This is a genomic window from Thermophagus sp. OGC60D27, from assembly GCF_052400625.1.
Taxonomy (GTDB): domain Bacteria; phylum Bacteroidota; class Bacteroidia; order Bacteroidales; family Marinilabiliaceae; genus Thermophagus.
In genome coordinates, this window is the sequence record NZ_JBQTGH010000003.1 from 115344 (window position 1) to 346029 (window position 230686).

Annotated in this window: 165 protein-coding genes and 2 tRNA genes (2 of these 167 only partly in view); 57 read left to right on the plus strand and 110 right to left on the minus strand. The window is 40.6% G+C overall.

What is annotated here, in order from left to right; genetic code table 11:
* From ACT29H_RS04880 to ACT29H_RS04900, 5 genes are all read right to left on the minus strand, one after another.
* Nucleotides 1-1163, minus strand: the 5' portion of a protein-coding gene (locus ACT29H_RS04880; RefSeq protein ID WP_444820483.1) for an ABC-F family ATP-binding cassette domain-containing protein. 802 nt of this gene lie to the left of the window's left edge; the window shows 1163 of its 1965 coding nt (coding positions 1-1163); the start codon lies at nt 1161-1163; its stop codon lies off the left edge, out of view.
* A 189-nt stretch (nt 1164-1352) separates the two neighbouring features.
* Nucleotides 1353-3806: a LysM peptidoglycan-binding domain-containing protein gene (locus ACT29H_RS04885; protein WP_444820484.1), complete on the minus strand. Its 2454-nt coding sequence runs from the start codon at nt 3804-3806 to the stop codon at nt 1353-1355.
* 453 nt (nt 3807-4259) lie between these two features.
* Nucleotides 4260-5708: a chromosomal replication initiator protein DnaA gene (gene dnaA, locus ACT29H_RS04890; protein WP_444820485.1), complete on the minus strand. Its 1449-nt coding sequence runs from the start codon at nt 5706-5708 to the stop codon at nt 4260-4262.
* A gap of 303 nt (nt 5709-6011) precedes the next feature.
* A complete protein-coding gene (locus ACT29H_RS04895; protein ID WP_444820486.1) occupies nt 6012-7268 on the minus strand; it encodes an MlaD family protein in 1257 nt (418 codons plus the stop codon).
* A gap of 292 nt (nt 7269-7560) precedes the next feature.
* Nucleotides 7561-8658 (minus strand): N-acetylmuramoyl-L-alanine amidase family protein, encoded by a 1098-nt coding sequence (locus tag ACT29H_RS04900; protein ID WP_444820487.1) that lies wholly within the window; start codon nt 8656-8658, stop codon nt 7561-7563.
* Nucleotides 8659-9146: 488 nt separating this feature from the next.
* Here ACT29H_RS04900 and ACT29H_RS04905 point away from each other — a divergent pair, with 488 nt between their 5' ends.
* Entirely contained in the window at nt 9147-11867 is a 2721-nt protein-coding gene (locus ACT29H_RS04905) for a putative LPS assembly protein LptD (RefSeq protein ID WP_444820488.1), read from the plus strand.
* A 257-nt stretch (nt 11868-12124) separates the two neighbouring features.
* Nucleotides 12125-12766 (plus strand): transposase, encoded by a 642-nt coding sequence (locus ACT29H_RS04910; protein ID WP_444820489.1) that lies wholly within the window; start codon nt 12125-12127, stop codon nt 12764-12766.
* A 376-nt stretch (nt 12767-13142) separates the two neighbouring features.
* On the opposite strand, the gene ACT29H_RS04915 is transcribed toward ACT29H_RS04910, so the two are convergent.
* Both ACT29H_RS04915 and ACT29H_RS04920 read right to left on the minus strand, forming a co-directional pair.
* Nucleotides 13143-13230 (minus strand) — tRNA-Ser (locus tag ACT29H_RS04915).
* 9 nt (nt 13231-13239) lie between these two features.
* Nucleotides 13240-13312 (minus strand) — tRNA-Trp (locus tag ACT29H_RS04920).
* Between the two features lie 674 nt (nt 13313-13986).
* Between ACT29H_RS04920 and ACT29H_RS04925 the strand changes: the two genes are divergently transcribed.
* Nucleotides 13987-14877: a tetratricopeptide repeat protein gene (locus ACT29H_RS04925; RefSeq protein WP_444820490.1), complete on the plus strand. Its 891-nt coding sequence runs from the start codon at nt 13987-13989 to the stop codon at nt 14875-14877.
* Between the two features lie 236 nt (nt 14878-15113).
* Here the strand turns inward: ACT29H_RS04925 and trpB are convergent, their stop codons facing one another.
* The 8 genes from trpB to ACT29H_RS04965 form a co-directional block, all read right to left on the minus strand.
* On the minus strand, nt 15114-16325 hold the full coding sequence (gene trpB / locus ACT29H_RS04930; RefSeq protein ID WP_444820491.1) for a tryptophan synthase subunit beta: 1212 nt from the start codon (nt 16323-16325) through the stop codon (nt 15114-15116).
* A gap of 287 nt (nt 16326-16612) precedes the next feature.
* Nucleotides 16613-17764, minus strand: coding sequence for an alkaline phosphatase family protein (locus tag ACT29H_RS04935; protein ID WP_444820492.1), 1152 nt, complete (start codon nt 17762-17764; stop codon nt 16613-16615).
* A gap of 286 nt (nt 17765-18050) precedes the next feature.
* Nucleotides 18051-21293, minus strand: coding sequence for a TonB-dependent receptor (locus tag ACT29H_RS04940; RefSeq protein ID WP_444820493.1), 3243 nt, complete (start codon nt 21291-21293; stop codon nt 18051-18053).
* A 385-nt stretch (nt 21294-21678) separates the two neighbouring features.
* The gene (locus tag ACT29H_RS04945; RefSeq protein ID WP_444820494.1) at nt 21679-22656 is read right to left on the minus strand and encodes an ROK family protein; all 978 of its coding nucleotides are present in this window, start codon (nt 22654-22656) and stop codon (nt 21679-21681) included.
* Nucleotides 22657-23046: 390 nt separating this feature from the next.
* Complete coding sequence (locus ACT29H_RS04950; RefSeq protein ID WP_444820495.1) at nt 23047-23715, minus strand: NigD1/NigD2 family lipoprotein; 669 nt, start codon at nt 23713-23715, stop codon at nt 23047-23049.
* A 125-nt stretch (nt 23716-23840) separates the two neighbouring features.
* Nucleotides 23841-24380 carry a hypothetical protein gene (locus tag ACT29H_RS04955; protein WP_444820496.1) on the minus strand — a complete coding sequence of 180 codons (540 nt, stop codon included), beginning with the start codon at nt 24378-24380 and terminating at the stop codon, nt 23841-23843.
* Nucleotides 24381-24555: 175 nt separating this feature from the next.
* On the minus strand, nt 24556-24996 hold the full coding sequence (locus tag ACT29H_RS04960; protein WP_444820497.1) for an FKBP-type peptidyl-prolyl cis-trans isomerase: 441 nt from the start codon (nt 24994-24996) through the stop codon (nt 24556-24558).
* A gap of 158 nt (nt 24997-25154) precedes the next feature.
* Nucleotides 25155-26177 carry a DHH family phosphoesterase gene (locus tag ACT29H_RS04965; protein ID WP_444820498.1) on the minus strand — a complete coding sequence of 341 codons (1023 nt, stop codon included), beginning with the start codon at nt 26175-26177 and terminating at the stop codon, nt 25155-25157.
* Nucleotides 26178-26477: 300 nt separating this feature from the next.
* On the opposite strand from ACT29H_RS04965, the gene ndk reads away from it, so the two are divergent.
* Nucleotides 26478-26900, plus strand: a complete 423-nt coding sequence (gene ndk / locus ACT29H_RS04970; RefSeq protein ID WP_444820499.1) for a nucleoside-diphosphate kinase — start codon at nt 26478-26480, stop codon at nt 26898-26900.
* Between the two features lie 22 nt (nt 26901-26922).
* Here the strand turns inward: ndk and ACT29H_RS04975 are convergent, their stop codons facing one another.
* Entirely contained in the window at nt 26923-27546 is a 624-nt protein-coding gene (locus tag ACT29H_RS04975; RefSeq protein ID WP_444820500.1) for a TonB family protein, read from the minus strand.
* A 173-nt stretch (nt 27547-27719) separates the two neighbouring features.
* Between ACT29H_RS04975 and ACT29H_RS04980 the strand changes: the two genes are divergently transcribed.
* Nucleotides 27720-28604, plus strand: coding sequence for a DMT family transporter (locus ACT29H_RS04980; RefSeq protein ID WP_444820501.1), 885 nt, complete (start codon nt 27720-27722; stop codon nt 28602-28604).
* Here ACT29H_RS04980 and ACT29H_RS04985 read toward each other — a convergent pair.
* The 17 genes from ACT29H_RS04985 to truA all read right to left on the minus strand — a co-directional run bounded on the left by ACT29H_RS04985 (nt 28593) and on the right by truA (nt 47504).
* Nucleotides 28593-29702, minus strand: a complete 1110-nt coding sequence (locus ACT29H_RS04985) for a glycerate kinase family protein (RefSeq protein ID WP_444820502.1) — start codon at nt 29700-29702, stop codon at nt 28593-28595. The two genes, ACT29H_RS04980 and ACT29H_RS04985, sit on opposite strands and share 12 nt — an antisense overlap.
* Nucleotides 29703-29705: 3 nt before the next feature.
* Complete coding sequence (locus ACT29H_RS04990; RefSeq protein WP_444820503.1) at nt 29706-30878, minus strand: MalY/PatB family protein; 1173 nt, start codon at nt 30876-30878, stop codon at nt 29706-29708.
* Nucleotides 30879-31031: 153 nt separating this feature from the next.
* On the minus strand, nt 31032-31523 hold the full coding sequence (locus ACT29H_RS04995) for a DUF4625 domain-containing protein (protein WP_444820504.1): 492 nt from the start codon (nt 31521-31523) through the stop codon (nt 31032-31034).
* Nucleotides 31524-31651: 128 nt separating this feature from the next.
* Entirely contained in the window at nt 31652-32746 is a 1095-nt protein-coding gene (locus ACT29H_RS05000; protein ID WP_444820505.1) for a GDP-L-fucose synthase family protein, read from the minus strand.
* Nucleotides 32747-32839: 93 nt separating this feature from the next.
* Nucleotides 32840-33955, minus strand: a complete 1116-nt coding sequence (gmd, locus tag ACT29H_RS05005) for a GDP-mannose 4,6-dehydratase (RefSeq protein WP_444820506.1) — start codon at nt 33953-33955, stop codon at nt 32840-32842.
* Nucleotides 33956-34153: 198 nt separating this feature from the next.
* On the minus strand, nt 34154-35137 hold the full coding sequence (locus ACT29H_RS05010; protein ID WP_444820507.1) for an SDR family oxidoreductase: 984 nt from the start codon (nt 35135-35137) through the stop codon (nt 34154-34156).
* A 206-nt stretch (nt 35138-35343) separates the two neighbouring features.
* Nucleotides 35344-36882: a ribonuclease Y gene (gene rny / locus ACT29H_RS05015; protein ID WP_444820508.1), complete on the minus strand. Its 1539-nt coding sequence runs from the start codon at nt 36880-36882 to the stop codon at nt 35344-35346.
* Between the two features lie 135 nt (nt 36883-37017).
* Complete coding sequence (locus ACT29H_RS05020) at nt 37018-37308, minus strand: cell division protein ZapA (protein WP_444820509.1); 291 nt, start codon at nt 37306-37308, stop codon at nt 37018-37020.
* Between the two features lie 9 nt (nt 37309-37317).
* The gene (locus ACT29H_RS05025; protein WP_444820510.1) at nt 37318-37611 is read right to left on the minus strand and encodes a hypothetical protein; all 294 of its coding nucleotides are present in this window, start codon (nt 37609-37611) and stop codon (nt 37318-37320) included.
* A 620-nt stretch (nt 37612-38231) separates the two neighbouring features.
* On the minus strand, nt 38232-40277 hold the full coding sequence (locus ACT29H_RS05030; RefSeq protein ID WP_444820511.1) for a TonB-dependent receptor: 2046 nt from the start codon (nt 40275-40277) through the stop codon (nt 38232-38234).
* Between the two features lie 445 nt (nt 40278-40722).
* Complete coding sequence (locus ACT29H_RS05035; RefSeq protein ID WP_444820512.1) at nt 40723-41967, minus strand: carboxylate-amine ligase; 1245 nt, start codon at nt 41965-41967, stop codon at nt 40723-40725.
* A 142-nt stretch (nt 41968-42109) separates the two neighbouring features.
* Entirely contained in the window at nt 42110-43597 is a 1488-nt protein-coding gene (locus ACT29H_RS05040; RefSeq protein ID WP_444820513.1) for a RimK family protein, read from the minus strand.
* A 934-nt stretch (nt 43598-44531) separates the two neighbouring features.
* Nucleotides 44532-44684 (minus strand): DUF4295 domain-containing protein, encoded by a 153-nt coding sequence (locus ACT29H_RS05045; RefSeq protein WP_444820514.1) that lies wholly within the window; start codon nt 44682-44684, stop codon nt 44532-44534.
* Between the two features lie 12 nt (nt 44685-44696).
* Nucleotides 44697-44885, minus strand: a complete 189-nt coding sequence (gene rpmG / locus ACT29H_RS05050) for a 50S ribosomal protein L33 (RefSeq protein WP_444820515.1) — start codon at nt 44883-44885, stop codon at nt 44697-44699.
* A gap of 17 nt (nt 44886-44902) precedes the next feature.
* The gene (gene rpmB, locus ACT29H_RS05055; RefSeq protein ID WP_444820516.1) at nt 44903-45145 is read right to left on the minus strand and encodes a 50S ribosomal protein L28; all 243 of its coding nucleotides are present in this window, start codon (nt 45143-45145) and stop codon (nt 44903-44905) included.
* A 210-nt stretch (nt 45146-45355) separates the two neighbouring features.
* Complete coding sequence (locus tag ACT29H_RS05060; RefSeq protein ID WP_444820517.1) at nt 45356-46603, minus strand: CinA family nicotinamide mononucleotide deamidase-related protein; 1248 nt, start codon at nt 46601-46603, stop codon at nt 45356-45358.
* 121 nt (nt 46604-46724) lie between these two features.
* Nucleotides 46725-47504, minus strand: coding sequence for a tRNA pseudouridine(38-40) synthase TruA (gene truA / locus ACT29H_RS05065; RefSeq protein WP_444820518.1), 780 nt, complete (start codon nt 47502-47504; stop codon nt 46725-46727).
* 323 nt (nt 47505-47827) lie between these two features.
* On the opposite strand from truA, the gene ACT29H_RS05070 reads away from it, so the two are divergent.
* The 3 genes from ACT29H_RS05070 (at nt 47828) to ACT29H_RS05080 (ending at nt 49635) form a co-directional block, all read left to right on the plus strand.
* Nucleotides 47828-48256 (plus strand): hypothetical protein, encoded by a 429-nt coding sequence (locus ACT29H_RS05070; protein WP_444820519.1) that lies wholly within the window; start codon nt 47828-47830, stop codon nt 48254-48256.
* Nucleotides 48240-49013 (plus strand): protein-L-isoaspartate(D-aspartate) O-methyltransferase, encoded by a 774-nt coding sequence (locus tag ACT29H_RS05075; protein WP_444820520.1) that lies wholly within the window; start codon nt 48240-48242, stop codon nt 49011-49013. Before ACT29H_RS05070 ends, ACT29H_RS05075 begins: the two co-directional genes overlap by 17 nt.
* A 97-nt stretch (nt 49014-49110) precedes the next feature.
* The gene (locus ACT29H_RS05080) at nt 49111-49635 is read left to right on the plus strand and encodes a hypothetical protein (RefSeq protein WP_444820521.1); all 525 of its coding nucleotides are present in this window, start codon (nt 49111-49113) and stop codon (nt 49633-49635) included.
* Nucleotides 49636-49654: 19 nt separating this feature from the next.
* Here ACT29H_RS05080 and msrA read toward each other — a convergent pair whose 3' ends face one another.
* Entirely contained in the window at nt 49655-50260 is a 606-nt protein-coding gene (msrA, locus tag ACT29H_RS05085; protein WP_444820522.1) for a peptide-methionine (S)-S-oxide reductase MsrA, read from the minus strand.
* A 197-nt stretch (nt 50261-50457) separates the two neighbouring features.
* Here msrA and ACT29H_RS05090 point away from each other — a divergent pair, with 197 nt between their 5' ends.
* On the plus strand, nt 50458-52344 hold the full coding sequence (locus ACT29H_RS05090) for a YgiQ family radical SAM protein (protein ID WP_444820523.1): 1887 nt from the start codon (nt 50458-50460) through the stop codon (nt 52342-52344).
* 38 nt (nt 52345-52382) lie between these two features.
* Nucleotides 52383-53135 carry a DUF4197 domain-containing protein gene (locus ACT29H_RS05095; protein WP_444820524.1) on the plus strand — a complete coding sequence of 251 codons (753 nt, stop codon included), beginning with the start codon at nt 52383-52385 and terminating at the stop codon, nt 53133-53135.
* On the opposite strand, the gene ACT29H_RS05100 is transcribed toward ACT29H_RS05095, so the two are convergent.
* The 3 genes from ACT29H_RS05100 to trhO form a co-directional block, all read right to left on the minus strand.
* Nucleotides 53097-54065 carry a TIGR01212 family radical SAM protein gene (locus ACT29H_RS05100; RefSeq protein ID WP_444820525.1) on the minus strand — a complete coding sequence of 323 codons (969 nt, stop codon included), beginning with the start codon at nt 54063-54065 and terminating at the stop codon, nt 53097-53099. The genes ACT29H_RS05095 and ACT29H_RS05100 overlap by 39 nt on opposite strands.
* Before the next feature lie 302 nt (nt 54066-54367).
* A complete protein-coding gene (locus ACT29H_RS05105) occupies nt 54368-55384 on the minus strand; it encodes a tRNA dihydrouridine synthase (RefSeq protein WP_444820526.1) in 1017 nt (338 codons plus the stop codon).
* A complete protein-coding gene (gene trhO, locus ACT29H_RS05110) occupies nt 55371-56336 on the minus strand; it encodes an oxygen-dependent tRNA uridine(34) hydroxylase TrhO (protein ID WP_444820527.1) in 966 nt (321 codons plus the stop codon). Before trhO ends, ACT29H_RS05105 begins: the two co-directional genes overlap by 14 nt.
* 359 nt (nt 56337-56695) lie before the next feature.
* Here trhO and ACT29H_RS05115 point away from each other — a divergent pair, with 359 nt between their 5' ends.
* Nucleotides 56696-57502, plus strand: a complete 807-nt coding sequence (locus ACT29H_RS05115) for an META domain-containing protein (RefSeq protein ID WP_444820528.1) — start codon at nt 56696-56698, stop codon at nt 57500-57502.
* Nucleotides 57503-57552: 50 nt separating this feature from the next.
* Here ACT29H_RS05115 and ACT29H_RS05120 read toward each other — a convergent pair whose 3' ends face one another.
* Nucleotides 57553-58218 carry a Crp/Fnr family transcriptional regulator gene (locus ACT29H_RS05120; protein ID WP_444820529.1) on the minus strand — a complete coding sequence of 222 codons (666 nt, stop codon included), beginning with the start codon at nt 58216-58218 and terminating at the stop codon, nt 57553-57555.
* A 163-nt stretch (nt 58219-58381) separates the two neighbouring features.
* Between ACT29H_RS05120 and ACT29H_RS05125 the strand changes: the two genes are divergently transcribed.
* On the plus strand, nt 58382-59260 hold the full coding sequence (locus tag ACT29H_RS05125) for an ATP-binding protein (protein ID WP_444820530.1): 879 nt from the start codon (nt 58382-58384) through the stop codon (nt 59258-59260).
* 162 nt (nt 59261-59422) lie between these two features.
* Complete coding sequence (gene hcp, locus ACT29H_RS05130) at nt 59423-61057, plus strand: hydroxylamine reductase (RefSeq protein WP_444820531.1); 1635 nt, start codon at nt 59423-59425, stop codon at nt 61055-61057.
* Nucleotides 61058-61160: 103 nt separating this feature from the next.
* On the opposite strand, the gene ACT29H_RS05135 is transcribed toward hcp, so the two are convergent.
* The 11 genes from ACT29H_RS05135 to ACT29H_RS05185 form a co-directional block, all read right to left on the minus strand.
* Entirely contained in the window at nt 61161-61547 is a 387-nt protein-coding gene (locus ACT29H_RS05135) for a methylglyoxal synthase (RefSeq protein WP_444820532.1), read from the minus strand.
* Nucleotides 61548-61965: 418 nt separating this feature from the next.
* The gene (gene rplI / locus ACT29H_RS05140) at nt 61966-62412 is read right to left on the minus strand and encodes a 50S ribosomal protein L9 (RefSeq protein WP_444820533.1); all 447 of its coding nucleotides are present in this window, start codon (nt 62410-62412) and stop codon (nt 61966-61968) included.
* A gap of 17 nt (nt 62413-62429) precedes the next feature.
* Nucleotides 62430-62699, minus strand: coding sequence for a 30S ribosomal protein S18 (gene rpsR, locus ACT29H_RS05145; RefSeq protein WP_444820534.1), 270 nt, complete (start codon nt 62697-62699; stop codon nt 62430-62432).
* 3 nt (nt 62700-62702) lie between these two features.
* A complete protein-coding gene (gene rpsF / locus ACT29H_RS05150; RefSeq protein WP_444820535.1) occupies nt 62703-63056 on the minus strand; it encodes a 30S ribosomal protein S6 in 354 nt (117 codons plus the stop codon).
* A 192-nt stretch (nt 63057-63248) separates the two neighbouring features.
* Nucleotides 63249-64238 (minus strand): dihydroorotate dehydrogenase-like protein, encoded by a 990-nt coding sequence (locus tag ACT29H_RS05155; RefSeq protein WP_444820536.1) that lies wholly within the window; start codon nt 64236-64238, stop codon nt 63249-63251.
* Nucleotides 64239-64299: 61 nt separating this feature from the next.
* Nucleotides 64300-65784, minus strand: coding sequence for an NADPH-dependent glutamate synthase (gene gltA / locus ACT29H_RS05160; RefSeq protein WP_444820537.1), 1485 nt, complete (start codon nt 65782-65784; stop codon nt 64300-64302).
* Between the two features lie 12 nt (nt 65785-65796).
* Complete coding sequence (locus ACT29H_RS05165; RefSeq protein WP_444820538.1) at nt 65797-66624, minus strand: sulfide/dihydroorotate dehydrogenase-like FAD/NAD-binding protein; 828 nt, start codon at nt 66622-66624, stop codon at nt 65797-65799.
* A 374-nt stretch (nt 66625-66998) separates the two neighbouring features.
* Nucleotides 66999-67652 (minus strand): rhomboid family intramembrane serine protease, encoded by a 654-nt coding sequence (locus tag ACT29H_RS05170; RefSeq protein ID WP_444820539.1) that lies wholly within the window; start codon nt 67650-67652, stop codon nt 66999-67001.
* Between the two features lie 96 nt (nt 67653-67748).
* Nucleotides 67749-68780, minus strand: coding sequence for a threonine aldolase family protein (locus tag ACT29H_RS05175; RefSeq protein WP_444820540.1), 1032 nt, complete (start codon nt 68778-68780; stop codon nt 67749-67751).
* Nucleotides 68781-69056: 276 nt separating this feature from the next.
* Nucleotides 69057-70184, minus strand: a complete 1128-nt coding sequence (locus ACT29H_RS05180) for a universal stress protein (RefSeq protein ID WP_444820541.1) — start codon at nt 70182-70184, stop codon at nt 69057-69059.
* Nucleotides 70185-70478: 294 nt separating this feature from the next.
* A complete protein-coding gene (locus tag ACT29H_RS05185; protein WP_444820542.1) occupies nt 70479-72701 on the minus strand; it encodes a RelA/SpoT family protein in 2223 nt (740 codons plus the stop codon).
* Nucleotides 72702-73210: 509 nt separating this feature from the next.
* On the opposite strand from ACT29H_RS05185, the gene ACT29H_RS05190 reads away from it, so the two are divergent.
* The 7 genes from ACT29H_RS05190 to ACT29H_RS05220 all read left to right on the plus strand — a co-directional run bounded on the left by ACT29H_RS05190 (nt 73211) and on the right by ACT29H_RS05220 (nt 79554).
* Nucleotides 73211-73489 carry a YtxH domain-containing protein gene (locus ACT29H_RS05190; RefSeq protein WP_444820543.1) on the plus strand — a complete coding sequence of 93 codons (279 nt, stop codon included), beginning with the start codon at nt 73211-73213 and terminating at the stop codon, nt 73487-73489.
* A 367-nt stretch (nt 73490-73856) separates the two neighbouring features.
* Entirely contained in the window at nt 73857-74222 is a 366-nt protein-coding gene (locus tag ACT29H_RS05195) for a phage holin family protein (protein ID WP_444820544.1), read from the plus strand.
* Nucleotides 74212-74502 (plus strand): hypothetical protein, encoded by a 291-nt coding sequence (locus ACT29H_RS05200; RefSeq protein ID WP_444820545.1) that lies wholly within the window; start codon nt 74212-74214, stop codon nt 74500-74502. Before ACT29H_RS05195 ends, ACT29H_RS05200 begins: the two co-directional genes overlap by 11 nt.
* A 213-nt stretch (nt 74503-74715) precedes the next feature.
* Nucleotides 74716-76719 carry an NAD-dependent DNA ligase LigA gene (gene ligA, locus ACT29H_RS05205; RefSeq protein WP_444820546.1) on the plus strand — a complete coding sequence of 668 codons (2004 nt, stop codon included), beginning with the start codon at nt 74716-74718 and terminating at the stop codon, nt 76717-76719.
* A 6-nt stretch (nt 76720-76725) separates the two neighbouring features.
* Nucleotides 76726-77256: a DUF6913 domain-containing protein gene (locus ACT29H_RS05210; RefSeq protein WP_444820547.1), complete on the plus strand. Its 531-nt coding sequence runs from the start codon at nt 76726-76728 to the stop codon at nt 77254-77256.
* 70 nt (nt 77257-77326) lie between these two features.
* Nucleotides 77327-77917, plus strand: a complete 591-nt coding sequence (locus tag ACT29H_RS05215) for a penicillin-binding protein activator LpoB (RefSeq protein WP_444820548.1) — start codon at nt 77327-77329, stop codon at nt 77915-77917.
* Nucleotides 77918-78156: 239 nt separating this feature from the next.
* Complete coding sequence (locus ACT29H_RS05220; RefSeq protein ID WP_444820549.1) at nt 78157-79554, plus strand: COG3014 family protein; 1398 nt, start codon at nt 78157-78159, stop codon at nt 79552-79554.
* Nucleotides 79555-80001: 447 nt separating this feature from the next.
* On the opposite strand, the gene ACT29H_RS05225 is transcribed toward ACT29H_RS05220, so the two are convergent.
* The 6 genes from ACT29H_RS05225 to ACT29H_RS05250 form a co-directional block, all read right to left on the minus strand.
* A complete protein-coding gene (locus ACT29H_RS05225; protein ID WP_444820550.1) occupies nt 80002-81843 on the minus strand; it encodes a family 16 glycosylhydrolase in 1842 nt (613 codons plus the stop codon).
* 54 nt (nt 81844-81897) lie between these two features.
* Nucleotides 81898-82704 (minus strand): glycoside hydrolase family 16 protein, encoded by an 807-nt coding sequence (locus ACT29H_RS05230; RefSeq protein ID WP_444820551.1) that lies wholly within the window; start codon nt 82702-82704, stop codon nt 81898-81900.
* Nucleotides 82705-82944: 240 nt separating this feature from the next.
* Nucleotides 82945-85110 (minus strand): beta-glucosidase BglX, encoded by a 2166-nt coding sequence (gene bglX, locus ACT29H_RS05235; RefSeq protein WP_444820552.1) that lies wholly within the window; start codon nt 85108-85110, stop codon nt 82945-82947.
* A gap of 195 nt (nt 85111-85305) precedes the next feature.
* Nucleotides 85306-87030, minus strand: a complete 1725-nt coding sequence (locus ACT29H_RS05240) for a hypothetical protein (RefSeq protein WP_444820553.1) — start codon at nt 87028-87030, stop codon at nt 85306-85308.
* Nucleotides 87031-87111: 81 nt separating this feature from the next.
* Nucleotides 87112-88644 carry a RagB/SusD family nutrient uptake outer membrane protein gene (locus tag ACT29H_RS05245; RefSeq protein WP_444820554.1) on the minus strand — a complete coding sequence of 511 codons (1533 nt, stop codon included), beginning with the start codon at nt 88642-88644 and terminating at the stop codon, nt 87112-87114.
* A gap of 18 nt (nt 88645-88662) precedes the next feature.
* Nucleotides 88663-91824, minus strand: a complete 3162-nt coding sequence (locus ACT29H_RS05250; protein ID WP_444820555.1) for a SusC/RagA family TonB-linked outer membrane protein — start codon at nt 91822-91824, stop codon at nt 88663-88665.
* Nucleotides 91825-92474: 650 nt separating this feature from the next.
* On the opposite strand from ACT29H_RS05250, the gene ACT29H_RS05255 reads away from it, so the two are divergent.
* From ACT29H_RS05255 to ACT29H_RS05275, 5 genes are all read left to right on the plus strand, one after another.
* The gene (locus ACT29H_RS05255; RefSeq protein WP_444820556.1) at nt 92475-93302 is read left to right on the plus strand and encodes a mechanosensitive ion channel family protein; all 828 of its coding nucleotides are present in this window, start codon (nt 92475-92477) and stop codon (nt 93300-93302) included.
* Between the two features lie 194 nt (nt 93303-93496).
* Entirely contained in the window at nt 93497-94381 is an 885-nt protein-coding gene (locus tag ACT29H_RS05260; protein WP_444820557.1) for a DUF3078 domain-containing protein, read from the plus strand.
* A 67-nt stretch (nt 94382-94448) separates the two neighbouring features.
* The gene (locus ACT29H_RS05265; RefSeq protein ID WP_444820558.1) at nt 94449-95525 is read left to right on the plus strand and encodes an agmatine deiminase family protein; all 1077 of its coding nucleotides are present in this window, start codon (nt 94449-94451) and stop codon (nt 95523-95525) included.
* Between the two features lie 10 nt (nt 95526-95535).
* A complete protein-coding gene (locus ACT29H_RS05270; RefSeq protein ID WP_444820559.1) occupies nt 95536-96414 on the plus strand; it encodes a carbon-nitrogen hydrolase in 879 nt (292 codons plus the stop codon).
* A gap of 185 nt (nt 96415-96599) precedes the next feature.
* Nucleotides 96600-97868 (plus strand): SGNH/GDSL hydrolase family protein, encoded by a 1269-nt coding sequence (locus ACT29H_RS05275; protein WP_444820560.1) that lies wholly within the window; start codon nt 96600-96602, stop codon nt 97866-97868.
* A gap of 73 nt (nt 97869-97941) precedes the next feature.
* Here the strand turns inward: ACT29H_RS05275 and sfsA are convergent, their stop codons facing one another.
* The gene (gene sfsA, locus ACT29H_RS05280) at nt 97942-98655 is read right to left on the minus strand and encodes a DNA/RNA nuclease SfsA (protein WP_444820561.1); all 714 of its coding nucleotides are present in this window, start codon (nt 98653-98655) and stop codon (nt 97942-97944) included.
* 143 nt (nt 98656-98798) lie between these two features.
* On the opposite strand from sfsA, the gene ACT29H_RS05285 reads away from it, so the two are divergent.
* Complete coding sequence (locus tag ACT29H_RS05285; protein WP_444820562.1) at nt 98799-99038, plus strand: YkgJ family cysteine cluster protein; 240 nt, start codon at nt 98799-98801, stop codon at nt 99036-99038.
* Nucleotides 99039-99063: 25 nt separating this feature from the next.
* Here the strand turns inward: ACT29H_RS05285 and ACT29H_RS05290 are convergent, their stop codons facing one another.
* On the minus strand, nt 99064-99756 hold the full coding sequence (locus ACT29H_RS05290; protein WP_444820563.1) for a head GIN domain-containing protein: 693 nt from the start codon (nt 99754-99756) through the stop codon (nt 99064-99066).
* A 486-nt stretch (nt 99757-100242) separates the two neighbouring features.
* The gene (locus ACT29H_RS05295) at nt 100243-103206 is read right to left on the minus strand and encodes a DEAD/DEAH box helicase (protein ID WP_444820564.1); all 2964 of its coding nucleotides are present in this window, start codon (nt 103204-103206) and stop codon (nt 100243-100245) included.
* Between the two features lie 264 nt (nt 103207-103470).
* On the opposite strand from ACT29H_RS05295, the gene ACT29H_RS05300 reads away from it, so the two are divergent.
* The 3 genes from ACT29H_RS05300 to ACT29H_RS05310 all read left to right on the plus strand — a co-directional run bounded on the left by ACT29H_RS05300 (nt 103471) and on the right by ACT29H_RS05310 (nt 105898).
* Nucleotides 103471-104082 (plus strand): NAD(P)H-dependent oxidoreductase, encoded by a 612-nt coding sequence (locus tag ACT29H_RS05300; RefSeq protein WP_444820565.1) that lies wholly within the window; start codon nt 103471-103473, stop codon nt 104080-104082.
* A gap of 236 nt (nt 104083-104318) precedes the next feature.
* Nucleotides 104319-104942, plus strand: coding sequence for an IMPACT family protein (locus ACT29H_RS05305; RefSeq protein ID WP_444820566.1), 624 nt, complete (start codon nt 104319-104321; stop codon nt 104940-104942).
* 41 nt (nt 104943-104983) lie between these two features.
* Nucleotides 104984-105898, plus strand: coding sequence for an SMP-30/gluconolactonase/LRE family protein (locus ACT29H_RS05310; RefSeq protein ID WP_444820567.1), 915 nt, complete (start codon nt 104984-104986; stop codon nt 105896-105898).
* Between the two features lie 856 nt (nt 105899-106754).
* Here the strand turns inward: ACT29H_RS05310 and ACT29H_RS05315 are convergent.
* The 4 genes from ACT29H_RS05315 to proS form a co-directional block, all read right to left on the minus strand.
* Nucleotides 106755-107318, minus strand: a complete 564-nt coding sequence (locus ACT29H_RS05315; RefSeq protein ID WP_444820568.1) for a DUF7010 family protein — start codon at nt 107316-107318, stop codon at nt 106755-106757.
* 236 nt (nt 107319-107554) lie between these two features.
* Nucleotides 107555-108067, minus strand: coding sequence for a SixA phosphatase family protein (locus ACT29H_RS05320; protein WP_444820569.1), 513 nt, complete (start codon nt 108065-108067; stop codon nt 107555-107557).
* A 62-nt stretch (nt 108068-108129) separates the two neighbouring features.
* Entirely contained in the window at nt 108130-109359 is a 1230-nt protein-coding gene (gene pepT, locus ACT29H_RS05325) for a peptidase T (RefSeq protein ID WP_444820570.1), read from the minus strand.
* Between the two features lie 322 nt (nt 109360-109681).
* The gene (gene proS / locus ACT29H_RS05330; RefSeq protein ID WP_444820571.1) at nt 109682-111157 is read right to left on the minus strand and encodes a proline--tRNA ligase; all 1476 of its coding nucleotides are present in this window, start codon (nt 111155-111157) and stop codon (nt 109682-109684) included.
* A gap of 440 nt (nt 111158-111597) precedes the next feature.
* On the opposite strand from proS, the gene ACT29H_RS05335 reads away from it, so the two are divergent.
* Both ACT29H_RS05335 and ACT29H_RS05340 read left to right on the plus strand, forming a co-directional pair.
* On the plus strand, nt 111598-113073 hold the full coding sequence (locus ACT29H_RS05335; protein WP_444820572.1) for a hypothetical protein: 1476 nt from the start codon (nt 111598-111600) through the stop codon (nt 113071-113073).
* Between the two features lie 87 nt (nt 113074-113160).
* Nucleotides 113161-114720: an OmpP1/FadL family transporter gene (locus tag ACT29H_RS05340; protein ID WP_444820573.1), complete on the plus strand. Its 1560-nt coding sequence runs from the start codon at nt 113161-113163 to the stop codon at nt 114718-114720.
* Between the two features lie 86 nt (nt 114721-114806).
* Here the strand turns inward: ACT29H_RS05340 and ACT29H_RS05345 are convergent, their stop codons facing one another.
* The 13 genes from ACT29H_RS05345 to ACT29H_RS05405 form a co-directional block, all read right to left on the minus strand.
* Complete coding sequence (locus ACT29H_RS05345) at nt 114807-115100, minus strand: PG0541 family transporter-associated protein (RefSeq protein WP_444820574.1); 294 nt, start codon at nt 115098-115100, stop codon at nt 114807-114809.
* 193 nt (nt 115101-115293) lie between these two features.
* Nucleotides 115294-118416 carry an efflux RND transporter permease subunit gene (locus ACT29H_RS05350; protein ID WP_444820575.1) on the minus strand — a complete coding sequence of 1041 codons (3123 nt, stop codon included), beginning with the start codon at nt 118414-118416 and terminating at the stop codon, nt 115294-115296.
* Nucleotides 118417-118472: 56 nt separating this feature from the next.
* A complete protein-coding gene (locus ACT29H_RS05355) occupies nt 118473-119510 on the minus strand; it encodes an efflux RND transporter periplasmic adaptor subunit (protein ID WP_444820576.1) in 1038 nt (345 codons plus the stop codon).
* 61 nt (nt 119511-119571) lie between these two features.
* Nucleotides 119572-120948, minus strand: a complete 1377-nt coding sequence (locus ACT29H_RS05360) for a TolC family protein (RefSeq protein WP_444820577.1) — start codon at nt 120946-120948, stop codon at nt 119572-119574.
* A 63-nt stretch (nt 120949-121011) separates the two neighbouring features.
* Nucleotides 121012-121641 (minus strand): TetR/AcrR family transcriptional regulator, encoded by a 630-nt coding sequence (locus ACT29H_RS05365; protein ID WP_444820578.1) that lies wholly within the window; start codon nt 121639-121641, stop codon nt 121012-121014.
* Between the two features lie 168 nt (nt 121642-121809).
* The gene (locus ACT29H_RS05370; protein WP_444820579.1) at nt 121810-123087 is read right to left on the minus strand and encodes a sulfate adenylyltransferase subunit 1; all 1278 of its coding nucleotides are present in this window, start codon (nt 123085-123087) and stop codon (nt 121810-121812) included.
* Between the two features lie 115 nt (nt 123088-123202).
* Entirely contained in the window at nt 123203-124108 is a 906-nt protein-coding gene (gene cysD / locus ACT29H_RS05375; RefSeq protein ID WP_444820580.1) for a sulfate adenylyltransferase subunit CysD, read from the minus strand.
* Nucleotides 124109-124367: 259 nt separating this feature from the next.
* Nucleotides 124368-125213: an enoyl-ACP reductase FabI gene (locus tag ACT29H_RS05380; protein WP_444820581.1), complete on the minus strand. Its 846-nt coding sequence runs from the start codon at nt 125211-125213 to the stop codon at nt 124368-124370.
* A gap of 517 nt (nt 125214-125730) precedes the next feature.
* A complete protein-coding gene (recN, locus tag ACT29H_RS05385) occupies nt 125731-127386 on the minus strand; it encodes a DNA repair protein RecN (protein ID WP_444820582.1) in 1656 nt (551 codons plus the stop codon).
* Between the two features lie 11 nt (nt 127387-127397).
* Nucleotides 127398-128297 carry a type IX secretion system protein PorD gene (porD, locus tag ACT29H_RS05390; RefSeq protein WP_444820583.1) on the minus strand — a complete coding sequence of 300 codons (900 nt, stop codon included), beginning with the start codon at nt 128295-128297 and terminating at the stop codon, nt 127398-127400.
* Complete coding sequence (coaBC, locus tag ACT29H_RS05395; RefSeq protein WP_444820584.1) at nt 128294-129499, minus strand: bifunctional phosphopantothenoylcysteine decarboxylase/phosphopantothenate--cysteine ligase CoaBC; 1206 nt, start codon at nt 129497-129499, stop codon at nt 128294-128296. The genes porD and coaBC overlap by 4 nt, the downstream gene beginning before the upstream one ends.
* Nucleotides 129500-129685: 186 nt before the next feature.
* Nucleotides 129686-130027: a DNA-directed RNA polymerase subunit omega gene (locus ACT29H_RS05400; protein WP_444820585.1), complete on the minus strand. Its 342-nt coding sequence runs from the start codon at nt 130025-130027 to the stop codon at nt 129686-129688.
* Nucleotides 130028-130050: 23 nt separating this feature from the next.
* Entirely contained in the window at nt 130051-130854 is an 804-nt protein-coding gene (locus ACT29H_RS05405) for an outer membrane protein assembly factor BamD (RefSeq protein ID WP_444820586.1), read from the minus strand.
* Nucleotides 130855-131623: 769 nt separating this feature from the next.
* Between ACT29H_RS05405 and ACT29H_RS05410 the strand changes: the two genes are divergently transcribed.
* Both ACT29H_RS05410 and ACT29H_RS05415 read left to right on the plus strand, forming a co-directional pair.
* Nucleotides 131624-132910 (plus strand): aminotransferase class I/II-fold pyridoxal phosphate-dependent enzyme, encoded by a 1287-nt coding sequence (locus ACT29H_RS05410; RefSeq protein ID WP_444820587.1) that lies wholly within the window; start codon nt 131624-131626, stop codon nt 132908-132910.
* Nucleotides 132911-133073: 163 nt separating this feature from the next.
* Nucleotides 133074-133817 carry an MBL fold metallo-hydrolase gene (locus ACT29H_RS05415; protein WP_444820588.1) on the plus strand — a complete coding sequence of 248 codons (744 nt, stop codon included), beginning with the start codon at nt 133074-133076 and terminating at the stop codon, nt 133815-133817.
* 120 nt (nt 133818-133937) lie between these two features.
* On the opposite strand, the gene ACT29H_RS05420 is transcribed toward ACT29H_RS05415, so the two are convergent.
* Nucleotides 133938-134429, minus strand: a complete 492-nt coding sequence (locus ACT29H_RS05420) for a hypothetical protein (protein WP_444820589.1) — start codon at nt 134427-134429, stop codon at nt 133938-133940.
* Between the two features lie 438 nt (nt 134430-134867).
* Here ACT29H_RS05420 and ACT29H_RS05425 point away from each other — a divergent pair, with 438 nt between their 5' ends.
* Together ACT29H_RS05425 and cobO are read left to right on the plus strand one after the other, a co-directional pair.
* Nucleotides 134868-136583, plus strand: a complete 1716-nt coding sequence (locus ACT29H_RS05425) for a right-handed parallel beta-helix repeat-containing protein (RefSeq protein WP_444820590.1) — start codon at nt 134868-134870, stop codon at nt 136581-136583.
* A 366-nt stretch (nt 136584-136949) separates the two neighbouring features.
* Nucleotides 136950-137456, plus strand: coding sequence for a cob(I)yrinic acid a,c-diamide adenosyltransferase (cobO, locus tag ACT29H_RS05430; protein ID WP_444820591.1), 507 nt, complete (start codon nt 136950-136952; stop codon nt 137454-137456).
* 157 nt (nt 137457-137613) lie between these two features.
* On the opposite strand, the gene ACT29H_RS05435 is transcribed toward cobO, so the two are convergent.
* Nucleotides 137614-138648, minus strand: a complete 1035-nt coding sequence (locus ACT29H_RS05435; protein WP_444820592.1) for an endonuclease/exonuclease/phosphatase family protein — start codon at nt 138646-138648, stop codon at nt 137614-137616.
* A 365-nt stretch (nt 138649-139013) separates the two neighbouring features.
* Between ACT29H_RS05435 and ACT29H_RS05440 the strand changes: the two genes are divergently transcribed.
* Complete coding sequence (locus ACT29H_RS05440; RefSeq protein ID WP_444820593.1) at nt 139014-140210, plus strand: saccharopine dehydrogenase family protein; 1197 nt, start codon at nt 139014-139016, stop codon at nt 140208-140210.
* 452 nt (nt 140211-140662) lie between these two features.
* Here ACT29H_RS05440 and ACT29H_RS05445 read toward each other — a convergent pair whose 3' ends face one another.
* From ACT29H_RS05445 to ACT29H_RS05465, 5 genes are all read right to left on the minus strand, one after another.
* A complete protein-coding gene (locus ACT29H_RS05445; RefSeq protein ID WP_444820594.1) occupies nt 140663-141280 on the minus strand; it encodes a TetR/AcrR family transcriptional regulator in 618 nt (205 codons plus the stop codon).
* Nucleotides 141281-141424: 144 nt separating this feature from the next.
* Nucleotides 141425-141718, minus strand: a complete 294-nt coding sequence (locus ACT29H_RS05450; RefSeq protein ID WP_444820595.1) for a PG0541 family transporter-associated protein — start codon at nt 141716-141718, stop codon at nt 141425-141427.
* 252 nt (nt 141719-141970) lie between these two features.
* Nucleotides 141971-145162, minus strand: coding sequence for an efflux RND transporter permease subunit (locus tag ACT29H_RS05455; RefSeq protein ID WP_444820596.1), 3192 nt, complete (start codon nt 145160-145162; stop codon nt 141971-141973).
* A 99-nt stretch (nt 145163-145261) separates the two neighbouring features.
* The gene (locus ACT29H_RS05460; RefSeq protein ID WP_444820597.1) at nt 145262-146284 is read right to left on the minus strand and encodes an efflux RND transporter periplasmic adaptor subunit; all 1023 of its coding nucleotides are present in this window, start codon (nt 146282-146284) and stop codon (nt 145262-145264) included.
* Nucleotides 146285-146386: 102 nt separating this feature from the next.
* Nucleotides 146387-147676, minus strand: a complete 1290-nt coding sequence (locus ACT29H_RS05465) for a TolC family protein (protein ID WP_444820598.1) — start codon at nt 147674-147676, stop codon at nt 146387-146389.
* A 433-nt stretch (nt 147677-148109) separates the two neighbouring features.
* Here ACT29H_RS05465 and ACT29H_RS05470 point away from each other — a divergent pair, with 433 nt between their 5' ends.
* From ACT29H_RS05470 to ACT29H_RS05490, 5 genes are all read left to right on the plus strand, one after another.
* Nucleotides 148110-149135, plus strand: coding sequence for a sensor histidine kinase (locus tag ACT29H_RS05470; RefSeq protein WP_444820599.1), 1026 nt, complete (start codon nt 148110-148112; stop codon nt 149133-149135).
* Nucleotides 149136-149906, plus strand: coding sequence for a LytR/AlgR family response regulator transcription factor (locus ACT29H_RS05475; protein WP_444820600.1), 771 nt, complete (start codon nt 149136-149138; stop codon nt 149904-149906).
* A gap of 244 nt (nt 149907-150150) precedes the next feature.
* On the plus strand, nt 150151-151293 hold the full coding sequence (gene nspC, locus ACT29H_RS05480; RefSeq protein ID WP_444820601.1) for a carboxynorspermidine decarboxylase: 1143 nt from the start codon (nt 150151-150153) through the stop codon (nt 151291-151293).
* A gap of 186 nt (nt 151294-151479) precedes the next feature.
* On the plus strand, nt 151480-151827 hold the full coding sequence (locus ACT29H_RS05485; protein ID WP_444820602.1) for a hypothetical protein: 348 nt from the start codon (nt 151480-151482) through the stop codon (nt 151825-151827).
* 6 nt (nt 151828-151833) lie between these two features.
* Nucleotides 151834-152907 carry an ATP-binding protein gene (locus tag ACT29H_RS05490; protein WP_444820603.1) on the plus strand — a complete coding sequence of 358 codons (1074 nt, stop codon included), beginning with the start codon at nt 151834-151836 and terminating at the stop codon, nt 152905-152907.
* Between the two features lie 84 nt (nt 152908-152991).
* Here ACT29H_RS05490 and ACT29H_RS05495 read toward each other — a convergent pair whose 3' ends face one another.
* On the minus strand, nt 152992-154644 hold the full coding sequence (locus tag ACT29H_RS05495; protein ID WP_444820604.1) for an AMP-binding protein: 1653 nt from the start codon (nt 154642-154644) through the stop codon (nt 152992-152994).
* A 26-nt stretch (nt 154645-154670) separates the two neighbouring features.
* Complete coding sequence (locus tag ACT29H_RS05500; RefSeq protein ID WP_444820605.1) at nt 154671-155237, minus strand: cupin domain-containing protein; 567 nt, start codon at nt 155235-155237, stop codon at nt 154671-154673.
* Between the two features lie 968 nt (nt 155238-156205).
* Here ACT29H_RS05500 and ACT29H_RS05505 point away from each other — a divergent pair.
* Together ACT29H_RS05505 and ACT29H_RS05510 are read left to right on the plus strand one after the other, a co-directional pair.
* Nucleotides 156206-156802: an HAD family hydrolase gene (locus ACT29H_RS05505; RefSeq protein ID WP_444820606.1), complete on the plus strand. Its 597-nt coding sequence runs from the start codon at nt 156206-156208 to the stop codon at nt 156800-156802.
* A 240-nt stretch (nt 156803-157042) separates the two neighbouring features.
* Nucleotides 157043-158353: a carboxypeptidase-like regulatory domain-containing protein gene (locus tag ACT29H_RS05510; RefSeq protein ID WP_444820607.1), complete on the plus strand. Its 1311-nt coding sequence runs from the start codon at nt 157043-157045 to the stop codon at nt 158351-158353.
* Nucleotides 158354-158515: 162 nt separating this feature from the next.
* Here the strand turns inward: ACT29H_RS05510 and ACT29H_RS05515 are convergent, their stop codons facing one another.
* Together ACT29H_RS05515 and ACT29H_RS05520 are read right to left on the minus strand one after the other, a co-directional pair.
* Nucleotides 158516-158698 (minus strand): hypothetical protein, encoded by a 183-nt coding sequence (locus ACT29H_RS05515; protein ID WP_444820608.1) that lies wholly within the window; start codon nt 158696-158698, stop codon nt 158516-158518.
* 89 nt (nt 158699-158787) lie between these two features.
* Nucleotides 158788-159264 carry a hypothetical protein gene (locus tag ACT29H_RS05520; protein WP_444820609.1) on the minus strand — a complete coding sequence of 159 codons (477 nt, stop codon included), beginning with the start codon at nt 159262-159264 and terminating at the stop codon, nt 158788-158790.
* 461 nt (nt 159265-159725) lie between these two features.
* Here ACT29H_RS05520 and ACT29H_RS05525 point away from each other — a divergent pair, with 461 nt between their 5' ends.
* From ACT29H_RS05525 to ACT29H_RS05535, 3 genes are all read left to right on the plus strand, one after another.
* Nucleotides 159726-160385, plus strand: coding sequence for a TorF family putative porin (locus ACT29H_RS05525; protein WP_444820610.1), 660 nt, complete (start codon nt 159726-159728; stop codon nt 160383-160385).
* 63 nt (nt 160386-160448) lie between these two features.
* A complete protein-coding gene (locus ACT29H_RS05530; protein WP_444820611.1) occupies nt 160449-160805 on the plus strand; it encodes a P-II family nitrogen regulator in 357 nt (118 codons plus the stop codon).
* Between the two features lie 40 nt (nt 160806-160845).
* On the plus strand, nt 160846-162081 hold the full coding sequence (locus ACT29H_RS05535; protein WP_444820612.1) for an ammonium transporter: 1236 nt from the start codon (nt 160846-160848) through the stop codon (nt 162079-162081).
* 223 nt (nt 162082-162304) lie between these two features.
* Here the strand turns inward: ACT29H_RS05535 and ACT29H_RS05540 are convergent, their stop codons facing one another.
* The 5 genes from ACT29H_RS05540 to ACT29H_RS05560 form a co-directional block, all read right to left on the minus strand.
* Nucleotides 162305-163792, minus strand: coding sequence for a UxaA family hydrolase (locus ACT29H_RS05540; protein WP_444820613.1), 1488 nt, complete (start codon nt 163790-163792; stop codon nt 162305-162307).
* The gene (locus ACT29H_RS05545; RefSeq protein ID WP_444820614.1) at nt 163776-165254 is read right to left on the minus strand and encodes a tagaturonate reductase; all 1479 of its coding nucleotides are present in this window, start codon (nt 165252-165254) and stop codon (nt 163776-163778) included. Before ACT29H_RS05545 ends, ACT29H_RS05540 begins: the two co-directional genes overlap by 17 nt.
* 223 nt (nt 165255-165477) lie before the next feature.
* The gene (locus ACT29H_RS05550) at nt 165478-166503 is read right to left on the minus strand and encodes a LacI family DNA-binding transcriptional regulator (protein ID WP_444820615.1); all 1026 of its coding nucleotides are present in this window, start codon (nt 166501-166503) and stop codon (nt 165478-165480) included.
* 229 nt (nt 166504-166732) lie between these two features.
* Complete coding sequence (locus tag ACT29H_RS05555; RefSeq protein WP_444820616.1) at nt 166733-167725, minus strand: LPP20 family lipoprotein; 993 nt, start codon at nt 167723-167725, stop codon at nt 166733-166735.
* Between the two features lie 4 nt (nt 167726-167729).
* Nucleotides 167730-169136 (minus strand): hypothetical protein, encoded by a 1407-nt coding sequence (locus ACT29H_RS05560; protein WP_444820617.1) that lies wholly within the window; start codon nt 169134-169136, stop codon nt 167730-167732.
* A gap of 276 nt (nt 169137-169412) precedes the next feature.
* Between ACT29H_RS05560 and ACT29H_RS05565 the strand changes: the two genes are divergently transcribed.
* On the plus strand, nt 169413-170624 hold the full coding sequence (locus ACT29H_RS05565) for an aminopeptidase C (protein WP_444820618.1): 1212 nt from the start codon (nt 169413-169415) through the stop codon (nt 170622-170624).
* Nucleotides 170625-171101: 477 nt separating this feature from the next.
* Here ACT29H_RS05565 and pheT read toward each other — a convergent pair whose 3' ends face one another.
* A complete protein-coding gene (gene pheT, locus ACT29H_RS05570; RefSeq protein WP_444820619.1) occupies nt 171102-173558 on the minus strand; it encodes a phenylalanine--tRNA ligase subunit beta in 2457 nt (818 codons plus the stop codon).
* A 242-nt stretch (nt 173559-173800) separates the two neighbouring features.
* Here pheT and surE point away from each other — a divergent pair, with 242 nt between their 5' ends.
* The 5 genes from surE to dnaN all read left to right on the plus strand — a co-directional run bounded on the left by surE (nt 173801) and on the right by dnaN (nt 180361).
* Entirely contained in the window at nt 173801-174607 is an 807-nt protein-coding gene (gene surE / locus ACT29H_RS05575) for a 5'/3'-nucleotidase SurE (protein ID WP_444820620.1), read from the plus strand.
* Nucleotides 174608-174685: 78 nt separating this feature from the next.
* Complete coding sequence (locus ACT29H_RS05580; RefSeq protein ID WP_444820621.1) at nt 174686-174979, plus strand: hypothetical protein; 294 nt, start codon at nt 174686-174688, stop codon at nt 174977-174979.
* Between the two features lie 252 nt (nt 174980-175231).
* Nucleotides 175232-176374 (plus strand): lipid-A-disaccharide synthase, encoded by a 1143-nt coding sequence (gene lpxB / locus ACT29H_RS05585; protein ID WP_444820622.1) that lies wholly within the window; start codon nt 175232-175234, stop codon nt 176372-176374.
* A gap of 335 nt (nt 176375-176709) precedes the next feature.
* Entirely contained in the window at nt 176710-179100 is a 2391-nt protein-coding gene (gene gldG / locus ACT29H_RS05590) for a gliding motility-associated ABC transporter substrate-binding protein GldG (RefSeq protein WP_444820623.1), read from the plus strand.
* Nucleotides 179101-179233: 133 nt separating this feature from the next.
* A complete protein-coding gene (gene dnaN, locus ACT29H_RS05595; RefSeq protein ID WP_444820624.1) occupies nt 179234-180361 on the plus strand; it encodes a DNA polymerase III subunit beta in 1128 nt (375 codons plus the stop codon).
* A 968-nt stretch (nt 180362-181329) separates the two neighbouring features.
* On the opposite strand, the gene ACT29H_RS05600 is transcribed toward dnaN, so the two are convergent.
* The 16 genes from ACT29H_RS05600 to ACT29H_RS05675 form a co-directional block, all read right to left on the minus strand.
* Nucleotides 181330-182148, minus strand: a complete 819-nt coding sequence (locus ACT29H_RS05600) for a 3-keto-disaccharide hydrolase (protein WP_444820625.1) — start codon at nt 182146-182148, stop codon at nt 181330-181332.
* Between the two features lie 809 nt (nt 182149-182957).
* Complete coding sequence (locus ACT29H_RS05605; protein WP_444820626.1) at nt 182958-184121, minus strand: glycoside hydrolase family 43 protein; 1164 nt, start codon at nt 184119-184121, stop codon at nt 182958-182960.
* 117 nt (nt 184122-184238) lie between these two features.
* Nucleotides 184239-186275, minus strand: a complete 2037-nt coding sequence (locus ACT29H_RS05610) for a RagB/SusD family nutrient uptake outer membrane protein (RefSeq protein ID WP_444820627.1) — start codon at nt 186273-186275, stop codon at nt 184239-184241.
* A 12-nt stretch (nt 186276-186287) separates the two neighbouring features.
* On the minus strand, nt 186288-189542 hold the full coding sequence (locus ACT29H_RS05615) for a SusC/RagA family TonB-linked outer membrane protein (protein ID WP_444820628.1): 3255 nt from the start codon (nt 189540-189542) through the stop codon (nt 186288-186290).
* Nucleotides 189543-190192: 650 nt separating this feature from the next.
* Nucleotides 190193-194338 (minus strand): two-component regulator propeller domain-containing protein, encoded by a 4146-nt coding sequence (locus ACT29H_RS05620; protein ID WP_444820629.1) that lies wholly within the window; start codon nt 194336-194338, stop codon nt 190193-190195.
* 105 nt (nt 194339-194443) lie between these two features.
* On the minus strand, nt 194444-195748 hold the full coding sequence (locus ACT29H_RS05625; protein ID WP_444820630.1) for a BNR-4 repeat-containing protein: 1305 nt from the start codon (nt 195746-195748) through the stop codon (nt 194444-194446).
* 291 nt (nt 195749-196039) lie between these two features.
* Nucleotides 196040-199180, minus strand: a complete 3141-nt coding sequence (locus ACT29H_RS05630) for a glycoside hydrolase family 2 TIM barrel-domain containing protein (protein ID WP_444820631.1) — start codon at nt 199178-199180, stop codon at nt 196040-196042.
* A 581-nt stretch (nt 199181-199761) separates the two neighbouring features.
* A complete protein-coding gene (locus tag ACT29H_RS05635; RefSeq protein ID WP_444820632.1) occupies nt 199762-200103 on the minus strand; it encodes an SdrD B-like domain-containing protein in 342 nt (113 codons plus the stop codon).
* A gap of 27 nt (nt 200104-200130) precedes the next feature.
* Nucleotides 200131-202053 (minus strand): SusD/RagB family nutrient-binding outer membrane lipoprotein, encoded by a 1923-nt coding sequence (locus ACT29H_RS05640; RefSeq protein WP_444820633.1) that lies wholly within the window; start codon nt 202051-202053, stop codon nt 200131-200133.
* 90 nt (nt 202054-202143) lie between these two features.
* Nucleotides 202144-205551, minus strand: a complete 3408-nt coding sequence (locus tag ACT29H_RS05645) for a SusC/RagA family TonB-linked outer membrane protein (protein WP_444820634.1) — start codon at nt 205549-205551, stop codon at nt 202144-202146.
* A 657-nt stretch (nt 205552-206208) separates the two neighbouring features.
* Nucleotides 206209-207912: an alpha-L-fucosidase gene (locus ACT29H_RS05650; protein WP_444820635.1), complete on the minus strand. Its 1704-nt coding sequence runs from the start codon at nt 207910-207912 to the stop codon at nt 206209-206211.
* Nucleotides 207913-208145: 233 nt separating this feature from the next.
* Nucleotides 208146-209294: a carbohydrate-binding family 9-like protein gene (locus tag ACT29H_RS05655; RefSeq protein WP_444820636.1), complete on the minus strand. Its 1149-nt coding sequence runs from the start codon at nt 209292-209294 to the stop codon at nt 208146-208148.
* Between the two features lies 1 nt (nt 209295).
* On the minus strand, nt 209296-211215 hold the full coding sequence (locus tag ACT29H_RS05660; protein WP_444820637.1) for a peptide-N-glycosidase F-related protein: 1920 nt from the start codon (nt 211213-211215) through the stop codon (nt 209296-209298).
* 147 nt (nt 211216-211362) lie between these two features.
* Nucleotides 211363-212832, minus strand: a complete 1470-nt coding sequence (locus ACT29H_RS05665) for an alpha-L-fucosidase (protein WP_444820638.1) — start codon at nt 212830-212832, stop codon at nt 211363-211365.
* A gap of 63 nt (nt 212833-212895) precedes the next feature.
* Nucleotides 212896-215559 carry a transglutaminase-like domain-containing protein gene (locus tag ACT29H_RS05670; protein ID WP_444820639.1) on the minus strand — a complete coding sequence of 888 codons (2664 nt, stop codon included), beginning with the start codon at nt 215557-215559 and terminating at the stop codon, nt 212896-212898.
* A 70-nt stretch (nt 215560-215629) separates the two neighbouring features.
* Nucleotides 215630-216613, minus strand: coding sequence for an ROK family protein (locus ACT29H_RS05675; protein WP_444820702.1), 984 nt, complete (start codon nt 216611-216613; stop codon nt 215630-215632).
* A gap of 671 nt (nt 216614-217284) precedes the next feature.
* Between ACT29H_RS05675 and ACT29H_RS05680 the strand changes: the two genes are divergently transcribed.
* From ACT29H_RS05680 to ACT29H_RS05700, 5 genes are all read left to right on the plus strand, one after another.
* On the plus strand, nt 217285-217998 hold the full coding sequence (locus ACT29H_RS05680) for a copper homeostasis protein CutC (RefSeq protein WP_444820640.1): 714 nt from the start codon (nt 217285-217287) through the stop codon (nt 217996-217998).
* A 415-nt stretch (nt 217999-218413) separates the two neighbouring features.
* Nucleotides 218414-219019: a hypothetical protein gene (locus tag ACT29H_RS05685; protein ID WP_444820641.1), complete on the plus strand. Its 606-nt coding sequence runs from the start codon at nt 218414-218416 to the stop codon at nt 219017-219019.
* A 106-nt stretch (nt 219020-219125) separates the two neighbouring features.
* On the plus strand, nt 219126-221438 hold the full coding sequence (locus ACT29H_RS05690; protein WP_444820642.1) for a GH92 family glycosyl hydrolase: 2313 nt from the start codon (nt 219126-219128) through the stop codon (nt 221436-221438).
* 118 nt (nt 221439-221556) lie between these two features.
* Nucleotides 221557-223776 carry a GH92 family glycosyl hydrolase gene (locus ACT29H_RS05695; RefSeq protein WP_444820643.1) on the plus strand — a complete coding sequence of 740 codons (2220 nt, stop codon included), beginning with the start codon at nt 221557-221559 and terminating at the stop codon, nt 223774-223776.
* Between the two features lie 12 nt (nt 223777-223788).
* Entirely contained in the window at nt 223789-226059 is a 2271-nt protein-coding gene (locus ACT29H_RS05700) for a GH92 family glycosyl hydrolase (protein ID WP_444820644.1), read from the plus strand.
* A gap of 210 nt (nt 226060-226269) precedes the next feature.
* On the opposite strand, the gene ACT29H_RS05705 is transcribed toward ACT29H_RS05700, so the two are convergent.
* Both ACT29H_RS05705 and ACT29H_RS05710 read right to left on the minus strand, forming a co-directional pair.
* Nucleotides 226270-229752, minus strand: coding sequence for an AAA domain-containing protein (locus ACT29H_RS05705; RefSeq protein ID WP_444820645.1), 3483 nt, complete (start codon nt 229750-229752; stop codon nt 226270-226272).
* Between the two features lie 12 nt (nt 229753-229764).
* Nucleotides 229765-230686: the end of a S9 family peptidase gene (locus tag ACT29H_RS05710; RefSeq protein WP_444820646.1), read on the minus strand. Its footprint extends 1274 nt past the window's final position; the window shows 922 of its 2196 coding nt (coding positions 1275-2196); its start codon lies beyond the right edge, outside the window; its stop codon occupies nt 229765-229767.

The window sequence follows — 230686 nt, forward strand, 5'->3', positions numbered from 1 at the left end:
TGATGCCCGAGTCGAATGGTGCCCTGATGCTCCAGCTCCTGAAGAATAATGCGTGTTAGAGTGGTTTTTCCTTCTCCATTCTTTCCCACAAAAGCAACCTTCTCTCCTCTTTCTATGATAAAATCAATATCATCCAATACCAAATGGTTGCCATACGACTTGCGAATATGTTTACCTTCAACAATAATCTTTCCTGAATGTGGCGCCTGGGGAAACTTTATATTCAGCTTACTCTCATCAAACTCATCCACCTCAATTCTTTCCAATTTTTCCAGTTGTTTAATGCGGGATTGCACTTGAACTGCTTTTGTAGCTTTATATCTGAACCGCTCAATAAATTGCTCGGTAGTCTCTATCATCTTTTGCTGATTTCTATAGGCGGCCATCTGCTGCTCTCGCCTTTCATTTCTCAGCTCAACAAAACGGGAATAGGGCACTTTGTAATCGTAAATCTTTCCCAGCGAAATTTCCAGTGTGCGATTGGTAACGTTATCCAGAAAAGTTTTGTCGTGCGATATAACCACCAAAGCGCCATTGTAATTTTTAAGAAAATCCTCAAGCCAGGTAATGGATTCAATATCCAGGTGATTGGTTGGTTCATCGAGTAAAAAAAGGTTGGGTTTTTTCAACAAAATTTTTGCCAGTTCAATTCTCATCCGCCATCCGCCACTAAATTCAGATGTGGAACGATGAAAATCAGAAGGGCTAAAACCAAGTCCTTTCAGTGTTTGTTCTATAGTGGATTTATAATCTTGGCCGCCAAACATATTAAACCGGTCGGTCACCTCTGCCAGCTTATTAATCATGGAAAGATATTCATCAGACTGATAATCCTCTCTTTGACAAATAATTTCATTTAATCTGGACATCTCCCTTTCCAAATCCTTAATCTCTGAAAAGGCCTGTTCCACCTCTTCAAAGACCGAAAAACGATTGTCGTGTTTCATGACCTGCGGAAGATAGCCAATGGTGAAATCCTTAGGCATGGTAACACTTCCTGCGGTAGGTGGTTGAATACCATTAACAACCTTTAAAAGGGTGGATTTTCCTGCACCATTTTTCCCCACTAAGCCTATTCTGTCGTGAGGATTGATTAAAAAAGATATATCCTGAAAAAGAACAAATGTACCAAAGTCAAGTGTTAGCTGATTAACAGATACCATATATTTACGACTGATTATATTTTATTTGTTTTCGGTTTATTGGATATTTCCACTATAAGGATGAGATGGTGCCCGGCCATGAAAGGTTCCCTTAACCGTGTTATTTCCAACATCTGTTTTTCGGAAACATCATAAACCCTTTTCCCCTTAAAAACGCACACTATGCCAACTCAAACATTTGCAGTAAAACTAAAAAGAAGGAAATGATTTTTCTTCTGTATGTAACACCGGCGATGGTAATGAAAGCAAAGGAACCCTTTTCACCTTATAGTCCGGTAAAAATTTTAACAAAAAGAGGCCATCATTATATAATCCCCCCCAATTGGAAATACGCTTAAATGAAAAATTAAACTGAACAAGCTGAACATCGGTCGGTTCATTGCAATATTCAAAGTGCGGTCCTCTTTGGGTCAATGCCGAAAGAAAATAATAGGCAACATCATATCCCCATGCCCCATAACGAGAATAGCCCGAAGAGGCAGAAGGATTTTGAAAATAAGAAGATACCGCATGAGGCTCGGTATGATACCATCGACGATATTTAGCTATAAATTGATTGGTAGATTGACGATCGTAATCAAAAGCAAAAAAGGTAAATATCTGTGCATGCAAATTGAACATATCTTCCGGCTCAATGGATTGGGCTCTCAGCCATTCCGTCATCCCAAACAGATAAATAGGGACTTTATGCTTTTCCGAAATTCCGGAAAGAGTGGGAACAATCTTGGATATGGTGGCCTCATCGTTGGTTGGTACGACGACATAATTTTTGGTAGAAGGATCTAATAATGCTTCCAGATTAGTTTGATCAGACTTACCGGCCATTTGGTATTCCAGATAATTGATGCTTTTATTAAGCGCAAATTCATTATAAAACACCTTTTGCCTTAATTTTTGTAAAAAGCCGGAAGCATACTCATCCTCTCCTTCCGGAATGATTGCCAACAGATTAAAATTTTCGGACTGACGAACAATTTCTGTCGCCATCTTGTCAAAAACCAAGGTGTCAGGTGTATTCACCTGAAAAACATAGGGGTTTTTATATAATTCCGGATTGACATTTGAAAGCGGATAAACCAACTTAATTTCGTGTTGCGCCGCAAAATCCGATATCGGTTTAAGATTTTCTGAACGTGCCGGACCAATGATCAGATCCACAGCACTCAACTCTTCCTGATGGACGTTAAGAAATTCCTTCATGGTAAGCCTGTTGGAAGCAATGTCGAAAACCGAAACTTCCACATTTATTCCTTTTTCTTTTAATTGGTCCAATGCCAACAAAACCCCTTCATAAAACTCTTCAAAAACCATGGATCTTCGAGCAAGAATAGGATTTTGACGCACGGTCTTGATGGTATCACCATTTTTGATTTTTTCTACCATATTAGCTTTATCGGTGGCATTCAGATCAAAAGGAAGCAGTATTGCCATTTTTGCAGGACGCAGAACACTACCAATCCCTCCGTTACTATTACACAGACTATCACGATCAACCATTCCCAACAACAATAAAGAATCCCTGGAGAACAATGAAATTTCTTCTTGTTGATCGGGTTGTCCCGGATGATTCAGAACAAACCATTGATCTGTTGGAATTTTCAGTACCACTCCCTTTCTAAGATTAGAATAATCCACTTGCGGATTAACCGTTTTTAGAATATCCATATCAACATTGTAACGCCTTGAAATAGAAAAGAGTGTTTCTTTTCGCCTAACTTTATGGAATTCAAATAGATCATCCTCCTCCTGGGGAGCATTAATTTCTTGGATTTGTTTTTCCTGACGAGGAATCCGAAGCATATAGCCGGGTTTCAATTCATTGGGATTAAGCCCCGGATTAGCATATTTTATTTCATCGACATCGGTCTGATAGCGACGGCTAATGGAAAAGAGCGTTTGACCAGGCTGGATCTCATGATATATATATTTGTCCCCCGTAATATGACTTGCTTTGTTCTCTGAAGATACTGTACCCTGACCCCGAGTCTCCTGCTTTTTGACCGGAATTCGTATCAGTGATCCCGTAACCAGAATTCCGTTTCGCACACCGGGGTTGTATTGAAGGATATCCTCGATCCCTACACCATATTGATGAGAAAGAGAGTAGAGCGTATCGCCCGGTTTAATTTCATAGATTAAAAAGCCGTCATCGATGCTTTGAGTCGGCGAAACAGAGCGGTTTTCGACAACAGGTACTTTAATAATACTACCCACTATGAGCGCTTGTCTGCTGCCGGGATTGTTCCGATAAATATCTTCAACCCTTACGCCATATTTTTGAGAAATATACCAAACCGTTTGTCCCTTTTCTATGGTATGAAGAATAAAACGGCTGGATTTTTTGAGCTCGTCATCGTTGGAGTTCCGCCCCACAATAACAGGAATTCGTAGGATTTGTCCTTTTTGCAATTGGCCCTCCAGTCGGGGATTGGCTTCCAGTATTTCCTGCTGCGAAACATTATATTGCCTAGCTATGGAATAGAGTCCCTCTCCACCTTGAATAACATGAAGAAAAAACTCTTTCCCATCAATAATAATACGTCTTCCCGTTGCTTCACTATTTTGCGCATTAAGAGAAGTCATGCAGCACAACAGCTGTCCAACTATCACTAAATACAAGACTCGCGTTAAAAAGTTTTTCATCCGTATAAAAATTGGTTAATCCATTGGTATGATGGAACTCGCATGACCATTCGTTTACACATGTTCTTGTTGTGACAATCTCACATGGTCATGCTCGTTTCATTCGTATAAAATTATATAACTCAATGGTTCTTTATTCTTCTCCAATGTATCGGAACATGCAAAAAGAACCCGCGTGAAATTACTTACATACTAGAATTCACTATACATCAGGACAGGTCGTGACGGTTTTACATGGTCTATTTCGTGATTCAAACTGTCCATCAAAGAAAGAACCAAAGATATGGTTTTTAATAAAATTTTCTGACCATAATTTACAAAAGTAAGATCCCCAATAATATAGAAATATTATCGGGGATTCTTAATATTACAAACTGAAATGATTAAATAGAATAAGACCCAACGTTTCGATTTCCCCAACCATGGGAAAACAAAATTTCGCTCTTCTCAATTCTATTTTCGGATTAAACTCTCAATTTCTTTCAGCTGATGCTTAAAATCGGTATTGGTTTCTTTAAGATTTTTTACCGCCTTACAGGCATGTAAAACAGTAGCGTGATCTCTGCCTCCAATAACGGCCCCAATAGCTGAAAGGGAAGAGTTGGTCATATTCTTGGAAAAATACATGGCTACTTGCCGAGCCTGAACAATTTCCCGTTTTCGACTTCTGGATTGAAGAAGATCAGGTTTTATCCCATAATAGTCACAAACATTATTTAATATCTGATCGATGGAAATATCCTTATGAGGTTTATTCACCAATCGGTCCACCACACTACGAGCTATATCAAAAGTAATTTCGGTTTTATTCAGTGTAGACATAGCCAGTAACGAAATTAAAGCCCCCTCAAGCTCACGTACATTATCGGTAATGTGGGCAGCAATGTAGTGCACAATTTCATCGGAAATACGAATGCCGTCTTTATTTATTTTATTATTCAAGATCTCCAATCTGGTGTCAAAATCAGGTGACTGCAAATCAGCCGGCAACCCCCACTTAAAACGAGAAAGCAGGCGCTCTTTCATCCCCTGCAATGCAACGGGTGGTTTGTCAGATGTAAGAACCAGCTGTTTCCCGGATTGATGCAGGTGATTGAAGATATGAAAAAAGGTATTTTGCGTACCAACTTTTCCTGCCAATTCTTGAATATCATCAATAATCAAAACATCGATCATCTGATAAAAATGCATAAAATCATTGGCAGCGTTATGGGCAACCGAATCGGTATATTGTGTCGTAAACTTGTTGGCGCTAACATAAAGTACTGTCTTCTCAGGAAAACGCTTCTTTACTTCTATCCCAATGGCCTGCCCAAGGTGGGTTTTCCCCAAACCACTATTGCCGTATAGAAATAAAGGGTTAAAGGCCGTTTTACCGGGATTTTTAGCGACCGCCTCACTGGCCGATCGAGCCAAACGATTACAATCCCCTTCAACAAAATTTTCAAAGGTATACTCCCGATTCAGTTGGGGGTCAATATTGAGTTTTTTGACACCTGGTATAATAAAGGGATTACGGATTTTGGGTTGCTCTTCCCTGTTGTACCTTTTATCAACGGCACGATTTCTTAGGTCATGATGATCCGATGCCTGCGGATAATTAACACTCTGACCCGACGAAGCTGAGGAAGGACGCTGCATAACCACACTGTATTCCAGTTTGGCACCTGCTCCAATGACTTCTCTGAGCCCTTTACTGACAAGCTTTATATATTGCTCTTCAATGAATTCATAAAAATAGTAGGTTGGCACCTGAATAGTAAGCACTTTATTCTCCAGTTTCAACGGGACAATGGGTTCGAACCAGGTTCGAAAATCGTTCACTGGGATGGATGCCTGTATGTAATTCAGACACTCAGACCACACTTGCTTATGATTCAGTTTTGTTTCTACGCCTTCCATTTTATGCAATATGTTAATAAACTAAATACCATCTACCACAAAATTTGCTAAAAAAAACTGGAAAAAAAAATGGCTAAAGGGTTGAAAATTTGAAAAACACCTTATACGGTTAATATTCAAACTACTGAAATTAACCACTTCTAACACATTGAACAACAACAACTAAATCAAAATGTTAACATTCAATTAACAGACACAATACATTGAAGGATTGGACATTGATATCAAAATCAAAAATTCTTGTTTTGTTCGTCAAATAATTTTCCGAGCTCTTTTTTTTACTCAACTTACTTAACAAAATATTTAGTTTTTTTCTTGCGAAAGTTTTAATGCCCGGATCAATCTTATCGCTTTTCCTTTTTTGAATGCCATAATTTGCGATTGGGGATAGAGTGAAATAACCTGGTCATATATCCCTTTTATCTCCTGATACGAAGATGTCTCTCCCACCGTGTAAGTATATTTCTTACCATCTTTATTCTCCATGATCCGATACTTGCTCCGAATCATCTGATTCTTTATTTCAAGAGGTTTGTCAGATTCTGCCACTTTCACTTTATAGGTTATTTGAGCATTTTTTGCTTGTTCATCATCAACCTTGATATTAATTTCCTTACCAAAATCAATGGCCGAAATCTTTAAATACCGTCGTGGATTTTCCCTGACATCTTCCAACAAACGGTTCAGATTGGCCGATGCATCCAGCAAATTGTAATAAAGTCCTTCATCCGACAATAACATTCCCAGACTTCCATCGCCGTCTCTGGCTTGTGCCAGCATATCATTCAGAATAGTTAAACTGGAATCCATTCTCTCGGCAAGCCCATTGATGTTTAATCGCTTTAATTCACCGCTAAAGGCTGCCGCATTATCAATGGTCGTTGCAATGGACTCCTTCTGTTGTGCCAGGGTTCCTGATAGGGTGTCCAGGTTGGCCATGGAATTTTGCAAAGCGCCACCGTCGGCCACCGCCCTTTTCATCTGTTCCGAGATATTTTCCAGATTCTTCATGGTTTGGGCAAAACTATTCATCCCTTCAGACAAGCTTTGATTATTGGATTCGGAAAGCACATTGACTAACCCTGAAATGGCGGAGTCTATTTTAACCATCAACGATTCTACTTTATCTTTTATGGGCATTACCGTAGTGGTCACCTGATCAAAAATACCTTCCTTTATACTGGTTTGCAAGGTGTCACCCGGCGTAAGCATGGCATCACGAGGCCCATCTAATAGTTGAATGGCCATGGTTCCCATAATATCAAAACTATAAATCTGAGCAACCGTACTCTTATAAACAGGTAAGTCCTTTTCAAGAGAAAGGGTTATAATAAATTTTTCTTCACGTTCCGGATAAAACTCAATATCCCTTACCGATCCAACTTTATAACCATGATAATATACAGGACTGGCTTTGGTAATACCCTCAAGATCGGGATAAACACAATAAAAAGTGGTGCCCGTGCTGAATAGATCTTTCCCTTTCAAGAAATTTAAACCCCATATCAAAAGAATTAGGGCTGAAATTACTGTTATGGCGATTTTGTATTCCTTCTTCATTCGTATAAATTTTATTAAACTCATTATCAGAGTGTAAATCAAAGTTAGGTTTTAGTCATTATTCAACAGTCCTTAACTTAATCAATACTAATGACTATTGACTTTTCACTAATACCTCCTTCTGCCTGTGTACTTCTGCCGCTGTATTTTTTGACATCTTCTTGTTGCGACAAACTCACTTTGTCAGGCTCGTTTCAATTGGTCAAAAAAAACAATTCAGGACAAGGAAGCAAATAAAATTCTCCTTTTTTATCTCACCTCCTTAGTTCAATATGCTTATGTTCGTTATTTTTCAGGGAATTATTCTCTCACCATCCTTGAACCCCACAATAAAACAATCAGGAATCACTTCTTTTATCCTGGGAAGCAACTTTTGGATCTCCTCCTGACTGTAAGAAAGTCCTGTAGTATATTTATAATAATTTCCTTCTTTATATTCCCAAATATTATCAAACAAATTGTATGGCTCTTCATTTCTATTTATGGGTTTTGGTGAACTGGCTATCTGAATACGATACAGAACCTTCCCGCTCTGATCGTTAAAATGGGATTGCTCATCCCCTGCATTGTCATTGGAATTTTGAACAATCAAATTGGAATTTCTGGCATCAAACCGCTCTTTATAATCTCTGATAGCTCTGAAAATGGCAGATGCCAAATAAACCTTTCCGCTTTCCGATGCCATAAAACGCTCTTCGCTCCTGTTGCTGATAAACCCTACCTCCACCAACACCCCGGGCATGGCGGTTTCCCTTAAAACCAAAAAGCCTGCCTGCTTTACACCACGATCGTAACGTCCAACTCGGTTTTTAAATTGGTCCTGAACCGCTGAGGCAAAGCCTATACTTTGATCCAGATACACATTTTGCATCAGCTCAAATATGATGTACGACTCCGTAGAATTGGGATCAAAACCTTCGTATTTGGCTTTATAGTCATCTTCTAACACAATCACCGAGTTTTCTTTCTTCGCAACTTCCAGGTTCTCTTCCGAACGGTGCAATCCCAAAACAAAAGTTTCGGCGCCATATATTCTGGAATTGCGAATGGAATTGGCATGGATAGAGACAAAAAGATCGGCATCATTCTCATTGGCAATACGGGCCCGCTCATCAAGTGGCACAAACACATCCTTTTCGCGCGTCATTATCACGTTTAGTTCAGGCAAGTACTTTTTTAAATAATCTTTCACCCTCAAGGCTATATCCAATACGATATCCTTTTCCTTATGTTGTCGGCCTACAGCACCAGTATCCTTTCCGCCGTGTCCCGGATCAATCACCACCGTCTTGAGTTGAAAACGTTCAGCCTCTGTGCCCTGCCCAAACGATAAGAGTGACAAAAACCATAAAAAGGAACAAAACAGCCATCTGTTTACTAACATATTCATCCGTATAAAATTTGTTTAATTCATTGTTCTGATGAAACTTGCATGATCTTAAATTTTATACATTTTCTGGTTGTTACAACCCTACGTTGTCATGCTCGTTTCATTCGTATAAAGCCTTTCCCAAACCTTTCACCAATGGTTGTTAACATTAAGAAAAACTCACATGCCCTTAATATATGCATTATATATCATTGTTGTGACAAACTTTCCACCCATGCTCATTTCAAATCGGATCCATCATATTTTCGGATGACATTATTGCCCACCGACGAAAAAAACCATGCACGAAAATATTTTATCTCTCACTAATAGCCTAATTTTCCTACAAATTTGAGAGTTTTCGCAACAAATACCATCCCAAAAATAAAAAAACTTATTCCCTGAGTGGCAAAATGGTCTCAATTTTGCGACCGTTTTACTCTATTAAGACCTTTTTTTAGCTTATTTTTGTGCTGTTTTGGAAATAAAATAATAGGAGCACGTATATCTTGGCGACAAAAATACACCAACATACATCATTACTATTGAGATGGAGCATCCTTCTGGCTATTGCTTTATTATCTCCCAAAATAACCTTTGCTGGTCATCCTTCATTGATTGTTCAGACCGACTCTTTAGTCACCATTAGTAATAGCGACTCTCTTCGGTCGGATACCGATACCCTTCAAGCCCAATCAAGAAGTCCTATTTTAGATGCAGAAGTAAAATATTCAGCTTCGGACTCCATTACTTTTTCGGGAGGTAAAGTTTTTCTTTTTGGAGATGCCAGTGTCAGTTATCAGGAGGTTTTACTTACAGCCTACAAAATTGAGTTAGATCTTGACAGCAATTTGGCTTATGCCACCGGCCGAATTGATTCATTGGGAAATGAAGAAGGCCTACCGGTATTTAAAGACCCCAGTGGCGAATACACGATGCGGTCGATCAAATACAACTTCGAAACAGAAAAGGCCATTATTGAACATGTTGTTACCGAACAAGGGGAAGGATATGTCGTCAGCCAGCGGGCCAAAAAGACCGAAGAAAATGTCTATTGCTTGAGAAACGGGAAGTATACCACTTGTACCAACCATGATCATCCGCACTTTTATCTGAACATGACCAAGGCCAAAGTGATTCCGGGGAAAAAAATTATTACCGGGCCGGCCTATCTGGTTGTTGAAGATGTGATCATGCCCGTGGGTATTCCTTTTGGGTTTGTGCCCAGCACCTCGTCCTACAGCTCCGGATTTATTGTTCCGTCCTACGGAGAAGAGAGCAGTAGAGGGTTCTTCCTCAGAGATGGAGGTTATTACTGGGCGGCAAGTGATTATTTTGATCTTTCCCTCACCGGGGATATCTATTCCAACCTTTCGTGGGGTACCAGAGTGGCATCCCGTTACAAAAAAAGATACAAATTTTCCGGAAGCTTTAAATTTCAATACATTACCAATGTAACCAGCGAAAAGGAATTGCCCGACTATAGTAAAAGCAAAGATTTGTCGCTTAGCTGGTCGCACAGTCAGGACTCCAAGGCCAATCCCTACAGTCGGTTTTCGGCCAGTGTCAACTTTTCCACGAGCTCTTTCGACCGAAACAATGTGGGAAGCATCATTGATCCTGTAAAGCTCGCCACCAACACCAAGCGATCCAGTATATCGTACTCCCGTCAATGGCCGGACAGTCCCTTTAACTTGTCTGCCAACGTCCAACATTCACAAAATAGCCGGGATACGACGATTGATCTTACCATGCCCAACCTTACTCTTACCATGAGCCGTATTTATCCTTTCAAACGTAAAAATAAAATTGGATCGGATGAGCGCTGGTATGAAAAAGTCAGCTTAAGTTATACCGGGAATACCAGCAATAGGATTTCAACCAAAGAAAGTGAGTTGTTTGAATCCAGTCTGTCTCGCGATTGGAAAAACGGCATTCAACACAGCATCCCTGTAAGTATGAATTTTAAACTTTTCCGTTTTTTCACGCTATCACCCAGTTTTAGCTACAAAGAACGCTGGTATTTTAAATCCATCAGAAAAGCTTATGACGAAGAAAGTCAATCCATTGTTGTTTCGGACACCATACAGGGGTTTAACAGAGTCTATGACTACAGCTTTTCTGTAGGCACACAAACTAAATTATACACCTTTTTCCGACCCTCAAGATGGCTTTTTGGTGATGCCGTACAAGCCATCCGGCATATGATGACGCCATCAATCAGCATGTCTTATCGTCCCGACTTTGGTGACCCCAAATATGGCTATTATAAGTGGTTTCAATATTACGACCAGAAAAATGATACCATTAAAGATTATGAATATTCAATCTATGAAGGATCCCTTTACGGCTCTCCGGGAAAAGGAGAATCCGGCTCTATGAGTTTTGGGCTGAACAACAATTTGGAAATGAAGGTTAAAAGCAGAAAGGACTCAACCGGATTTAAAAAAATATCCCTGTTAGAGTCCCTGAATTTTAGTACCTCCTATAATTTCCTGGCCGACTCAATGAACTGGTCAAAAATAAACATGAGTGGACGTACTAAGTTATTTGGAACCTCCGTTAATTTTAGTGCCATTTTTGACCCCTACACCATTCAGCTGAATGAAAGCGGCAATCCCGTTAGAGTAAACCGTTTGCTGTGGAAAGATAAAAGAAAAATTGCTCGAATGGAAAGCGCAAGTTTGAGTTTTGGCCTCAACTTTGGATCTAAAACATTCCAGAAAAAGAAAGAAAACCAACAAGACCAAGACCCAATGGACCAATTTCCCGATCAACAACCTCCACGGGATAATTTGAATAACAACATGCCCGATCAAGAGCCACCCGCAGGCCTTCAACAAACGGCGGAGTATGCCCAATTCTCCATGCCTTGGAATATCTCTTTAAACTACAATATGAGAGTCCTTCAGGATGATTTTAATGTCGAAAAAATGGCCTACAACAAAAAGGTCACTGCCGATGTTAGTCTGAGCGGTAATGTGGAATTGACAAAGAAATGGTCGGTAAGTTTTTCTTCGGGATATAGCTTCGACGACAAAAAGCTCTCTCATACCAATTTCCGTATTAATCGCGACTTGCACTGCTGGAATATGAGTTTTAATCTTGTACCGATCGGAACCTACAAATCCTACTTTTTCACCATTGCCGTTAACAGCAGTATGTTGCGGGATCTCAAATATGAAAAAAGGAGCCACGCACGCGATAACTCCAGCTTTAGCAGCTTTTAACCGACGGAAAAAGTGTAATATGAAAGACATCAATCTATCGGTCATGAATTGAATTAAGGAAGTTCTTGCAGAAAAAGACATTAACCAAACCTGGCTGAAAAGCCGGGAAAAAGCTACAATATGGTAGACACTTATGTCCAAAACAGACAACAGCCCAAACTGAAAGCTGTAAAGACGCCATGCATGGCGTCTCAATAACAGCAAAGCATAGCGTCTCAACAACAGCAAAGCATAGCGTCTCAACAACAATAAGAAAAATGGAAAAATACAACAACAAATACCGCATTGCCTCTGCCCGCGCCCCCTTTTGGGATTACAGATGGAATGCAGCCTATTTTGTTACCATTTGCACAAAAAACCGGATTTGTTGGTTTGGGAAAATTTTAAACGGGGTGATGAAATTATCTGCCATTGGGAAAATTGTTAATGCCGAATGGTTGAAAACATTCAAAATGCGCCCTGATATGAATTTGTTCATGGGCGAATATGTGGTAATGCCCAACCATTTTCACGCCATTATTGGCATCGGGGAAAATCAATACAATACGCAACGGGAAATGCAACGGGGAATGCAACGGGAAACGCAACGGGAAACGCAACGTAGAGACGCAATGCATTGCGTCTCTACCGGCGAAACCGACGAAACCGCCGAAACCGACAATACCGGTAAAACCAATCATCCCATGAACCAATTCGGGCCCCAATCCAAAAATTTGGCATCCATCATTCGTGGTTTCAAATCTGCCGTAACCCAAAACGCCCGTCAAATTCATCCCAATTTTGCATGGCAACCCCGATATTACGACCATATTATTAGAAACAAACAATCATTTCAAAAAATAACAAACTATATTAAAAACAACCCTGCCAATTGGCAAAATGATAAATTTCACACTTGAAATCAGAACAAGGTTTCGAATGGGTGCGGAACCCATTACATCACTGCAGCGAGGTTTCGAATAGGTGCGGAACCCATTACATCGCTGCAGGAAGGTTTCAAATCACTCTGGAGGCCATTACATCGCTGCAGGAAGGTTTCAAATCACTCTGGAGGCCATTACATCACTGCAGGAAGGTTTCAAATCACTCTGGAGGCCATTACATCACTGCAGCAAAGTTTCAAATCACTCTGGAGGCCATTACATCACTGCAGGAAGGTTTCAAATCACTCTGGAGGCCATTACATCGCTGCAGGAAGGTTTCAGGAAACCAATAAATTCCCATATACACAAATAAAGCCCGTAAGTAATGACTTACAGGCCTTAATTTTTACTGCGGAGAGTGAGGGATTCGAACCCTCGATACGCTTTTGGCGTATACACACTTTCCAGGCGTGCGCCTTCGACCACTCGGCCAACTCTCCTAAAATACGCACGGGAGGAGAGACTCGAACTCCCGACACCTGGTTTTGGAGACCAGTGCTCTACCAACTGAGCTACACCCGTGTCTGTTTTTGCTTTCGCGTTGCAAAAATATAATTTTTGTGGCATTCCCCGCAATCTTTGTAAAGATATTTTACCCTTTTCCCAAACAAAATGCCGGGGGGCCCTGCGTCACATAATGCTACTACCACCAATAAACATCAGATATCTAACTCATTTACATCCGAAAAGCCACAACACGACCTTGCTTTCTCTCAAAAATAATTCTAGACGGAATTTTTTCTGTCGGCCCCTTCCATATTATTCCGCCCAGCATGGCGAAAAGTATTCACGAATACACCCGCCATGACGACTAACCCAACAACATAGAGGATGAATAATTGGTTGGTAACTGCAGCGTGGAAATAGCATGTTAAACAGTTTTCGGGAAACTACGAGACAATGATTAGAATCATCTCCCCCATAACACCTGAGCCTCTATGGAAATGAGCCACCATTAGGAAGGCTGCTGAACCATTAAACAGCCCATGAAATAGGCGAAAGAAATTTTTTTTATTTTCCTTGTATCCTTTGGGATTAAAACAAAATATGCCCCTAAAATTCTGGACTTCTTATAGATTGGATTCCAATTATCTTTCCTTTTCAAAAAGCTTTACCGCGAAACTTGCTTTGCTTAAAGTACCATGCTATTTTTGTTGTTCAAATATCTTCAATTAAATACAGAAAAAATCGCAAACATGAAAATACGCAAATTAATCGCAACCCTATTGCTTCCAGCCATTTTAGCCGGATGTAACCCATTAAAACAACTTCAGACAAACCAGGCATCCTTAAAAAGTGCCTTTGAGCAGGGCCATTATTCTGAAGTATTGGTTCATTTCGAAAATATAAAAAACTATCATACTACGCATGGCACCACCGTTGAGACTGACTACCTCAAAATAGCTGCTCAATCGGCTGTTGAATTGCAACGCTATCCTCTTGCTGAGGAATTACTCACCGAATGGATCGACCGATCCGACGACCTGGAAGCAGTGGAAATGTTGGGGAAAGTTTATGAGGATAACAGACAAATAGAAAAAGAATATCAGCTGTGGACCAAATACTGGGACAAAATAGATTCTCAAGAGTTGAAAAATAAAATTGGTCAAAAGCTGTTTTCCATTGAAATGGAAAGAAAAGAATATGAAAAAGCTCTGGAAAGAAGTCGTAACATGCCCCCTTTGTCAGATCCCAGAATGCTCTTTTTGCAGGTTAAGGCCCTTGATGCAACGGGTAAGACCGACGATGCCAGAACCACCTGTAACAGTTTGCTGGAAAAATATCCCGATTTTAAACCGGCGCTCGAATGGAAAGGTAAAGATATATATCAAAGTGCCGAGAAGTGGTATAAAGCGGAAATGAGCAAATACAATAAAGACCCCAATTATACGGCCTATGTCTATTTGAAACGAGAGCTAAAAAAAATATCTTCGCTGTATCGACAAAGTAGGGAGATATTCAAATCATTACATCAGGATGACCCGGAAAAACAGTCCTATATTAAATATCTGAAAAATATCTATCTGCGTCTCGACATGAAAAAAGAAGCTGCTAAGATGGATATGCTTTTGAAAAAACAAAGATGATGAATAAACTGTATTAGGAATTGCGTTGGAATGGGAAATAGGGCTATTACCAGTTAAACTTAAGCCAGTTCCCTTTATATTTAAAACCTAACCTTTCCACCATTGATCCATTTGCTCCTACAATAAATAATGGGGCCCCTACCGGCATAAAAGTCTATGTGCCTGAGGGGCCACCATCAATCATAGCATTATCAACACTTTATCTCGATGCAAAGGGAATAATCCTGGAGTTGTGGTTATTCAATTCCATACTCTTTACCATACTGTTCCACCACAAAGTCAATGTCCTTATCCCCTCTTCCACTAAGGTTGACAAGCACCGATTTGCGTGGATCTTTCTGTGCCAGTTTGAGCGCATAGGCCACAGCATGAGCACTCTCTAAAGCGGGAATAATCCCTTCAAGCCTGCTCAACTCAAAAAAGGCATCAATTGTTTCTTTGTCGGTTACCATATCATAGTTAACTCGTCCAATATCCTTGAGCATACTGTGCTCGGGGCCTACCCCCGGATAGTCCAGACCACTCGCCACCGAATAAACCGGACTGGGATTCCCTTCTTCATCCTGCAGCAAATAACACTTAAAGCCATGAATGATACCGGGTTTCCCTTTCATCATGGTAGCGGCATGATCTCCTGTTTTCATGGATCGGCCTCCTGGTTCCACACCATACAGGGCCACTTCCTGATCATCTATGAAGCCTGAGAAAATACCCATGGCGTTACTTCCCCCTCCAACGCAGGCAACCACACTGTCGGGCAACTCACCTGTCATATCGTAAAACTGTTCACGGGCTTCCACGCCCACCACATGCTGGAAATCACGTACCATCATTGGGAAAGGATGCGGGCCAACCACAGAACCAATACAGTAGATGGTATTTACGGGATCTTTTAAATAGGCCTCAAAAGCAGAATCTACAGCCTCCTTAAGCGTTTTTAATCCTTTGGATACCGGTACCACCTTGGCGCCAAGGATTTCCATACGCACCACGTTAGGATGTTCCTTGGCAATATCCACCTCTCCCATATGGATTTCGCATTCCAGTCCGAAGTAGGCAGCAGCCGTAGCCAGAGCCACACCGTGCTGACCGGCACCGGTTTCAGCAATCAGTTTTTTCTTGCCCAAATAGCGGGCCAACAAAGCTTCGCCCATGCAATGGTTCAATTTATGCGCCCCACTGTGGTTTAGATCTTCGCGCTTCAGATAAATTCGCCCACCATATTTTTCCGACAACCGGTTGCAATAATAAACGGGCGTTGGCCGTCCCTGATAATGCTTCCGAATGCTTCTGAGCTCCGAAATAAAATTATGTGATTTGCTGATGGCAAAATAGGCATCGGTAATTTTCTTCATTTCCTCTTCCAGGGCCGGTGGTAAAAAGGCGCCACCATACTCCTTGTAGAATCCTTCTTTGGTCGGATACTTCTTCAAATAACTTTCTGACATAATTACTAGTTTATTAATCTTTTAGTTAAGTAAAATTTTTTTTAAACCGAATCTTACAGATATAATTAAAACTACTAAAACACAATTCCCCAATAAACAAAAAACCGCAGGTGGAATGCCTGCGGTTTTAAATTTAATTCGATCTATATCATAACGGCCTATTCCACCTCTAACGAGCTGATTAATGGCCACCACCAAAATTTAAGATTTAACATTCTCATAACTATAACTACCTCTAATTGTAATTGGACGCAAGATAATAAATTGAAATATTATAAGCAAAATTTTTAATAATTTATCATTGCGGAGATATGAGAAAGTTCTCCATCATTGGGACCGGGTTCCAGATTTAATAAAGCACAAATCAAGTTGTAGATCTCAATATTAGCGAATGAAGGATGCATATAATTCTGTTTAAAAGAAGGCCCAATGGCGTAGAATATGGCATGCATATCTGAGAAGTAAGGAGAATAACCATGAGTTCCGCCATCAGAAAATTGAAGAGAGTCGCGATAAATGCTCCAACCCGGTTTGGCGCAAACAATCAGAGATGAAATATTAGGATCCGTACCGAAATGCAGCGAATCCGGTATCTCATCCGGCTGCCAGACGTTTAATCCCTCAACCTGTGAAAGTACGGTATAAACAGAATCAACAAACCCCTCTTGAGGTTCAAGGAGAAAAATCGGATTACTGCCATAATAATTAACTCTATCCGAAGGGATATAACGGTTCAATGCAACGGCTTTTTCTTTATAAGTCGGTGCCATGCCATGATCCGAAACGATAATGAAATCGATGGAATCAGCGATGGATAGTTGGTTCTTTTTTTGACAAAATACCCCAACTAGGCTGTCTAAACGTTCAACGACCTCTTTGGTTTCAATAGATTCAGGACCATATTGATGCCCCACCCTATCCGGCTGATCAAAATATAAGGTTATAAGTCTGGGACGTTGTTCCAAAGGTAATTGCAACCAGGCAATGACCGAATCGATGCGTTGTTCATAGGAAATCCTACCATCATATTCTTTCCAAATAGAAGGATGAACGCCCTTAATGGAAGTTTCGGAACCTACCCAAAAGTAAGAAGCCGTTTTAACACCCTGCCGTTCAGCGGTAACCCAGAAAGGTTCTCCTTTGTAAAAACGTGGGTCCTGCACTGCCGTTCGATCAGAAATTTTATATTCCCTACCTATCGCCGTATTAAAAAAATTATTATTAATAAGTCCGTGATGGTCGGGATATAGCCCTGTAACAATACTATAATGGTTCGGAAATGTCTTGGTTGGAAAACTTGGGATTAAAGTTTTTGCTTTGGTGCCATTCTGTGCAATGGAATCCAAAACAGGTGTATGATACATTGTTGAATAATCCCAACGAAACCCGTCCAATGATAACATGACCACATATCCTCGACGTTCATCACCACTCTCCATTTGTTTTTTGAAAGAACAAGAATAAAGCAAAGACAAACCGAGAAAGAAAATACACAAATTTCTATTTTTGATCATTTATAATTGTTTATGTAATTGAATCAACAACCAGTTTCACTAATTATTCTCTGACATGGTATAAGATTAATGAACTTTATTTACAATAGAAAAAGCCACCATGAAAAATCTTCCATGATGACTTTTTATCTAGATTAACATATGTACTTATCTCAAATGTCAGGAACAATAAAAAAAAGATTATAACAAATGACTCATCGGATTCAATAAATTAAAATTTATAACGAATTCCGATTTGAGCTTGCCATCTGGAACTGTTAAGACCCGAATCATCAATGTTCCATGGCTCATAATCCCCATCACGGGAAAAACTGTAGGTAGGGGTAGTCCCATCAGCGGCAAAGCCTTCAAAATTAATGATAGTGGAATTGCCATAGGGCACGTAGTAACGGCGTCCCCAATCTTTATTCAATAAATTTCCCACATTAAAAATATCGATGGTAAACTGAAGGGTCTGTTTAGAACCGCTGACATTGACCCAAACATCTTGAACAAATTTAAAATCAAAAATATGAGACATAGGGGCTCTGGCGCCGTTTCTTTCGGCATATTTGCCCCGACGCTCGCTTAAATAATCGTCATTTTGGATGAATTGATTCAGATTATCCCATTGTTCATCGGCAGAAGGGAGGCCATCACCGGTGGCAAAGACGATTTCATCTTTAGATGCCGGCACATAAATCAGGTTACCTTCATTTTCTCCTTCCCCATTAACACCACCATTATCGTTATAGGAATAACTAAAAGGCATTCCGCTTTGGCCGTTGTAGTAAAGGCTAAAAGTAGATTTCAAATGTTTTAGATACTCCACTGTATAAGTAATATAGCCGTTGATTTTATGCCCCAGATCAAAATCGGATCGACTTAAATCGAGGTTATTGAGGCCGTTAACGGTTTCCATATATCTCCACTGGGAAGAGTTTTGGGAAGACGTAGCATCATTCATGGTCTCTGAATGGCCATAAGTATAAGCGATACTGGCAGTCAATCCATTGTCGAAAGGTTTCTGCAACTGAGCAGTAATATTATAAGCGTATCCTTTATTGGTATTGGTACCCAGCATGATTCTCGTATAGGAATCATCAATTTTATCACTGCTGTAATAGGGACGATTGTCAGCACCGGTTAAGTAAAACTCCGGTTCGGGCGATACATTTACATTGTAATAGATAACATTATTCAGCGTTTTTGAATAGATCATTTCTAACGTTCCAATCAACCCCCAGGGCAATTTTTGATCCACCGCCAAGTTAGCTCTGAAAACCTGAGGAAATTTAAAATCTTCTGAAAACAGGTCTATCTGTCCACTATAAGGTAAATCTTCTCCCCCGAAATAGCTATTGTCATACTGAGTTTGCCAATCTGCATTAAAAGGGATATCAGGTGTAACACCATTCCAGTACTGACGTTGTTGATAAACCCCGCCAATCACAACACCACTGTTGGTAAAAGCTCCCCCCGGCCAAACAAGGGGCAAACGTGAGGTAAAAATACCAACACCCCCTCTTAACTGGGTCTGTTCATCACCGGAAACATCATAATTAAATCCCACACGAGGCGAAAAGAGGATCTGAGATTTAGGCATATTACCGGTTTTAGCCCCTTCCAGATCCCAACCGGCAGCTTCCAGCATAGGGATGGTTTCGCTATTAAAATGTTCATCGACTGGCGGATCGGTTAAAAAGAGCGGCATATCAAAACGAATCCCATAGGTTAACTTAAAATCATTGGAAATTTGCCATTCATCCTGCCCATACAATCCCAGTTGAAGAATATTAAAATCTGCTGCTGCCGCCGAACCATCGCCTATCACATCATCTACCAGTGAATAACCACGCTCATATTGGTAAGCCATACCGTTATAAAAATCCTCCATACTAGCAAAACGATATTCACCAAAAGCTTTGCGCATAAAAAGATTGTAAACGCTGGCAAATTCATTATTTGTCCCGATGGTTATGGTATGTTTACCTTTGTAAATTTGAAAATTGTCGGTAATAGAAATAACATCCTGATTGAGCTCATTGGCAGTGGAGTAAGCTTCCGAACCGAAATATATGGTGCCATCGCCGTCCGAGATGCTAACGGCAGGGAAGCTTTGTCCGTTCGGGTCTCTGTCATCCCGAACAAAGGTGCCGGTAATAATCAGATCGTTAGAATAATTATTAAAGTTAGATTTCAATTCAAGAGTAGTTGAATTGGTAATACTCGGGAAGTACATATAATTATTTGAAAACCCAAGTGTATAGGACGAAGAAGCGCTGGCATCGGTTAATTCACTTTTTGTATAACTATGCCTGATCATTAATTTATGAACATCGCTAATATTCCAGTCAATGCGCCCAAAAAGTTTGGTAGATTCCAGTTTCTTCTGCTTATTTAAATATTCACCGGGCTCATAGTCATATGTATTCCTCAGATAGTCTGCCAACGCATCCATCTCTGCTTCAGAAGCCTCACCAATATAATTTGAGAAGTTAAAGGGCAGAGGCGTTTCGTCTTTCATTTGCTCGGCATTGGCAAAGAAAAAGAGTTTGTTTTTAATAATTGGTCCGCCCAAACTAATTCCCTTGGTTTTGTTATCAAAAGGATCTAGTTTTTTTCGGTCGGCATTATCGTCATCGGTAGGTGTTTTACCGGCCAGATTTTCATTTCTGAAAAGGTAGTAAGCTGTCCCGTGGAAAGCATTGGTTCCTCTTTTGGTTACGGCATTAATACTGGCCCCTGCGAATCCCGACTGACGCACATCATAGGGAGCAATATTAACCTGAAACTGGTCAATAATATCCATACTAATGGGGCTTGCACCGGTTTGTCCTCCGTTAGTTCCAGAAGCGGCCAACCCAAACACATCATTATTAACAGCCCCGTCAATTAGAATTTGATTATAACGGTTATTTATCCCGGCAACGGTTAGAAAGCCCTCATCCCCCACCGAAGCTTGAGGTGTTAGACGCGTAAAATCGGTCAAATCACGTCCCACTGTAGGAAGCGCATTAATCTGGTCATTGCCAATAACCGTTTCTGCCCCGGTCCGGTTACCGTCAAAAACACTGTAATCGGGGCCCATTGTGGCAACGATGCTTACCTCATTTAAAGAAATACTTTCTTCCTTCAAAACAATATTAACATTAAAAGTTTGTCCCAAGGAAAGGTAGATATCTCCTCTTTCAAAAGGGTTGTAACCGATAAAGGAAGCTTTTAAAACATATGGGCCACCAACATTTAAGTTGGGCAACCGATAAAAGCCTTCAGCATCTGAAACGCCGCCATAGGTGGTTCCAGTGGCATCATGAGTGATGGTGATGTTGGCAGCAGGCAATGGATTACCATCTTGGTCGGTAATACGACCCGTTACAGAAGCTGTGGTTGAACCCTGGCCAAAGCTAACGTTGGCAGATCCCCATGCAACCATTGCAAACAAAATAATAAACTTAAAAATTTCTCTTTTCATAGGATTGATTTTACGGATATTAATTTTGGATCAAAATAAAGAAGTTTAATTTTTTTTGTCAATAACAACAATCAGTTTTTTAAAACTTTAATTCGATTATTCAACTATTAAATTTTTAAAGATTTTACCTTTCCCGAAAATACAATAACACCTACATAATCAACAAAACAAAGAAGAAAAAGATTCATTGAATAATCCACTTTTATCCTTTAATTTTATACGTACAAAGATGTAAAATCATGCCACTTGTACATGTAAATTTATTTTTAATAATCCATTAATAAATAATCATTCCCTAGGCTAGAACCAAAAAATCAGTTAAAAATATAAAAACAAAAAAGGCCGACTGTTGATGGTCGGCCATACGAAACAAAAAAAGGATCTGTTAACTTTCCACCTCTTTCCAAACCAGGGCACTCGCCCCAACAATAGCGGCATCACCCGATTTTAATTGAGAAGGTAACAGTTTAATCTTGTCCTTAAACATGGGCAATAAATGTCGGTTCAAGCTTTCGTAAGTAGGTTTAAAAATAAAGTCGCCTGCGGCAACTGGTCCACCAAAAAGAAAAATAGCTTCCGGTGCCAGATGGTGCACCGTGTCAGCCAGTCCTTGCCCCAAATATTCACCGGTTTTTTCAAACACTTCTTTGGCTATTTTGTCCCCTTCAACCGCAGCCTCGTAAATCATTTTAGATGTTAACTCATTAAAAGATTTATTCGCCAACAAACTATCTTCGGCATTATAATGGGCCATAAGTTCAAAAGCCGTTCTTTTCATGCCGGGGGCAGAACAATAGGCTTCCAGATGGCCTCTGGCGCCACAACCACAAAGGCGACCTCCCGGAATCAACATCGTGTGTCCACATTCTCCGGCAAACCCGTCATGACCATAAACCAAATCACCATTCACAACCACACCACTTCCAACACCAGTTCCGAGGGTGTACATGACAAAATTTTTCATCCCCTTAGCACCGCCATACACCATTTCCCCAATAGCTGCTGCATTGGCGTCATTCGTCAGCGCTATGGCGTACGACTCCGGAAAATTCTTTTTAAGGGCATCCACAACATGAATGACACCATTAAAGGATAAATTGGGAGCATACTCAATGGTTCCGTTATAATAATTTCCATTAGGAGCACCTACTCCAATCCCTAAAATGCTAATATCTTCATTCAATAACTTTAAAGCCTTGACAAGCTCTTTAATCTCAACGGATAAATCAGCGATATATCTGTCAAAGTCTCCGTGTTTAGGGGTATCCATCGATCGACTTACCATAACATTACCATCCTGATCCACAGCACCGATTACAGTATTAGTACCACCGATATCAATTCCAATTGCAATTTTTTTCATAATTATTTTATGTTTCATTTAAACAGTAAAACAAACACCTCCCTAATTAAAACAGTATAGGAAAAATCAATTTAATCAAAATTAATTGGGATAAAGGTCTAAGTAAGGTCGTTCACTCACACAAAAAAGATTACAGCATTTTTTAACGACACGATGTTCAAAATCAAATGCAATAATACTGCAAATTTGCTTTTTTTACAAATACTTAACACCGTCAAGAAATACAAAAAAACTTAATACTCTGAATGCAATTTAAGGTTAAATCCCTAAGATGAAATAATAAAAAGGGCATCCCATGCATGAGATACCCTTTTCAATCCAAGATAATAATGTTTAAAAACAGCTTTTTGATCCTTATTCCAGATGCTTCATATTACTATGAATATTTCTTCAGTATTCGTATTCCAATTCAATTTCATCAAAAGGTCCATAATACCCTTGGTTCTCAAACACTAGAGTAACTTTATCATGGCCCTCAACCTGAAGTGGATCAAGGTAAAAACTAATTAACCCCCAATAACGGCTTACTTCGCTATCATTACGTTTGTTATGCCGAACCTGCAAATAAATCTTATTTTCATCATCGGTTTGCTCTTCAGGGTCAATCACCATATTAATATCATGGGTTTTATTATCTCCATAAAAAGCAAATCTCAAATTCAAAAACCCACCGGAAATCCATATCTGGTCAATATATATATAATCCGAACCTATGGTATCCCGACTAATCTGGTCCAATACCAAAATGGAATCGGTAACTACTTCCTGGATACTTAAAGCGTCAGCCAAATAGTCATAAACGTCATTTTCACTCCCGGGTTGTATAATGGAATACTTCATCAACACCCTGACACTATCATCAAAATCAAAACCGACAGGTGAATTTCTTAATTGAAGGGTCGTTTCAGAATCGGTAATAACCAATGGTTGATCATCGGGTCCATAATCTGTTACTCCCAATTCAAGATAATGAGGCGTTGAATCATCATCATCCAAACACGAAGTGGAAACAAACAACCATAAACAAGACACAACAGTCAATAAAAAAACAGTTTTCATTGATTTCTTCTCCTTCTTCTTTAGTTTAACAATAAAATCTTGAGCCAATCCGCTCAAAAAAAAACTATTTCCCCAAAGATGGAAAAGAGAAGAATTGGTTGCGTTACCAGAAAAAAAATAAAAATTTATTTTTCAATATAAGTTACTTCCAGATCTACGACTCTGGGAACAAAATCGTTGGTCCAAAGACTGGAGCCAATGAACACCCTTGCTTTGGTCCCGTAGGCCATATTCCGCAAAGCCAGATCAATACCCGGGTATATTCCTCCCTGATAAGTATTGGTATTTCCTACTGTATAAATATAGGGGTCATCGGAGTGATAATTGCTGGCGTAAGGATAGATAAAGGGAGTATTCGTCGTATCACTTGCAATTTCATAATAGACATATCTAAACCCCACGACTTTTCCTACTTTAACAGAATCACCGGATCCTTGTCTTAGTTCAAAATAGACAAATGTTTTATCATCAGCTGTATCAACAATGTTATAACTTACTTCTTTTAAAGTATCAACCACGTCAAAATAATAATCCTCCATCAATGCTTTTTCTTCAGCAAGCATCTTTTTGGTATTTATGGTATAGCCATCATCACATGCAGGAATTACGATCAAGGCCATTATTATAAAACCAGTTAAAAGCAGTTTTAATGTGATATTTTTCATTTTCAGGTTTTTAATTTTGCATTAGTATATAGCTTTTCTTTGTAATTAGTTTGATGCAACATGGCAAGGCTTTTATGATACATGTTCTTGTTTGAGAAAATTCTGCCATGCTCGTTTCAATCATACAAAAAAAAAGATTTTTACTGAAGCGTACAAATTGATTGTTATAGATTAATTACTGATGTTTTACATCTACCACTTCGACGTTATACAATAAAATAGCTCTGGACGGAATTTTCCCATCATCACCAATCAGACCATGTGCCAGATGGGGGGGCATAATAAAGGAGGCTCGTGCCCCTTCTTTTAGCATTAAAATGCCTTCCTCAAGTCCAGCCTCAACGCCTCCCCTCCCAACCAGAAACTCTTTAGGCCCGAGCTCTTCAGAATCATAGCATAAAGTACCATCCAACAGTTTGATAGTGTACTCCAGTGATACGACTTCCCCTTTCCTTATCAATTCACCGGTGCCAGGGTCATCAATACGGTACCACAAACCGGTTCCGGTGGATTTCATATCAAGTTGGTTCTCAACAACAAACTTTTCAATCGTTTCTTGTTCCCTCTCAACCAACTTTCTATTGATATTGATATATGTTTCAAGAGGAATCTCCACTGATTTCTCCCTTTCCCTTCTGTTTTGCGACCCAGAACAACTGCAAACAGATATAAAAAGAAGTGAAACAAAAATTTTACGGACAATAGGAAAAGGACTCATAAACTATCATTCTTCGTTTACATAAATTGATGAATAGCAAATTCAATACCATAAAATCAAAGCTGCGACAAAAATTCGGGAAATGTCTTTCTAAAACGTTCCACTGCCTCCTCAAGCGTTCCATGCCATTCTCCACCTGCTGCATTAAGGTGCCCTCCTCCTGAAAAATACTGCTCCGAATATTGATTTACTGGAATATCATATCGAGACCGAAATGAAATTTTCACAAATTTATCCTTTACTTTTTCAGTAAAAAGAGCGGAGACATCAATTCCTTTTATGGCAAGAGGGTAATTTACAAACCCCTCGGTATCCCCAGGCCGATAACAATGTTTATCCAATTCTTCTTGCGAAATGGTAATATATGCCAGAGAGAAGTCAGCCACCACCTTTAAATTATGACACAAAACATGTCCCAACAATTTCATTCTATTTAAAGAGTTACTCTGAAACAGCTCTTTATGGATTTTTTCTTTATCAATACCCTTTTCGACCAACTGGCCAACAACACGGTAAGTATGAAGATGAGAAGAATTATAACTTAAAGAACCGGTATCGGTAATGATTCCAGAATAAAAACACTCGGCCGCACTAACATCCACCTTTTCTTTCCACCCCATTGCTTCAATCAAGTGAAAGGACAACTCACAAGTGGATGAAACCGATGTATTGGAAAACTGCAGGCTTGCCAACTCTTGGTCGGGGAATGGATGATGATCGATCATCACTTTGGGCGTTTTCAACAATTTGATCACATCCGACAAATCACCACACCGGGAGATGGTATTAAAATCCAGAAAAAGGATAAGGTTAGCCTCTTTCAACTTCAAATCACCTTTCGGTTTATCATTCTGATAAACAACAATTTTATCAGCTCCACTCATCCACGTCAAATTGGATGGAACTTCGTCGGGAACCACAACCGTGGCATCGAACCCCTCCTTAATCAAAATATTCCACCACCCTAATACACTTCCGATAGCATCCCCATCACTGTTTTTATGAGGAACTAATACAATTGAAGTGGCATTTTTCAACCATTTTCTAAAGCTATTTATCTGATTTTTGCTTATTTCCATATATTAGATATAGTAAAGATGCAAAGGTAGTAAAACCCGACTTAAACAAAAATTATTATTTTTATGTCTGCAACAACAAACCAGAAAGCAACACAATTGTGAGAGATAAGATTATAGAGAACAAAGAATGGAGGATGCTTAGGGAGTATGTTTTGAGTATTAGGAATAGGACAAATGCACTGGCATTAATTCCATGATAATGTCTGACATATCTGATGGATAACACTTACATCCAAAAGAATAACGACAACGCAGCGACATAATTGAAATAATCTTAAAGACAACCAATATTTGAATATTATGATAAAGAAAAACATCACCTTTACGATGATCAAACCCTGCGCCATAAAAGGAAATCATGTTGGTGAAATATTGGCACACATTGAAAAAGCTGGATTTCGTATTATTGGCCTAAAAATGGTACAACTGTCTCCTGAAAAAGCCCAACTATTCTATGCCGAACATAAAGAAAAACCATTTTTTGATGAACTGATTGAATTTATTTCCTCAGGACCTATTGTCGCAGCCCTCCTAGAGAAGGAAAACGCTGTAGCCGATTTCAGAGAATTAATAGGAGCCACCGATCCTCGGGAAGCAAAAGAAGGAACTATTCGCAAAAGGTTTGCCCAAGACAAAGGGCATAATGCCATTCACGGTTCCGATAGCGAGGCGAGTGCACAAAGAGAGGCCCGGTTCTTTTTCAATACTCTGGAATTATTCTGATGAACCGGGCATAAACATCCTTTTACCAAACAGGAGGGGTTCCACGTTTAGTGGTAACGATAACCACTCCGTTTTTAGCTTGTTCGCCAAATCTTTGCACGGCCTTTTCCCCTTTCAGTACTCGAACTGACTTCACATTGTAATGGGGTACCTCGATGTATTCTTTTACGATCTTGCCATCAATAACAAACAAGGGCATTTTCTCCGTCAAGCCGTGATCATGGAGAGTTTGTATCAACATCTTGGTATCTTCCGAAAGCTTAAAAGGCACTTTAATTAAAACCTTACAGTTTACATTTTCCCCATCGATTCGCGCCGGCTTCCAATCCTGCATAAGGCTTACCAATCGTAATGCTTCGGCATCCAGCAATGCATCTACACTTTTGGTGATCTGCGGCTCCAATAATTTTCCATTGTCCGCAATAATTGCAGAAACTTCTACCATCCCTTCAATTAAATCAATCCTGGCTTCCTTGGGATAGCTCATATATTGCTCCAAAAAACGATCAAGTTGCCTAGGTTTTCCTTTAAAAACAGGAGCTTTGTCCACCTCACTTTGAACCACAACCGACTGGGCCATGGAGAAACTGGTCAATATCAATGCTGGCAAGACTATCAGCAGGACGAAAAACAATGACTTTTTCATAGCACAAATTTTAAGTTCAGGAAGGTCAAGGGTTAAAAACCAGAATATTACAAACTTTTTACATACTATCAATAATTATACCAAAACAGGGGAAAGATCATTGTTCATTCAATGGGAAACAATCATTTTTGCCCCGCTTTTAAGCATTGAGGATAATTAACTTTTTTCACTATATGCAAAAGATAACAACCAATCTTCTGAAACTACATTTGGTAGTATTCATTTATGGCTTCACAGCTATTCTTGGTAAATTGATCACATTAGATGCTATTCAACTGGTTTGGTATCGAATGCTAATCGCCTTTCTGGCTCTTGGTATTTTATTAAAAATGAGAGGAAGAAAATTAAATATAGGCCTAACCACTATTTTTCGCCTAACCGGAATAGGGTTAATAGTTGCTTTTCACTGGATTACATTCTTTTATTCCCTAAAAATCAGCACCATTTCAATTGCTCTGGGCTGTCTTGCATCCACTGCCTTATTTACCAGCCTTCTGGAACCCGCACTAACCAAACGTAAGTTGGCATGGCTGGAAGTCTTTACCGGCCTTATCATTATCCTTGGTCTTTATTTGATTTTCCGGTTTGAGATGGACCACCTCAAAGGAATCCTTGCAGCCCTCACGTCCGCATTTCTGGCAGGTTTGTTCACTGTATTGAATAAATTGATGGTTGTACGCCATCGCCCGTTGGTCATTAGCTTTTATGAAATGGGAGGGGGATTCATTGGCATCACTTTGTTTATGTTAGGCACCGGATCATTTCAAGCCGGTATGCCCCATCCCATTTGGAGTGACTGGGTTTTTCTCATTTTGCTTGGAGTAGTTTGCACTGCCTATGCATTTGCTTCCAGTGTTAAAGTAATGGATGTTTTATCAGCTTACACCGTGGTTCTTACAACCAATCTAGAACCTGTATATGGTATTTTATTGGCTTTTGCCATCTTTGGCGACTCAGAATTAATGTCGGCAGGATTTTATGCTGGCACGGTCATTATTTTAACCGCAGTATTCCTTTTTCCTATTCTAAAACATAGCAAAATGCCTTCAAAGAAATAAGTTTTTTGCCGCTCGGGTGGCTGTTTGCTTAAGGTATTCATAGGGTCTGCTCATCAGTTCCTGCAATGATGCATTGCCCTTGTCCATTGTAAAAATGGCATCAAAAGGGCTGATATTTTCAACGATTGAACTTCCGGCAATGGCCACGACCTTTTTTCGGTATTTTCTAGCAAGAGCGGCTAACTTTCCCGGCCCTTTTCCCATAAAAGTTTGTTCATCGATTTTTCCCTCACCGGTAATAACCAGATCCGCATTCCGTACATAAAAATCGAGATTCATCTCTTTGGAAATCCATTCAAATCCGTTATAAATTGTTGCATTGCTAAGAAGTACCAGGGGAAGAGCTGCCCCACCGGCAGCCCCCACACCTTCCAGATTCAAAATGTTCTCTCCTGTTTTGGGCTCTATAGCCTTGGCCCATTGACAAACTTTGTCCTCCAATAGAAGAACATCACTCTTATCCACCCCTTTCTGGGGCCCAAAAACTCGAAAACCTCCCTGAGGCCCTACCAAAGGGTTGGTTACATCGGCCAGAATGGTCCATTTCGTTTCCAACAATCTTTTATCGATTTGGGAAAGGTCGGCTGCAACGAATTCAAACAGATGATTTTGATGTTTAGTGCAAAGCGCACCGTTTTCATCAAAAAATTTGCACCCCAAAGCCGCCATCAACCCGGTTCCGCCATCCACGGTGGCACTTCCACCCAGAGTGAGGATTACTTCAGAGACTCCCTCCTCCAGTGCTTTCCAAATTTGTAAGCCGGTACCAAAAGTAGAAGTCATACGAGGATTTTTCCGGACAAGGCCTGCAATTCCAGATGCTTCAGCCAACTCAATTACGGCGGTATCACCATCGTTAAAACATCCTCTCTTGGCCCAAACCTCCTTTCCCGTGGCATTGGGAACACGCTCTTTTATTAATCGACCATTCCAAAATCCGGCAATTATCTGTAAGGTCCCTTCTCCTCCATCGGCCAGAGGTAATAGGCGACAATCTAAATCAGGGACGACCGTCGCAAGGCCATCCCTGATGGCTTCAGCTGCATCAAATGCGGAAATGCTTCCTTTAAATGAGTCTGGTGCAACTAAAACTTCCATTTTTTACCGGATTAAATTTCGAGCGTTCAAAAGCCGTTCCATAGCCTCTTCTATGACTGACCGGGGCGACGCGATATTTAAACGCTGAAAACCTTTCCCCTGAATACCAAATGTCGGACCATCGTTTAATCCTAAACGAGCTTTTTCGACCATAAATTTTCTCAATTCTGCAGTCGTGAAACCCCACTCAGAGAAGTCAAGCCACATCAGAAAGGTTGCCTCCGGCCTATGCACCTTTACCTCCGGCATGTTCTTATTCAAAAATCCCTTTACATAGTCGATATTGCCCTCAAGATAGGTTAACACTTCATCCAACCAGGGCTTTCCATATTGATAAGCCACCTTTAAGGCCTCTGCACCAAACATATTGCCAATAAACAAGTGATATATTTGCAATTTACGTCTCATCCTCCTAAGCAATTCCGGATTGGAAGCAATAAAATAAGCAGTGTTAAGCCCTGCAATATTAAAAGTTTTACTGGGTGCCATACAGGTAATGGTATTTTCAGCCAACTCAGGGCTGACAGATGCCATTGGGATATGGGTATGTCCAGAAAAAACCAGATCGGCATGAATCTCATCCGAGATTACAAGAACATTGTTCTTCAAGCAAATTTCTCCGGCAGTTTTCAACTCCTCACTGGTCCAAACTCGCCCTACTGGATTGTGTGGATTACAAAATATAAGCATCTTCACATCAGGATCAGATGTGACTTGATCCAAATGGTCAAAATCCATACGATACCCTTCCTGAGTGTTGACCAAAGGATTTTCTTTTATTACTCTTTGATGATCCTTTATGACATCGAAAAAAGGGGGATAAACGGGGGGCTGGATAACGATTTTATCGCCCGGTTCCGTAAACGCCAGAACCGACAGAATCAATGTTGGAACCACCCCGGGGGAAGCCTCAACCCAATTTTCTGATATTTCCCAATCATGTTTGTTCTTCACCCAGTCCACGATGGACTGATAAAATTCTTCATCTCGAATGGTATATCCAAAAACCGGATGTTCAGCCCTTTTACAAATGGCCTGGCCAATCTCTTCACACACGGCAAAATCCATATCGGCCACCCATAAAGGCAAAACATTGTTCGTCCCAAACAAACGTTCACGAAATTCCAGTTTCAGGGCATTGGTTCCTTCTCGGCTTATAACTTGGTTAAAATCCATCACAAATATTATTTCGATTTATTTGATATAAAAAAACATCCGAAGCTTTCACTTCGGATGTTAAAAATATAAAATGAAATATTATCAAAACATGATACAATACAGGCTTTTTTTTTACAAAAATTACCGTTGATCATGTTTTAATTGAATCGTTTATTCCGTGACTGGTTCCTTAATTGTAATGGTAAAACTATCTTCCGCCTCATTTCCCTCAGCGTCCATTACTTTAATACTAAAGGTATATTCACCTGGTGTTGCATTGTCAATGATTCCGAAGGGATCTTCATTTTCAAATTCATGACTTTTTCCAGATAAAGAATAGGACTTTTCATGGTTAAAAGGCTCCGGATCCGGAACACTTTTAAGCGAAGCACTTTTCTCATTATAGCTTACAGAAACCACACAACTATCCAGTTCTTCATTATCCTCCAGGGTACCATTTAAAAAAATAGATTTGATACCGTCATTTTCAAACTCGTCACCTTCCTTGGGTGAAGTCAGCGAGATGGTAGGTTTTTCTTTGTCTACTGTTTCCTCTGGATCGGTACCTGGATCCGGATCTGGATCATCATCTCCACCGCAGGCAGCAAGAGCAAAAACCGACAAGGCAGTAACCAGAAAAAAGTAAATGAAGCTTCTTTTCATAAATTCCATTTTAACAAAACTTTTAAATTACACATTAATTATTAAGTCAAAAGATGGTTAATTCTCAATTAGAATATTGGTTCAAAAATCAATCTTTAAAACATTACACACAAGATTCTTATTATCGCTTAAAGACCACTCCTATAATCCTCATAAACCTTTTGAATTCCCTCTTTTAATTCGATAGTAGCCTTAAAACCAAGATGGTTGAGTCGCGAAACATCCAGTAATTTTTGGTAAGTACCGTCTGGTTTGGTGCTGTCCCAACGAATTTCCCCGTCAAATCCCGTCACCTCCTTAACCAATCCGGCAAGTTCGGCGATGGAAAGATCTTCTCCAACACCAATATTAATATGCGTGTTACGGACTTCATTAAGTCCCCTTTCTTTCACCACATCTTCAAAATCGACTTCTTTCATAAGATAGACACAGGCCCTTGCCAGGTCATCAGAGTGTAAAAATTCTCTTCTTGGTTTTCCGGTACCCCAAAGCCTCAGTTCTACCTCCCCATTGTCGGTTAAAACAATCCCAAAGTCCCTGAGTTTATGAATTAGAATATCATCACTTTGACCAACATCAATTCCTTCTACGGGTTTAATTCGAAAATCGTTGCGTATCTTTTCAAAATCTTTTTCATTCAGCAGTTTAGCCAGATGCATCTTTCTAATCATAGCCGGCAACACATGTGATCCCAGAAGATTATAATTATCATTCGGTCCGTAAAGATTGGTAGGCATGACTGAAATATAGTTGGTACCATATTGAAGATTGTAGGCCTCACACATCTTCATCCCGGCAATTTTGGCAATGGCATATGGCTCATTGGTATATTCCAGTACATCGGTGAGAAGATACTCCTCCTTCATGGGTTGCGGACAAGCCTTAGGATAAATACAGGAGCTGCCTAAAAAGAGCAGCTTTTTCACACCTGTCTTCCATGAACAATGGATGATATTATTTTGAATCTGTATATTCTGATAAATAAAGTCGGCACGATAGGTATTATTGGCCATGATACCTCCCACCCTTGCGGCCGCCAGAAAGACGTATTCAGGTTTTTCATCATCAAAAAACCGTTCAACAGCCTTTTGGTCCAACAAATCCAACTGATTGTGTGCCCGCAAAATTAAATTATCAAATCCTTGATTTTGAAGTTCCCTTGTAATGGCAGAACCGACCAACCCCTTGTGCCCGGCTACAAATATTCTACTTTTTTTTTGCATTCCTATTTGGTTAATATTCTATTCTAGGGTGAAACCCGACTGAACAAGATTAAACATTTTTCCTGTAAGAAAAACAATTTCCTACTCAAATCATTATTCAAAATAGTTTAATGTACGATAGCCTCCGTCATTAAGGAATTTATCCCGTTTCATGAGTTTCAAATCAGAGTGCATCATATCTTTAACCAATCCGTTTAAATCATATTTGGGTTCCCATCCGAGCTGTCCTTTAGCTTTGGAAGGATCACCAATCAGCAGGTCAACTTCTGTAGGACGAAAATAGCGAGGATCCACTTCTACTACGCAGCTGCCTTTTTCAAGTTGAAAATCCGGATGATTACATGCCACCACGTAACCTTTCTCATCGACGCCTTCACCCTTAAATTCAATTTCAATACCAGCTTCAGAAAAGGCGCGAACGACAAATTCGCGAACCGAGGTGGTAACTCCTGTGGCGACCACATAATCATCGGGTTTATCCTGCTGGAGCATCAGATACATGGCTTTCACATAATCCTGAGCATGGCCCCAATCTCGTTTGGCCGACAAATTTCCCAAAAAAACCTTTTCCTGAAGCCCCAGAGCAATTCTTGCTACGGCACGGGTAATTTTCCGGGTAACAAATGTTTCTCCCCTGATAGGCGACTCATGATTAAACAAGATGCCGTTACAGGCATACATATTATAAGCTTCACGATAGTTGACGGTAATCCAGTAGGCATATAGCTTGGCAACTGCATATGGAGACCGTGGATAGAATGGTGTTTTTTCACTCTGTGGAACTTCCTGCACCAATCCATATAACTCACTGGTTGATGCCTGATAGAATCTGGTTTTTTCCGTCAATCCCAACAAACGGATCGCCTCCAAAAGACGAAGCGTCCCTATTCCATCTGCATTGGCAGTATACTCGGGTGTATCGAAACTCACCTGCACATGAGACATCGCCGCCAAATTATATATTTCGTCCGGTTGAATTTCCTGAATGATTCTGATCAAATTGGTCGAATCCGTTAAATCTCCGTAGTGGAGAAAGAAATTACGATTTTCCACATGCGGATCCTGATAAAGGTGATCGATACGTTCGGTATTAAAAAGCGAACTGCGTCGTTTAATGCCATGTACGATATATCCTTTTTTTAATAGAAATTCGGAAAGATAAGCTCCATCCTGACCGGTTATTCCTGTTATGAGTGCGACTTTAGACATAATGAAAAATCTTTTACACAATATTTAATTCAATTACTACAAAGGTATCATTAAATGTAGTTTTAGCTTAATCCGCATGACCTATTTCCGGCTTAACTTTCGGAAAGGCCATCAATTGATCAAAACATTCAAGCAAATATGTTTTGATCCCTCAAAATTCCAACATTTAAACGAAAGTGACCAGACTATTATTGTAAACTAAGACAACGTTTCCCAATACCATTGAATGGCTGCTTTTAACCCTTCTGCCACATTATATTCCGGATTATATCCCAGCAATTCCCTGGCTTTATCAATGGATGCCAAAGAGTGCGGCACATCTCCCTTTCGTTCGGGGCCATAAACCACCTCTACTCCACCAATGGATTCATCAAAATCGGAAAGCAGGTTCTTCAAATAATCCACCAATTGATTGAGGGATGTCCGTGCTCCACAAGCTACATTATAGACGGTATTAACCGCCTCTTTATTCTCTACCGTAGCGGCCAGCTCATTCGCCTGCAAAACATTGGCAACATATGTAAAATCACGGGAAAAAGTACCATCACCATTTACCACGGGGGATTGCTTTTGAATCAATGCACTAACAAATTTAGGGATCACGGCGGCATACGCCCCATCTGGATCCTGTCGTGGCCCGAAGACATTGAAATAACGCAATCCGATAAGTTCCATACCGTATAATTTGGCAAATACATCGGCATACAACTCATCCACATATTTGGTAATGGCATAAGGGGAAAGAGGCTTTCCGATTCTATCTTCCATTTTAGGCATCTCTTCGCTATCGCCATAGGTGGATGAACTGGCTGCATAAACCAAACGTTTGACGCCGGCGTCACGAGCAGCAACAAGCATATTCAAAAAACCACCGATATTGACATCATTGGTGGTTATCGGATCATTGATGGAACGCGGTACGGACCCCAAAGCCGCTTGATGAAGCACTATTTCAATATCATTGACCGCCTTTTGGCAGCTTTCCAAGTTTCTAATATCCCCTTCCATCAATTGAAACGATGGATGCGACAGAAAGCCTGAAATGTTTTCTCTTTTCCCGGTAGAAAAATTATCCAAACACCTGACTGTATTATTTTGTTTTAAGAGTTTTTCAATCAAATTTGAACCTATAAACCCGGCCCCGCCGGTAACCAATACCCTTTTCCCTGTGATTGTTCGCATATTATTATGTATTTTCAATTTTTAAAATTTTAATTTTCTTTAATGGGTTTATCGCTTCAAAAAAAGAAAAGGATCCAACTCAACTTCTGATATTATATTACAATAAACCTATTATTGGTATATGTTATTTTGGTAAATATGCAAAAAAAAGCGGCTACTAACCGCTTTTTTTGATCAACTCATATAAAAAGGACTTGTTTATCCATTTATTTGGCATAACTAATAGCACGGGTTTCCCTAATCACTGTTATTTTCACCTGTCCGGGATAAGTCATCTCAGTTTGAATGCGACGGGCAATATCAGCCGAGAGCTGGTCAGCCTCATGATCACTAACCTTTTCGCTTCCCACGATGACGCGCAATTCACGTCCTGCCTGTATCGCATAAGTTTTCAAAACACCGGGATACGACAATGCCAGGGTTTCAAGATCTTTAAGTCGCTTAATATAGGCTTCGACCACCTCACGGCGGGCTCCGGGGCGGGCGCCGGAAATGGCGTCACAAACCTGTACAATGGGAGAAATCATGCTGGTCATTTCCACTTCGTCGTGGTGCGCACCTATGGCATTACAAATGTCCGGTTTCTCTTTATATTTTTCAGCCAGCTTCATCCCCAAAATGGCATGCGGCAATTCCGGGTCTTCATCACTTACTTTCCCGATATCATGCAACAGTCCTGCCCGTTTGGCCTTTTTCGCATTCAATCCCAGCTCCGACGCCATAATCGCACACAGATTAGCCGTTTCGCGGCTGTGCTGTAACAGATTCTGGCCATATGAAGAACGATACTTCATTTTACCGATAAGTTTGATCAACTCGGGATGAAGCCCATGAATGCCCAAATCAATAGCTGTTCTTTTACCGTTTTCGATCATCTCCTCTTCCACCTGCTTGCGCACCTTATTCACCACCTCTTCGATACGTGCGGGATGAATACGCCCGTCGGTCACCAGTTGGTGCAACGCCAGGCGAGCTACTTCACGACGCATAGGATCAAATCCGGAAAGCACAATAGCCTCCGGCGTGTCGTCGACAATGATCTCTACTCCTGTAGCGGCTTCCAGCGCCCGAATGTTTCTTCCTTCCCGACCGATAATACGCCCCTTAATTTCATCCGAATCAATATGGAAGATGGTTACAGAGTTTTCAATGGCTGTTTCGGTAGCAGTACGCTGAATGGTTTGAAGAACAATACGTTTCGCTTCTTTATTGGCATTGATACGCGCCTCATCCATGATATCGTTGATATACGACATGGCTTCTGTTTTGGCTTCAGCCTTGAGGGATTCGATGAGCATCTCTTTGGCTTCTTCGGCCGACATACCTGAAATGGCCTCCAGTTGTTCAACCTGTCTCTTATGCGTTCTTTCCAGGTCTTCACTCCTTTTTTCCACCAATTCCAATTGCTGGTCGAGGTTTTCACGCAAAACATCGTTTTCTTTTCTTTTCCTCTGAAATTCTTCCATCTTCTGAGAAAAAGCCACCTCTTTTTGCTTTAGTTTATTCTCAGCAGAAATAATTTTTGAAGTACGTGCATTAATCTCTTTTTCATGCTCGGCTTTCAACTGCAAAAACTTCTCCTTGGCCTGAAGAATTTTATCTTTTTTAATCACTTCGGCTTCCACCTCTGCTTCCCGAATTATTTTACGCGACCTGGCAGCCAATGCCTTATTGACAAACAACCAGGTCAAACCGCCTCCTGTAATAAACGCAACAACTGCTATTACTATTTCCATTATTCCCATTACTATCTGTTTTAAACTTATGAAACAAAAAAAATCCGCTACTTTCTCCTGATTAGTTTTATACACCCAATTGTCACGATTCGGTGCATTCAGGATAAAGTGCGGGTATCCAATATTTTATTAATGCAACTCCTTCTATTCTTCGGCTAATATTGCATCCAATTTATCGTTTAAGTCTTTTACGGCATCTATTATGGGCAGGTGATCCTGTTTGTTTTCAAGCTCCAGCATTTTTATAACATATTGTAATGAAGCCATGGCCAGAAAATCCTGGACATCTTTGTCATGATACCGCTGTTTATACTGTAATACTTTCTCATTAATCAGACGTGCAGCCTTCCTGATTTTCTCCTCATCGTCCCTATCGATCCTCAAAGGATAGTAACGGTCTGCAACATTTACCCGTATGGAAAGCTTATCATCCATTTAATGTACTTAACGATTTAAAAGTGCAATGCACTTGTCAATTTCCCGCACAATTTGATTAATCCTGTTTTTGGTTTGCTGAATATCCTCTTCTCCACTTTCAAGTACCTTTGCCATTTTTGCCAACTCGAGTTGTTTTTCAACCTCTGCTTTGGAAGCGACAGCTTCTTTCAGCTGACCGGTTAGTTGTGCCACTTCATTTCGTAATAATTCGTTTTCACGTTTTACACTCTGGTACAACTCGGCCAGTCGGTCAATCCGATTTCCCAATTCAGCAACCAATTCTAAATTTGGATTAACCATTGTTTATTATAAAAAATCAAACTTTAATTTATTCTATAAATAAACTACAATATTTAGTTTATTACCATAATAACCTTAATCCCATCAAGCTCTACACCGTTGTTTTCCGGCTTTTATGCTTCTTTATTCAAAGACGTTGAAATCTCACGAATAATTCAGGACTTTCAAGGACAAAATTAACATTGTTCCAAAATTACCCAAAATCCCTTAGAAAAAAAAATCATTACTAAAAAAGAGAAGTTAAACAAAGGAGGAATTGAGCTTCTCCGTCGTGGAATATTTCCAAAGATATTAAATAACCCAATCAGAATTTTCGTTTTCCCTTTCCAAAAAAGGCTGCCAAGAAATCTTAGCAGCCTTAATAAAACGTGTTCGTTGTGTTTTATGATCATCAATTCTGCAAGAACATTAAACACTTTGGATTAACAATATTGCTAAATTGGACCCTACGAATAATTTTTCGCTCAATGTAGATGATTGAAAATTCACCCAGACCATTTTTTCTTCTGCCCGTAATGCAAAGCTTCATTCTAATTTCACAGGCAAAATTAAACTTCAGCCTTTATGGATCTAAAGATCTAACAATTAATAAAACTAACCATCTTTAGATTTTGCAAAGATTATTGATAGTTCAACACAAAGTTGAGGCCGGCAGAGATCCATCGCCCGGGGCGTTTTAATTCTCCCAGATCATAATAATCACGGTCAAACAAGTTGGAAGCTTCGGCAAAAATTCTCCATCCCTTTTTCTGCCAGGTAACTCTCACATCGGCAAGCCAATAAGGTTTGTATTCCACCATTTCGGCATCCACTGATCGTGTGAACGCCCCTACCCGATCCTGAAATAGAAAATTCCAGTGAGCCGATAAATCTCCCACAATTTTGTGATCAACTCCTATATTGAGTTTATGAGCCAGATGATTCAAAACATAAACCGACTCATACCCTTCTATCGGTTTTTTATCCTGGTCGAGCCGGGCATAGCTCACCTCTATTTTTTCAATCACAGGCATGCCAATGCTTGCGGGAATGAGGGTGGCACCCACCTCTATTCCCCAGGCATTTATTTTGTTCACATTGGTGGTCGTATAAACATCATCACCGATTTTTCTTCCCCAGTCAATTAGATTGGTGCCTTTTCGGTAAAAACCATTAAGATGTCCCGTTAAGGCCGTGCTTACATATCGGAAACCTGTTTCGATGGAAGATGCTTCTTCGGGTTCCAAATCGGGGTTTCCCACATTGGTTGGTCCTTGATAAAACAGGTCTGTAAAAGAAGGCATGCGCAACGATTGATTGTAACTGGCCATCCATTTTAAATGAGAAGTGACCCAATAGCTGAGATCAACCCCGGGAAACCATTTCATCCGATCGTCAAGACCAGAATTAAAATTGGCCATCACCCCACCCGACGCGGAAAAATTGCCAACTTTTATGTTATGCTCTATAAAAACAGAAGCATTGGCGCGTTTGTAACTTTTGGTAAACAGGGCATCCGGCTCGCCGGGCACTTCAAGAGGTTCATGGAGCTCATACCCGATATTATTACTCCAGATATTTTCCGAACGAACTTCTCCCCCCAGCGAGGTTTTACCCAAAACCCAGGGAATTACGGCATTTACACTGGCTCCAAACACGTCGGTCATATGATAATTGTGACCACCATACCAATCGGGGGCATTTTCTCCATTACGGAACAGTTCAAACCGATCGTGATGCCGACGCCAATAGATGGAAGGTTTCAACTGAATGGTTTGTCCGGTTTGAAAGCCAAGCGAAGAGAAGAGGGTGCGGGTTTCTTCAAACTGATTGGGATAAAGCGCGGTATAAAAAGAATTGGCACCAAAGGCCTTTTCGGTATATCCGGTTTGAAAATTGAGGCTTTCTCCGTTCTTTTGGTAACGAAATTGATAAAAAAGATTGAGGAGATCGAAGTCGGTATTATCGATATAACCGTCACTGGCAGATTGGTTAACCGACAAATAGGAAGTGGTATTCCCCCAATTATGATTCAAAGTACCACCTAGGCGATAAAGGCCGTGACCTCCAGCCATTATTTCGGCAGATACTTTATTTTGTCGGGACGTAGCCGTAATGATATTAATGGCCCCACTAAAAGCATTTGGACCATAAACTCTTGCTGCCGGCCCTTCAATGATTTCAATGCGATCAATGCTGCTCAGATCCACCGGAAGGTTCAAATTGTGATGCCCCGTTTGCGGGTCGGTAATATTGATTCCGTTGAGCAAAATCATAACCTGGTCAAACGACCCTCCGCGAACGCTCAAATCGGCTTGTACCCCCAGAGGTCCACGTTCCCGAACATCCACATTCATCACATACTTAAGCAATCCTTGCAGACTACGCACCGGTATTTTTTCGATATCGGCCCTCGGAATAACGGTAATGAGCCGGCCCACCTCGGTATATAGCGCCGGCGCACGGCGGGCGGTCACCTCTACCTCGGCAAGACGGATTTTATTACTGATGGAATCAGTCTCTGTTCTGGCAAACGTATTCATATAACCCAGACTGATAAAATAGGTTGCGGCCAAAACACCGATTTTCACTTCGCGGTGGAGTGTACTGAAAATCGCATAACCGCGGTTTTGCCAGCGTACAAACACCAGCTTTTCAGAAAAAGAAAAATACTTTTTAATGTTCATAATTATTAAAATTTTAAAGATTAAAACGCCCCAAAGATATGAAACGAGCATGACAATGTAGATTTGTCACATTAGAGTATGTATAAATACGGCATAAATATGGCTAAAACATTGGTACTAAACCCTTATTCACAAATTTTCAATTTGCATCCCCAGATTTTTTCAGTCGTAGGATTGCAAATGGGATGCTTATGATTTTAGCAAAACATGCTTATGATTTTTAAAACGATGCGCATGTTTTTTAAAATGATGCGCATGTTTTTGGAAATGATGCGCATGTTTTTTTAATGATGCTTTTGATTCTAGGAATCGATGCGCATGCATCCGAAAACGGAATCCCAATTAAACAGAGATGAAACGAGCAGAGCAACAATTTACATAACAAGATCATGGACAAAAAAAACGTGCCATCCGCATCTCGGCAAGCCAAGAAATTAGACCAATATTATCCACATGGCACCATAAACAATCGGTTTTGGTCAAGGCATTGTGCCAATTGACTATAAATGCACCGAAAATGCTCCTGAGAATAATCATTTCCCATAGCGGCTATGAGTCGCCGGGCCAAAGGACCTTCATGGATTATCATAGAGATTACGGAATAGTATTCAGCATCCATTTCCCTTTTAAGATATGGTAATAAAAAACGCCACAAGTCGCCCGCACTAATCCGCTTTTCCTGGCACCCCCAGAATCCGGAATAAGCACCATGTTGAATGACAGCCCCATCCGACTCACGAATGGTTTCAAGGAATATTTCTGATAGGATAGACGCGTTCCACTTTATCTGGTCATCAAGGGGGCCGAAAAAGCCCTCTGCTGTCAGTTTTATGAGCGCAACCACCGCATCCACCACCGCCATGTCGGCCAATGGCGACTCCTGGTTGTCAATAATCCGGATTTCAATGGCACCTCGGTCAAAACGAGCTATTGCGCCACGTGAATTAAGAAAGTATTTATCCAATATTCCGTCCGGATCAAACGGTTTCAGATCTCGAACAATGGGGTCAAATATCTGTTGATGATACTCCTCTTTTGAAAAAACAGCCTCCGGAATGATTACGCCTGCAATAGAAGGAATCTTATCCTGATTATGTCTGTAAACTTCCATTCTGCTGTCGTGATACCCGGTAAATTGGCCATCAAGAAAAGGTGTCGAGGCCGAAATTGCCGGTATAATGGGAAGTACTAACCGAATGGCCGCATGAAGGCGTTTGAATTCATCGTTATTGCTAAAAGGCAGATTTATATGGGTGCTTTGCAAATTACTCCAGCCGTGCCCTTTGCAGTTGAATATCCGATCGTAAAGATGGTATATTTCATGGTATTTATGAGGCCACAGATGTGTTTCGCGGTAAGGGTTCATCCATGGATGAGCCCCTCCGGGGAGGAGCATGGCATTGAAACCTTTAAGAATCTGATTGATTTCTAAAACATTTTCATGCAAAACCTGATGAAGGCCTACCCGAGATTGAACAGGCCCATTTGTTTTTAACTCAACCACATGATTGACCAGTTCGTTGCTCCAGGCGATGGTGCCATTTTCAAAATCAGAGGTTATTATACCGGTTACCTGTCGCAATAGATCATCACAAATGGGCTTAACATTGAGGCTATTTCGATCCACAATCATATACTCCAGTTCCACCCCTGTAACCTCAAAAAGATGGTATTGTTTTTTCCTCTTCATCAACATATTATTAATTGTAATAAAGAACCCTGAAAACGCATCGTTCAAACATTTTCCCAAAGCTAATCGGGCAGCGCAGCCAAAAACCTGAAAAGTCAATGACTCACATTCGAATCCAAAAATACAAGGAAGCAGGCCGCGTTTATTCATTTAATTTTGCATCGCCCCATTGTCGGGCAACTTCGTGATTTATTTGATCGAGTAAATATTGAATCACTTTTTTATAAAGATCCTCTTTTAGAAGACCGTCTTCAACACCACTGTCGATATTAGGATTGTCATTGATCTCGATGATATAAGGCTTACCATCCACCACCTTAATATCTACCCCATAGAGGCCATTTCCAATAAGTTTGGTCGCTCTAAGGGCGATGTCGAGCACCTGGGGAGGTGCCTTTTGCGGATCAAGAATATCAAAATTTCCTTCCACATCCGATTTTTTAGGGCTATTCCAGTTGTAGATCTGCCAATGACCGGCAGCCATGTAATATTTACAGACAAACACCACTTCATTATTAAGAACTCCGACCCTCCAATCATATTTGGTAGGCATAAATTCCTGCAAAAGGAGCAGATCCGAAGTTTTGAGCATTTCCCGCACTTTGGTTCTGAATTCCTCTCTGTTTCTGACTTTAACCACTCCCCGCGAGAAGGATGAATCGGGCAACTTCAGCACACAGGGATAGCCCATCTTATCGGCCTCTTTGGGATTATCGGAAGACAAAACCACCGTCTTGGGCGTTGGAATTTTGGCACCGTTCAACAATTCCGACAAATAAACCTTATTGGCGCATTTCAAGATAGAATCGGGCGAATCGAGCACGGCCAGTCCTTCACTTTGTGCCCTTCGCGCCATAAAATAAGTATAATGATTGACAGCCGTTGTTTCGCGGATAAAAAGGGCATCAAATTTGGGAATGCGGTTATAGTCATCGCGGGTAATAAACTCGACATAACATCCCAATTTTTCCGCTGCCAAGGCAAAGGCCTCCAGCGCCTTTTTGTTGGAAGGAGGGGCTATCTCTTTCGGATTGGTGAGGATGGCCAACTCATACAGATGTTTATCCTTTCGGACAAACTCATACCTTTTGCGACCAAAATACTCTCTGGCAAAGGTCTGTACATACGGTAAATGGTGCTCCGGAATTTCTTTGAAAGGAATGGTTCTGACCGAATAGATCTCCCATTTATCCCCGTTATGCACAAACCGGGCCCGCAAAAACGGCGCCTGGAACAATTTATGCATCTCTCTGGTCAGCCGGGAATATTGATTTGAGACATTCTTTCCAAAGTAGATACTCAAAACAAATTCTTTGGAACGTATCTTTTTCAAACTCTTCTGAACCAATTCATTTAAATCTTCAGACACACTTTTTACCAGAGATCGCTCTTTCAGATCAAGAATATTTTTAACCGAAGGTATCACTTTATGCCCACGAGCCTCAGCAAGTAATGAAACATAATACCCACGGGTTTGGTAGGCATAATCGTTCGATAAATTAAAAATTCTGACATTCTTCAACTTTGAATATTTTTCATCGCTCAGATAGCGACGCGACGAAACGACTTCAACACCCGGAATGTCCCAAAACCAGCGCGAAGGTTGGTTGACGACAATGATCTTATTCATCGTGTTCCAAATGAGATTTTGGTACTATGGCGTACCGGGATAAAAGAAAAACTATGATGAATCACTGGGGAATAGTTTATGGTTTATAATTGTTCGTTTATAGTCGTTGATTGTTTGCAGTTAGATTGGGGGAATAAAGTTTAAGCCCAATCAAAAGCCGGAACTTAAACCTACCGCATCCATCATTAATATAACCTTACATGAAAAAGATTATCTACAGATTGAACATAAAAAGCCGGATCGTCGGTACTACAAAACAACCTAGATGATGAATTTCGCCCGTCGTTTATCTCGTAGTTATTACCCGAAAAAATGGCATGACGGCACATTACATTCCGATACGATTCATGAGCTCGAAACGAGAAAGCCCGGCCTTTCTAATTGACCGAAAAAACACTTGTCTATCATGGAAAAACGCGATTAGAAATTCGGCTGTAATATTATATCAAATTTGCATTCGTTGTTCTCAAAACGGCCATTTTATTTTATCCGCTGAAAAGACTTCATATTTCAGCGTATTTAGGGCGATTACAGACAAGTTTCAGCAAATATCGGAGGTCCGCGCAGAAAGATTGAACCCGAAATATGCATTAGAACTTCGTCATGAGAATTAAAAGTGCAATCAATCAAGAACTTGTTGAAATGAGGCATAGCATCGCTATGGTGAATGGAAACAAGTTAGCTTGCGACTTGATTGGCAGCAATTTTAATTCGTAATAGATTTTCTAATGCATTTTTCGGGTTGAACGTTGTCTTTTTTAAGTGGGTCCCCAAGCTGCCTTCTGTAAGCTCAGGCAGCCCGGGGGAGCATGTGACGAGTATCCGGAATGAAGCACATTGGTGAAATACTATCAAAACAACCACAAAAAAAGGCAATCTCCACAATAGAGACTGCCTTTCATATTTTGAATTCCCAAGCAATGGGAAAATAAAATTACTTTTTAAAGAAATCCTTTACTTTATCGTTAGGAACCACTTCCTCATGAAAAGTATAGGAACCGGTTTTGGGGGATTTAACCATTTTAATCACTTTGGTATGTCCTTTCCCTCCACCTTTCTGTACTGATGCAACTGCTTTCTTGGCCATGGTTTATAGATTTTATTTAATTTCCCGATGAATGGTATAACGTTTTAGAATGGGGTTATACTTTTTCAGTTCAAGACGATCCGGATGGTTTTTACGGTTTTTCGTAGTAATATATCTCGAAGTTCCGGGCATTCCGCTGTCTTTATGTTCGGTGCATTCCAAAATAACTTGCACGCGATTTCCTTTTCCTTTTTTTGCCATGATTTACCCTCCGTTTTTTAATAATTAGAAATAAAACCTTTCTTTTTGGCTGAATCAAGCGCTGATTTCAATCCCAGCTTATTTATCAGCCTGAGTCCTGCAGCAGAGACCTTCAGGGTAATCCAGCGATCTTCTTCAGGCAAATAGAACCTTTTCTTTAAAAGATTGGGATTAAACCTTCTCTTAGTTCTTCTTTTTGAATGGGAAACATTGTTTCCAACCTGAAAGCTTTTTCCTGTTATTTCACAAACTTTTGACATTGCTCAACCGTTTTTCGATACGTTTTTCAAACAGAGCGCAAAATACGGCATTTTTCTGAAAATAAACAAACATTTTGTGCTATATTTTGCGTGTAGAACAAAGATTTGTAATAATTTTTACCATTCCCTCTCCTGCCATTCCGTATCATTTTCCACAAAGTACACTAAAAATATTAAATCAGGTCAAGAACCTTTAAGCATGATCTTGCATTAAAGCATCCCGGCTCGCATCAACTGCATCAATTCAATCAATGCCGTTTCGGAAGTACGAATGATATTCCGTTCCCTGTTATTACCAAACCGAAAACATTTGCTGATCATTTTTTGATCCGGCCCGGCCCAGGCGATCCATACTGTTCCCACCGGCTTCTCGTCGCTACCGCCTCCCGGCCCTGCTATTCCGGAAGTAGCAATGGCATAATCAGTACCGGCTATTTTTCGGGCCCCCATCGCCATCTGTTCCACCACGGATTGGCTGACAGCACCATATTTTTCCAGATCGTCGGGGCGAACCCCCAGAACAGCGGCTTTTAGCTCATTGGAATAAGTCACCATACTTCCTTTAAAGTAGTTCGAACAACCGGGTATGGATGTGATCAAATGAGCGAGGTATCCGCCGGAACAACTCTCGGCTATGGCCAGCGATTTTCCTGTTGTTCCGAAGTAGTTTCCAAACATTTCGGCAACAGGCAGGTCCTCATCGCCATAAATATTATCCCCTACAATGTCATAAAGTCCCCGAAGGGCCTCATCAATGTAATTTTCAAGCAATTGGTTATCCCGCCCTCGGGCCGTAAGTCTCAGTCTGATCCGGCCCGGAGCCGGCAAATAGGCCAGCTTCACCTCTTCGGGTAATTGATTTTCCCATTCGGAGAGCCGCTCGGCCAAATCTGCTTCCGTAATGTTGTAAACCAGAATGGTTTCATGAATGATATAACCGGTATCCAATTTCTCTTTGAGTTTGGGAATAATGCTGTGCGTCATGGCATACTTCATCTCGGAAGGCACGCCGGGCATCGAAACCACCACTTCCTTCTTTTTCTCAAACCACATCACAGGTGCTGTTCCCATGGGATTGCGAATGACTTCACAGCTCTCGGGTACCATTGCCTGACCTTCATTGAGTTTATTTATTTTACAAACACGTCCTTTGAGAAAAGTCTTCATATCGTCATAGACCGCCTGATTAAAAACCAGACGCGTATTAAAGAATTCACAAAGCGTTTGTTTGGTAATGTCATCCCGGGTAGGCCCCAACCCACCTGTTATCAAGACAATATCGGCTCTTTGAAAGGCATTCTCCAGAGCCTGAATAATTTCATCCTTACGATCTCTTATAGAAGTAATACGAATAACTTCGAAACCGGCTTTATTAAGTTCAGCAGCCATCCAGGCAGAATTGGTATCCACCACCTGACCAATTAGCAACTCGTCGCCGATGGTAATAATTTCGATCATGGAACTATCATTTTTGGAAAGAAAAATTCAGAAAAGGCAAAGATAATGGTTTTAAAGAGGTTCTGTTCTGACAACAGCCAATATTTTTGCCTCCCTAACAGACATCTTACGTTGCAAACGATTAGAAATCCAACAGGGTATCTGCCTTGCGGACAAAGACATCGTCGGGGTATCTGATATCCGTGAGATATAATCCGTGCGAAGGAGCAGATGTTCCCGCCTGGCCACGACTCTTAGCTTCAATAATTTCACAAAACCGATCGACCGAAACTCTGCCTCTCCCCACATCCAGTAAAGTTCCCACAACGGCCCTAACCATATTCCTGAGAAATCGGTCGGCACTGATAACAAAAACACACCTATTGTTTCGTCTCTCCCAGAAGGCCTCTTCAATTGTGCAAATATTGGTTTTGTTACCCCCATGCAGGCGAGCAAAGCTGGTGAAGTCGGAATAGTCTTTTAGCTTCTCTGCGGCCTGATTCATAATCTCTAAGTTGGGGACAAACCACGGCCGATAAGCCAAATGGGCCAAGAAAGGGTTCTTTTGCAATGTGAGATGGTATTCGTAAGTTCTGCGAATGGCATTAAACCGGCTGTGAGCGTCATCAGCCACCCTTGAAACAGAAAAAATGGTTATGGCGGAAGGCAACATACCATTTAATTTTTGAACTAAAACATTCTCTTCCATCGGGAGCTCTCCGTCCCCATCGAAATGAGCCACAAAATAGGAAGCATGTACACCGGCATCGGTTCTGCCTGCACCGGTAAGCGCAACGGGGAAACGCAACAAGGTAGAAAGGGTGTTCTCAAGCGTTTCCTGGATGGTAACACCATTGGGTTGTTTCTGCCATCCGTGAAAATCTTTTCCGAAATATGCCAGTTCGAGAAAATATCTGGACATAGGTTTTCAATCCTTTTAGTTTCTGTTGCAAAGAAACAGAATCCTGACCAATTTTAAACAACAATTCCGGCGGATTCAGAAATCCATTGACACTTCTTCCTCCATTTTGTATCTTAAGAATCCAAATTATTCACCCTCTATAAAACTATATTTACATGACTACAAACAAATTACACCACAACAACACCTATCCAAGAACGAGCTCTTCAATGTATCGGAAAAGCAGATAAACATTCCGTAATCATCAAAACCAAAGTATCCGTCAGAATTATTGGGGTTTGTATCGTCAACCCTGTAATATTAACCATAAAAAACAGCAAAACATGAAACGACAAGTTGGCATTTGGATGGACACCAACAAAGCAGTAATGGTGAGTTTATCAGATGGAAAAGAGGAAAAAATTCTGACCATTGAATCTGATGTAGAATTACGATCGCACAACCCTCGGGAAGCGAAACCGGGCTCCAGAACCGGGACCGTACTCGTGGATGTCAATAAAAAAATGACGCAGCGAAAAAATCAGCAACTGCGTGAGTATTATGAAAAAGTACTTCAATCAATCAATCCTGATACGACAGAAATTTTTATATTTGGACCATCCAACACCAAAAAACATTTTGAAAAAGAGCTAAAAAAACATTCATTGTTTTGCTCGGTAAAACTGGTCACAGAAACCGCCGATAAAATGACCCAACGGCAAATGATAGCCAAAATCAAAAAACATTTCCAACACAATGGGATCAAAAGCTAACTTATTCTTTTTTTCGGAAAACCTCAAAAACGTTGGGGGAAAAGATGTTCCTGGACTATTCCGGGGCATCTTTTTTCTCTTTCTTTTATTATGTTCCAATATTATGTTGCACGCAGATGATCCAACCTATAAGGAAGAACGGGAAGCCATGGTGCGCTCACAGATAAAAGCCAGAGGTATTAAATCTGAAGCCGTTTTAAAAGCCATGCAAACAGTGCCTCGTCACTTGTTTGTCCCTTACAATATGCGCGAGTATGCCTATACCGATCGGCCGCTACAAATAGGATTTGACCAAACCATTTCTCAACCCTACATAGTGGCCTATATGACCGAGGCATTAAACATTAAACCCGGAGATAAAGTACTGGAAATAGGCACAGGATCGGGCTATCAAGCCGCTGTATTATCCGCCATAGGGGCAGAAGTTTATTCCATTGAAATCATCCCCAAACTGGCGGAAATGGCTCAGGAAAACCTGCGTAACAACGGATATACCAATGTCCAAGTAAAATGTGGCAATGGCTATAATGGGTGGCCTGAAGAAGCACCATTCGACGCCATCATTATCACCGCAGCACCGGAGACCATTCCTCAAACATTAATAGACCAGCTTAAAACAGGGGGAATCATGATTCTACCGGTTGGACCGGTTCATAGTGTTCAAACCCTGAAAAAAGTTGTCAAAAAACCCCATGGAATCAAACAAACAACGCTTCTGCCCGTACGCTTTGTTCCCATGATAAAATCGTACCACTAAAATCTATCAGATTGTCATAAGACCAGGGATTCAAACCAAGATAAGAAACTTACTTTCAGTGATTTTTTTTTTTAAACAAAGCACATTCAATTTACTCATGGACTGGGAATATCAGCTAGATCACCTTTTTGAAGAAGTCAACAAACAAGAAATTATACTTTTCCTATCCAAACATCCGGAAGAAATCCCCAAACTGATAAAAACCATTAACCATTCACCCGAAAAAAGAGCGTGGCGAACCGCCTGGATCATCGACCTATTATACCGGGATGAGCCGGCATTGGTGACTCCTTATTTGGCGGACTTACGAACCATTCTCAAAGCGACCCCGTTCAACGGAGTTCGGCGCTCTCTGCTCAAAATCATCAATAGTCAGAAAGCGATTTCGATCGAAGATGGTGAATTGTTAGACAAATGTTTCCAATGGATCATTTCCCCTGCTGTTCCAACAGCAGTAAGAGCTCATGCCATGCAATATGCCATCAATCTCTTACCCTCCTACCCGGAATTAAAAAATGAGTTACAACTATGTCTTCAGACGGCCCTTCATGACGAAAAAAAAGGAATTAAAGCCAAGGCACGTAATTTGCTGAAGCAAATCAGCCGTATGCCTCATGCCTGAAGATGCCCTTGGCAACGAACTATTTGAGCTTTTCTTTAAATCGTTCTCTGAATTTCTTCATTTTGGGATTAATTACCACCTGGCAATATGATTGTGAAGGATTATTTTCATAATAGTCCTGATGATAATCTTCCGCAACATAAAATGGCGCTTCCGGTGTCAAGGCAGTAACAATGGGGTCGGAAAAAACCTTACTGTTTTCAAGATCTGCAATCATATTCTCAGCAGTATTTTTTTGCTGATCATCATGATAAAAAATGACAGAACGATATTGCTCGCCCACATCGCCTCCCTGACGGTTGAGTGTTGTAGGATCATGCACTGAAAAAAATATGGTGAGCAATTCTGCATAAGAAATAATCTCCGGATTGAAATGAATTCGAACCACCTCGGCATGACCTGTCAACCCGCTACAAACTTCCTTGTAGGTGGGGTTCGGCACCTTTCCGCCGCAGTATCCCGATTCCACTTTTTCAACGCCGCGAACGCCATCAAAAATAGCTTCCATACACCAAAAACAACCACCCCCCAGGGTGGCAACTTCATGAGCCGAATTATTTGAACTTTGTGTCATACCCATAAATATAAAATTGAAAAAGATGATTATTGCAAATATACGCTTCATTGGTATAAAATTAAATTGTTTATCAATGGAACCCACAAAAATGATCAATTCTCCTAGTGGCAAATTTTATTTTTTACAATTCGCACAAAACATCATCCCTCCATCATTAACGGAACAAAAACATCCGCATAAAGTTTGGATAAAACAGAAGGGGTTCCCATTAAGTGCATCAAAAACTTATCTTTGCACAAAAAAACTTGGAACATCAATATCATATAACCGATTGGCTTCCCACCTCGGCAAAAGAAGTTGAAGCGCATGGATGGGACGAACTGGATGTCATTATATTTTCCGGCGATGCCTATATCGATCACCCATCCTTTGGAGGAGCCGTAATAGGGAGGGTATTACTCGACCTGGGCCTTCGCGTAGCAATTGTCCCCCAGCCCAATTGGCGGGATGACCTTCGTGACTTCCGCAAACTTGGCATTCCCAGATTATTCTTTGCGGTAACAGCGGGCAACATGGATTCCATGGTAAATCATTACACCGCGGGTAAACGCCTAAGATCGGACGACGCCTACACCCCAGGAGGGAAAGCCGGTTTCCGTCCCGACTATGCCACTGTTGTGTACACAAAAATTCTCAAAGAGTTATTCCCGCAAGTTCCGGTGGTTATAGGGGGAATTGAGGCCTCCATGCGTCGATTGACACATTACGACTATTGGAGCGATACGCTAAAGCCCAATATCCTTTCCTGGTCGGGCGCCGATATGTTGATTTACGGTATGGGTGAAAAACCTGTCAAAAACCTGGTAACGCTTCTGCAAAAAGGTGTTCCGTTGCAAAATCTAACAACCCTTCCCCAAACAGCCATACTTCAAAACAAAGAAGAATCACTCCCAAACCATAAAAAATGGAACGATTCAGATATTGAGCTATTCTCTCATGAAGAGTGTCTGAGCGACAAAATAAAATTTGCCAGAAACTTCAGACACATTGAGGAAGAGTCCAATAAGATGTATCCTTCCCGGCTGCATCAGTGTGTCGGAGACAAAAGAGTGGTGGTAAACCCTCCCTTTCCACCCTCCAGTGAAAAAGAGACAGATTACGTCTTTGATCTTCCCTACACCAGGCTGCCCCATCCAAGATATAAGAAGAAAGGAGACATCCCGGCATTTGAGATGATCAAACATTCGGTCACCCTTCACCGTGGCTGTTTCGGTGGTTGCAGTTTCTGCACTATTTCGGCCCACCAAGGGAAATTTGTTGTGTCACGGTCCGAAAAATCGATTCTTCGCGAAGTAAAAAAGATAACCCAAAGCGAACATTTTAAAGGCTATTTGTCCGATCTGGGTGGACCAAGTGCCAACATGTATAAGATGAAAGGCAAAGATCTTTCTTTATGTGAGAAGTGTGTCAAGCCATCGTGCATATCGCCAAGAATATGTACCAATCTCAACACCTCTCACCGGCCACTGCTCGACATATACAAAAAGGTGGACCAATTGAAAGAAATCAAAAAGTCGTTTATCGGTAGCGGGGTACGCTATGATATGTTGATGCAATGCCTCTCGGATAAAAAGAAAGACTCCAGTCTCGAAGAATATCTTATAGAACTTATTACCCGCCATGTTTCGGGACGATTAAAAGTGGCTCCTGAGCACACTTCTGACCGCGTATTAAAAGCTATGCGCAAGCCTACTTTTTCTTTATTTCATAAGTTTAACGATCTGTTTAACAAGATCAACAAAGAAAACGGGTTGAATCAGCAGCTCATTCCTTATTTTATTTCAAGTCATCCAGGTTGTGAGGAAAGAGATATGGCTGAACTTGCCATTGAAACCAAAAACCTTAACTTTACTCTGGAACAAATTCAAGACTTTACTCCCACCCCTATGACCTTAGCCACAGTAATGTATTACAGCGGTGTAGATCCTTACACCCTAAAAAAAGTGTATGTGGCACGTACCCGAGAAGAGAAACTTAACCAAAGGCAGTATTTCTTTTGGTATCAACCCCAAAAGAGGCAAGAGTTAGAGAAAAGAATGAAAAGAGCCGGCTGGCATGACCTTAACCATCGCCTTTTTGCCTCCAAGCCAGGGAAAAGGAATAATTTGAGTAAGCCTCCGCAAAAAAAATAGAAATTAGTGATTAGATGTTAGAATTTTAAAATAAAAGTATGAGAAAATTCGTAGCCTTCATTCCTGTCCTATTAGTATTTACAGCCTGCGCCGAACTATCTCAGGTAGTTAAAGATATGAATGTTAATCAACCGTTAACCCAAAACGAAGTTATCAGCGGATTAAAGCAAGCGTTGGTGATCGGCGCCGACTCGGCCGCAAAAGAACTTTCCGGTATCAATGGCTATTATGGCGATGAACGGGTAAAAATTAGCCTGCCACCTCAGGCTCAAACCATCACTCAAAATCTGTCAAAAATACCGGGTGGTGACAAGATGGTAGAAGACGTTTTGCTACGAATCAATCGTGCTGCTGAAGATGCGGCACGAGATGCTGCCCCCATATTTGCCAACGCCATTTCTAAAATGACCATCCAGGATGGATTTAAAATTCTCAATGGAAATACCGATGCTGCCACCCAATATCTTAAGATGCAAACATACGATGAGCTGTACAATTTGTATCAACCTAAAATAAAAGCCAGCGTGGGAAAAAAACTGGTGGGCAATATATCCACCAGTGATGCCTGGGAAACCCTTACCGGTCAATGGAATCGTATCGCGCACTCCTTCGTAGGGCAAATGGCTGACCTGGAAAGCGTGGAAGTAGAACTGGACAGGTATCTGACAGAGCAAGCACTGAATGGTCTCTTCGTCAAGTTGGCCATGGAAGAAGCAGAAATACGTACCAATACTGAAGCCAGAGTTACCGATCTACTTCGTCGGGTATTCGGCCGCGCAAACACCCAATAGCTTTCCCTGCCAGGTATTGCGTTCTTTCATTCTCTTCTTCACCAATTCAGTCAATTGAAAGTTTTTCAGGCCCCATTTGGGTGCAATTAATAAATGATAAGGCGCCTGACTCGCCAAACGTTCAACGACAATACGAGGGCTCAATCGTTCCAAAAAGGCAATTACCAAATCGACGTACTCATCAACATCGAAAACACGAAATTCTTCGGGATTGTTCAGGTACTGATGTCCCAAAGCAGAGCCGCGAACATATTGTAATTGATGAATTTTCAAATAACCTAAAGGAAGGGAAGACAAGCGTTCGGCATGTTCCAGCATCATCTGAGTGGTTTCACCCGGAAGTCCGAGAATCAAATGGCTACCCACCGGAATGGAAGCCTGGTTTAGTCGCAAGATAGCATCACGTGTTTCTTCAAAAGTATGCCCACGGTTTACTTTTACCAGGGTCTCCTCATCTGTAGATTCGATCCCCAACTCAACAACGATATAGTGCTTGCTTTGTAGGCTGCTGAGCCATTCAATCAGTTCATCCGGCAAACAATCCGGGCGGGTGCCGATTACGAGGCCATAAATCTTAGGATGCGACAGCGCTTCCTCATACAATCGTTTCAATTGGTCTAACGGACCATATGTATTAGTATAGGCCTGAAAGTAGGCCAAATAATACTGGTCGGGATATCGTTCATCAAAAAAGGAAATTCCCTTATTAAGCTGATCGGTGATACTTATATCAGGTTCGCAATAATCCGGATTAAAAGAATTGTTGTTACAAAAGGTACATCCCCCGCGTCCTTTGGTGCCATCCCTGTTTGGGCAGGTAAATCCCACATTTAGAGACAACTTTTGGACTCTTCTGTGAAATTTATTCTTAAGAAAACTACTATAATCATTAAAGGGATTATTATTTCCCCATGGATAAATAACCGTCATGGTTTTATTTTCAAAGATAGGACAATTCTGAAATGGTGAATGCTAAAAAAAGTTTATTATGGGTATTGAACATGAACTTCCAGTATTAGTATAACAAGCAATGATCGATTTCTAAAGGAGGACTTATCCTAACATAATAAATCATCTTAGCCAACTATTGATTCAAATCATAAAAACCACACATCATCGTTTTATTGAAGATAAAAAAGATACCACTGCAAGAATAATTTTAACACTTAGTATTTACCCCACAGGCGGTCATTCAAAACTCAAATATATTATTGACCCATAATTCCATATATTCAAGCCATCAATATTTCTTCTTGATAACTATTCAGTATTTTTTTTGCTTCGCGAATAGTATTGGTCTGCATCAGCATCTGTCGCAGTCCTGCAGCGCCATCAAAATCAGACATGTATATTTTAAAAAAGCGTTTTAACACCGGGTAAGCTTCTCTAGCTCGGGATTTCTTTTCATATAAATTGAGATGCAGCAGCAATGTATTGATTCGTTCCTGAACAGAAATCTCTTTTTCTGTGCGACGGGAAAAGAGCCAGGGATTTTTAAATATTCCCCGCCCGATCATCACTCCGTTTGTATCATATTCCCCAACCATTTTTTGGGCTTGCTCCAATGACCATATATCTCCATTTCCTATGATGGGAATATGAGGAGCTAGTTTATTTTTTAGCTTTACTGCCTTGGCAATCTCATTCCAATCGGCCAATCCTTCAGACATTTGTTTCTGAATACGCCCATGCAAAATAATCCCATCAACAGGTTGTCCCAGCAAAAAAGAAATCCAACGATCGGTATCCACATTTTTCACCCCCAAACGTGTCTTAACACTAACCGGAAGTTCCGTAGCCTCACGAGTGGCAGTAATGATCTCAGATGCCAATAACTCATTATTGATCAATGCCGAACCACATCCCTGTGCAACCACTTTACGCACCGGACAGCCCATGTTGATATCAATCCCATCAAAATCATATTCCTCAGACAATAGCTTGGCCGTTTCATAAAAGTTGGAAGGATTATTACCCCAAATCTGAGCTACGATTTTAATGTCCTTTTCCTGCAGTAGTTTTCTTTCAGAAGGACTCACCCAAAGCCGCTGACGAACAGAATCCCTCCCTTGAGGATGGCATAACCCGTCGGTGGACGTAAATTCGGTAAAAACCACATGGAGGGAGCCAGACGCTGCATTTCTCAACACCACCTCCCGGAAGGCTGTATCAGTAACATCTTCCATTGGTGCCAGCATCATCAGGGGAAGCTTAAACGATTTCCAAAAATTATCTTTAGGATAGATCATGCAAAGATTTTGTGGTTTGTTCTTCCAAATTATGTTGACATTCTGTGCTACAACATCCTTGATATTTTTCTCTGCAATTGTCACATTGTATGATTAGTTTATGACATTGATCATGCGCACAATTGACATGTTGATCACAAGGCTCACCACACTGGTAACATGTGGCTATAACATCCTCCGTAATTCGTTCCCCAAGTCGTTCATCAAAAACAAAGTTCTTACCAATAAATTTGGAAGGGATGCGCGATTTTTTGATCTCGTGGGCATAGGAAATAATTCCACCATGCAACTGATTAACATCGGTAAAACCATGATGCTTAAGCCACGCACTCGCCTTTTCACAACGGATACCTCCGGTGCAATACAATAGCACCTTTTTATCCTTTTTTTCTTTAAGCTCATTCACAACCAATTCGATCTCTTCTCTAAAGGTGTTGGCATTTGGACAAATTGCATTCTTAAAATGACCAACTTCACTTTCATAATTATTTCGCATATCGACAACCACAACATCCTCCTGCCCTACAAGCTTATGAAACTCGTACGGAGACAAGCGATTTCCTACATTGGTTACATCAAACACATGCTCATTAAGGCCATCGGCCACAATTTTAGGTCTCACTTTGATAACCAGTTTAAGAAAGGATTTACCATTGTCTTCAACGGCCCAATTTACAGGAATTCCGGACAGCTCAGGAACCGTATCCAGATGTTTTAGAAACGCTTCAACGTTAGGTTCGGGCACACTCATTTGAGCATTTATCCCCTCCTCTGCCACATACACACGCCCGTAACATTTCAGTTGATCCCAAGCCAAATATAGACGATCTCGAAACTCTTTCGGTTCTTTGATATAAACATATCGATAAAAAGAAAGAGTACGTCGGGAAAATTTCTCAGAGCGCAATCGTTTTTCCAGTTCTTGCCGGCTCAATCGATTATACAGCAACATTTTCAACCCTGTTTTTCTGTTTTTTAATTTGACGCTGCAAAGATAAGAAAGTAGCTTATTCGGACAAACTCATCTTAATTTAAAAAATTAATGTCTTTGCGCCGGAAAAACCCAAATTAAATACTTTCATGTAACAACATAATAAGTTTAGAAATTCTATAGAATTTTATTTTAATATTCGATTTTCTTTAATACATTCGCGTTTGCCAATGAAGCAGGGGAAAAATGTAATTAATATGCCATTTAAAAAGCAACCATTTTCATCTTTCTGCCTCTTTATAATAACTTACTTACAACTAAGTAATTTTTGAAGAGAGACAGAATGATTACCTGACAAAACCTTCAAACGCAAAATATAAATGAAACCATTAAAAACTCGTCCCGCAATGCTTAAGTCTGTATTCTTAGTCCTATCCTGGAGTATTATCTTCGTTTTTGGAAATAGTTTTGCATCAACAAGCCAGGAGATCCCATGTAAAGATAAGTGTAATATCACAGGAAAATTTACCGGAATCCTTTCATGTCTGGATTGTCCCGGAATAGAAACCACAATTACTATTAATGAAGATGGAACTTACCAATTAACAAAAACTTATATCAATAAAAACATTGCATCCCTGAAAGAAAGAGGAATCGTTCACAAAACAGACAGTAAAAGGAAACTCTTATTAGTAGATCACAACCATAATAAAACATATATTAGAATTCAAAAAAATGGAATATTAATCTTAGAACGCAATGGCAAACCGGTTAACACAAAAAAATCGGATAACTATTTGTTGCATCCAGTCAAAACCAATGATTCCTCCGATCATTTAAATCAAATAACGAAACAGAAGTGGCAGTTAAGTCAACTCACATCAATGTCAGATAAAATTCCGGATAATTTATCTCCGTTTATCAAATTTAATACTGAAACAAAACAAATTAACGGCTTCGGAGGCTGCAACAATTTTTTTGGGGAATATGAATTGGGTATCGAAGGGCACATTCGAATTTCGCAAATTTCGTCTACTAAAAAGTTTTGTTCCGAAACCATGGAACTTGAAACTGCTTTTACGGAAATGCTCAAAAATTGCATGTATTATGAGCTTCAACCCAACAAACTAATTTTAAAGGATAAAACCAAAAAACAACTGGCCATCTTCTTCTCTACGGAAAAATAGCACAGAAAAGAGAAAAACAAAATCTCATAATCCACTTAACTTTTACGATTTCATTCCCTTAAAAGCGCTTTGCTATTAATAATACACACATCTCTTCCTCTGGCTTGGATGATGCCCTGTTGATGCAATTCTCTAACAGTACGGCTTAAGGAGGGACGTGTAACACCAAATAATTCGGCTAATTCTTCATGCGACTTATTTAAAACGACTTTCCCATTTCTATTTTGGAGACGATCAAGTTCCAGAAGGTAATGGGCCAATTTGCTTTTTAGGGTTTTAAAAGAAAGAAACATAAGCTTTCCTGAAATAAATTGCGCTCTATTCGACACGGCATTCAAAAAATTGGTCAAAAACAGTTCACTGCGCTGCATCATCCAGACAACAGACTCTTTGGGAAACACCAAAAGATCAGTCACTTCTGTGGCACTGATAGTTACAGGATAACGGTTGTTTTTCCCAAACAAAAAAGCCACCGCCAACGGCATGGGAGGATGGATATCCTCGATTTTAAGAACCCTGCCAGAATAATCAATCATTTCTCCTTTCACTTTCCCATTGAGAACAATAAGAAGCGATCTGCATTCTTCCCCTCCGAAAGCTATTATTTCCCCAGGAGTGTAGCTTCTTAACTGATAGACCACCTCTTCAAATAACTCATTTACGTCATCTTTAGAAAGACCCAAAAACAGTGGGGATTTATAAACAACCTCATTCATCGAAATTTATTTTTTTATTAAAAACATACACCCTTCATAACCAATAACAAATAAACCAATTGCTCAAAAATAACGAAGATTGTAACAATTGTTACAAACAAAGGATGTTTTTATCTTTTTATTTGCATTCAAAATCACGCAAACATAAATAAATTCCAAAGGCATGATACGAGAAATAGTAAAAATAGATGAAGCTCTTTGCGATGGCTGCGGAAATTGTATTCCCAATTGCCATGAGGGAGCATTGGCTGTAATTGACGGCAAAGCCCGTCTGGTAAGTGACCTTTTATGCGATGGTCTTGGTGCATGCCTGGGACATTGCCCGCAAAATGCCATAACCATTGAAAAAAGAGAAACCCAACCCTATGATGAAATTGAAACCCTCAAACTCATGCTTCCCAAAGGCAAAAACACTGTAGTCGCTCATCTAAAACATCTCAAAGACCATAACGAAAATGAATATCTAAAAAAGGCTATGGAATATCTACAATCGCATAAAAATAGACTCTCTTTCGATCTAATGGAAGTAATTAGGGAATTGCACCGCCCGACCATTGGTTTCATCAAAGATGAACCAAGTGCAGGTTGTCCAGGCTCCAGAAGTCAGATCATCAACAGGGCTCAAGCACCTTCAAATTCCCAAACTGAAGAACAATCCACTTCAGAGCTGCGCCAATGGCCGGTACAACTACATCTGATTAACCCCTCCGCAGCATTTTTCAATAATAGTGATTTGGTATTAGCGGCAGATTGTGTCCCCTTTTCAATGGGCAATTTTCATCGTAAATTGCTTAGAGGAAAAACTTTGGCCATTGCCTGCCCAAAACTCGACAATGGAAAAGAAGTCTATGTCAAGAAACTAGAAGTATTAATCAATAACGCCCAAGTTAATACGATAACCGTGGTAATGATGGAAGTCCCTTGTTGCGGTGGTTTGTTACAAATGGTAAGGCAGGCAGCATTAAACGCTGACAGGAAAGTTCCGATTAAGCAGGTAGTCGTTTCCATTGAAGGAAATATCCTCAAAGAAGAGTGGGTGTGACATTTAACATGAAACCAAAAAAATCTGAAAACAGATTTCAATCATACAAACTGTTTAAGACAAAAAGAGATCAGAAAAGGAATCTAATTAAAATGGGGTATTCACATCCTATCCCGGGAAGAAACAACTAATTACTCAATAACTAATAAAAAAACTATTACCATGAGCATGTTTTGTTTTCAATGTCAGGAGGCATCCAAAGGAATTGGTTGCCAGGTGAAAGGGGTTTGTGGAAAAACATCCGATGTAGCCAATTTACAGGACCTATTACTATTTGTCACCAAAGGTGTGGCATGGTGGAGTCAAAAAGCCGATGAATCCGGAATTGATAACCCTTTGGCTGATAAGTTTATCATCGACTCAATGTTTATAACTATTACCAATGCCAATTTTGACCGCAACAAAATTATCGCCCAAATTCTTAAAGGCCAGGAAATACAGGATCAATTATCGCAAAAGGTAAACCAAAGTTTTGAAGAAATTCCAGAATGTGCCAAATGGCGAGGTTTTTCCGAAGAATCCATAGCAGAGAAAAGCACTCAAGTTGGTGTGCTAAGTCATAAAAATGAGGACATCCGATCCTTAAAAGAGCTCCTCACCTATGGTATGAAAGGAATGGCAGCTTATGCAGAACACGCTTTTAACCTTGGATACCACAATGAAAAGGTCAACGCTTTCATTAAGGAAGGACTGGTTGCCACTGTTGACGAGACCCTAACTGTTAAGGATCTCCTTCCACTGGTTTTGGAATGTGGCAAATACGGCGTAGAAGTCATGTCTCTTCTTGACGAGGCTAACACCAAAAGCTATGGTCATCCTGAAATCACTTCAGTAAATCTGGGCGTAAGAAAAAACCCTGCGATTTTGGTGAGTGGTCACGACCTCAAAGATTTTGAAGAGCTACTGAAACAAACCGAAGGCACAGGGGTAGATGTATATACACATAGTGAAATGTTGCCTGCCAATTATTATCCGGCATTCAAAAAATACAGCCATTTTGTTGGGAACTATGGAAATTCATGGTGGAAACAAACCACAGAATTTGAAAGTTTCAATGGTCCCGTATTGCTTACCACCAATTGCCTCGTTCCTCCTAAAGAGAGTTACAAAGACCGCATTTACACTACTGGTGCTGCAGGTTTCGATGGTTGCACCCACATCCCGGAACGAACAAATGGGCAACCCAAAGACTTCTCTCTACTTATTGAACATGCTAAGAAATGCAAAGCTCCTGAAGAAATTGAAACGGGAGAAATTGTAGGTGGTTTTGCCCATCACCAAGTTATGGCATTAGCCGACAAAATAGTAGAAGCAGTGAAGTCGGGTGCCATTAGAAAATTTGTGGTAATGGCAGGATGCGATGGTCGCATAAAGGCACGAGAATACTATTCTGATTTTGCCAATGAATTACCTCAGGATACAGTAATATTGACGGCGGGTTGTGCCAAATATCGTTACAACAAACTTCCCCTCGGTGAAATTGACGGAATTCCTAGAATTCTGGACGCTGGGCAATGCAATGATTCCTATTCCCTAGCAGTAATCGCTCTGAAACTAAAAGAAGTGTTTGGGTTAGATGACATCAATAAATTACCCATTGTTTACAACATTGCCTGGTACGAGCAAAAGGCAGTAATTGTATTGCTGGCTCTACTTTCATTAGGGGTAAAAAACATCCATCTTGGGCCAACGCTTCCTGCCTTTCTTTCTCCTAATGTTACGAAAGTACTGGTAGAGCAATTTGGAATTGCCTCTATTTCAACCGTATATCAGGATTTATCTGAAATGATTGGATAAATTTTATGAAAAAATTTTCAAGAAGCAAAAAAAACCCATCGTTAACAAACGACAGGATCAAACCATAGGAACACAACCTATGATGAGGATGAAGTTGATAGATCTATTTTTTTTTGCGATCCTTTCCTACCAATCCCCGAAGCACCATTTCTGCAGTTGCGGGATTGGTAGCCAAAGGTACATTGTGCACATCACAAATACGCATTAACATGTTAATATCTGGCTCGTGTGGATGTTTATCCAAAGGATCTCTAAAAAAGAAGACAGCCTGAATATTACCTTCAGCCACTTGCGCGGCAATCTGTGCATCTCCGCCACGGGGACCTGATAATACTCTTTCCACTTTCAAGCCTGCATTTTGAGCATGTGTTCCGGTGGTTCCCGTGGCGATAATATCAATATTTGCTTGATGAAGAAAATTGTAGTGCTTATTCAAGAACGATACCATTTCGGCTTTTTTCCCGTCATGTGCAATAACAGCTAATTTCATAATTAAAATTTTTAGAGTTTATATTTACTTCATAATCTAGATTAAATATTCCTGCCCTCCTATCCTTCAATACTAAAAATAAATAAATCTTCAGGCAGGGAAAGCAACAAATAAAAACAATGAGCCAAAATTACAAAGGTCAAGGTATTATCATTTTCTCTCTCTATACAATAGGATGAAATCCTGAAAAGCAATTAAAAACAGAGTTTTCATCACAAAATCAACATCCTATCATTAATCACAATATCGTCCTTCTTCTTGTTCTTACCAAGTAAACCAAAAATAGGAAAAAACATATAATCCTGATTCCCGCAAAACAAAAAAAAACTCAATAAAACTAAAAGGTCTGACCGTAAGTGGCCAGACCTTTTATATTGTTTGAAAACGTATCTTAATTTTTAAAACTAAAGTGACAAAACTATTCCGAAATTACCTCAAAATCGATTTCAACTTTGACTTCGCGATGCAATTTAATTTCGGCTTTATAGTTCCCCACTTCTTTCACACTATCTTCCACAATGGAAATATTCTTACGCTCAATGGTAAATCCTTTTTCTGCCAAAGCTTCAGCAATTTGGATATTATTAACCGAGCCAAATATTTTTCCAGTAGAGCTGGTTTTTGCACCAATGGTAACTTTTGTTCCCTCCAGTTTTTTAGCCAGCTCCAACGCTTCATTGCGGATTTTTTCTTCCTTGTGGGCTTGTTGTTTTTTATTTTCAGCCAACACTTTTTTAGCCGACTCAGTGGCCAGGATGGCAATTCCCTTTGGAATAAGATAGTTGCGTCCATATCCCGGTCGCACAGTCACTATATCATTTTTATGACCCAAATTGGCCACATCTTCTTTTAAAATTACTTCCATCTTATAATCCTCCTGGTTTATTTCATCAAATCGGTTACATAAGGCAGTAACGCCAGGTGGCGAGCTCTTTTAATAGCTGTGGCCACTTTTCTCTGATATTTAAGGGATGTTCCTGTAATGCGTCGGGGCAAAATTTTTCCCTGCTCATTCAGAAACTTCTTCAGAAATTCCGGATCTTTGTAGTCGACATACTTAATACCATTTCTTTTAAAACGGCAGTATTTCTTTTTTTTGATCTCAACCGATGGAGGAGTCAGATATCTAATTTCACTTTGATTTTGTGCCATGGTTTAATTCTCCTTTCCTTCTTTTTGCTGTTTTTTACTTCTCCTTTTTTCACTGTATTCAATGGCATATTTATCCATTTTAAACGTAAGGAACCTTATCACTCGCTCATCACGGCGATAATTAATTTCCAGCAACTCAATAAAAGTCGGATCAGCTTTAAACTCAAATAACTGATAAAATCCGGTTGATTTTTTCTGGATGGGGTATGCCAGTTTTCGGAGACCCCAGTTCTCCTCATGGACGATTTCTCCCCCCTGTTCAAGAATCAAATTCCTGAACTTCTCCACCGTTTCCTTCATCTGAACATCAGATAAAACGGGAGTTAAAATGAAAACGGTTTCATAATGATTTTGCATAAACTTTTTTTGTTTTTAATTGAACATCATTTTACGATAATGCGCCGCAAAAGTAGTGTATTTTTTTCTTTCAGACAACTTTTTTGAATAAGATCCCACCCACCAATAATTCATCAAACGCCCCTATTCTCGAAAAAAGTCTCTCCCTCTCATTCCTTTCGATCTGTCCTTCTTACTTCTTTTATTTAAACTCTAATTGTGCTCTCCAAAATACTTCATAAACTGCACTCGTTCAAACATTTCAGCATGATTGGGCATCATAGATCTTCCCAATTTATGAATATCTTCAATGGATGTCAGATTTTTCCTTTCCATCCAGGTTTGAAGACCGGAGATTAAATCTCTGACAAAACCTGCTCCATTTTTATATAATGCTGATACTACTTGTACACTATTAGCACCAGCCAATAACATTTTAAATAATGTATCGGCAGAATGTACCCCTCCTGAAGCGCTCAAATCACATGTAACCTGATCTTTTAGCATAGCCATCCATCGCAAAGTATTGGTGTAATCACCGGCAGAAGAATAAATTGGACCTGAAATAATGCGGTCATTTTCCAAATCAAAATCAGGCGAATAATAACGGTTAAACAATACAACTCCATCAACCCCTAGCATATCAAATTTTGAAACCACATTCCCCAAATCTGTAAAATAGGGACTAATTTTAACTGAAACTGGGATAGTTACATATTCTTTTACTCGTTTCACTATATCAAAATAATTCTTTAAGATATCTACTGCTTCGACATTTATCTTGGAAGGAATTCGGTAAAGATTTAATTCCAAAGCATTTACCCCTGAATCCTCCAGGATTTTTGCATATGAGAACCACTCTCCTGGGGAATAACAATTAATGCTGGCGATCAGCGGAACATCACTATGAGCTCTTATTTCTTCAATCAGTTGCCTATATCCTTTGAGTTTGTTTTCCTTTAACTGGTAATCGAAATAGTCTAAAAATTCTAGATTGTTGTCAGAATTCCCCAGTTTCTCTTTCACGTTTTTTTCGTATTCCATAATGATCTCTTCTTCGAAGAGAGATTTCAGAACCACCCCTCCAACACCTTTATCAACCAAATTCAAAATGGAGTCGGCAGTTCCGGAAAGACCGCTACTCCCAACCAATATGGGGTTATCCAGTTGCAACCCTAGATATTTTGTTTTTAATTCACTCATAATACTTTAATTTATTTGTCTAAGTTATTGGCCTATACCTACACAATTGGTCTCAACTTAGTCATTCACCCTCATTCTGTTCAGACAACTGACGATCCATTGCATCTGCAGCTTTTCGTCCATCCCCCATAGCCAAAATCACGGTGGCCCCTCCTCTCACGATATCACCGCCTGCAAACATAAATGGAACGGATGTCCTTAAATTTTCTTCGTCAACCACCAGCGTGTTCCAATCTGTGGTTTTTAAATCAGGCATGGATTGAGGTATTAAAGGATTAGGGGATACACCAACACTGACCACCACAGTATCTGCATCCAAAAGATATTCATCGCCCTCAATGGGGATGGGACGGCGACGTCCGCTGGCATCCGGTTCCCCTAATTGCATGCGTTGAATTCTAATTTGCCTTACATATCCTTTTTCGTCACCAATGTATTCAATAGGATTTTGAAGATTTAAAAACTCCACACCTTCCTCTTTGGCATGCTTAATCTCTTCGACACGAGCAGGCATTTCCTCTTCAGATCGACGATAGATAATCATGGCCTTTTCTGCTCCAAGACGAAGAGCTGTACGCACCGAATCCATAGCAGTATTTCCACCACCTATTACAGCAACACGTTTCCCCTTCAAAATAGGCGTATCTGTCTCTTCCTGATTGGCCTGCATCAGATTAACTCTTGTCAGATATTCATTTGAGCTTAGAATGCCCACCAGATTCTCGCCGGGGATTCCCATGAACCGGGGCAATCCAGCGCCACTTCCCACAAAGAAACCGGAAAAACCTTCTTCTTTCAAGTCCTCGATTGTCGCTGTTTTACCAACAATAAAATTGGTTTCAAACTTAACACCCAATTTCTTAAGGCTATTAATTTCTACATCTACGACACTGTTTGGAAGCCGAAATTCAGGTATCCCATATTTCAATACGCCACCTATTTCATGAAGAGCTTCGAAAACGGTCACATCATATCCTCGTTTGGCCATCTCTCCGGCAAACGACAAGCCAGCTGGCCCGGATCCAATACAAGCAATCTTTTTGTCTTTTGCCGGAGCTTTTTCAGGAATGGAAATATTTCCTGTTTCCCTTTCGTAGTCGGCAGCAAATCTTTCCAGATAACCAATTGCGACGGCCGGTTGTTTTAATTTACGTGTATAAAAACAATTGGCTTCGCACTGCTTCTCCTGCGGACAAACTCGCCCACAGACAGCAGGTAAAGAACTGGTTTCTTTAAGGACATGTGCCGCCTCTAAGAATTCACCACGTTCTATATTCTTAATAAATTTGGGAATATTAATGCTAACGGGGCAACCTTCGATACAGGTTGGTTTAGGACAATCCAGACACCTGGTTGCTTCAGTCATTGCCGCTTCCACCGAAAGACCACGGTTTACTTCCGTAAATGAACGTCGTCGTTCCGAGGGGTCTGCTTCCGGCATTTTCACACGACCAATATCCGTCCGTTCTTTATTTTTCAGCTTTCCTCTTAATTCTTTTCGCCAGGCAACATCCCGTTCCTGTTTCAAAATATCTGATAAATCCATAATATTCAACTTTTACTGGTGCATTTTACGGTAACGTTCGTCCGCATCCTTTTCAAAATCTTTGTACCCGTTAAGTCTCATCAACATCTCATCGAAATCAACCTTGTGGGCATCGAATTCAGGTCCGTCCACGCAAACAAATTTGGTTTTACCATCCACTGTAACCCTGCAGGCCCCACACATACCGGTACCATCAACCATAATGGTATTAAGACTGGCAATAGAAGGTATTTGATATTTTCGAGTAACTTCGGCTGCAAATTTCATCATAATAGCAGGTCCTATAATGACTGCCTCATCAATATTTTCGCGGGCAATAACTTTTTCCATTCCTTCAGTTACAAGACCTTTCTCTCCATATGAGCCATCATCCGTCATAATAATAACTTCATCAGAAAATTCTCTAATCTGTTCTTCCAGAATGATAAGTTCCTTAGTCCGAGCCGCCAGAATAGAAATCACCTTATTTCCAGCTTTTTTATTGGCCTCAACAATAGGCAATAAAGGCGCTACTCCGACACCTCCTCCACAGGCCAACACTGTTCCAACTTTTTTCACATCGGTAGCTTGTCCTAACGGCCCCACCATATCAGCAATGGTATCTCCCGGTTCCAGCTCCGTCAATTTTCGAGACGTTACACCAACCCGCTGAATCACAAGCGTAATAGTACCTTTATTAAGATCAGATGAAGAAATAGTCAAAGGAATACGCTCTCCATTTTTATCCACCCTAACAATTACAAAATGTCCGGCACGTCTAGCTTTTGCGATCCGTGGCGCTTCAATTTCCAGGCATACCACATTTTCTGAAAAGAATTCTTTTCGGATTACTTTATTCATTTTCAATATAAATTAAATCTCTGGTTTTATCTTCATGCAATTAATTCCTTATTCCATCAAGCTGCCTTTGATTCTTCTTCTTTTTACAGCCAATATAAATTATATTTCAGCCTTCCTCTTCCTATTTGATTCTCATATTTAATAAATCGGTTTTATCATTCTTCAGGGAAAAATTACATTTTTATGAAGCTTTTATACTCGCAAAAATTGAGAGCAAATCTAATAATAACCGTTGATGAAGACAACGTTATCTATCGTACTTAATCTAATTTACAATGTATAAAAATAAGAAGAATAAACCTCTTTATGCGAACACGGAAAAATAGCGAAGGAAATAAATCAGTCCCTAAAGCATCTCAGAAAACGAATAAAGTTCAAAGCATAGGACTATCCCAATCCTCGGTTCTTTCCAACGCATCATTATTTTCATCTTCCAGCATAGGCTTTTTTTGTGGACCTTCCTTTCTATAAACCACTGCCACAACTATACCGGCCAATGCACCCCAAAAATGGGCTTCCCAGGAATATTCAACCTGCCATTCCATAGGGAAAAGGCCCCAAAACAAACCACCATATAAAAAGGTCACCAACATCGAAACAGCAATCAAAGGAACATAGTTTCGGATTATACCGCTAAGAAAAAGAAAGGACGCAATTCCATAAACTAAGCCGCTGGCACCAATATGCCAAGCATCCCTAGCACCAAACCAAAGCCAAACTCCGGCAAGCAAATAAATCCAAATAAACACCTTAAAGGCTATATCCCTATACACATAAAACAGAACACTTCCCAACACAAGGAATGGTCCTGCATTCGCAATAAAATGAGCCCAATCGGCATGAATGAAAGGGGCGGTAATAATGCCAACTAGGCCTTCAACAGATAACGGTTTAACGCCCAAAAAAAACCAATGGCCATTTTCCAATGTTTCCACCAAACGAACCGTAAACATTAGAAAAAGGATAAACAATGGAAATACAGTGCTGTATATTATTCTTTTTCTTTCGGTTTTAAGACGGTTATCCATAGACTCATTTGGGTGGATTGGAGGGATTTTAATTCATTGTTGCGAATAAAATGGGTTTCTTAAATAAGTGAAATTGGCCAGACATTCATATTCCTTTCAGTTGACCTTTTGTAATAAATACTTCAGCTCTCTAACAAACCCCATAATATCAGACTCAGTGGTATCAAAGGAAGTCATCCATCGCACTTCATTGCGTACTTCATCCCATATGTAAAAGAAATATTTTTTTTGCAAAGGTTCTGTTATAAATGAAGGAATAATGGCAAATACACTATTTGCCTGAACTTTTTGAGTAATTTGCACTCCTTCGATCTGCTCCAACTCGTGAGCTAACAATTGCGCCATCCTATTAGCATGTTCGGCATTTTTGCGCCAAAGTTCATCTTTTAAATAAACCTCAAACTGGGCGGATATAAATCTCATTTTCGAATGCAGCTGGGTAGTCTGTTTCCGGATATATTTAGCATAATGAGCAAAATCAGGATTTAAAAACACCACAGCCTCTCCTAACATAAGTCCGTTCTTGGTTCCTCCGAAGGAGAGTACATCCACCCCAACATCAGTCGTAATTTCCTTAAAACTACAACCAAGTGCTGCAGCCGCATTAGAAATTCTAGCTCCATCCAAATGTAAATAAAGGCCCCTGCTATGAACAAAATCAGAAAGATCTCTTAACTCTTGAGGTGTATATAATGTACCTAATTCCGTAACTTGTGTTACAGAGACGACCCCTGGCTGTGCGTGATGCTCAAATCCGAATCCATGTAAATGTTTTTCTATAAGTTGGGGGGTCAATTTTCCATCAGGTGTTTCCAATGTCAACAATTTACATCCCGTATGTTTCTCCGGCGCTCCGCATTCATCCACATGAATGTGCGCCGTATCAGCACAAATAATTGAATTAAATGGTTGCGTCATGGCTTGAAGAGCGATAACATTGGCTCCGGTCCCATTGTAAACAAAAAAAACTTTGGCATCCCCACCGAAAATTTCTTGAAACCGCTTCTCAGTTCGAGCTGTAACCTCATCACCTCCATAACCTATCGCATGCTCCTGATTAACCTCAAATAAAGCTCTCATCACCTCGGGGTGAACACCCGAGTTGTTATCACTTGCAAATCCTTTCATCCTTATAAAATTGGTTTAATTCATTGGTCTGATGGAACTCGCATGACCATTTGTTTTAAACAGGTTCTTTTGTGACAATCTCAAATTGCCATGCTCGTTTCATCCGATTTTACATAACTTCTCTAAATCATTTTTTAAATGATAGATGGAACCAAAATTGTCATTACTCTAAATAAAACATTAATGATCTAACAATGATATTTTAGATCTCTCACCAACTATTCATATCCACGCTAAATTCACCATTCAATCGTTCAACAAAACACTGAACCAGACCTATCTTCTGGCATGAAACACCAATAACGGAGTCGTTGAATGAAACAACATTTTCTTTCCCAATCCCATGTTAAACATTCTGAAAAAAATGTTACGGCGTCGAGTGGTCAGGCTTATTACATCAATATGTTTGGACCGCACATAATTTTCAATTCCGACTTCAAAATCTTCATGCTGAATAATATCAAAATCAATATGAGTGTTTGGAAATTTTTCGGCCACATACTTTTTAAGACCTTCCATTTTTAGCTGATTCCATTTCCCGGAGGGTTTTTCACATACATGGGCAAAAGTAATAGAAACAGCCAAAGGTTTGACCAACTTTTCCAGTTTATCAAGGGCAACAAAATCGGATTCCTCAAAATTGGTAGCATAGAGGACTTTTTTCAAATTACTTATTCCGTCATATTTAAAATCTTCCGGAACAGCAAAGACAGGCACCCTTGCCCCTTCCATTACTTCAGCAGTAACAGAGCCAATCAAATCGGATGCTTTACGATCCTTTCCCCTGGTTCCCATTACAATCACGGTGGGTTCATATTCATCACTAAATCGGATTATTTCATCTTCTGCGACACCACGAAGCAATTTACTTCGGATGCTCACCCTTTCAAGCCTCTTCTTTATCTTTTGTGCTTTCATGCGGGCCAGAAATTCTTTCATGTCTTCTTTAGCTTTCGCCTCCAAGTCTACCATCATCTCATCCACGCTGGTATCATAAACGTAGGCATCGGCAAAGGGAAGCGTATTGATTACCGGGTTATAGAACACATGCAAGACCATTAGCTCTGCGTCCAACTGGGCGGCCCAGTCCAATGCCATTTCTGCCGCTTTAGAGGAGTAATCACTGTAGTCAACGGGCAATAATATTCTGGCTTTTGGTGGACGACCACGTTTTTTCTCTTCAGCCTTCAAGAGCTCGGGCTTTTCAACTTCCTCCATGATTTGTACAGCTTTTTCAAGGTCTCGTTCCCGAATTCGTATCTTAACACCATCTGAAATCACAGCTTGGATCTGATTCAAATTCTCTAAAAAACATTCAATACCCTCACTTTCAAGCAAAGAACGTATAATTTCCGCATGCTCATAAGTACGCGTTGCCAACGTTATTATTTTTTCCTCTTTCATAGCTGTAATATTTTAGGGTTTGCAATTTTTAAGTTACGGAAAAAAACCGAATCAAAAAACGATACTTATCTTAAAACAATGAGTTCTCTACATTCATCCTCATCATGAATCGAAAAACTGGGCATTTTTTAGAACTCACCCTCTTCCCTTCCTCGACTTTTTCATCCCCCAATTCAAAAATTATCAATAACATAGCCTAAAAAACTACCAACCTCATTGCTAAGATGACACTATCTGCTGCAAAAAAATCCTCTCAACTTCGGAAACATCAATCTTTATCCTCGGCAAAAAACATCAAACCACATCTAACCTCGAAACATCAAACACACCTTTAATCGTTTTAATCTTTCTCATCAACAAATTTAGAGAATGCTTGTTACCAACGAAAACAGACAACGTCCCTTCAAACACCCCATCGTGAGACTCCACATTAATAGATCGGATTTTAAGCCCCATCTCTTTTGATACAACCTGTGTAATATTGGTCACAATTCCGATGTTATCTTCACCTGTAATTTTCAGCGACGCCAAATAAGATCCACCAACCTCATTGGTCCATCTGGCTGGAACAATTCGATAGCCATATTTTTTCCGCATATCAGGTGCATTGGGACAATTGGTTCGATGAATTCGAATACCGCCCCCCACCGATACAAACCCAAAAATATCATCTCCCAGGATAGGGTTACAGCACTTGGCCAATTGAAAATTGACATTGCTTAAATCTTTGTCGATCAGAAGTACATCATGGGCATTATACTCCTCTCTATCCACTACCGGCACAAAATTTTCAGCGCTGCGAAGAGCCTGCTGCCCATCTACCTGATCTTTCTCTTTCTGACGGTCTTTTAGAATGTACTCCTTAATATCTCCGGCATCCAGCTTATCTTTTGCGATATCACAAAAAAAGTCGTGTACCGTTTTATACTTAAATTGCTTTACCAATTGCCCTGTCAATTGATCAGTCAACTCAAGTTTCCAGTTTTTCAATCGACGCACCAGCATTTCCCGCCCTAATTCAGCTTCCTTAAACTCAATGTCACGGAGCGCCTGTTTTAGTTTAGTTCGGGCTCGTGAGGTGGAAACGATATTCAGCCAGTCCTGCTTGGGTTCTTGATTGGAGGAAGTTAGAACTTCAATTTGATCCCCATTTTGCAGTTGGTATTTCAAAGGAACATTCTTTTGATTAACTTTTGCCCCCACGCATTTTTTCCCGATTTCAGAATGAACGTCGAAGGCAAAATCCAACACAGTAGCTCCTTTGGGAAGACGACGAAGATCCCCCTTGGGGGTAAAAACAAATACCTCTTCATCGTATAGATTTAATTTGAAGTCATCAATAAAATCAGACACATTGGCTTCAGGATTTTCTAGGATTTCCCGCACATTGGTCAACCATTGATCCAATCCTCTTTCGCTCCTGATTCCTTTGTATCGCCAGTGCGCCGCCAGTCCTTTTTCAGCTATTTCGTCCATTCTTTTCGTTCGAATCTGAACCTCCACCCACTTATGGTTAGGGCCCAGCACGGTGGTATGCAGCGATTCATACCCGTTACTTTTAGGAACCGACAACCAGTCACGCAACCGACTGGGGTTAGGCTGATATTTATCCGTAACGATGGAATAGACTTTCCAGCATTCCGCCTTTTCATGCTTAGGCTCGGTATCAATAATAACCCGAATGGCAAAAAGATCATAAACTTGCTCAAATTCCACATTCTGCTTACGCATTTTGTTATAGATGGAATTAATGGTCTTGGTACGTCCTTTAATATCACATTTTAGTCCCTGATCGGCCAACTCTTCTTTAAGGGGGGCTATAAACTCTTTAATATAGCGATCTCTTGCCCGCTTTGTTTCATTCAGCTTTTTGGCAATGAATTTATACATGTCCCTGTTAGTATATTTCATTACCAGGTCTTCCATTTCCGATTTAATATTGTAGAGCCCTAATCGGTGTGCCATTGGAGCATACAAATATGACACTTCGGAGGAAATGTTAATCTGGCTTTCCCGGTCATATCTTTCAAGGGTACGCATGGTTCGCAAACGATCCGCAATAATAATCAGGATCACCCGCACATCCTGAGCAAATGTCAGAAGTAATTTTCGAAAATTTTCGGATCGAATGGCTGGATTGCGGTTGTATAGCTCTGCTACTTTAGACAACCCTTCCATAATCATAAAAACATGATTTCCAAACCTATTTTGAATCTCTTCCAGGGTCATTTCTCCGTTTCGCAAAACATCATAAAGCAGGGAACAAATAAGCGCTGTTCGGCCCAGTCCAATTTCTTCCACCACAATTCGGGCGATATCCAAAGAGTGCAATAAAGCCGGCGTCCCTGAAACCCGTCTAATATTTTTCCCTTTCCGAAGAGATATATCAATGGCCTCACGAATCATCCGCACCTCATCCGGTTTGACAATACCTTCTGATGCCTTCAATAATTTTTTGTAACTATCTAGTATTTCCTTCCTTTCCTGAGAAGTAACAGGTTTGTTCAGATCTGACATAATAAATTCTTCTTTTCTTTTGATTGGTAAAGATAGGATAATCTGTCAAGCTATTACCTGAAATAATGTTAAGATCATAGCTTGACACTTATCTCCTGTTACCGGCAATTCTAGGCTCATTGAAAAGTCAACATTTTATCTTTCTCTTTTAAATTACTTTTAATGGCCCCATACCTTTTTTGTCACGGGCTTAGATTACCCATAAAAAATACGTGACTATCTTCAAAGCAATTCACTGTTAACCTATTTTCCGGACTTTACATGCAAGTTTTGCTCCACTTTCAAAGAGCCACAGAAAAACTTTTCCTGATTATCATGATCTAAAAATTATTAAGACAAAAAAATATCTGCTCTGTTGACTTCCATTCTCTATTAATTTTTCCCGGCTTTCAATAGGATATGGCCCAATAATTGTTTTAAAGAATCTGCCATCGTTGATGGTTTGACATTTCACGGATTTTTTCTTACTTTTAAATAATCGAATTTTAAACCTTAAAAACCAATAAAATATGAAAAGTACAGGTTCTTTCTTAGGCGGCTTAATTTTAGGTGCTGCAGTTGGTGCAGCCCTTGCTTTGCTATATGCTCCTCAAACGGGAGAAGACACTCGGCGTCAAATTAAAGATAAAATTGATGATCTCGAAAAAGAGTTGGATCAAATGCGGACGAAGCTTAAAGAAAAAGGTGGTGAAATGAAGGATGAAGCCCGCAAAAGAATTCAAGAACTAGAAAAACGGATCGAAAAGCTAATGGATGAATACAAAAAAACACCCGAAAGTGCCTCTTAATGATCATACGATCACACAAGACACCGTCTAAAAAGTCTATTTAAAAGGGTTTTATTGGTTTAGCCTATTATAGCAAACACATCAATAAAACCCGATTTAATAATTAGGAAACTTTTTAGACCTATTTTTGTGCGAAATAATCTTTGGCAAAATCATATCTCACCAAGCAGTCGAAACCGCTGAAATAGTTGACGAACTCATTGTCCGGTGGTAGCTAGCTTCTCGTTTGTGCACCAACATCCGGCATACCGCCTGTTTTTGTAATTATGAGAAGGTTCAATAAAACAAAGCACTCCGGTCAGCCTTGCCGGTTAATGACCTTTCATGCTAAAGGTGAGAGATATTTACTGATCTTAACATTAATATAATGAAGGAAAATATCACGCGCGACCTGGAAGAGCTTAAAAAAGAAGTAGAAGAATATGTTCAGGTGCGCATCGACCTGACGAAACTTCACATCGCGGGAGAATTGTCCAGGTTTTTTTCAGGTATAATGGCAAAAACCGTCTTGCTCTACCTTTTTTTCTTTGTGTTCATGTTTTTCTCCTTAGCTGTGGCGGTTTTAGTAGGCAACCAATTAGGATCCTATGCACTGGGTTTTTCCCTCACCGCTCTTTTTTTCCTGGTGGTAGCAATAATCTTTTGGTTTTTACGCAAAAAAATTATTGAGCGTCATGTTGTTAAACGCTTTATTGAGTTAATGTTTCCAAAATTTGATCATAATGAAGAATAATATGGAAAGAAGAAAAAGCGATTATCGTCACATAAATAGTTATAGTGATTTATGCCGTGAAAAAATGCATCTCTCCTACCGTGCTCAATATAGCGAAAAACAGCTTCACATAAAGCTTCTGGAATTGGGTTATAATCTTCATCCGGCCCGTTTGGTTCCTTCTTTACTGTCGGAATGGGGCCGGCCAATGATTACGGAACTGCTCAATCGGATAAAAGGATATTTCTTTGGTTCATCCAGAAAAAGACACCGCAAAAATCCTCACCCTCGGAATGATTAAAATAAGTATTTCACCCTCCTCACAAAATAACACCCTATTTCTAAAGTATCGTTTGGAGATTTCACCTCCATAATATTTAAGAAGGCCTCTAATAAGGTAATTTCCCGCTCCCATCTTTTTTAAGTGAGAACTAATTCGTCACTACATATTTTCGGCAAAAAGACTAAATTTGCTGCCAACATCCCATATTTTTCAACCGAAAACCATACACTTATGGACAAGGCGGCTGCCCAAAAAAGGATCGAACAGCTAAGAGAAGAACTCAACCATCACAATTACAAATACTACATTGAGAACCAACCCGAGATATCGGATCAGGAGTTCGACTTAAAAATGAAGGAATTGACCGATCTGGAATCTCAATTTCCCGAATTTGCCGACCCTGGTAGTCCTACAATGCGGGTGGGGAGTGATCTGTCCGAAGAATTTGAACAGGTACAACATAAATACCCGATGTTATCATTGGGGAATACATACTCAGAAGAAGAACTTAGGGATTTTCACAACAGGTTGGTCAAACTGGCAGGAAGTAATTTCAGTTATGTTTGTGAACTGAAATATGACGGTACATCTATTAGCCTGACTTATATCAACGGCTTGTTACACCGAGCTGTCACGCGCGGTGACGGATCGGTGGGAGATGATGTCACCAGGAATGTGCGAACCATACGCTCTGTACCTCTCAAGCTCCATGGTGATTACCCGTCCGAATTTGAAATACGCGGTGAGATTTTTCTGCCCATAGAAGGTTTTGAAAGGCTAAATCGAGAAAGAGAAAAGAACGGGGAACCACCTTTTGCCAATCCACGCAATGCCGCAGCAGGTTCATTAAAGCTGCAAAGCAGTGCCCTCGTAGCCAAGAGACCACTCGACTGCTTTCTTTATTACATGTTGGGTGATAAACTGCCGACCAATAGTCACTATGAAAACCTGATGAAAGCTAAGTCATGGGGACTTAAAATTTCTCCCCACATGAAAATTTGCCAATCCATTGAAGAAGTCTTTGAATTTATAAGATACTGGGATGCAGCCCGTCACAACCTGCCTTTCGAAATTGACGGCGCCGTAATCAAAGTAGATGAAATTTCGCTACAAAATCAATTGGGAAATACAGCCAAATCGCCCAGATGGGCCATCGCCTACAAATTCAAAGCCGAACAAGCACAAACGCGGTTGTTGTCGGTAGACTTCCAGGTAGGACGAACCGGTGCAGTTACTCCCGTTGCCAATCTGGAGCCGGTACAACTGGCCGGTACAGTGGTGAAGCGTGCCTCTCTCCATAACGCCGATATTATTTCTGATTTGGGCTTGCACATCAACGATATGGTAACTGTCGAAAAAGGAGGTGAAATTATTCCTAAAATAACGGGAGTAATCTTAGAACAACGCCTCCCTCAAAGTGAAGCTGTGGAATTCGTAAAAAATTGTCCTGCCTGCGACTCCCCCCTGATGCGGGTCGAAGGAGAAGCAGCCCACTATTGTCCCAACTCAGCCAATTGTCCTCCTCAGATTAAAGGGAAACTGGAACACTTTATTTCCCGGCGAGCAATGAATATTGATGGGCTGGGTAGCGAAACCATTAATTTGCTATTCAATCAAAATCTGGTCAAAACCATTTCCGATCTTTATCGGCTTCGGCCATCTCAATTGATTCATCTGGATCGATTGGGTGAAAAATCAGCTCGCAACATCATTAACAGCATTGAAGAATCCAAACTAGTGCCCTGGCCACGGGTGCTATATGCTTTGGGTATCCGTTTTGTGGGCGAAACCGTTGCCAAAAAACTGGCCAAAGCATTCACCTCAGTTGACCAGCTGGCATCGGCTACGGAAGAGGAATTGGTAGCGGTGGACGAAATCGGTGAAAAAATTGCAGAAAGTATTATCGCCTTCTTTAAATCGGAGTCCAACAAAAAATTGGTTGACGAATTAAAACAATTTGGTCTTAAACTTGAAGGAACAGAAGAGACAACCGCTTTATCAAAAAAGCTAGAAGACAAAACCCTTGTAATCAGTGGTACTTTTTCGAAATATTCGAGGGATGAACTGAAACAATTGATTGAAGCCCACGGTGGTAAAAATGCAACATCGGTAACGGGAAAAACAGATTTCCTGGTGGCCGGGGAAAAGATTGGACCATCCAAGTTGGAAAAAGCAAAATCACTGGGAATAACCATTTTAACTGAAGAACAATTTCTTGGACTTATTGAAAAATAAATTCTTGTGATACTATTTAAAAAACAAAGAGAAACCGTTGGAAATTTCCTAATAAGGAAAAATACAAAGAAAGATCATCGCATTGTTCAATTGAAAAAGATCCGGGACTGGAAAAAGGTCGGCATATTTTTTGATGCTTCTTCCAATCAATGCAGAAAAACGATTAAGGAGTTTATTAGAAAAATACAATCAGAGGGAAAACAAGTTCAGGCAGTTGGATACATCGAAACTAAGAAGCCGGAAGAAAATTTAATCAGTGATAAAACAATCTATTATTCATCACTTTTAGATTTTTCCTTTTTTTTCCTTCCCAAAAAAGAGGAGATTGTATCGTTTATTTCGGACAAGCCTGATGTGCTTTTGGTACTTACCACAAACAACAGTTTTCCGGCATCTGCGATAGTAAAACTCTCCAAGGCCGGTTTAAAAGTGGGATTTTCAGGCATCTTCGATAACGATCTGGATATCACTTTTGAATTATCGAATCCCACCCCAGATATGCTGATCGAACAAATTGAACATTACTTGGGACAATAAAATGATGATAAATCTTAATAAACATCATAAGAATTGTTTAAATTGAGAAACGGACTTAAACTTGACAAATATGAAAACTTCAATTTATCTCTTTTCACTGTTGGCCATAATAGCCATGTTGCAAAGCTGTTCCACCAGAAAGGTTGAGCGAATTGATACGGAAGAAATCATCGATTTAAGCGGACGATGGAACGACACCGATTCCAGAATGGTGGCCAAGGCTATGGTAGAACAGGTTTTAGATGCCAATTGGTTACAAAACTTTCAGGAAAATCATGCAGGAAAAAAACCGGTTGTGATTGTCGGGCTGGTTTACAACAAATCGCACGAGCACATTGAAGCCGCAACTTTTATCAAAGATGTAGAAAGAGCATTTATCAACTCGGGTAAAGTTCGTCTAGTGCAAGCCGGCGACAAAAGAGAAGAGCTTCGCAAAGAACGTGCAGCGCAGCAAGAATTTGCTTCTCCAGCAACAATGAAAGCATGGGGAAAAGAGTTAGGTGCCGACTTTATTTTGAATGGCGATATCTCCTCAACGGTTGATACTTACAAAAAAGAAAGAGTCAATTACTATCAGGTTAACCTCGAACTCACGGACATTGAAACCAGTGAAATAGTTTGGATTGGTGATAAAAAAATCAGGAAATACATCAAAAACTAACATACCGAATAGCTCTAAGGTATTCCGCTATCCCACCTTGCCAATGTTTTCGGCAGATCATGACAATACAATTTCCAACACGGTGGTGTCGTCATTGATACCTACGATGTACCAATATCCTGTTTTATCTAAAATCTGCTGATGCGCATTGGTTTTATGGGTGACCTCCGGCCACAAGCCGTGAAAACATCGTACTGTTATTTTTTATAATATAACACTTTCATAAACCGCTCTCCCATATGAATCGTTATCTGAAGGTTATATCAACGATCGCGCTAGTAGCCATCATTGCTGCTTGCGCTACTTTCTATCAGAAAACCTATCAGATACAAGAAAACATTGCCAAAGGACAATTTGACAAGGCTGATAAACTACTGGAAAAAGATACCAAATGGGCCCAAAACAACAACCGGGTTCTCTACTTTATGAATCGAGGGGTAGTGGCTTACATGATGGGAGAATATGGCAAAAGCATCAACTATTTCAATCAGGCCGACTATTACATTGAAGACTATTCCAAACAATTTGGCTGGGAAGCATTGTCACTGGTCTCCAACCCCATGGTAAAACCCTACCGGCCTGAAGATTTTGAAGTCATCATGATCCACTTTTACAAAGCACTCAACTTTATTGCTTTAAACGATTTGGAGGGAGCACTGGTGGAAGCGCGTCGCATCAATATTCGGCTGCAGCAACTGAATGATAAATATAAAGATTATAAAAATAAATATCAGCGGGATGCGTTTGCTCATAATCTTATGGGCATGATCTTCGAAGCTGCCAAAGACTACAATAATGCCTTCATTGCATACAGAAACGCTTTCGAAGTTTATGAAGGGGATTATTCCGAGTTATTTGGATTAAGTGTCCCTCAACAGTTAAAAAAAGATCTTTTGCGAACAGCAAAGTTATCCGGTTTTCCTGAAGAGGTGACTCGCTTTGAAAATCTGTTCGACATGAAAACCCCGGAAGTGCATAAGAATGACGAAGGACAGTTGTTACTTTTCTGGCTCAACGGTATGGGACCTGTCAAATCGGAATGGTACATCACAGTTACCAATTTCGGATTTAATAATGGTCTTGTGGCACTGGGAAATCCAGAGCTGGGACTCAATTTTGCCTACCAGGCATCGGCACTCTCTCCTCGCGAAAGAGCGGCTTTCAAGAATCTCTCCTTTTTCAGTGTTGCCTTTCCCAAATATGTGGAACGCTCCCCTGTTTTTCGGTCAGGAAAAGCAATGGTGAAGGATACAATTTTTACGTTCGAAATAGCCGAAGACATCAACAAAATAGCCTTTCAATGTCTTCATGACCGCATGTTTCGCGAATTGGGCAATGCGCTGCTTAGGGTCGCCACAAAAAAAGCATTGGAAAAAGCTGTTAATAACGAAAATGAAAACCTTGGCACCATCGTTAGTATTATCAACACCCTTACCGAACGTGCAGATACACGCAACTGGCAATCCCTGCCCTATTCAATTTCTTATACACGTATTTATCTGCCTGAAGGTCAGCATACCATCAACCTGAATTTTGCAGGCGAGTATGTCAATAACAACACCATTGATGTAAACATCAAAGCAGGACAAACTACTTTTTATACTTTTCATACTATGAGTAGTAAGACAATGAATTAAGTCTTTTTTGATATAAAGCAATAAATACTCTTATCGACCGAAATCTAATTTAGGACAAAAAAATCTGCATAAACCCCTTAATGCTTATCATAAACCTCTTAATGCCTCTCATAAACCCCTTAAGGCCTCTCATAAACCCCTTAAGGCCTCTCATAAACCCCTTAAGGCTCCGCATAAACCTCTTAATGTTTCGCATAAACCCCTCAAAGCTTATCATAAACCTCTTAATGCCTCTCATAAACTCCTTAATGCTGCGCATAAACCTCTTAATGCTTATCATAAACCCCTTAATGCTTCGCATAAGAGCATTCACGAAACTGTGCCCCAAATAAAAGGACACAGTTTGATGAACATTTCCGGCAAAAGAACTTAATTGGCGGACATTCGTATCACCATTGCCATAATATCCTGTTCATTGGGTATTGCTGGATTTTTTAATCAGCCACATCACTGTTCAACAAAAACCTTCCCCACAAAAATCTTTCCCTCATCATTTATCAATCTAATAAAATACAATCCATTCATTAAATCCGGCACTTTAATTTTTCTTTCTTCGGCCGTAAAAACTCCCTGAGAAATGAATTGACCGTTTTGCGCGAAAATTTGCCATTTTCCGTTTTGGTGATTATCCAATTCAAAATATATATAGTTTTTAACAGGGTTAGGCCATAGCTTTAAACTACTAATTTTTAGCGTATTTGGAACAAAATCAGGAATATCAGTAAAAAATCCCGGGGGTGCTAATTGGATGTCGCCTAATTCAAAACTCCCTTCACCTTTTTGCCCGGTAATTCCATAATTAACATATAGACGAACTTCCACAATTTCCGCCATATTCCAGGTCGAAACACTGCCTTCAAAAGTGTGCTGATAGATATGATATTCCTGGTCGTCAACTACTGAAGTTACCTTAAACAAGTCGGATGTATTGACTTTACCGTTACGGTCTACAAAATCGAACCTCAATACATTCGGTACATCCCCATCCAACACTTTCAGATTGACTCTTGCTGTTCTATAATCCTCCAGATTAACAATATAATTTAGAGATAAAGAGATGTACGGGTTTTCCAAAGGATTGACGATGGAATAACTAACCTTAACCCCTTTTTGAGAAGGTTCCAAAAAAAAGCTATTTCCCCCACTTTGCTCAGGGACTATCCAGGCAGGTGTAATATCATCGTTTAATGCGGCCAAAACCAATGGCGCTTCTTCAGGAACAAGATAAAGATTGACGGATAAAGGACTGGCTGTTTTTTCTTCACAATCAGAAATCATTTTACATTGCACTATTCCACTTTCACTTCCCCACTCTACCGTAACTTCATTGGAATTTTCATCTGAAATAACCTGAACATCCCGGGGGAAAGACCATTGATAAGCAACTCCACTAATTGGGGTCACTGAGAAAGTTACCTCTTCACCCGGTTGTACCTTATCGGGTCCTTTTACAGATAAATCAGGCAATGTCGATTGATATACCCTAACATAATCAATTTCCATAACGGCCTCGGTAAGGTCAGGGTCAATACCTTGAGCACCTCCCCAATTTCCGCCAATGGCTATGTTCAAAATCAAAAAGAATGGTTGGTCAAAAGGCCATTCCTTATAAGAAATATGAGGATTAGAAAAAGAAAAAAATTCCACCCCATCAACGAACCATGTGATTTTTTCAGGTGTCCATTGAATGCTATAGGTATGAAATTGGAGATGTGCATCTTCCACCTCTATGGAACCAGTTTTTTGTGTGCCCAAAATGTGATTATATGCTTCGGTATGAATAGAACCATGAATCATTCCCAGATCATATCCCACATGTTCCATAATATCGATTTCGCCACTATTGGGCCAGCCACCATATACTGAATTCTGAGGCATCATCCAGATGGCAGGCCAGGTTCCCACCCCCTGCGGAAGCTTTGCCCTTACTTCAATGGTTCCGTATTTCCATGAAGCTTTCCCGGCAGTTACCAATCGTGCCGAAGTCCATGCTCCGGAAGGAGATTTTCTGGCATGAATTTTTAATGTCCCGTTACTCACATAAGAATTTTCAAGGCTGTTCGTGTAAGTTTGCAATTCGTTATTTCCCCAGCCTCCCCCGCCAGTTTCATAGTTCCAATAATCGGATTTTGGCACGCCTTGATAATCGAATTCATCAGAAAAAACCAAATAGGAGCATTCCTGTGCCATAACAATGGTATTAACACCGGTAATGTGAGAGAACCATACTGCAAACACAAACATGCCGAAAAACCTATGACTTATGGGAAACGGAACTTTTGTATTCATTGCTGTGTTTTTTAATATTTATACGGTAAAGAAAAAAATGGGTCGTCATCAATATTATTGATAGACACGCACATAATCAACCTTCATCTCAACCGGAAAAATGTCATCATCGACACCGTGCAAACCGCCCCAATTACCACCCACGGCAACATTCAACAACAGATGAAAGCGTTTGTCAAACGGCCATTCCTCGGGGCCATTCCCGCTGTTATGAAAGGTAAAAACTTTCTCATCATCAATAAAAAAATCAATCTTCTTAGCGTCCCATTCAATGGCATAGAGATGAAACCCATTTTCACTATCGGAAACATAGGTGGCTTTTCCCACCTGCGTTCCCAAAGTATGATTAAAAGCCTTAGTATGAACGGTCGTATAGATGGAATCGGGTTCATATCCCACATGTTCCATAATGTCGATTTCGCCACTTGCAGGCCATCCGCCATATACCCAGTCGGTAGGCAACATCCAGATAGCGGGCCAGATTCCGCGTCCACCCGGTAACTGCGCCCTCACCTCCATCCTTCCGTACAGCCAATCACCTTTCTCTTTGGTAGTAAGTCGAGCCGAAGTGTATTTAAAATTGCCCCAAGACTCCTTATTCGCTTTCAATATTAAATAGTCACCATCCACCCAGGCGTTTTCTTTCCTGGCAACTGTATAACATTGAAGTTCATTATTCCCCCAGCCATAGGAATTGCCAATGGTATCGTAATTCCATTTCATGTCATCGGGCAATCCTATGTAGTCAAATTCATCGCTCCAAATCAGTTTTGAATACTTGTTGTTTTGTTCAGAACATGAAACGACCAACACACCAAGAAAGAGAAAATAAAGAGAGACACTTTTCCCAAAAAAATTCATATTGCAAATTGTTTGATGATACTATTACGTTAATCTGTATTTTTTAAGTTAACCCCGGGCAGCAGGATTTTCCTATCACCCGGGGTTCATTGAAATTCAGGTTATATCCTATTCATTTATTATCCTTATTCCTAATTCCAAAATTTATTCACCAATGCCTAACCACCCTAACTAAAAGCCATAGACATAACACTATAAACTAGCGCCTAAATCCTATCGACTATTCCTTAATAGGCTTCCCTATTCCAACCAAAACTCAGACTGTAAACCTTCGGCAGCATTGGGGGCGATCCACACATGAAATTCACCAGGTTCTACGACATAATTCCCATCAGGGAGATAAAAGCCCAATTCATCGGTTTTTAATTCGAAGGTCACGGTTTTACTTTCACCCGGTTTTAGAGTTACGCGCCGGAAGTCTTTCAGTTCTTTGACAGGACGGGTGTAAGAACCCACCAAATCGCGGGTGTACAGTTGTACAATTTCCGTACCCTGCACCTTACCGGTATTGGTGATTGTGGCAAACACTTTTAAGACATCACCCATCTTAATTTTATCGGAAGAAAGGGAAATATCCGAATACTCAAATGTTGTGTAGGACAAGCCGTACCCAAAAGGATACAAGGGTGTGAACCCATAATCCAAGGTATGGTTGGTATTTCCCAAAGAATGCTGAACGGCCTTGACGGGTATGTCATCAATATGGGTCCAGGAAGAAGAATCGGCCGGTCTTCCCGACATTTTATGAGCATAATAGATAGGCGCCTGTCCTTCACCTTTTGGGAAGGTAACGGGCAGTTTTCCCGAAGGAACACTTTCCCCAAAAATCAGGTTAACCAAAGCAGGGCCGGCCATGGTTCCCGGATGCCAGGCATAGAGAATGGCACCGGCCAGATGTTGAGTCTTATAGAGCCCTCCCGGACGTCCCGACATCACAACCATAACCACCGGTTTTCCTTTTGAAGCGGCCAGTTGCAACAATTGGTTCTGAGCCCCTACGAAATCGAGTTCTGCCAATGATTTGGCTTCGCCGGAAAGGATGGCTTCTTCGCCAACCACAGCAACCACAACATCCGATTTGGCAATGGCTTTTTCCACCTCGGCAAATCCTTTAGTCGACTTGTCACGAGTATATTTCAGCCCCTCTGCAAAGAAAGTGTTTGACTCGCCATTGTATTCGTAGAAGGCTTCCAATACACTTTTAGAATCATTTTCATTTCCGTCGAAGATCCAAGTACCCAGTTGTTCGTAGGGCTGATCGACCATTGGGCCTATCAGGGCCACTTTGGTACCTTTTTTCAGTGGCAATAGGTCATTGTTATTTTTTAACAACACCATACTCTCTTCGGCCAGTTTGCGAGCTACCGTCAAATGTTGTGGATGCACCAATACAGAATCAGCCAAGGACTCATCCACATAGGGATGATCGAATAACCCAAGACGGAACTTCACCCGCAAAATGCGTTTCACGGCATCATCGATCCATTCCATGGTAATTTTACCTTCCTCCAGCAGCTCTTGGAGATGATTAGCGTAAGTACGGCTGGCCATCTCCATATCCACTCCGGCGGATAGTCCCAGTTGGGCAGCATGTTTCTCATCGGCGGCGTAGCCATGGGCCATCATTTCCTGGATGGAGGCCCAGTCACTCACCACAAAGCCGTCAAATCCCAAATCTTGTTTGAGGATTCCTCTCACATTACGCTGATGGCCACTGGCCGGTATCCCGTTTATATCATTAAAGGCGGTCATCACCGTCGCCACACCGGCATCCACCGCAGCTCTAAAAGAGGGAAGATAAACGTTGTAGAGATAAATATCAGGAATAATGGTCGTGTTGTAATCCCTTCCACCCTCAGCGGCACCGTAGCCTATATAGTGTTTTGCACAGGCAGCGATGGTCATGGGATCGGACAAATCCTCACCCTGAAATCCTTGCACCATAGCTCTTGCTACCATGGCGTTGATCAGCGGGTCTTCACCTCCGCTTTCTGCAATGCGTCCCCATCGCGGGTCACGACTCACATCAATCATAGGGGCAAAAGTCCAGTTAATTCCTTCCGAAGCGGCCTCTTTAGCCGCTATGGCTGCCGCCTCTTTTACCAGCTCTTCATTCCACGAAGCTGCCATCCCCAAAGGAATGGGGAAAATGGTCCGATAACCGTGAATGACATCGCGACCAATCATCAAAGGGATTCCCAGACGGCTCTCTTCCACCGCCACCTTTTGAATGGCATTCACCTTTTCGGCACCGATCAAATTCAGTAAAGAACCAAGCTGTCCATTTCTAACCGCTTCTTTAACCTCCTCTTCAGAACCAAACACACCCGGATCGACCTGACACATTTGGCCGATTTTTTCTTCCAGTGTCATCTTTGAAACAAGTTCCTGAATTTTTTTTTCCATTACTACGGAGGATTTTGGATTTTCATGGTTGGAGGAACACCCACCCCAAACAAAGGGGAACAGAAAAACGAAAAATAGCAATCCCTTAATCTTCATACAAATTTATTTAAATCTTTAATTCACAAACCTTTTCCTTCTCTTAAAAAAGAAAAAGGGGGTGGAGTTTTCCCCACCACCCATATTGACGCATAGGTTTTATAGTCGTGCAGATTTGATTCCCTCCACATGAGGTCCTGCCAGTTCATCGAAATAAAACTGATAAGTTCCTTCTCCGATGCCGGGGTTACACATGATGCGAACAACGTTATAATAGCCATTATTGTAATCGGAATTAGTAACGTCTGGAGTACCATCAGCGGCAGCTGCCCCTGCAAAGTTGAACTCGGCCATTTCCCAGGTATTACTGTTTTGAATGATATATCTCAGCTCAACACCAGTGGTCCAGGCATTACCGCCAAGATCTGTATTTTCCAACTTCAAAAGAATTTCCTGACCAGCTTCACCGTACACCTTGATTTTAAAAATACTCAGATTTCTTAAATCAAAACGGTATCCTGCAGGAAGTTCCATGTAAGCATTGGCCCAAGGTTGATCCGTTTTGGAATACATAGCCACCATCGCCGACTTATTGGGATAGATCCTCTCAGGATTATTTACCACTGTAACACTACAATCCTGGCCTACGACAGGGAATGTCATTATTTCGCTAAAATCGTTGTAAACCACCATTTCATTGAGGAGGAAAGGCTCATAATCAGGATGATTCTGTTCCACCACAATGGTGGTGGCAGACGTCAATGTTTCATTGGTCGCAACAACAAAAACAGTAACGGCATAGGGTGCCGCCCGCATATAGGTTTCAGTAAGAGGTTGGGAATAGTCCGTTGTTTCAAGGACAGTTCCGTTTCCGAAGTCCACGATAACCTTACTGATGTTAATCCCTTCTGGGATTACAACATCCTTTATCCCAACGGAATATTCGTTAGTATTCCCTGTTTCCGTAACATTTACCGCATATTCTACCTGAGGTTTAACATACCCTTGGGGAATAAACTGCAGATGCCAAGCATTGCCATCACCTCCCGTTGCAACTAATTCCAACTTATTTTCTTCCAGTGTCAGAACCTTATATCTATTACCAACAGCACCCACATCAAAAATGGGGAACACAGGTCCTTCAGAGGAAGTTAACGTCAGATACCAGTCTCCGTCTTCAGTTTCTTCGAGCGACCAGGAGGCTGATCCGGGCGTATAATCAACTTTCCAATCGCCTTCACGTTCTTCCTGATTCGTATAGGCAGGATCATCTTTCTGAAAACTCTTCACATAACTTTCTCCATGGTTTTCATAGATGAAATCAAACCCAACCAATTTAAACGTCATATTATCATCGTACAAAACACCAACAGACTGTTTTTCCAGCGCAGCTGCAGCCCACCATTCCAAACCGTCAGATTCGGCAGGACCAACCCCTATATGTCCTGCGGCCAGGCTATCCAACACCCATGTTTTTCCCTCCAGAGCATCTACCCCTCCTGAGAGGAGCGTCATTTCCTCACTCTCAAGAAAAGCATAATCAGTCTCTTCAGTTTTAAGCACCTTGGTAACAGAAGTTGAACCTCCTTCCGTCACAAGCGTCATGGTGATTTCATGCTCACCCGGCAAAGGAAATTTTTGGGTTACTTTTTCTCCAACCTTACGGGATCCTGCAAGGTCCCATGAAGCGACTCCCGTAACAGAAGAAGTATTCTCGAAAATATAGTTAAACTCATCCTCAATATCTTGAGTGATGGAAAAATCCACCTGAGTTTCATCCGGTGCATTGCCAATGTCCGGGACATCATCTTCCTGCGGATCGCAGGATACAAACAGTAAAGATGTCAATACGAATATTAATCCCAGTTTATACATAAATTTCATCCAATTAATTTTTTAAGTTAATTTAAAAAGCCCCTTATGATAGAAGTACAACCAAATTAAGCATACAGCAAAAAGCACCTTTTAATATCCGGGGTTTTGCTGAAGTTTATATTCTCCCTCTGTCCGGTCAATTTCTGACTGTGGAATGGGTAAATATTTTTTATAGGGCTCCCATGTACGGACAGACGAATATTCCGGTAAATTTTCAGTTAAAATATCGGTATCACCCCAACGAACCAAATCCCAGAAGCGCATTCCCTCTCCAACAAATTCACGTCGACGTTCCAGTTTTATATTCTCTTCGGTGGCCGGGATGGACACAAAATTACCGTTCAAAGCACGTTTCCTTACTTCATCCAGGCACCACTGGGCAGTAATACCACTAGTGGGCGATACACCATTCATAGCGATCAGTTCTGCGGCATTCAACAATGTTTCAGCATAACGAAAGATGCGAAGATTATTCTCATAGTTCAAATCAACGGTATATGGCGCATCGTTATAATCCTGGCGAGCAGCATATTTAGCCAAAAACAACCCCGTATTCTGGAATCGTTCGGTATAAGTACCGGCCTCAAATTGGTTTATTGAAGCAGCCAATCGCTCATCACCTGTTTCAAAGATTCCAACAACATTGGGACGGACGGGGCCAAACCCCCAGCCTCCTATAAAGGAAGATTCACCACTCAAAAGATCAGTTCCTTTCAATTCATTGGGAGATATAAATGCTGGAAGGTTAGTTCCGTACCCTTGCCATGCAGCCCCCCAATCTTTCCCTTCGGGCAAATGATTTACTTCAAATATGGACTCATCACAAAATTCACCTTCACGCGGCCAAATAGAAGCATAATTATCCACCAGCTGATACTCACCACTGTTAATAATCTCCGCCATATCTCCCAGCACCTCAGCATATCTAGATTCATCCTTTTGATACATAACCACTCTGGCTTTCAACATCATGGCGGCGGCACGTGTAATTCTTCCATCATCCTCGGGCCCAACACTCATAGGCAATTTTTCTCCATCAATTGCATAATCCAAATCTTGAAGCAATTCGCCATAGATTTGATCCGCTGTATATTGTGATGCCATGTAGGGAGCCTCCAAATCTTCTTCAAAATAGGGAATATTGCCCCAGAATTTCCAAAGCCAGTGTACGAAATAAGCTCGAAGAAAATGAGCTTCAGCACTCAGTCGGTTTAAGTCATCTTCATTTACATCTACCGCGTTTTCGCAAGCAATAATGGCATTGTTGGCCCGGCTCAGGCCGCTGTAATAGATATTCCACAATCCAGCGGGCAATTCCAGGGCAGTAGCGTCCAGCTGAGAAAGTCGGTACAACTGAGACTGGTCGCCTGCATCACCGCCACCTTTAAAAATGTCGTCCGAACGCAAATCAGACATTAAAACAATACTATTGTACTGATAATCGGCATAACTATCAAAAAGAAGGATCTGGTAGGCCGAAGCCACATTGGACTCAATGGCTCCCAGCGTAGCCTCACCACCAGCTTCCTGTGAAGCGGTTGGGTAAGCGGTCAAGAAGTCTTCTCCACATGAGGTAAACCCAATAAATGCGACAAAAGCAATTATTTTGAAATATTTGATCATAGCTGTACTCTTTAATTATTAGAATGAAATATTAGCACCAACAGAAATGGTACGTGCCTGAGGATAAATACCACGATCGATACCAATTGTTGTATAACCACCCGATGCTATTTCAGGATCAAATCCGTCGTAATCGGTAAAAGTGAGGAGATTTTCGGCAGAGACATAAACTCTTAAACGATCAATGGCGGCAACTCTCAACAAGTTTTTGGGCAGAGTAAAACCCAATTGAATATTTTTTAAACGAACATACGATCCGTCTTTGATATATAACTCGGAAGATCTCCAGTTACCATTGGGATTTTTACGGGTAACCCTAGGAATCCAATTAGAGGTACCTTCTCCGATCCATCTCTCCAGAATCCAGGATGGACGATTCATAGCAGGAATATCGCCTCTTTGGGAATAGTCAAAAATGTCATTTCCGTAACTTCCCTGGAAAAACATGGAAAGGTCGAAATTTTTCCATTCTGCATTAAAATTTATACCAAATGTCCAGTCGGGCATGCCCTTCCCTATTTTGGTACGGTCGGCATCGGTAATCTTCCCATCAGGTACGGGGTTACCATTCTCATCAAAAGCGCCGGCAATATCAAGGAACCTTACATCCCCTGGTTTGGCATTTTGTTCATAAGTTTCGTTATACTCTGTGGCTTCGGCCTCATTTTGCAAAATACCTCCAACCTTATAACCATAGAAGAATGGGAACACTTCACCATTCATCCCTTTAACAAAGTCACCAACACCGGCAGCACCGGCACTTTCATAAATCTGTTCGCCAGATTCATTTCCCATATCAATCAGTTTATTCTTCAGATAAGAAGCATTCCCGCCGATGGTATATTTAAAATCACCAATATTACCGTTGTAGGTCATATCAAATTCGAGCCCGCTGTTTTCCATCTTACCCGCATTAGCCAATGGCGCTCCTTTGCCCACATAGGCAGGGATTGGTTGTTCCATCAACATACCGCTTGTGGTCTTTTTGAAATAGTCGAAACCAAAGATTAAAGAACCCTTGAAAAATCTTGAGTCAAAACCGATATCGATTTGCTCTGACTCTTCCCACTTCAAATCGGGATTAGAGATTCTCGAAGGACTGGCTCCGTATTGCATGGTAGAATAATCGCCCGAACCAAAATAGTAGTTTTGGTTACCGTCCATCAAGGAGGTATAGGCAAAGTTTCCTATCCTTTCGTTTCCGTTTTTACCCCAACTGGCGCGCAATTTAAGGTAAGAAAACCACTCGGGACGACCATCCATGAAACCTTCATTGGTCAGATTCCATCCAACGGAGAAAGAAGGAAATACTGCCCATTTATTATTTGGCCCAAAATGTGAAGAACCATCCCTACGCACCGTTGCCTGGAACATATATTTCTCATTGAAATTATAATCGATCCTTCCAAAATAGGATGCCAAGGTCTCGGATGAAAAGCCTCCTGTTCCTCCTGACACACGTTCATCATCTCTGTCAGCAATAGCATAATCGATAACAGCTTTGTCAGGATCGTTTTCCAATAGATCGTAATCATCTCCATACAATTGACGAAGTTTATATTCCTGAGCTGATTGTCCAAGCAATACCGTAAGATTGTGGATACCGTCAAAGCTTTTGCTATACGTTAGCGTGTTCTCTATCTGCCATTTGAAACCACGGTGCATGTTGGAATAAACATGACTCCGGGTATAATCTTTTCCCTGAGTGGCCAAAAAATGTTGGAAAGTATAACCGTCATTTCCCCAGAATGCGAGATCTACACCATAACTCGATTTAAATTTCAGGCCGTTCATTATATCCAGCTCACCCCAGAAGGTAGAGACAAACTTATCAGAGTTACCTTGGCTACCGGTAGGAGCATCCAGCATGGCAACGGGGTTGGCTATTTCCTGGAAGCCGGATGGAGGAATGGAATAAACCCTTCCCTCATCATCTGTTACAGCGGTTGGATGATCGGCCAGCACTTGATCAGGATCAGTGGCATATACCGGAATGATAGGGTTAAATGCCAGAGCACTCCCCAACACCGAACCATATTCTGTATTCGTTTCAATGCCAGACGATTTAATTCGCGAATAACCTGCATTAACGCCTACCTTTAGATTATTTAGAAAAAGTCGGTCTGAATGAAATACATTGTAGGTATTGTTGGCCCGAATACTGTAACGATCATAATTGGAACGACCGTAGTCGCCGCCAACAATTCCATCTTGACTAAAATAACCAAATGAAACAAAATATGTAGCAACATCACTCCCTCCACTAATACTTATCTGGTGATTCTGAACAGGAGCATCATAATTAAAAGTTTCATCCTGCCAATCGGTACCAGCACCGGCATTGGCAATCTCTTCGGCTGAATACATGGGTGCATTTCCATCGTTGAGCAAAGATTCATTCATTATTACCATATATTCACGGGCATTAAGCACAGATCGTTTTTTCCATGGATTTTGCCAACCATAAGAAAAGTCATAATTGATACGAGCATCACCGGATTTCCCGGATTTTGTAGTCACCAATATAACGCCGTTGGCAGCACGAGCACCGTAAACGGCAGCTGAGGCAGCGTCTTTTAACACTTCAACCGATTCTATATCGGTGGGGTTGAGAAAATCGATTCCACCATCTACCGCCATTCCATCTACAATAAAAAGAGGTTCACTATTGTTAATGGTTCCTACCCCTCGGATTCTGACCTTCGAATCGGACCCCGGTTGTCCAGAGCTCTGTGTAATCTGTACGCCTGAGACCTTCCCTTTGAGAACATTTTCAATCCTCGATGGGGTTGTTTTTTCCAGATCTTCAGAAGAAACACTGCTTATAGCAGCCGTTACCACACTTTTCTTCTGAACACCGTACCCAACTACCACCACTTCCTCCAGGCCAGTTACCTCTTCTTCCATCACCACATTAACAATAGATTGATTAGCAACAACTTCAACAGGGGTCATCCCAATAAAAGTGAACACCATCGTAGCACCTTCAGGAAGTGTCAGTGAATAACTACCTTCCACATTTGATATGGTTCCATTGGTTGTTCCCTTTTGAACAATACTAACCCCCGGGATAGGACTCCCATCTGAAGCAAAGGTTACCCTACCTGTGACGGTAATTTCCTGTGCAAACAACAATGTTGTCCACATCAATAAAAAAATAGTTCCTATGGTTTTTCTCATAACAAAACTGATTTGGAAATTAAAATATGCCCCAAAAATATGCTACAAATGTTAATCATTGCTAATATTACACCACACAAAAAACTCATATTTCTACTTTTTCAAACTCATAAAAAACTCACACCATAAACTCTTGTAACCTCTATTTCAATTTTTTGCATTTTTAAAAAACAATATTTTGTCATTTTCATAAACTCACTTCCATTTTTTTAGCAAATCAAATCAATAACATTAAATAACACTTCACTTAAAAAGTTGGCATAAGTCATTCGGGCGCATGCGCCACCCAGAATGGTGAAAACAAGATAATGCATCCACCTATTTGTATATCTACACCCTTCGCATAATTCCGGAGCAAACAAGTTTTTCTCAACAGATCAATTTCAAGACAATGTCGGCCACTTGGCAAAGTTCTTCCTAAACTGGATCGTGGTATTGTGTTTATCTCCATTATTTCAAAATAATAATTAGCGTCAGCCACATAATTATTATTTACAAACAGATATCTTTTTCATACCTTGAACAAAAATTGTAAGGCCATGATTATAAGAATTTCTGACTTTGATCGGAATCTTAACCTTTTCGGTCATTCTGCGATTATTATTTAACAATTCAATAATTCATAAAAGTGTAACCATAATTTAAAGGCAATGGAAAACATTAAGAACTGGTTCAGCAATCCTGAACAAATCATGCAATTTGTCATCAAGTACGGTGGTCAACTGCTTGTGGCCATTATTACATTAATTATCGGTCTGTGGATCATCTCTCTGTTAATAAAAGGCATGAAGAGATTATTTCGGACACGGGATATGGATCCCGGCCTTCAATCGTTCCTTTTAAGTGTGAGTAGTATTGCGCTTAAAATAATGCTTATCATTAGTGTTATATCGATGCTTGGCGTACAAATGACCTCCTTTATTGCGGTATTAGGTGCTGCCGGTCTGGCCATCGGTATGGCTCTTAGCGGTTCCCTACAAAACTTTGCCGGAGGAGTAATGATTCTGATGTTCAAACCCTTTAAAGTGGGAGATTATATTACAGCTCAAGGTGAATCGGGTACCGTAAATGAGATCCAGATCTTCCATACGATCTTAAAAACCCCCGACAATAAAACCATCATACTCCCCAACGGCCCCCTGTCAACGGGCTCACTAGTCAATTACTCCAAAGAACCGCAGCGTAGGGTTGACTTCACCTTCGGCATTGGGTATAACGATGACATCGACAAAGCAAAAAATCTGATATTAAGCATCATTGAAAAAGACTCCCGAATACTGAAGGAGCCGGCTCCATTCATCGGTGTAATAAACCTGGGTGACAGTTCGGTTGATCTTGTGGTAAGAGTTTGGGCAGAAGCATCCAACTACTGGGGCATCTTCTTTGATCTTCAGGAAACGGTTAAAAAAGAATTTGATCGACAGGGAATATCCATTCCTTATCCACAAACAGACGTACATCTGTATCAATCAAAATAATTCTTAACAGAGGGAGAGACATAGAATTTTGGTATACGTCTCCCCTCTTTTCTCTCCACTATTAGTTTTTTTACCATTGAAATGAGCATGACGATGTAGGACTGTCACAAAAAAATGAATACATTCCTCTGTTATGCGAGTTCCTTTCGACCAACAACTTAAATCCATCAACAACTTAAATTATTACTGTACGCATGAAAAACCTCATCGTAATCCTATCAGCCATCACGATCATTAGTTTTCCGGCCTTTTCCCAATCCGAAACCGACACCATCCGACACTGGAAATCCGGAGGTAGTAGTGCCTTCACCTTTTCTCAGGTTTCACTCACAAACTGGTCGGCAGGTGGCGAAAATTCGGTCTCAGGGACCTTCCTGTTCAACACCTTTATGAATTATAAAAAAGGTAAAATAGCATGGGAAAATACCCTCGATATTGGCTATGGGCTAACCAAACAAGGCTCGGAGAATATGATAAAAACAGAAGACCGTTTACAATTGGTTTCCAAATATGGATATCAAGCCTCCCAATATTGGTACTATACCGCTCTGGCCGATTTTAAAACTCAACTGGGGACAGGATATAAAGATCCACCTGAAAACAGTATCCTCACATCCAAGTTTCTAGCACCGGCCTACTTGTTGCTTTCTTTAGGAATGGATTACAAGCCCAGCGAAAACTTTTCGCTCTATCTCTCCCCGCTGACCAGTAAATGGACCATTGTTAACGATGAAGAACTCTCACAACAAGGTGCTTTCGGTGTAGATCCGGGAAAGAAAATACGTACCGAATTCGGGGCCTCCATCAAATCTATTCTAAAAAAGGAGAACATCATTGAAAACGTTGATTTCATGACCCGTTTGGATCTTTTTTCCAATTATACCAACAACCCTCTAAACATCGACGTGGAATGGGAAACAAAATTCGATTTCCGCGTAAACAGTTTTCTCTCGGCAAATCTGGGTACAACATTACTGTATGATGACGATATTAAATACATTAGCGACGAAGGCGTGGAACGAGGGGCGCGTATTCAGTTTAAACAATTATTTGGCTTTGGAATAAATTTCAAATTTTAATGGGCTAAAGGATATCGTAAATTTTTCCCATTTTTGAGGTCCGGTTTTATCATTTACGGACTCATTCATGAACAATACGCAAGCCACAACAAATCAACGAGTTTTTCCGGCGGAATGGGAACCTCAGGATGCCATTCTGCTAGCCTGGCCCCATAAAAACACCGATTGGGTGAATAACCTGGACGAAACGCGTCGCTGTTTCCGCCAAATAATCGATGCCATTACCAGATTTCAAGATGTCATTTTAATAGTGGACAATCAGGACGAATCATTTTCCTTAACCGCATTCCGCACCCCTAACCGCATTCATCCTTTGCTCATTCCTTTTAATGATACCTGGGCACGAGACTTTGGGCCATTACTGATTTCCGAGAGTAGTCAATACCAAGCCCTCGACTTCAAATTTAACGGCTGGGGCCTAAAGTTCCCTGCGAATAAAGATAACCTCATCAACAGGCAACTCTTTGATCAAGATCTGTTCGCAAAGGGCATAACTTATGTAAATCATCTCAATTTCGTATTGGAAGGTGGAAGCGTGGAATCCAACGGAAAAGGAACCATACTTACCACTTCTGAGTGCTTGCTCTCCCCCAATCGAAACGGTGCTTCTTCAAAAAATGAAATAGAAGCAACCTTAAAGCACACCCTGGGGGCTGAAAACATCCTTTGGCTGGATCACGGTTTTTTGGCAGGTGATGATACTGACAGTCATATTGATACTCTGGCCAGATTTTGCAATTTTGACACCATTGCATATATTAAATCGGATAATCCTAATGATGAACATTTTGAGGCACTGAGCCAAATGGAAAAACAGCTTCAAGCATTCAGAACAACTAAGGGCGATCCGTTCAACCTGATTCCTCTCCCCATGGCCGATCCGGTTTATGATGACGATCATAATCGACTTCCCGCCACTTATGCCAATTTTCTGATCATCAACCAGGCGGTTTTACTTCCCTTTTATGGCAGTCAGAAAGACCAAAGGGCGAAGGAAATTCTGCAAGAGGTTTTCTCTGATCGCGAAATCATCGGCATTGATTGCCGGCCACTGATTCAACAGCACGGATCATTGCACTGCGTAACCATGCAATTGCCTCAAGGTGTCATAAATAGAAAAATAGTTGATCCCATTCATCATTAATCAATGTGTTATGCTTAAAACAGGACTCATTCAGCAAAGCAATACATCAAATATCGAAGACAATATTCAACGCTTGGAAAAAAGCATCCGGGAGCTCGCCGGAAAAGGGGCACAACTAATTGTTTTGCAGGAACTGCACAACAGTCTTTATTTCTGCCAAACGGAAGACACCGAAACATTTGACCTGGCGGAAACTATTCCCGGTCCCTCCACCGACCGTTTTGGAAAACTGGCAGCCGAATTAGGTGTGGTTCTGGTAACATCCCTCTTCGAAAAACGCGCCCCGGGCCTCTATCATAACACAGCGGTAGTACTGGAAAGCGACGGCACTGTGGTGGGAATATATCGAAAGATGCATATTCCGGACGATCCTGCTTATTACGAAAAATTTTACTTTACCCCGGGCGACCTGGATTTTAACCCCATAGATACCAGTGTTGGGAGATTGGGCGTTTTGGTATGCTGGGATCAATGGTTTCCCGAAGCAGCAAGGCTTATGGCATTACGTGGCGCCGACCTGCTTATCTATCCCACCGCCATTGGTTGGGAGTCAACCGATAGTCCGGAAGAAAAAGCACGTCAAAAAGATGCCTGGACAATCTCACAACGTGGCCATGCCGTGGCTAATGGTCTGCCTGTAATATCTGTTAACCGGGTAGGCTTTGAAGCCGATCCTTCAGGGATGACAAAAGGAATACAGTTTTGGGGAAACAGTTTTGTTGCAGGACCACAAGGAGAAATTGTGACTGAAGCGCCTACCGATAGCGAAAGGAATCTTATTATTGACATCGACCTGGAACGATCGGAAAAGGTGCGACGCATCTGGCCATTTTTTAGAGATCGTAGAATCGATGCTTATCAGGGATTAACCAAAAGATTCCTGGACTAAACAAAACTTTTTGAAACCGACGAGGATATTAACGCGTAAAAACACGGAACAGAAAAGAACAGCGTGCAAATATTCAGAATGACTGACGATCATTACGTGCTGTGTTTATAATCAACAATTAATAAGCCGAACAATTCGACACTAAAACTTCATATAGTCCAGAAAGAAAATTTAAATCACACATTATGAAGATAAATCAAACTTTGAGAGGCAACACTTGCAAACAGCCTCTTCCTTTTATTCATCTGTTTTCGACTTTGTGTATTGGAATCTTAATGTTATCCTTCCTTAGTTTTGGATGTTCCGGCCCCAAAGTTGAAAAACAATCCCAATGGGTAGGCACCTGGAGCACTTCACCACAGTTGGTCGAACCTCATAACATGCCTCCTGATCCCGGACTAGCCAATAATTCCCTAAGACAAAAAGTGCGTGTATCCATTGGCGGGGATACCCTAAGAGTAAAATTTTCCAATAAGTTCAGCAGCAAACCCGTCACATTGAAAAAAGTACAAATTGCTACCTCTATCGACGGTAGTAGCATTGACACAGCTTCCATAAAAGAGCTAACCTTTTCCGGCCTTTCAGAGGTGACCATGCAGCCCGACTCAGCCATTTATTCCGATCCCGTGGCGTTTGATTTAAAACCCAGAATGGATTTGGCCATTACAATTTACTTTGGACAAACATCACCAGACGTTACCGGACATCCTGGATCACGAACCACATCCTACCTGATGGAAGGCAACCATGTGTCGGATGCTAAATTCACCGGCCCGGAAACGGACCACTGGTACGTAATCAATACCATTGAAGTGAAAGCGCCACAAAATAGTGCCGCCGTAGTAACATTGGGTAATTCCATCACCGATGGTCGTGGTTCGGGCACCAACAAACAGAATCGATGGCCGGATATATTGTCCGAACAATTGCTGACAAATCCCCAAACTCAACATATTTCGGTATTAAATCAGGGCATTGGAGGCAACTGCGTTCTACGCCAATGTTTGGGGCCATCCGCACTCGATCGCTTTGACCGTGACGTACTCAAACAAAATGGGGTGAAATGGCTCATCATTCTTGAAGGTGTCAACGATCTGGGACAGACTCCCGATAGTGCTGCCGCAGCCCAAACAGCTAACAATCTGGTTGCCGCCTATCAACAAATGATTCAAATGGCTCACGAACATGATATTCTGGTTTATGGAGGTACCATCACGCCTTTTGGAAAATCGTTTTACCATACCGATTTCAGGGAAGCCGCCCGAAAAACCGTAAACGATTGGATTCGTAACAGTGGCCAATTCGATGCCGTTATTGATTTTGATAAAGCCATTCGAAATCCGCAAGACCCTTCGGCCATTAATGAAGACCTCCATGATGGGGACTATTTGCATCCCAATGAAAAAGGACATGAAGTCATGGGGAAAGCCGTAAAACCGGAATTATTTTATTAAAGCATCATCCTACATAGTATGGCGCATAGTAAACCCGAGAAGAAAAACGAGGTGGCTCTATGCGCCATTCTTTTTAGCTTTTTGTTTTTTCGTCATCTATTACAAAAGGCAAAACTTTCTTCAGGGAGATTCCCTGAGGTGAAACTTCTGCTTGTACGGGAAAAACCTCTACTCCCTTATCTACAGCTCTTTTTAGTGCTTCGGCATAGGCCGGATCGATGTTTTGGGCAGGCGCAAACACCTCCACATCCATACGCTGAATAATATAAAGCATCACGGCACGGTAGCCTTCCTCTTTCAGCCGGATTAACGTCTCCAGATGTTTGAGCCCCCGTGTGGTCACAGCATCCGGAAACAAAGCGTAACGTCCCTCTTTAAGTGTTACATTTTTCACTTCCACAAAACAGGTTTCTGCATCATTTTCGGCCATAACATCCAAACGGCTGTCTTGAATTTTAACCTCCGGGACAACTTTGGTATATCCTTCCAGCCCGGGAATGGAGCCACTGCGCAATGCCTCTACCGCCAATTTATTGGGATGGCCTGTATGAATGCCGACCCAGTTGCCGTTAATACGGATCATCTCCCACGTATATTTGGTCTTGCGTTTAGGATCATCTACCGGCGAAAGGTAAACCTCGGCCCCTTCTTCCAGACAACTTTTCATCGACCCGCTGTTGGTGCAGTGCGCCAATACCTGCGTGCCGTCATCCAACTCAACATCTGTAAGAAAACGTTTATATCTCCGAATCAATCGTCCATGCACCAATTCTTTGTCAAATACCATATTCTATTCTTGTAATATATACGAAATTCCCTCTCCTCTTTCTTCGACATCAAGCATTCCTTCCGCTATTTTAAACTTTTTAACCGGCTTCTATTGGAATTGAGCCGAATAATTCAATTCTTTGCATCCTAAGATTCATCATTATGAAATGTCGTCCCGGTTGCGGAGCGTGTTGCATTGCTCCATCCATTTCGTCCCCTATTCCCGGCATGCCTAATGGCAAACCTGCAGGCGTACCTTGTATTCATCTCACCGATGATTTTCAGTGCGCCATCTTCCATTCTCCGGATCGTCCGGCCGTATGCGCCGGTTTTATGCCCGAAGAAATCATTTGCGGGAAAGACCGACTGGATGCCCTAAAGATTCTAGCTGAATTAGAGTAAGAAAAATAGGATCAATTTTAGACCTTTAAATTTCCTCTACTGATCCTCCAAATGTTTCTTTAATACCTACTTTTTGCGGGTCACCGGTATACTCCACGGTAGCTCCTGTGGAAGCTTTAGCATCCAACATTTGGGTTACGTTTACCGTTACAATTGCGCCTGTATTGGCCGACACATAGGCTTTCTCTGACTCCAACCCTTCTCCCTGAAACTTACCACCTGTGGAGGCCTTCACTTCCGTGGTTTTAGCATATCCTTCCACGGCTATTCGGGCTGCAGAAACCGTAGCTTCCAATGCATCTACTTCCACATTCAAATTAATGACCCCATCCAACCCGGCATCGAGAGTAAGCAGTTTGGCCGACAGAACACCCTCATTATCGACATTACCACCCGATCCCACAGAGATGGAACGAATATCAGTATAGGTGAGGTAAACCTGAACCGTTACATCCTGATATACCTTGGTTCGCATTTTAACGGTCAGCTCGTTTTGGTCGTTCTCTACGATTACATCCGAAGTAGGCGCATTAATGATATTAATTTCCGCCTTTGGCTCGTCGCCTTTTATAAGAGTCACATTGATGCCTTTGGTAACCCTTAGCTTATTGAAATTTTTTATGACTCTTGTCTCTTTGACAATATTCTCCTGTTCTTCCCGGGCGGCCAAAGAAAATGCAAATGATAGAGACAATAGAAAAACAAATATTCGTTTCATGTTCAAAGAAATTAGTATTTATAATAATTATCTGATTACCAAAACTCATTTTATCATTGGCATTGAAGACCTGATAAAGCCTCATAACACAAAAAGAAGAGACTAGTCACAACCAATGATACCAACGTAAATTTGTTGGATTCATTTTATCCATCAAAAATAATACCTAATATTTTGTAAGGGATAAAAGGATCCAATATTTGAGGAGCGGGGTATGTGTCTTATCCTAGCCCCGGAGCTTGCTCCCGCTATGTCGTCGCGCCACAGCGCTTATTTAATGAGATAAAAAAAGTTTATAGTTCTAAGCTCTTTGTGATTATTAATCTCTTCAAGCACCATTCCCTCCAAATCCCCTATGGGAAATGGTTTAACTATTGAATAAACCGAACTTCTCCTCCCCCATGCTCCAATTAGCATATTCACCCTTCCTGCCTCTTTTTCTCGCCCACCATTTCACCTTTATACCATTTCACCTTTCAATTATTTTTAACTGAATAGATCTCTAATTTGCTCAGAATCCATTTGACTCAAAGGATTGGTCGAATTGACAAAAGCGTCGGCCAGTCGGTTTTTCTTTTCCTGCAGCTGTGCAATTTTTTCTTCAATGGTTTCGCTTGAAATAAAACGGTATACAAAGACATTGCGAGTCTGTCCGATTCGATGGGCACGATTGATGGCCTGCGCCTCCGCCTTTGGATTCCACCAGGGGTTAAGCATAAAAACATAATCGGCTTTTACAAGATTCAGTCCTACCCCACCGGCTTTCAGCGAGATCAGGAAGATTTTAATATTATCATTGCGATTAAATTCATCAATCACTTTATCGCGATGCGAGGTCTGTCCGATCAATTTGGCATATCCTATTTTGCGACTAACCAGTTCTGCTTCCAGCAATTCAAGATCTTTCACAAAAGAACTAAATACCAACACATAATGGTTTTCGGAAATAATATTTTCGAGAGACTCCACCATCTGTTCAAATTTCCCCGATCCCCCCCGGTAATCCTCCAATAACATAGAAGGATGGTTGGCCAGCTGGCGCAGCCGCGTCAGTGCTTTAAGGGCAATAAAGGCCTGCTCGCCTTGCGGACGGCTGTCTATCGCTTCCAGAACCTTATTGCGCACACCCGATTTTTCACGTTCATAGATTTCTCTTTGCTCGGCTGTCATATCACAATAGACCACTTGCTCCATGATGGGCGGAAGATCCTTAGCAACCATCTCTTTGGTACGACGAAGAAGAAACGGACTAATCATCTTCTGCAGATGTTCCGATTTAGATTCATCCTCCTGACGTGTAATAGGAATCTCATAGTACTTTTTAAAAAAATTCAGAGACTTTAGTAACCCTTCGTTCACAATATTCATCTGCGCCCAAAGGTCGGTCAGTGAGTTTTCGATGGGGGTACCCGTCAAGGCCAGAAAATGACCGGCATTGATCCGGTTTACGGCCTGATATCCTTTGGAGGAGGGATTCTTAACATTCTGACTCTCATCAAGAATCAGATATTCCCACTGGGCTTTTTCGAGGATATCCACATCATTGCGCAAAATACCATAGGTGGTTATTACCACGTGGTAGTGTCGTAATATTTTCCACAAATCTTTCGACCGCGCACGATCTGCCCCAGTGTAAACATAGACTTTCAACGACGGTGCAAAGCGTTTTATCTCATTGTTCCAGTTGTGCACAAGGGAAGTGGGCATAACAATGAGAGAAGGTGAAACCCCTGACCGGTTAAATCCCTCCAGATGGGACGAGAACAATGATAATTGCCCTTCTTGCACTACTTTATCACCCTCGGCTGAAGAGAAGTAAATATTCTGCAACAGTGCGATGGTCTGTAAAGTTTTTCCCAACCCCATGTCGTCGGCCAGGATTCCGCCAAATCTATTGTGTCGTAAAAAAAGCAACCATTGATATCCCTCAACCTGATAAGGTCGAAGCGTGGCATTCAACCCATCGGGCAATGGAACCGAATTAAACTCCCTGAGTTTAGGCAATTCAGGTGTTACTACGCCATCTGCATCTTCCGAATCCTCTTTTTGAAGTTCATCCAGCAAGTGGTAATAGTTTTTGGGAAGTAAAATCCTGTCGCCATCCGTTTTTCCAAAGTTGACCAAATCGTAATATTTGGCAAACCATGATTTGGGAATAATAAATACGGTGCCGTCGGGCAACAAAAAACGTCGATCCCCATTCAGAATATTTCTTCGAAACCGGGTAAAAGGAATTTTATGCGGAGGTATTTCAACAATACTATGAATATCAAACCAATCCAGATCATCTGTAGTTGTTTCGAAATAGGTGCTATAGGGTTCGGAAGAATACTTTTCCCCATCAAATTCCAGATCTAATTGAATTTTATGCTGCGCCAAAAGTTGTCGATGTTCTCTCACCCATTCCACCAGATTGGCCGGTCCTGAAAAAGAGAGAGCCTGATCTTTACGATCTGACAGATCATCAGGATGGGCAAACGAGATGTCATCAATCAATCTAAGTCCGTTATCGGTAAGCAGAGAAAAAACTCTTTTCTCCGTATCATAATCCCTCGGAAAACGACGAAACGTATATCTTCCCTGATCATTTAAAAAGTCAACGAAGACATCGGTTTTGCGATTGGGGGTTATCCAACGATTTCCGTAGTGAAACTTAAACCGAAGCACCGGCCGAAGCGATAAATCATTCTCCAACACCAATTTAACTTCGGGATGATCCGGAACAGTAGTGATTTCAAAACCCGACCCTTCTATCTCATAATCCTCAACAATATGTATAATGAACTTGCTCAAATAGGTTTCAATCGCCTTGGCACCATTAATATGCAGATATTCTTTCTCCCTGAAAGGATTAAGCTTGCCACTGTCGAACTTGTCGAAATAATAAAGTGTGTTACCGTTTTTCAACACGGCGGGTGAAGCGCAAATCACTTCCGGATTCTTTTTCGAAAGGGAAAACGGGTATTTCTCCTGCCTGAACTTCAACGAATAGGTCATCCGTTCGCCCTCTACATTCACGTAAAACAATGGCTGACAAGGGGTGGAAGCTATTTTCAGTCGGTCGCTACGATACACATTGCTGTATCCGGTCTGCTTAAAATAGGCCGGCACTTTAGAACCAGCCAACATTCGCACCAGACGGTACATCTTATTTTCAATCTCCGGACGAATTCTCTCCTCCAATATTTTTTGAGGAATATTGTTCTTAAAATCGCGCAGGTTACTTTCTCGGCTGAACTTCCTAAACAACTCTTTATCCGAAATGGTATACAACAGCTTAACCATCTCTTTTTCTTCATCAGAATAATTATCCGGATGTTTCTCCAGATGGTCCGGTGTCACATGTTCCAACAGCTCTATCGGCTGATTGGAATGAAAAACTGCATGATAAGGAATGGCTGTCAGGCCTATATTAAGACGATAAGTAAAAACAATGATTATTGAAGACATTTTAATACCGTTTGACATTCCCAAAATCAGCAAATATAACAAATTCACTAACCCGAAAAATTCATCTCTTTTGAACTCTTTGTGAAACTTTATTATTTAGAATTGTTCTACTTAAAAACAAACCCTTATTTTTGCATCTCTGTTTATGAGATGCATTTTGACTGAAAAGAGAGCGGCAAAAAGGAAAAAACAAAGACCAACAATTTGAAAAATGCTTCCCATAGACCGGTTTATAAAAAATATAAATAATCAAAGCGTAAGAACATGCAACATTTAATAATTAGTGCTCATCCTAATAAGAACAGCTTTAGCAATGCACTGGCAGAGGCACTTGCAGCCGACAGCCGAAACAACAATGCAAACCCGATGATTCGGAACCTTTATGAAATCGACTTTAACCCGATCCTAACCAATTCCGATCTGTCACAAATAAAAGATGGCCTTATTCCGCCCGACATTTCCCGTGAACAAAAACTATTGAAAGAGGCTGATCTTATCTCGATCGTTTACCCCCTATGGTGGGGCAGCTTTCCCGCTGTATTGAAAGGTTATTTTGACCGGGTACTGACCAACGGCTTTGCGTTTAAAATATCCACCGACGGACCCGAAGGATTGCTCAAGGGCAAGAAGATCGTTTTGCACACTTCCATGGGCAATTCGGTGGAAGAATATGAAAAAAAGGGGATTCTCGATGCCTTCCGGCAAATTCACGGCAACGAAGTTTTCGGTTTTTGTGGCATAGAGATAGTAGGCCACTTCTTTTATCCACGTATCTCCGACTCTTCCGAAGAAATGAAAAACAGATATATTGAAAAAGCCCTGGAAAACTACCAACCCATTTTTTCCAGTCAACAACAGATCCCTGTCAAAATGTAACGAACAGGATTTCTTCACCTACCGGTTCAATCTCATCACCGGTGGTGTCGTAATAATGACTGTACCCTCCAATCAATGTTTCTGAAGCCGATCGGTCAAACCGCATCGGCTTCTTCCTTTTTACATCCACAATCTCACTATGCCATAAATTGTCCTGTTTCCGGGATATTTTTCTATTTTTGAAAATCAGTTCAACAGAACAGAGAAGATGCTTTGTCCATTTTGTAATCGGATATATGCTTAAAGATTATTATACAACCATAAAACAACCGGTAGAAGGCCTCTATAAAGAAAAAGGAAGCAAATTTTTGGCCTATGGTTTCCCGGTTCAGTCGGAAGATGAAATCAGGAAACATGTCGATGACCTGAAAAAAAAATATCACGACGCCCGCCATCATTGCTATGCCTGGGAACTGGGCATTGATGGTAACAACTTCAGGATGAACGATGACGGGGAACCTTCGGGAACAGCCGGTAAACCCATTCTTGGTCAAATCCATTCCTTCGGGCTCACTAATATTCTGGTTGTGGTGGTGCGTTATTTCGGAGGCATTAAACTGGGAACCGGAGGCCTGATCCAGGCCTATAAAGCGGCAACAGCCGATGCCCTTGAAAAGGCTGAACGCATTCAATGTACGGTCAAAAAATCTTTTTCCATTCGATTTCCCTACGACTTGATGAATCAGGTTATGCGCGTTGTTAATGATGAGGAACTGATTATTAAAGCCCAAAAGTTCGAAGCCGATTGCAACATGACGCTTGCCGTCAGAGAATCAAAATTCGAATCCATCATAGATCGTTTCAGAAAAAGCTTTGGTGTAAAGGTAATTGAAGATCAATATCCATCGATCAAAACGTGATATGCCGCGAATGAAGAAACCAGGGTAAAATACGAACCATCATGAAAACGCTAACGACAATATTGACAACCATCGTCCTCTCTGCTCTTTTTTCAAAGGCAACGGCTCAGTCACCTCTTTACGAGAGCTTTGACATCACCCCCGATTCCGTCTTTATGGATTTGGCAGAAGGGCCTGCCGTAGCGCCCGATGGAACGCTTTACGCCGTCAATTACGGTCATCAGGGAACCATAGGCTATGTGAGGCCGGACGGCTCGCACGGACTATTGGTTGATTTACCGGAAGGCAGCATCGGCAACGGAATCCGCTTGTGGAACAATGAAACACTATTGGTGGCCGACTATACGGGGCACAACATATTGCAAATAGACATTAACACCAAAGCCATTTCAGTGCTGGCTCACAACCCACAAATGAGTCAACCCAACGATATTGCCATCAGCTCCAAAGGGGTCGTTTATGCCAGTGATCCCGACTGGAAAAACAATTCCGGAAGAATATGGATGACCAACCAAAGCGGGAAGCTTAAACTTATAATGCAAAACATGGGTACCGTAAACGGTATTGAATTGTCGCCCGATGAAAAATTGCTTTACGTCAATGAATCCAACCAGAGAAATATTTGGGTTTTCGACATTCTAGACGACGGAACGCTTGACAACAAACGCCTCCTCATCAAATTTGCTGACTACGGATTTGATGGCATGCGATGCGACGAACAGGGTAATCTGTATGTGGCCCGCTTCAATAAAGGAACGGTTGCCATTATATCGCCCAATGGCCAATTAATAAGAGAAGTTGTGCTGAAAGGCGATCGGCCTACCAACGTCGCATTTGGCGGAAAGGAGGGTAAAACCGTTTATGTTACCGTAGCCGACAGGGGAGCCATCGAAGCCTTCAGAACTGAATTCAGGGGAAGAGCTTACCTGCTTCAAGAATCATGGTCTCATCATTAAAAATGGGGGTAGGTAGCGTCCTAAATCGTCGTCCCTGAAAACGCTCATCCATACTGACCGAGGTAACAATAAGACGAATGATTTCTCGGTGAAACGAATCATTACACAAAGTTTCTCGGATTTTTAGACACTTCCTCTTCGATAATTACCAATACGCCCCACTTTGACGTCGATTTTTATATCATTCTCATAAGCCATAAACTTGCGCCCCTTCGAAGTCTGAACATTCGGGTTGAAGAAAAATTCAATCCAAAATCAAGCCGCAAAAGTAGCCATCAGACTTCTAGCGTCTTGCCTCCGGCATCGGTCTTCCGGCCTCCCATCCCCAAGCGCTTGCAGCTCGGCGTATATTCCTTTTCCTGCAAGCTACAGCGGCTCGGAAAATTTTCCGAAAACGTCCTGCACATTGCAGCAACTCAGAAAATTCTCTGAAAACGTCCTGCACGTTGCAGCGCCTCGGAAAATTCTCTGAAAACGTCCTGCACGCTGCAGCGCCTCGGAAAATTCTCTGAAAACGCCCTGCACGCTGCAGCGCCTCGGAAAATTCTCTGAAAACATCCTGCACGCTGCAGCAACTCGGAAAATTCTCTGAAAACATCCTGCACGCTGCAGCGCCTCGGAAAATTCTCTGAAAACATCCTGCACGCTGCAGCAACTCGGAAAATTTTCTGAAAACGTCCTGCACATTGCAGCGCCTCAAAAAAATTAACAGAAGAGAATCAGCATAGAATCTCCAACCACAAAATACTAAAGAAAAATAATCAGGACACAGTTTGATGAACACTCCCTGGAAAGAACGAAAAAACAAATCGGTATCACCGAGTCCTCTCAAAGCATTGTCAATTGGCTTACAATATCATTCCTGCCTCTGACTATTGACCTTCTTCCGGTAAGAAAGGTAGAGCCATACTGCCAAAACAAAGAAAGACAGGACCATCAATGCGCCAATCATATACATATTATCGGCGGACAAGTTTAATCCCAGCACCAAACTCCCCACCGAAATAATCCCTGCCATTAAAGAATAACCTGTTTCATTGTAAAACCAGCCGTAAGGAAAGAGATGTGCACCCGTAATAATGGCATAGGTCATCAAAAAGTAGTCGGGAATTCTGACCATGACGAAGATCAAAAAAGGAAAATAGAACAGCTGCGCTATATTCAGTCTTACTCCTAACGGATGCAAGGGATTGTCTTTAATCTTCCATTGCGTCTTTAAGAGTCGGGACAAACCATAAGCCAGGGGAAACATCAATCCGCTAACCATAAAAGTCAGGATACCTTTATAATAGCCCGACAAATTCATGGTCCAAACAAACGTAATGATTATCCAGAGTATCATTCCGGACACAATAAATTCCAGACCGTTTTTGGCTTTTAATGATAACTCCAGTCTAAAAGCGTCTTTAACTTCATTCATGGGGTTTATTCTGAATTTTGTGCCATCAGCTACGAACCCTTTTCAAAATTGTTAGAATTTAAAAATTTAACAGCTTCTGAAAGGTCCTCTGAAAGCGAAATATTAAAAAACCAACATAATAATCAATTAGAACGTCTACAAACTTTAGGTTTCACCTGGTTCCAAACATTTATAACACATCCCCTCCCGTATCACCACCATCTTGTATCGGGCCATCGATTCTATCTTCAGCTCCACTAATTACCATTCTTTTTTTTCAGTTCTTTTGGAAAAACGAACAATTCGGTGCGTCCGTTACCCGCTTTAATCTGGCTCCACTCCGAAGTCGAAAAGGCAAGGATGGCTGTTGCCGATGTGGGATAATCAAAAAAGTGATCCCCTGTCAGTTGAAAGGCTGTCAGGGCAATTTCAGGGTTGTGACCAACAACCATCACCGAGTCGAGGTCGCCGGCCAATCGAGTCACCTCCAAAAGAAATTGCTCCACAGTGTATCCACTATAGAGGAATGGTGCCTCAATGATGTCGGCTTCAGGGATGCTATAAGCACCGGCCATGATTCTGGCCGTCTGCAAAGCTCTGATGGCAGGACTGGAAATGATCAACTGTGGCACAATGCGTTTCCCAATCAGATGATCCGATATCAGCCGAACATCTTTGCCACCCCTTTTTTTCAGTTGTCGTTCAAAATCATTCTCTGCGTCGGTCAGGGGTTCAGCTTTTGCATGTCTGACTAAAATTAATCTTTTCATCTCACCTGAAGTTTAAATTCCCGATTAGGTAACAATAGTAACAGCTCATCCGCCCAAAGAAATTACTTCAATGAGGGAACCAGCGCGGCAATTTTCAGAATTACTTCCATCGCTTTTTCCAATGAAGGAATGGGGAGAAACTCAAAGCGTCCGTGAAAGTTATGTCCTCCTGCAAAAATATTGGGTGTGGGCAATCCCATAAAGGCCAGACGAGCACCATCCGTTCCGCCACGAATGGGCTTAATTTTTGGAACCACACCGGCCTCACGCATCGCCTTTTCTGCCAGATCGACAATATACATGACCGGCTCAATTTTTTCACGCATATTGTAATATTGATCTTTTATTTCCACTTGCATGGTGCCTTCACCGAATTCCTTATTCACCTTATTGACCAGGTGTTGCATCTCCTTTTTACGATCTTCAAACCGATCGCGTTTAAAGTCGCGGATCAAAAACTGCATTTCGGTTTTTTCCACATCCCCATTGAACGACATAAGATGATAAAATCCATCATAGCCATCAGAATGTTCCGGGGTCTCATGCCTGGGCAGCATCATAATTAATTGGTTGGCGATACGCATAGAGTTACGCATCTTTCCACGTGCATATCCCGGATGCACATTGCGCCCGTGGGTGGTAACTTTTGCCAGCGCAGCATTGAAGTTTTCAAATTCCAATTCTCCTATTTCTCCACCGTCGATGGTATAAGCAAAGTCGGCACCAAATTTTTTCACATCAAAGAGGTTGGCCCCTTCGCCAATTTCTTCATCGGGCGTAAAGCCGATCCTGATTTTACCATGCTTAATGTCCGGATGTTTCACCAAGTATTCCATGGCAGAAACAATAGCGGTAACGCCTGCTTTATCATCGGCCCCTAACAGAGTGGTTCCGTCGGTGGTAATGATGTCCTGTCCGATGTACTTTTTAAGTTCGGGAAATTCAGTGGGCTTTAAAACAATGTGATCTTGCTCATTCAGCACAATGTCGCCCCCGTCATACTCTTTCACAATCTTGGGCGACACATTTTTTCCGGAAAAATCGGGGCTGGTATCCACATGGGCTATAAATCCCACCACCGGCGTATCCTTTTCAATATTGGAAGGCAAGGTCGCCATGATGTAGCCGTTTTCATCCAGCTCCACCTCCTGAAGCCCAACCTCTTTGAGTTCTTCCGCAAGCTCTTTGGCAAAAATCATCTGTCCCGGCGTACTGGGCGTAAGTCCGGTATTAGGATCTGACTGCGTATCAAATTGCGTGTATTTTATAAAACGATCTGTTAATGAAGCCATAATTTTATTGGTTTAATCCTTTTATGAATGCAAGATAAAAAAAATTAAGATAGGCTACGCCGCAGCCCTCCATTAAATTGAAAAAACAGAACTATTACAAACGGGAAGGGCAAAAGCCTTCACGATAAAATATAAGAAAGGGTCTCCCGGCTAAGAGACCCTTTAATAAGCTATTTGGTTGAAAGGTATAAATGGTCGGATTAAAACATCAAAGGTCTTAACCCACTGATTTATACATAATCCCTCAACGCCTCTACCCGATTCATTGCAACAACAAAAATGGGGTGTGATGAATCAGCTCTATTAAACTGACAAACAGTAATCAGTAAGCTCTGGCAAACACCACTCTTTGACTGGAAGGTTTTCCGGTCACTATGCACTTTCCGGCCTCCTGTTCATTGTTGATGGGTATACAACGAATGGTAGCCTTGGTTTCCTGTTTGATTTTTTCTTCTGTTTCGGGCGTTCCATCCCAATGAGCGAGGATAAATCCACCCTTTTCATCCAACACCTTTTTAAACTCGTCGTAGGTATCTACTTTACGGGTGTTTTCACTTCTGAAGTTAAGGGCTCGCTGATATATTTCGGACTGAATCTCTTCCATCAGGTCAGAAATACGTTTTTCAACGCCATCCATGGGTACCACCTCTTTGGTGAGGGTATCGCGCCGGGCCAGCTCCACGGTACCGTTTTGCAAATCGCGGGGGCCAATGGCCAATCTGACGGGCACCCCCTGCAACTCATACTGGGCAAATTTCCATCCCGGTTTATGTTTATCATCGTCATCCACCTTAACCGAAATACCGAGTTGTTTTAACCCTGCAGCAATTTTATCTGCCTGTTCAACAATTTGTTTTAATTCTTCCTCTTTTCTATAAATAGGTACAATTACCACCTGAATGGGTGCCAATTTAGGCGGCAGCACCAATCCGTGATCGTCGGAATGCGACATGATCAAAGCGCCCATCAAGCGAGTGGATACCCCCCATGAGGTAGCCCAAACATATTCCTCTTTTCCTTCTTTGTTTTGATATTTCACATCAAAAACGCGCGCAAAATTCTGTCCCAAGAAATGAGAAGTTCCCGATTGCAGAGCCTTACCGTCCTGCATCAAAGCTTCAATGGTAAGGGTCTCTACGGCACCTGCAAACCGCTCACTGGCCGTTTTATAGCCCTGCAAAACGGGCATCGCCATGTAATTTTCGGCAAAATCGGCGTAAACCTTTAACATGGTTTCAGCCTCTTCAATAGCTTCCTCCCGCGTGGCATGGGCGGTATGCCCTTCCTGCCAGAGAAATTCGGCAGTCCGCAGAAAAAGACGGGTTCGCATCTCCCAGCGCACCACATTGGCCCACTGGTTGATTTTAATTGGGAGATCACGATAAGACTGAATCCAGTCACGATAGGTATTCCAAATAATGGTTTCAGAAGTCGGTCTTACGATATATTCTTCTTCCAGACGGGCATCCGGATCAACCACAACGCCCTTACCATCTGGATTATTCTTTAAGCGGTAGTGGGTAACTACGGCACACTCTTTGGCAAACCCCTCCACATGATCGGCTTCCCGGCTGAAAAACGACTTGGGAATAAACAAGGGGAAATAAGCATTTTGATGACCGGTTTCCTTAAACTTATCATCCAGGGTACGTTGAATTTTTTCCCAAATTGCGTAGCCATATGGTTTAATCACCATGCAACCACGAACGGCAGAATTCTCAGCAAGTCCCGCCTTAATCACCAAATCGTTGTACCATTGCGCATAATTCTCGCTTCTGGGGGTCAATACTTTTGCCATAATCTGAATTAATAGATATTTAGATATTAATTTTTTCTGGATTTATCAGGCTCCGGAGACTCAGAAGGTAGTTTAAATGCAGAAAACAGAGAATGCTCATTTTCAATCAAACCAGTTCAGGCTTTCCATCTGAAATTCCCCAAACGCTTAATAGGAAGACTCTGCAAAAGGAGTTCTTAACAAATCCTTTACAAAAGTCGGCACGAAAATAATAAAAATGAGTTAACTTTAAGCAATTCCGTAGCTAATTCCTCTTCAATCAGTCCTTCTTCCATTGGGAAAAATCGAAGTGCGGATCATCTTATGGAAGCAGAAACATGGAGGTTGGAAGCGACATGATTTTCAGCCAAAAACATTTTTTAACAGACTTCTCCAGAACTCAGTCTTTTGGTACGAATTTTGCTTGTTAACCAACTACGAAAACAACAGGAGGATGCCCCATGAAAAAGTTATTATTTATCACAACCGCAGCTGTTTTGCTGATAGTGGCAGGTGGATGCACTACCGGCCGAATGGCATCAACCGGAGTATATTATGACGATATTTATTATGCGCCGGATTTGACCAAGGATAATATGGAGAAGGCATTTGCCCCGGTGCCCTCGATCGCTCAGAAAGAACAAAAAGAGCAAAAGCAAGAAGAACGTCAACTGATTAATGCTTATGCAAGCAGTGACCTGGCTCGTGAACAAAGAGATACCAGAGATTTCTCACAAATACAGCAAAAGTATGCTTCCATTCTTGCCGATGAAGAAAATGAGGAAATAGATTCCTTAATATACTACAATGATGAGACCGGTTATTGGGTAGATGGATTTGACGGAAGCGAAATGGACCGAGATTATGCCGAAAGACTGATCCGATTCCATGGCCCTTTCACCCGGATTCCTTATTGGTCATCCCTGTATGATCAGTTTGTCTATTTTAATGATCCCGACTGGAACGTATATGTAGACGGGAATTATGCTTATGTATTTCCCACCTGGAGCAATCCATGGTATGACAGATATCGTTTCGATCGCTGGAGATCGCCCTGGAGCTTCTCATTTGGATATAGCTCATTCTGGGGAGATCCCTTCTATTCCGGCTATTTTGGTATGGGATGGTACGATCCCTTTTATAGTCCATTTTATTATGGATGGCCATATTATAGCAGACCTTATTATTCTTATTGGCACCATCCACATTATCGCAACGGATATTATGGCGGGACACATGCCAGTCGAAATGTTTACCGTGGTATAAAGCCATCCATGACCAGCAACACCAGGTATTATACTTCGCCCAGTAACACACTGAAGCGAGGCACCAACGAAGGAAGTCAGAGGGTTACCACTACACGTAGTGGAACCCGGATAATTCGCAACGCTGACGGTACAACCACCGTGGTTAATAGCAGCGGAAATACGCAGCGTGCCATTCGCGGATCTGCCGTGCTTAAATCCGGAAGCGGAAATACAAGTCAGGAACGTACCATTAGCCGATACCAGGGAAGTGGTGCCTCTACCGGGACTGTTCAAACCCGATCTCGAAGAAGCTCGACCCCTACTTACAGTCAGCCTGACAATGCGTCCAAACCATCGTATAACCGAACCGGCACATATACACGTCAGGTGAGAAGCAGTTCCACGAGTTCTCAATCGCTTAAGTCAGGTAGCACTACGCGAAGATCGGTTTCAACGCCTAGCAGAACCTACAATTATAATAGTGGCAGCAGCACACAACAGCGATCCAGTGTTCAGAGAAGCACTTATACACCGTCCCGAAGTTCATCTTCGTCATCCGGAAGCTATCGCAGTACCTCTTCTTCCAGTCGAAGCACCAGCTCTTACTCGGGAAGCAGCAGTACTTCATCCGGCAGCCGAAGCAGCAGTGGATCCAGCAGTGGGCAAACCATTCGCAGAGGACGAAGATAATATCCTGAAAATTGATAGCGTTTTTCATAATCTGAATTCCATGATTCCACCAAATCGGAATCATGGAATTATCAAACTTCTGAAACTATGTTCAATCATAAAGCTATTTTTTCCCTGTTTCTCTTTTCTCTGTTAACGTTTTCGGTAGCAGGGCAAAATGAGGATAATGCATTGAGTTATTCCTATCAACGCCCTACCGGCACAGCTCGTAGCATGGCCCTGGGAGGAGCAATGGGGGCGCTGGGAGGTGATTATTCAGCCATAGGCATCAATCCGGCCGGGATTGCCGTTTACCGAAGCAGTGAATTTTCTTTTACACCGTCACTGATCTATAACAATACCGAAAGCGACTATTATGGCACCTCCTCCAGCGATGACAAATTCAGCTTTCCCATCAACCATATTTCCTATGTGGGCACCTCGAGATTGATGCGGGAAACGGATGGACTCGTCAGTACCCACTTCGCCATAGGTTACAACAGGACCAACAATTATAACCGGAAGAGTTTTATACAACATGACGGGGTAGCTTCATCTCTGCTGTATATGTTTTCAGCCAATGCATCCGGCTTCACGCCTCAGGGCCTTGATAATTTCTACACGGGGATTGCTTATGATGCCTTTCTCCTAGAAAACCTACCGGGATATTCTAATGAATATATTCATGCCTATGAGTTTGTGAACGATGAAGGTTACGTGGAACTCGGTCCTGTTAACGGCCTCAACCAAAAGAAAATGATTACGGAAAAAGGCCATTCGGGTGTTTTTGATATTTCATTCGGTGCCAACTTTGGCAATAAGTTTTATGCCGGCGCCACCGTGGGCATTGCTTCGATCACCAACACAAAGGAATCTCAACATTACGAAAAAGCAGACGATGAGGTTTATAATGAATATATTGACTACCGAAGAAATAATGGTTTTGAGATCCTTGACGATTTCTATTTTAATGAATATGAAAAGACTACCGGGACCGGGATAAATTTGAAGGTGGGTGCAATTTATAAGCCCATTAACAGTCTTAGACTTGGAGCAGCATTTCATACCCCCACCTATTACGCTATGGATATGCAATATGATACCGAAGCCATATCCTATTTTTTTGATGCCGATAATTACGATATCCAGTCTGACCTTGGTAAGTCTTCGTTCAATTTTCGAACACCTTTAAAGGCCATAGGAAGCATAGCTTATATTTTCGGCACCCAAGGATTGATCTCATTCGATTATGAGTACACAGACTATTCTTCGATGAAGTATAAAAGCAAAAACAATGATGTTCGGGAAAAAGCTATTATGGAGACTTTAAACGAAACCATCACCAACACTTTCAAGGCCACTCATAATTTCAGAATTGGTGCCGAATACAGACTCGCTGAATTTTTGGCTTTACGGGGAGGGTATGCCTATTTCCAAAACCCTTATAAAGATGATTATCAAAATTCAGAAGGGAAACATTTTAACATCACAGGTGGATTAGGTTTCAGAGCTGGTAATATGACCATAGATGTGGCCTACCTCTACAATAAGGAGACCTATATTCACTCCTTGTACTATTCGCAAGAAATACCTAGTGACGTACAAAAACCTGCCGACATGACCTCTGTCGACCACCAGCTGGCCCTCACTCTGGGTTGGAGATTTTAAACAGATTGACGAAAAGATTTAAAAGCAGATCATTACAAATATCCGGCCGGACATCATCGCATAGTCCGGCCGGATTATTTTGTCCATTAAATACCCACTTCGGCATCCCAGATAAAAGCCCTCAATCCCTGCATTTCTGCTTTATCATTCAGGTGCTTCAGATGCGACATTAATTCCCCTGTTTTGTCATCATCTACAACCGTCAATATGGCCTCATTCAATGCCGGCCAGGTATGGGTTCCCAGATGGGGTTCACCCTTTTCGGATCCACGCCCCTGCACCTGAGGCCATCGCGAATAACCACGGATATTCAGCTTATTGAGGATATGCTCCACTTTCTCTGTGAGCGCCTGATTATATACGATAAATACTGTCTTCATGCACGTTGGTATTTAGTGTTTAGAACTCCTTTGGGGATAAATAGCTACTTTCATCAATACTAAATTAATTGAAGTTATTGGTCTGACGGAACTCACATGACCATTAAGTTTATAGATCTTTTTGTTATGTCAAACTTAGTTGATCATGCTCTTTTCGTTTTCAGCCTTAGGTCAATACTTCAGAGTTTCAACCTCAAATTCCTTCTTCTAGTTTTTCCAAGCGTTTACGTTCACTTTTCAGTCGACTTGCACCAAGCATGGTATAAACCACCGGCATCAACACAAGTGTTAACAAGGTGGAAATGGTCAAGCCACCTATGATGGCTACCCCCATGGGCTGCCATATCTCCGCCCCCTCACCAAAACCAATGGCCAGAGGTAGCATTCCCAAAATGGTTGTAAGTGTGGTCATTAATACAGGACGGAGTCGCGACTTTCCACCTGCAATAACCGCAGGAATAAGATCAACGCCCCTATCCCGCAGCAGGTTAATATAGTCTACTAACACAATACCGTTTTTTACCACTATTCCTACCAGCATGACGGCCCCAATCATAGATATGAGATTCAAAGTTGTTCCTGTAATGAAAAGAGCCAAGAAAACCCCTGTAAAAGCAAATGGAAGTGTTAACATAATGATAAATGGAGCACGCAATGACTCAAACTGGGAGGCCATAACGATATATACCAGGATGATTATTAAAATCAGCAGTAACCCAAGATCGCCAAAAGACTCTTGCTGATCTTCTGCGGTACCTCCGATATCAATTCCAACCCCTTGGGGAATACCGATCTCATCGACTGCTGCATTAATCTTTTTCACCACATCGGTTATGGAGGCCTTGTAGAGCGACCCGGTGACGGTAATCACCCGCTGTCGGTTGCGCCGCTCAATGGAAAGAGGGGCATTAAACGCCTCCACCTGCCCCAGTTCACCCACTCGGATGGCCTTACCTTGTGCATTATAAACCCTGATGTTTTCAATGGTCTCAATAGACTTTCTGAAAGGTTCAGCAAACTGCACTCTAACATTGTATTCATCTCCTCCCTCCCGGTATTGGGCAGCAATCAATCCATTGATCCGATTTCTGACGGCAGTGGCCACGGCCGAAGTTGATAACCCGTGTAGGCCCAGCTTTTCGCGATCCAACACCAACTGATATTCGGTTTTGGGATCCTCTCGACTAATTTCGATATCTCGCAATCCCTCCATGTTTTCCATTCTCTCTGCTATTTCTAAACTCATTGCTCCCGTAACATCCAGATCATAGCCGGAAATAATGACCTCAACGGTGCTGGCTCCACCACTCATGCCACCGCCACTGCCTCCTGGCGACACCGAAAAATCTTGAATAATGGGAATAGTCTTAAGATCTTCACGCATCAAGTCGCCAATCAGATAAATATCACGGTCTCGCTCCGTGCGATTTGACAAGCGCAACGTAAAATTGATGATATGGGACCCATTCTCTCCAAAGGCAGAAAAAATGTTGCTGTCATCCGCCACGCCAGCACTGGTGGAGATAACCTCTATTTCCGGATATTTCTGTTGCCAAATATTTTCAATCTGACGTGCCACCTCTTTGGTCTTCTCAAGTCTTAAATTCATAGGCAGTTCAACAGTAGCCTCTATTCGGGCATTATCGGCCGGAGGAATAAACTCGGTTCCGACAATGGACACCAACGAAATACTTGCCAAAAACACCACCACAGAAACCACCAATACTATCATCTTATGCATCACCGCCCAACCAAGAGTTCTCTCATAAAAATTATCCAATTGGTCAAGCCCCCTTTCAATCGTCCCAAACACAGCTTTAGATATCCCGGGTTTTCGGGGTGGCATCAGCCGAAGCATTTGTGATGAAAGCATGGGTGTAAGGGTAAGGGCTGCCAGTGTTGAAACGATAACCACCAGAGTAACAATCATTCCCAACTGACGAAACATTATCCCACTCAGACCTTGCACTAAAGTGAGTGGGAAAAAAACGGCCACTACGGTAAGAGTTGTGGCCACTACAGCCAGGCCCACCTCGTTGGTACCATAGATGGCTGCTTCACGTGGTGAACTTCCTCTTTCGATATGTCTGGTAATATTTTCCAGCACAACAATAGCATCATCCACAACCATTCCAATGGCGATAGACAAAGACGAAAGAGATATAATATTTAAGGTATTACCTGTGACATAAAGGTAGATGAATGAGACGATCAAAGATACGGGGATAGTGAGAATAATGATAAAAGTAGCTCGCCATCGCCCCAGAAAAAATAATACGACCAACACCACAAAGATGCCTGCATACAGCACTGTATTAGCAAGACTATTTATGGAATTCTCAATAAACTCTGATGTGTCGAAAATGGTATCAATTTTAATATCCGGAGGCAGATTACGCATCAATTGCGGCAGCCTTTCCTTTACTTCTCTGGCAATTTCCACCGAATTGGCACCCGATTGTTTTTGGATCACGATACGAGCCCCCACCCTACCGTTGCTTCGCTCATCGATGGTCATTTCAGCAATGGTGTCATTGACAGTTGCCACATCGGATATTTTGATGGGTTTGCCATTAAAGGTTCCCAAAACCAGATGTTTAATCTCATCACTGGATTTAAATTCTCCTTCAACACGAATTGGAAAGGTATGGCTTCCCAAATCCAAATCACCTCCCGGAAGATTTAAATTTTCTTGTCCGATAACAGCACCAATCTGCTCAACACTCATATTGTAGGCCTCCAACTTTCGGGGATCCACTGTCACCTGAATCTCACGCTCCGGCCCCCCCGACAATGAAACAGCCCCTACCCCTTCAATTCTGTTTAGTGGATTAACAATGCCTTCATCAAGAATTTTGGACAGTGCCGGATAACTCTCGTCTGCAGTAGCCGACAAAAGCATGATGGGAATCATACTGGTGCTGAATTTAAAAATGATGGGTTTTTCAACACCGTCGGGCAAATAAGTTTCAACCCTGCCAATGGCATCTCGGATGTCGTTGGTGGCCTCATCCAGGTTGGTCCCCCACTCAAATTCCAGCATCACCAGAGAAGTATTGTCCTTAGATACGGAGGTAAGCTCTTTCAGATTACTAACCGTATTCAGGTTATCTTCCAAAATACGAGTTACATTGGTTTCAATATCAGCAGCACTGGCCCCTTCGTAAAAAGTAAAAATACTAACAATAGGAGGATCTATTTCAGGATAAAGATCAATGGGCAAATAGCGCAATGAAAACAGGCCCATAATGATTACCCCGATAAATATCAGTACTACTGAAACCGGTTTCTTTACTGCCTTTTCGTATATACTCATTTTCTAACAGTTATCAGATTAAAACCATTTATTTTGAAGCAGATTCAGGGGATGGACTATTGAACAACTTTCACTTCGGAGCCTTCCAACAAGCCGGCATGGCCTTCTACCACCACTTCTTCACCGGCATTGAGCCCATTGATTACTTCAAAAAAATCATCCACTCTTCTTCCCAAGGTAACAACCTTTCGTGTTACTTTCCCCCTGTCAACAACAAAGACAAAATAGTCGTCCGTTCCCTGCTGTCTTTGCACTGCCAAATCAGGTACCGTAACCCTTTCAACGCTCTCAAACACAATATTGATACGCCCAAACATCCCCGGGCGGATTAACCGATCTGAATTGGGAAACCGCGCTTCAATAGTAAATGTACGAGTGGCAGGATCTATCGCCGGATATTTCAAATGAATAACGCCTTTAAAAGTGGTGTCAGGGTAAACATCAAGTCGCAAAGAAACCGGCATCCCTTTTTCTACGGAAGGAAAAAAGCGTTCCGGAACATAAACCTTCACTTTTACCGGGTTGATTTGCATAACGGTAAGAATACCCATTCCTGAAACCATACTATACATATCGCCATCCTCAAAATTTCGCGAGGTCACCACACCGTTGCCGGGCGACATGAGACGAGTGTTTTCCAGAAGATTTTGATAGCTGGATTGTAACACCTCCAGTTCTGCTTTTACCTGATCCAATTGCTGTTCAGAAACACTTCCGGTTTTAAAGAGGGTATCCAATCGGGCATACTCTTTTTCAAGGTTCTTCAATTGCACACCGGTCTGAATTCGTTGAGTAGGATCCATCTGCACCAGCAACTGTCCCCGTTGAACAAAATCGCCAACTTCAGCATGAATTTTCTCAATGCGAAGCTGCAAGGAGGGACTGATCATGTACTGCGCAAAAGGTTCCACATTACCGGTGAAATCCATATTTTGTTCTACCATCTTTTTTACCGACATGGCTGTTTTCACCGGCCTGGGTCCGGTATCATCCTGATCATTTGTTTGCTCTCCCGGTTGAGAACAAGCCATCATAGAAACCATAAACCCAACTGTAAAAATGCGGAAAGTATTGTTGAATATTTTTATTTTCATAACTGATAATATTAAAGTTGATGATTTGTAGGGTGGATGCTGAATAATAAAAAGATGATATCTATTCAAATGAGGCGGAAAGATTGTTTCCCAAAATGTTGTCATACTCTACGCGCGCCGAAAGAAAATCAAACCGTGCCTGGTTTAAGTTAAGACGAGATCGGGTCAGCGCCACTTCAGCATCATTAAGCTCGAGTAAAGTACCCGCTCCTGTTTCATATCTTTTTTGAGCAATGTCATATCCACGTTGTGCCTGCCGAACCGCCACTTTTGCAGATTCAATTTTATCAAGTGCGGCTTCCATTGCCCGAAAAGCGTTCAACAAAGAAACAGATATCTGACGCTCCACATTTTCACGCTGAAAGGAAAGTTGTTGCTTACTTACTTCCACCTGTTTTTCCCGATATCGATTGGAGAAGCCGTTGAATATGGGTATTTGCAGCTGCAGGCCTGCCACAATCGGGTTTACCCATTGGTATTGGTTAAACTCAAAATCGTTGGCCTCGGTTTGAAGTTGAAACTGCATAAAAGCCGAAAGGGTGGGAAATCGCATAGCTCTAGTCATATCGAACTGTTTATCGATCATCTGCTTCTGAATATCCAGCAATTTGAGATCGGGGTTGTTGGAGATATCCTGAAACGGTTGTTGCGGCATCTCCTCCATTAAGATCTGAAAAGAGGCCAACTCTTCTGTCAATCGAATTGGCGTATCTTTCCCAAGCCCTAACAATATTTTGAGCATCAGGATCGTCACTTCTCTTCCGTTGTCTGCTTCGGTCAGCGAAGGTTCAAGATTTCGAACCTGAACTTCGGACCTTATCACATCATATTCCGCGGCAGCCCCGTGCGCAAACAGCCGTTTGGTATTTTGAAAGTTCTCTTTAGCATTGTGGAGGCTTCTGGCCAGGACATGGTACGAATCGTTGGCCAGCAAACAATTAAAATAGGCTTTCTCCACCTCGGAAATCATATTAATTCTAGATTGCCTTGCAGCTTCCAGCGCATTTTTCATTTCCACTTCGGTCATTTGAATATTCCTGAACAATGACATATTAAAAAGGGGCACCGAAGCATTTATACCTGCCGAATAGCTGTTATCATATCCAATCTCCAGCTTATTGGATCCTCCAAATCCGGCAGACATATCTTCAGGTAAAAACATCACCGGTTTTTTCATATTCCGGCTGTAGCTTCCCGAAGCAGATACTGAAGGGATAAGGTCTGCCCAGGCTTCTTTGCGGGAATAATCCACTTTAACGATCTCTTTATCGGCCACCTTTATGGAAGGATTCTCAGACAACGCTATTTCAATAGCTTTATCCAAGGTTAGCACCAATGTATCTTCAGAAGTAGCATTCTGTGCAGTACCCATTGCGGACCATCCACCAAGCAATGCAAGCACAGGAAAAAAGATCATTCGTCGTAAAATGTTTCTCATATTTTCAGATTTTACAACTTTAATAAGTATTTAAAAAGCTGTTATTTTTTTTAAGATCGAAGGCTACCCTAACCCTATATTCCGAGCATCAGGGTTGTTCCATAATTGTTCCAGCAATGCAATACCTTTACCGGTACAGATTCCTCGGGTGAAATTGAAGAATACACTTTCATAGAGTTCCTTTCTTGGGAATTCATCAACAGGAAACACCTCATTATTATGCAACAGGAAAATTTGTTCGTAAAAGATTTTTGCTACCAAACGTGAATTGACATCTATTCTGAAAAGACCTTCTTTTTGCCCTCGTTCCAATAAATGTTGCAATTTATCGTGACTGGATTCTCTACTTTTCCGAATGGAATCATCCCAAATCTCCGGATAGAACTTTTTAAGATCTTCCAAATAGACAGGATTTACGACTTTAAAGCTCTCATAGCCATAATGCAACATACCAATAATGATTTCAATAACACTGTCAGACTTCTCAATCATCCCCTTCATATTCTGGTCGTGTTGGCTTTGAAAAAAGCCTATAGCAGCTTTAAGAAGATCTACTTTGTCATTAAAATTTTCATAAATGGTGCGCTTGGACACGCCCACTGCCGAAGCAAGATCATCCATCGTGACACGCTTGATACCACGGGCAAAAAATAAGCTGCCCGCTTCTCTCATTATCCGTTCTCGAACATCCATTGATAAAAATTTTCGGAACTCAAAAATAGGATGAAAACTAAATACACCAAAATAGTTTTCTTGTTTTAACTTTTATTCACGCACTCAAAAAAGGACAAAAAAAACCGTCAACACCAATGGCATTGACGGTCATTAACACAATAAAAATCTTTTCAGATGATCACACTTCTAGATGATCATTCCGGCAGCAACGGTTTCGTTGGTACCTTCATCGATCAGAATGAGACTACCGGTATTTCGGTTAACATTATATGAATCGAAAAACAAAGGTTTGGTTGTTCGCAACTTCACTCTCACAATATCATTCATGCCCACCTTCAAATCATCAAAATCTTTTTCAAGCGTATTGATATTCATTTTATACTCCACTTCTGTAACCATGCACCTCATTTCGGCGGAGGTATGACGAAGGATATACTTTCCTCTTGGAATCATTTCCCTTTCATTGAACCAACACATCATCACATCCACATCTTGACTGATTTCGGGTCCGTGTCCGTTGGTTTCTTTTACCAGCATATCTCCACGACTAATGTCGATTTCGTCTTCCAAGGTAATCGATACCGATTGTGGAGCAAACGCCATCTGCAGAGAGTCTTGAAACAGGTCAATAGATTTAACTTTGGAGGTAAAACCGGAAGGTAAAACCTTAATCTTATCACCCACATTTATGGTTCCGCTGACAATACGTCCTGCGTATCCACGATAATCCGGGAAATCTTTGGATTGGGGCCGAATCACATACTGAACAGGGAATCTAAAGTCGTCTCTATTAATATCACTACCGATATGCAAATTTTCAAGCAAATACATCAGTGTGGGTCCCTGATACCAATCCATGTTTTTTGAACGGGTCACCACATTATCGCCGACCAACGCGCTAATAGGCACATACCGGACATCTTTAGCAGAAAGTTTGGAAGAAATATCCTCCATATCATTTTTGATTTGGTCAAAAACTTCTTCTTTATAATCCACCAAATCCATTTTATTCACACAAATGATGATATGTGGAATCTGCAGCAAAGAAGCGATATAAGCATGTCTACGTGTTTGCTCCAGCACACCATGCCTTGCATCCACCAAAATGATTGCAGCATTGGCGGTACTGGCTCCGGTCACCATATTACGTGTATATTGTATATGGCCGGGCGTGTCGGCAATAATAAATTTGCGCTTGGGTGTAGCAAAATAACGGTAGGCAACATCAATGGTAATGCCCTGCTCACGTTCTGCTCTCAGCCCATCGGTCAGCAAAGCAAGGTTAACATTTTCGCCTCCGGCCCTGAGACTGGCTCTTTCAATAGCCTCCATCTGGTCTTCAAAAATAGCCTTTGAATCGTAAAGCAGGCGACCAATTAAAGTACTTTTGCCGTCATCCACACTACCTGCTGTGGTAAACCGCAAAAGCTCCATATTTAAGTATCCGGACTCTTTTCCACTCATTTTATTGTAATTATCCCATTTTTCAATGATCGATTAATAACTGATCTGTATTTTCAGATAGAAGAACCGCTGTCAGGAATTGCTAAAAGCATCCCGAACATCAGAAGCGTTGAGGTTAAAAATAGCCTTCCCGTTTACGGTCTTCCATGGCAGATTCTGAACGTTTGTCGTCGGCACGTCCACCCCGTTCTGTAACCCGGGTGGCAGCAACTTCCTGAATAATGTCTTCAATATTATTGGCGGTAGACAAGGTAACTCCGGTACAGGTCATGTCGCCGATGGTTCGACAGCGCACATCTCTCATTTCCACTTTTTCGCCTTCCTTAAGTTGCATAAAAGGAGCTTTGGCCAACCATATGCCATCGCGTTGGAATACTTCCCGCTTATGTGTAAAATACAAGGATGGCATTTCTATCTTTTCCATATAAATATATTGCCAAACGTCCATTTCGGTCCAGTTACTAATGGGAAAAACCCGGAAGTGTTCCCCCATCTTTTTTTTACCGTTAAAGAGGTTCCACAATTCCGGTCTCTGGTTTTTCGGATCCCACTGACCAAATTCATCCCTGTGCGAAAAAAACCGTTCTTTAGCTCTGGCTTTTTCTTCATCGCGACGTCCACCTCCCATGGCGGCATCAAATTTTTCCTCATCGATGGCATCCAGAAGTGTAATAGTCTGAATTTTATTTCGACTGGCATTAATACCTGTTTCTTCCACCGCTTTCCCCTGATCAATAGTATCCTGAACATACTTAACGATACAACGTGTTCCGGTTTCTTCCATCAACCTGTCACGGTATTCCAGTGTTTCGGGAAAATTATGACCGGTGTCGATGTGCATCAACGGGAAAGGGACCTTCGCCGGCCAAAAAGCTTTTCGGGCAAGATGAAACATAACGATAGAATCTTTACCCCCTGAAAAGAGCATGACCGGATTTTCAAACTGGGCAGCAACTTCCCGGATAACGAAAATCGATTCGGCCTCAAGTTCCTTCAGATGATTAATCTGGTATTTATCCATTTATTCTGTCTTTAAAAAAAATCCTATAATACACATCACCTCTATATAAAGAGGTTTCTATGAGATATAAAAAACAACATACCTGTTATGACAGGATGCCGCATTTTCATCTACCATTATTCTGCCAGAGCAAACAGGCAGCAGTACGAACAATTCAAATTTACGGGGCCAAATATACTTAAAATAAAGGCCACTCCCAAAAAATGAGGATGGCCTGAATCTTTGTTTAATTAAAAGTTTTTCTTAATTCTTGCTGTATTTAATACATATCCTCAACCTCTCCGCTGTCAAAACTTTTATTGTATTGCTTCATGGCCCTCAGGCTCATACCCATACTTGAAAATCCACCATCGTGATAAAGATTCTGCATGGTTACTTTTCGTGTATAATCAGAAAACATGACCATACAGTAACGAGCACAATCTTCAGCATCGGCATTTCCCAAAGGCGACATTCGATCCGAAAAATCCATCAAACCGTCGATCCCTTTCACGCCACTACCGGCAGTCGTAATGGTAGGTGATTGACTAATGGTATTAATCCTGACTTTTTTCTCGCGACCAAAGATATAACCAAAACTTCTGGCTATAGATTCCAACAAAGCTTTGGCATCTGCCATATCATTATATCCATAAAGCGTTCTTTGGGCAGCAACATAAGTGAGTGCCAACACCGAGGACCATTCACTTAAGGCATCTTGTTTAAATGCCACTTGTAACATCTTATGGAAAGAGATGGCCGAAATATCCAATGTTTTTTGCAGATAGTTATAATCAAGGTCATGATATACCCTCTTTTTCCTCACGTTAAGTGACATGCCAATGGAATGAAGGACAAAATCAATTTTTCCGCCCAGCACTTCGGTTGAAGTTTTAAAGACATTTTCCAGATCCTCCACATTGGTAGCATCAGCAGGAATCAACTGCGATCCTGTTTTTTCTGCCAGATTGACTACTTCACCCATTCGACAGGCAACATGTGTGTTGGACAAGGTAAATGTAGCCCCTTCCTCATGGGCTAGTTCGGCTACTTTCCAGGCGATGGACATATCATTGAGGGCGCCGAATATTATCCCCCGTTTTCCTTTCAACAAGTTATTTCCCATATCGGTAAAATTGTTATTTCAGGCTGCAAATATATTGTAAAATTGTTTGAGCATAAAAATCAACGCCCTCTTCTTTTTATCAATTCTAATTTAAAATAGATGAGTTGCCTATATACCAAACACTTATCTCTATCAAAAAAACAATTAATTATTGTAAGCATCTTCTAACAAAAGATAAAATGAGGCATTCTTCATCCTTCTTAAGCCGAAAAAGTAATCTCCATAGCTTTCTTTTCAATTGCTACGAACATCACTTCAAAGGATTTTCACCACTCGTCCCATCATTTCGGGGAAAGAATATGATAAGCACCTTTGCCATGCGAATTCCATTTGACCAGAGCTTAATGAATTTCTACCAATAAAACACCATAAAAAAAGGAATTCATAAAAGAACAAAAAGAGGGAAAAACCGCCAACACCGCTTCTAAGCATCACTTTTATAAACATAAAGAGAACTCTATTCTGCCCAACAACCATCAAAAAAACAGCCCATAATATATTCCGGGCCATGTCCCAATTAATTCTCCATTAACAGTTTGGCATTTTCGAGAGCCGCTTCAGTAACGCTAGCCCCACTAAGCATTCCGGCAATTTCGTTCAGTCGTTCCTCATTACTTAACAACTTAACCGACGAAATGGTTTGACGATCTGTTTCGGTCTTGAATACTTTGAAGTGAAAACGTCCTTTCCCGGCAATCTGGGGAAGATGTGTGATACTAATGACCTGAATGTTCTGTCCCATTTCCTGCATGATGCGTCCCATACGGTCAGCAATTTCTCCAGATACACCGGTATCTATTTCATCAAATATAATGGTAGGTAATCCTTTGGCAGAAGATAACAAAGCTTTAATGCAAAGCATAACACGGGAGATTTCACCACCCGATGCCACTTTGGGAATCTCGGTGAGCGCTCCACTTTTATTGGCGGAAAACAAAAATGAAACGCAGTCCTGTCCATCAGGACCAAAATCCTTTTCAATATTGTTTTTTACCGCAAACCGAGCATGCGGCATTCCCAGATCTCTGAGCTGGTTCTGGATCCCTTTTTCAATACGGGCAAAAACCTGTTCTCTGCTTTTGGTTAGAGCGCTTGAACACTCCGCGAGCCGTTTTTGTGCGCCTGTAATTTCTTGCTCCAGCCGATTTAGTTCTTCATCAAAAGATGCCAGTTTTTCCAGTCGTTCCGACAAATCTGACTGAATTTTCAATAATTCCTCAACCGAATCAACATGGTGCTTCTGTTCAAGAGAATAGATCATATCGAGCCGCTCCTGCACGGCTGCTTGTCGTTCGGGGTCGAATTCCACTTCTCCTTCTCTATCGGTAATTTCTTCCGCAATATCTTTAAGCTCAATATAAGAAGAGTCAAGGCGGGTTAATAATTCTTCTCCCCCTTTCAGGAAAGAAGCAATTTTTCTAAACTCCTCCACCAAATGATACAACTCCTGCACCACAGGTTGTTCTCTTTCATAGAGGGTCTGCGCCGCCAGCGCAAGAGCAGATTTAATTTCTCCCACATGCGACAGCTGCTCCAATTCTCTTTCCAGATCGGCTTGCTCGCCTTCCTTCAAATGGGCATCGGTGAGTTGCTTAAGTTGGAACTCCCAGTAATCATGATCTTCACTTTGCCGCGCATTGAGCTCTTCTAATTTCTTTCTTTGGGAAGTTAATTGTTTGTAGATTTTGTAAGCTTCGTGATATTCTTTTTTTTGGGTGATATTATTGGCCACAGAATCCACCACATTTAACTGAAATCGGTTATCACCTAGTAACAGATTCTGATGTTGGGAATGAATATCAATAAGCTTATCTGAAATTGACTTCAAAAAATTCAGGTTAACAGGAGTGTCATTGACAAAGGCCCTGGATTTTCCGGAAGGCAAAATTTCCCTTCTCAACAAAGTTTCTTCGTCAAAATCCACATCTTCCTTCTCAAACAATGGATGAAGATCATATTTAGAGACATCAAAGATGGCTTCAATAACGCATTTGTTTTCCTTATTGCCAAGGACCGAAACATCGCTTCGCTGGCCCAACACCAGTCCCAAAGCTCCCAGCATAATAGATTTTCCGGCTCCAGTTTCACCGGTAATCACCGTAAAACCGGGACCGAATTCGATCTTAGCCTGGTCAATAAGCGCATAATTTTTAATGGATAATGACTTCAACATAGATCAAACCATTAGTCATTCAACATTTTTTGATAGGCATCCGCATTTGAGGGATTTACCTCACTCAAAACATTTACCGCATCTGCTTTCTCCTTGGAAAATGCTTCAGAAAACAGATTGATCAATTCTTTTTGTTTGGCATCAAAAACCAACTGCAAGGCATAAGATCCGCTTTCACGTCGATAAACCTCACGCAACAATTTTAACGCATCAGCGATTTGGCCTCTTCCCCTTTGGGGATCTTCGCTCATAATATCTAGTCCTTTACGATGATACTCGTAGTAAAATCGTCTTAGTGGTTGGTGATCATTCTCCAAAAGATTATAGACCAGCCAGTATCTGTTTCTCCGTCCTTCAAACTGTTTCCATCCACTTTCCCGGGCATTTTGACGCATCCCGACAATTTTTTCCGCCTTCTGAAACCATGGTGTTCCTCCTTCCAGACTAAAAGTATCGTAGTCATACCCCAAAATAACATAGGCATAGTAGGCAAGGATGGCAACAAGATTGGATTCCGGGTTATTCTCGTTGTAAACGATACTCTCGAATTCGGTATATTCAAAATCGATATCTTCATCCTTTAGATTAAGGATTGTTGTAGAGTATGCAGAATTGAAAACCGGACGCCGGGATTGAATTTGTAACGAGCCTTTAAATCGATTGACCCCTATCACTTCACTAATGGTAAAATGAAAAGTACATTCAATGCGTTCGGAAGTCTCGAAAACATGATTGGTCCACTGATGGTTGTTCAAAAACTCCGAAATCGTTTCGCGCATGGACTGAAACACGTTACGATTAGTCCCCTGTACAGCGGGCGCTACCACCTGCACTGCGCACCTCAACTCCTGGGACGATAAAGGTTCCAGATAACACAAAAGGACGAGAATGAACATCCAACATTTCATCATTCAAGAATTTTTTCCATTGCCGAAACGATATCTGCGGCGACCTCTTGTTTGCTCTTTAACGGAAAGTTTTCAATTTTATGATCTTTATGAATAATGGTAATACGGTTGGTATCGGCCATAAATCCCTCACCTTCATTGTTGGGTGAGTTTAGCACGATAAAATCAAAATTCTTCGACGCCAACTTTCGACGGGCATTTTCTTCTTCATTATTGGTTTCCAGAGCAAAACCAACAGTGACCTGACCTTCCTTTTTAATTCTGCCCATCTGGGCTGCAATATCAGGATTCGCTTTTAAAGTAAGCGTCAGCTCTTCACGGTTTCGTTTAATTTTCTCGTCCGAAACGTTGGTCGGGGCATAATCAGAAACCGCAGCTGCAAATATGGCAGCATCGCATTTGGGGAACCATTCGTGGCAAACCTGATACATCTCCTGTGCCGAAACCACATCATAACGATGAATAGAAGCTTTTCTCGTTTCAAGGTTCACCGGTCCGGCTACAAGTATTACCTCTGCCCCTCTATCGGCCAGTTCTTCGGCTAAAGCAAAGCCCATTTTACCCGACGAATAATTACCAATAAAGCGTACCGGATCCATATTTTCGAAGGTAGGTCCGGCAGTAACCATAATTTTGCGACCAACTAGTGTTTTCTTTTCTTTTGGGGCTAATATGTTTTTAAGATGCTCCACAATAACATCTGGTTCTTCCATCCTCCCTTTTCCCTCCAGGCCGCTGGCCAATTCGCCCGAAGCCGGTTCAATGATGTGAGCACCAAAGTTGTGAAGCAAATCCATATTTCGTTGATTGGCAGGATGGGCATACATGTCAAGATCCATCGCTGGTGCAACAACCACAGGGCATTTGGCAGAAAGATAGGTTGTGATCAATAAGTTATCACAAACAGCATTCACCATTTTTCCCATGGTATTGGCCGAGGCAGGCGCCACAACCAACACATCGGCCCAAAGGCCCAGGTCCACATGGCTATGCCAGCTGCCATCCGCATTTTCGAAAAACTCGGAAAGTACCGGCCGACCCGATAGAGCTGAAAGTGTTACAGGTGTAATAAATTCTTTACCGGCAGGTGTAATAATAACCTGAACATCGGCACCTTCCTTTACCAGAAGCCGTAAAAGATACACCGCTTTGTATGCCGCAATACTTCCGGTAATTCCCAAAATTACCTTTTTCCCTTTCAGCATTTATGAAATCTTCAGTAGTGAATACAGACTTAATTCAATGATTCAGGAATAACACACCATCGCTAACATGAATACCATTTATTCCAACCTCCGGAATATAAATAATGCTATAATTTAAACCATTTCATTAAGCAAGCGACGGATAACACCGAAGAAAGAGTTAAGGCTCCGAAAGCCTTATGAGGGCTATTCATCCTCTTCCACCTGAACATCTTTTACCGGATTGCGATAATAGATCTTTCCTTCAACAAACTCCTGAGCAGCAATAAGAGCCGGCTTAGGCAGTCGCTCATAGAATTTTGATATTTCGATCTGCTCCCGGTTTTCAAAAACCTCTTCCAGATTATCTGTATAAGAAGCAAACTCCTGTAATTTTTTATTGAGCTCTTCTTTCATTTCCACCCCAATCTGGTTTGCTCTTTTGCTAATAATCATTACAGTTTCATAAATATTTTGCGTTGTAGCCGACATCTGATTGGTATCCCAAGTAATTGTTGTCGAAGGCGCATTTGACTTCTTATAATCCATTGCAATAGTTATTTAAGAATTGATTAATTGTATTTCTTCAATAGTTTGGTCACTTCTTCAAAGATTTTATTGGCATCTTTCATATACGAACTTTCGGGAAATTCGTTAATGAAAGCATAATACTCATCTAAGGTTCTTCTTAAACGGTCTTCCTCTTTTTCGGGGACACTATTTACGGCCTGGATATACAGTGAATCCAGGATTAAGAAGGACAATTCTTCACGATATTTGGTATCAGGAAAATCGTCAAGACTGTTTCGCGCCGTTATAACCGCTGCATCAAAATTATTCCCCATGTAAGTCCCCAAATTATAATACAACTTGGCATTCAAATAAGATTTAAACACCAATTTGTTTCTAAGTTCATCCACCATTTTATTGGCTTCTTCTACCTTTGAACTGTTGGGAAACAAATTTGTAAACAGCTGAAATGCCTCAATAGCCTTGTAGGTATCGGTCTGATCCAATCGCGGATTTGGTGACATCTGATAATAATTGACCCCTATCATATACCGGCAATCTTCAACATACTCACTATTGGGGTATCTTTTCACAAATTCTTCAAAAAGATGTACCGAACTGAAATAATCGCGCATATTGAATAAGGCATAGGCATATTTGTAATGCACCTCTTCGGCACGATCGGTACCCATAAAGACTGACAGCAACTCCTGAAACAGGGTCGAAGCCCTCATATAATCCTCTGCCTCATAATACTCAAGGGCTTTTTCAAATTTCAGATCGTAGTCGGTACTTTTTAGTATTTTCTGATATTCACTACAAGAGGCCATAAGTATAACGGCCAACAGAATAATCAATTTCCTCATTGTAAATAGGCGCTTTTGTGCATCTGCCGGTTTATGGTAATCGCTTTGACTGCCCAAAATCGATACCGGTATAATTCCGTGCAAAGATACAGGTTTTACTTTAATAATAAATTTCCTAATAAGGGTTTTTATAGAATATTGTCGATTTTTATCCGTATAAAAACTATCTGATTCATTGCTCGGATGAAACTCGGATGGTAGAGCTTCACACATATTCCCATAATGACAGGTCATCTTGCCATGCCGAAATCAATGTTTCGTTGTCAAATCAAAAACCAAGCCATAAAATAGGTTTTCAGTCTTTTAGATGGTTAGATTTAAATTATCGTTGGCAAGCCGACAAGCACACTATAATTACAACCCCCTCAACACCAACAATTAAACATCTCAACTTATATAAAAGAAGGTTTTAATTGATCATCCCAGTTAAAATTAGAATCATAAGCAAACTGGTTTTTCAATGATCAAAATAACCCAAGTTGAATCAATCATCCTCATCTCTCACCATCATTCCACAGCATCACAATCTTGTCTGATAACCGGATACGTTTTGCTTTTGCGCCCCACTCTGCCTATCAACAAATTTCAGAACACCTTCTGCTGTTTCCTCGCAACAGCTTTCATCCCCCACCTTTCCACCTTTTTACCATTCTTCCATCAACTCCATGCCCTATATCCATTCTTTCCTGCCCAAAGAGTAGGAATAAAAATAAGCCTTCTAATCAAATATAGGAACGTTAAGATTTGAAATAATTAAAAAACATTACCTTTGTCCAATTCAAAACTTAAAAGCTATAGTAAAGTGGACATTTTTGATAAAATAGAGAAAAACATGGGACCCCTTGGGCAATATGGAAAAGATGCTCATGGATATTTTATGTTTCCTAAGTTAGAGGGAGAAATACACCCCCATATGACATTCAGAGGGAAAAAGGTTCTGACATGGAGCCTGAACAATTACCTCGGACTGGCCAATCATCCCGAAGTGAGGGAAGCCGATGCCCAGGCAGCCAAAGAATGGGGCCTTGGTTATCCCATGGGTGCCCGTATGATGTCGGGGCACACCAGCAAACATGAAGAACTGGAAGCCGCACTGGCCCAATTCGTAGGAAAAGAAGATGCCTATCTTCTTAACTTTGGATATCAGGGGATGGTTTCCATTATAGATACGTTGGCAGGACGTAACGATGTCATTGTTTATGACTCGGAATGCCATGCTTGTATTATGGATGGAATCTTTTTGCACAAAGCAAAAGGTGGAAAAAGTTTTGTGTTCCCTCATAACGATATCGAAAGATGCCGAAAAATGTTAACCATGGCCACCCGCCGTACTCAGGAATCAGGAGGTGGTATATTGGTAATTACCGAAGGTGTTTTCGGGATGGCGGGCGACTTAGGTCATATCAACAAAATTACAGCCCTTAAAGATGAATTCAATTTCCGCCTTTTGATCGATGATGCTCATGGTTTTGGAACAATGGGCGCCACAGGAGCCGGTGTTGCTGAGCATTATGGCGTAACCGATAAAGTGGATATTATTTTTGGCACCTTTGCCAAATCGATGGCCGGCATTGGAGCCTTTGTGGCCAGCCGAGAGGACGTGGTAAAATTCCTGCGCTACAACATGAGATCACAGATTTTTGCCAAATCTCTGCCTATGCCCATGGTTATTGGCGCCATGAAACGTCTGGAATTGCTGCGCACGAAACCTGAACTGAAAGAACAATTGTGGACTGTTGTAAAAGCCCTTCAAAAAGGCCTTCGAGATGAAGGATTCAATTTGGGACATACCGAATCTCCCGTTACACCAGTCTATCTGAATGGAACGGTTCCCGAAGCAACCAATTTGACCATGGATTTGCGTGAAAACTACAATATTTTCTGTTCAATTGTGGTTTATCCGGTTATTCCGAAAGGACAAATCATGTTACGACTGATTCCTACTGCGGCGCACACCCTCGAAGACGTTGATTTTACCGTTAAAGCATTTTCAAAAATCAAAGAAAATCTGGAAGCAGGCAAGTATCAAAGTGATAAAATTGCAAGCCTGTCATAAACACTTGACATCTTTAAGTTTTTAGAATATTTTTAAGGCGTTTCTTTACGGAAGCGCCTTTTTCTTTTGTTATAATTGAAAAAGTCTGCCGCAGAAGCAAAATATTACCATCCACCAAAACCCTTTTATCATCATCTTTTCTTGATTCTAAACACATAGCACAATGAGATCATTAAGAATACTATTTGCAACGCTAACAATAGCATCCATTATTTCCTCAGAGATGTTTTCCCAAACTCCACGCTCCGATACTTTTCAGACATCTGTCGGACCTCTGGAAATACACCATGTGGGCCATGCCTCACTCTATTTTGTCTTTAATGGCAAAACGATCCACGTTGACCCCTTTGGTCGTATGGGGGATTATTCATCCTTGCCCAAGGCTGATCTTATTTTAGTGACGCATGCCCATGGCGACCATCTTGATCCGCAGACTATCAAAACCATTTCCAAACAGGAGACTAAAATCATCCTAAACAAGGATTCTTACAAAACGCTCCAGAAAGGACAAATATTGGAAAACGGCGACGAAACAGAAGTTTTAGGACTATCCATTAAAGCCGTTCCTGCCTATAACATCATTCATAAAAGAGAGGACGGAGAACCCTTCCATCCCAAAGGACGAGACAACGGTTACGTCATCCTCTTTGCTGATACCAAAGTATATATTGCAGGCGACACCGAAAACATCCCAGAAATGGCCAAGCTGAAAGAAATCGACATTGCCTTTCTGCCCATGAATTTGCCTTACACCATGACTCCTGAAATGTGTAAAGAAGCCGCGTTGATGGTAAAACCCAAAATACTCTTTCCCTATCACTATAAGATGGGAGAATCGGATCCGGAAAAGTTTGCCCGACTGATGGAAGGAATTTCCGGTATTGAAGTAAGATTTAGACAAGATTAAATGGAACACAACAATTTAATCATCTTTTCCATTTGGGGGTGTCCCTTTTTTATTTATGGCCCTGCCATTGGCTCGATAATTACCGTTTCCCAACCGGTTGCTTCGGTGATGGGAACATCACTAAAAAACGAGTCCTGCCTCTCTGCATTTTAATTTTATTCCAATTCCAGCAATCCATTCATTTTTATTCGCATCATTTGACAATTTCATCGGCATCTTTTTCCAAAAACATGCGCACCATTTTCTGATTTGATGCGCAAGAAAAAAATTTTCATCGGCATGAAATTTTTTTTGATGCGCATCATTTTTCAATAAACTACTCAAAGGCATAAAAGGTCTCGACCGTGAGCCCCATTCAGAGCAAATAAGAGGTATTGACAATTTTCTCCCACAATCCCCATCAAACAAATGGTCGGGGTGGTAGTAGTATTGCTGTTGTTCGTAGTTAGGATCACTCACAGATGTGCTGTCGGTTAAAGAGTCATCGTCGGCCCACGGGTTTTGTCCGCTTATCCCCCCATACTCCTTGCTGCGAAGGTAATGTTTAATGTAAATCCCCGGCACTCGTCCCCGCGAATCTCTGTACCATCCTGCATTCAGTTTTTTCGCCATGACAAACCAAAAACCATCAAAAACGCAATAAATCAAACATAAAGCTAAATGGATGTATCGTAAATGAAAACTATATCTTCCTCTTTTTTATCATTGGCATCTTGATTTTTTTGATAAATTAGCAACAATTTTCACTATAAGCATCTATAAAATAGCGAATACGAGATAGCATTTTCTATTTCCCTTTATCCTTTCGACACTAAACGTTGGTTATGATTCTAAAAAAATAAGAAATAATGAAACGAGTATGACCAAAACGGGTTGTCACCAAAGAGTAGGTATACCCCTGAATCATGCGAGTTCCATCAGACCAATGGATTAACCAATTTTTATACGGATGAAACGAGCATGGCGACTTTTGCCACAAAAGGACATGTATAAATTTGGCTAAGCCATGTGAGTTCCATTCGACCAATAACTTAGATAAAATTTATACGGATGAAAACTCAATTATTCTTATTGCTGGTTATATTAACAATAAACCTGACCGCTCAACACCATGCAGACTACTATGTAGCTGTTGATGGCGACGACAGTAATCCCGGCACTTTTGAAGAACCCTGGGGGACCTGGCAAAAAGCTTTTGCAACGGCTCAGGCAGGCGATACTGTTTACTTCCGGGGAGGCGTCTGGTATCCGCAAGAGCATTCAAGAGGAAATGTTGTATGTGAAATTCATGTACCAGACGGCATAGGACATTCCGGAACAGAGAGTAATCCAATATGCTTTTTTGCATATCCGGGAGAAACACCAATCCTGGATTGCTCACAGGTGGATATGACTGGCAACAACTTCAATGGAGGACTTGACTTCTATGGCACTTCGAATATTCATATTAAAGGATTAACCATAAGAAATGTGGAACAACCGGCATCCGGTGAATTAGCCAGTGGCGTTGGAGCCAGTATGTGTAGCAATATGACCTTTGAAAATCTGACTGTATATAATATCGGTGGCAGGGGCATGAGCTATTGGGGGGTGGCAGGTCATCCTGAAGTGCCGGAGATACCTGCCGATACAACAAGATTTATTAATTGTGACATATATAATTGTGTAGACTTATTAAGTGAGGTGCCGGGAAACGGTTCCGATGCGGTAAAGATGGATGCGGAAAAAGATACTTACCTTTATTTTTATGGATGCAGAGCCTGGGCATGTGGTGATGATGGATTTGATGTTAGCGGGCCCGGTGTGGCCGTATTTGACCATTGCTGGTCGTTTAATCATAGCCTGCCGGGTGCATTGGATGGTAATGGTTTCAAATTCGGAGCCAACAGGGGGGCAAACGCATCTGTTGACGAAAATGGACAGCTTATTTTAGGAACGCCCGTACCCGGGATTAGGAAAATAGTCAAAAACTGTATCGCGGCAAATAATGCCGGCTATGGTTTTTATGAGCTGGGATACGCACCCTATTATCCTAATAATGCCAGGGTATACAATAATGTATCCTTTCGGAATGGAATAGGTATGTCAAATTCGATAAATGCTGAGTATTCCGGCCAAAACCCAAGTGTCTACAGGAATAACATCATTTATGAACCTGTTCAGTCTGATGCTGCAGGAAGACCATTATTCTTAGTGGTGGACGATATCTATATCGAAAGTCATAATAACTGGGATTATGCCAACAGCACGGTTATCGGGAGTCTTTTTTGGTGGCAGCCAACAGATAGTGTAGTTGTTGCAGCCGACGATTTTATTTCTTTGGATGCATCTCAATTATCAAAACCCAGAAAAGATGATGGCTCCTTACCGGATATAACCTTTATGAAGCTGGCCCCCGGAAGCGACCTGATTGATGCCGGAACAGATGTTGGCACGCCATATAATGGCACTGCTCCGGATATAGGCTACGCAGAATTTGATCCCATGACCATAATAGAAACCACCAAGAAGGAAGACAGCTCTTTATTGCATTGCTATCCTAATCCAACCAGGGATATCATAAAGGTTTGTTTTAACTCCGATTTGAGATTACCTGTAAACATCAAATTATTTAACAGTAAGGGAGAGATTGTATTTTCAAAGACAGTTCAGTCCGACTTGCTATATGATTATCCTATTCATCTAAAAACCTTTTCTACAGGCATTTATTTTTTAGTTCTTAATTACGGAGACCAAACAAGTTCTGCAAAAATTTTAAAGATTTAACCCGAATTATGCATTAGAACTTCGTCATGAGAATTAAAAAGTGCAATCAATCAAGAACTTGTTGAAATGAGGCATAGCACCGCTATGGTGAATTGAGACAAGTTAGCTTGCGACTTGATTGGCAGCAATTTTAATTCGTAATAGATTTTCTAATGCATTTTTCGGGTTTAAGTAACATCTGATAAAACTATATCCCAAAGGTTTCACGAAAAGTTTTATTAATGAATAAAACCCGGCAACGATCTTCCAGACAGAGTGGCGGAAAGATAATAACATCTTCCAAAGCATTCGCCTATGGCGGGGAGCGTTTACCTGATAAATAACCGGATCATTTTATTATTCCCTTTCAAATTCTAACTTTGCAAAATGATTCACATCTACACAGGTAACGGGAAAGGCAAAACCACCGCAGCCATTGGTCTGGCGGTTAGATCGGCAGGTGCCGGCAAGAAGGTATTTTTCGGCCAGTTTGTAAAGGATATGGCCTATAACGAAGTGGCATTAATCCGCCGACAAATACCCCAAATTGAGCATGAATTGTTTGGGCGGGGATGCTTTTTTGGCAGGAAACCGGAACAGGAAGATTATGATGCAGCCCGAAACGGTCTGGACAAAATTAAAAAGATTACCCATTCAGGCGATTACCAACTCATCATTATGGATGAACTAAACATTGCCATTCAGTACAACCTCCTTACCGTAGAAGAAATCCTGTCCTTCCTGGATTCGGTACCGCCCGATACCGAAGTGGTAATCACCGGACGAAATGCTCGCCAGGAGCTGATTGACAGAGCCGATCTGGTTACCGAGATGAAAGAGATCAAGCACTATTTCAATGAAGGGATAACTTCGCGAGAAGGAATTGAATATTAGCATCCCCTTTCACATCTCACCCCAAAAACTTAAAACTACCTAACTACTAACGGCAGCATCACAGAGAGTTTGCCTAAAAGGGCGGTTGCATGCAATTAATGATTTTTAGTGGGCAAAGTTTAATTACCCCCAAATCATTACCCGGGCCCCCAAACATCTATTGAATAATGATATAGGACGGGAAATGATCGCTATAACCGCCATGATACCAATTACCCACAAAGGTTCGGAAAGGATATCCCCGGTAGTCACCGTCCTGTTGCCACAAAAAAGGTTGGTTGAAGACTCCTGTTTTGAGCAATAACTGCTGTCCTTTCTTTGACGTCAGGAAGTTGGGGGATAGAACAAACTGGTCAAAAAGATTCCACTTTCCACGATAGCAGAGGGTTCCTTTACCTTTCAGGAATATGGAGGCCGTGGCATTATAGAGACTGTCGCTATGTTCCGGCTGAGGGGAGAACCCCGCCTTTAAATGATTTCTTACTGCAGGATCTACAGGATCATCATTCAAATCGCCCATCACCACAATGTAGGAAGAAGGATCTTCCGTTCGAAGAGAATCAACAATTGACCGGGTAAGGTCACCGGCGGCATTTCTCATCGGAATACTTCGTTCCCGCCCACCATACCGTGAGGGCCAATGACAAACGATAAAGTGCATCTTCTTTCCCGCAAACTTGCCTGAAGCCACCAGAATATCGCGTGTAGGAATTGGTTCACCCTCTTCATTTTGGATATGTAACGGCACAAACCGTGTATGTTTGGGCTTAAAATAACCGGGACGATAAATCAACGCCACATCAATGCCACGTGCATCGGGCGAATCTTTATGAATAATCTTGTATTTGAATCTTTCGAGCGGAATAGATGAGACCAAATCTTCCACAACCATCCGGTTTTCCACTTCTGCCAGCCCCATAACCGCGGGTGCCTCTACCTGTTCTGCTCGTCCCAATTCGGCGATGACGGACGAAATATTTTCCAATTTTCGCTGATAACGTCCGGTATTCCACACCTTCTTGCTTTCGGGAGTAAACTCCGAATCGTTCACCCCGGGCGAATCGATGGTATCAAACAAATTCTCCACATTATAGAAGGCCACCATCTTGGGTGAGTAAATGGAGCGACAACCTATCGGCAACGTCATCATCGCAACGCAGGCTATCCAAAATAATATGTTAAAACTCTTCATATTTACTACAACAATTATCAATAGAGAAGATGACAAAGATAAGAGTTTCCCGGAGTTTGGGTTACTGGTTTAGAATCATTAGTTCCGAAATCCCTGTTGGCTAAATCCATCCAATCATAATCTTTCCTCCTTTCTCCGGGCTCTATGCTCTTTGCACTATGCTGTTTGACCATTCCAATTGTTTTTTTCAAAAATTTCGATGAAATTTGACAAAACTCCATCACAGATAATGCAAAAAAAGCATTTCTTTGCAACACCAAAGACAGAAACCCTTATAACCGTAAAACAACGCGGCAGAATGATAATATTCCGGCTTTGAAGATGCCGGCAAACGAAAGTGTCTGACAAAAATTAAACTTACAAAAATGAGCAAAGTATTGATTATCGGTGCAGGCGGCGTCGGGACCGTTGTGGCACATAAGATGGCAGCAATACCCGAAGTTTTTACAGATATCATGCTGGCCAGCCGTACCAAAAGTAAGTGCGATGCCATCGCGCAAAAGATTGGGGGCAATCGTATTCAAACGGCACAGGTGGATGCCGACAATGTGCCGGAACTGGTTGAATTGATCAATGCCTTTAAACCCGAGCTGGTGGTTAATGTGGCTCTGCCCTATCAAGACCTCACCATCATGGATGCCTGTCTCGAAACCGGCGTGGCCTATCTGGATACGGCCAACTATGAGCCAAAAGATGAAGCTAAGTTTGAATACAAATGGCAATGGGCCTACCGCGACCGCTTTAAAGAAGCCGGACTGACCGCTATTCTTGGGTGCGGTTTTGACCCGGGGGTGACATCGATCTTCACCGCTTATGCAGCTAAACATCATTTTGATGAATTGCACTTTCTGGACATCGTCGATTGCAATGCCGGCGACCACGGCAAACCTTTTGCCACCAACTTTAATCCCGAAATCAACATAAGGGAAGTAACCCAAAAAGGAAAATATTGGGAAGATGGCAAATGGGTTACCACCGAACCCCACGAAATCCACAAGCCTTTGAACTATCCCGAAATCGGGCCCAAAGAGTCGTACCTGATCTATCATGAGGAGCTGGAATCACTAGTGAAAAACTTCCCCACACTTAAACGGGCAAGGTTCTGGATGACCTTTGGTGAAGAATACCTGACCCACCTGAGGGTGATTCAAAATATCGGGATGGCCCGAATAGATCCTATAAAATTCAAAGGGGTGGATATTGTGCCTATCGAGTTTTTGAAAGCAGTACTGCCCAACCCCGGTGATCTGGGTGAAAATTACAAAGGTAAAACCTCTATCGGATGTCGTATCAAAGGCATTAAAGACGGAAAAGAAAAGACCTATTATATCTATAATAATTGCGACCATCAGGAGGCCTATAAAGAGACCGGAACCCAGGCGGTAAGCTATACTACGGGTGTGCCGGCCACCATTGGTGCCATGATGTATCTGACAGGCAAATGGAAAGCACCGGGTGTTTTTAATGTGGAAGAGTTTGATCCCGATCCATTCCTGGAAGAATTGAATAAGCATGGTTTGCCATGGAATGAGCTGCATGATGTGGACCTTGAACTTGAATAGTGTGGCAATTTCAAGTCTTCCGGGGCAGTAACAGCCCATTATGGATCTACCATTGAAGATCTATTTTAAGAGGGTGTCATAATGATACCCTCTTATTTTATCTAATGGTCACATAACACATTTAAGATGCACTCCCCATTTACAAATCCATCTCTTCAATAAGCGGAAAGCATCATGGTCTGGCAAGGTAAAGTCCTGCATTTTTCGGGTTTAATGCCTACCCCTATTAAATAAGAATGCTGCCCTATAATTAATGGGAAATACTTTCCCTCGGTAATGGGAATCACTTTCCCTCGGTAATGGGAATCACTTTCCCTCGGTAATGGGAATCACTTTCCCTCGGTAATGGGAATCGCTTTCCCTCGGTAATGGGAAACTATACCCTATGAAAAACCTCAAAGAGGCCCCTCTTCCAGTCAACCCAAGAATGGCTCTATTATATAATGTATGTTTTAGGAGGCGGGTTTCAATTGCGGGTTATTAATAAACCTGTCCAGTTTTTTCTTTCCCTGATCGGTACAAATACCCCCAATCTGTAAATAAAAGGCAGTGCTAAGTTCTATCTTTTCGCTGTCTTCCTCCAAATGCCAGCCACCTGATTGAAAAATATATCCTGCCACCAGCCGAGGAAAATCAACTTTGAATGCTGAAATAAAATCCCCCTCCTTCTGCCCCTCATCCATGATGTTACCAACCACCTCAATAATAAAGTAGTGGTATAGTTTCCTAATGTTAGCCGCCAATTCGGGATTAGCTTTGGAAAGTGAAAAGACAAAAACAGGGGTCACGGGTTCTGTATTATCCCGGAAAAGGCTATATAGTTTATACAGTTTAAGGATGCTCCCTTGGGTTGAACTCAACATCTTCTCCACCTCCATTTTAAATTTATCAAAACCATCGTTCAAAACCATCGTCACCAAGTCATTCTTGGTTTTCACCTGCTGATAGAGCGTTCGTTTCGAGATGCCCAGTTTGTGTGCAACATCATCCATGGTGATATTTTTTACACCATATTTAAAATACAAATCCCTAATATAATTCAAATCAAACCCCTTACGTTGCATTTTCATCGGTATAAAGATTATCTAATTTATTGATCTGATGGAACTCACATGACAGAGGTTTATACATTCTCTTTGTTGCCAATCACACAGGGTCATGCTCGTTTCATCCGAAAAATTAAACCCACACACAGGCCCGTCCCCGCTATGCTTTTAATAATGATTTGTGACATCCCATACAAAGGCGCGAACACCAATCGCTTTGTTACGCATATCCAGTTTATGAACGGTTTTGAGCAAGAGATCCACTTTTTCGTCTTCCACCATAGTAATAATGGCCGAATTCATCTCGGGCCAGGTATGTGTTCCCCGTCTGGGTTCCCCATCTTTTGATCCACGACCCTGGACCTGTTCCCAAAACGTAAATCCCCGGATCTTTAATTGATCCAGCATATATTCAACACGCTCTGTATTGGCTTGGTTAAAAACTATAAACACTGCTTTCATATATGGTTAGATATTAGATGTTAGATTATTAGATTTTAGACTATTAGATAATAGATTGTTAGATGTTAGATTTTTGTCATTGCCGGGGGTAGGTGTCAGAGGCGGGCGATGGTGTCAACGGGCATCCTGAAACGATACCCGTTAACGAACCATTTTCCTATCCATAGAGACATTGACAAGGCCTCCGGACAATCAGGAATTACAGTCATATACTATCGGTATTTAATCCAATAGAAAAGACTAACCTCTTCCCTATGATTTACCATTTTGAGTCACATCCTCATCGGCAATCTGCAGGAACAGGAATTCTTTTCTCTGTTTTTCGTCCTTGTCGCGTTCTCCATGTTTCGACATAATGCCATAAAGCAATGGCACAACAATCAGGGTTACCATGGTCGAAATCAGCAAACCGCCGATGACGACGACCCCCATTGGTCGCCAGGCTTCAGAGCCGGTACCGGTGCTCAATGCCATAGGTAACATTCCCAAAATAGTGGTTAATGCTGTCATTAACACCGGACGCAACCGGGACGCACCCGAAAGGGCAATGGCCTCGTTCAGTTCATACCCACGGTCGCGCATCAGATTGATATAATCGACCAGCACAATGCCGTTTTTCACCACAATCCCCACCAACATGATGACCCCCAATGCGCCAATCATATCGAGTGAAATGCCGGTGACAAACAGAGCCAGCACAACCCCTGAAATGGCAAACGGAACCGACATCATAATAATAAATGGTTTGGACATGGATTCAAACTGAGAAGCCATCACGATATATACCAGCATGACAATCAGCAATAACAGAAGTCCCATATCGCTGAAGGTTTCCTGCTGGTCTTCATAATCGCCGGCCAGCCGAATGGTTATTCCTTGAGGGATGTCCACTTTTTCCAAAGCCTTCTCAATGTCAATGGCCAATTCACCCAAAGAAACTTTATATGGGGTTATGGAAACAGTCACAATTCTCTGCCGACTTTTTCGTTCGATGGTTGGTGGAGCCCAATATTCTTCCACATCCGCAACTTCGCCGAGTTTAATATTTCCTTGAGCTGTTGGGATGGACAAGTCTTCTATATCGGAAATTGAATTGCGGTTTTCTTCGAGCAGTCTCACAACTATGGCATATTCATCACCATCTTCTTTCAGATAGCCGGCCGTCATTCCCGTCACCCGATTATAAGCCAGAGAGGCGACCGAAGCGGCATCCAAACCATGTCGCGACAGTTTTTCCTTGTCCACATTAATTTTCAGTTCGGCACGATCTTCATCCCGGCTAATGGAAATATCGCGTGCACCTTTAACGTTTTCTCGAATGGTATGTTGAATGTTTTCGGCCAAAATATTGGTTTCATCAAAGTTGTGTCCGTAAATCTCCACGTCGACGGTAGAAGGCCCGTTACCGCCCATTCCGGATGCCGTTTGTGCCTGATATTCGATGATTTCAGGATATTTGGCCATCTCTTGACGGAACACCTCTGCTATTTCAAAAATATCTCGGTCTCTTTCATCTTTGTCCTTCAACACGACAGTCATCGAAATGGTATTATTGGTGGTGGAAGAAAAGAGCGCAGATATACTGGCATCATCTCTTGACCCTGCCGAAGTAGAAATGATTCTGATTTCGGGAGCCAATTCCATAAAGCGTGCTTCCAGTTTGCGGGCAGTTTTCAGAGTCTCTTCGATGCGAGTTCCACGGTTGAGTTCCACATTAACGGTGAGTCGTCCCTGGTCACTCTGCTGCATAAAGTCAGTTCCGATAAAACCCAGAAACATAGGGAGCAGGGTAATAAAGAATACCCCCAGCACCAGGCCTAAAGTAAATTTCTTATGCGTCAAAGAGTACCGTAAAATTTTGGCATACCAAGCATCCAGGCGGTCAAGCGCCCCAACCACATACTTCTGGTACCAGTTCTTTTTGGGTTCTTCAAAGATCAAGTGTCCGTTTTCATCCACCTCTACATGACGAGATTTCAACAACTTGGATGTCAACATAGGTGTCAGCGAGATGGCTACAACGGTAGAGGTAACCACCACGATGGTAACAATCCACCCCAACTCTTTAAACATGATACCTGCCAATCCCCCCAGCATGGTTAAAGGAACAAATACCGCAGCTATAACCATCGTGGTGGCAATTACCGACACCCACACCTCGTTGGTGGCGTAGATGGCTGCCTCACGTGGACTAGATCCCCGCTCGATGTGCTTGGTAATATTCTCGAGCACCACAATGGCATCGTCCACCACCATTCCGATCGCCACGGTTAGTGATGACAAAGAAATAATATTCAAAGAGCTATCAACAAAGGCCAAATAGATAAAGGAGACCACCAAGGCGATGGGAATTGTCAGTCCGATGATTAGTGTTGCCCGCCATCGACCCAAAAACAACAGAACCACCAATACAACAAATAGTAATGCATACATGATGGATTCTTCCAGACTGCGGATAGAGTCCTTAATGTTATCTGAAGAATCGAAAATGATCTTTATATTAACATCGGTAGGCAGCAGATCCCGGATACGTGCCATTTCCTTATTAACGTTTTCGCAAACCTCAACGGTGTTGGCGCCCGATTGTTTTGTAATGACCACCCGCACACCATCGCGTCCATCTATTTTTTCATCCAGAGTAAGATCCTTAATGGTATCGCGTACCGTTGCTAAATCGCGCACAAAAATTTGACGTCCGTCATCGGTTGTTGTTACCACAATATCATTTATTTCGGAACTTTCGATATACTCGCTACGCACTTCCAACTGATATTGCTCTTTATCCATTTTCACCGTTCCGGAAGTTCTATTGAGGTTGTTATTACTGATGGCGTTTCCCACGGCTTCGAGCGAAACACTGTAGGCATCGAGTTTTTCCTGATCTATATCTACATAGACATATCTTTCCGGAGATCCTGACAAGGAAATATTACCAATACCATCAACCCTGTTAAGTTGTGGCATCACAATATCATTAAGGATTTTATCCAACCCGGCATAACTCTCATTAGCCGTAACTGCATACATCATAATCGGCATGGAACTGGTACTGAGTTTAAAAATCAACGGGGTGCCAGCACCATCGGGCAATTCATCTTTAGTCATATCCAGGTAGGATCGCACGTCGTTGACCACCTCTTCCAGGTCCAGCCCCCATTCAAACTCGAGGGTTACCAACGACATATTATCCTGCGACTTGGATGTCAAACTCTTAAGACCGTCTACCGAATTAAGGTTATTTTCCAGCAAACGAGTAACATTGGTTTCCACCTCACTGGCATTGGCGCCGGGGTAGGAAGTCATCACCGAAATGTATGGCGGGTCAATTTCGGGATACTGGTCGATAGGCAACAGTTTAAGAGAGAACAAACCTATCACCATAACGGCTACAAAAATCAAGGCAGTTGTAACCGGTTTATTGATGGATGTTTTAAATATACTCATATCACATTTAAATCATTGAACTGTAAAGATTACTCCGGCCCCATTGAAACAGAGCTACAGGAGGGGGCCCGAGAAATAGAATTGAAAAATCGGAAGGGATTATTGTACCACCTTAAGTTTAACACCATCAACCAGTTTAGCCTGTCCGACCGTTACCAGTTGGTCGCCCACATTAAGGTCGTCCGAAAACACCTCAATCAGCTCATTGAAGCGCTGTCCCAGTTTAACATCTACCCTTTTAGCCACACCATTATTATTTACAAAAACATAGCGATTATTTGAACCGATTAACTTCAGAACGGCCTGATAGGGCACCAACATAGTTTCAACTTCATGCAGTTGGATTGAGGATTTCACATACATCCCGGGACGTAACTTATGATCTGAATTGGGGATTCTGATTTTTACCCGAAAGGTATGGGTAGCAGGGTCTACCGTTGGATAAACAATTTCTATCTCGGCGGGGAAAGACAAATCGGGATAGACATCCGAAATAACATTCAGTTTCATTCCTTCCCTAACATAAGGGATATATGACTCTGGGATATTAATGTATGCTTTCAGAAGATGGGTTTGTGTCAGCACAAGGATAGGACTACCGCTGTACAACTCGCCATCTTCATAATTTTTTGCTGCAATAACCCCGAAAAAAGGGGCTTTTACAAAAGTATTCGTCTCCAGAAACTCCAGATTTTCCTTGGCCTGATCGTAAACCAATTTGGCCTGGTCATACTCCTGTTTAGATACCGTCCCCGTTTCATTCAACACTTTAATTCTCTCATAATCCTTTTGCGCATTGATAAACGAAAGCTTTGCATTATTAAATTGCTGTTGATCCATACGAACCATCATGTCGCCTTTATTGACCTGAGTTCCCACGTCTACAAAAATGTGTTCGATGGTACCGGTGAAAGAAGGCGCAATATTGACAGTTTCGTATCCCTCAAGGGTGGTAGAGAGTTCAATTTTTCTGGCTACTTTTCGCTTCGAAAGCCTTGTTACTTTTACAATTTCTATATTTTCAATATCACTTTGGTTTTTTTCATTTTTGGCAGATGTTCCACAACCGGTGGCCCAAAGGACCAAACTACCAACAACCATCGTTTTAAAAAAAGAATTCATACTTTTTCTGATTTATAGATAACAAATAGGTTTTATTCTTAACAGTAAATTCAAGGTAAAACTCAATCTTCAACGGAAATGAGAAAATTAATTGCTCACCAATCAATAATCATCCACATTGAGCAGCTGTTCGAGTTCAATTCGAGCATTCACCACTTCCAGCAACGCTTGCACGTAACTACTCTGTGCGGAAATCAGATCGGAACCGGCATTGGTAACATCCAAACTGGAGGCAACCCCTTGTTCATATTTTCTGGACACATTATCAAAGACGCGTTGAACAACCTCCAGATTTTTCTTCTGCGTTTCGTAGGTTTCGTAATTGGACTTCAGATTGTAGGACAATTGGCGATGTTGTATGGTAAGCGTTTCGCGGGTATCGTCAAACAAATTAAGTTGTTGCTCATAAGAAAAGGTGGCTTCCTGAACCGCCTTTTTCCTACTTCCGCTGGAAAAAATAGGAATGTTCAATGTAACACCAAACATGTTGGGGGGTGTAGAATTCATGGTGGATTCATCACTCATATAATCCTTTTTGGTGTATTGATAAAAGGCAGACAATGATGGTGCATAGGCCCATTTTTTGAGTGCCACCTCTTTTTTGGCCAATGCCACATTTTGTTGAAGTAACTGATAGTCATAATTGTTGTCGAAATTGAAATCAATCTGGAGCAGAGACACAGCATTATCCATACTCATAAGCTCATCAATGGTTTGCGATAATTTCAATTCTGTATCTACTGACAATCCCAGTTGCAGCCGCAAAGAGTTATAGGCCATTTCCAGCGAACGGCGCGTGGTATTGACACTGGTTTTCATGGATGCTACCTGTACCGAGATTTTATCAGCATCGGTTTGTTCCGACATTCCAACGTCAACCGATTTTTGTGTAAAAGCAAAAAGCTTCTGCAGGTTTTCCAGATTTTGTTCCAGAAGAGAAGCAGTCTTTTCCAACACCAAGGCTGAATAGTAGATGGTTTTCACCTGATCGGCCACTTCCTGTTCGGTTTGTTCGAGCGTGATTTGAGACATTTTTCGGGAAATATCTTTAAGTTGAACACCCACCACCTGAGCGCCGCTCAGGGCGACGGAAGCCGTTCCTCCGTAGGTTACAGAATTGGGCATCGAAATCTGGAAGTTGCCTAGATCCATTGAATAGTCAAACATATTATTGTATTCTATCGAAGCACTGACCTGAGGCAGCATGGTTGCAAGAGATTGCCACCGACTTGCCTCTGCTTTACGAACCTCCAGAGAGGCATTTTTTAAAGTTCGGTTATGTTCCAGGGCATAGTTTTGGGCTTCCGCAAGCGTCAGGCTAATTGTTTCCTGAGCCTGTGCACTGCCAAAAAGCAGAACTCCCACAGCATAAATTATAATCCTCTTTCGCATATTAAATAACATTTAGATTTCAAAACTTAATAATCCGGACTCATTGCCAGTGAAGCCATCCATTCATTTGAAGGCTTTATGGAATTTGAGGCACAAATATCCTCGCAATATTGTTGTGAAGAAAAAAGAATCAAGGAAACGATAAGAGTTTTCAATAATTGGGAATAATGTTCAGGAAAATATTTTCCTTGAAGAAATTGACCGATTATTGAAGAGTATGTCCGATTATTGAAAAATAGATGAAGGCGTTAGGATAATGTGATATTTTTGTCAAGAATTTGAGGTAAAAAAAGATTTTTTAAGAGTGGTCAAAAATGCTAAGCATAACCTGCCCACAATCACTTGATGGAAATGATGGACGAATTCAAAACATTTCGTCCATCTCACCTATTCACCTGTTATCACCTGTTATACAAGAAAAACCAAGCAAAACATGTTATCAAAACTATCTTCCTGGTACAAATCATTTCCATCCTATGCAGTATGGGGTATGGTGGCCCTTTTCTACTTTTCCTTTGGAGCCCAGCTAAGTCCTGTCAAAGGCATTCTTTTAGCCGTTTTGCTCACCCCGATGCAGTTTACGGTCTATCATATCAACCTAAAAAACCTAATGCCCAAATATTACGATGACCACAAAGGGAGATTCAGACTTTACAATATTCTATTGATATTTTTTTTGGTTGTTATAGTAGGCACTATTGAAATAGTTTTCTACCAATTCTACCCCACCCTGGCACCGCCTAACAAAAGCCTGATTGCCCCATTTATTTTTCATACCATCTTTTGTCTGATGGCTTTTTGGGTGAGTATGACCAAATTCCTGGCCGACAAGCAGGAAAAAAATAAAGTGGAAATAGAAACCCTGAAACGAGAAAAAGCAGAAAGCGAGCTTAAATTTCTAAAGACTCAGATCAACCCTCACTTTCTGTTTAATGCGTTAAACAACATCTATTCCATGGCGTATACAGGTGACGATTCAACACCGGAAAAAATCACCATGCTCTCAGACATGCTTCGATATGTACTTTACGATTGTGAATCGGATATGATTTCCCTTTATAAAGAGGTGGATTACATTAACAGCTTTCTGGAATTCCAGCAGTTAAAAACCGAAAAAAGACAAAATATCAATTTTTCCATTGGATCGTACGACGAAAATTATCAAATTGCCCCCATGCTTTTGGTTACCTTTGTTGAAAATGCCTTTAAACATAGCAAGATCGAAAAAGACAAGGCGGGTTTTGTCGACATCACTCTTACTCAAAATTCGGAAGCGTTTTGTTTTAGTGTGGAAAACAGCATTCACCCGCAACAAATTCATTCAAAATCAAGAAATACCAAAAGCATCGGAATAGAAAACGTAAAAAACCGACTAAGCTTGCTTTACCCGCAAAAACATAACCTTAACATTATCGAAACACCCAAAAACTATAAAATAATATTGAAACTATTCAAGTAAATGGCGGAAGAGGGAAAATATAACTGTGTGGTTATCGACGATGAGTATCTGGCCCGGAAACTAATGGCCGACTACATTTCCAAGATTCCTCAGTTTCAACTGGTCGAATCCTTTGACACACCCATGGCAGCGATCAATACCATCTCGCAGGGAAATATTGATGTCATTTTTACCGATATTGAAATGCCGGATATGTCGGGCATGGATTTCATTAAAAACCTTTCCATACCTGCGGCGCCACTCATTGTTTTTGTAACTGCCTATCCCCAATATGCGGTGCAGGGCTTTGAAGTAAATGCCGTAGAATATCTGCTAAAACCGGTATCGTTTCCCCGATTTGTAAAGGCTGTCAATAAAATCACCACCATCCTCAATTACCGTCGCAAACTAAGAGTTGCCGAAGCACTTCAAAATTCAACCGCCATTGAATCGGATGTCAAAACAGAAGAAAAAGACTTTATCATTGTCAAGTCGGATCGAAAGATGGTAAAACTGAAATATAAAGACATTCTGTATATTGAGGGGGCATTGGAATACGTTATTTTTTACAGCACCACCGGAAAATACATGGGGCTCTTTTCCTTGAAAAATCTTGAGAAAGAACTACCTGCCGATCGGTTTATGCGCATTCACAAATCCTACATTGTGGCATTGGACAGAATATCGGAAATAAACGGCAACCTGGTAAAGATTGGTAGCCAATCCGTTCCTGTCAGCAAGACCATGAAACCTGTTTTAATGAATTATTTTTCTGGTGAAAATGGGGGATGATATAATTTAAGTGATAGATCAAAGAGGTTGATGTACCGAATTTGGAAGGAAGATGTGCAAGGTATAATGGTATGATGGTGGAATGAAAAGTACCTTATTATACATTCAGCAATAGAATATGCTCATTATACGAGTAATGTAATAGGTTTACAACTAACAACTTTTTACTATTCACCTAGGCTATTCACTAAATTGGCGGTCAGATCAAACTACATTATATTTGTCTCCGCAAAAAATAAAAGTGATGGGTATAGATATCAAACAAGTTCCTTCACCCGCCTATGTGATGGACGAGATGCTGTTACGCAAGAATTTAAAACTCATTAAGAGTGTTGGCGACCGGGCTGGGGTTGAAATCATTTTGGCTTTTAAGGCCTTTTCATTATGGCCGGCTTTTTCCATCGTAAGAGAATACATTCCCGGTGCTACAGCCAGTTCGGTCAATGAGGCCCGCTTGGCATTTGAAGAGATGGGTAGCCCGGCTCACACTTACAGTCCGGCCTACACCGAGCAGGATTTTCCCGAAATAATGAGATACAGCAGTCACATTACCTTTAACTCCATTGCTCAGTACGAACGGTTTCGCCCCATGTTGAAATCGGAAGCCACGCCTATATCGGCAGGTCTTCGAATCAACCCGGAATATTCAGAAGTCTCCACAGACCTTTACAATCCATGTTCTCCCGGATCAAGACTGGGCATTCCTGCCGACCAAATGCCGGATCACCTCCCACAAGGCATTGAAGGGCTGCATTTTCATGCCTTATGCGAATCATCAAGCGAGGAATTGGAGAAAGTATTACAAAACGTAGAAAAGAAGTTTGGCAAACACTTGACTCAAATAAAATGGCTCAATATGGGCGGCGGCCATCTGATGACGAGAAAAGGATATGACGTGGAGCATTTGATACAACTACTGAAAAACTTCAAAGAGAAATGGGGTATTCATATCATTCTGGAACCCGGGAGTGCATTTGCCTGGGAAACAGGAATCCTGGTAGCAGAGGTAACAGATATTGTGAACAATCATGGTATAAAAACCGCGATTCTGAACGTAAGCTTCACAGCCCATATGCCCGATTGCCTTGAAATGCCATATAAACCTGTTATCAGGGGCGCCCATCAGGAACCGGTCGAAGGCCTTCCCACCTACCGAATGGGAGGTAATAGTTGTCTGGCAGGCGATTTTATTGGAGACTGGAGTTTTAATCACCCCCTCAAACCAGGCGATCGTATTGTTTTCGAAGACATGATTCATTACACCATTGTTAAAACCACAATGTTTAATGGGGTCACTCATCCATCCATTGCCTTTTGGAATGACCGAACCGGCCTAAAGATGATCCGGAAATTTAGCTATGAGGACTATAAATCTAGAATGGGATAAAATTTCAGAGATTACTTTTATAGGAACAATACACTTTTTTTCCATGCGATGAAACTTCCGAATGTTTTTATCCGTAAAAGGCTATTCACCTTTTCATGAGTTATACCCAGTATAATAATTCCTATCCTACAAAAAATCATATCAGAATAATTAAACTTTAAACATTTAGAAATAATATAAAAATCTATGTGTCAAGACGCAGCACTCCGATATAAAATAAAACTAGGATTCGAAGAAATTAAATTTCCTCCGTTTGAAGACATTCTTGTCATTGGCAAAAAATCGCCCCAAGGGAAAATAGGGATTTCTAAACTATTTGACATTCTCGTTCCTAACGAGTTTGAAACCATTGAAGTGGACGATCCCAATATCGAAGCGGTCTACATTAACCGTAATATTCTCAAGAAAATTGAAGCCAAAAAAATAATAGAGATATTAAAAGAGAAAGTTTTTCCTTATATTTCGCCTTCCGAAATTCTCAGAGTGGAATTCAAACTAAAAATCGATTACGATATAATTGATTTGGAAATATAAGCCCTTATGCTAATTAAACCCTACATCGAAAAAGAATACCCCAAAACGGCGCCATTTAAAGGAGTAAATGAAATAGAAGAAGAGTTGATCACTCAACGTTTTTTCATCGTCATGGAAGAAACGGATAAATACATGGGGATGCTCACTGTACCTGATGTATTGGCGCGCAAAAAAAAATTAGTAGCAGATTGTTTATTACCCAAACCCAGTCTGTCACCCGATTCCACCATTGATCAGGCGTTAAATTTGCTCTCTGCCACCAATCTACCAGCATTGCCGGTGGTTGATCAAAATCAAAAATTTTATGGCGTTCTGTTGCAGGACAAGCTTATTGAAACTTTCAATGAAATCCAGAACAATAAGAAAACTGTTACGGAAGAAAATTCTTCGCACGAAAGAATTAAGCAAGAATTTATAAAAAATATATCGCACGAAATACGTACTCCTCTTAATGCCATACAGGGTCTTTCGGAGATTCTCATCTATTCCGACTTGTCGAATGAGGACAAAAACAACTTTGCATCACTTCTGCATGCCAAAACCGATGAGCTGTTGCATCTGGTTGATTCATTAATTCACCTTTCGCGTATTGAAGCAGGCGGTCTTCCTGTTGAAATGCACCAAATGATTAATCCGACAATTCTTTGCCATGAATTAATGAATGAAGCCAAAAAAATTCAGAACAATTATCAGAAAAGACATATCCTCCTAAGTCACAAGATGAATTTACCTAAAAATCATCACTTTGAATTCAATGCATCCTACCTCAAGGAGGTGATGATTCATCTTTTAAACAATGCCATAAAATTTACCGACAAGGGGGCTGTTGAATTTGGCTGCTTTATGGATCAGAATAGTCAGACTACGTTCTACGTAAAAGATACAGGTATTGGTATTTCACCAGAAAAACAAAAGATAATCTTTAATGCCTTTGAAAAGATATCTCCTTCTCAAACCAAGTTTTATCCCGGCATTGGTGTTGGTTTAACAATTGCTTCTAAAATCATTGAGCTGGCAGGAGGAAAAATTTGGTTTGAATCTGAATTTAATAAAGGAACCTGCTTCTATTTTAATCTGTAGACTCTATAAGCAATTAAAATTTAGCATTTTTCCACACCGATTCGATCCGCTTTGTCTTTCTTTCCTCCTACCAATTTCAAAAAATTATAACGAACTAATATTTTTCACTAATTCGGCCCCAATTTCCCGAAGCTTGTATTTTTGAATTTTCCCACTTGCGGTTGTGGGAAAGTCGTCAACAAAAAATACATGTTTGGGAATTTTGTATCGCGCAATCTGTCCCCGACAAAAATCCCGCACCGCTTCTTCGCTCAGCGAAAAACCATCTTTAACTTTTACAAAGGCCCCCACAATTTCCCCATATTTTTCATCAGGGATTCCCACTACTTCCACCATTTCCACTTCAGGCATATTATAGATAAAATTCTCAATTTCTCTTGGATAGATATTTTCTCCACCCCTGATAATCATATCCTTAATTCTTCCTGTAATTTTGAAATGGCCATCTTCTGTTTTCAGCGCCAGATCACCGGAATGCAGCCATCCATCATTGTCAATGGCTTCACGGGTGGCTTGCGGATTATTGTAATAACCTTTCATTACATTGTACCCTCTGCAGCAAATTTCCCCTTGCTGATTAGGTCCAAGTTCTTCTCCTGTTTCGGGATCAAAGATTTTTACTTCCACCCCCGGCAATTCTTTACCTACAGTTGTAGCTCTGATTTCAGCCGAATCATCAGTTCGGGTGGTAGTCATACCTGGTGATGCTTCTGTAAGACCATAAACGATGATTATATCCCGACAATTCATTTTAGTCATCACCTGTTTCATAGTCTCAATAGGACATAATGCACCCGCCATAATTCCAGTTCGCAAGGATGATAGGTCGAACATGTCAAACATGGGATGATTCATTTCGGCAATAAACATTGTAGGGACTCCATAGATGGATGTACATTTTTCTTTCTGAACGGCAGCCAATACTCTTAAAGGATCAAAGTTTTCTGTAAAAACCATACTCACACCATGAGTAATAACCGCACAAACCCCTAACACACAACCAAAACAATGGAAAAGCGGAACACACAACAACAACCTATCTTCGGACGTATATTCCATATTATCACCAATTCCTTTTCCATTATTGACAATATTAAAGTGTGTTAGCATTACCCCTTTAGGAAAACCAGTTGTCCCGGAAGTATACTGCATATTAACCACATCATGACAGTTAACTTCCTCCTTTCTTGACTTGAGTACTTCCTCCTCCACCTGGGTTCCCAACAATAACAGTTCCGAAGTATTGTACATTCCTCGATGTTTCTGGGGCCCTAAAAACACCACATTACGTAGTTCGGGAAATTTTTCACTCTTAAGTTGGCCCCTAGGCGATGTTTTCAATTCCGGAACCAACTGAAAAACCATATCCACATAATCACTGTCTCTATACCCATCAATAATACAGAGGGTATTCAGATCGGAATTCTTGATCAGATATTCCAGCTCTGCAAGCTTATAATTTGTATTTATAGTGACCAATATGGCCCCAATCTTTGCCGTGGCAAACATCAACGTGGTCCAATCGGGCACATTATTAGCCCAAATCCCCACCTTATCACCTTTCTTAACACCTATGGCCATCAATCCTTTAGCCATATTATCCACCCGATGATTAAATTCGCTGTACGAAAATCTTAGGCCACGATCCGGATAAACCATAAAGTCATGATTCGGAATTTCCTCTGCCCATTTCTCCAGCAAATCCCCTAAAGTATCTTCTATTGGTTGAAACGACATAATTAATTTTTTTTGAAGGAAGTGAATTAAACCGGCAAATAAACGACCGCCAGCACCAATGCTTTTTCATTATTTAATGAACTAACTCGGTGATCAATAATAGAATCGTAATAAATACTGTCTCCCGCCTCTAACCGATAGGTCTCTTTACCATAAATCACTTCGATACATCCCTCCAGTACAAAAATAAACTCTTCGCCCTCATGTGCAGAAAAGGGTTGCTCCGGGTTCATATGTTCCGGAAGCACTTCAATCAAAAAAGGATCCATATTCCTGTCGCTTTTCTGACGCGCCAAAGATAAAAATGCGAGATTTTTTACTTCCTTCATACCGGAGGCATTCATATTGCTTAAAGACTTGGTGTCCCCTTTTTTAGTTACCACCACCCCTTTCTCATGCTGGTCATCCAGAAAGGTACCTGGTCTTACCCCAAGCACCCTCGCAAGTTTTATCAGTATTCCCAGTGAAGGTTCCACTTCGCCATTCTCAATAGCCATCAATTGCTTTTCATCCAGTTGTGCATTTTCGGCAACCTCTGACAGCCCAAGTTTTTTAAACTCTCTTTCTAATTTAATTTTTTCTCCGGGTTTCATCAGTATAAAATAAATTTATGTAATTAGTTTAAAGCTTATTATATCCAAAGCTCACCCCTTAATCCCCTAAAGGCTTGGTATGAGCACAGCCGAATGAGTAAACCATCCTTACCGCAAAACAGAAATTGATAAATTTCACTTCTGCCTGTGCACTTCTGCCTGTGCACTTCTGCCTTTGTCTTTTTATACATGTTCTTGTTGTGCCAAACTTAAATTGGTCTTGCTCGTTTCATTCGTATAAAATTTATTTAAGTCATTAGTCGAATGGAACTGGCATAAAAACATTTTTACATATTATTATTTTAAAATACTTTTCTATCATGCCCAATTCCTTGTTTTACTATTTTTGATTTTTACTCTTTTGAAAAAGTCATCACCAACCATCATCACATACTTCCCTTTTTCTGAGACCACTCCGGCGAACCACAAAATGTCCGAATTGATTTTACCTTGATATTTTAAAGAAAAGAAAAAAGCAGGTTGAAATCCGAAAACAAGTAGGTATCCCTGTTTACGGAAAAAACATCCGACTTGCCCGAGGTTTGTTAAGGCATTCCGGATTCAGACAAATCTCAGCAAAAAAATATGTGTCGTAAAAAAAATAATAACTCGAATGGGAAATTATCAATTCTCTATTCGAGTTTCTGCATCTCCAATCTACGACAAATTCCTTCATAATTCGTCGCCAAAAAAAGGGTTTTTTAAACAAAAAAACAACATTTTCGAGATTTTTATTACAAATTATCACCTGTTTTAATTTCATTGAACAAGATTAACAGCCTTTTAATAAGAAAGAACAATGCTTTTGCAGGTTATTCATTATTTTTGCAGTGAATGACTTCGCTCAATGCACAATAATAAATTAAAAGGGGAATGGCGAATGGATTGGTCGCTCCTCGCCCAACATCCCGGAAAGTTGTTACGACAATTCAGAAATCAATTAGTTAAATACTATATCGAAATAAAATATGAGTATAATCTCTATAGATCCCGAAACTAAGGGACTTATCTTTGATCTGGACGGCACCATTGCCGACACCATGCCCGCCCACTTTAAGGCTTGGCGAAAAACCTGTAAACCTTATGGAATAGACTTCACCAAAGAGTTATTTATGCAATTGGCAGGTATTCCACTATATAAAACAGTAGAAAAACTCAACAAGATTTATGGGACCAATATGGATCCTCAAAAAGTAGGTGACGAAAAAGAAGATCTATTCAAAATCACCCTTTCTCAAACCAAAGCAATTGAACCTGTTGCCGAAATTATCCTTAGGTATCACGGAACACTTCCTATGGCTGTTGGCACAGGAGGTCAACGCAGTATTGCCATTGATACACTAAAGGCAGTAGGAATGGATAAATATTTCGACATAATTGTCTCATCCGATGACATTACACATCCCAAGCCCCATCCCGAAACATTCCTCAAATGTGCTCGTCTGATGGAAGTAGATCCAATATCATGTCAGGTATTTGAAGACGGAGTCCTGGGAATGCAAGCAGCGCGTAAGGCCGGCATGAAAGTAACTGATGTTAATAAATACTTTGTAACGGCATTATAAATTGAGTTGTGCCTTTATTTCGCATCTCACCTCTACGGGAAAATGGGTTTTCATAGTAGGATTTTCCTCATTTTTTGAACCCCCAAAAATAAAAACAACATTTCAGAAACTATCTCTACCAGAAAAAAACAAAACGAATAGGGGTATTTTGCTTTCCCGGTGTCTTTATAATGACAGCGGATTAAATGCTTAAAATTTAGTAAGCATTTCACCGTGCATAATTCATAAAAAAAAGATGCCATGAAAACATTGATTAGTAATTTCCGAAAAAGTCGTGATCTGTTTCTGGCCTTGGTAGCCATGATGATCATGATGCCATCTGCATTGCTTGATGCTTCTGCCTCCAACAAAGACCAACAGAAGTCAGATACCCTTCAATTTGTTTTACTTCGTGGAACCGTCGAAGATGAAGATACCGGTACACCTCTTCCCTTTGCTACCGTTGCCATAGAAGAAAGTAATATTGCCACTGTCAGCAACTCCAATGGGGATTTTATTTTAAAAGTACCCCGGAACATGACCGATAAAAATATTCGATTTTCTTTTATCGGATACGAAAAGAAATTTGTTCCAGTTAATGCGTTTAGTAACAAACGATACAAAGTAACCTTAAAAATGATTACAGTTCCTTTGGTGGAAGTATCTGTATTTCCTTCTGATCCGAACCTTTTGATAAAAGCGGTCATGAGCCGACGTGATGATAACTATCTTAACCACCCCGCAAAAATGACTGCCTTTTATCGCGAAACCATCAAAAAGGGATGGAGATATGTATCTTTGTCTGAAGCTGTTGTAGAAATATACAAACCAGCCTATAACGATCCGAGAGAAGACAAAATCAGCCTACAAATAGGACGAAAAAGTACTGATTATGAAAAACTAGATACCCTAGCATTTAGACTTCAAGGGGGCCCCTATACAGCCACAATGCTGGATATTATGAAAGATCCCTACTTGCTCTTTGATGGTGAAATGATTAACTACTACAATTTCAGGATCAGCAATATAACACGAATCGAGGACCGTACCATTTATGTTCTCAGTTTTGAGCAAAAACCACACTTGAAAATTCCACTTTTTTATGGAAAGCTTTATATCGATACAGAAAATTTGGCCGTCACTCAAGCCGTATTTAATATGAATACCGATAATAAGAATGAAGTAGCCCGTATGTTCATAAAGAAAAAGCCTCTTGGGGCGAAGGTTTATCCAACCGAAGCTTCTTATATTGTCAATTATCGCCAAGATAAAAACGGAAAGTGGTATTTCGGATACAGCCGGGGCCAAGCATCGTTTAAAGTTAACTGGAAGCGCAAACTTTTTAATACCAATTATCACACCACTTTGGAAATAGCCGTAACCGACTGGTCACCGACAGAAGACAAACCCTTCAGGGGAGCAGATCGACTTAAAATAAATGCAATTCTAGAAGATGAGGTATCTGGTTTTTCTGACCCTGATTTCTGGGGTGACTATAATGTCATTGAGCCCGAACAACCTATAGAATCTGCCATCAAAAAAATCCAGAGAAAACTGGATCGCATACAATAAATAACATTAAATTGGGATACAAAAGTAAATCTTAAAAACACAAATTCTGATTTAAGGAAGCAAACGAGAGACTTAACAGGTCAAATGCCCGATAAGTCTCTCAATCTTTTTAAAGGGAATTGAATTGATAACACTCCCCCACTTCAAAAGGCTTGATGGTTTTTAATATTCATCATCAAAGTCTTCTTCCAGGTCTTCTTCATTGAGATCTTCATCTATATCCTCTCGGAAATCCAGATCAAGATCATTTTCGTCCCACTCAAAATCATCGTCCTCTTCTTCTTCAAAGTGGGGTTCGTCGTACCGGAAAGCTACCGGATCAACCTTCAAAATACTTTTTTCCATACTTTTAACGTCTAATAAAAATACGGAATAAAAATAGACAAAGGATTGATATTCCAAACACTCAGAAGAAAAAAAATGGATCTATTTTTTTAATTATCTTCCGGCCATATAAACTCTTCTTCTTCTTCATCCCAGAAAGGGCCCCACTGTATTTCAGTCAATATTCCGTTATCGAACCAAAGGTTAAGACTAACTTCCAAAATGGTTGCAATTTGCTGGCTATCTTCTTCATTGTCGGATAATTCCTCCAAATATACATCGCCAAGCCCCATTATTTCAATTTGCTCCATCACCTCCGACTGACTCAAACCTATTAAATCCACTCCCTCAAAAGAATACTGATCAGAACTAACAGCCAATGATGTCAGTCGCCAATCTTCCATTTTATCAAATGAGGCAGATAATTCAACCTCATCATAATGCCAGGCTTCAGTGACATCCTCCGGCAAATCTTCATTCTGCATTGTTTCAACCTCATCCGGATCACCCATAATGGCAATAAATTCATCCTTACTCATTCCAAAATACAATTTATCAAGCCCTTTTCCCAATTCAATTTTCTTCATTTTTCAAGGTTTATTTATTTCAATTATTGTTTTAATCAAATGTAACGAATAAAATATTTCCAGAGCATTATTTTACAATGTTTTTTGTACCAACATAACTTAAAATAATCTTACTCTTACCCCATTATCATCATTCTTCTTACATAATTACCCCTTCAACTCTGCAATCAACGACAAATAAACATTTTCTTACCAACTACTTCACCAACTAAACCCATACAACAAATTTTATTTTTTCCTCCATACCCCCCCTTGCAAAAGGGGGTCGTGTTTATTTTTTATTATTTTTAACAACATTACCCCCTAAAAAATTAGGTTGCTAATTCAAAAAAGATATATATTTGCACCATACCCATAACAAAAAAGAGGGAGGGCAACTCATTTTTTATAAATTTTTTTCTTCCCCCCCTCTTTTTTTGAGGGAGAGATAATCAATCAACTAACATTTTTAACTAACCATTATGAGAAACGTAAAAATGGCTTTAACAGGAATAGCATTTACCACACTATTCTTTCTAAGCCCAAAAGCAACGGCACAAGTAGACGTTAGTGTAGGTGCCGATTTGATGAGCCGATATGTATGGAGAGGAACCGATTTTGGTGGATCACCAAGCATTCAGCCATACCTGGAAATGTCTGCAGGTAGTTTCGTATTAGGCGCATGGGGTGCATATACCACCAATTTGCCCGGGGCCCAGGAGGCTGACCTCTATGCAGGCTATTCTTTTAGTGAAGTATTCGGACTGACACTAACCGATTATTATTTTCCTCTGGATGATATGTCTGACGAATACTTTGATTTTGAGAATAATCATTCTTTAGAAATCAGTGGAACACTTACATTGAAAAAGTTCAGTTTATTAGCCGGAAAATTCTTTGCCGGAGCTGATGATAAGTCATTATACCTTGAGGCCGGTTATGATTTTGGGGTGGCCAATATATTTTTGGGTGCCGGAGACGAGGTTTATACCACCGATGGAGACTTTGGGATAGTAAATGTAGGCATTGGCGCTTCCAAAGAGATAAAACTTACTGACTATTTTTCATTACCCCTTTCCGGAGCTATCATTTTGAATCCCGAAAGTGAAAGTTTATTTCTGGTAGTAGGTGTCTCATTCTGACAACCTTATTTTCCTGAGCTTGCCAATAAAACAGGGCATTCATTAACAAAAAACAACATACACATGAAGAAAATTGAAGCCATAATAAGAAAAACCAAATTTGACGATGTCAAGGAAGCATTAAGTAAAGTAGGCATCGACTTCTTCTCGTATTGGGAGGTCCGAGGTATTGGTCAATCCCGTGAAGAACGCGCATTCCGTGGAATCGTTTACGACACCAGTTCGATAGAACGCATAAAAATGTCCATTGTGGTCCGAGACAAAAACCTGAAAAATACCATTAATGCCATTATGGAATCGGCAAAAACCGGCGCCATTGGAGATGGGAAAATTTTTGTGGTGGATATTGAAGAATCCTACCGAATCAGGACGGGAGAAGCAGGGGATGAATCCCTTTACATTAAGGGGAAAGAGGAGTAATCAGGCTTTTATCAGATTAAACACTTAATAGACAAAAATTATGGAAGAAATTACAAAACAAGTATCAGATATATCTGTCTCTCTTGACGTATTATGGGTTTTAATTGCCGCAGCCCTGGTTTTTTTCATGCAGCCAGGATTTGCAATGGTTGAAGCAGGATTTACTAGGGCCAAAAACACAGCCAACATACTCATGAAAAACTTCTTGGATTTTTCGGTAGGCTCTCTTATCTTCTGGATTGTAGGATTCAGCATGATGTTTGGAACCGACCTGGGAGGTTTTATTGGAATGCCTGATCTTTTTTTCTCGGGCAGTTACGGAAACGACGTAGACTACGCAATGCTAATTTTCCAGACAGTTTTTGCGGCAACCGCTGCCACCATTGTTTCCGGCGCCGTGGCCGAGCGAACCGAATTTTCAGCCTATATTATAGCCAGTTTCTTTATTACGGCCATCATCTATCCCATCTCGGGGCACTGGGTATGGGGCGGCGGCTGGCTCAGTGAACTGGGTTTTCATGATTTCGCAGGTTCAACAGTAGTTCATTCTGTGGGAGGATGGCTAGGACTGGTAGGAACAGCCATTTTAGGTCCTCGCATCGGGAAATACAATGGCAAACGCAAGGCTATTCCCGGGCATAATTTAACCATTGGTGCTCTTGGTGTTTTCATCCTCTGGTTTGGTTGGTTTGGATTTAACCCCGGATCACAGCTGGCAGCCAGTGGACTGGAGAATATCTCAGCGGTGGCCTCTATTTTTGTCACTACGAACCTTGCAGCAGCTGCAGGGACCGTAACAGCTATGGTCATTTCATGGATGCGTTACAAAAGACCTTCATTAGGATTGTCTCTCAACGGCGCCTTGGCGGGCTTAGTGGCCATCACGGCAGGATGCGACATCGTAACTCCGGGAGGAGCTGTCATTATAGGTATTGTGGCCGGAGTTGTATTAATCTTCGGTGTTGAATTGCTAGACGCACTCAAAATTGACGATCCGGTTGGAGCCGTATCTGTTCACGGTTTCAGTGGTGCAGCAGGCACCCTTTTGGTGGGTCTATTTGCCACCGATGGAGGATTATTTTATGGCGGTGGAGCTTCCTTACTGGGGGTACAGGCACTGGGAGTAGTCACAGTCGCAGCATGGTCTCTGGCATTAGGTTTCATCCTATTCAGGACGCTAAAAGCAACTATTGGATTGCGAGTCTCCAAACGTGTTGAAGAGGAAGGTCTGGATGTTTACGAACATGGTGAGACTGCCTACAACAATTTCTCATAAACCTTTAATACTGAAACCGGCACCTTCCATTTATTGGACAGGCCGGTTTCAGCATTCATCATTTCATTCAACCATAAACCGTAAAAACAAGACAAACTTTATGGAGAACACTATCACAAAAGTGCCATAACGATGGCATACCTGGTTCAATTATCCAAACCGTTAATAGTCCTGTTTTTAAAGGTCTTCGCATTATGCGACAGACCTTTTTTTATTTAAAAAATTATAACGTAACCCCGGTTTTAAATATAGATATCTCGCGGAATCCATTTATTTCGTTATTAACCATTTTTCCGCTTGCAACCTCAATTAAGAATGGAATAAACGCCTCCAATACTTGCTCAACCGGCGTACCTTCAGCAATAACACCGGCATCAAAATCGATCCAATGGGGTTTCTTTTCAAACAGAGAAGAATTGGTGGATATTTTTACTGTTGGAACAAAACTTCCGAATGGAGTCCCTCTGCCCGTAGTAAACAAAACCATATGACAGCCGGAGGCTCCAAGAGCGGTTGACGCGACCAGATCATTACCAGGGGCACTTAGGAGGTTAAGCCCTTTAATTTTTAATCGATCACCATAAGACAAGACATCCCGAACTTTATCCGTTCCTCCTTTTTGTGTGCAACCCAAAGATTTTTCTTCAAGCGTCGAAATTCCTCCGGCCTTATTACCAGGTGAAGGATTCTCATAAACAGGCTGATTACTTTTAATAAAGTATTCTTTAAAATTATTGATAAGCTCAACGATTTTATGAAACACCTCTTTATTTTCGGCACGTTCCATCAACAAATTCTCAGCACCAAACATTTCCGGAACTTCGGTAAGAATCGTTGTTCCCCCCTGAGCTACCAAAAAATCAGAAAATGCCCCCAACAAAGGGTTGGCACTTATTCCGGAAAAACCATCTGAAGCGCCGCATTTTAATCCAATTCTCAGCTCAGAAAGAGGGATATCCTCCCGTTGGTCTAGCACCATTTTATCGAACAATTCATTTAAAAGGCGAACACCTTCTTCAAGCTCGTTTTCAACATCCTGGCATACCAGAAACTTGATACGTTCCGAATCAAACTCTCCCAATAATTCTTTAAAGGCAAGAGGTTGATTATTCTCACATCCCAATCCCAAAACCAAAACACCTCCTGCATTCGGATGAAGAACTATATCGCGTAATATTTTTCGGGTGTTTTCATGGTCATCTCCTAACTGAGAACAACCATAATTGTGTTTAAAGATCTCCATCCCGTCAATCAAGGAAGCATCGACTTTACCCTTTAAATGATTCAACATCTGTTCTCCAATCCCGTTAACACATCCTACCGTTGGAACTATCCAAAGTTCATTACGAATACCTACTTCTCCATTCTTTCGACGAAACCCTTTAAAAGTCAGTTGGCGATTGGAATATGGATTTTCCCTAAATACCGGATTGTAACGATATTCCAGAACTCCTTCAAGGTTTGTCTTGATATTCTTATGATTCACTACTTGGCCAGCGCCAATATCAGTCAGTGCATGTCCGATTGACTGACCATATTTAACAATATTATCTCCCTGTTCAATATTGATCAAAGCCACTTTGTGAGCCCGAGGAATATGGGTTTGTGTGGTCACTGCAATCCCAGGCTGTTCAATTTCTGAACCGGCAGGAATATCGGTAAGGGCAACCGCCACATTATCGATAGGATTAATTTTAAGCAACCGTTGCATGTAACTTTCTATTTACTACTGATTGAACTACATTTAACATACCTTGCGACAAAATTTCGGAAAGGTATTTCGTTGTCTTTTCTTTCAACCCGGAAATATCATTCAGATTTCGCCCCCAAAATTCCTTATTCTCTAATGCCCGACCCACTAAATCCTCAACACTAAGTTCCTCTTTCTCGTAAAGCAACCATTGATGCTTGAAAAACTCAAGGACCATTTCATCATCCTGAAGCGGAATTGTTTTTCCAGAAGATGTTTTACCTCTATAAAATGCGAAAATAGCAGCTAAAGCCAAAACAAGACCATCGGGCAACTCTCCATTTTTTAAGTCATAATCAAGAATAATTGGCAACACCCTTGCCCGGAATTTTGAAATGCTATTCAAACTGATACTCAGCAAGGCATGATCTACAAAAGGATTCAAGAACCGATCCAGGATGCGATCCAGGTACCTTTCCATTTCATCACGAGGAAGATCGATGGTAGGCAATATTTCCTCTCTCATCACATTTCGGACAAAATCTCCCAGAACCGGATGCTGCATAGTATTCCGAACATACTCTTCCCCACACAAATAAGCAATGGGTGTCATTACGGTATGCGGGCCATTCAACAGCCTGACCTTCCGGGTACGGTAAGGTTGAACGTCTTCCACAATGCGAACATTTAATCCAGCCTTAGAAAACGGCAATTCCTGTTCCAGTTCTTTTTGTCCTTTAATCACCCAAAGGTGATACTGTTCTCCTTCTACCACAAGATTATCTTCATAGCCTTTACTATTTCGTATTTCATCAATATTGTCAGGTCGGTATCCGGGAACAATTCGATCCACCAACGTATTACAAAACTGATTGGCTTCCTGTATCCAATCGATAAAAGATGGTTCCATTTGCCATTGAGCGGCATATTTCAAAACATACTCTTTTAGCTTATCTCCATTTTGCTCAATCAATTCGCAGGGTAAAAACACAAATCCTTTTTCTTTGTTACCCTGAAACGTTTTATAACGATGGTATAAAAGAAGAACTACCTTGGCAGGAAAAGATGAAGGCGGCTGCATATCCCGATTATCTTCCGCATGATAAGCAATACCGGCTTCAGTAGTATTAGAAACAACAAAACGGGCATCAGGATTTTCTGCCAATTTAAGAAACTCATCAAACTCACCATAAGGATTTACCCCACGGGAAATAGAATCGATCAGATGAATATCCTTTACACTTTTCTTATCTTTTATTCCTTTTAAAATAAGAGTATAAAGACCATCCTGCTCATTAAGACGGTCGATCATTCCTTTTTCAATAGGCTGGACGACAATTACATTCCCATTAAAATCCGCCTTTTCATTCATTTCCTGCACCATCCAATCCACAAAGGCACGTAGAAAATTTCCTTCTCCAAACTGAATAATTTTCACCGGACGATTAGCCGGCATATTCATGCTACTTCTGTTTAATTTCATCAGTATAAAATTTATTAAAAAACATTAGTCTTATGAAACTCCCTTAATCATTGGTTGTACACCCTCTTTCGTGATAATCTTAATTGATCATGATTGTTTCATTCATATTTTATTAATTTTATTCATGACATCCATAAAATTTGATAGAACTTACATGGCAAAACATTTAAATCACCTGACCGGGATCCATTTTGCAATGCTCGATTGAATTACTAATAATTGATTAATTATCTTTTCTCTGAGAAGATTCTCTAACCACCAAATGAGATTTCAACACCACTTGTCGAGGTAAATCATAAATTCCATTTTCAATTTGATCAATAATCATTTTGGCTGCCTCCTGTCCCATTTCAAAAGTGGGCTGCTGCACCGAAGTTAAAGTCGGTTCTACCACGGTAGCGTGCATCTCATTGGTAAATCCCGACAAGGCAATGTCGTTAGGAATAGAAAGTCCGCTCTTTCGGATGGCCCTCATTGCCCCAAACGCAACGGTATCATTTATACACAACAATGCATCCGGAGGATCAGCCAATTGTAGCAATTGACTCGCAGCAGTCTCTGCCGCATCTGCAGAAAGACCGGTGTATGCCATATAACTATTATTCACAGGCAACCCACATTCAATAAGCCCACTGAGATAACCCGCCATACGCTCTTTGGTAATACTTAAATGTCGTGGCCCAGCCAAGAAAGCTATCCGTCGGGCTCCGTTCTTATAAAAATGTCGGGTTAATTCAAGCGCCGTATAAGTATTATCAATTACAACTGAAGAGATGCGATCTGTCTCCGAGACCCGGTCGAAAAACACGATTGGAACATTTCCCGTAGTAAGCCGCCCAAAATGGTTTAAACTTTTTGTTTCCTGAGCAATCGATGAAATGACTCCACATACCCCGATCTCAATAAGATGCTCTACACATTTCTCTTCTTTTTCAGCAGAATCGTATGAATTGGTGATCACCACAAAATATCCATTCTCCTTGACATAACTTTCAATCCCCTGAATAACGGATGAGAAAAAATAAGTAACCATATCAGGCACGATAACGCCGATAGTTTTTGCGGAACTTTTTGCATTTTTTGCGGAACTTCCTTTGTGCTGATAGTTCTTCTCAAATGCCATCGCCTGAATCTTCTTCTTTAATTCAGGACTAATGTCCGGATGATCCTTTAACGCTCTGGAAACTGTTGATACAGATGTATTCAGAGCATCGGCAATATCTTTTAAAGAAGTGCGTTTCGATGACATATCAGTATGACTTTTGGGTCAATTTGGACCACAAAAATAATAAAAGAAACAGCACACCCAATGAATTATTTGCGGAATTAATTATTTTTTGCGGAAAATTTTAATTTTTAAACAATAAAGGAGATACCATTCATTGGTTCAACAACCTATAAACAGAAAAAAACAAAAATAAAAGCGCGTGCAACTACTCAGTCTTTTTTATATCTCGGAGGGCATTCGATACTTTCAATCACCTAACGAGCTCAACCTCGCACTCGGAAACGGGCCATTTCTTTATTAGCTTTCTCAATTCAATATTTTCAGTGCTTTGATTAATCCAACGCATAAAGTCCACTTTTGCCGTAAGCGTAAGCTTTGCCCGATGATTGGAATAATTCAACCTTGGAGCCCCACATTGACCATTAATATCCGTTTCCCCCCTATTGGATATCAGATATCCTCCCTCTAACAAAAACATGATCGGAACACCTTTCACCGGTCGGCCTTGATCTGCTGTAACAGTGAATTGTAATCCATCCAATTGATCAGACAAAGCCATAGTCTGATGGGAGGATTTAATGGTAAAAAGGGCTAATATGTTTTTAAGTTTCTCCAAGGGATTCGCAAAAAGATCGATAGTTTGGGAGCCATCCGCAACAACAGCCTTCTCATCAAAAAAGGGAGAAATAGATTCAAGAGCCTTTACAAAAAATAAAACGGAAAGCTGATAATCATTTATTTCAAGCTTTTCGATGCCCGTTTTATAATTTTGCAAAGCAGCATTTATGGCTTTAGTTCTTCTCTCCTCCCTTTTCTGCCGATAAGTCTCTTTCGACAACCGGTAAATAACATAATAGTATTGTTCATCTTCGTATTCGTCCATCAGCTCCTGCCCTTCCAAAAAGTCCTCACTTTCTGACTTAATTTGGTTTTCAAAGACCTCTCTCACCCCAAACTTATCTTCTACCTGATATATTGAAACATTACTTTGAATACTCGTACTAATCTGTCCGGCGATATCGGCCATCGCTTTATCTGCGGCTCTTTGTCGATATAGTTGCGATGAGCCCTGCTTTTGAACCGACCCAATACCGAAGTAATAACCGGATAACACCGGTCGATTCAAAATCCAAGAAGGAGGCTCCGATATACCAGCGGCCGTATCTTTTGAAGAGCGACACCCCCCTATGGCAGTCAACAATGCAATTGTCAAAGCAGTCAAAAAAACACGATTAAATTTCATACCATTAAATTTCCGGATTATAAGCTATCACCTTTTGGGCTATTTCATCGGACAATTCACTCATTGCCTGTTTTTTCAAATCAAAATCGCTAACCACCTTTTTTCTTTGAACAAACAGTGCTTGAAACTTATCCACTGAAGTTTTGTCTTCATACCTCTTATCCTGGTCACTACTGGAAGAAATAGAATACCATGTCCCCGGAATCAGATCACGATAATCACCTTCATAAGAGGCATATTTTACTTCATCCTTTAGTTGTTTTTGGATTAAATCACTCACCATAATTTTTTTACTATCCACATCAACCAGGGAATATGACAAATTCATATTCAGATAGCTATTTTGTGAATACTCGTAATAGTAAACTTTTTTATATTCGATGACTTTTTCTTCAATACCATTCTCATCGATCAAATTTACGGTTGTTTTTAACCAGGCTTTACGTTTTTTCATTTTAAGAGATGAAGTACCACTTCTATAATCATTTATCTTACAAGATAAAACGGCATCCACATTGGATGGTAATGAAATGGAAGAGGATTTCTTGTCAATAAATATTTCCTTAAAAAGAAGAAGGGCATTATCGGTTCTGTCGGGCTGGGTAACCTCGACGATTTCATAAAACGGCGATTGTTGCTTCGTTATTCCGGCAATAATTTGAGATTTCAATTCTTCAGCAACATTCTTTTGCGTCAATCCGGAAGCATAATAAGACAACACGCCGATTCTAATTAAAGCTTTTTCTCGTGCATAATCTTTGAGTTCTGCAGCCGATTTATACCCGTCAGTGCCGGCAAGAATCTCTTCAAAAGCATAATATGCACTTCTGAACCGATCATTCTTCAAATAAGCCTGCCCTTGACGATAAACCGGTTCATAGCGCGCGGTAACCCAATGTTGAGATGCATCCCGATAACCGGGTTCAATTTTCAGGATCTCTGTCAAAAGAGTCAACGCTTCCGAAAAATTTTCTGCTTCCAAAAATGTAACGGCTTTTCCATATTGCTCATTAAGAAATATTTCCTTAACCTCTTTAAAATAAACACCTGTACTTTCAGAGATATTCAGATCCACTCCCAGCACTTTAGCTCTTCCTTGATAGGCGGTTGCCTCCAAAAATGCATAAACAGCGTCCTTATATTGATCGTTTCGATAAAACGACATAAACTGATCTGTTTTTTGATTTAGCACCAATTGACCGGTACGTTTCAATCCGACTTTAGCATCAATATTGTCTCTTTTTGATTGAAGGGCTCGAAAATAAAAATCGGCAGCTTCGGTAAACAGGCCGGCTTCTTCCAGCTCTAATGCTTTGTTCATGTATTTTTTAGAAGCACATCCACCTGCCAGAAGCACCGATACCAATATCATAATTCCGGCCAACTTTTTTTTACAACTAAATCTGTTCATAATTATTAATAAAAGCGATTAAAAACAACTCCTCCCTTCAAAGAGGTTCATGACGGCAAATTATAACCTGCCAAAATACAGCCTTTACGAAAAACACCCCAAGAGGTTTGAATTATTCTCATCTTTATCACAATATCATTAACATCCATTATTTTTCGGGATTCTTTTTTTTATCAAATGAATATTGTCATATTTTTGCATGACTTTTTTCCCCTAATTTGAAGAGGATCTGCATAATTCTATTAAATACGCAATAATCAAAACATTTCAAACATTATGAGTAGAACAGCACTTTTTCCCATTATCTTGTTTCTGTTGGGTGCACCAATTTATACACACTCTCAGGATCAATCTTCAAAGCATCAAAAATCCGAGGGATATCAGTTTGAAACCATTGTAGATTTGCCTGCCACTTCGGTGAAAGACCAGCACCGTTCAGGCACCTGCTGGAGCTTTTCAGGCGTTTCTTTTCTTGAATCAGAAATGATCAGAAAGGGAAAAGAGCCCATCGATTTTTCCGAGATGTTTATTGTCCGTCATTGTTACGCCGACAAGGCCAAGAAATATGTCCGACTTCATGGTCATTTAAATTTTGGGGCCGGAGGAGCTTTTCATGATGTTTTATATGTGCTGAAAAATTATGGTGCGGTTCCCGAAAGTGTTTATGGCGGTCTCAACTATGGACAAGAAAAACATGTTCATGGCGAGATGGATGAAGTACTCAGGAGCTATGTAGAGGGCATCATTAAAAATCCAAACAAAGAATTAAGCACAGCATGGCATAAAGGCTTCAACGGCATCTTGGATGCCTATCTGGGTAAACTTCCGGAAACTTTTGAATACAAAGGGAAAAATTATACGCCGCAAACCTTTGCCAAAGAAGTAACCGGTATTAATCCCGACGATTACATTCAGGTAACATCATTCTCCCACCATCCATTTTATGAAACTTTTGTCATCGAAATACCCGACAACTGGTTGTGGGGCGCGGTTTACAACGTCAAACTGCAGGAAATGATCGATATCATCAACCACTCGTTGGAGGAAGGATATACCGTTGGCTGGGCTACTGATGTCAGCGAAAAAGGATTTTCATACAAAAACGGAATTGCCATCATTCCTGCCGAAGACTTTGAAGAATTGAGTGATACGGAACGATCACGATGGGAAGACATCACTAAAGAAAAACTTCAGAAACAAATGTATTCTTTTGAAGCCCCAGTTCCTGAAAAAAAGATTACTCAAGAGCTCCGGCAAAAAGCATTTGACAACTACCAAACTACCGATGACCATGGAATGCATATCGTTGGAATGGTTAAAGATCAAAACGGAACCATCTACTATAAAGTTAAGAACTCTTGGAATACCGACAACAAATACGATGGATACCTCTATGCCTCTGAGAGCTTTGTAAAACTTAAAACCGTTTCAATAATGGTAAATAAAGAGGCGCTTCCTAAAGTCATCAGGAAAAAACTTGACCTATAAAAATGAGGCATCCCTATTGATCTCTTGGCCAGTAAAGAAATGATAAATATTTTACCAATTACCGAAACTTTTCCTTAAATGTACCGTTAAAGACCGTGAAGTTTTCTTCATAAGATAAGGTTTTGGTTAGGTCAACAATAAAGAAAGAGATAAAAAGTTCCTTTTCTGCTAATATTCAGATCATGAAAAATTTTTATCTCTTTCTTTAAACTTTTGATTAAGCTATCAATCTAATATATAGATTTTCATAATTTTGGGTTAGGGTTAAGGTTAGGAACGGAAGCTATCTATTTAGATGGCTTCCGTATTCTTTTTATATTATCCCAGTCCAAGACCGAACATTCATCCTTATTCTGCAATTGTTATAGGCGCTTGATTACACGACGCCGCATATTGGCTCATCCCAACCTTACATCTATTCCTTCCGGACACATCTCCACAACTGCCACGGTCCGTTTTGTTTTAAGGAAAGCTCGTTTATCTCAACTTTGCACCCAGTTCTTTTTCAAATATCCGGGTAAGATTGTTCATGGTTTTATCAATCTGCTTATCCTTTAGGGTTTTTTCTCGGTCCTGCAAGGTGAAAGAAATGGCATAAGACTTTTTCCCTGGCCCAAGTTTTTGGCCTTCATACACATCGAAGAGTGAAACATTTTTCAGGTATTTCTTTTCAGTTTTAAACGCCAGATTTCGAATATCTTTAAACATGATTGGTTTGTCAAGCAACAGCGCCAAATCACGTTTCACTTCCGGAAATCTGGAAATTTCAGTGAAAGTCACCTCTTGTCTTGCAGAAAGTTTTACCAGAGCGGGCCAATTCATCTCCGCAAAATAAACAGCATCATCAATATCAAACTGTTTCAATAGTTTGGAGTCAACCATCCCTATGATAAACAATGCTTGTCCATCAACAGTGGTTACTTGCAATCCTTCAGAAATCAAATCATTGTTGCAATCCGTTTCTTTACATTGAGAAGTATCAATACCCATCCTTTCCAGAATATTCAACGACCAGCTTTTAAGATCGAAGAAGGAGACTTTCCTGTCGGGCGTATTCCAATCGCCTTCTGAAAGGTTACCGGTAGCTAGCAAGGCCAGCTTCTCCTCTTCCCGATAGCTGCCAAGGTCGGTTGACAACTTATCTTCTTTCAGACTGTAACAGTTACCAAACTCAAAGAGTCGCAGATTTGGATTTTGACGATTCCTGTTATGGCGGATGGTCTCAAGGCCGCCAAACAACAGGGTCTGACGCAAACCATTAAGGTCGGAACTCAGCGGATTTATCAATTCAACCACCCGGTTTCTGGCATACGTTTCCGACTGGTCATAATAGCCGCCTTTGGTTAGCGAATTGTTCATGATTTCCATAAAGCCCTGAGCCACCAGTTGGGATGAAACTTTGTTTCTCAATTCCCCAATGTCCGGCTTTTCCCGGTATATTATGGTAGCATTCAGTTTATCAGGATCCGCCACATTATTATAGCCGTAAACACGAAGAATCTCTTCAATAACATCAGCTTCTCTCTGGACATCCACACGGTAGGGCGGAACTTCCAACTTCCAGACTCCGTTTTCTTCTGATTTCATCTCGATATCCAAAGCCTGAAGGATATTTCTGATTTGGTCCGATTCAATTTTTTTTCCGATCAAACGTTGCACATGATTCAACGACAATTCAACGCTGAAAGGCTGAACCGGCTCGGGATAAACATCCACTATATCTGAAGAAATTGTGCCTCCCGCAACTTCCTTAATCAACATTGCAGCGCGCTTCAAGGCATAAACCGTCATATTGGGATCGGTTCCCCGTTCAAACCGGAACGATGCATCCGTATTGAGTCCATGTCTTTTGGCTGTCTTCCGAATATACACCGGATTAAAGCAGGCACTTTCCAAAAATATTTTCCTTGTGCTATCGGTAACGCCACTTTCTAATCCGCCAAAGACGCCGGCAATACACATTCCTTCTTCGGCGTTACAAATCATCAAATCCTGCTCATGCAATTCGCGCTCATTCTCATCCAGCGTGGTAAATTTGGTTCCACCGGCCAAACGCCTCACAATTACTCTATTGCCCTTAATCTTATCCCCATCAAAGGCATGGAGAGGTTGCCCCAGTTCATGCAGGATAAAATTGGTAACATCCACCACATTATTAATGGGGGTCTGGCCGATTGCTCTCAATCGATTCTTAAGCCAATCGGGCGATTCTTTAACTTCCAGATTGGAAATGGTCAACCCGCTATAACGAATACAACCTTCATTATCCGCAACCTCAACTGATACCGGCCAGGCACGATTATCGATACCAAAATCTTCTACGGATGGCCACTTCACTTCCACTGCAGGATCGGTTTGTTTAAGTTTGGCTGCCAGGTCACGCGCCACGCCGATGTGTGACGCTCCGTCAATTCGGTTGGGGGTAAGATCCACTTCAAAAATTATGTCCGTCTCGATATTAAAATACTGTGCAGCCGGAGTTCCCGGTATGGCATCAGCATCTAAAACCATAATGCCATCGTGATTAGGTCCCAACCCGATTTCATCTTCGGCACATATCATACCCTGCGAAACCTCTCCGCGTATTTTGGCCTTTTTAATTTCAAATTCTTCTCCTGATAAAGGATAAATGGTGGTTCCGACTTTTGCCACCACCACTTTCTGCCCTGCGGCCACGTTGGGCGCCCCACATACAATGGGAAGAGGTTCTCCCTCTCCCACATCCACGGTTGTTTTGCTTAATTTATCGGCATTGGGGTGTTTTTCACAAGTCAACACTTCTCCAATAACAAGTCCTTTAAGGCCTCCTTTAACAGAATCCACCTCCTCAACTGAACCAACTTCCAGCCCCAGATCCGTAAGAATAGCAGCTATTTGGTCAGCAGGTAATTCAGTCGAAATGTAGTTTTTTAGCCAGTTGTATGAAATATTCATGAATAAGTTGAATTTTATTTGCGAATAATCAATCGTTTGAAAGAAATCTAAATGACCAGCAAAAATAATTAAATATGCTTCAAACAACGAATAATTGGTCGTTAGATTTTATTAAGCCATTGGCCGTCCCTGTTAAATCCTGATAAGATCGCCACAATACCTCACCTACATTGTTGTTTCACCATATTTCAATATCTTTGACAGGAAAAAAAGAATTAAGACAGAAATTACAAACAACAGATATGATAGAATTTGAAGAAAACCATCGTCCCTTAATTTTGGTCACCAACGACGATGGTTATGATGCTGGAGGTTTAAGTGTATTACGTGAAATAGCCACAGAATTTGGAAATGTGGTGGTGGTAGCCCCCGACGAAGCACGTTCGGGAATGTCCAATGCCATAACCGTGAAGCTTCCGCTTTTTGTCAAACAGTTAAGTCATAAAAAGGGGTTGTTCGTTTTCAAAACCAACGGAACGCCGGTGGATTGCGTTAAACTTGCCTTAAATACGCTGCTGCCACGCAAACCCGATCTGGTACTTTCCGGCATTAACCATGGCAGCAACAGTTCTTCGAGCGTTCACTACAGCGGCACCCTCGGGGCAGCCCGCGAAGGGGTCTTGAACCAGATCAACGCAATTGGCTTCTCACTGCTCGACTATGATCCCAATGCCGATTTTTCCGCAACCCGGCCCTATGTGCGGCAGATCATACATCATGTTTTACAACATGGCCTGCCCGAAGACACCTTCCTCAACGTTAACATGCCAAAAGGAAAACAATTAAAAGGGATTAAGATCTGCCGGCAGGCCAAAGGAAAATGGGGTGAAGAGTTCCTGGAAAGAGAAGACCCAAGAAAACAAAAATATTATTGGTTGACAGGGACATTTCAGAATCTGGAACCTCAGGCCACCGATACCGACGAGTATGCTCTGGCACAAGGATTTGTCTCTGTGGTTCCTTGCCATCTCGACATTACCAATCACTCCGCCATAGAGCATTTAAAGGCGCATTTTATCCCGACAAAAAGCAAGCTGGAAAATGAATAAACGCTGAATATTACAGTGGATTAATCGATTTTACCGTTATAAAAGTTGAGTAGAAACCAAAAACAGGATTTTGACATAATGTGTTGGTGTAACAAACAGATATTAGGTTTAATAACAGGTTTACTTCTTCCAATTATTTTTGGATTTCTTCTTTTCGAAGGAAGATATGATGGAGAGCTTGAATTTGGAGAATTTCTCAATAGTCTGTTCCGACTTCACAGTCTGGGAAAACTGATCAGCATCAGTGTACTGCCTAATCTCCTGGTATTTTTTATTGCCATACGTACTGAGCGGTTGCTGGCTGCACGGGGCGTGGTGTTGGCCACGGTTATTTGGGCGGTGGTTACCATGGTGGTCAGGCTTTTAATGTAAGACCACCATTCATTTTATAGCCAACCCTTTTAATTAACAATTAAATTCAATAGATCTTTGTATTTTTCTTAATGATTTGGATTTCGATTTAAGAGAATTCATTTGTCCTTGACCTAAAACAGTGAACCCATATAGCAGTTCAGGCACAAACTGCAATTTTTCAGATGATGACAATAATTTTACGGTCGATTAACATGAATTCATCCATAAGCACACAAATCCCTGCCCGTAAATCAAAAATATTTTAATACAATGAAGTATTACATTATAGCCGGTGAAGCTTCAGGTGATCTACATGCTTCCAATTTAATGAAAGAGTTAAAAGAACTGGACCGGGAAGCGGATTTTAGATATTGGGGCGGCGATTTAATGGCGGCTCAGGGCGGAACGCTGGTTCGTCACTACCGGGAAACGGCCTACATGGGCGTTTGGGAGGTATTAATCAATCTGAAATCCATATTTCGAAACCTGGATGAATGCCGGGAAGACATCCTGCGCTTTCGTCCCGATGTCGTTATTTTGGTCGATTATCCGGGCTTTAATCTGAGAATTGCCAAATTTGCCCATCACTTTGGGTTTCGGGTATTCTATTATATCTCGCCGAAAATTTGGGCCTGGAACACCAGTCGGGTCAAACGAATCAAAAAATGGGTGGACAAAATGTTCACCATATTGCCCTTCGAAACCGAATTCTTTGCCAAACACAATATCCCGGTGGCCTACTCCGGAAACCCCATTTTGGATGCCATCCACAACAGAAAAAACAAGGAGGAAACTAAAGCGGCGTTTCTCCAAAGGCTGAACCTGCCGGACCGCCCCATGGTAGCCATTCTTCCGGGGAGCCGAAAACAGGAAATTGAACGGCTTCTGCCATACATGGCAGACATGAAAAGACACTTCCCCGATCATCAGTTCATCATTGCCGGTGCGCCCTCTTTTGAAGCCGATTATTACCAACAGTTTTTCTCACCAAACGAGAGCTTCAAAGTGGTGTTTGACGAAACCTATTCTTTGCTAAAGCACGCTGCCGCTGCAATGGTGACTTCGGGAACAGCCACCCTCGAGGCGGCATTACTGAATTGCCCGCAAGTGGTCTGTTACAAAATGTGGGGAGGTGCCTTCACCCACTTCATGGCAAAAAAAATTATCATTAAAGTTCCTTACATCTCTTTGGTCAATTTAATTTCGGGAAAAGAAGTTGTAAAGGAATTGTTTCAGCAAGAAATGACGCATGAATCCCTTAAAGAAGAGCTCGAAAAAATTCTCTACGACCATTCCCTGCGCCAAAAAATGTTGTCCGATTACGACGAGCTGAGAGATATTATGGGAAAACCCGGGTGCAGCAAAATAACGGCTCAACTCATGTTGGAAAGTATGACCCAAAAGGATTCATAACATTTCTGACCAGAGATTCGCCTAACAAAAATCATTTCTTACCCGGCTTCCATCTGGATACCAAAGAAATGCCAATGCCCGGTAACGATAGGGACAAGGAACAGGGAACCTCAAAAATTATTGGTTTCATTAAGCATAATAAATTTAAAACACTGACCCAATGAAACTTGCATGACTCGATCAAATATTTTGCAGGCGCTTTTGGGGACCAACATGGTCTTGTTCGTTTCATTGGCAAACAAAAGAATTGGGAAACGATAAGTGAAAAACAAAAAGAATAATCCTTTTCCGGAAAAAGAAACAACATTGTGAATCTTTCAAATTGATAAAATCCTATGGTAGCATTGTGGAAAAAAGAGTTATTAACCTTTTTCAGTTCGCTAACGGGAGCATTGGTAATGGCCGTTTTTCTGGTTATTACCGGATTGTTCTTATGGATTGTTCCCGGCAATTTTAACATTCTCTATGGAGGATATGCCAATATTGATGCTTTATTTTTTATGGCCCCCTGGTTGTATCTCTTTCTGGTGCCGGCCATCACCATGCGATTATTTGCCGATGAAAAAAAGTCGGGGACGCTGGAATTATTATTGACTCGTCCGATAACCACAGAGCTGGTAATCCTCGGAAAATTCCTGGCCGGTTTTACCCTGGTTTTCCTTAGTTTGCTTCCCACCCTGGTATACTTTTATTCCGTATCCCGGTTAGCACAGCCAACCGGGAATATTGATACAGGAGCAATATGGGGAAGTTACCTTGGTTTGCTCTTTTTAGCCGGCGCCTATGTGGCCATTGGGGTGTTCACCTCGTCGCTGACCGAAAACCAAATTGTGGCGTTTGTACTCTCAGCCCTTTTTTCTTTTCTGTTTTACAGTGGTTTTGAAGCCTTATCCGCCGTTCCCGGACTAAACAGTTTCGATGCTTTTCTGGTGAACCTCGGTATGGATGCTCACTATCAATCCATCAGCCGCGGAGTTATCGACCTGCGGGATATTATCTATTTTTTAAGTGTCATCATTGTTTTTCTTAGCCTGACGCGCCTCACCTTTCATAAAGGCATGAGCCGTTTTCTGATAATACTGGCCGCAGCCCTGGTCATCAACACTCTGCTTTCCGACACGATAGCCAGATGGGATCTGACACACGAAAAACGATATACGCTGGCCGAAATCACCAAAGAGTATCTTTCTAATCTGGACGAACCGCTATTCGCCCACGTATATCTGGAAGGAGATTTAAACCCCGGTTTTGAACGATTAGCACGTTCGGTAAAAGAAAAGCTGGACGAGTTTCACGTCTATGCCAAGAAAAATATAGATTATCAGTTTGTAAACCCTGAAAAGAAAAGCCCGGAAGCCCAAATAGCGCTTGACCGACTAAAAAACCATGACCTTAGTCCGGTGCCGGTTTACGAAGCCAAAGAAGACGGAACCCGGAAAAGAACGCTGGTTTATCCCTATCTGGTATGGCAAAAAGACAGCCTGGAAATAGCTGTCAACCTTCTGGAAAATATTCCCGGACAATCCGGCGCCGAAAATCTTAATGCCTCTGCCGAAGCACTGGAATATAAACTCACTGATGCCATGCGGCGACTCACCACGAAAGAAAAGCGAAAGATTGCGTTCCTGGAAGGTCATGGCGAATTGGAGGAACTGGATGTGATCGATATCACCGATGAACTTTCCAAATATTATCAGGTAGACAGAGGCAACCCCGGGGGAAATCCCGAGATGCTTCAACCCTACGAAGCACTCATCATCGCACGACCAACTCAGCGCTTTTCCGAAACCGAAAAATTTGCCATCGATCAATATATCATGCAGGGAGGAAGAGTGTTATGGCTCATCGATCCCATTCATGCGAGTCTGGACAGCTTACGCCGCGCCTCACAAACCGTGGGGCTTCCCTTCGATCTCAATCTGGACGACCTACTGTTCCGATATGGTTTTCGGATCAATGCCAATTTGGTACAGGATGTTCAGTCGAGTCTGATACCGGTCAATGTGGCCCCTCCGGGAGAGACTTCACGTTTTGTTGCCATGCCATGGATTTTTAACCCTCTTCTCAACACCAATAGCCTGCATCCGGTGACGCGAAACGTAGCACCAATAAAAACGGAGTTCATCAGTAGCATAGACACCGTTGGCGAAGACCTTCAAACCGAGACGGTATTGCTTTTACGGACCGGAAGACACTCCCGATTAATGCCCAGCCCTGTCTATATCTCACTGGCTCAGGTGCAGGAACAACCCAGACGGGAAAGCTTTCCACAATCTTATATTCCGGTGGCCTATGCTGCCGAGGGGCGATTCCAGTCAGTATTTACCCATCGATCTATTCCTCCCGACTCTAATTTCCCGCCCGAAAAACGTCGCAACCTGAGTGAGCCCACAAAAATGATCGTGGTGGCCGACGGCGACATCATCAAAAATGAGGTACGTCGACGTGAAACCAATAACCCGCGAATTGTTCCACTGGGATTTGATGAAACCACCAATCAGACTTTTGGAAATAAACAATTTATTCTCAATGCCATCAATTATTTGACCGACAACCAAGGATGGATGATGCTGAGAGGTCGAAGCTTTCAGTTAAGACTCCTGGACCGCGACAAGGTGGCCAATGAATCGCTTTACTGGAAATGGCTCAATCTGGGGATCCCCCTGCTTTGGGTGCTAATTGTAGGAATTTTGATTCCTTTGATTCGAAAATGGCGGTTTGGATGAAGAAAAAATCAAATTATCAATAGATTTTTCAACCGGTAGCCTTTTATAATGGTATCATTTTTTCGTATATTCGGCTTTTATTTCGACTTATTATTGTATTAAATTTTGATTAACACTAAAAAAGATAGAAACAATGAAATTTGTCGTCTCCAGTTCTAGACTTCTATCACACTTACAGGCTATTAGCAGGGCTATTGCCTCAAAAAGTCCAATGCCGATCCTGGATAACTTTTTGTTCAATCTTGAAGGACAAAAGCTAACCATTACGGCTTCCGACACAGAAGTGACCATGATCACCTCTATGGATCTTGAAAGCACGGAAGGTGAAGGAGCCATCGCTCTGCCCTCCAAAATCTTATTGGAAACATTAAAAAAATTTCCCGAACAACCCCTCAACTTTGAAATCGATCTGGAAACGCTGGCCGTTAACATTGTTACTGAAAAAGGGAAATTTAGTGTGGTTGGACAAAACGGAGAAGATTTCCCCACCCTGCCCGAATTGAACGAAGAAAAGGCCAGTAAATTGCAATTACCGGCAGATACCTTGATGACTGGCATTTTAAAAACCCTCTTTGCCACGGCAGACGATGAGTTAAGACCGGTCATGAATGGCATCTTGTTTGAATTCACGCCCGACCACATGACGTTTGTGGCATCCGATTCTCATAAATTGGTGAGATATCAACGACTGGATGTAAAAACCGACAACGAGGCGTCTTTCATTTTGCCCAAAAAACCGGCAGGCTTATTAAAAAATGTTCTTCCTAAAGAAGAAGGAGATGTCGCCATTTCCTTTGACGACCAAAATGCGTTCTTCGAAATGGAAAATTATCGACTGGTCTGTCGACTGGTGGAAGGCAATTATCCCAGCTACAGTGCAGTCATCCCGCAAAATAATCCCAACAAAGTGGTGATTGATCGGGTTGATCTCTTTAACACACTGGGACGGGTTTCTCTCTTTGCAAGCCAGGCCAGTAACTTGGTAAAACTGCACCTCGCTTCCAACGAAATAATCGTTTCGGCTCAGGATATCGACTTTTCAATCTCGGCATTTGAGAAATTATCTTGTCAATATGAAGGTGAGGAAATGGAGATCGGTTTCAAAAGCTCTTTCCTTGTTGACATTCTTGAGAACCTCTCTTCGTCCGACATTGTCGTAGAACTTTCTGATCCGGCAAGAGCGGCCATTTTCGTACCGTTCGACAAAAACGATAATGAAGATGAGCTGATGCTCCTCATGCCCATGATGATCAATGCATAATCTATTTTTTCAATGTTTCCTGAAGCACCATTACCGGATGAATCTAGGACTTAATACCGTTGTCAAGAAAAACCGCTTCCGGTAAAACGACATGGAAATTAATAGTTATAAAAAGAAATCGTACCTATTTGAAAAGCCCGGATTGTTTCCCATAATAAAGGAATAACAATCGGGCTTTTTTATATTGACCATAAAAGGACTGCGGGATAATAATTAAAACGATAAATCCAGGTAAGCATTCAGTCCGCACCACTAGTAAACCCCTCTTATCCTCCACCCAATTTATTGATTAAAGGCATGAATGGACTGAAAGCAGTGCCAATTTAATCAGGAGAAGTGTACGATTCAATGGAAGCTTTCACGACCTAAACTTTTTCACTCAACAGCGGCATTTTTTAATCTGCCAAAACCATTTTCTTAGTCGCAAAATGTTAATTGAATCGCGCAAAGGCAACTTTTTAACGCCACAACTGACAAGATTTCAGTTGAGAAGCGTCTTTTTCACTCAACAACCGACAGGATTTCAGTTGCAACTTATCTTCTTTACTCGCCAACTGACACATTTTCAGTTTCAATTCAACTATTTCACTCCGCAACTGACAGGATTTCAGTTACCACCCATTTTCTTTACTCGCCGACTGACACATTTTCAGTTTCGATTCAACATTTTTACTCCGCAACTGACAGGATTTCAGTCGAACGTCTACTTTTTCACTCGTCAAGCTCCTTGTTCCACTTTTCTGCTCCCTTTTTAAATTGGCCTCCCTCTTTTTCTCAGTTTTAGAACGTCGACGCCAACAACAACAATACATTTTTTTGATTCAGAGATTTTATTTTCCTGCAGACCAATGCATTTTTCTATTCACCCGACTCTTGATCCACCCCACCGTTACCCATCCTCTATATCCAAAAGGATCGCTTTCAATTAAAAATGGATTTTAAGGAATTGCAAGAAAGGCAACGGCATTCTACTCTAACACTTTAATTCTAATATTCCTAAACCACACATCATCCCCGTGATCCTGAAGGCCAATGTAACCCATTTGTTCCTCTCCACCGGCATGAATGATTTCACGCCAACCTTTAAATTTACTATTCTCAATCATCTCGTTCCACTCGGGAGTCCATAAATGATAGGCCAACACCACTTTGCCGTTTTGTTGATGCACAACAGAGCCATTATTTACGATAATAGCCCCCGTATTCCATTGGCCCCACTCTTTACTATTCTGAGGCTTCGCAGGTATTAAATCGTAGAGAGAAGCCGATTGTCTGTTTCCATCCTTCCCCAATTGCGCGTCCAAGTGGTTTAAATTATCCAATATCTGATACTCCGGAGCGGTTCGCCAGATGGGGGTATTCGCCAATTCACGAGCCAGATAAAACACACCGCTGTTGGCGCCCTTCGACACTTTCCACTCGAATCTTAATTCGAAGTTCTTGAACGGCTCATCAAAAATTAGATCCCCTCTGGTTTTGTATTCCCGACCATTGTGATTCTTCCCATTGATTTTTATGGCATGGTTTTCAATCGTCCACGCATCCGGAACGGATTCCGAATTATACCCCCGCCAGCCCTCAAAATTCTCTCCGTTAAAGAGCCATCTCCAACCATTCGCCTTTTCGGTTTCCGACAAGACGTTTATCGATAAACCAGCCTCTTCCACCATCCCGTTGGATTTGGCTTCAGTTGATTTACCCGACTTTTCTATTCCTCTGGTACCACAGGACCCCAAAAGAGATAAAAGACCTACAACCAGAATGTAAGCGGTTCCGTTTCTTTTCATATTTATATTTGCCTCCTATTTTAATGAATCTAAAATAATAAACTTTTGGCCGATCCCTCCAAATTCACGAAACTATTCAACCTTATTTCTACAAACCGCGGTCTCATTGCACAACTACCCCTGATTGTATTTTTTTAATCAACGAAAACTAGAATTGTTAGGCTTCCATCACAAAAAAACAATAAAAACCGATAAATTTTCAGGCCAACCCAAAACACCAACCTGAACAGTCATTCCACCATTCTTGGTTAAGTTTCTGAAAGCATACTCACAAAACACAATTGGGAAAGGAAAAAAGAAAAAGTTTAAAAAATGAAAGACGGCACAACCCCCGACCACCAGATCGGTCCATGTTTCCCCGGTTTAAAGCCGGAACGGATGAAACCAACATAACCAGCAAAGTTTTTCACAACAAGAATATGGATAAACGAATGTCATGCAAGTTCTATCCGGCCAATGGATGAACCAATTTTTATACTGCTGAAAGGAATGAGGCACATGGTATTTGCCGGGGAATTGAACCAGGCTATCGGAGATAGCCCATATCATCGAAAACAAATTCCATCATCACCAAGGACAAGAGCGGTTTGCTTTCTTTAAGGAGATAAAGAATTGGGAAGTTGCCGGAAATTTAGATTTCGCATTAAGGTTGAAACGAATTATTGATCTAACCATCTCTGTTCAAATAGAAAATACAATATCACTTTCACCCTACATTCTTTCTCAAAAGAAGTCATTGTCCATCTACCACCCTACTTAACTGATTCAGACCCTATTTCAAAGAATTGGAGGATGAAAGTGATTATTTTTTAGAATTCAGACAAATCCCATTCATTTTGCCATCTGATAATCGGCTTATCTCCTTCGAATCTTATCGGAAGCCAGACATAACGACCATCAATAGGATTCTCCGGGACCCACCTGTCTCCCATAAAAATGTAGGCATCTTTACGATCCTTCAGGGGAAGCACAAAAGTACTTTGAGCATGAAAAGTCAGTTCTGCATCATTCCCCACACAAGGATTTCCCAGTGGTTGCCATGGGCCCCATATCGATTCCGCAACGAATAAACGTGCTGCATTGGGTTTCCACCCGGTACAGCCTGACGCCAGCAAATAATATTTGTTATGGCGTTTAAACATTGCCGGTGCTTCATTGTGTCCCCCGGGAAGAATTCTCGTCCATTTTTCGGTAAAGCTGGTATAGTCATCGGAAAGTTCAGAGATATGCAATGTCAGATTTTCTTCAGATGCATGAATGTGATAGGCAGTACCATCATCATCTACAAAAACGGTCATATCTCTTGACATTTGTCCCTTTTCAAAGTCTCGTTTGACAAAGAGCCCCAACTTCACAGCCTCCATCCACTCAGGGGTCCACCATTTTAAATCCTGCCGAAAGCGCATATTAGAAAGATCTTCATGACCATTCATTGGCCAAACTCCAGCATTGGGACGATAGGATCGCAGATACTGATAAGGGCCCGTAACACGATCACTAACAGCTACTGCCGTTCGGGCAGCACGGTAGCCTTGTCCTTTCAATTCTAGATGAAACCACATTACAAATTTTCCTGATTTCTCATTATAAATAACCTTTGGACGTTCCATCACAGATCCTTTTACGATTTCCGAGTTCGTATCGTCTTCCACCGCCAAAGCAACTCCTTCGTTTTTCCAATTATACAGATCTTTGGAAGAATAACATCTGATCCCCACAAGGGCAGTATTGCCACCTCTCCCGGCTGTTTTGTGCTCTCCAAACCAATAGTAAACACCCTCATGCAACAAGATTCCTCCCCCATGCGCATTAATGTGGACGCTATCCGTATCGAACCATCTCTGGCCGGGAAGAAAGGAGCGGTTGATTGTAGACACCTCTTTTTCCTTTATCCATCCACATCCTGCAAAACCGAAAACAGCCATCCACCAAGGAAGAAAAATCAGAGCCGCTATAGTAATCGTTTTTATCATTTTCATTTTCGGATACAAAATAAATTGGGCAAATGTATTTATAATAAAAGAAGGCATCCAAAAAATAGATATAGCCTAACCTTTTGGATACCTTCAACATTATTTAAAAAAAACTACCTAATTACCGGCTCCCTGACCAGCAACTGTTGACCACCCAGGATTCTGATAAATGGGTGAAGTTGAAATGGTCTGGCCATCCTCTGCCGTAATCAGGAAATGCTGTACGGCAATAGGTTCCAGATAATGAGCCTCAGTAAAATTAAGTCCATCATAATAATTGTTGTTGGACTGCACAATCTGATAGGGTCTCAAATATTCACTTAATGAAGGAGAAGAAACGGTATTATCTTTCTCATCAGCTTGATCTGCCAATAAAATGCCAGCCGCATAATCATTCTGCATTGGTCCCCAAATTTTGCAACCTTCAATCTGAAAACCGTTAAGTTGATCCATGGCTCTCCAACGTAACAAATCATAATAACGTTGTCCTTCACCAATTAATTCATTCCGTCGTTCACGCCTGATATTGTAAAGGGTCTCATCCACAAGTTGACCATGAGAATAGGCTCCCCAGTCATTTTTAGCTTCTTCTGTCATAACGGTATGACTGATCGTTGTGGTATAATCCTCATTAATTCCTGCACGGACCCGAATCGCTCTCCAATATTGATCCGCTTTTGCATCCACAAAACCATTTTTCTCATAACTGGCTTCCATGTAAATCAAATAAGCCTCTGCAGCTCTGAAAATTACGGGTGCCGTAATATCTTGTCCCAGAATTTGCATATTATAATCCAAGGCATATCCTTTTCCAAGAATATATCCGGTAGAGGTTGAATACTTCCCATCAGAACTGTAAACCATCGGAGCTGTTTCAAATGTTTCGGGGGCTTCAATGTTCTCAAAGGCTTTTACTTCACCCGGTGCTTTCATAAACAGTCGCCATCTGCTATCTCTGCCTATTTTGGTATCCTGAATATAATCATCACCGGCATATCCGCTTGCAGAGTCGTAAATCGGTAAACCGTTGGCCATAAGAAAAGATTGTTCCATTTGATGCGTATAACCTTTCTGAGCACCGTAGTAAATATAGTGATTGAAACTGTGTGCTCTTCCCAGACTAACATTATACTCCCTATACATCAGAACTTCAGGATAGGCAGAAGGATCTGGTGTTGCAAACATATTGTAGTAATGGTTAACCGGCTGTGCCGCATTCTCTCTAACAACCTGATTGTTATCAACCAATGGAATTGCATCAGCAATTTCGGAAGAGGCCTCCATCGCTTCATCAAGAAAAAAATCGATCTCACCTTGCAAACTTCCAGAGGGGAAAGTATATCCACTATTATAATCCTTTTCGGCTCCAGGCCATCCCGGTCCGTTTGGAACCAAGGGAGTACCGGCATGATATTTTAGCCAGGTGGCTTCAAAAAGTGCCACGCGAGCTTTTAATAGGATGGCAGCATTACGCGTGATACGGGTTTTTCCACCATTGGGATTATTGGAAAGCAAATCAATAGCTTTGTCCAGATCTTCCAAAATGAAACGAGCCACCTCATTTCTGGGACGACGCTTCGAAGCTTCTGTGAGCACTTCCTGATCGTCCGGCAAAGTTTCAGTGACAATCGGAAAATCACCCAATTTTCTTAATCGATAGAAGTATTCATGAGCCCTCAAGAAGTACCCTTCTCCAACATAATGTTTGATATTTTCCTTATTACCACTAAGTTCTCCATTTTCATATCGAGGAACTACCGTTTCAAGATAATAATTCAAAGCATAGATATTGGAAAAATTCCATTTTCCTCCTGATGCAGGAACAGTCCACAACCCCGGAACATATCTACTGCTTGAACTTCTGGTGGTGGCATTATCCGTTGCGAGATCATTAAAATAAAACGATTCTCCGCCACTCCCAAAATGGCTGGGGAGCATCCCTCCTTTATCGTCACTTCCTTCACTGTAATTGGAATAATCTGCATAATATTTGATGGTGTAGGCTGCCAGTTGAGCTTCTTCCCACAGATACTTCTCAGGAGTAACATTGGATGGAGGTGTCACATCCAATTGATCATCACAACTTGTCAATAAAAGAGCAGACGTTCCTATTGCAAGCGTAATTTTTGCAAAATTATATTTAATTCTCATCATAATAATTGCGTTTTAAAAGTTCACACTTAAACCAAAACTATAGACTGTGGAAAGTGGATAGACTGTACCACCTTGTTTTCCAATACCCGCCGTTTCCGGATCCATCGTTTTAGTTAAATCAGTTATGGTCAGCAAATTTTCACCCGAAACATAAATTCTTAGGTTTTCCAACGAAATACGATTAATCAGAACTTTCGGGAAAGTATATCCTAATTGCAGGTTTTTCAATCTCATGTATGATGCATCCTGCAAATACATAGTCTGAGTTTTATGGTTTTTGTTATTAAATAACGGACGCGGATAGTAGGCATCAGTGTTCAGTCCTAATGGATGATTTGGGTCATCCCGGAAATAATCAAGGTGTTCTGTAAAGGCCGTTGACCACCATTGACCACTTCCTGTGGCACCCCAGAAAACCATACTGTTTTCTCCCGGATAAAAATCACGTTTTAAAACGCCTTGCCAAAACATTTGCATATCGAAACCTTTCCATTCGGCATCAATAGTTATCCCGGTTAGATATCTTGGTGTATTGTTCCCTATCTTTTTAAGGTCGCCCATATCGTAAATGGTGTTTTCACCATTATTAATTTTACCGTCATTATTAATATCTGCATACATAATGTCACCTGCGGCCCAGTTACTTCCCAGTGCATCCTGACCGCCATTGGGTAAAGATTCCAAGTGCTGTTGCATTTCCTCATCCGTCTTAGCGATACCAATGGTTGTATAACCGTAGATATTGCCGATATAATCGCCTTCCCTATATTTACTCAAACTACCCGTTGGGTTACCATACTTCAAAATCTTTGTTCTGGAATCAGCAATACTCAACCTTGCTCCATACTTCAACTCTCCTATTTGATCTCTCCAAGACATTTCAAGTTCCCAGCCCAAAGTTTTTAGGTCGGTATTATTGGTTCTGGGCACATCTGTTCCAAGAATTGCCGGGAGTTCAATACCCGGTCCTACCATATCTTTAGTTCTCCTCTCGAAGTAGTCAAATGAACCCGTTAACCGATTTCTCAATGCCCCAAAATCAACTCCGATATTAGTGGTCTGAATTTTTTCCCATGTCAACCATGAAGAAATTAAGCCAGGAGCCGATGCAGTATTGGCCTTGGCACCATTCACAATCCAGTATCCATCAGCAGAACCGGTTGGCAGTTTTTGATAAGTTGGGTACCAGCTTTCTGTATTTTGATTTGCCAATTCTCCGTAAGATGCCCTCAACTTAAAAGTACCAATGATATCTTCCAGATTTCCCCAGAAATCTTCACGTGCGATATTCCAACCCAATGAAGCGGAAGGGGTCCATGCCCAGCGTTTTTCAGCCCGAAATCGAGAGGAACCATCATATCTTAAATTAAATTCAGCAAGATATTTACCATTGAAATCGTAATTCAACCGGCCAAAAAAACCAGCGGTCTTCCATTCCTGATATTGTCCGCTAATAGACATATTGTCGTTATCGGTCGTCAAATTCAAAATCGGCAAGTCAGTAGTAATCATATCTGTACGTTGTCCGCTCAAATCTCTGTACTTCATTTGTTCATACTGAAACCCCAATATTCCTGCAAAATGGTGTCCACCTATTTGCTTTGAATAATTAGTGTAAATATTAGGATTTAAGAATGTGGATTTATAAGAGTATTCATAAACCTGATCATTATTGGGACTGGTAAGTGCCTTATAGGTATTTTCAGGATTGTCTGCATAGTGAGAATAGACTCTTTTTTGATCCCAGTGCGTCCAGTTATTACGGGTTCTAACATTCATTTCACCAATAATATTCCAATCTTTAAGAGGGGTCAAAGTTGTTTTTACCTGTTGATACAAATCATCCTTCTGATCTTTATGACGACCCCCTTCCGACATGGTAAGTATGTAATTAATGTCGGCCATATAATAGCCATTAGGATCTTTTTTTGCTCTTACCGGACGAGCCCTACGTAGAATATGATCATAAAATCCTTCATTCATATTGGTTGGACGTGCATACTCCGTACGAATAAACCGGCTAGAATAATCCACTTTGAGAATTTCAGTTAATTGAGCAGAGATTTTACCTGTTAACGAATATCTGTCATATCCTTCCGTTCCATATCTCATGAAACCCTCTTCCGTCATATAATTCGTGGATAGATAATAAGTAAAATCGGAATTTCCTCCACTGATGCTAAAATTGTGTTCCTGAGAAGGCGACCATTTTTTATAATATTCATCCAACCAGTCGACGTTGGCATAGGTATAGTCATAGTTCCATTTTCCACCACTACCAACATATGCCACATCGTTTGGATCTAACTCTCCATCATAATATTGCTTAACCAGTTGTTTATATTCCTCACTATATAGATGTGAGTTAGAAACATTAAAATTGGCATCATCATAAAAGTTTACAAACTCCCAGGAGCTTTGCATATCAGGCATCATGACCGGGGTTTTGTATCGAAAACTGTTATTGTAGTTAATGACAGTTTTCCCCTCTTTTCCGCTCTTGGTTGTAATAAGAACAACTCCGAAAGGCGCCCGCGATCCATAAATGGATGAGGCGGCAGCATCTTTCAATACCGATATACTCTCAATATCTTGTGGATTGATGGTATTTATATCGCCCTCCATACCATCAATCAGGATCAAAGGATCTCCTTTTGATCCATCGCCGATGGTCCCTGTTCCTCTGATATTAATCGTTTTTGTAGCATCCAGTTCACCCCCGACACCACTATTATAGATATTAAGTCCAGGAATAACCCCCTGCAACGCGAGCACAGTGTTCGAGACCGGCCTTTCCTCCAAATCTTCTGCAGAAGCAGTTGCAACCGCACCAGTAACATTGATCTTTTTTTGGGTACCAAACCCCACTACAACAATCTCGTCCAAAGAAGAAGTGGTTGGCTCTAAAGACACATCAATAACAGACTGCCCGCCAACAACTATTTCCTGTGTTTCATAACCGATAAAAGAAAACACCAGCACAGGATTCTCAGCCCCTGCAATATCCAGTACGTAACGACCGTCAACATCAGTGATGGTCCCCAATGTAGATCCTTTCACTACAATATTGACCCCCGGAACCGGATTCCCCATTTCGTCTGTGATCGTTCCACTAACTTGCGCCACCCCTTGAGGCACATTGGCATGAGAAATTGCTGTGATTGAAAAAGCAAAAAGAAATGTCAACAACAATAATGGCACCATATGGAAATGACCCCTAATAAGGCGCCCTATTATTTTCTCAGGATATAATTTAAATATTTTCATACCTAAAATTTTATTTTAACAGATGAAGAAAATTGGCTAATTCAATTTCCGGACATATCAATACCGCATGGCACTAATAACCGCACACTCAATTCAATTCATCTACATAATTGATTAATAGCTTTTAAACGAAGTAAGCTTTGTCAATAATTAAGGGATTTTGGCAGCCCCCATATAGCTGAAATATTCTTAGTCCATCAAATTGGCACTAAGGCAAGTCCCCTTTGAAGAAATTGTCGTTTCAGTGTTCTTTCCATAGCTAAAATCTTAATTGTTAAACTCATTAAACCAATTCACAATGCATTTTTTAATACACACTCAATGTTTGTTTACAAATCCTAAACAATGTCAAAACTACGGAAAGAGCTACCACAACTATTTCAAAAACCCAACATATGCTATCACTATTTCACATTCGATGTAAATAATTAAAAAAACAATGCAATTTTTTCGAAAAAACAGAAACAACAGACCACATACATAGCTATAATACAACTACATAACAAAACAATACAGATTTATTAACACTCCCATCCAACAATAAAAAAGCCACCTGAACACTCTTAAAATGAGCAGGTGGCATAAAACGACAAATAACTCTGTATAAACTACTTAATAGAAAACAGAAATTTCATTATAAAAGTAGCGCACTATTCCTTTATCTTCTTATTCTCAAACAATTTAACATATTCGGACGGAGTACAATTGTATTGCTCTTTAAAACATCTGGAGAAATAGGACGGACTGGAAAAACCAACCATATAAATTATTTCCGAAATTGATCTTTTGTTTTGCGCCAATAGACTGGCCGCAATTTTCAATCGTTGAACCCTTATGAATTCTTTTGCAGTAAATCCTGTTAACGCTTTAATTTTTCGATAGGTTTGATTGGGAGTAAGAGACAATTTTTCACTCAACTTTTCGACATCCAAGTCAGGGTCGTCCACATTTTCGTCAATAACCTTAACTGCTTTCTTCAAAAACTCTTCGTCCAGAGATGACAGGGTTATTTTTTCCGGTTCCAGAAGTCTAGAAGCCATAAATTTCTCTCTGTTTTCACCTCTTGTTTTAATAATATTTATCACCTTCAAACGAAGAGATGCCATATTAAAAGGCTTGTAAATGTAATCGACAGCCCCCAGACGCAGTCCCTCCAATTCATCTTCGCGTAAGGTTTTGGCCGTAAGAAAAATCAACGGAATATGAGACGTTTCCAGATCGCTGCGTAACAAACGTGCCAATTCAAACCCATCCATACCAGGCATCATCACATCGGAGATAATGATATCAGGAGCGTTTTTACGGGCTAAATCAAAGGCTTCTTTTCCGTTCATTGCCGTAGAAATATTGAAATGCTCGGATAACCCTTCCTTGATAAAGTTGCTCATATCAATATCATCCTCCACCAAAAGCACCTCAGTCGTTGGTTCATTAGAGTGTATTGATTCTCTATCCTGGTTCTTTACTTCCACAGCATCAACATCCTCCTTTTTAACGGGTAAAATGAATGCTGCTTCATTGTCTACAGAAGTATTAGTTCCCAATCCCCGACTTTCAGTCTTAGTCAAATCCATGGGAATAAAGATCCTGAAACAACTCCCTACACCGGGTTCACTATCAACTTCAATTGTTCCACCGTGTTGTTCAACAAATATCTTTGACAAATAGAGCCCAATGCCACCAGTGGTTTGTGTGCCTTTTTTAGGAATTTGATAAAAACTCTCAAAGATCCGATCCTGCTGATCGACAGAGATGCCAATACCATTATCTTTTACCTCGACAAAAAAGGAATTTGTCCTTTCTTCCTTTCTTTCTAAAATCCCGGCCTTCAGCGAAATCTCTGCACGATCATCTGAATATTTAAATGCATTGGATAAAAGGTTATAAAGCACCTTTTCTATTTTATCACGATCGATCCATGCAAAAATTTCTGAAGGATCAAATTCAACAGAAAAATTGATTTTTCTTGATCGGGCCATGGAACGGAATGTTTCATGCATTTCCGTTAAAATGTTAACGACATTCACTTTTTGAAGCGACAGTTCCATTTTCCCCTCTTCTACTTTTCTGAATTCCATGAGCTGATTAACCAAACGTAACAATTTCTCAGTATTACGTTTTATTCGCTCTATGGACTTTCGTGTCTGAGAAGACAAGTCGGCGTTTTGGAGCAGTTCTTCAGATGGTCCCAAAATAAGAGTTAACGGTGTCCTAAACTCATGGGTGATATTGGTAAAGAAATTCATTTTGTGCTGGTATACCTCACGATCCTTTTCATGATGCACCTTAGCAAGCAAAAGACGACTTTTTACCTGCGCTTTTATTATGGAATATTGATTAAAAAAATAAAGCAGCCCCACGAGTACCAAGGCATAAATAACATAAGCCCACGGTGTCAGCCACAAAGGAGGAGTAATTATTACATTCAACGTTGCAGGATTTGGACTTTCTGCTCCCAAACTATTTTTGGCTTTTACTTTTAACAGGTATCTGCCGGGAGGAACATTTGTATAGGTGGCAGTGTTCCTTCCTCCCACATCATTCCATGCTTTGTCAAACCCCTCTAATATATATGAATAGGAATTCTTGTCAGGACTTTTGTAATCCATCGCCGAAAAAGCAAAAGTAAAGACCCTGTCTTTATAGGACAAAACAAGAGTATCTGAATAAGTAATGCTATTGATCTGCATGTCCTGATGCCCCATCTTCATCACATCATTAATACTTTTATTAAAAACGAGAAGATCCGTAATCCTGATCTCAGGGGGGCGCGAATGGCTGTTTAAATCATCCTCATCAAAAACCACAAATCCATGTCTTCCCCCCAGCAACAATTTTCCTCGAGCATCTCTGAAAGCTGAGTTTCTCTCAATACCCAGATGCAAATATTCTTTCATATAATATTCGTCGACAATTTCCTCTCTCGAATAGTCAAACCTGACCAATACATCATAAAACCCTATTAACAATTGAGAACTGTCGCCTTCAAGAATATTCATAACCAAGGAACTGCTCAAATTATTGATGTCCGGAAACCTTTTAAATGAAATGAATCGTTCGCCATCCGGCTTAATTTCTTCAAGCAATTTGTTCAGCCCAGTATTGGTGCCAATCCAAAGATTCCCCTTATCATCTTCATGCAGACAATTGACCACATTGTCGTTGATAGAATTCTCCTCCTTGCTGGCATAAAAACTTTGAAACTCCTTTTTTATCGGGTCAAATCGACTTAATCCTTTTTGTGTGGCAATCCACACGATGCCCCGACGATCTTCCAATATATCCCGAATATTGTTGTCGGCCAACTCAGTTTCGGCAGCTAAATAATTTTCAATACTAACGACCTTTCCGTCTGCCATTCTAACCATTGAAAATCCATTCTGCATAGTCCCCAGCCATACTATATCGGGAAATTTTTTAGACGGATGCAAACAATTAACCTTATTCCCGGAAATTTTAGGAGAGGTTTGGCTGTTAAAAAACTGAAATGAATTGGGCTTTTCTTTGGCCAGGGCATCGTTCGAATAAAAAAGAAGACCTGCATCGTCGGTACCCACCCAAAGACCTGATTGGGTAGAACAGAGGGAAAGGACCAAATTGGATTTAAACAAATAACCGTTAAAACGATATTCCAAATTGGTAATTTTCCGATCACCTAAATATTGATCTCCCTCATAATTAAAAGATGTTAGTCCATCTGAACACCCTACCCACAGCTGATTTTCGCTCGTACTGGAGAATGCTTTAACAATGCTAAGTTCAGAGTTGGTTGTTCCCGTACCTAAAGTCGAATAAAAACTCATGCCGTTCTTAACCACAGATGCCTTATTTATTTTAGCACTACCTACCCATAAAACACCTGAGCGATCAACATACAGAGCAGTAATGTTATTGTCAGAAATAGCATAAGGATCCGATGCATCACTTCGGAAATTAACAAACCTTGCACTTGAAGGGGGCTGGTTTTGCTCACTCCTTTCAAGTAATGAAATACCTGCGTTCCATGTACCGATCCATAAGTCTCCAAATTGATCATAAAACAAACGATAAACATCATTGGAACTTATACTTCCTTCTCTTTCATCGGCTTGATAGTGTTGAAACCGAATACTGTCCATATCAAAATGAGCTATCATTTTGCAGACTCCGCCCCCCCAAGTACCAATCCATAAGTCGCCCTGATCAGAAGTTTCCAGTTGAGTAATGACGTGATGAGGCACAGAACGTGATGGATTCACCGCATCAGGCAAATATCGTTTAAACGATTTGCTTTCGGCATTCAACTTGACAAGCCCCCGGTAGGTTGCTACCCAAAACTCATTCCTATGAACCTCTAAAATATCACTTATAACATCATTGGGCAGATAAGATATACGTTGACCACTTTTCGGCTTAAACATGAAAAGACCATTACTCCACGTCCCGACCCAAATATTAAATTGTGAATCTTCATAAAGAGATATGATGCGACTTCCAAAATCAAAGACTTCAATTTTTCCTGTAACGGGATTAAGTTTATTCAATCCGTCTGAAGTACCTATCCAAATGTTTCCATCATGGTCTTCCAGAAGCGACACCACTTCTTTATTGCTCAAACCATTTGGATTATTAATTCCCGAGGTATAAATCTCACACTCATACCCATCGAAACGAGTAAGCCCGTTCCAGGTCCCGACCCATATAAAACCTTTGCGATCCTGGATAATTACATTGGCCTTACTTCCACTAAAACCATCCTCTATGGAATAAGAATCAAAATATATGTTTTTCTGCGAATAGCTTTTCGCACAAAACATGATTGAAATCATCAACAAAACAAATCCCCGCCTCATAATATCTATCGATAAATTATCCACTTCTCAAAGAAACAAGTTAATCCCGAAAAACCCTTTGCTTGGCAATTAATAATTGGCTATTTTGATTTTGGAATAAAAATTTGTGTAATGAATATACTTTTCATTTTCCATCCATAGCACAAAAGAATCATTATCATCACCACCCCATGGCACAACCGGACGAACCTGATCATAATTGGAATTTTGAGTGATTGCTGAATGCCTCCATTCGTTATTTTCAGTCTTATACCATTTCTCGATTTCAAAAATTCCATTCACTTCGCGAGATAAAAAAACCGTCGAAACATCTCCTTGGCGAATAGCGAGTCCGCCGGAATAGTGAGGTTCACGCTCCTTTTTACCTGCCTGCGTCTGCGGAAACCATTTGCCGGAATGACAAAGTTCATCATCATCCCAGCTTCGACCATTGTATCTAGCATAGTGATAGATATGATCCTCTTCAGACGGATATCTTGCATAAGCAATAACAGGATATCCTTTTTCATCAGCTTTGATGTCGTAGACCCAAGCTCTTCCGTGCTTTGAATTTCCCTGATAGACCAAAGTGGCGTCACTTGGTTCGAAAGGCAAACTATCGATAGAACAAATCAATGATCCATCCACCCTATAAAATCCACCATCTTCATAGTAGGCATAATAAATGCTGTTGGAAGGCTCCTTACGAGGATGACCATCGGTAAAAGCCATATGAATCCGTTTTTCCCCATCAGAAAAATACTTCACATAAGGTCTATTTCCCGGATCAAACGGCTGAGGACAAACAACCACCCTGCTCTTACTCCAACTTTCACCCTGATTATCACTCCATATCATCACCGGTTTAAAACCCATCCAACGGCCAAAAAGAAATATACGATTATTCTCCTTGGAAAGCATGAATGGATTGGCATACGTGTATCGTGGTGCGCCATATTGAGCTTCTTCTTTTTCATTTTTGATCTCAATCTTCCGAGGTTTTTCCCACGTCTTAATATCACCCGGATGTTTCGTTTTTGCCATATAGAGATCCTGATTATGGTGACGGGTATAGAAAGAAAGAATTTTGCCATCAGGGAGTTCCAGAAATGCAGGATTATTATGATCATCAAATTCCAATTGAGGATGAATTACACCTTTTTCTATTTTCCCATCTTGTTGATCATAAGCAAAAGCCACAATGGAACCATCCGATGATACTCCACCTCCTATTATCTTTGATTCTCCCAAAAACGCCAACTGAATGGAACGTGGATCTGAAAACCAGCACCATGCAGCGTCGTTTTCAAGGATTTGAATATTACTTTCACTGACCCGACAACCATAACCAAAAAACAACAATAAACCAATCAGTAAATTATAACCTTTTTTCATCAGTAAAAATTTTTGTTAAAGGGGATCTGCTTGGCCTTCGTTTACATCCATTCCTTTTAGATAGCTTTTCGTGCCAATCGATTCCCATCATAAAATATTCAATTTATATCATTATCATTGATTGAATGAAACACGCATCATTGAGTTCTGTATCTGTTTTTTCTCCGAATGTTCGAAAAAAGCAGTAAACCCCAATATCCTACTCATTTCACAAAATTATCAATTCCGGCACATTTCCCTATGCATGTCAACTTCAATAATTCAGCATTTAAAGAAACAATATCTAACCAGTTATTTAGTTGGCGCAATAATAAAACTATAGCTGTAATTATCTCCGGTTAATCTGTACTTTTCATGAGGCAAAGCTCCCCAACTATTGTCTCCTCCCACTCCACGTTGAGCCAAATCCACATATAAGAAAATATCCTCTCTGGGATAAATATCAATTGTATGTCGCTGTTTCTTTTCGATTCCTGGATCAAAAACGACATTAGGCATATGTAAAGCAGTAATGCTTAATGGCTGAATTCCTTCGATCTTCAAGCCAAAACCTTCCTCATTAGTAAGAGTTAACCACCGAACATCCGTTTTGTTACCATTCTCCTGAGGCCGAAGATAAGGGAAATATTGATCCCTCACTTTCCCCTTATAAACCCCCAGATGAGCGCTACTTTTACGGTCGGCATAATTTTCCCATGGTCCTCGGCCATACCAAGTAAAGAAATCATAACCCAATGGAACCACCATTTCCATTCCAAATCTTGGCATTTCAGGTAACCCTTCTTTTCCTGCCTTCCACGAAACATCAACTCTCACCATGCCATCCGGCGAAATAGTATAAATAGTTCGATAATCGGAATCCACATCCTTTAAATAAAATAGAACATCCATTATGACCGTTGATTCACTCTTATCAATACGAACATCCTTAACCACTTTATTCCTACCTGCAAGTCGCCAAACATTAGAGTTTTTCGGCATGTTATTTCCAAAATCGTTATCTGTAGGAGCCCTCCAAAAATTAGGCTGTGGAGACCTCTTTATCAAACTTTTTCCTTGTACAGCATAGTCAACCAGCAGACCACTGCGTTTATTAAAACGAATTAAATAATCTTTTCCTTTAATGATTAAAAATTGGTTGTCTTCTTTGACATCAAAAGTGGCCTTACCGACATTCCCGGTCGTCCTTTCAAACCAAGCATTCGGGTTGATTTGAAACTGTTCACGTGCCACTTCATGCCCAATAGGAATCAAAGGAAATTCCTTTGCAGAATATGCACTAATATTTAAAAGATATTCCTTCCCTGATTCAGCATCAATTTTGCCTAACGGTAAGGTTATTTCTTTCCTTTCGCCGGGCATAGCAGAAATCTCGAATTCCCCATTTTCAATTCTAATTCCATTTTCAAGCAATTCCCACTTAAAAATAAAATCATCAAGAGGAGTAAAGGAAAAACCATTTTTTAACACAATCCTACCATTTTCCGGAGCTTTAGAAATGAAGTGGATATTTTGATAAACCTTTTTTACCTCCATTAATGCCGGATGGGGCGTACGATCAGGATTCACTAATCCATTAAGGCAAAAATTGCCATCATTATGCAAATGACCACTTCCCAAATCGCCTCCATAACCATAAAAAACACGACCCTCGCCATCTTTTGTCAGCAACCCCTGATCAACCCAATCCCAAATAAATCCACCCTGCATATTCGGTGAGCTATATATTATATCCCAATACTCTTTAAAGTTTCCATTGCTGTTTCCCATAGCATGTGAATATTCGCACATAATATAAGGCCTGTTGACATCTTTACGCACAGCATATTCTTTCATATGCCTCAAGGAAGGATACATAGGACAAACGATATCTGTATTTTCCTTCTGGCCTGCTTGTTCAAACTGAACTAAACGAGTATTGTCCCGTTTTTTAATCCAATCATAGGCTTTAAAAAAAACGGGGCCGTTACCACATTCATTACCCATACTCCAAATGATCACGGATGGATGATTTTTATCCCTTTCCACCAATCTTTTAATGCGGTCCAAATGAGCGGCTTCCCACTGTGGAAGGTAAGCCGGATGACGCTCTCGATTAAACCATGCCTGATGCTCAGCACCCATTCCATGGGTTTCAATATTTGCTTCATCCACCAAATACATACCATATTGATCACAAAGCTCATAAAGATCCGTAGAATGCGGATAATGGCTAGTCCGAATAGCATTGATATTATGCTGTTTCATGACTTGAAGATCCTTTATTAATGTCTCTCTTGGAACATAATGTCCGAATAAGGGATGGTGTTCATGAAGATTAACCCCTTTTACCATGATCCGTTTTCCATTGATCATCAACTGGCCATCTTTTAGTTCAACCGTTCTGAAACCGGTCTTTGTGCTGGTCACTTCAATGATCTGCCCATTACTGTCTTTAAGCGAAATCACAACCGAATAAAGATAAGGGTTCTCAGCACTCCATAATTTCGGTCTTTTTATATCTCCTGAAATGGCAACATCAATTTCCTTATTACCTGTAATTCTAGCATCTTCCGTAGTTTCAAAAATTTTTTGTCCTTCGTAATCCAACAATTTCACTTCTACCGATCCATTAAAAGTTTTTCCGAGGTAATTTCTCAACTTAACCGAAACATTTAATTTACCGTCGGTATATTGATTATCAAGTCCAGCTTTGACAAAAAAGTCGGCAATATGATATTGAGCCGGTGCATATAAATAGACATCTCTTTCAATACCACTCAGCCGCCAAAAATCCTGATCTTCCAAATAACTCCCGTCAGTCCACCGATATACTTCAATGGCCAACACATTCTCCCCAGTCCGAACATAAGAAGTTATATCAAACTCAACAGGCGATTTGCTAACCTGGCTGTATCCAACTTTTTGTCCATTCACCCATACAAACATACCTGAAGTCCCGGCCTCAAAATGCAAAACAACTCTCCGGTTTTTCCAGGATGGTGGTATTGTAAAATTCCGCCTATAAGAACCCACCGGGTTATCTATAGAAGGGATATGTGGCGGATCAGCTGGAAATGGATATCGAATATTGGTATAAATGGGGATTCCGTAACCTTCCAATTCCCAATTTGCAGGTACAGATAGATTCCCCCAATGCTCAACACTGTAACTTTCTTGAAAGAATTCTTTCGGCCTCTGCAAAGGATTAGGGGACCAATGAAACTTCCATATGCCATTCAAAAGCTTAAAATAGGGAGAATTTTCATATTTATTTTCAATTGCTAAATCTTCAGATGGATACACCATACCAGTTGCGCGAGGTGTTGCCTTATTAATCGAAAAAATCCCGGGATCCACAATTTCCAGAGGAACTTGCCCGAATACAGACATGATTCCGAACAGTGGCAAACAATAAAAAACAAATAATAACAAAATCTTTTCTTTATTCATCTTTTAATCCTAATTGGTTTAACAGGAATTAACTTGCCGAAAATAATTTTTAATAACGGGGTTAATTATTAAAAATTCTGCAATTACTATTAATTTTTCAACTCTCCAGTGCAAACGCCGCCAAAAAAGGGAGGTATAACATATGGCCTTTCTCATGCCTTCTTTTTCATTATTCCCATTTCTGTCTCTTTTACTAATAATATGGGCACCAGATTCAAGCTTCAGAATTTAAAGTACAATAAATTCATTGCATTTATTTTCACCCTATTTCCTGTACGGAATAGCCGTTCATACGTACTTTTTGCGCCTCATTCCAATATACAGATCCGGCACATCAAGCCTGTTTTAAAGTTCAACCAGGGAATAACAGTTTGTGGGGAAACTAAATTTTTATTGGTTCAAAAACTTTCGTATTGGACTGAAAATTCCTCTTGGGTGGGATCTTTTATATTTCTTGCAAGTTGGAGTATAAAAGAAAAAGGGTTGTCCATTCCTAATTGAACAACCCTCTTCTAAATTAAAACATTGAGAGAAAAGCAATAATTATAATTTTATTGCATACTCTCCAACTCAGCAAAAACCTATTCTTCTCTTAAAATAAGCGTCAATGTAACCTCTTTAGAGATTTCATCACTCACATAAACAATCTGAGGTGTCCCCCCAGTATCATAAGTTTTTCCATCAACGGTTACTGTAGCTCCGATATAATAATTTCCACTTTTCAATCCAGAGAAAACAAACTTCCCATTAGAATCAGTAGTGGTAGTTTCTATTATCTCAGCATCCATGTTATAAAGCTTTACAGTAATCTCAGAAAGAATGTCACCGTCATTTGCACTCGCAAATCCAACAATTCTTCCTTCATCTGCTTCACAGCCTAACAATGAAACCAGTAAAAAACCGAGAAAAATTATCTTCTTCATAATATTATCCATTTATGTTCAGTATTTTTATTCTAAAACATTTCTCCACTTCGTACTCCGTCCTGTTAACCACACAGGAATATCAGGATCATTATGAGCACTTATAATGGCCCAATTTTCAGGATCAGATGCCTGAATGCCCCCAGGATAGGTCATTCGCTCTTTCCATTTAAACACCTCATATGTACCTGAAGGATTATACCCCAGATATTTAATCAACCTTCGTGCAGCAGTATAGGGAGTCTCAAAATTCAAGAAATTATAGTGCAAATGCAGTTGATCAAATATTGCTTTCACTTTTTCTTGTTCTGACATCGAATCAAATTCTTGAGCTTTCTTTTCAGCATACATTCCTGCATCATACATAGTGCTCACTTTATCCCTTTCAATCCTTGAATCATCCATATTGGAAGGGAATGAAGGGGTAGAAGATTTAGAATAATTATTAGAACTATTCAGTTCATACCAATATTGACAAGAAAGTTCAATAGCTCTTTTATAATGATCTCTGGCAGAACCCCCAACAGTACCAAATCCCCTAACAGCAGCCTCAGCTAATAGCAGTTCTACTTCAACAGCATGAATGGTGGGATATCTTAAATCAAAATTGTATTGAGGAACTACATTGTACTCTGAAATCAAATTATCATCAGTTCCAATAGTCCAATTAATATCTTGATACTTACTGGCTCTCTCACGCATGGCAGAAAGCAAAAATGGCTCTCTCTTGGACAAATCACCAATAGCTTCATCGCTAAGCCGGATTGTATCCTGTTTATTTTTTCCATAGGCAAAATAATGAACAGAAGGATCAGTAAGGACAGGATCATTAATATAATACCCCCTCATTACTTTACTGTAATAACTATTTGGGTCAGTTCCATCATCCCAAGATGTTTCTGCACCTAAATAACGTCCAAGGATATCTTTAGAAAAAATATAAGCCACGCGCGGGTCAACGATTCCTTCATGAACACCGGTCTCAAAATTATCTCCCTCAAAATAGTATAGAGTTTGGCCATTTAATTCAATACTTTTCTCAATTGGTTTACAGTCCATAACATCTTCAAGAAATTTTTTCGGCGCCCTACATTCATCAGCACGTTCACGAAATGCCCTGGTAATACCTAATTCAACCTGAATTCTGTAAGGTTCAACAATGGCTATATCGGCCAACCCTGCAACGTCATTATATTCGGAAAGAAGAGGCTTTCCTGACAAATCTGAAATTACACTACTGGTTAACTCCGGTAACCTTTCACTAACATTCATTGCACAACGCAATCGCAGTGAGTTAATATACTTACGCCATTTATAAATATCACCATTAAAAATCACATCCTGATTACTAAAAGTAGCTTGTTCCCCATCCGTCAGAGAAAGATCTTCAAGAAAATCATCGATTTCTTTTAACTCCTCAATAAGCTTTGGATAAATCTCTTCCTGCCCAAGATAAACTGCCTTATCACCATCCAGTCCTCCGGCTGATCCGGTTTCAATATAAGGAACCTTATCATAAAGATCTGTAGCTCTTTGATATGCATAAGCTTTAAGTCCCCTCAACAAATACATAAATAAATTATCTAAAGTTGACCTTGAACTTTCAGGCATAAGATTATATTCACGCTGAGCCCATAGAATCTGCTTAATCCAGTCATTATTTACTTTATCAAAGACGGTATTATTAAAACCAGCTGTACCCCAGTCATGTTCCACATCTTTCAAATCATAAGACACGCCATAATCAACCGTTGTATAATACAACTGAACACCTGTTCCTGTAATTTTGGCTCCACTTCTCATTTGGTGATAAGCTGCACCATATTCTCCCCGCAAGAAAAATCCTCGTGTCAATTGAGAAGTAAAAAATCCTGCGATCACACTAACACCTCCAGTTTTGTCAGCTTGCTCTTTAGAAAAGCCATCAGGATCCTGATATAATTCCTCCAACTTATCCTGGCAAGAAATCCCGGAAAACAGTATAAAGAAAGACAGCACCGAGTTAAATATTATCTTTTTCATAAGAAAATCATTTACAAATTACAACTTTATTTTTACAGAAAATCCAAAGGACCGTTGCATTGGCAACGCAGTACTTCCATAAGAGCTATTTCCCCAACCTGTCCCATTAGAAGATTCCGGTATCGAATTGGGGGCAGCTTTATAAAGATAGGCAAGGTTATTCCCGAAAATTGAAAATGTAAGTTCTTTAAGCATCACCCGCTCTGCAATATGTCTGGGGAAAGTATAGTCAAGGGCCACATTTCTCAAGGCGATATAATCACTTTTAAAGATACGATCTTCAGGAAAAAAACCATTTGAAAAATAAGAATTGTAATAATAATCTTCTGCCGAAACAACCTTATCATTTGGCGTACCATCAGCATAAACACCATCTAGCAAAACACCATCATAATAAGTCTCACCACCAGAAGGAGCAACCCCCTTGACCTTTTGTCCATCAACCAAGTGATAAGCAATACCCCCATGTTCGGCATCCCTGTATTTGAGTGTCTCTTCCAACACACCTGCTGCCATCATATAAGTCTCATTTTCTGAAATAAAGATGGCCCCAAATGAATAATCAAAATTGGCTAACAGACGGAGATTTTTGTATTTAAATGAACTAAAAACACCACCGGTTATATCAGGTAATAATTTGCCAACCATTTTACTACTTTCAGAGGAATATTTATACATCGAACCATCATCAGAAACAATGCGTTTTCCATTATTCGGATTATCAGGATCGGAAGGATCAATAAAATTTTGCCAGCCAGTCTGCTGATAAACTAAACCATACTCACCACCAACCTCGGCAACAGCATTTAAACCAGTACCTTCAGTACTCCATAGCGTTAACGAAGTTAACTCTCCATCCAGCCTTTCAACTTTTGTTTTACTACCGGCAAACGTAAAATCTAATCCCCATTGAAAATCGTTGGTAAAAATAGGTTTAGTTTTTAATGCTAACTCCCAACCATTATTTGCCACATCACCTGCATTCATACGAATTTTTGAAACACCCATTCCTGGAGGTGCAGTAACGGCCATTATCTGGTCATAAGTATTGGAGGTATAATAAGAAAAATCAACTCCCAACCGCTGATTTGCGAACAAATAGGTTTCAAATCCAAGTTCAAATTCCCGCTTTCTTTCCGGCTTCAAATTTGGTTTCCCATCCTCATCCATAGGTGGCAGAAACTCGGGCGGAGAAAGGATATATCCTGAACCTGATGCTGAAACATCATAACTAACATTACTAAAATATCTTGGTCCAGGTCGACCAACATCAGCCCACGAAGCTCGAAGCTTGGCGAAGTTGACCCAAAATGGCAAATCCAGACTTTCATGCATCAACCATGTTGCGCTAACACCTGGATAAAAATAACTATTGTTATCCTGAGGCAAAATAGAGGACCAATCCTGTCTACCCTGGATCTCTACATAAACCTGATTTTTCCAGGCAACTTGAGCAGAACCTAATAAACTATACAATATATCCTTTTCGTTATTAAAATTGTAGACAGGCTGTTCGCCTGAAGGTAGATTATTAAATGAAAAGAAATTAGGTATTACCATTCCGCCCTCTCTTTTAGCGCCTTTCATTTCATAATAATTATGTCGGATAATACCACCAACAAACCCAGAAAAATTAAAATCAGAAAAGTTAGTATCAAAATTGATCATACCCTGACCATAGGTTTTACGAATAACTCTGGATTCATCAAAATATGATGAACCACTATTCGGGCCAATCAATGAGGGATCCATTAACTTCCCTTTGTAAACATCTCGATCAGTGGTAGCATCCAATCCTCCCATAACAGTTGCACTAAAAATGTCATTTATGCTAACATCAAGAGTAAGAGACTGAATATTGTGAAAACGGTCATAAGTTGATTCATTCTGTTCCTGATCCCAGAAAAAATTAGCAATAGCAGAACGACCGGAAGAGAAAAAGTTAGTCAAATTAGGATTTGCAAAATAATTATAACCTTCGGGAGTTATCAGCTTGCTTCTGATTAAATCTACATTTATATCCGCGCTATAAGCTCCTATTGCTGTTCTTGCCCCCTGAGAATCAAAGGTATTAGCATTTGCAGCATTCTCATTAGAAGTAACATAATAGTTCCCCGAATATTTTAAAGAAATATAATCATTAATCTTATATTGAGCACTTAGGCTAAATGAATTCTTTTCATACTTTCCGGCCGGCAAAACCGGTGTTAAACGCATATTGGTTAAAGATAAACGAATTGAACCATTTTCATTTCCAGAACTAACAGACACATTAGATGTTGATTGCCGCCCTGTTCTGAACATGTCATCATAAATATTATCAGTTTGTGGCACCCATGGACGTTGACTTCCATCCCACCAATTCAATGTAACATTTGGATCGAACTTCGGTCCAAAAGCCTGACCACTGTAATCCAACGTTCTCTGTCCATTTTCATCCAGAAAAAAACCTTGAGCATCGGTTTCCGTGTTGCTAGGACTTCTTCCCGTACCATATTGATTTTGAAGTTCCGGCATAAAAGCGATTTTATCCCAAGAAGTGGTATAAGAAGCGGAGATGCCCAACCCTTTTGATTTGGAACCTGACTTAGTAGTAATTAAAATAACACCATTTGCACCTTCACTACCGTATAATACAGATGCTTTAGCACCTTTTAAAATCTCAAAAGATGCAATATCATTAGGATTAATATCATTAATACCCGTCCCATTGTCTCGATCATTAACGCCATAACCAATCCCAGTATTTTCATCATGAATTGGCACACCATCAACAACAATCAATGGTCTGGTACTGGAATTTTCGTCAAAAGACACTGCGTTTCGAATATTAATCTTCATACCTCCTGCAGGTCCAGAAGCTGTAGAAGCAACCTGAACTCCAGCTGCACTTCCATAAAGCGATTGAAGAGGGTTGGCGGGAGTTCCACTAGCCATAATTCTTTCCCCGTCAACTTTTGATACAGAATATCCCAAAGCTTTGGCCTCTTTTTTTATCCCTAATGCTGTCACAACCACCTCATCTAAACCCAAAGTTTCTTCCACTAAAGTTACATCAATGGTTGAACGTCCTTCAACAGCAATTCTTTGCGTATTGAATCCAATAAAAGAAAAAACAAGTATTCCATCGGCAGGTGCTTCCAAGTTATATTCTCCATCCATATTGGTAATGGTACCACTGCCAGAACCTTCTACAACAATATTCACACCAGGGATGGGTGCACCATTGGTATCCACAATTTTTCCCGAAACCGACACTATCTGATCTTGCTGCTCATCAAGATAACGACTATCGTTACCCTGTCTATCAATAGCATAAGTCGCAGAAAAACTAACAAAAGTCAGAAAAACGACCACTGCCAATTTACGATATTTCCTACTCCATTTTCCCTCATCAATAGGAAAACAACTTTTTAATTGACTCATAGACTTGAAGTTTAATTAAAAATAAAAAATACAATTAACCATCTAAAAATGAACATACTATCACTAAATTAAATTAAATCACATATCTTATTTCAAAAACAAAATATGACATGACATTTTTTAAAATGATTTCTTTATTTAATGTTAAAAGAAAATTAACAATAACGCAAATATACGTTTTTTTATATCTTTTACGCAAACTTTCATTCATTTTTTATAAAAGTATGCAATCTATTTTCAATTAATCTAAGTTTTGCCTGAAAAATATTTACTTAAAAAAACACTCTTTAACACTCGAGAAACAAAAGTAAAAAAATTGCTGCATTATAGGACATGGCAAACAACCCTGTATTTACAGAGGTAGCCAATAAAACTTAACACAATAGAAAATATAAACATTTGACTTGATCATCGGTTCGATACCTATCAGACCGAAATTTGAAATATTCCAAAAAGAAAATTATTACAGACCAACAATCAATTGAATCACATGAAGAAGAATAATCACTTTTACAATTTGCTTGAACAATATTGACTTTAGTTAATCAACTTTAGCCACCCAAACATTATTACCCTAATGCATGGCAAATAAGTATTTTGTTTGTAAGGTTTGGATACTATCAAGGAAACACCTTAAAAATAAAATATTAGAATAACTTAATTACTCTCTATCGCATGTCCCTCTTCAGAATAAAGCGAAATGGGTGCGTCAAGTAAAACAGCAACCACAGTTGATTTTTGATCAATTACATTGTCAGGGACTTCGATATAAACAATTCCCGGCACCTGGCTCCAATAAAGTTTCCCAATTAACTGATGACTCAATTTTGCTCCGTTACCAACCACCCAGATCCGGTTGATATTATTCTTAAGCCCTTTTAAGACCAATGGGCCGTTGGGCTTACCATTAATCAAAAGATACAGTATACGCTTATCTTCAGACAGCATCGAAGGCCCCGCATAGTGAAGATTCGAAATTCCCTCCTGCCATTCTCCAAGCAGAGGCAAATGTTTTTGAACCCACCGATTATCTTTCCCTAAATAGTTAACAAAAGACCACGTCAAAGAAGATTTTGGGGATCTCAATTTCACCTGTTCTGGAAAATCAACGGCTACAACAGTTATAACTGGATCTGTCACTTCAGGCGGAAGCACAAACGACAACTGACCTGAAGATTCATTAAATTCAAATTTAAGTTTGACATTATTGCCCACAATTCGGACGTCCTTAACTTTCGATGCCAGCCCCTTAATCGTCAAGGGCAAATCAGGTTTATAATTAATATAAAGATAGAGAGTTTTACGATCTTTGCTAAGGGCTGTAGGACCAAAGAAATGTCCTGGCCCAATTCCCTTTCTGGTTCCATAGATAGCCTCTACATGCTTGTCAGTCCATCTGGCAAAAGCTTCAAGTATTTTAATTTGGGGCCCAGGGATAGCTCCATTTGCCATAGGTCCAACATCTAATAACAAATTCCCCCCTTTACTGATACAATCCACAAAGGTCCAAAGCAGTTGATAAGGAGTTTTGTAATTATGATCGTTATATTGAAACCCCCAACTATCATTCATTGTCATACATAGTTCCCAATATGGATTCTCCGGAATGCCCACCGGAACTCCCTGTTCAGGGGTACCGTAATCACCATTTCCTTTCAAACGACTGTTGATAATTACGCCATCATTATAGCGGAATAGAGTTTCTCTAAGTTCTTGCGCATGCCATTCATCTGCACTATGCTCCCAATCCCCATCAAACCAGTAAAGATCAGGATTATATCTTTTTGATAGCTCTATAACTTGCTTGAAATAAAAATTTACAAAATCCATCCATCGCTCCTGGTCATTCTCATAGCGTGTTTTATTTCTGGTAACCGCAGGGTAAGCCGGATGCGACCAATCGATAAGGGAATAATAAAGCCCTACTTTCATGTCATTATCGCGTAATGCATCAACAAAAGGTTTTATCAGATCACGACCTGCAGGTGTATCATCAACAACGTTGAGATGGTCCCAATCACCTTTCCAAAGGGCAACACCATCATGATGTTTGGAGGTGAGAACTGCGTATTTTGCTCCCGCTTCTTTAAAAAGTTTCACCCATCGTTCCGCATCATATTGAGAGGCTGTAAACCCATCTAACTGATTCATATAATCATCGTAGGTGATATACCCATTAAAAAATGACCATGATTCATCAATTCCGTTCACGGCATAAATGCCGTAATGCACGAAAATACCAAGCTTAGCATCCTTAAACCATTCCATTCTCTTTGCTTTTTCTTCAGATGATGCCTGCGAAAAAACTTCAGTGATCATCAAAACCAAAATAAATGTAATGGTAATTTTACTTTGGAACATATCTATAGGCTTTTTTACAATAAAATTGATACCCTCATTTTTAGGATCTTAAAAGACTTCCAGCATGTCATCTTTTTCTACCAATTCATTATTCCCTACGGATTCTTAGTACTAAAAAAGGATAAGTTTTTTGGAACTTCATTCATTAATATACTATTCACTTAAATTTTTGGCGGAATAGAAGTCGCATGACGAAGTATTTAAAATAGTTTTTAGGCTGTTTCATATTTGGTCTAATTTGATTCCTCCGACCAAATAAATCCTTCATTATTTATAAACCATGTCCCAAGTTCTGTTTTCATTCTGGCAACATAAGTTCCCCATATTTTTTTAATATCAACCACATAAGGGATATTTTCAGAAACAAATCCTCTATTTACAAGAAGTGATAAATCCTCCGTATATTCGCCAAACTCAGAATAGTACCTTCTCTGTGCTAAATAGATGCTACGTAATACCCATTTAACGTTCTCGACAGGCTTGAATTCAAAATCAACTGTTCCGGCTCCCGCCTGAATATTAGAAAACTGAACAAATCCCCAGGTTTCCGGACGGTGCATATTTACGACTCCTTGAGGCGACCAAACCCAATTTTCTTCAGGCAATGTTTTTCCAGTTTCGGCATTAGTGCGCTTAACATACTCACCTTCTACAATATCTGTATGCCATTGTACACGACTAAAATTAATTCGCCACTGATCTCCATCAACCGGTTTCCGAGAGTTGCTAATATCAGACAGTGCATCAAATGGAATAGCTAATTCAACACACCAACACTTGTCAATATCGGAAGGATTATTCAAGGTTCCATCAACAAATACAGCGGTTCGAATCCCCTTTGTATCAAATCCGTTAACGGCAGGTCCTCCATCTCGGTATGGCTTCACCAACAATAAATCCCAAATTGTATTAAGTGCATTTATCTCTAACTCATAATACAAGTGAGTATCTCCATTAGGATCAATAAAAACCTCAAAATCATTATCGTGAAAAATCACAGCGTCTCTTTGCGTTATTTTTCCTTGAATGTGAGGTTCTTCAAGGATGGCAGCCACATACAAATAGCGGTCATCCCATAACATTTTTACTTTGGTTTCAAATTGTGGAGAAGGGAAATCTCCGCCCCTGATATCCTGAAAAGGTTCGGTCCAAGGCACCAACAACCATGACTCTTCATTAAAGATTCCATCAATAACAAGAGGAGATCTTACCTTATAACATACATAATTTCGAGGATTAAACAAAGGCATACCATTGTCTCTATGCCCAGATGTTTCCTTTCCCTCGACACCATCAAAAAACTTACAACCTTGAAGACCGAAAACGAAAACAAACATTAATCCGGCCCAAACCACCTTTTTTGAAATCCTAATATTCAACACCTTAATCACGATTAATCCGATCTTTATGAACTAATTTATCATCAACATATATTTCTACCACATACCTTCCTTTGGAAAGGTATCCAATATAGTACTCAAATGTACCTTTTTTGAATTGTTTATATTCATGCACTTCAACAGGGTCTCCATCAGCCATAAACTGAACTCGTAATTTCCCTGTTTTATCAAGAAAAGCATCCAACTCAAGTTTATTTTTCGTGCGTCTTGGATAAATAAAAAAAGCGTTTTGCGAAACCGTAGAATCAGGAACGGCCCCTTCGACAGCCTCAAAAGCTAAAAATTGACCATTTCCGCAATCACTTAAAAAATGATGTAGAATATTACCTTCCAAATCATGAAAACGTAAATATCCATATCCATGTTCCGGCTCTGCCCAAAATTCCAAGCCATTTCCCCCTTTGTCCAAAAGTTCAAACTCATAGATTCCCGGCTCTAAATGTAACGTATCTGCATAAAGAGTATCTGAAAGACACTGATCTGGGCGACGATGATATACGGTATCTAATTTTTCGTTTATAAGAAATAGAAGGTTCTCCTCTGGTCTATTATTGGTTTTATAATTAACTACAATATCAAGTGGGAGCTTTTTCGGAGAACTGAAAATGGCGGACATGGAATTGTCGTACCTCCATTGATCTTTTTTCCCATTTGGTTGCAATAAATATACTTCAAACAAGTTATTTCCATCCTCAAAGTCCACGGGGCCGGGAAGAGTAACCGTTTCCTCTTCATAAAAGCCTAATGATCCTTCCCATTGATAGGTTTTGCTCTTAAATCCCTTTGTACCATACTTGATTTTAAGCTTCCTTAAAGGTTGACTGCCCACATTTTTTATCTTAATAACGGGGTTAAAGACAGCCGGATTGCGTCGGCCATAGTTTTGCTTATTGGTGGGAACTTCAATATCTTCAATAATCACATCATTTTGATGATTGGGAGCAGCATATTGAATTAAGTAGGCCGTAACAACTTCCTTACCTTCTACCTCTCCAACCGAATCAATGTAAGGCATCATGTCAATATCAATAGTATTCTCTTTTGATACAGCCTTCACATCATAGACATCAGGTTTTTGTAAATCGCCTGGACACCAATGGCCTCGATCATAAATCCAAGTACCTCCCTGAGGATACAACGGATTCCGTCCACAATCTTTCCACAAATCTCTTTTATCAATAACTTCGCCATTGAAAATAATTTTTCTCCATCTAGTACAGAATTCGCTACAATAATCTGGACGCCCAAACCCATGTCCTGTATGTTGAATCCTTATACGTCCAAAATCAGCATTGCCGGCAAAGGTTACAGAAACAGGTTTAAGATAGTTTTCAATTGGATCCTTTTCATTTCCATAAGGAAAAGATCCCTTATATAGTTCTTCGATAGATATGGGATCAGCAATTACCGGTCCGGTAAGAATTTCAAAATTTACAGTTAGTGACCACCCTAACTTTTCGGGTTCATATCCCGTATGTACATATTCTATCTCAACACTATCACGAAGCAGCATGGAAAAATCAGTGACATCAATCTCCCATGTAAAAGACCAATCCTTTGTAAAACTACTGCCGTATGGAGTAATTAAGCGTCCCAACTCAATATTTTCAGAAACACCCGACTTACCACCAACTCTTCTAAGATTGATAAAATCCAAATAATCCCAGTGAGCTATTGATGCAGAATCGGGATGTCCAAGAGTGACTTGCATTTTAATTCGGCGAATGTTTTTATTTTGTTCAGGAAATTTTCCCCACCCTAAAAAAGAATTTGTACCCTCTTTAACATTTGTGTGAATAAACACATGGTCATGTGTGGTAATATTTATTGTATCCTGAGACAGAGCCTTGATAGGGTAAAGAACAACTGTAAGAAGCAACAAAAAAAGAAGGAAATTTTTCATATGAATAATTTTTAAAACCTTGTTTATCAATACTTACAAATAACAGAACAAATATCACAAAGACTTGATCACAAAACAGTTTTATCAGTTTAAAACGCTAAAAAATCAAATCATTTTGATGCTAAAGCAATATAAATAAAACCTCTTCTATTTTAATTTTGAAACCTTAAATACCCAGGCATATTTTGAGGGTGGATTATTTCTCAACTTTGCTGGTATATTCACTTCAAATCCATTATTGACAGGTATCCATTTGAGCGGAAAATCAAACCCGAGCAATGTCACCGAGGCACCAGAAACTGGTTGGTGAGCTTTGATATGTACTTTCCGCGGCATCTTACCACTTTTCTCTTTGTCCATATAAATAAAATATGCATGACCTTCTTTTTGCGTCATCCCAATATTATCTTCTTTGAAGGGTTCAAGAGGACGCGTCCCATAAATAGCTTCCTGATTGACCTTCATCCACGAACCGATCTTTTCAAGCAACTCATATGCCCCCTTTTGCCAGTCACCATTGGGTCCCGGTGCTACATTAAGTAACAAATTTCCACCCTTAACAACAACATCAATCAACAGATGAACAGCCTCGTCACCCGTCATATAAGTCGCATCCGGAGTATATGACCAACCTCCTCCGGAAATAATACATGATTCCCAAGGATAGGGTAAAGACTTCTCCGGCACTCTGTTTTCAGGTGTTAGGTAATTTTGATTTTTACCATAAACAGCCCGGTCAACAACAATCAAGCCCGGTTGTTCTGCACGAACTTTTTGAACCAACTCATCCATTCGGATGTCCTGATTAATAACTTGTGCTTTTAAAAAACCGGTTTGAGATCTTTTCAACTTTTCTTCATATGCCCGTCGAATCATTTCTGGTGATTTTTTGGCAACCCATCCACCATCCAACCAAAGAATATCCACATGACCATAATCGGTCATCAATTCCATGATCTGATTATGAGTAAACTGCACAAAAGATTCCCATTTTTCAGGATAGGCTTCCGGATCATAATTAACATTTCGATCGGGGGTGGCAAAATTTGGCCACCAGTAATTTTCGTTGTGCCAGTCTGGTTTGGAAAAATAAGCACCCACCCAGAAGTCTTTTGCCCGAAATGCATCAAATATTTCTCGGGTTATATTCGCACGGGGATTAGTATGAAACGGACAATCTTTCGAGGTAACCTTATAGTCGGTATATTTAGAATCAAACATACAAAATCCATCATGATGTTTGGTTGTGAAAACAACATATCTCATCCCTGCATTTTTTGCTGCTATGGCCCATTTATCCGGATTGAATTCTACAGGGTTAAAAGTGCGTTTTAAATTTTCATATTCCTTTTTATAAGCTTCATAATCTTCATAAGGCCTTCGACACCATCCCTCATCCTCGGCACAAATACTCCATGACTCAACTATTCCCCATTGACTATAAGCCCCCCAATGCATTAGAAGACCAAACTTTAAATCCTGCCATTGGTTTAACTTCCTTAGTACAAGAGAATCCGTCTCGGGAACATATCGTTCATCTTCATATATAGCCTGCCCCATGCAGGTAAATGCCCCCAACATTATAAAAATTAAGAAAATAATAACGCCTCGGTTCATAACTTAAGAATTAAAAAAGGTGGCTCAACAATTATTCATATTATAAGTAAATCCAATGATTATTTAAGGCACGATACAACCTTCAATCACTTTTCCAAGCACTTCATCGCCAATACCGATACGGTATCCGGTTGATTCGTAAATAACCCTTTGTTCAGAATTCAAGACAAGCACCAATGGCATATTATAGTTTGGCTCTCCGCCTCTTTTTTTCTGATAATCTTTAAAAAGAAATGCTGAATGATCAATCAAGAAAATGGAGCGAGACGGAAGACCTTGATACTCTGTCAAGCTAAAACTCTTTGATAATTTTTCAGAATTCAATAACAAAGCAATATTCCCTTTCCAGTTATTAAAATTACTTCTTAACCGGATTAAATCATTGAGCAAATGCTTTGAAGGTTCAAGAGAGAGATCCAGCCAAATGATAACCATTCCATTTTCTCCGACCAGTTCTTCTAACATTATTTCCTGTTTGTTAAGAAAATCCTGAACGGGTGTATTTAAATTCATTTCAAAATTTACCACATCTTTTTTTGTTTCTTGAAGTTCCGGAATGATTACACTAATAGCCAACTGTTTTCCTGACAAAACTTGAAAATACTGCACTCTAGTCCTAACCGAACCATCAGAAAGTCTTCGAACGGTAGTCAATGAATATACCCCTTCATCCAAATCCAACTTAACTGGGAATTTTTCAAATAAATTGCTATTGCTATAATCCAATGTCACAAACTCTTTCCCAGTAAATTTTGCCAATGTAAAATCCTTAAAATAGCCTGGAGGAATCACTGTTTTAGAGCCACTATCAAATTTAAGTTCAAGGATTCCTTTAGGGGAATTGCCAACAGTCCCTTTTTCGAAATTAATATCTACCCATTCCCCTTCTTGATAAATCTGAGGTTGATTTCTTACTGCATCTATACGCGCCGCTAAACCAAAACTGCGGGCCACAGAAATAAAAAATATATTGAGTGAATTTTTATCTGCAACCTTCATTTCTAAAACTCCAATAGGCATTTGTGGAACACCCCAAGGATTAGCCTTGCTTCTTATAGTTATACTGTCTTTCCCCCAATCAAGTAAATAGCGAATGTCCCTTCGCACTTCCTCCTGAAAGCTAGGTGTAAAATGCTTTTGAAACTGCCCTTTATATTCTGATATTAACTCATTTCCGACTCTCGGGTTCAAAACGTAATTCACATAAAATTCCCAACCATATTTTTGCGGATTATCTGAATTATCAAAATGATCTTTCAAAACCCTCAAAGGAGTATCTCTTCTGTCTTTTGGAGAAATAACAGAAAGTAAGGCAATGGCCTTTGCGGGATCTTTAGGTGCAGCGTAGTCTAAAAATTGCTTTATAGTTTTCCAATTGCCTCTACTTTGCTTAAATAACAACAAAATTTTTTCCCTATCAAGGTTATATTTCATCGCGGTTGCAGTAGCAGCTACAGAATCAATAAATGTTTGTTCGTAAGCGGCCCTAATTGAATCCTCCGAATGTAACCGCTTTATGTGATTTGTACGATCAATGTTGCTATGATCAGGCGTCACCGATGGTGGTGGTGCATGAAATAAATAACTATGTACACTTCCGTCTTTAGGCAATGATCCCAAAAAAAGAACTAACGTATCCCTATCTGCCACTTCCGATTTTTTCCAGGCAAATTGGCCCTCATATCGGGACCAAACCAACAAATCTCCATTACCTGTCATCAAATTACAAACACCCTCATCATTTGTAATAACAGTGGCCAAAGGGTATAATTCGGCATAATTGGGATATTTAAATTGAACGTTGGCCCCTTTCACCGGAATCCCACCCTCATCCAAGACTTTCACAATTATATTCCTTACTGGTGCATATCTATTAAGTACATTAATTTCAGTAAAGTAATGGCTAACTGAATTAATCTTCTCCATAGTAGGGATATGTCCATAGGCCTTGTGATGCAACAACATGGCTCTAGTGGCCGGGCCTTCAAACCATCCCATATCAAGTTCCGGTTCTGGTTCACAAGCCCCCATATAATACCACTGACCATCTACCCAAACTTCCACCCATGCATGATTGTCATCAGTATGCGCCCAACGTGGTGTATATATTTGTCGGGCCGGTATCCCAACCGCTCTCAATGCCGAGACGGTTAATGTTGACTGCTCCCCACACCGTCCAAATGCAGTTTTAATGGTATTCATTGGAGAACTTGTACGATATCCATCTGTTGATTGATAGGTAACCCGTTCATGACACCAATGATTTATCTCCAAGGCAGCTTCACGCATGCTCAGGCCAATTAGCCTCTCTTTCAAATCTTCAAAAAACACCTTTCTGGCGGTGTCAAGATATTCATTATTTACTCGACATGGTAAAACATAGTGAAGAAAAAGATCAGAGGGAACCCTTTTCCCCCACTTGAAATAATCTCTAGCCCTTAAGGAATATCTAACCTGTTCAAGGAAAAAATGTCCATCGTAATTGGAAAGATCGGATAAAGGCATATAAGCGAACAAAAAACTTAATGCCTGTTCTTCTCGTGATGTTAACTTTTCATCAAAGACAGAAAAAAGCTGTTCAAATCTTCCGGAAGCAAGTTTCTGTTGTTCTTCCAGATTTTCCATAACAGTTTTATGTATTTTCTCACTCCTGAAAATTGTATCTTTTTTTTCACAAGAAAACAGAAATCCAGAAAGAACTACCAATATTATTAAATATTTCACCATTTTCCGACAATTTTACAGCAAAGAATTATACAAAAACCATCCGTCAAAGGAATCCAATTTAGTTTGTTTACTAAACCAATAAGGGGGATTTCATTTTTTTCCTATTAAAAACCCTGCCAAGCGCATCAAAAGCATCCTCCATTACAACAGCTAATGCTCCTTTCAAGCCTACCTCTTTCCCCATATCTGAGTGTCTCATCTTCATATTTTCACTGATCTTATGCATCGAATAAGTATTAATGGCTTGTTGTATAGGAATGGTCAGATATTGACCTGCCTCAGCCATTTTCCCGGTTAAAACGATCATTCCAGGATTAAATAATTGGATCAGAATGGAAATTCCTTTCCCCAAATGTTCTCCAATTTCAGAAAGTAAATTTATTGCAAACTGGTCTCCTTTCAAAGCAGCAGCCACAACCGTTTGTAAATCTACTTCTCGTATGTTTTCTTCTTCAAAATGAGACATCAATGAACTTTTACCTTGTAAGATTCCTTCTCGAGCCTTTCGAACTAGGGTCGCTCCTGCCGCAATAGTTTGCAAACACCCGTTTTTCCCGCAAATACACGATTCTCCATTTTCTACCATAGGAATGTGACTAAATTCACCTGCTAAACCTTCATTGCCACGATACAATTTACCATTTAGAATCATCCCAAGACCAATCCCCCAATCCAAAAACAATACTAAAACATCTTTTTGATGTTTGGCAATGCCAAACCGCCAAATGGCAAGTGCTACGGCCTTGGCATCGTTTTCTACAAATACAGGAAGTTGCAATTGTTCTTGAAGAAGGCTCCTTACCGATTTTTCACCAAAATTAAAATAGGAATAGTTAATTCCTGCCGATGAATCCACTAAACCAGGAAAACTAACCCCAACGCCGATAATTTTCTTCTTATCAACGCCCGTTTTTTTTACATAGGAATTTATTCTTGAAACAAGAGTACTTAGCGTACTGACCTCATTATCCATTTCTAGTGGAAAAGTCTCCACTTCTCTTATTTTGGCATTGGAACTATCAAATATAGCCAATTGTGTCTGGTGAATATTCATATCCACACTTATCACATAAAAGGCATCATCTTTAATTCCATAAAGTTCCGGTTTCCGTCCCCCCTTGGATAATCCATATCCTTTTTTTTCTATTAATCCCTTAGACATTAGTATTCCCAAAATGGCATTTCCATTAGGAGTACTTATTTTTAAATGATTACAAATATCTGCAACAGGATTTGGGCCCCGGAAATATAAATATTTCAGTATCCTGACTGAAAGTTGATACTTCTTTTTTTCAAAATTTGACAATATTGAAAAAAGATAACTGTTAAATAAATAGTCCTCCATAACCTAAATAATACATTTCTACAAAGAACTTATTTTTTTTCCTTTCTTGCAAAACTTTTACAAAAAAGTTATAAAAGAATTTTCTTTTTTATTAATTTTTGTATATTCGCAATATATAGATAATAAGGTAATAAATGACTAAACACCTAAAAATCAATCAGCATAAAAAAGCACAATCCAACCAAATATGATAGAAAAGCAAATGTAAAATATTGCTTTTTCCGATTAAATTAATTGAAATTTTCCTATTAAAAAAGTAAGAATAAGAATTTGAAATTATTCACAAACAGATAAATTCTACAGAATTGACCTATAAATTGTTGTAATATGGATAACCCTTTAAAAGTTTTCCTTAAATATTATCATTAAAATTTATTGCAATGCAATTAGAAATATGTGTTTTCTCTCTTGATTCGGCCATCAAAGCTTTCAATGCCGGAGCTGATAGGATTGAACTTTGCAGTAACCCCGCAGAGGGAGGGACTACCCCAAACCATTCATTAATAAAAGCAGCCAGAAAAGCTACCAAACAAAAAATAGTTCCAATAATCAGACCTAGAGGAGGAAATTTCTGTTATAGCTCTGACGAGTTTGAAATGATGAAAGAAGACATTCTGTTTTGTAAAGAAGTAGGATGCGATGGCATAGCCACTGCTATTCAGAAACCGGATTACACAGTAGATGAAATACGACTAAAAGAATTGGTTAATACAGCTTATCCTATGGAGGTTACCTTTATTCGAGCCTTTGACCTCACTACCAACCCCGCCAAAGCACTACAATCAGTTATTAATGCAGGCTGCCAAAGAATCCTGACGTCAGGACAAGCTACAAAAGCCTCCGACGCAATCCCATTTATCAAGAAACTCGTTATGTTGGCCGGAAATCACATTTCAATTATGCCGGGAGGAGGGATAAGACCTGAAAATCTTAAAAACATTGTAGAACAAACAGGAGTAAATGAAGTTCATGCCTCTGCCAGAATAATTCTTCCTAACAAAAATTCCAAGATCGACCAGTTCGGATTTGGCAATATTATTACCTGTGATGAAACTCAGATCACAACAATGAAAAAAATTCTCGACACATTTTAATTCTGTTTTTTACCAACGATTAATGCTTTAAATTATTTTTTGAGGAAACATCCGCACCAATTAAGATACAAATAACTTGTTAATTTTTTATAACATTTTTAAACTCCACTTCTTAAAACTAAAGCACCTAACAAACTAAAACAAAGCAATTCAATACCATACCAATTATTCAAAAGCTAAAACAAACAAATATTTCAACATTATGAAAAAAATGATCATAGAATTATCATGACTTGTTCCTATCTTTCGGAAAAAGTGAGCTAATAAAATCAAGAATACAAATTTATTAAAACAAGTATGGTAAAATTATTATACCAAATATTAACCAAAACAATAATTCCTTGAATTCAGAAGAAGCAAAACAATAAAAATCTCACAAACCAATGTTTTAATCAACTTTCTTGCAAATTAAAAAATGGAAAAAATAAATTATTTATTTATTTCAGTACTAATAATAAATTTTGTTTTGGCTATAGTATTCAACGCCCCAAAAGCGTCCATCCTAGCTGAGGTGCTTGATATCGGAACCCAAGCTAAATCACTTTTTAAATTACTGGCTTTAAAAGAGAAAATCTTTCTTCTTGGTTACAATAATCCGCCTATTGAACGTTTGAAGGTTCTTACCTACAACTGGAGGAACGCCCCCCTTCATGGTTTGGCAAGAGCGGGAGAATCCACTATATCTCTCCAGGCCATTACATTAACAACCACTTCCGGCACAACCTTTGTTTATAAAAATGCAAATGCCATTTCCTCAGAAGCTCGAAGCCAGTACAATCCATACAAAACTAAAGGTTTTCATAGCCAGCGCTTACATATTAGTTTTTGGACTCTGAATATCAAAATATTTCGTAATCTAAGCTGGAAACAAGGACTGAAAACATTTGGAATAGATACCTTCCAAACCGCCAACAAAAGGAAAACTTTTGTCAAAAGATTGCAGGGGAATCAACCGGTGAATACTTCTACTCAGGTACCGGTAAACGAGTTAAATAATTGGTATACTGTGAACAATCGATAAAAAATCATAAAAAGATCATTATAAAAATTTAGGTTTCCAAAAACGAACTTAAACCAATTCTTGAGTACTCATTCAATGTAAATTAAACCATTAAAACGAATATTTTATGTTGCAACATTCTTTTTTGTCAGAGAACAGGCTCATAAATGCCATAAAGAAATCCTCTTTGGGACTTCTGTTTTCAATTATTTTCCTGATAGGGTGTTCTGAAAGCAAATTCACAGCAACCAAAGAAGATCTAACCCAATACGTTAACCCTTATATTGGGACAGACGATCACGGTCATGTATTTCTTGGAGCCAATGTACCGTTTGGAGCGGTTCAACCAGGCCCCACCAACTATGTAAGAGGATGGGACTGGTGTTCTGGTTATCATTACTCTGACAGCATCGTTACGGGTTTTTCTCAGCTTCATCTTAGCGGTACAGGAATCGGCGACTTGGGAGATGTTTTGATCACCCCATTTACCGGCAAAATACAATTCTCTCCTGGCACCATTCAACAACCACTAAATGGTTATGCATCCCTTTACACACATGACAGGGAAAAAGCTGAACCCGGATTCTATGAAGTAGATTTGCTAACTTATGGCATCAATGTAAAAATTACTGCATCTGAAAGAGTCTCATTTCACAGATATACCTTTCCTTTTAATGAACAATCACATATCGCCATTAATTTGGAATTGGGCATTGGATGGGACAAATCAATTAACACCAAGCTAATACAACTTAATGACACCACTCTTGCCGGTTTCAGACATTCTTCCGGATGGGCAAAAGATCAAAGTCTATTCTTTGCCATCGTCCTTTCCAAACCAATCAAACATTTGGCTCTACATGTTCAGGATCAACAAATCTCTAAAACAGAAGCTGAAGGCCAAGATGTGGTGGGAGTATTGAGCTTTCAAACTAAAGAAAATGAATCCATTGATCTTAAAGTAGGCATATCTCCGGTTAGCTACGAAGCCGCATTAAAAAATATAGAACATGAAATACCTCACTGGGACTTTGGCCGCGTTAGAGCCGAAGCCAAAGATAAATGGAATCGTGAACTCTCCAAAATAATTATAGAAGATACAGATGAAGCGGTGAAACGGACTTTCTACACAGCAATGTATCATTCCTTTATTGCACCGGTTCTTTTCAACGATCATGATCGGTCGTACCGAGGTACCGATAAAAAAGTATACTCCGATCCGGGTTTTGAAAACTACTCCGTATTCTCACTTTGGGATACTTACCGGGCCAATCATCCACTCTTTACCATTGTTCAATCAGAACGAGTAAACGACATGATTAATTCCATGTTGGCCATATATCAGCAACAAGGGAAACTACCTGTCTGGCACCTCATGGGTAACGAAACCAATTGTATGGTTGGATACAGTGCCGTGCCAGTGGTAGCAGATGCCTTCTTTAAAGGATTTAAAGGATTTGATGCCAATCTGGCCTATGAATCGCTCATTGCCACCTCCATGAATGATGAATTCGGGTTAAATTTTTTAAAAGAAAAAGGTTTCATCCCTGCGGATAAAGAAAAAGAATCAGTATCCAAAGCCCTTGAATATGCCATAGCCGACTGGTCTATTGCCAAATTTGCAGATAAAATGGGTGACACTGAAAAGGCTGAATACTATGAAAAACGTTCTAAAGCCTATCAACTATATTTTGATCCTAAAACTCGTTTTATGCGTCCACTACTGAACGACGGATCATTTAAATCACCTTTTAATCCTTTTAAATCGGTACACGAAGTAGGCGACTATACCGAAGGTAATGCTTGGCAATATACTTGGTTAGTACCTCATGATGTATATGGGCTAATCGATTTAATGGGAGGCCATGATGCTTTTGAAGCCAAATTTGACAGTTTCTTTGTTGTTTCTGGAGACCTTGGGGAGAAAGCATCCCCCGACATTTCAGGGCTGATTGGACAATATGCACAAGGTAATGAACCCAGTCATCATGCTGCATACTTGTATGCCTTTTGCGGCCGTCAATGGAAAACCGCCGAAAAAGTTCGCTATATCATGAAAGAGTTTTATTCCGATCAACCCGACGGTCTTATTGGAAATGAAGACTGCGGACAAATGTCTGCTTGGTATCTCTTCTCTTCCTTGGGCTTTTATCCGGTAAACCCGGCCAGTTCTATTTTTGTTCTAGGTTCGCCTGAAGTGGATAAAGCAACCATTCAATTGCCTGATGATAAAACCTTCACTATTATTGCACAAAACAATAATCAGGATAATATTTATATTCAAAGTGCAAATTTAAACGGCACCCCCTTAAATAGGACCTATTTAACATACAAGGAAATAATGCAAGGCGGTATTCTGGAACTCGAAATGGGGAATATTCCTAACAAAGAATTTGGAGCAAAACCAGAAAATAGACCTATTGAAAAACTACCTTACTAAAATCGAAATACCAAGAGAGATAACCTAAGATCCTTCACTCTTGGTATTTTTAATATCTAAAGCCCAAGTTAAATTGTTCTATGTGAGCTGTAACCTTTTTGGGGTAAAAACAATCACAATGAAAAATATTTATTCCATTTTTTTTTGGATTCTTTTCTTCCTGACAGCAATTGGATGTTCAGATAATAAAACTAAATCAGAAGAAAGATTGACTAGCTGGGTAAACCCATTTATGGGGACGGATGGACCAGGGAACACATATCCTGGAGCCACCCTGCCTTTTGGAATGGTACAGTTAAGCCCGGACATTGGAATGCCCGGTTGGGATCGAATTGCAGGATATTTCTGGCCAGACACTATCATTACCAGCTTTAGTCATTTGCATCTGACAGGTACGGGAGCTGGTGATCTATATGATATTTTGCTCACACCAGTTAATAGCAAAGCCATCAAAATGTTGCCCGAAAACGGCAATCGTCCCTATTCTCGATTCAAGCACGATAATGAGAAGGCTGAACCAGGCTACTATCAGGTATTTCTTTCAGACTTTGGCATCAATGCCGAATTAACTACAACTCAAAGAACAGGGCTGCACCAATACACCTTCTCTGAGGATGACAATTCAGGTTTTATCATAGATCTAGGATATGCGCTCAACTGGGATCGCCCGGTAAAAACAGGAATTATCATTGAAGATGACCGAACGATTTCGGGATATCGCTTTTCGTCAGGATGGGCGCCGGATCAAAGGGTTTGGTTTGTTGCCCGGTTTTCAAAACCTTTTCAAAAGGTCCAACTTTTTAAAGATAACCAATTGGTAAATTCCGACTCCGTAAGTGGACAGCTCACTAAAATTGACGTTCGTTTCAAAACCAACGAGGGAGAAAAGGTAATGGTAAAGGTCGGTTTATCAAGTGCAGATCTCAAAGGAGCCCGAAAAGCAATCGACATGGAAGCACCCGAATGGAATTTTGAAAAGTACCGCCAAGAAGCATCTAACCATTGGGAAAAGGAATTACAAAAAATAAAAATTAAAACCCCAAATCCTATCTGGAAAGAAACATTTTATACAACACTTTACCAATCCATGCTGGCTCCCACCTTATACAGTGACGCAAATGGCAATTATAAAGGTGCTGATGGGGATAAGCACCATGCCGAGGGTTACGACAAATACGATACTTTCTCTCTTTGGGATACTTTTAGAGCCGCCCACCCACTCTACACCATTATGCACCCAAATCGTGTTCCCGACATGATCAATTCCATGCTGAGCCATTACGACGAAACGGGATTATTGCCCGTATGGTCCATGCAAGGCAATGAAACAAATATGATGATTGGTTATCATGCTGTTCCGGTCATCGTAGATGCCTATCTCAAAGGCATTGGCGGTTTCAATGTTGAAAAGGCATATGAAGCATGTAAGTCCAATGCCATGTCCAACAACCACGGAATTGACCAATATCGGGAGTTGGGTTACGTCCCGGCAACAAATAAACATGAAGAGTGGTCGGTTTCCAAAACTTTGGAATATGCCTACGACGACTGGTGCATTGCCATTTTTGCCAAAGCTTTAGGGAAAACCGATGATTACACCTATTTCAAAAAAAGAGCCTCCTACTGGAAAAACCATTTTGATTCGCAAACCGGTTTTATGCGCCCCAGAATGTCGGATGGTAAATTTGTTACCCCTTTCAACCCTCTAGAATACACCAAACATTTTTGCGAAAGCAATGGTTGGCACTACTTTTGGTTTGTCCCCCACGACATCGAAACATTACGCGACACCCTAGGAATAGAGCATTTTAGCCATCGCCTCGATAGCATGTTTACATTGGTTCCATCAGCCAACGATGACCTTCCAATTTTCAGCACCGGAATGATCGGACAATATGCTCACGGGAATGAACCCAGTCATCATGTAGCCTATCTTTACCACTTTACAGGGGAATCTTGGAAAACCCAACAGCGGGTAAGACAAATACTTACCAACATGTACAAGCCTGTACCCAATGGCCACTGCGGAAATGAAGACTGTGGGCAAATGTCAGCTTGGTATGTTTTAAGTTCCATGGGCTTTTATCCAGTCAACCCTGCAGAAGGGAAATACTATTTGGGCACTCCTCTCTGGAAGGAAGCTATCATCGAACTGCAAAACAACAAAACATTTGTCATTAAAGCCCCCAAGGTTAATGATTCCAATTTATTTATCAAAGAAGTGTACCTTAACGGCAACAAGCTCAATCGCCCTTGGATTACCCACCAAGAAATAATCAGTGGTGGCACCCTTTATTTTGAGATGTCGGAAACACCAAATAAAAACCTCTGGAAGTAAATTTTTTCTGCTATGAATCAACTTAAATCGTTTTCTCTTTTCATAGGCTTAATAGTCTTGACCGCCTTTCCCTATTCATCCTTTTCACAGGATCTCGCATCCTATGTTAACCCGTTTATAGGGACCTCCAATTATGGAGCTACGTTTCCTGGTCCGGTAATGCCCTGGGGAATGGTTTCTATTGTGCCATATAATGTTACCCCTCATCCTGAAAATGACTATTCCAATACTGATAGATGGTGTTCCAATCCATACGTTTACAACAACAACATAATGACAGGATTCTCCCACGTCAACCTTAGTGGGGTTGGATGTCCTGACTTGGGAAGCATCATTCTGATGCCAACAACAGGAAAACTTGAAGTGGATTATAAAAAATACGGAACGCCTCTTAGTGATGAATCTGCAAGTCCCGGTTATTATTCAGCTTTTCTGGACCGGTATGCCATAAAAGCCGAAGCCTCAACCACAAAAAGAACTGGTATTAACAGATTCACATTCCCGGAAGGACAAGCCAATATTCTTCTCAACTTGGGTCTTGGACTCACCAATGAATCAGGAGCATTTGTTAAAATGATTTCGGACACGGAAGTGGAAGGTTACAAATTATTAGGGACCTTCTGCTATAACCCTGATGCTGTTTTTCCTGTATTCTTTGTTGTTAAATTCAGCAAGCCGGCAATTAAACGTGGTTATTGGAAAAAACAACCCCAATTACCAGGGACCAGGCACCAATGGTCTTCTACCAGTGGAAAATATAAAATCTATAATCAGTACTTTCGAGAATTGGCCGGCGATCAAATTGGGGCCTGGTTTACCTTTAATACCCGTCAAGGAGAAATTATTGAAGCTAAAGTGGGAATCTCATATGTTAGTATCGAAAATGCAAGAGAAAATCTAAATGTTGAACAACCGGATTTCAATTTTGAAGAAACTGTTCAAAATGCAAGAGAAGAATGGAACAACCAGCTTTCAAAGATAGAAGTGGAAGGAGGTTCCAAGGATGACAGAACAAAGTTTTATACAGCTCTTTATCATACGCTTATACACCCAAACATTCTGCAGGATGTCAATGGTGAATATCCGGCAATGGAATCACACGATATAAAAACCAATAAAGAATCTGACAGATACACTGTTTTTTCATTGTGGGATACTTATCGTACCGTCCATCCATTTCTAACATTGGTTTACCCAAAACAACAAACAGATATGCTTCGATCCATGGTTGACATGTACAAAGAAAACGGATGGTTGCCCAAATGGGAACTATACAGCAGAGAAACCAATGTAATGGAAGGAGATCCAGCTCTAATAGTACTTTGCGATTCCTGGTTACGAGGACTCCACAATTTCGATATTGAAACAGCCTATGAGGCAATGCTAAAGTCTGCAAACACTCCTGAAAAGGATAACATACGACGGCCTCAAAACGATTTTTACATGAAACACCATTATATTGCCTTTCAGGATAGTTTTGACAACTCAGTCTCCGAAGCTCTTGAATTCTATATAGCTGATTATAACCTTTCACAGCTCGCCAAAGCTTTAGGAAACAAGAGTGATCATAAGCGATTGTATGAACGGTCACTTGGATACAAAAAATATTTTGACCCACAATACAACCTTCTCAGGCCTGTTGAAAAGAATGGTTCTTTTATGCCCAATTTTAATCCTTTTCAAGGAAGAAACTTTGAACCGGTACACGGTTTTCATGAGGGCAATTCATGGCAATACTCATTTGCTATTCCTCATGACATAAAAGGTCTCATTAAACTAATGGGCGGCAATCGTCATTTTATCAACCAATTGCAAACAGCCTTCAGGGACTCCTTATTCGACATGAGTAATGAACCGGATATGAACTACCCTTACTTATTCAATTTTGTCAAAGGAGAAGAGTGGCGAACCCAAAAAACCGTGCGAGACTGTATAAACAGGTACTTCCACACTCAACCTCATGGTCTTCCGGGAAATGATGATACTGGAACAATGAGTGCCTGGCTCCTATACAGCATGATGGGATTCTACCCTATTACTCCCGGAGATCCAGTTTATACACTCACCTCTCCGGTCTTCAATAAAATAACCATTCTCTTAGATAAAAATTATTACTCGAACGATCGAATAATCATTGATTCCGAAAACAACTCACCGGAAAATATATACATACAAAAGATGGAATCCAACGGCAAACCACTTAAAAATTATTTTATTTCCCATGAGGAATTAATCCAAAACGGTGGTATCAAATTTTATTTGACTAAGACCCCTCGGAAGTAAATTGTCAAATTCTATTTTTTATAAAGAGGCCTGCCTACTTATTCGGCAGGTCTCTTTTTTATCAAATTAAAGAAAACGAAATTTGAAGCTCATACCCTCAATGATTCCCTCCAACTTATTAATGTACTTCTTTCTATAATATTCCCGCAAAAGGCAATTGATTTATTCCCCAAAAGGTTTTCTTAAATTCGATGTCCGGTAAAGCACTTTCTAACCTTCAATCAAAAACCTGGCACCTTGCTTAAAATAGCCACCTTTTTCACGAATATGTTCTATTAATCGTCCATAAATCTCATCGTATCTCAGAACAGCTTCATTACCAGTAATAATAATCTGTTTACGGGCCCGAGTCAGCATCACATTTAGCTTTCGATCCACCATTACAGACATTTTCCCCCGCTCTGTTTTTTCATTGAAGAATACCCTGCTTTGAGCCATAAATTCCAATTGGGAAGGGCTGTTCATACACAAAGAGATCAGAATAAAATCTTTCTGGCTTCCTTGATAACGTTCTACCGTATCAATCTGAATGGAATCAAAACAATCCAATCCCCTTGCTTCCAACGCCTCTCTGATGCTGGCAATCTGATTGCGAAAGGGGGTAATTATTCCCACATGATCAGAAATCTCACCGGCATTTCGAAAACCATGAATTTTTATTAATTGCTCAAGCACCAGACAAATCACCTGGGCCTCAATAGCATTATATTTTTCAGAGGTTTCTCGAACAAAAAATGCCGAGGGAATAAAAACCATACGCCTTTTCCTAAGCCACTGCGACAAAATGTCGTTATCAGAAAAAGACACAGAGGCAAGAGCTCCTTTTTGGTGAGGTAATCCTGCCGGTTTTAATTTATTACCATAAAACTGACAATTAGGAAATTGTGCCAATTCAGGATGCATCCTTCCCTGAAAGGTGAGTTCCCCCCAGGCATGATCCCAACCCTTTTTGCGACACAACCACAGTAACCGTTCAAAGTAAGAGTTTCGGCGATCAAACAGTCCGATATCATGCAAATGCTCATCATTTATGGCTGATTCTACAGGGGGCTGGGTCACCACAGCCGGCAATTGTCGTTCGTCACCAATAAGCACGAAGCGATCAACACGACCAAGTAGTGGTATAATATTGGGTTCCAATATTTGGGACGCCTCATCGACTATTGCTATATCAAATTTTTTCAGTTCAAAGAGCTCGTTTTTCCCGAGAATGGATGACAAAGTCCCGGCAAACAGTCGGGTTTCTTCGATCATATGCCTTATTGCCTGTCGACTACCCAGATTGTTTATTTTTCGATCCAGAAGAAGATCCTCATGTTGGGGATCGCACCCCAATTTCGATCCAATACGAATCATATTATCTCGAACCATTCCTCGAACCGACGAACACATTTCATCCACAGCTCGGTTAGTATAACTAACCAAAAGAATATTCAATGCTGTTTCGTGATACAATTCTTTCACAAACCGCTGAAGAAATAAATTGGTTTTCCCTGTTCCCGGAGGACCCACCAATAAATAATAATCTTTGGCATTCCACGCCGAAAATAACACCCGATTTTGTTCTATTCGACTTTCTTCCAGAAATCCTTTTTGATGGACTGGAACAAATTCTTTAAAAGACAGTCCGAAACAAACCGGTTTTTTTAAACCTAATAATAAATTTCTTCGACTTTCCGGTAGTTTTAAAAACTCCACCAAACCCGATTGCATCTGCTCAAAATTATTATCGAGCGAATCGTGTTCTAAGCCCCACAATTCATGCCGCTGGAAATAGTGTAAAGAACTTTGTTTCTGTCGTAATCTAACCGTTACTTCCTCATTGGTCAACCGTTCAATGGAACATTTCAGAACGCGATGTTGCGTAGCTAAAGATCTTTCAGATGAATGAGGATAGAGTACACAAATATCCCCACGACGGAAATTAATAAAACGATTGCTGTCTGAAGGACGGCTAAGAGTGATGGATGCTTCCGGCAAATCTGCCTTATTAATTTTTATTCTAAGATTGCGTAACTCATTAAAAGTGTCTTCATCGGTGAGATCAGTTTTGTTCCAAAGTGCTGACAAACCTTTTGTATATTCCCCATCTCCTACTTTGCTCAATATTTTTTCCCGTCCAATAAAAGAAGAAAAAGCAAAATAATAGTGACGTTCTAATGGTGATATTTTCTCCAAAATGAGTTTTTTATATTCAGTAAATTTGGAAAAAAACCACTTAAATCTCTTATCGGTTTGATCTAAACCATATTTCCTGACTTCAATATTTTGAAAAAAGTTCTCAAAAAGAGGAAAAGGTTCCTTGTCGGAAGCCATCCGGTATTCCCACGCAACAATTTGATTTCTTACATTGATAATCTCCCGCTCAATACTCTTGTATCGATCTACATAACGCACCGCTTCACCGGATTTCGAGGCCGAGGAATATAAAACTGCACTGAAAATCTTTTTAGGATGGTATCCCAGCACACGCTGAGCCATCATATTATACATTCGCACCTGAGCCGAATGATCTTCGGCCACAACAGATGGATTATTGTTTGGAAACGGAAGTTTTCCCGATTTTAGTTCTATGATTTTAGATATGTAATGATGATTTTCGGAGGGTGATTCATCAAATAGGTCCATCCGCCCCTGTAGTCCCAGCTCCGGGCTCATTAATGACACTTCCAGATTGCTTTTGGTTCGACTTACAGGTTGATAATCTCCTTTAAGAAACTCCTCGTCAACCACCCGCCTCAAATTAATGAATTGATGCTTCAACTCATCTAAATAATCCTTATCAATACCCGAAAGTGAAGTATATGGAAGTGGGAAAGACCGGAATGACTCTTTTAAAATATCATCAAAATTCTTCTGATTGTCAGGTGGTTCATTTATAAGTTCGTCAAAAAAAAGATTGGCTACATTTCCTTTGTGAATCGCTTTAGACAATTTACGCAATTCCGCACGGCCAGCAAAAAACAATTCAAAAGCGCGAATCTTCTTTCCCTGAATATTCTGAAAACACTTGGCTACTGCAGTAACATCCACCAAATAGTCGGGCTCCAGCACAATAAATCCTGGTACCACTGAACCATCATTATTGCGGTGCGTATCCAAAAGTTGTAATTGTTGCCCCGGGGTCATTAATTCTATCGAAGAAGTAAGCTCTTCATTTACATTATGAACATTGTACAAAACTACAACTGGTGAAATATCCCCCTCCACATCGGGTTGCACCAATAATTGCTTTTTCTCTGTATTTTTTTCCAGCAAAATGCACCGAAAACCTTTAACATTGATATAATAGTATTGGTCCGATTCTTCTGCCATTTCCTTCCCTGCATAGAGATGTCTCACCTCCTGCGGAACCTCCGTACCAAATATTGCCCCGTATGCTTCAGCTAACACCTTCAATCCTCTTGTGTAATCTTTTTCATCAGGATTGAGATGCCCCTGAATAACCTTATTGGTGAAAATTCTAAAACGATGCAACCTCTTTTTATGAGTTTCACCTATCTGCATTTTGTTACAGACATAATTAAGACGCCCGAAAAGATTAGAAAAAGTGAGTCCCTCATCACGGGTCAGATAACGACAACTCTTTTCCAATGAGGCACGCAACCGCTTCATTTTTTCCGGAAGCGGAATCGCCTCATCCCCATCTATTGCCATTAATTCGTCAAAAAAACGACGAGCAGCCTCTCTCATGAAAGTCAACAATTACAAATTCTCAAATATATATTGACTCATCATGGTATATAGGTGGTGACGGGTATTCCCCCCATAGATGGAATGATTTCGGTTGGGATAAACAAACATTTCGAACTGTTTTCCGGCCTGAATCAATTGCTCAGCATATTCCATGGTGTTTTGAAAATGGACGTTATCGTCTGCGCTGCCATGTATCAAAAACAGTTTACCATTCAGATTTTCTGCCAATTTAATGGGACTATTATCGTCATAACCCTTTGGGTTCATTTGAGGAGTTCTCAAAAATCGCTCAGTATAGACTGTATCATAATAGCGCCAATTAGTCACCGGAGCCACTGCAATGCCAATCTTAAATAGATCAGACTTACTCAGACACAATGAGGTCATATACCCACCAAAACTCCATCCCCAAATTCCGATACGACTATCATCCACATAAAGTAACTGAGACAGATAGCGAGCGGTTTCAATTTGATCGTCGGACTCATATCGTCCCATCTGCAAATAGGTGCATTTCAAAAATTCTTCTCCGCGAGCGCCTGTCCCACGACCATCAACAGTAACAATAAGATAACCTTGTGTTGCCAAATATTGTTCCCAGTTCATTTGCCATTTATCCAGCACTTCTTGTGATCCCGGTCCACTGTATTGGTTCATCAGAACCGGATATTGCTTACTTTCATCAAAATCGAGGGGTTTGATCATATAACCATTGAGTTCCACTCCTTCCGAAGTCGTAAATGAGAAAAACTCCTTTCGGGGAAGATTGAATTGTGCCAGTCTATTCTTCAAATCGCTGTTGTCTTCAAGCACCCTCACTTTTTTACCTTTATTATCATAGACCGTTATCTGGGGGACTTCCCCTGCTGAGGACCAAGTATTGACAAAAAACTCGAAATCACTGCTGAATTCAGCCTCACTATACCCTTGA

What these genes read in the sequence shown, in the direction of transcription:
- ACT29H_RS04940 (WP_444820493.1), bottom strand. Translation starts at nt 21,293, where the DNA reads ATGAAAAGAGAAATTTTTAAGTTTATTATTTTGTTTGCAATGGTTGCA.
- ACT29H_RS05405 (WP_444820586.1), bottom strand. Translation starts at nt 130,854, where the DNA reads ATGAGGAAATTGATTATTCTGTTGGCCGTTATACTTATGGCCTCTTGT.
- pepT (WP_444820570.1), bottom strand. Translation starts at nt 109,359, where the DNA reads ATGGCTTCATTAACAGATCGTTTTATAAAATACACGCAATTTGATACG.
- ACT29H_RS05040 (WP_444820513.1), bottom strand. Translation starts at nt 43,597, where the DNA reads ATGAATAAGATCATTGTCGTCAACCAACCTTCGCGCTGGTTTTGGGAC.
- ACT29H_RS05070 (WP_444820519.1), top strand. Translation starts at nt 47,828, where the DNA reads ATGAAACGACAAGTTGGCATTTGGATGGACACCAACAAAGCAGTAATG.
- gltA (WP_444820537.1), bottom strand. Translation starts at nt 65,784, where the DNA reads ATGGATTTATCAGATATTTTGAAACAGGAACGGGATGTTGCCTGGCGA.
- ACT29H_RS05705 (WP_444820645.1), bottom strand. Translation starts at nt 229,752, where the DNA reads ATGAGAGAGGCTGCTCGTCGTTTTTTTGACGAATTAATGGCAATAGAT.
- ACT29H_RS05020 (WP_444820509.1), bottom strand. Translation starts at nt 37,308, where the DNA reads ATGGATGATAAGCTTTCCATACGGGTAAATGTTGCAGACCGTTACTAT.
- ACT29H_RS05175 (WP_444820540.1), bottom strand. Translation starts at nt 68,780, where the DNA reads ATGAAAGGATTTGCAAGTGATAACAACTCGGGTGTTCACCCCGAGGTG.
- ACT29H_RS04945 (WP_444820494.1), bottom strand. Translation starts at nt 22,656, where the DNA reads ATGAAAAAAATTGCAATTGGAATTGATATCGGTGGTACTAATACTGTA.
- ACT29H_RS05645 (WP_444820634.1), bottom strand. Translation starts at nt 205,551, where the DNA reads ATGAGTCAATTAAAAAGTTGTTTTCCTATTGATGAGGGAAAATGGAGT.
- truA (WP_444820518.1), bottom strand. Translation starts at nt 47,504, where the DNA reads ATGTCCAGATATTTTCTCGAACTGGCATATTTCGGAAAAGATTTTCAC.
- ACT29H_RS05565 (WP_444820618.1), top strand. Translation starts at nt 169,413, where the DNA reads ATGAGTAGAACAGCACTTTTTCCCATTATCTTGTTTCTGTTGGGTGCA.
- ACT29H_RS05490 (WP_444820603.1), top strand. Translation starts at nt 151,834, where the DNA reads ATGCTAATTAAACCCTACATCGAAAAAGAATACCCCAAAACGGCGCCA.
- ACT29H_RS05365 (WP_444820578.1), bottom strand. Translation starts at nt 121,641, where the DNA reads ATGGATGTTCGAGAACGGATAATGAGAGAAGCGGGCAGCTTATTTTTT.
- ACT29H_RS05045 (WP_444820514.1), bottom strand. Translation starts at nt 44,684, where the DNA reads ATGGCCAAGAAAGCAGTTGCATCAGTACAGAAAGGTGGAGGGAAAGGA.
- ACT29H_RS05665 (WP_444820638.1), bottom strand. Translation starts at nt 212,832, where the DNA reads ATGAACCGAGGCGTTATTATTTTCTTAATTTTTATAATGTTGGGGGCA.
- rny (WP_444820508.1), bottom strand. Translation starts at nt 36,882, where the DNA reads ATGGGAATAATGGAAATAGTAATAGCAGTTGTTGCGTTTATTACAGGA.
- ACT29H_RS05495 (WP_444820604.1), bottom strand. Translation starts at nt 154,644, where the DNA reads ATGTCGTTTCAACCAATAGAAGATACTTTAGGGGATTTGCTGGAGAAA.
- ACT29H_RS04995 (WP_444820504.1), bottom strand. Translation starts at nt 31,523, where the DNA reads ATGAAAAGAAGCTTCATTTACTTTTTTCTGGTTACTGCCTTGTCGGTT.
- cysD (WP_444820580.1), bottom strand. Translation starts at nt 124,108, where the DNA reads ATGGATAAATACCAGATTAATCATCTGAAGGAACTTGAGGCCGAATCG.
- ACT29H_RS05245 (WP_444820554.1), bottom strand. Translation starts at nt 88,644, where the DNA reads ATGATCAAATATTTCAAAATAATTGCTTTTGTCGCATTTATTGGGTTT.
- ACT29H_RS05120 (WP_444820529.1), bottom strand. Translation starts at nt 58,218, where the DNA reads ATGAATGAGGTTGTTTATAAATCCCCACTGTTTTTGGGTCTTTCTAAA.
- ACT29H_RS04975 (WP_444820500.1), bottom strand. Translation starts at nt 27,546, where the DNA reads ATGAAAAAGTCATTGTTTTTCGTCCTGCTGATAGTCTTGCCAGCATTG.
- ACT29H_RS04950 (WP_444820495.1), bottom strand. Translation starts at nt 23,715, where the DNA reads ATGAAAACTGTTTTTTTATTGACTGTTGTGTCTTGTTTATGGTTGTTT.
- ACT29H_RS05400 (WP_444820585.1), bottom strand. Translation starts at nt 130,027, where the DNA reads ATGGATTATAAGAAGTCAAATGCGCCTTCGACAACAATTACTTGGGAT.
- ACT29H_RS05700 (WP_444820644.1), top strand. Translation starts at nt 223,789, where the DNA reads ATGAATCAACTTAAATCGTTTTCTCTTTTCATAGGCTTAATAGTCTTG.
- ACT29H_RS05605 (WP_444820626.1), bottom strand. Translation starts at nt 184,121, where the DNA reads ATGATAAAAACGATTACTATAGCGGCTCTGATTTTTCTTCCTTGGTGG.
- ACT29H_RS05115 (WP_444820528.1), top strand. Translation starts at nt 56,696, where the DNA reads ATGAAACCATTAAAAACTCGTCCCGCAATGCTTAAGTCTGTATTCTTA.
- ACT29H_RS05540 (WP_444820613.1), bottom strand. Translation starts at nt 163,792, where the DNA reads ATGCAACGGTTGCTTAAAATTAATCCTATCGATAATGTGGCGGTTGCC.
- ACT29H_RS05350 (WP_444820575.1), bottom strand. Translation starts at nt 118,416, where the DNA reads ATGAGTATATACGAAAAGGCAGTAAAGAAACCGGTTTCAGTAGTACTG.
- ACT29H_RS05475 (WP_444820600.1), top strand. Translation starts at nt 149,136, where the DNA reads ATGGCGGAAGAGGGAAAATATAACTGTGTGGTTATCGACGATGAGTAT.
- ACT29H_RS04965 (WP_444820498.1), bottom strand. Translation starts at nt 26,177, where the DNA reads ATGGAAATAAGCAAAAATCAGATAAATAGCTTTAGAAAATGGTTGAAA.
- ACT29H_RS05295 (WP_444820564.1), bottom strand. Translation starts at nt 103,206, where the DNA reads ATGTCTTCAATAATCATTGTTTTTACTTATCGTCTTAATATAGGCCTG.
- ACT29H_RS05345 (WP_444820574.1), bottom strand. Translation starts at nt 115,100, where the DNA reads ATGAAGACAGTATTTATCGTATATAATCAGGCGCTCACAGAGAAAGTG.
- ACT29H_RS05030 (WP_444820511.1), bottom strand. Translation starts at nt 40,277, where the DNA reads ATGAACATTAAAAAGTATTTTTCTTTTTCTGAAAAGCTGGTGTTTGTA.
- ACT29H_RS05510 (WP_444820607.1), top strand. Translation starts at nt 157,043, where the DNA reads ATGAAAACATTGATTAGTAATTTCCGAAAAAGTCGTGATCTGTTTCTG.
- dnaA (WP_444820485.1), bottom strand. Translation starts at nt 5,708, where the DNA reads ATGGAAGGCGTAGAAACAAAACTGAATCATAAGCAAGTGTGGTCTGAG.
- ACT29H_RS05440 (WP_444820593.1), top strand. Translation starts at nt 139,014, where the DNA reads ATGAGCAAAGTATTGATTATCGGTGCAGGCGGCGTCGGGACCGTTGTG.
- proS (WP_444820571.1), bottom strand. Translation starts at nt 111,157, where the DNA reads ATGGCAAAAGTATTGACCCCCAGAAGCGAGAATTATGCGCAATGGTAC.
- ACT29H_RS05195 (WP_444820544.1), top strand. Translation starts at nt 73,857, where the DNA reads ATGAAGGAAAATATCACGCGCGACCTGGAAGAGCTTAAAAAAGAAGTA.
- ACT29H_RS05080 (WP_444820521.1), top strand. Translation starts at nt 49,111, where the DNA reads ATGGACTGGGAATATCAGCTAGATCACCTTTTTGAAGAAGTCAACAAA.
- ACT29H_RS04910 (WP_444820489.1), top strand. Translation starts at nt 12,125, where the DNA reads ATGGAAAAATACAACAACAAATACCGCATTGCCTCTGCCCGCGCCCCC.
- ACT29H_RS04935 (WP_444820492.1), bottom strand. Translation starts at nt 17,764, where the DNA reads ATGGAGAGTGGTGATGAACGTCGAGGATATGTGGTCATGTTATCATTG.
- surE (WP_444820620.1), top strand. Translation starts at nt 173,801, where the DNA reads ATGATAGAATTTGAAGAAAACCATCGTCCCTTAATTTTGGTCACCAAC.
- ACT29H_RS05250 (WP_444820555.1), bottom strand. Translation starts at nt 91,824, where the DNA reads ATGAGAAAAACCATAGGAACTATTTTTTTATTGATGTGGACAACATTG.
- ACT29H_RS05190 (WP_444820543.1), top strand. Translation starts at nt 73,211, where the DNA reads ATGAAAAGTACAGGTTCTTTCTTAGGCGGCTTAATTTTAGGTGCTGCA.
- ACT29H_RS05260 (WP_444820557.1), top strand. Translation starts at nt 93,497, where the DNA reads ATGAAAAACCTCATCGTAATCCTATCAGCCATCACGATCATTAGTTTT.
- ACT29H_RS05450 (WP_444820595.1), bottom strand. Translation starts at nt 141,718, where the DNA reads ATGAAAGCAGTGTTTATAGTTTTTAACCAAGCCAATACAGAGCGTGTT.
- gldG (WP_444820623.1), top strand. Translation starts at nt 176,710, where the DNA reads ATGGTAGCATTGTGGAAAAAAGAGTTATTAACCTTTTTCAGTTCGCTA.
- ACT29H_RS05635 (WP_444820632.1), bottom strand. Translation starts at nt 200,103, where the DNA reads ATGAAGAAGATAATTTTTCTCGGTTTTTTACTGGTTTCATTGTTAGGC.
- ACT29H_RS05415 (WP_444820588.1), top strand. Translation starts at nt 133,074, where the DNA reads ATGAGATCATTAAGAATACTATTTGCAACGCTAACAATAGCATCCATT.
- ACT29H_RS05620 (WP_444820629.1), bottom strand. Translation starts at nt 194,338, where the DNA reads ATGTTTTGTGCGAAAAGCTATTCGCAGAAAAACATATATTTTGATTCT.
- ACT29H_RS05215 (WP_444820548.1), top strand. Translation starts at nt 77,327, where the DNA reads ATGAAAACTTCAATTTATCTCTTTTCACTGTTGGCCATAATAGCCATG.
- ACT29H_RS05515 (WP_444820608.1), bottom strand. Translation starts at nt 158,698, where the DNA reads ATGGAAAAAAGTATTTTGAAGGTTGATCCGGTAGCTTTCCGGTACGAC.
- ACT29H_RS04955 (WP_444820496.1), bottom strand. Translation starts at nt 24,380, where the DNA reads ATGAAAAATATCACATTAAAACTGCTTTTAACTGGTTTTATAATAATG.
- rpmG (WP_444820515.1), bottom strand. Translation starts at nt 44,885, where the DNA reads ATGGCAAAAAAAGGAAAAGGAAATCGCGTGCAAGTTATTTTGGAATGC.
- ACT29H_RS04990 (WP_444820503.1), bottom strand. Translation starts at nt 30,878, where the DNA reads ATGGATTTTAACCAAGTTATAAGCCGAGAAGGAACCAATGCCCTGAAA.
- dnaN (WP_444820624.1), top strand. Translation starts at nt 179,234, where the DNA reads ATGAAATTTGTCGTCTCCAGTTCTAGACTTCTATCACACTTACAGGCT.
- ACT29H_RS05600 (WP_444820625.1), bottom strand. Translation starts at nt 182,148, where the DNA reads ATGAAAAGAAACGGAACCGCTTACATTCTGGTTGTAGGTCTTTTATCT.
- ACT29H_RS05000 (WP_444820505.1), bottom strand. Translation starts at nt 32,746, where the DNA reads ATGCAAAAAAAAAGTAGAATATTTGTAGCCGGGCACAAGGGGTTGGTC.
- nspC (WP_444820601.1), top strand. Translation starts at nt 150,151, where the DNA reads ATGGGTATAGATATCAAACAAGTTCCTTCACCCGCCTATGTGATGGAC.
- ACT29H_RS05315 (WP_444820568.1), bottom strand. Translation starts at nt 107,318, where the DNA reads ATGAATGAAGTTAAAGACGCTTTTAGACTGGAGTTATCATTAAAAGCC.
- ACT29H_RS04885 (WP_444820484.1), bottom strand. Translation starts at nt 3,806, where the DNA reads ATGAAAAACTTTTTAACGCGAGTCTTGTATTTAGTGATAGTTGGACAG.
- ACT29H_RS05305 (WP_444820566.1), top strand. Translation starts at nt 104,319, where the DNA reads ATGCTTAAAGATTATTATACAACCATAAAACAACCGGTAGAAGGCCTC.
- ACT29H_RS05660 (WP_444820637.1), bottom strand. Translation starts at nt 211,215, where the DNA reads ATGAAAAATTTCCTTCTTTTTTTGTTGCTTCTTACAGTTGTTCTTTAC.
- ACT29H_RS05560 (WP_444820617.1), bottom strand. Translation starts at nt 169,136, where the DNA reads ATGAACAGATTTAGTTGTAAAAAAAAGTTGGCCGGAATTATGATATTG.
- ACT29H_RS05200 (WP_444820545.1), top strand. Translation starts at nt 74,212, where the DNA reads ATGAAGAATAATATGGAAAGAAGAAAAAGCGATTATCGTCACATAAAT.
- recN (WP_444820582.1), bottom strand. Translation starts at nt 127,386, where the DNA reads ATGTTGAAGTCATTATCCATTAAAAATTATGCGCTTATTGACCAGGCT.
- ACT29H_RS05625 (WP_444820630.1), bottom strand. Translation starts at nt 195,748, where the DNA reads ATGAAAAAAGGTTATAATTTACTGATTGGTTTATTGTTGTTTTTTGGT.
- ACT29H_RS05360 (WP_444820577.1), bottom strand. Translation starts at nt 120,948, where the DNA reads ATGAGAAACATTTTACGACGAATGATCTTTTTTCCTGTGCTTGCATTG.
- ACT29H_RS05225 (WP_444820550.1), bottom strand. Translation starts at nt 81,843, where the DNA reads ATGAATACAAAAGTTCCGTTTCCCATAAGTCATAGGTTTTTCGGCATG.
- ACT29H_RS05125 (WP_444820530.1), top strand. Translation starts at nt 58,382, where the DNA reads ATGATACGAGAAATAGTAAAAATAGATGAAGCTCTTTGCGATGGCTGC.
- ACT29H_RS05335 (WP_444820572.1), top strand. Translation starts at nt 111,598, where the DNA reads ATGAAAAAGTTATTATTTATCACAACCGCAGCTGTTTTGCTGATAGTG.
- ACT29H_RS05170 (WP_444820539.1), bottom strand. Translation starts at nt 67,652, where the DNA reads ATGGATAACCGTCTTAAAACCGAAAGAAAAAGAATAATATACAGCACT.
- rplI (WP_444820533.1), bottom strand. Translation starts at nt 62,412, where the DNA reads ATGGAAGTAATTTTAAAAGAAGATGTGGCCAATTTGGGTCATAAAAAT.
- ACT29H_RS05165 (WP_444820538.1), bottom strand. Translation starts at nt 66,624, where the DNA reads ATGAATAAAGTAATCCGAAAAGAATTCTTTTCAGAAAATGTGGTATGC.
- ACT29H_RS05240 (WP_444820553.1), bottom strand. Translation starts at nt 87,030, where the DNA reads ATGAAATTTATGTATAAACTGGGATTAATATTCGTATTGACATCTTTA.
- ACT29H_RS05670 (WP_444820639.1), bottom strand. Translation starts at nt 215,559, where the DNA reads ATGGTGAAATATTTAATAATATTGGTAGTTCTTTCTGGATTTCTGTTT.
- ACT29H_RS05505 (WP_444820606.1), top strand. Translation starts at nt 156,206, where the DNA reads ATGAGTATAATCTCTATAGATCCCGAAACTAAGGGACTTATCTTTGAT.
- ACT29H_RS05135 (WP_444820532.1), bottom strand. Translation starts at nt 61,547, where the DNA reads ATGAAATTAGCTGTTATTGCACATGACGGGAAAAAAGCCGAAATGGTA.
- hcp (WP_444820531.1), top strand. Translation starts at nt 59,423, where the DNA reads ATGAGCATGTTTTGTTTTCAATGTCAGGAGGCATCCAAAGGAATTGGT.
- ACT29H_RS05310 (WP_444820567.1), top strand. Translation starts at nt 104,984, where the DNA reads ATGAAAACGCTAACGACAATATTGACAACCATCGTCCTCTCTGCTCTT.
- ACT29H_RS05550 (WP_444820615.1), bottom strand. Translation starts at nt 166,503, where the DNA reads ATGTCATCGAAACGCACTTCTTTAAAAGATATTGCCGATGCTCTGAAT.
- ndk (WP_444820499.1), top strand. Translation starts at nt 26,478, where the DNA reads ATGATAAAGAAAAACATCACCTTTACGATGATCAAACCCTGCGCCATA.
- ACT29H_RS05255 (WP_444820556.1), top strand. Translation starts at nt 92,475, where the DNA reads ATGGAAAACATTAAGAACTGGTTCAGCAATCCTGAACAAATCATGCAA.
- coaBC (WP_444820584.1), bottom strand. Translation starts at nt 129,499, where the DNA reads ATGCTGAAAGGGAAAAAGGTAATTTTGGGAATTACCGGAAGTATTGCG.
- ACT29H_RS05355 (WP_444820576.1), bottom strand. Translation starts at nt 119,510, where the DNA reads ATGAAAATAAAAATATTCAACAATACTTTCCGCATTTTTACAGTTGGG.
- ACT29H_RS05185 (WP_444820542.1), bottom strand. Translation starts at nt 72,701, where the DNA reads ATGTCAGATCTGAACAAACCTGTTACTTCTCAGGAAAGGAAGGAAATA.
- pheT (WP_444820619.1), bottom strand. Translation starts at nt 173,558, where the DNA reads ATGAATATTTCATACAACTGGCTAAAAAACTACATTTCGACTGAATTA.
- ACT29H_RS05445 (WP_444820594.1), bottom strand. Translation starts at nt 141,280, where the DNA reads ATGAAAATGCAACGTAAGGGGTTTGATTTGAATTATATTAGGGATTTG.
- ACT29H_RS05270 (WP_444820559.1), top strand. Translation starts at nt 95,536, where the DNA reads ATGCTTAAAACAGGACTCATTCAGCAAAGCAATACATCAAATATCGAA.
- trpB (WP_444820491.1), bottom strand. Translation starts at nt 16,325, where the DNA reads ATGTCAGAAAGTTATTTGAAGAAGTATCCGACCAAAGAAGGATTCTAC.
- ACT29H_RS05300 (WP_444820565.1), top strand. Translation starts at nt 103,471, where the DNA reads ATGCAACATTTAATAATTAGTGCTCATCCTAATAAGAACAGCTTTAGC.
- ACT29H_RS05230 (WP_444820551.1), bottom strand. Translation starts at nt 82,704, where the DNA reads ATGAATTTTTTTGGGAAAAGTGTCTCTCTTTATTTTCTCTTTCTTGGT.
- ACT29H_RS05695 (WP_444820643.1), top strand. Translation starts at nt 221,557, where the DNA reads ATGAAAAATATTTATTCCATTTTTTTTTGGATTCTTTTCTTCCTGACA.
- ACT29H_RS05155 (WP_444820536.1), bottom strand. Translation starts at nt 64,238, where the DNA reads ATGAGTGAATTAAAAACAAAATATCTAGGGTTGCAACTGGATAACCCC.
- ACT29H_RS05220 (WP_444820549.1), top strand. Translation starts at nt 78,157, where the DNA reads ATGAATCGTTATCTGAAGGTTATATCAACGATCGCGCTAGTAGCCATC.
- ACT29H_RS05060 (WP_444820517.1), bottom strand. Translation starts at nt 46,603, where the DNA reads ATGATCGAAATTATTACCATCGGCGACGAGTTGCTAATTGGTCAGGTG.
- rpmB (WP_444820516.1), bottom strand. Translation starts at nt 45,145, where the DNA reads ATGTCAAAAGTTTGTGAAATAACAGGAAAAAGCTTTCAGGTTGGAAAC.
- ACT29H_RS05340 (WP_444820573.1), top strand. Translation starts at nt 113,161, where the DNA reads ATGTTCAATCATAAAGCTATTTTTTCCCTGTTTCTCTTTTCTCTGTTA.
- ACT29H_RS05285 (WP_444820562.1), top strand. Translation starts at nt 98,799, where the DNA reads ATGAAATGTCGTCCCGGTTGCGGAGCGTGTTGCATTGCTCCATCCATT.
- sfsA (WP_444820561.1), bottom strand. Translation starts at nt 98,655, where the DNA reads ATGGTATTTGACAAAGAATTGGTGCATGGACGATTGATTCGGAGATAT.
- ACT29H_RS05675 (WP_444820702.1), bottom strand. Translation starts at nt 216,613, where the DNA reads ATGAATATTCACCAGACACAATTGGCTATATTTGATAGTTCCAATGCC.
- ACT29H_RS05035 (WP_444820512.1), bottom strand. Translation starts at nt 41,967, where the DNA reads ATGAAGAGGAAAAAACAATACCATCTTTTTGAGGTTACAGGGGTGGAA.
- ACT29H_RS05525 (WP_444820610.1), top strand. Translation starts at nt 159,726, where the DNA reads ATGAGAAACGTAAAAATGGCTTTAACAGGAATAGCATTTACCACACTA.
- ACT29H_RS05370 (WP_444820579.1), bottom strand. Translation starts at nt 123,087, where the DNA reads ATGAGTGGAAAAGAGTCCGGATACTTAAATATGGAGCTTTTGCGGTTT.
- ACT29H_RS05435 (WP_444820592.1), bottom strand. Translation starts at nt 138,648, where the DNA reads ATGAAGAGTTTTAACATATTATTTTGGATAGCCTGCGTTGCGATGATG.
- ACT29H_RS05320 (WP_444820569.1), bottom strand. Translation starts at nt 108,067, where the DNA reads ATGAAAAGATTAATTTTAGTCAGACATGCAAAAGCTGAACCCCTGACC.
- ACT29H_RS04925 (WP_444820490.1), top strand. Translation starts at nt 13,987, where the DNA reads ATGAAAATACGCAAATTAATCGCAACCCTATTGCTTCCAGCCATTTTA.
- gmd (WP_444820506.1), bottom strand. Translation starts at nt 33,955, where the DNA reads ATGTCTAAAGTCGCACTCATAACAGGAATAACCGGTCAGGATGGAGCT.
- ACT29H_RS05555 (WP_444820616.1), bottom strand. Translation starts at nt 167,725, where the DNA reads ATGAAATTTAATCGTGTTTTTTTGACTGCTTTGACAATTGCATTGTTG.
- ACT29H_RS05500 (WP_444820605.1), bottom strand. Translation starts at nt 155,237, where the DNA reads ATGAAACCCGGAGAAAAAATTAAATTAGAAAGAGAGTTTAAAAAACTT.
- ACT29H_RS05630 (WP_444820631.1), bottom strand. Translation starts at nt 199,180, where the DNA reads ATGAATAAAGAAAAGATTTTGTTATTATTTGTTTTTTATTGTTTGCCA.
- trhO (WP_444820527.1), bottom strand. Translation starts at nt 56,336, where the DNA reads ATGTTGCTGTATAATCGATTGAGCCGGCAAGAACTGGAAAAACGATTG.
- ACT29H_RS05105 (WP_444820526.1), bottom strand. Translation starts at nt 55,384, where the DNA reads ATGATCTATCCTAAAGATAATTTTTGGAAATCGTTTAAGCTTCCCCTG.
- ACT29H_RS05685 (WP_444820641.1), top strand. Translation starts at nt 218,414, where the DNA reads ATGGAAAAAATAAATTATTTATTTATTTCAGTACTAATAATAAATTTT.
- ACT29H_RS05465 (WP_444820598.1), bottom strand. Translation starts at nt 147,676, where the DNA reads ATGCGAAAGAGGATTATAATTTATGCTGTGGGAGTTCTGCTTTTTGGC.
- ACT29H_RS05075 (WP_444820520.1), top strand. Translation starts at nt 48,240, where the DNA reads ATGGGATCAAAAGCTAACTTATTCTTTTTTTCGGAAAACCTCAAAAAC.
- porD (WP_444820583.1), bottom strand. Translation starts at nt 128,297, where the DNA reads ATGATGAAATGTTGGATGTTCATTCTCGTCCTTTTGTGTTATCTGGAA.
- ACT29H_RS04895 (WP_444820486.1), bottom strand. Translation starts at nt 7,268, where the DNA reads ATGAAGAAGGAATACAAAATCGCCATAACAGTAATTTCAGCCCTAATT.
- msrA (WP_444820522.1), bottom strand. Translation starts at nt 50,260, where the DNA reads ATGAAGCGTATATTTGCAATAATCATCTTTTTCAATTTTATATTTATG.
- cobO (WP_444820591.1), top strand. Translation starts at nt 136,950, where the DNA reads ATGATTCACATCTACACAGGTAACGGGAAAGGCAAAACCACCGCAGCC.
- ACT29H_RS05455 (WP_444820596.1), bottom strand. Translation starts at nt 145,162, where the DNA reads ATGAGTATATTTAAAACATCCATCAATAAACCGGTTACAACTGCCTTG.
- ACT29H_RS05530 (WP_444820611.1), top strand. Translation starts at nt 160,449, where the DNA reads ATGAAGAAAATTGAAGCCATAATAAGAAAAACCAAATTTGACGATGTC.
- ACT29H_RS04985 (WP_444820502.1), bottom strand. Translation starts at nt 29,702, where the DNA reads ATGGAAGTTTTAGTTGCACCAGACTCATTTAAAGGAAGCATTTCCGCA.
- ACT29H_RS05485 (WP_444820602.1), top strand. Translation starts at nt 151,480, where the DNA reads ATGTGTCAAGACGCAGCACTCCGATATAAAATAAAACTAGGATTCGAA.
- ACT29H_RS05615 (WP_444820628.1), bottom strand. Translation starts at nt 189,542, where the DNA reads ATGAAAATATTTAAATTATATCCTGAGAAAATAATAGGGCGCCTTATT.
- ACT29H_RS05580 (WP_444820621.1), top strand. Translation starts at nt 174,686, where the DNA reads ATGTGTTGGTGTAACAAACAGATATTAGGTTTAATAACAGGTTTACTT.
- ACT29H_RS05095 (WP_444820524.1), top strand. Translation starts at nt 52,383, where the DNA reads ATGAGAAAATTCGTAGCCTTCATTCCTGTCCTATTAGTATTTACAGCC.
- ACT29H_RS05100 (WP_444820525.1), bottom strand. Translation starts at nt 54,065, where the DNA reads ATGACGGTTATTTATCCATGGGGAAATAATAATCCCTTTAATGATTAT.
- ACT29H_RS05470 (WP_444820599.1), top strand. Translation starts at nt 148,110, where the DNA reads ATGTTATCAAAACTATCTTCCTGGTACAAATCATTTCCATCCTATGCA.
- ACT29H_RS04980 (WP_444820501.1), top strand. Translation starts at nt 27,720, where the DNA reads ATGCAAAAGATAACAACCAATCTTCTGAAACTACATTTGGTAGTATTC.
- ACT29H_RS05610 (WP_444820627.1), bottom strand. Translation starts at nt 186,275, where the DNA reads ATGATGAGAATTAAATATAATTTTGCAAAAATTACGCTTGCAATAGGA.
- ligA (WP_444820546.1), top strand. Translation starts at nt 74,716, where the DNA reads ATGGACAAGGCGGCTGCCCAAAAAAGGATCGAACAGCTAAGAGAAGAA.
- ACT29H_RS05520 (WP_444820609.1), bottom strand. Translation starts at nt 159,264, where the DNA reads ATGAAGAAAATTGAATTGGGAAAAGGGCTTGATAAATTGTATTTTGGA.
- ACT29H_RS05290 (WP_444820563.1), bottom strand. Translation starts at nt 99,756, where the DNA reads ATGAAACGAATATTTGTTTTTCTATTGTCTCTATCATTTGCATTTTCT.
- ACT29H_RS05680 (WP_444820640.1), top strand. Translation starts at nt 217,285, where the DNA reads ATGCAATTAGAAATATGTGTTTTCTCTCTTGATTCGGCCATCAAAGCT.
- ACT29H_RS05535 (WP_444820612.1), top strand. Translation starts at nt 160,846, where the DNA reads ATGGAAGAAATTACAAAACAAGTATCAGATATATCTGTCTCTCTTGAC.
- ACT29H_RS05180 (WP_444820541.1), bottom strand. Translation starts at nt 70,184, where the DNA reads ATGAAAGAGGAAAAAATAATAACGTTGGCAACGCGTACTTATGAGCAT.
- ACT29H_RS05025 (WP_444820510.1), bottom strand. Translation starts at nt 37,611, where the DNA reads ATGGTTAATCCAAATTTAGAATTGGTTGCTGAATTGGGAAATCGGATT.
- ACT29H_RS05460 (WP_444820597.1), bottom strand. Translation starts at nt 146,284, where the DNA reads ATGAATTCTTTTTTTAAAACGATGGTTGTTGGTAGTTTGGTCCTTTGG.
- ACT29H_RS05690 (WP_444820642.1), top strand. Translation starts at nt 219,126, where the DNA reads ATGTTGCAACATTCTTTTTTGTCAGAGAACAGGCTCATAAATGCCATA.
- ACT29H_RS05380 (WP_444820581.1), bottom strand. Translation starts at nt 125,213, where the DNA reads ATGGGAAATAACTTGTTGAAAGGAAAACGGGGGATAATATTCGGCGCC.
- ACT29H_RS05425 (WP_444820590.1), top strand. Translation starts at nt 134,868, where the DNA reads ATGAAAACTCAATTATTCTTATTGCTGGTTATATTAACAATAAACCTG.
- rpsF (WP_444820535.1), bottom strand. Translation starts at nt 63,056, where the DNA reads ATGCAAAATCATTATGAAACCGTTTTCATTTTAACTCCCGTTTTATCT.
- ACT29H_RS05420 (WP_444820589.1), bottom strand. Translation starts at nt 134,429, where the DNA reads ATGGCGAAAAAACTGAATGCAGGATGGTACAGAGATTCGCGGGGACGA.
- ACT29H_RS05545 (WP_444820614.1), bottom strand. Translation starts at nt 165,254, where the DNA reads ATGAAATTAAACAGAAGTAGCATGAATATGCCGGCTAATCGTCCGGTG.
- rpsR (WP_444820534.1), bottom strand. Translation starts at nt 62,699, where the DNA reads ATGGCACAAAATCAAAGTGAAATTAGATATCTGACTCCTCCATCGGTT.
- ACT29H_RS05275 (WP_444820560.1), top strand. Translation starts at nt 96,600, where the DNA reads ATGAAGATAAATCAAACTTTGAGAGGCAACACTTGCAAACAGCCTCTT.
- ACT29H_RS04900 (WP_444820487.1), bottom strand. Translation starts at nt 8,658, where the DNA reads ATGAATATGTTAGTAAACAGATGGCTGTTTTGTTCCTTTTTATGGTTT.
- ACT29H_RS05650 (WP_444820635.1), bottom strand. Translation starts at nt 207,912, where the DNA reads ATGTTCCAAAGTAAAATTACCATTACATTTATTTTGGTTTTGATGATC.
- lpxB (WP_444820622.1), top strand. Translation starts at nt 175,232, where the DNA reads ATGAAGTATTACATTATAGCCGGTGAAGCTTCAGGTGATCTACATGCT.
- ACT29H_RS05010 (WP_444820507.1), bottom strand. Translation starts at nt 35,137, where the DNA reads ATGCGAACAATCACAGGGAAAAGGGTATTGGTTACCGGCGGGGCCGGG.
- bglX (WP_444820552.1), bottom strand. Translation starts at nt 85,110, where the DNA reads ATGGAAAAAAAAATTCAGGAACTTGTTTCAAAGATGACACTGGAAGAA.
- ACT29H_RS05265 (WP_444820558.1), top strand. Translation starts at nt 94,449, where the DNA reads ATGAACAATACGCAAGCCACAACAAATCAACGAGTTTTTCCGGCGGAA.